This is a genomic window from Fangia hongkongensis FSC776 = DSM 21703 (genome assembly GCF_000379445.1).
GTDB classification, from domain to species: Bacteria; Pseudomonadota; Gammaproteobacteria; order Francisellales; family Francisellaceae; genus Fangia; species Fangia hongkongensis.
Genome location: NZ_KB902240.1, coordinates 1 through 230,686 on the forward strand (window position 1 = coordinate 1; position 230,686 = coordinate 230,686).

At 38.0% G+C, this 230,686-nt stretch carries 220 protein-coding genes, 4 tRNA genes, 1 pseudogene and 1 riboswitch (1 of these 226 cut by a window edge); of the genes and pseudogenes, 85 read left to right on the forward strand and 140 right to left on the reverse strand.

All coding sequences use genetic code 11. The features are described 5' to 3' along the window. Positions 1 to 264: IS3 family transposase (locus A37Q_RS0101390; protein WP_018298474.1), on the forward strand; the 264-nt coding region annotated here is incomplete at its 5' end. Between the two features lie 136 nt (positions 265 to 400). On the opposite strand, the gene A37Q_RS0101395 is transcribed toward A37Q_RS0101390, so the two are convergent. Continuing rightward, positions 401 to 2,812 carry a sbcc family protein gene (locus A37Q_RS0101395; protein ID WP_018298475.1) on the reverse strand — a complete coding sequence of 804 codons (2,412 nt, stop codon included), beginning with the start codon at positions 2,810 to 2,812 and terminating at the stop codon, positions 401 to 403. A gap of 261 nt (positions 2,813 to 3,073) precedes the next feature. Between A37Q_RS0101395 and A37Q_RS0101400 the strand changes: the two genes are divergently transcribed. The 4 genes from A37Q_RS0101400 to A37Q_RS0101415 all read left to right on the forward strand — a co-directional run bounded on the left by A37Q_RS0101400 (position 3,074) and on the right by A37Q_RS0101415 (position 7,090). Then, complete coding sequence (locus A37Q_RS0101400) at positions 3,074 to 4,366, forward strand: MFS transporter (protein ID WP_018298476.1); 1,293 nt, start codon at positions 3,074 to 3,076, stop codon at positions 4,364 to 4,366. 180 nt (positions 4,367 to 4,546) lie between these two features. Continuing rightward, positions 4,547 to 4,897, forward strand: coding sequence for a hypothetical protein (locus A37Q_RS0101405; RefSeq protein WP_018298477.1), 351 nt, complete (start codon positions 4,547 to 4,549; stop codon positions 4,895 to 4,897). After that, the gene (locus tag A37Q_RS0101410) at positions 4,894 to 5,556 is read left to right on the forward strand and encodes a hypothetical protein (protein WP_018298478.1); all 663 of its coding nucleotides are present in this window, start codon (positions 4,894 to 4,896) and stop codon (positions 5,554 to 5,556) included. The genes A37Q_RS0101405 and A37Q_RS0101410 overlap by 4 nt, the downstream gene beginning before the upstream one ends. 226 nt (positions 5,557 to 5,782) lie before the next feature. Beyond that, the gene (locus A37Q_RS0101415; protein ID WP_018298479.1) at positions 5,783 to 7,090 is read left to right on the forward strand and encodes a pyridoxal phosphate-dependent aminotransferase; all 1,308 of its coding nucleotides are present in this window, start codon (positions 5,783 to 5,785) and stop codon (positions 7,088 to 7,090) included. Between the two features lie 2 nt (positions 7,091 to 7,092). On the opposite strand, the gene A37Q_RS0101420 is transcribed toward A37Q_RS0101415, so the two are convergent. The 6 genes from A37Q_RS0101420 to A37Q_RS0101445 all read right to left on the reverse strand — a co-directional run bounded on the left by A37Q_RS0101420 (position 7,093) and on the right by A37Q_RS0101445 (position 11,727). After that, positions 7,093 to 7,497, reverse strand: a complete 405-nt coding sequence (locus A37Q_RS0101420) for an HIT family protein (RefSeq protein ID WP_018298480.1) — start codon at positions 7,495 to 7,497, stop codon at positions 7,093 to 7,095. Beyond that, positions 7,490 to 8,239: a 3-deoxy-manno-octulosonate cytidylyltransferase gene (gene kdsB / locus A37Q_RS0101425; RefSeq protein WP_018298481.1), complete on the reverse strand. Its 750-nt coding sequence runs from the start codon at positions 8,237 to 8,239 to the stop codon at positions 7,490 to 7,492. The genes A37Q_RS0101420 and kdsB overlap by 8 nt, the downstream gene beginning before the upstream one ends. After that, positions 8,232 to 8,420, reverse strand: coding sequence for a Trm112 family protein (locus A37Q_RS0101430; protein ID WP_018298482.1), 189 nt, complete (start codon positions 8,418 to 8,420; stop codon positions 8,232 to 8,234). The genes kdsB and A37Q_RS0101430 overlap by 8 nt, the downstream gene beginning before the upstream one ends. Positions 8,421 to 8,423: 3 nt before the next feature. Further along, entirely contained in the window at positions 8,424 to 8,645 is a 222-nt protein-coding gene (locus tag A37Q_RS0101435; RefSeq protein ID WP_018298483.1) for a sulfurtransferase TusA family protein, read from the reverse strand. 2 nt (positions 8,646 to 8,647) lie between these two features. Continuing rightward, positions 8,648 to 9,742 carry a tRNA (5-methylaminomethyl-2-thiouridylate)-methyltransferase gene (locus tag A37Q_RS0101440; RefSeq protein ID WP_018298484.1) on the reverse strand — a complete coding sequence of 365 codons (1,095 nt, stop codon included), beginning with the start codon at positions 9,740 to 9,742 and terminating at the stop codon, positions 8,648 to 8,650. Positions 9,743 to 9,969: 227 nt separating this feature from the next. Next, complete coding sequence (locus A37Q_RS0101445) at positions 9,970 to 11,727, reverse strand: hypothetical protein (protein WP_154648600.1); 1,758 nt, start codon at positions 11,725 to 11,727, stop codon at positions 9,970 to 9,972. Positions 11,728 to 11,965: 238 nt separating this feature from the next. Between A37Q_RS0101445 and A37Q_RS14340 the strand changes: the two genes are divergently transcribed. Beyond that, positions 11,966 to 13,168 carry an NAD-binding protein gene (locus A37Q_RS14340; protein ID WP_018298486.1) on the forward strand — a complete coding sequence of 401 codons (1,203 nt, stop codon included), beginning with the start codon at positions 11,966 to 11,968 and terminating at the stop codon, positions 13,166 to 13,168. An 84-nt stretch (positions 13,169 to 13,252) separates the two neighbouring features. Next, positions 13,253 to 13,873, forward strand: a complete 621-nt coding sequence (locus tag A37Q_RS0101455; RefSeq protein WP_018298487.1) for a sterol desaturase family protein — start codon at positions 13,253 to 13,255, stop codon at positions 13,871 to 13,873. Positions 13,874 to 13,885: 12 nt separating this feature from the next. Here A37Q_RS0101455 and A37Q_RS16170 read toward each other — a convergent pair whose 3' ends face one another. The 5 genes from A37Q_RS16170 to ppa all read right to left on the reverse strand — a co-directional run bounded on the left by A37Q_RS16170 (position 13,886) and on the right by ppa (position 17,465). Further along, a complete protein-coding gene (locus A37Q_RS16170) occupies positions 13,886 to 14,059 on the reverse strand; it encodes a hypothetical protein (protein ID WP_018298488.1) in 174 nt (57 codons plus the stop codon). A gap of 29 nt (positions 14,060 to 14,088) precedes the next feature. Next, complete coding sequence (locus A37Q_RS0101465) at positions 14,089 to 15,765, reverse strand: CTP synthase (protein ID WP_018298489.1); 1,677 nt, start codon at positions 15,763 to 15,765, stop codon at positions 14,089 to 14,091. A gap of 64 nt (positions 15,766 to 15,829) precedes the next feature. Next, positions 15,830 to 16,588, reverse strand: a complete 759-nt coding sequence (locus A37Q_RS0101470; protein ID WP_018298490.1) for a class I SAM-dependent methyltransferase — start codon at positions 16,586 to 16,588, stop codon at positions 15,830 to 15,832. Between the two features lie 27 nt (positions 16,589 to 16,615). After that, entirely contained in the window at positions 16,616 to 16,936 is a 321-nt protein-coding gene (locus tag A37Q_RS0101475) for a 5-carboxymethyl-2-hydroxymuconate Delta-isomerase (protein WP_018298491.1), read from the reverse strand. A gap of 4 nt (positions 16,937 to 16,940) precedes the next feature. Continuing rightward, entirely contained in the window at positions 16,941 to 17,465 is a 525-nt protein-coding gene (gene ppa / locus A37Q_RS0101480) for an inorganic diphosphatase (RefSeq protein WP_018298492.1), read from the reverse strand. Between the two features lie 95 nt (positions 17,466 to 17,560). Between ppa and A37Q_RS0101485 the strand changes: the two genes are divergently transcribed. Beyond that, positions 17,561 to 18,361: a sulfite exporter TauE/SafE family protein gene (locus A37Q_RS0101485; protein WP_018298493.1), complete on the forward strand. Its 801-nt coding sequence runs from the start codon at positions 17,561 to 17,563 to the stop codon at positions 18,359 to 18,361. 145 nt (positions 18,362 to 18,506) lie between these two features. Then, positions 18,507 to 19,901, forward strand: a complete 1,395-nt coding sequence (locus A37Q_RS0101490; RefSeq protein ID WP_018298494.1) for an MFS transporter — start codon at positions 18,507 to 18,509, stop codon at positions 19,899 to 19,901. 53 nt (positions 19,902 to 19,954) lie between these two features. Here A37Q_RS0101490 and A37Q_RS0101495 read toward each other — a convergent pair. From A37Q_RS0101495 to rpoZ, 3 genes are all read right to left on the reverse strand, one after another. Next, positions 19,955 to 20,030 (reverse strand) — tRNA-Val (locus A37Q_RS0101495). Between the two features lie 155 nt (positions 20,031 to 20,185). Beyond that, positions 20,186 to 20,261 (reverse strand) — tRNA-Val (locus tag A37Q_RS0101500). 84 nt (positions 20,262 to 20,345) lie between these two features. Continuing rightward, positions 20,346 to 20,555, reverse strand: a complete 210-nt coding sequence (gene rpoZ / locus A37Q_RS0101505; protein ID WP_018298495.1) for a DNA-directed RNA polymerase subunit omega — start codon at positions 20,553 to 20,555, stop codon at positions 20,346 to 20,348. Positions 20,556 to 20,707: 152 nt separating this feature from the next. On the opposite strand from rpoZ, the gene rsgA reads away from it, so the two are divergent. Together rsgA and A37Q_RS0101515 are read left to right on the forward strand one after the other, a co-directional pair. Beyond that, positions 20,708 to 21,706 carry a ribosome small subunit-dependent GTPase A gene (gene rsgA / locus A37Q_RS0101510; protein ID WP_018298496.1) on the forward strand — a complete coding sequence of 333 codons (999 nt, stop codon included), beginning with the start codon at positions 20,708 to 20,710 and terminating at the stop codon, positions 21,704 to 21,706. Positions 21,707 to 21,789: 83 nt separating this feature from the next. Continuing rightward, complete coding sequence (locus tag A37Q_RS0101515) at positions 21,790 to 23,004, forward strand: extracellular solute-binding protein (protein ID WP_018298497.1); 1,215 nt, start codon at positions 21,790 to 21,792, stop codon at positions 23,002 to 23,004. Between the two features lie 3 nt (positions 23,005 to 23,007). Here the strand turns inward: A37Q_RS0101515 and A37Q_RS14345 are convergent, their stop codons facing one another. The 9 genes from A37Q_RS14345 to A37Q_RS0101560 all read right to left on the reverse strand — a co-directional run bounded on the left by A37Q_RS14345 (position 23,008) and on the right by A37Q_RS0101560 (position 33,770). Beyond that, positions 23,008 to 24,054: an ABC transporter ATP-binding protein gene (locus A37Q_RS14345; protein WP_018298498.1), complete on the reverse strand. Its 1,047-nt coding sequence runs from the start codon at positions 24,052 to 24,054 to the stop codon at positions 23,008 to 23,010. Positions 24,055 to 24,073: 19 nt separating this feature from the next. Then, positions 24,074 to 25,693: an ABC transporter permease gene (locus A37Q_RS0101525; protein ID WP_018298499.1), complete on the reverse strand. Its 1,620-nt coding sequence runs from the start codon at positions 25,691 to 25,693 to the stop codon at positions 24,074 to 24,076. 13 nt (positions 25,694 to 25,706) lie between these two features. Continuing rightward, entirely contained in the window at positions 25,707 to 26,738 is a 1,032-nt protein-coding gene (locus tag A37Q_RS0101530; protein ID WP_018298500.1) for a Fe(3+) ABC transporter substrate-binding protein, read from the reverse strand. Positions 26,739 to 27,075: 337 nt separating this feature from the next. Beyond that, on the reverse strand, positions 27,076 to 27,978 hold the full coding sequence (gene rbsB / locus A37Q_RS0101535; RefSeq protein WP_018298501.1) for a ribose ABC transporter substrate-binding protein RbsB: 903 nt from the start codon (positions 27,976 to 27,978) through the stop codon (positions 27,076 to 27,078). A 34-nt stretch (positions 27,979 to 28,012) separates the two neighbouring features. Beyond that, the gene (rbsC, locus tag A37Q_RS16175) at positions 28,013 to 28,954 is read right to left on the reverse strand and encodes a ribose ABC transporter permease (protein WP_018298502.1); all 942 of its coding nucleotides are present in this window, start codon (positions 28,952 to 28,954) and stop codon (positions 28,013 to 28,015) included. A 3-nt stretch (positions 28,955 to 28,957) separates the two neighbouring features. Continuing rightward, the gene (locus tag A37Q_RS16180) at positions 28,958 to 30,478 is read right to left on the reverse strand and encodes a sugar ABC transporter ATP-binding protein (protein WP_018298503.1); all 1,521 of its coding nucleotides are present in this window, start codon (positions 30,476 to 30,478) and stop codon (positions 28,958 to 28,960) included. Between the two features lie 11 nt (positions 30,479 to 30,489). After that, on the reverse strand, positions 30,490 to 31,107 hold the full coding sequence (yihA, locus tag A37Q_RS0101550; RefSeq protein ID WP_018298504.1) for a ribosome biogenesis GTP-binding protein YihA/YsxC: 618 nt from the start codon (positions 31,105 to 31,107) through the stop codon (positions 30,490 to 30,492). 16 nt (positions 31,108 to 31,123) lie between these two features. Then, positions 31,124 to 31,645 (reverse strand): low molecular weight protein-tyrosine-phosphatase, encoded by a 522-nt coding sequence (locus tag A37Q_RS0101555; protein ID WP_018298505.1) that lies wholly within the window; start codon positions 31,643 to 31,645, stop codon positions 31,124 to 31,126. Next, on the reverse strand, positions 31,620 to 33,770 hold the full coding sequence (locus tag A37Q_RS0101560) for an ATP-dependent helicase (protein ID WP_018298506.1): 2,151 nt from the start codon (positions 33,768 to 33,770) through the stop codon (positions 31,620 to 31,622). Before A37Q_RS0101560 ends, A37Q_RS0101555 begins: the two co-directional genes overlap by 26 nt. A gap of 154 nt (positions 33,771 to 33,924) precedes the next feature. Here A37Q_RS0101560 and A37Q_RS0101565 point away from each other — a divergent pair, with 154 nt between their 5' ends. Further along, on the forward strand, positions 33,925 to 34,776 hold the full coding sequence (locus A37Q_RS0101565; protein ID WP_018298507.1) for a mechanosensitive ion channel family protein: 852 nt from the start codon (positions 33,925 to 33,927) through the stop codon (positions 34,774 to 34,776). Here A37Q_RS0101565 and A37Q_RS0101570 read toward each other — a convergent pair. The 4 genes from A37Q_RS0101570 to tyrS form a co-directional block, all read right to left on the reverse strand. After that, positions 34,765 to 35,943 carry an MFS transporter gene (locus A37Q_RS0101570; RefSeq protein ID WP_154648601.1) on the reverse strand — a complete coding sequence of 393 codons (1,179 nt, stop codon included), beginning with the start codon at positions 35,941 to 35,943 and terminating at the stop codon, positions 34,765 to 34,767. The two genes, A37Q_RS0101565 and A37Q_RS0101570, sit on opposite strands and share 12 nt — an antisense overlap. Before the next feature lie 20 nt (positions 35,944 to 35,963). Beyond that, positions 35,964 to 36,602 carry a PDC sensor domain-containing protein gene (locus A37Q_RS0101575; RefSeq protein WP_018298509.1) on the reverse strand — a complete coding sequence of 213 codons (639 nt, stop codon included), beginning with the start codon at positions 36,600 to 36,602 and terminating at the stop codon, positions 35,964 to 35,966. 40 nt (positions 36,603 to 36,642) lie between these two features. Further along, positions 36,643 to 36,837 carry a hypothetical protein gene (locus A37Q_RS0101580; protein WP_018298510.1) on the reverse strand — a complete coding sequence of 65 codons (195 nt, stop codon included), beginning with the start codon at positions 36,835 to 36,837 and terminating at the stop codon, positions 36,643 to 36,645. Positions 36,838 to 37,000: 163 nt separating this feature from the next. After that, entirely contained in the window at positions 37,001 to 38,203 is a 1,203-nt protein-coding gene (tyrS, locus tag A37Q_RS0101585) for a tyrosine--tRNA ligase (protein ID WP_018298511.1), read from the reverse strand. 149 nt (positions 38,204 to 38,352) lie between these two features. Between tyrS and A37Q_RS0101590 the strand changes: the two genes are divergently transcribed. From A37Q_RS0101590 to cysZ, 4 genes and pseudogenes are all read left to right on the forward strand, one after another. Next, a complete protein-coding gene (locus tag A37Q_RS0101590) occupies positions 38,353 to 40,188 on the forward strand; it encodes a peptidoglycan D,D-transpeptidase FtsI family protein (protein ID WP_018298512.1) in 1,836 nt (611 codons plus the stop codon). Positions 40,189 to 40,411: 223 nt separating this feature from the next. After that, a complete protein-coding gene (locus tag A37Q_RS0101595) occupies positions 40,412 to 41,737 on the forward strand; it encodes a D-alanyl-D-alanine carboxypeptidase family protein (RefSeq protein WP_018298513.1) in 1,326 nt (441 codons plus the stop codon). Between the two features lie 3 nt (positions 41,738 to 41,740). Next, positions 41,741 to 42,478: pseudogene (locus A37Q_RS14350) on the forward strand (lipoate--protein ligase family protein); the annotation flags it as partial. A 223-nt stretch (positions 42,479 to 42,701) separates the two neighbouring features. Further along, positions 42,702 to 43,448 carry a sulfate transporter CysZ gene (cysZ, locus tag A37Q_RS0101605; protein WP_018298515.1) on the forward strand — a complete coding sequence of 249 codons (747 nt, stop codon included), beginning with the start codon at positions 42,702 to 42,704 and terminating at the stop codon, positions 43,446 to 43,448. 7 nt (positions 43,449 to 43,455) lie between these two features. On the opposite strand, the gene A37Q_RS0101610 is transcribed toward cysZ, so the two are convergent. From A37Q_RS0101610 to trhO, 5 genes are all read right to left on the reverse strand, one after another. Then, positions 43,456 to 43,884, reverse strand: coding sequence for a GFA family protein (locus tag A37Q_RS0101610; protein ID WP_018298516.1), 429 nt, complete (start codon positions 43,882 to 43,884; stop codon positions 43,456 to 43,458). A gap of 41 nt (positions 43,885 to 43,925) precedes the next feature. Further along, a complete protein-coding gene (locus A37Q_RS0101615; RefSeq protein WP_018298517.1) occupies positions 43,926 to 45,278 on the reverse strand; it encodes an MFS transporter in 1,353 nt (450 codons plus the stop codon). Between the two features lie 68 nt (positions 45,279 to 45,346). Continuing rightward, a complete protein-coding gene (nagE, locus tag A37Q_RS0101620; protein ID WP_018298518.1) occupies positions 45,347 to 47,080 on the reverse strand; it encodes an N-acetylglucosamine-specific PTS transporter subunit IIBC in 1,734 nt (577 codons plus the stop codon). A gap of 13 nt (positions 47,081 to 47,093) precedes the next feature. Beyond that, the gene (ptsP, locus tag A37Q_RS0101625; protein WP_018298519.1) at positions 47,094 to 49,616 is read right to left on the reverse strand and encodes a phosphoenolpyruvate--protein phosphotransferase; all 2,523 of its coding nucleotides are present in this window, start codon (positions 49,614 to 49,616) and stop codon (positions 47,094 to 47,096) included. Positions 49,617 to 49,968: 352 nt separating this feature from the next. Beyond that, positions 49,969 to 50,967, reverse strand: coding sequence for an oxygen-dependent tRNA uridine(34) hydroxylase TrhO (gene trhO / locus A37Q_RS0101630; RefSeq protein ID WP_018298520.1), 999 nt, complete (start codon positions 50,965 to 50,967; stop codon positions 49,969 to 49,971). Positions 50,968 to 51,199: 232 nt separating this feature from the next. Here trhO and A37Q_RS0101635 point away from each other — a divergent pair, with 232 nt between their 5' ends. The 3 genes from A37Q_RS0101635 (at position 51,200) to ffh (ending at position 53,573) form a co-directional block, all read left to right on the forward strand. Beyond that, on the forward strand, positions 51,200 to 51,739 hold the full coding sequence (locus A37Q_RS0101635) for an alpha/beta fold hydrolase (protein ID WP_018298521.1): 540 nt from the start codon (positions 51,200 to 51,202) through the stop codon (positions 51,737 to 51,739). A 69-nt stretch (positions 51,740 to 51,808) separates the two neighbouring features. Continuing rightward, positions 51,809 to 52,039, forward strand: coding sequence for a hypothetical protein (locus A37Q_RS0101640; protein ID WP_018298522.1), 231 nt, complete (start codon positions 51,809 to 51,811; stop codon positions 52,037 to 52,039). Between the two features lie 121 nt (positions 52,040 to 52,160). Continuing rightward, positions 52,161 to 53,573, forward strand: coding sequence for a signal recognition particle protein (ffh, locus tag A37Q_RS0101645; protein ID WP_018298523.1), 1,413 nt, complete (start codon positions 52,161 to 52,163; stop codon positions 53,571 to 53,573). A gap of 8 nt (positions 53,574 to 53,581) precedes the next feature. On the opposite strand, the gene A37Q_RS0101650 is transcribed toward ffh, so the two are convergent. The 10 genes from A37Q_RS0101650 to A37Q_RS0101695 form a co-directional block, all read right to left on the reverse strand. Beyond that, complete coding sequence (locus A37Q_RS0101650; protein WP_026196452.1) at positions 53,582 to 54,166, reverse strand: disulfide bond formation protein B; 585 nt, start codon at positions 54,164 to 54,166, stop codon at positions 53,582 to 53,584. A 12-nt stretch (positions 54,167 to 54,178) separates the two neighbouring features. Next, entirely contained in the window at positions 54,179 to 54,349 is a 171-nt protein-coding gene (locus A37Q_RS16185; protein WP_154648602.1) for a DUF5993 family protein, read from the reverse strand. Positions 54,350 to 54,532: 183 nt separating this feature from the next. Further along, on the reverse strand, positions 54,533 to 55,207 hold the full coding sequence (locus A37Q_RS0101660) for an outer membrane beta-barrel protein (protein ID WP_018298526.1): 675 nt from the start codon (positions 55,205 to 55,207) through the stop codon (positions 54,533 to 54,535). A gap of 798 nt (positions 55,208 to 56,005) precedes the next feature. Next, positions 56,006 to 56,671, reverse strand: a complete 666-nt coding sequence (locus tag A37Q_RS0101665; RefSeq protein ID WP_018298527.1) for an outer membrane beta-barrel protein — start codon at positions 56,669 to 56,671, stop codon at positions 56,006 to 56,008. Positions 56,672 to 57,161: 490 nt separating this feature from the next. After that, positions 57,162 to 58,124 (reverse strand): SDR family NAD(P)-dependent oxidoreductase, encoded by a 963-nt coding sequence (locus A37Q_RS0101670; RefSeq protein WP_018298528.1) that lies wholly within the window; start codon positions 58,122 to 58,124, stop codon positions 57,162 to 57,164. 121 nt (positions 58,125 to 58,245) lie between these two features. Further along, positions 58,246 to 59,580 (reverse strand): LysM peptidoglycan-binding domain-containing protein, encoded by a 1,335-nt coding sequence (locus A37Q_RS14355; protein WP_018298529.1) that lies wholly within the window; start codon positions 59,578 to 59,580, stop codon positions 58,246 to 58,248. Between the two features lie 19 nt (positions 59,581 to 59,599). Next, positions 59,600 to 60,616 carry an Obg family GTPase CgtA gene (gene cgtA / locus A37Q_RS0101680; protein ID WP_018298530.1) on the reverse strand — a complete coding sequence of 339 codons (1,017 nt, stop codon included), beginning with the start codon at positions 60,614 to 60,616 and terminating at the stop codon, positions 59,600 to 59,602. Positions 60,617 to 60,692: 76 nt separating this feature from the next. After that, entirely contained in the window at positions 60,693 to 61,529 is an 837-nt protein-coding gene (gene pheA / locus A37Q_RS0101685; protein WP_018298531.1) for a prephenate dehydratase, read from the reverse strand. Then, a complete protein-coding gene (locus A37Q_RS0101690; RefSeq protein ID WP_018298532.1) occupies positions 61,529 to 62,248 on the reverse strand; it encodes a glutathione S-transferase family protein in 720 nt (239 codons plus the stop codon). Before A37Q_RS0101690 ends, pheA begins: the two co-directional genes overlap by 1 nt. Further along, the gene (locus A37Q_RS0101695; RefSeq protein WP_018298533.1) at positions 62,248 to 62,697 is read right to left on the reverse strand and encodes a DUF3301 domain-containing protein; all 450 of its coding nucleotides are present in this window, start codon (positions 62,695 to 62,697) and stop codon (positions 62,248 to 62,250) included. The genes A37Q_RS0101690 and A37Q_RS0101695 overlap by 1 nt, the downstream gene beginning before the upstream one ends. Positions 62,698 to 62,804: 107 nt before the next feature. Here A37Q_RS0101695 and A37Q_RS0101700 point away from each other — a divergent pair, with 107 nt between their 5' ends. Both A37Q_RS0101700 and A37Q_RS0101705 read left to right on the forward strand, forming a co-directional pair. Next, positions 62,805 to 63,377 (forward strand): UbiX family flavin prenyltransferase, encoded by a 573-nt coding sequence (locus A37Q_RS0101700; RefSeq protein ID WP_018298534.1) that lies wholly within the window; start codon positions 62,805 to 62,807, stop codon positions 63,375 to 63,377. A 2-nt stretch (positions 63,378 to 63,379) separates the two neighbouring features. Next, the gene (locus tag A37Q_RS0101705) at positions 63,380 to 64,414 is read left to right on the forward strand and encodes a DUF475 domain-containing protein (protein ID WP_018298535.1); all 1,035 of its coding nucleotides are present in this window, start codon (positions 63,380 to 63,382) and stop codon (positions 64,412 to 64,414) included. On the opposite strand, the gene A37Q_RS0101710 is transcribed toward A37Q_RS0101705, so the two are convergent. Beyond that, positions 64,391 to 65,059: an HAD-IB family phosphatase gene (locus tag A37Q_RS0101710; RefSeq protein WP_018298536.1), complete on the reverse strand. Its 669-nt coding sequence runs from the start codon at positions 65,057 to 65,059 to the stop codon at positions 64,391 to 64,393. The genes A37Q_RS0101705 and A37Q_RS0101710 overlap by 24 nt on opposite strands. 301 nt (positions 65,060 to 65,360) lie before the next feature. Between A37Q_RS0101710 and rplM the strand changes: the two genes are divergently transcribed. The 5 genes from rplM to metK all read left to right on the forward strand — a co-directional run bounded on the left by rplM (position 65,361) and on the right by metK (position 68,765). Next, a complete protein-coding gene (gene rplM / locus A37Q_RS0101715; protein ID WP_018298537.1) occupies positions 65,361 to 65,789 on the forward strand; it encodes a 50S ribosomal protein L13 in 429 nt (142 codons plus the stop codon). 14 nt (positions 65,790 to 65,803) lie between these two features. Continuing rightward, entirely contained in the window at positions 65,804 to 66,196 is a 393-nt protein-coding gene (gene rpsI, locus A37Q_RS0101720) for a 30S ribosomal protein S9 (protein ID WP_018298538.1), read from the forward strand. Between the two features lie 224 nt (positions 66,197 to 66,420). Further along, a complete protein-coding gene (locus A37Q_RS0101725) occupies positions 66,421 to 67,026 on the forward strand; it encodes a glutathione S-transferase N-terminal domain-containing protein (RefSeq protein ID WP_018298539.1) in 606 nt (201 codons plus the stop codon). Positions 67,027 to 67,038: 12 nt separating this feature from the next. After that, positions 67,039 to 67,440 (forward strand): ClpXP protease specificity-enhancing factor SspB, encoded by a 402-nt coding sequence (locus A37Q_RS0101730; protein WP_018298540.1) that lies wholly within the window; start codon positions 67,039 to 67,041, stop codon positions 67,438 to 67,440. 170 nt (positions 67,441 to 67,610) lie between these two features. Continuing rightward, positions 67,611 to 68,765 carry a methionine adenosyltransferase gene (gene metK, locus A37Q_RS0101735; RefSeq protein WP_018298541.1) on the forward strand — a complete coding sequence of 385 codons (1,155 nt, stop codon included), beginning with the start codon at positions 67,611 to 67,613 and terminating at the stop codon, positions 68,763 to 68,765. A gap of 3 nt (positions 68,766 to 68,768) precedes the next feature. On the opposite strand, the gene A37Q_RS0101740 is transcribed toward metK, so the two are convergent. Further along, positions 68,769 to 70,313 (reverse strand): hypothetical protein, encoded by a 1,545-nt coding sequence (locus A37Q_RS0101740; protein WP_018298542.1) that lies wholly within the window; start codon positions 70,311 to 70,313, stop codon positions 68,769 to 68,771. 319 nt (positions 70,314 to 70,632) lie between these two features. Between A37Q_RS0101740 and gnd the strand changes: the two genes are divergently transcribed. Then, positions 70,633 to 72,096 (forward strand): decarboxylating NADP(+)-dependent phosphogluconate dehydrogenase, encoded by a 1,464-nt coding sequence (gene gnd / locus A37Q_RS0101750; RefSeq protein ID WP_018298544.1) that lies wholly within the window; start codon positions 70,633 to 70,635, stop codon positions 72,094 to 72,096. Beyond that, positions 72,089 to 72,802 carry a YiiX/YebB-like N1pC/P60 family cysteine hydrolase gene (locus A37Q_RS14360; protein ID WP_018298545.1) on the forward strand — a complete coding sequence of 238 codons (714 nt, stop codon included), beginning with the start codon at positions 72,089 to 72,091 and terminating at the stop codon, positions 72,800 to 72,802. The genes gnd and A37Q_RS14360 overlap by 8 nt, the downstream gene beginning before the upstream one ends. Here A37Q_RS14360 and aroB read toward each other — a convergent pair. Together aroB and aroK are read right to left on the reverse strand one after the other, a co-directional pair. Continuing rightward, positions 72,799 to 73,893, reverse strand: coding sequence for a 3-dehydroquinate synthase (aroB, locus tag A37Q_RS0101760; protein WP_026196455.1), 1,095 nt, complete (start codon positions 73,891 to 73,893; stop codon positions 72,799 to 72,801). The two genes, A37Q_RS14360 and aroB, sit on opposite strands and share 4 nt — an antisense overlap. Further along, entirely contained in the window at positions 73,890 to 74,414 is a 525-nt protein-coding gene (gene aroK, locus A37Q_RS0101765; protein WP_018298547.1) for a shikimate kinase AroK, read from the reverse strand. The genes aroB and aroK overlap by 4 nt, the downstream gene beginning before the upstream one ends. A 374-nt stretch (positions 74,415 to 74,788) precedes the next feature. Between aroK and lptF the strand changes: the two genes are divergently transcribed. From lptF to A37Q_RS0101795, 6 genes are all read left to right on the forward strand, one after another. Then, positions 74,789 to 75,871: an LPS export ABC transporter permease LptF gene (gene lptF, locus A37Q_RS0101770; RefSeq protein WP_018298548.1), complete on the forward strand. Its 1,083-nt coding sequence runs from the start codon at positions 74,789 to 74,791 to the stop codon at positions 75,869 to 75,871. Then, the gene (gene lptG, locus A37Q_RS0101775) at positions 75,868 to 76,938 is read left to right on the forward strand and encodes an LPS export ABC transporter permease LptG (RefSeq protein WP_018298549.1); all 1,071 of its coding nucleotides are present in this window, start codon (positions 75,868 to 75,870) and stop codon (positions 76,936 to 76,938) included. The genes lptF and lptG overlap by 4 nt, the downstream gene beginning before the upstream one ends. 8 nt (positions 76,939 to 76,946) lie before the next feature. Further along, a complete protein-coding gene (rsmD, locus tag A37Q_RS14365) occupies positions 76,947 to 77,522 on the forward strand; it encodes a 16S rRNA (guanine(966)-N(2))-methyltransferase RsmD (protein ID WP_018298550.1) in 576 nt (191 codons plus the stop codon). Positions 77,523 to 77,597: 75 nt separating this feature from the next. Beyond that, entirely contained in the window at positions 77,598 to 78,266 is a 669-nt protein-coding gene (locus tag A37Q_RS0101785) for a trimeric intracellular cation channel family protein (protein ID WP_018298551.1), read from the forward strand. Between the two features lie 69 nt (positions 78,267 to 78,335). Further along, positions 78,336 to 79,700, forward strand: coding sequence for an adenylosuccinate lyase (gene purB, locus A37Q_RS0101790; RefSeq protein WP_018298552.1), 1,365 nt, complete (start codon positions 78,336 to 78,338; stop codon positions 79,698 to 79,700). 12 nt (positions 79,701 to 79,712) lie between these two features. Next, positions 79,713 to 80,552, forward strand: coding sequence for a GumC domain-containing protein (locus tag A37Q_RS0101795; RefSeq protein WP_018298553.1), 840 nt, complete (start codon positions 79,713 to 79,715; stop codon positions 80,550 to 80,552). A gap of 13 nt (positions 80,553 to 80,565) precedes the next feature. On the opposite strand, the gene A37Q_RS0101800 is transcribed toward A37Q_RS0101795, so the two are convergent. From A37Q_RS0101800 to A37Q_RS15710, 4 genes are all read right to left on the reverse strand, one after another. Further along, the gene (locus tag A37Q_RS0101800; protein WP_018298554.1) at positions 80,566 to 82,500 is read right to left on the reverse strand and encodes a transglycosylase SLT domain-containing protein; all 1,935 of its coding nucleotides are present in this window, start codon (positions 82,498 to 82,500) and stop codon (positions 80,566 to 80,568) included. A 93-nt stretch (positions 82,501 to 82,593) separates the two neighbouring features. Next, complete coding sequence (locus A37Q_RS0101805; protein WP_018298555.1) at positions 82,594 to 83,535, reverse strand: alpha-L-glutamate ligase-like protein; 942 nt, start codon at positions 83,533 to 83,535, stop codon at positions 82,594 to 82,596. Further along, complete coding sequence (locus tag A37Q_RS0101810) at positions 83,536 to 85,113, reverse strand: UUP1 family membrane protein (RefSeq protein WP_018298556.1); 1,578 nt, start codon at positions 85,111 to 85,113, stop codon at positions 83,536 to 83,538. Beyond that, positions 85,106 to 85,711 (reverse strand): ATP-dependent zinc protease family protein, encoded by a 606-nt coding sequence (locus A37Q_RS15710; protein WP_169710222.1) that lies wholly within the window; start codon positions 85,709 to 85,711, stop codon positions 85,106 to 85,108. Before A37Q_RS15710 ends, A37Q_RS0101810 begins: the two co-directional genes overlap by 8 nt. A 123-nt stretch (positions 85,712 to 85,834) precedes the next feature. Here A37Q_RS15710 and A37Q_RS14375 point away from each other — a divergent pair, with 123 nt between their 5' ends. Continuing rightward, the gene (locus tag A37Q_RS14375; RefSeq protein WP_018298558.1) at positions 85,835 to 86,440 is read left to right on the forward strand and encodes an IMPACT family protein; all 606 of its coding nucleotides are present in this window, start codon (positions 85,835 to 85,837) and stop codon (positions 86,438 to 86,440) included. Between the two features lie 52 nt (positions 86,441 to 86,492). Here the strand turns inward: A37Q_RS14375 and A37Q_RS0101825 are convergent, their stop codons facing one another. The 9 genes from A37Q_RS0101825 to A37Q_RS0101865 form a co-directional block, all read right to left on the reverse strand. After that, on the reverse strand, positions 86,493 to 88,295 hold the full coding sequence (locus tag A37Q_RS0101825; RefSeq protein ID WP_200403674.1) for an ABC transporter ATP-binding protein: 1,803 nt from the start codon (positions 88,293 to 88,295) through the stop codon (positions 86,493 to 86,495). A gap of 67 nt (positions 88,296 to 88,362) precedes the next feature. Continuing rightward, positions 88,363 to 88,536, reverse strand: coding sequence for a hypothetical protein (locus A37Q_RS16190; protein ID WP_018298560.1), 174 nt, complete (start codon positions 88,534 to 88,536; stop codon positions 88,363 to 88,365). A gap of 111 nt (positions 88,537 to 88,647) precedes the next feature. Next, positions 88,648 to 89,694, reverse strand: a complete 1,047-nt coding sequence (locus A37Q_RS0101835) for a bifunctional nicotinamide-nucleotide adenylyltransferase/Nudix hydroxylase (protein ID WP_018298561.1) — start codon at positions 89,692 to 89,694, stop codon at positions 88,648 to 88,650. 9 nt (positions 89,695 to 89,703) lie between these two features. Beyond that, the gene (locus A37Q_RS14380; RefSeq protein ID WP_018298562.1) at positions 89,704 to 90,318 is read right to left on the reverse strand and encodes a BON domain-containing protein; all 615 of its coding nucleotides are present in this window, start codon (positions 90,316 to 90,318) and stop codon (positions 89,704 to 89,706) included. Between the two features lie 33 nt (positions 90,319 to 90,351). After that, on the reverse strand, positions 90,352 to 92,454 hold the full coding sequence (locus tag A37Q_RS0101845; RefSeq protein WP_018298563.1) for a helix-hairpin-helix domain-containing protein: 2,103 nt from the start codon (positions 92,452 to 92,454) through the stop codon (positions 90,352 to 90,354). A gap of 26 nt (positions 92,455 to 92,480) precedes the next feature. Then, on the reverse strand, positions 92,481 to 97,313 hold the full coding sequence (locus tag A37Q_RS0101850; RefSeq protein ID WP_018298564.1) for an NAD-glutamate dehydrogenase: 4,833 nt from the start codon (positions 97,311 to 97,313) through the stop codon (positions 92,481 to 92,483). Between the two features lie 107 nt (positions 97,314 to 97,420). Then, positions 97,421 to 97,984, reverse strand: a complete 564-nt coding sequence (locus tag A37Q_RS0101855) for a YggT family protein (protein WP_018298565.1) — start codon at positions 97,982 to 97,984, stop codon at positions 97,421 to 97,423. Positions 97,985 to 98,006: 22 nt separating this feature from the next. Next, positions 98,007 to 98,849: a pyrroline-5-carboxylate reductase gene (gene proC, locus A37Q_RS0101860; RefSeq protein WP_018298566.1), complete on the reverse strand. Its 843-nt coding sequence runs from the start codon at positions 98,847 to 98,849 to the stop codon at positions 98,007 to 98,009. A 92-nt stretch (positions 98,850 to 98,941) separates the two neighbouring features. Then, positions 98,942 to 99,811, reverse strand: coding sequence for a DMT family transporter (locus A37Q_RS0101865; RefSeq protein ID WP_018298567.1), 870 nt, complete (start codon positions 99,809 to 99,811; stop codon positions 98,942 to 98,944). 109 nt (positions 99,812 to 99,920) lie between these two features. On the opposite strand from A37Q_RS0101865, the gene rdgB reads away from it, so the two are divergent. The 7 genes from rdgB to A37Q_RS0101900 all read left to right on the forward strand — a co-directional run bounded on the left by rdgB (position 99,921) and on the right by A37Q_RS0101900 (position 105,610). After that, positions 99,921 to 100,532: an RdgB/HAM1 family non-canonical purine NTP pyrophosphatase gene (rdgB, locus tag A37Q_RS0101870; RefSeq protein ID WP_051074466.1), complete on the forward strand. Its 612-nt coding sequence runs from the start codon at positions 99,921 to 99,923 to the stop codon at positions 100,530 to 100,532. A 74-nt stretch (positions 100,533 to 100,606) separates the two neighbouring features. After that, complete coding sequence (gene rfaD / locus A37Q_RS0101875; protein ID WP_018298569.1) at positions 100,607 to 101,560, forward strand: ADP-glyceromanno-heptose 6-epimerase; 954 nt, start codon at positions 100,607 to 100,609, stop codon at positions 101,558 to 101,560. 5 nt (positions 101,561 to 101,565) lie between these two features. Then, on the forward strand, positions 101,566 to 102,870 hold the full coding sequence (gene waaA, locus A37Q_RS0101880) for a lipid IV(A) 3-deoxy-D-manno-octulosonic acid transferase (protein WP_018298570.1): 1,305 nt from the start codon (positions 101,566 to 101,568) through the stop codon (positions 102,868 to 102,870). Next, positions 102,845 to 103,732, forward strand: a complete 888-nt coding sequence (locus tag A37Q_RS0101885) for a polyprenyl synthetase family protein (protein ID WP_018298571.1) — start codon at positions 102,845 to 102,847, stop codon at positions 103,730 to 103,732. Before waaA ends, A37Q_RS0101885 begins: the two co-directional genes overlap by 26 nt. A 73-nt stretch (positions 103,733 to 103,805) precedes the next feature. Continuing rightward, the gene (locus A37Q_RS0101890) at positions 103,806 to 104,576 is read left to right on the forward strand and encodes a CDP-alcohol phosphatidyltransferase family protein (protein WP_018298572.1); all 771 of its coding nucleotides are present in this window, start codon (positions 103,806 to 103,808) and stop codon (positions 104,574 to 104,576) included. Positions 104,577 to 104,660: 84 nt separating this feature from the next. Beyond that, the gene (gene ppk2 / locus A37Q_RS0101895) at positions 104,661 to 105,479 is read left to right on the forward strand and encodes a polyphosphate kinase 2 (RefSeq protein ID WP_018298573.1); all 819 of its coding nucleotides are present in this window, start codon (positions 104,661 to 104,663) and stop codon (positions 105,477 to 105,479) included. Positions 105,480 to 105,533: 54 nt separating this feature from the next. Then, positions 105,534 to 105,610, forward strand: a tRNA-Ile gene (locus A37Q_RS0101900). Positions 105,611 to 105,671: 61 nt separating this feature from the next. Here A37Q_RS0101900 and A37Q_RS16505 read toward each other — a convergent pair. Beyond that, complete coding sequence (locus tag A37Q_RS16505) at positions 105,672 to 106,250, reverse strand: GspH/FimT family pseudopilin (RefSeq protein WP_018298574.1); 579 nt, start codon at positions 106,248 to 106,250, stop codon at positions 105,672 to 105,674. Positions 106,251 to 106,277: 27 nt separating this feature from the next. On the opposite strand from A37Q_RS16505, the gene A37Q_RS0101910 reads away from it, so the two are divergent. Next, positions 106,278 to 106,353 (forward strand) — tRNA-Lys (locus A37Q_RS0101910). Positions 106,354 to 106,379: 26 nt separating this feature from the next. On the opposite strand, the gene A37Q_RS14390 is transcribed toward A37Q_RS0101910, so the two are convergent. After that, a complete protein-coding gene (locus A37Q_RS14390; protein WP_018298575.1) occupies positions 106,380 to 108,092 on the reverse strand; it encodes a thiamine pyrophosphate-dependent enzyme in 1,713 nt (570 codons plus the stop codon). A 495-nt stretch (positions 108,093 to 108,587) separates the two neighbouring features. On the opposite strand from A37Q_RS14390, the gene A37Q_RS16510 reads away from it, so the two are divergent. Beyond that, complete coding sequence (locus A37Q_RS16510; protein WP_018298576.1) at positions 108,588 to 109,028, forward strand: pilin; 441 nt, start codon at positions 108,588 to 108,590, stop codon at positions 109,026 to 109,028. Between the two features lie 56 nt (positions 109,029 to 109,084). Here A37Q_RS16510 and guaB read toward each other — a convergent pair whose 3' ends face one another. Together guaB and A37Q_RS0101930 are read right to left on the reverse strand one after the other, a co-directional pair. Further along, positions 109,085 to 110,545 (reverse strand): IMP dehydrogenase, encoded by a 1,461-nt coding sequence (gene guaB, locus A37Q_RS0101925; RefSeq protein ID WP_018298577.1) that lies wholly within the window; start codon positions 110,543 to 110,545, stop codon positions 109,085 to 109,087. Positions 110,546 to 110,668: 123 nt separating this feature from the next. Further along, the gene (locus A37Q_RS0101930; RefSeq protein ID WP_018298578.1) at positions 110,669 to 111,280 is read right to left on the reverse strand and encodes a cysteine hydrolase family protein; all 612 of its coding nucleotides are present in this window, start codon (positions 111,278 to 111,280) and stop codon (positions 110,669 to 110,671) included. Positions 111,281 to 111,393: 113 nt separating this feature from the next. Between A37Q_RS0101930 and A37Q_RS0101935 the strand changes: the two genes are divergently transcribed. Then, entirely contained in the window at positions 111,394 to 112,257 is an 864-nt protein-coding gene (locus A37Q_RS0101935) for a LysR family transcriptional regulator (RefSeq protein ID WP_018298579.1), read from the forward strand. Between the two features lie 15 nt (positions 112,258 to 112,272). On the opposite strand, the gene A37Q_RS0101940 is transcribed toward A37Q_RS0101935, so the two are convergent. The 3 genes from A37Q_RS0101940 to A37Q_RS0101950 are packed head-to-tail and all read right to left on the reverse strand — an operon-like array spanning position 112,273 to position 115,656. Further along, positions 112,273 to 113,916, reverse strand: coding sequence for an NAD+ synthase (locus A37Q_RS0101940; RefSeq protein WP_018298580.1), 1,644 nt, complete (start codon positions 113,914 to 113,916; stop codon positions 112,273 to 112,275). A gap of 12 nt (positions 113,917 to 113,928) precedes the next feature. After that, positions 113,929 to 114,705: an ABC transporter permease gene (locus A37Q_RS0101945; RefSeq protein ID WP_018298581.1), complete on the reverse strand. Its 777-nt coding sequence runs from the start codon at positions 114,703 to 114,705 to the stop codon at positions 113,929 to 113,931. Positions 114,706 to 114,708: 3 nt separating this feature from the next. After that, on the reverse strand, positions 114,709 to 115,656 hold the full coding sequence (locus A37Q_RS0101950; RefSeq protein ID WP_018298582.1) for an ABC transporter ATP-binding protein: 948 nt from the start codon (positions 115,654 to 115,656) through the stop codon (positions 114,709 to 114,711). Between the two features lie 343 nt (positions 115,657 to 115,999). Between A37Q_RS0101950 and A37Q_RS0101960 the strand changes: the two genes are divergently transcribed. Further along, positions 116,000 to 116,845, forward strand: a complete 846-nt coding sequence (locus A37Q_RS0101960) for a 2OG-Fe(II) oxygenase family protein (RefSeq protein ID WP_018298584.1) — start codon at positions 116,000 to 116,002, stop codon at positions 116,843 to 116,845. A gap of 2 nt (positions 116,846 to 116,847) precedes the next feature. Here the strand turns inward: A37Q_RS0101960 and A37Q_RS0101965 are convergent, their stop codons facing one another. The 16 genes from A37Q_RS0101965 to A37Q_RS0102035 all read right to left on the reverse strand — a co-directional run bounded on the left by A37Q_RS0101965 (position 116,848) and on the right by A37Q_RS0102035 (position 131,884). Next, positions 116,848 to 118,647: a DNA recombination protein RmuC gene (locus A37Q_RS0101965; RefSeq protein ID WP_018298585.1), complete on the reverse strand. Its 1,800-nt coding sequence runs from the start codon at positions 118,645 to 118,647 to the stop codon at positions 116,848 to 116,850. 202 nt (positions 118,648 to 118,849) lie between these two features. Next, positions 118,850 to 119,005: a hypothetical protein gene (locus tag A37Q_RS16195; protein WP_154648603.1), complete on the reverse strand. Its 156-nt coding sequence runs from the start codon at positions 119,003 to 119,005 to the stop codon at positions 118,850 to 118,852. 96 nt (positions 119,006 to 119,101) lie between these two features. Then, a complete protein-coding gene (gene fabG, locus A37Q_RS0101970; RefSeq protein ID WP_018298586.1) occupies positions 119,102 to 119,839 on the reverse strand; it encodes a 3-oxoacyl-[acyl-carrier-protein] reductase in 738 nt (245 codons plus the stop codon). A gap of 12 nt (positions 119,840 to 119,851) precedes the next feature. Then, positions 119,852 to 120,643, reverse strand: a complete 792-nt coding sequence (locus tag A37Q_RS15715; RefSeq protein ID WP_018298587.1) for a class I SAM-dependent methyltransferase — start codon at positions 120,641 to 120,643, stop codon at positions 119,852 to 119,854. Next, positions 120,636 to 121,043, reverse strand: a complete 408-nt coding sequence (locus A37Q_RS0101980; protein ID WP_018298588.1) for a hypothetical protein — start codon at positions 121,041 to 121,043, stop codon at positions 120,636 to 120,638. Before A37Q_RS0101980 ends, A37Q_RS15715 begins: the two co-directional genes overlap by 8 nt. Then, entirely contained in the window at positions 121,036 to 122,208 is a 1,173-nt protein-coding gene (locus tag A37Q_RS0101985) for an iron-containing redox enzyme family protein (RefSeq protein WP_018298589.1), read from the reverse strand. The genes A37Q_RS0101980 and A37Q_RS0101985 overlap by 8 nt, the downstream gene beginning before the upstream one ends. Before the next feature lie 132 nt (positions 122,209 to 122,340). Next, on the reverse strand, positions 122,341 to 123,222 hold the full coding sequence (locus A37Q_RS0101990) for an alpha/beta fold hydrolase (RefSeq protein WP_018298590.1): 882 nt from the start codon (positions 123,220 to 123,222) through the stop codon (positions 122,341 to 122,343). 58 nt (positions 123,223 to 123,280) lie between these two features. Then, positions 123,281 to 124,708 carry an MATE family efflux transporter gene (locus A37Q_RS0101995; protein WP_018298591.1) on the reverse strand — a complete coding sequence of 476 codons (1,428 nt, stop codon included), beginning with the start codon at positions 124,706 to 124,708 and terminating at the stop codon, positions 123,281 to 123,283. Continuing rightward, complete coding sequence (locus A37Q_RS0102000; RefSeq protein ID WP_018298592.1) at positions 124,687 to 125,226, reverse strand: hypothetical protein; 540 nt, start codon at positions 125,224 to 125,226, stop codon at positions 124,687 to 124,689. The genes A37Q_RS0101995 and A37Q_RS0102000 overlap by 22 nt, the downstream gene beginning before the upstream one ends. Positions 125,227 to 125,231: 5 nt before the next feature. Further along, positions 125,232 to 126,794 carry a phytoene desaturase family protein gene (locus A37Q_RS0102005; RefSeq protein WP_018298593.1) on the reverse strand — a complete coding sequence of 521 codons (1,563 nt, stop codon included), beginning with the start codon at positions 126,792 to 126,794 and terminating at the stop codon, positions 125,232 to 125,234. Then, positions 126,787 to 127,662, reverse strand: a complete 876-nt coding sequence (locus A37Q_RS0102010; protein WP_018298594.1) for an SDR family NAD(P)-dependent oxidoreductase — start codon at positions 127,660 to 127,662, stop codon at positions 126,787 to 126,789. Before A37Q_RS0102010 ends, A37Q_RS0102005 begins: the two co-directional genes overlap by 8 nt. After that, positions 127,629 to 128,843 (reverse strand): NAD(P)/FAD-dependent oxidoreductase, encoded by a 1,215-nt coding sequence (locus A37Q_RS0102015; protein ID WP_018298595.1) that lies wholly within the window; start codon positions 128,841 to 128,843, stop codon positions 127,629 to 127,631. The genes A37Q_RS0102010 and A37Q_RS0102015 overlap by 34 nt, the downstream gene beginning before the upstream one ends. After that, complete coding sequence (gene fabZ / locus A37Q_RS0102020; RefSeq protein WP_018298596.1) at positions 128,836 to 129,306, reverse strand: 3-hydroxyacyl-ACP dehydratase FabZ; 471 nt, start codon at positions 129,304 to 129,306, stop codon at positions 128,836 to 128,838. The genes A37Q_RS0102015 and fabZ overlap by 8 nt, the downstream gene beginning before the upstream one ends. Positions 129,307 to 129,324: 18 nt before the next feature. Next, complete coding sequence (locus A37Q_RS0102025; RefSeq protein ID WP_018298597.1) at positions 129,325 to 130,425, reverse strand: beta-ketoacyl synthase N-terminal-like domain-containing protein; 1,101 nt, start codon at positions 130,423 to 130,425, stop codon at positions 129,325 to 129,327. Beyond that, on the reverse strand, positions 130,422 to 131,642 hold the full coding sequence (locus A37Q_RS0102030) for a beta-ketoacyl-[acyl-carrier-protein] synthase family protein (RefSeq protein WP_018298598.1): 1,221 nt from the start codon (positions 131,640 to 131,642) through the stop codon (positions 130,422 to 130,424). The genes A37Q_RS0102025 and A37Q_RS0102030 overlap by 4 nt, the downstream gene beginning before the upstream one ends. Beyond that, entirely contained in the window at positions 131,639 to 131,884 is a 246-nt protein-coding gene (locus A37Q_RS0102035) for an acyl carrier protein (protein WP_018298599.1), read from the reverse strand. Before A37Q_RS0102035 ends, A37Q_RS0102030 begins: the two co-directional genes overlap by 4 nt. Positions 131,885 to 132,159: 275 nt before the next feature. Between A37Q_RS0102035 and A37Q_RS0102045 the strand changes: the two genes are divergently transcribed. The 4 genes from A37Q_RS0102045 to A37Q_RS16200 all read left to right on the forward strand — a co-directional run bounded on the left by A37Q_RS0102045 (position 132,160) and on the right by A37Q_RS16200 (position 134,475). Beyond that, positions 132,160 to 132,714 carry a helix-turn-helix domain-containing protein gene (locus A37Q_RS0102045; protein ID WP_018298601.1) on the forward strand — a complete coding sequence of 185 codons (555 nt, stop codon included), beginning with the start codon at positions 132,160 to 132,162 and terminating at the stop codon, positions 132,712 to 132,714. A gap of 6 nt (positions 132,715 to 132,720) precedes the next feature. Next, on the forward strand, positions 132,721 to 133,458 hold the full coding sequence (locus tag A37Q_RS0102050) for an ester cyclase (protein WP_018298602.1): 738 nt from the start codon (positions 132,721 to 132,723) through the stop codon (positions 133,456 to 133,458). A gap of 8 nt (positions 133,459 to 133,466) precedes the next feature. Beyond that, positions 133,467 to 134,219 carry a class I SAM-dependent methyltransferase gene (locus A37Q_RS0102055; RefSeq protein ID WP_018298603.1) on the forward strand — a complete coding sequence of 251 codons (753 nt, stop codon included), beginning with the start codon at positions 133,467 to 133,469 and terminating at the stop codon, positions 134,217 to 134,219. A 100-nt stretch (positions 134,220 to 134,319) separates the two neighbouring features. After that, the gene (locus A37Q_RS16200) at positions 134,320 to 134,475 is read left to right on the forward strand and encodes a hypothetical protein (protein WP_018298604.1); all 156 of its coding nucleotides are present in this window, start codon (positions 134,320 to 134,322) and stop codon (positions 134,473 to 134,475) included. A 3-nt stretch (positions 134,476 to 134,478) separates the two neighbouring features. Here the strand turns inward: A37Q_RS16200 and A37Q_RS16460 are convergent, their stop codons facing one another. From A37Q_RS16460 to A37Q_RS0102095, 7 genes are all read right to left on the reverse strand, one after another. Beyond that, complete coding sequence (locus tag A37Q_RS16460; protein WP_018298605.1) at positions 134,479 to 134,772, reverse strand: hypothetical protein; 294 nt, start codon at positions 134,770 to 134,772, stop codon at positions 134,479 to 134,481. After that, positions 134,754 to 135,062, reverse strand: a complete 309-nt coding sequence (gene rhuM, locus A37Q_RS16465; RefSeq protein WP_018298606.1) for a RhuM family protein — start codon at positions 135,060 to 135,062, stop codon at positions 134,754 to 134,756. Before rhuM ends, A37Q_RS16460 begins: the two co-directional genes overlap by 19 nt. A gap of 44 nt (positions 135,063 to 135,106) precedes the next feature. Then, positions 135,107 to 136,957 (reverse strand): glutamine--fructose-6-phosphate transaminase (isomerizing), encoded by a 1,851-nt coding sequence (glmS, locus tag A37Q_RS0102075; protein ID WP_018298607.1) that lies wholly within the window; start codon positions 136,955 to 136,957, stop codon positions 135,107 to 135,109. Between the two features lie 56 nt (positions 136,958 to 137,013). After that, positions 137,014 to 138,387, reverse strand: coding sequence for a bifunctional UDP-N-acetylglucosamine diphosphorylase/glucosamine-1-phosphate N-acetyltransferase GlmU (glmU, locus tag A37Q_RS0102080; RefSeq protein WP_018298608.1), 1,374 nt, complete (start codon positions 138,385 to 138,387; stop codon positions 137,014 to 137,016). Between the two features lie 214 nt (positions 138,388 to 138,601). Next, positions 138,602 to 140,158 (reverse strand): glycerol-3-phosphate dehydrogenase, encoded by a 1,557-nt coding sequence (gene glpD / locus A37Q_RS0102085; RefSeq protein ID WP_018298609.1) that lies wholly within the window; start codon positions 140,156 to 140,158, stop codon positions 138,602 to 138,604. Between the two features lie 124 nt (positions 140,159 to 140,282). Continuing rightward, positions 140,283 to 141,146 carry a hypothetical protein gene (locus A37Q_RS0102090; RefSeq protein ID WP_018298610.1) on the reverse strand — a complete coding sequence of 288 codons (864 nt, stop codon included), beginning with the start codon at positions 141,144 to 141,146 and terminating at the stop codon, positions 140,283 to 140,285. 16 nt (positions 141,147 to 141,162) lie between these two features. Further along, complete coding sequence (locus A37Q_RS0102095; protein ID WP_018298611.1) at positions 141,163 to 141,507, reverse strand: type IV pilus modification PilV family protein; 345 nt, start codon at positions 141,505 to 141,507, stop codon at positions 141,163 to 141,165. 164 nt (positions 141,508 to 141,671) lie between these two features. On the opposite strand from A37Q_RS0102095, the gene A37Q_RS0102100 reads away from it, so the two are divergent. Beyond that, positions 141,672 to 142,787: a calcium:cation antiporter gene (locus tag A37Q_RS0102100; RefSeq protein ID WP_018298612.1), complete on the forward strand. Its 1,116-nt coding sequence runs from the start codon at positions 141,672 to 141,674 to the stop codon at positions 142,785 to 142,787. On the opposite strand, the gene hemB is transcribed toward A37Q_RS0102100, so the two are convergent. The 10 genes from hemB to rpsF all read right to left on the reverse strand — a co-directional run bounded on the left by hemB (position 142,784) and on the right by rpsF (position 149,405). After that, positions 142,784 to 143,761: a porphobilinogen synthase gene (gene hemB, locus A37Q_RS0102105; protein ID WP_018298613.1), complete on the reverse strand. Its 978-nt coding sequence runs from the start codon at positions 143,759 to 143,761 to the stop codon at positions 142,784 to 142,786. The genes A37Q_RS0102100 and hemB overlap by 4 nt on opposite strands. Before the next feature lie 2 nt (positions 143,762 to 143,763). Further along, positions 143,764 to 144,042: a ribosome assembly RNA-binding protein YhbY gene (yhbY, locus tag A37Q_RS0102110; protein ID WP_018298614.1), complete on the reverse strand. Its 279-nt coding sequence runs from the start codon at positions 144,040 to 144,042 to the stop codon at positions 143,764 to 143,766. A 31-nt stretch (positions 144,043 to 144,073) separates the two neighbouring features. Then, entirely contained in the window at positions 144,074 to 144,976 is a 903-nt protein-coding gene (locus A37Q_RS0102115) for a DNA polymerase III subunit delta' C-terminal domain-containing protein (RefSeq protein WP_018298615.1), read from the reverse strand. A 12-nt stretch (positions 144,977 to 144,988) separates the two neighbouring features. Next, positions 144,989 to 145,990: a protease SohB gene (sohB, locus tag A37Q_RS0102120; RefSeq protein WP_018298616.1), complete on the reverse strand. Its 1,002-nt coding sequence runs from the start codon at positions 145,988 to 145,990 to the stop codon at positions 144,989 to 144,991. A 12-nt stretch (positions 145,991 to 146,002) separates the two neighbouring features. Then, complete coding sequence (locus tag A37Q_RS0102125; protein WP_018298617.1) at positions 146,003 to 146,614, reverse strand: glutathione S-transferase N-terminal domain-containing protein; 612 nt, start codon at positions 146,612 to 146,614, stop codon at positions 146,003 to 146,005. Between the two features lie 130 nt (positions 146,615 to 146,744). Further along, positions 146,745 to 147,545, reverse strand: coding sequence for a tRNA pseudouridine(38-40) synthase TruA (gene truA / locus A37Q_RS0102130; protein ID WP_018298618.1), 801 nt, complete (start codon positions 147,543 to 147,545; stop codon positions 146,745 to 146,747). Positions 147,546 to 147,627: 82 nt separating this feature from the next. Continuing rightward, on the reverse strand, positions 147,628 to 148,068 hold the full coding sequence (locus tag A37Q_RS0102135) for a ferritin-like domain-containing protein (RefSeq protein ID WP_018298619.1): 441 nt from the start codon (positions 148,066 to 148,068) through the stop codon (positions 147,628 to 147,630). A gap of 268 nt (positions 148,069 to 148,336) precedes the next feature. After that, positions 148,337 to 148,786: a 50S ribosomal protein L9 gene (gene rplI / locus A37Q_RS0102140; RefSeq protein ID WP_018298620.1), complete on the reverse strand. Its 450-nt coding sequence runs from the start codon at positions 148,784 to 148,786 to the stop codon at positions 148,337 to 148,339. Between the two features lie 20 nt (positions 148,787 to 148,806). Next, positions 148,807 to 149,034: a 30S ribosomal protein S18 gene (rpsR, locus tag A37Q_RS0102145; RefSeq protein WP_018298621.1), complete on the reverse strand. Its 228-nt coding sequence runs from the start codon at positions 149,032 to 149,034 to the stop codon at positions 148,807 to 148,809. A 17-nt stretch (positions 149,035 to 149,051) separates the two neighbouring features. Then, the gene (gene rpsF, locus A37Q_RS0102150) at positions 149,052 to 149,405 is read right to left on the reverse strand and encodes a 30S ribosomal protein S6 (protein WP_018298622.1); all 354 of its coding nucleotides are present in this window, start codon (positions 149,403 to 149,405) and stop codon (positions 149,052 to 149,054) included. Between the two features lie 208 nt (positions 149,406 to 149,613). Between rpsF and A37Q_RS0102155 the strand changes: the two genes are divergently transcribed. Then, positions 149,614 to 149,865, forward strand: a complete 252-nt coding sequence (locus A37Q_RS0102155; protein WP_018298623.1) for a hypothetical protein — start codon at positions 149,614 to 149,616, stop codon at positions 149,863 to 149,865. Between the two features lie 18 nt (positions 149,866 to 149,883). Here A37Q_RS0102155 and A37Q_RS0102160 read toward each other — a convergent pair whose 3' ends face one another. Beyond that, on the reverse strand, positions 149,884 to 150,927 hold the full coding sequence (locus tag A37Q_RS0102160) for a GMP reductase (RefSeq protein WP_018298624.1): 1,044 nt from the start codon (positions 150,925 to 150,927) through the stop codon (positions 149,884 to 149,886). Positions 150,928 to 151,063: 136 nt separating this feature from the next. Here A37Q_RS0102160 and A37Q_RS0102165 point away from each other — a divergent pair, with 136 nt between their 5' ends. Continuing rightward, entirely contained in the window at positions 151,064 to 151,987 is a 924-nt protein-coding gene (locus A37Q_RS0102165; RefSeq protein ID WP_018298625.1) for a LysR family transcriptional regulator, read from the forward strand. Here A37Q_RS0102165 and asd read toward each other — a convergent pair. From asd to crcB, 3 genes are all read right to left on the reverse strand, one after another. After that, positions 151,984 to 153,084 (reverse strand): aspartate-semialdehyde dehydrogenase, encoded by a 1,101-nt coding sequence (gene asd, locus A37Q_RS0102170; protein WP_018298626.1) that lies wholly within the window; start codon positions 153,082 to 153,084, stop codon positions 151,984 to 151,986. The two genes, A37Q_RS0102165 and asd, sit on opposite strands and share 4 nt — an antisense overlap. An 88-nt stretch (positions 153,085 to 153,172) precedes the next feature. After that, entirely contained in the window at positions 153,173 to 153,943 is a 771-nt protein-coding gene (locus tag A37Q_RS14405; RefSeq protein WP_083906959.1) for a beta-ketoacyl synthase chain length factor, read from the reverse strand. 31 nt (positions 153,944 to 153,974) lie between these two features. Beyond that, positions 153,975 to 154,364, reverse strand: a complete 390-nt coding sequence (gene crcB / locus A37Q_RS0102180; RefSeq protein ID WP_018298628.1) for a fluoride efflux transporter CrcB — start codon at positions 154,362 to 154,364, stop codon at positions 153,975 to 153,977. A 52-nt stretch (positions 154,365 to 154,416) separates the two neighbouring features. Further along, positions 154,417 to 154,504, reverse strand: a riboswitch (Fluoride riboswitch). Positions 154,505 to 154,653: 149 nt separating this feature from the next. Between crcB and A37Q_RS0102185 the strand changes: the two genes are divergently transcribed. After that, positions 154,654 to 155,070 (forward strand): TraR/DksA family transcriptional regulator, encoded by a 417-nt coding sequence (locus A37Q_RS0102185; RefSeq protein WP_018298629.1) that lies wholly within the window; start codon positions 154,654 to 154,656, stop codon positions 155,068 to 155,070. Positions 155,071 to 155,269: 199 nt separating this feature from the next. Here the strand turns inward: A37Q_RS0102185 and mdh are convergent, their stop codons facing one another. The 17 genes from mdh to A37Q_RS15730 all read right to left on the reverse strand — a co-directional run bounded on the left by mdh (position 155,270) and on the right by A37Q_RS15730 (position 171,497). Next, positions 155,270 to 156,223 carry a malate dehydrogenase gene (mdh, locus tag A37Q_RS0102190; RefSeq protein WP_018298630.1) on the reverse strand — a complete coding sequence of 318 codons (954 nt, stop codon included), beginning with the start codon at positions 156,221 to 156,223 and terminating at the stop codon, positions 155,270 to 155,272. A gap of 103 nt (positions 156,224 to 156,326) precedes the next feature. After that, positions 156,327 to 157,619 carry an amino acid permease gene (locus A37Q_RS0102195; protein WP_018298631.1) on the reverse strand — a complete coding sequence of 431 codons (1,293 nt, stop codon included), beginning with the start codon at positions 157,617 to 157,619 and terminating at the stop codon, positions 156,327 to 156,329. Positions 157,620 to 157,705: 86 nt separating this feature from the next. Further along, positions 157,706 to 158,953 carry an MFS transporter gene (locus A37Q_RS0102200; RefSeq protein ID WP_018298632.1) on the reverse strand — a complete coding sequence of 416 codons (1,248 nt, stop codon included), beginning with the start codon at positions 158,951 to 158,953 and terminating at the stop codon, positions 157,706 to 157,708. Between the two features lie 200 nt (positions 158,954 to 159,153). Further along, positions 159,154 to 159,645, reverse strand: coding sequence for a 5-(carboxyamino)imidazole ribonucleotide mutase (gene purE / locus A37Q_RS0102205; RefSeq protein ID WP_018298633.1), 492 nt, complete (start codon positions 159,643 to 159,645; stop codon positions 159,154 to 159,156). An 8-nt stretch (positions 159,646 to 159,653) separates the two neighbouring features. Further along, the gene (locus A37Q_RS0102210) at positions 159,654 to 161,564 is read right to left on the reverse strand and encodes a glycerophosphodiester phosphodiesterase family protein (protein ID WP_018298634.1); all 1,911 of its coding nucleotides are present in this window, start codon (positions 161,562 to 161,564) and stop codon (positions 159,654 to 159,656) included. 55 nt (positions 161,565 to 161,619) lie between these two features. After that, on the reverse strand, positions 161,620 to 162,519 hold the full coding sequence (gene glyQ, locus A37Q_RS0102215) for a glycine--tRNA ligase subunit alpha (protein WP_018298635.1): 900 nt from the start codon (positions 162,517 to 162,519) through the stop codon (positions 161,620 to 161,622). An 87-nt stretch (positions 162,520 to 162,606) separates the two neighbouring features. Continuing rightward, positions 162,607 to 163,245, reverse strand: a complete 639-nt coding sequence (locus tag A37Q_RS0102220) for a hypothetical protein (RefSeq protein WP_018298636.1) — start codon at positions 163,243 to 163,245, stop codon at positions 162,607 to 162,609. Positions 163,246 to 163,376: 131 nt separating this feature from the next. Beyond that, positions 163,377 to 163,661 (reverse strand): hypothetical protein, encoded by a 285-nt coding sequence (locus A37Q_RS0102230; protein WP_018298638.1) that lies wholly within the window; start codon positions 163,659 to 163,661, stop codon positions 163,377 to 163,379. A 33-nt stretch (positions 163,662 to 163,694) separates the two neighbouring features. Beyond that, positions 163,695 to 164,081, reverse strand: coding sequence for a nuclear transport factor 2 family protein (locus tag A37Q_RS16470; protein WP_018298639.1), 387 nt, complete (start codon positions 164,079 to 164,081; stop codon positions 163,695 to 163,697). Between the two features lie 156 nt (positions 164,082 to 164,237). After that, positions 164,238 to 165,122, reverse strand: a complete 885-nt coding sequence (locus tag A37Q_RS0102240; protein ID WP_018298640.1) for an SGNH/GDSL hydrolase family protein — start codon at positions 165,120 to 165,122, stop codon at positions 164,238 to 164,240. Continuing rightward, positions 165,123 to 165,833 (reverse strand): glutamine amidotransferase-related protein, encoded by a 711-nt coding sequence (locus A37Q_RS0102245; RefSeq protein WP_018298641.1) that lies wholly within the window; start codon positions 165,831 to 165,833, stop codon positions 165,123 to 165,125. A 12-nt stretch (positions 165,834 to 165,845) separates the two neighbouring features. Next, entirely contained in the window at positions 165,846 to 166,760 is a 915-nt protein-coding gene (locus A37Q_RS0102250; RefSeq protein WP_018298642.1) for a ParB/RepB/Spo0J family partition protein, read from the reverse strand. Beyond that, the gene (locus A37Q_RS0102255; RefSeq protein ID WP_018298643.1) at positions 166,757 to 167,392 is read right to left on the reverse strand and encodes a ParA family protein; all 636 of its coding nucleotides are present in this window, start codon (positions 167,390 to 167,392) and stop codon (positions 166,757 to 166,759) included. The genes A37Q_RS0102250 and A37Q_RS0102255 overlap by 4 nt, the downstream gene beginning before the upstream one ends. A 128-nt stretch (positions 167,393 to 167,520) precedes the next feature. Continuing rightward, positions 167,521 to 168,771 carry a replication-associated recombination protein A gene (locus tag A37Q_RS0102260; protein ID WP_018298644.1) on the reverse strand — a complete coding sequence of 417 codons (1,251 nt, stop codon included), beginning with the start codon at positions 168,769 to 168,771 and terminating at the stop codon, positions 167,521 to 167,523. Positions 168,772 to 168,799: 28 nt separating this feature from the next. Beyond that, positions 168,800 to 169,720 carry a Ppx/GppA family phosphatase gene (locus A37Q_RS0102265; RefSeq protein WP_018298645.1) on the reverse strand — a complete coding sequence of 307 codons (921 nt, stop codon included), beginning with the start codon at positions 169,718 to 169,720 and terminating at the stop codon, positions 168,800 to 168,802. Positions 169,721 to 169,831: 111 nt separating this feature from the next. Next, entirely contained in the window at positions 169,832 to 170,848 is a 1,017-nt protein-coding gene (locus tag A37Q_RS0102270; protein ID WP_018298646.1) for an inorganic phosphate transporter, read from the reverse strand. Position 170,849: 1 nt separating this feature from the next. Then, positions 170,850 to 171,497 (reverse strand): DUF47 domain-containing protein, encoded by a 648-nt coding sequence (locus A37Q_RS15730; protein ID WP_018298647.1) that lies wholly within the window; start codon positions 171,495 to 171,497, stop codon positions 170,850 to 170,852. Positions 171,498 to 171,710: 213 nt separating this feature from the next. On the opposite strand from A37Q_RS15730, the gene A37Q_RS15735 reads away from it, so the two are divergent. The 3 genes from A37Q_RS15735 (at position 171,711) to A37Q_RS0102290 (ending at position 176,461) form a co-directional block, all read left to right on the forward strand. Beyond that, the gene (locus A37Q_RS15735; RefSeq protein ID WP_026196465.1) at positions 171,711 to 172,757 is read left to right on the forward strand and encodes a cache domain-containing protein; all 1,047 of its coding nucleotides are present in this window, start codon (positions 171,711 to 171,713) and stop codon (positions 172,755 to 172,757) included. A 76-nt stretch (positions 172,758 to 172,833) separates the two neighbouring features. After that, the gene (locus A37Q_RS0102285; RefSeq protein WP_018298649.1) at positions 172,834 to 174,705 is read left to right on the forward strand and encodes an APC family permease; all 1,872 of its coding nucleotides are present in this window, start codon (positions 172,834 to 172,836) and stop codon (positions 174,703 to 174,705) included. A gap of 151 nt (positions 174,706 to 174,856) precedes the next feature. Beyond that, positions 174,857 to 176,461 (forward strand): hypothetical protein, encoded by a 1,605-nt coding sequence (locus A37Q_RS0102290; RefSeq protein ID WP_018298650.1) that lies wholly within the window; start codon positions 174,857 to 174,859, stop codon positions 176,459 to 176,461. A gap of 4 nt (positions 176,462 to 176,465) precedes the next feature. Here A37Q_RS0102290 and A37Q_RS0102295 read toward each other — a convergent pair whose 3' ends face one another. Beyond that, positions 176,466 to 177,548: an FUSC family protein gene (locus A37Q_RS0102295; protein WP_018298651.1), complete on the reverse strand. Its 1,083-nt coding sequence runs from the start codon at positions 177,546 to 177,548 to the stop codon at positions 176,466 to 176,468. 93 nt (positions 177,549 to 177,641) lie between these two features. On the opposite strand from A37Q_RS0102295, the gene A37Q_RS0102300 reads away from it, so the two are divergent. Beyond that, complete coding sequence (locus A37Q_RS0102300) at positions 177,642 to 178,616, forward strand: CorA family divalent cation transporter (protein WP_018298652.1); 975 nt, start codon at positions 177,642 to 177,644, stop codon at positions 178,614 to 178,616. On the opposite strand, the gene A37Q_RS0102305 is transcribed toward A37Q_RS0102300, so the two are convergent. Both A37Q_RS0102305 and A37Q_RS0102310 read right to left on the reverse strand, forming a co-directional pair. Next, entirely contained in the window at positions 178,611 to 179,879 is a 1,269-nt protein-coding gene (locus A37Q_RS0102305; protein ID WP_018298653.1) for an MFS transporter, read from the reverse strand. The genes A37Q_RS0102300 and A37Q_RS0102305 overlap by 6 nt on opposite strands. A gap of 229 nt (positions 179,880 to 180,108) precedes the next feature. Further along, the gene (locus tag A37Q_RS0102310; protein ID WP_026196466.1) at positions 180,109 to 180,450 is read right to left on the reverse strand and encodes an ArsC/Spx/MgsR family protein; all 342 of its coding nucleotides are present in this window, start codon (positions 180,448 to 180,450) and stop codon (positions 180,109 to 180,111) included. A gap of 90 nt (positions 180,451 to 180,540) precedes the next feature. Here A37Q_RS0102310 and A37Q_RS14420 point away from each other — a divergent pair, with 90 nt between their 5' ends. The 3 genes from A37Q_RS14420 to A37Q_RS0102325 all read left to right on the forward strand — a co-directional run bounded on the left by A37Q_RS14420 (position 180,541) and on the right by A37Q_RS0102325 (position 182,963). Continuing rightward, positions 180,541 to 181,218: a thiamine diphosphokinase gene (locus A37Q_RS14420; protein WP_018298655.1), complete on the forward strand. Its 678-nt coding sequence runs from the start codon at positions 180,541 to 180,543 to the stop codon at positions 181,216 to 181,218. A gap of 68 nt (positions 181,219 to 181,286) precedes the next feature. Next, a complete protein-coding gene (xerC, locus tag A37Q_RS0102320) occupies positions 181,287 to 182,171 on the forward strand; it encodes a tyrosine recombinase XerC (protein WP_018298656.1) in 885 nt (294 codons plus the stop codon). Positions 182,172 to 182,183: 12 nt separating this feature from the next. Continuing rightward, the gene (locus tag A37Q_RS0102325; protein ID WP_018298657.1) at positions 182,184 to 182,963 is read left to right on the forward strand and encodes a class I SAM-dependent methyltransferase; all 780 of its coding nucleotides are present in this window, start codon (positions 182,184 to 182,186) and stop codon (positions 182,961 to 182,963) included. 10 nt (positions 182,964 to 182,973) lie between these two features. On the opposite strand, the gene A37Q_RS0102330 is transcribed toward A37Q_RS0102325, so the two are convergent. After that, positions 182,974 to 183,282, reverse strand: a complete 309-nt coding sequence (locus A37Q_RS0102330) for a helix-turn-helix domain-containing protein (RefSeq protein ID WP_018298658.1) — start codon at positions 183,280 to 183,282, stop codon at positions 182,974 to 182,976. Positions 183,283 to 183,426: 144 nt separating this feature from the next. After that, entirely contained in the window at positions 183,427 to 183,978 is a 552-nt protein-coding gene (locus tag A37Q_RS0102335; RefSeq protein WP_051074467.1) for a GNAT family N-acetyltransferase, read from the reverse strand. A gap of 266 nt (positions 183,979 to 184,244) precedes the next feature. Between A37Q_RS0102335 and A37Q_RS15740 the strand changes: the two genes are divergently transcribed. The 4 genes from A37Q_RS15740 to A37Q_RS0102355 all read left to right on the forward strand — a co-directional run bounded on the left by A37Q_RS15740 (position 184,245) and on the right by A37Q_RS0102355 (position 187,943). Continuing rightward, positions 184,245 to 184,748: a helix-turn-helix domain-containing protein gene (locus A37Q_RS15740; protein ID WP_018298660.1), complete on the forward strand. Its 504-nt coding sequence runs from the start codon at positions 184,245 to 184,247 to the stop codon at positions 184,746 to 184,748. 2 nt (positions 184,749 to 184,750) lie between these two features. Further along, on the forward strand, positions 184,751 to 185,683 hold the full coding sequence (gene nagZ, locus A37Q_RS14430) for a beta-N-acetylhexosaminidase (RefSeq protein ID WP_018298661.1): 933 nt from the start codon (positions 184,751 to 184,753) through the stop codon (positions 185,681 to 185,683). Between the two features lie 97 nt (positions 185,684 to 185,780). Continuing rightward, on the forward strand, positions 185,781 to 186,941 hold the full coding sequence (locus tag A37Q_RS14435) for a mechanosensitive ion channel family protein (RefSeq protein WP_018298662.1): 1,161 nt from the start codon (positions 185,781 to 185,783) through the stop codon (positions 186,939 to 186,941). Positions 186,942 to 186,959: 18 nt separating this feature from the next. Continuing rightward, positions 186,960 to 187,943, forward strand: a complete 984-nt coding sequence (locus tag A37Q_RS0102355; RefSeq protein WP_018298663.1) for an NAD(P)H-dependent glycerol-3-phosphate dehydrogenase — start codon at positions 186,960 to 186,962, stop codon at positions 187,941 to 187,943. Positions 187,944 to 187,950: 7 nt separating this feature from the next. Here the strand turns inward: A37Q_RS0102355 and nadC are convergent, their stop codons facing one another. Continuing rightward, a complete protein-coding gene (nadC, locus tag A37Q_RS0102360) occupies positions 187,951 to 188,808 on the reverse strand; it encodes a carboxylating nicotinate-nucleotide diphosphorylase (RefSeq protein ID WP_018298664.1) in 858 nt (285 codons plus the stop codon). 24 nt (positions 188,809 to 188,832) lie between these two features. Next, on the reverse strand, positions 188,833 to 189,876 hold the full coding sequence (gene nadA, locus A37Q_RS0102365; RefSeq protein ID WP_018298665.1) for a quinolinate synthase NadA: 1,044 nt from the start codon (positions 189,874 to 189,876) through the stop codon (positions 188,833 to 188,835). 199 nt (positions 189,877 to 190,075) lie between these two features. On the opposite strand from nadA, the gene A37Q_RS0102370 reads away from it, so the two are divergent. Together A37Q_RS0102370 and A37Q_RS0102375 are read left to right on the forward strand one after the other, a co-directional pair. Then, on the forward strand, positions 190,076 to 191,266 hold the full coding sequence (locus tag A37Q_RS0102370) for an MFS transporter (protein ID WP_026196469.1): 1,191 nt from the start codon (positions 190,076 to 190,078) through the stop codon (positions 191,264 to 191,266). After that, positions 191,263 to 192,729 (forward strand): trehalase family glycosidase, encoded by a 1,467-nt coding sequence (locus tag A37Q_RS0102375; protein WP_018298667.1) that lies wholly within the window; start codon positions 191,263 to 191,265, stop codon positions 192,727 to 192,729. The genes A37Q_RS0102370 and A37Q_RS0102375 overlap by 4 nt, the downstream gene beginning before the upstream one ends. Here A37Q_RS0102375 and A37Q_RS0102380 read toward each other — a convergent pair. After that, positions 192,701 to 196,093 (reverse strand): ligand-binding sensor domain-containing protein, encoded by a 3,393-nt coding sequence (locus A37Q_RS0102380; protein WP_018298668.1) that lies wholly within the window; start codon positions 196,091 to 196,093, stop codon positions 192,701 to 192,703. The genes A37Q_RS0102375 and A37Q_RS0102380 overlap by 29 nt on opposite strands. A gap of 586 nt (positions 196,094 to 196,679) precedes the next feature. Between A37Q_RS0102380 and A37Q_RS0102385 the strand changes: the two genes are divergently transcribed. Then, positions 196,680 to 197,921: a sensor histidine kinase gene (locus A37Q_RS0102385; RefSeq protein WP_169710223.1), complete on the forward strand. Its 1,242-nt coding sequence runs from the start codon at positions 196,680 to 196,682 to the stop codon at positions 197,919 to 197,921. Then, the gene (locus tag A37Q_RS0102390; RefSeq protein ID WP_018298670.1) at positions 197,914 to 198,633 is read left to right on the forward strand and encodes a response regulator transcription factor; all 720 of its coding nucleotides are present in this window, start codon (positions 197,914 to 197,916) and stop codon (positions 198,631 to 198,633) included. Before A37Q_RS0102385 ends, A37Q_RS0102390 begins: the two co-directional genes overlap by 8 nt. A 3-nt stretch (positions 198,634 to 198,636) precedes the next feature. On the opposite strand, the gene A37Q_RS0102395 is transcribed toward A37Q_RS0102390, so the two are convergent. From A37Q_RS0102395 to uvrY, 4 genes are all read right to left on the reverse strand, one after another. Beyond that, positions 198,637 to 200,049 (reverse strand): HlyD family type I secretion periplasmic adaptor subunit, encoded by a 1,413-nt coding sequence (locus A37Q_RS0102395; protein WP_169710224.1) that lies wholly within the window; start codon positions 200,047 to 200,049, stop codon positions 198,637 to 198,639. Next, a complete protein-coding gene (locus A37Q_RS0102400) occupies positions 200,039 to 202,171 on the reverse strand; it encodes a peptidase domain-containing ABC transporter (protein ID WP_018298672.1) in 2,133 nt (710 codons plus the stop codon). Before A37Q_RS0102400 ends, A37Q_RS0102395 begins: the two co-directional genes overlap by 11 nt. Positions 202,172 to 202,241: 70 nt before the next feature. Further along, entirely contained in the window at positions 202,242 to 204,077 is a 1,836-nt protein-coding gene (gene uvrC, locus A37Q_RS0102405) for an excinuclease ABC subunit UvrC (protein ID WP_018298673.1), read from the reverse strand. 2 nt (positions 204,078 to 204,079) lie between these two features. Continuing rightward, the gene (gene uvrY, locus A37Q_RS0102410) at positions 204,080 to 204,730 is read right to left on the reverse strand and encodes a UvrY/SirA/GacA family response regulator transcription factor (RefSeq protein WP_018298674.1); all 651 of its coding nucleotides are present in this window, start codon (positions 204,728 to 204,730) and stop codon (positions 204,080 to 204,082) included. A 166-nt stretch (positions 204,731 to 204,896) separates the two neighbouring features. On the opposite strand from uvrY, the gene A37Q_RS14440 reads away from it, so the two are divergent. The 4 genes from A37Q_RS14440 to A37Q_RS0102430 all read left to right on the forward strand — a co-directional run bounded on the left by A37Q_RS14440 (position 204,897) and on the right by A37Q_RS0102430 (position 207,448). Next, positions 204,897 to 206,045 (forward strand): ribonuclease D, encoded by a 1,149-nt coding sequence (locus A37Q_RS14440; RefSeq protein WP_018298675.1) that lies wholly within the window; start codon positions 204,897 to 204,899, stop codon positions 206,043 to 206,045. Between the two features lie 94 nt (positions 206,046 to 206,139). After that, positions 206,140 to 206,565 carry a VOC family protein gene (locus A37Q_RS0102420; RefSeq protein WP_018298676.1) on the forward strand — a complete coding sequence of 142 codons (426 nt, stop codon included), beginning with the start codon at positions 206,140 to 206,142 and terminating at the stop codon, positions 206,563 to 206,565. Between the two features lie 80 nt (positions 206,566 to 206,645). Further along, positions 206,646 to 206,909, forward strand: a complete 264-nt coding sequence (gene trpR, locus A37Q_RS0102425) for a trp operon repressor (RefSeq protein WP_018298677.1) — start codon at positions 206,646 to 206,648, stop codon at positions 206,907 to 206,909. A gap of 23 nt (positions 206,910 to 206,932) precedes the next feature. Continuing rightward, the gene (locus A37Q_RS0102430; RefSeq protein WP_018298678.1) at positions 206,933 to 207,448 is read left to right on the forward strand and encodes a GNAT family N-acetyltransferase; all 516 of its coding nucleotides are present in this window, start codon (positions 206,933 to 206,935) and stop codon (positions 207,446 to 207,448) included. Between the two features lie 16 nt (positions 207,449 to 207,464). On the opposite strand, the gene arsB is transcribed toward A37Q_RS0102430, so the two are convergent. The 3 genes from arsB to waaC form a co-directional block, all read right to left on the reverse strand. Continuing rightward, positions 207,465 to 208,523: an ACR3 family arsenite efflux transporter gene (arsB, locus tag A37Q_RS0102435; protein ID WP_018298679.1), complete on the reverse strand. Its 1,059-nt coding sequence runs from the start codon at positions 208,521 to 208,523 to the stop codon at positions 207,465 to 207,467. A 23-nt stretch (positions 208,524 to 208,546) separates the two neighbouring features. Then, positions 208,547 to 208,894 carry an ArsR/SmtB family transcription factor gene (locus A37Q_RS0102440; RefSeq protein WP_018298680.1) on the reverse strand — a complete coding sequence of 116 codons (348 nt, stop codon included), beginning with the start codon at positions 208,892 to 208,894 and terminating at the stop codon, positions 208,547 to 208,549. Between the two features lie 144 nt (positions 208,895 to 209,038). Then, a complete protein-coding gene (waaC, locus tag A37Q_RS14445; protein ID WP_083906962.1) occupies positions 209,039 to 210,055 on the reverse strand; it encodes a lipopolysaccharide heptosyltransferase I in 1,017 nt (338 codons plus the stop codon). 180 nt (positions 210,056 to 210,235) lie between these two features. Between waaC and A37Q_RS0102450 the strand changes: the two genes are divergently transcribed. The 4 genes from A37Q_RS0102450 (at position 210,236) to A37Q_RS0102465 (ending at position 216,470) form a co-directional block, all read left to right on the forward strand. Beyond that, entirely contained in the window at positions 210,236 to 212,194 is a 1,959-nt protein-coding gene (locus A37Q_RS0102450) for a BCCT family transporter (RefSeq protein ID WP_018298682.1), read from the forward strand. Positions 212,195 to 212,303: 109 nt separating this feature from the next. Continuing rightward, a complete protein-coding gene (mnmG, locus tag A37Q_RS0102455) occupies positions 212,304 to 214,217 on the forward strand; it encodes a tRNA uridine-5-carboxymethylaminomethyl(34) synthesis enzyme MnmG (protein WP_018298683.1) in 1,914 nt (637 codons plus the stop codon). A 4-nt stretch (positions 214,218 to 214,221) separates the two neighbouring features. Beyond that, complete coding sequence (locus A37Q_RS0102460) at positions 214,222 to 214,638, forward strand: hypothetical protein (RefSeq protein ID WP_018298684.1); 417 nt, start codon at positions 214,222 to 214,224, stop codon at positions 214,636 to 214,638. Positions 214,639 to 214,922: 284 nt separating this feature from the next. Continuing rightward, the gene (locus tag A37Q_RS0102465; protein ID WP_018298685.1) at positions 214,923 to 216,470 is read left to right on the forward strand and encodes an APC family permease; all 1,548 of its coding nucleotides are present in this window, start codon (positions 214,923 to 214,925) and stop codon (positions 216,468 to 216,470) included. A gap of 8 nt (positions 216,471 to 216,478) precedes the next feature. Here A37Q_RS0102465 and A37Q_RS0102470 read toward each other — a convergent pair whose 3' ends face one another. The 4 genes from A37Q_RS0102470 to tal are packed head-to-tail and all read right to left on the reverse strand — an operon-like array spanning position 216,479 to position 220,346. Then, positions 216,479 to 217,360, reverse strand: a complete 882-nt coding sequence (locus A37Q_RS0102470) for a class I SAM-dependent methyltransferase (RefSeq protein WP_018298686.1) — start codon at positions 217,358 to 217,360, stop codon at positions 216,479 to 216,481. A 46-nt stretch (positions 217,361 to 217,406) separates the two neighbouring features. Next, a complete protein-coding gene (pgeF, locus tag A37Q_RS0102475) occupies positions 217,407 to 218,129 on the reverse strand; it encodes a peptidoglycan editing factor PgeF (RefSeq protein WP_018298687.1) in 723 nt (240 codons plus the stop codon). Between the two features lie 17 nt (positions 218,130 to 218,146). Beyond that, positions 218,147 to 219,358 (reverse strand): flavodoxin-dependent (E)-4-hydroxy-3-methylbut-2-enyl-diphosphate synthase, encoded by a 1,212-nt coding sequence (gene ispG, locus A37Q_RS0102480; protein ID WP_018298688.1) that lies wholly within the window; start codon positions 219,356 to 219,358, stop codon positions 218,147 to 218,149. A 25-nt stretch (positions 219,359 to 219,383) separates the two neighbouring features. Next, entirely contained in the window at positions 219,384 to 220,346 is a 963-nt protein-coding gene (tal, locus tag A37Q_RS0102485; RefSeq protein WP_018298689.1) for a transaldolase, read from the reverse strand. A gap of 173 nt (positions 220,347 to 220,519) precedes the next feature. Here tal and A37Q_RS0102490 point away from each other — a divergent pair, with 173 nt between their 5' ends. The 8 genes from A37Q_RS0102490 to csy3 form a co-directional block, all read left to right on the forward strand. Beyond that, positions 220,520 to 221,530 (forward strand): GRP family sugar transporter, encoded by a 1,011-nt coding sequence (locus A37Q_RS0102490; protein ID WP_018298690.1) that lies wholly within the window; start codon positions 220,520 to 220,522, stop codon positions 221,528 to 221,530. 13 nt (positions 221,531 to 221,543) lie between these two features. Continuing rightward, on the forward strand, positions 221,544 to 222,443 hold the full coding sequence (rbsK, locus tag A37Q_RS0102495) for a ribokinase (protein WP_018298691.1): 900 nt from the start codon (positions 221,544 to 221,546) through the stop codon (positions 222,441 to 222,443). 64 nt (positions 222,444 to 222,507) lie between these two features. Continuing rightward, positions 222,508 to 223,266, forward strand: coding sequence for a Nif3-like dinuclear metal center hexameric protein (locus tag A37Q_RS0102500; protein ID WP_018298692.1), 759 nt, complete (start codon positions 222,508 to 222,510; stop codon positions 223,264 to 223,266). 135 nt (positions 223,267 to 223,401) lie between these two features. Continuing rightward, positions 223,402 to 224,361 (forward strand): type I-F CRISPR-associated endonuclease Cas1f, encoded by a 960-nt coding sequence (gene cas1f, locus A37Q_RS0102505; protein ID WP_018298693.1) that lies wholly within the window; start codon positions 223,402 to 223,404, stop codon positions 224,359 to 224,361. Continuing rightward, positions 224,358 to 227,708, forward strand: a complete 3,351-nt coding sequence (gene cas3f, locus A37Q_RS0102510; RefSeq protein WP_018298694.1) for a type I-F CRISPR-associated helicase Cas3f — start codon at positions 224,358 to 224,360, stop codon at positions 227,706 to 227,708. The genes cas1f and cas3f overlap by 4 nt, the downstream gene beginning before the upstream one ends. Before the next feature lie 273 nt (positions 227,709 to 227,981). After that, complete coding sequence (csy1, locus tag A37Q_RS0102515; RefSeq protein ID WP_018298695.1) at positions 227,982 to 229,235, forward strand: type I-F CRISPR-associated protein Csy1; 1,254 nt, start codon at positions 227,982 to 227,984, stop codon at positions 229,233 to 229,235. After that, positions 229,232 to 230,158 (forward strand): type I-F CRISPR-associated protein Csy2, encoded by a 927-nt coding sequence (gene csy2 / locus A37Q_RS0102520; protein WP_018298696.1) that lies wholly within the window; start codon positions 229,232 to 229,234, stop codon positions 230,156 to 230,158. The genes csy1 and csy2 overlap by 4 nt, the downstream gene beginning before the upstream one ends. A 27-nt stretch (positions 230,159 to 230,185) precedes the next feature. Beyond that, positions 230,186 to 230,686: the start of a type I-F CRISPR-associated protein Csy3 gene (gene csy3, locus A37Q_RS0102525; RefSeq protein ID WP_018298697.1), read on the forward strand. Its footprint extends 531 nt past the window's final position; only the first 501 of its 1,032 coding nucleotides appear in the window; the start codon lies at positions 230,186 to 230,188; its stop codon lies off the right edge, out of view.

The window sequence follows — 230,686 nt, forward strand, 5'->3', positions numbered from 1 at the left end:
AAAAGCCACCGAAGAATCATTCAACAACATCAAATTAAACAAAGCATGAGTCGTAAGGGAGACTGCTGGGACAATGCTGTGGCTGAAAGCTTTTTTCGAACCTTAAAGACTGAATGTACTTACCATGAAAACTTTAAGACACGAGAGCAAGCTAAAAAAGCTATTTTTGAATATATTGAGGTATTTTATAACCGTAAAAGGAGGCATACACATAATGATTATTTATCCCCTGTAGAGTTTGAGAGAAAATCTAAATTTGCTTAAGAAAACTGTCCGGATTAGTGTTGACACTCCAGTTTAACTCCAGTTGGTGATCCTATTGAACTACATTTAATTGATTTTGAACCCATGTAATTCACCTATTCTAGAGTGCCTTAACATGTAGAATAAATACGCCAAATTAACTCTCCTCATCCCTTTGCTCAAAGAGACCAAAAGTTTCTAAAAAGTCATCCTCTTGTCTTTGTTCTTTCTCCTCTCTTATTCTTTTTTTCCTACTTTGATCCTCCTCTTGCTGCCTTCTTCTTTCTTCTATTTCAGCTTGTCTTTGCTCACGTTGCTCCCTTTTTTGTTGCGCTAGTGCTTCTCGCTGCTCAGATTGTGCTTTTTTAATTTTTTCTTCTCGATTTTGAAAAACCTCAGCAATCAGCAGCATTAAAGTTTCTTCAACATTTTCAAGCACATCTTCAATGGAGGCTTTTTTCTGGTGATAGGCCTGCAAGCTTAGACGCTCTTTTAACATCACCTTTTGAAGTGCAACATAACGCGCTGTTGAGTTAATACGCCAGTCTCGATTGTTTGCGCCCACCATATCATTTAGGCTCTCGATAGATTTATTCAAATATTTCCTGCCAAAGCTACCATACGTATTATGCTCATCCCGCTCTTGAATTCTCCCACTACTTACGCCAATACCACCTGAGACATAACGCACCCCTTCATACATCTGAGAGATTGTTTGAAAATCTCCTTGCGACTGATTTAAATTTGCACTGTATAGTGTTGTTTTCCCAAGAGAGACATACTCTGTTGGTGCTGGAAATTCATCAACAAATGCTTTATTAATATCCTTATGACGCCTGTTTACATTTGCCTCTTTATCATAATTACAAAAGCGCAACTTCAAATTTAAATTCACATAATGGCACAATTGCTGCCTTAAATTTACAGAGATGCCTTTATCAATAGGAACAATACTTTCAGAAAAACCAATCACATTGGTATAATCAAACACATCATACAAGCTATCATTATCAAGAAAGTTGTTATGTAGCTGGTCAAGTGATGCATCATCCAAACCATAGTATTGCAGCTTTGCTCTCTCACTAGGTGATAAATTATCACTTGCTATTACTTGCCTTGTGGGCGCAAATAAGAAGATTTGCTGTGCACTGACAAAATCAAATACATAATTGATTGCCTCGGTAATATGCTTTTGCTTAATTGAACTTCTGCCAGCTGCACGATAGCGAAGTGAGTAGAACTCAAGATAATAATAGCAAGCGCTTAGTATGCCCAAATATATTGCTGACAGATAACGAATAGTGATGTTTTTTTGATCCACCCCTGTCATCGTTACACTTGCTGGCGACTCTTCAAGCAAACTTTGCGGTAACACAAAGATAAAATAGATAATAGCTAAATCTCTCACTCTCATATCATTGGACAAAATTGAACGCCAGTGCTCTTGTTGATTATGTCCATTTGGGATGTGTTTAATAATCTGCTCTTTGACTTTTGCCCCTAACTTTTTATCAAAAAATTTCGTATAGTCTGAAAAATAAGACCAAATTCTAAGATGGCTATCAACCAGCGTAAAAAAACACTTCCGTGTAATCGAAAAATTCTTACTTTGATCCTGCTCGTTATTATAGACAATAAACTCATCTGCTTTTTCATCTTGAATATTAAGCTTTTTATATTTTCTGCCATAGGTTGTTCCCCTTGCCAGCACTTCAGATTTATGCACTTTTTTAATCAGCTCATCGCGAATGCTTTGTGCTTTTTGGCTATCATAATCCAATATTTTATCTTGATCATTATAAAACCGTGCATAGACCTCACGGGTTTTTTTCCCTAAATGATCTTCAGAAATCTCCACACGCTCCATCAGTACAGACGCAGAAAAATAAAACATTGTTGAGTGATTAAACCGATAACTTCTTAGCTGAAAAATCTTTAAGCTAATCATCAATATTGCCTCTTTAAGCGCATAGTTTGCATACTTTTGCTGATTTGCCTGCAAATATTTTAAGCGTGCTTTAATACTTTTCTCATCGTTTGCACTAGAGAGCTTTATCGCTTTTTCATCACCTTGTTGAATCATTGTTTGAATAAATGCATTAATACAATTTTGCGCTTTATATCTTGCAGTATATATCTCATTGTCTGGATTATAATTTCTCTCGCCTGTCACAGGATCTCTCATGCTAAATCCGCGAATGTCACTACTGACTGTTTTGGCAATAACATAGTTTGTAATCGCTGAAGTTGCACCAGATAATATACTATTGGCAATTTTCCTTTTCATACTGCCGTTCACTTGATAAGCATCATATACACTTTTAATGCTTGTCATGATTGCATACCCTAATGAGCCACCAAAGTAGGTTGCAACGACAGTTGCCATTCCATAAGCCACTTCAAATACGCCATCAAAACGATGCTGTCTTTTTTCCTCCAGTGCCATTCTAAGCTCATATTGCCCGGCAAGATTTTGAATTTGTTCGGCATACTTTTTTGCTTCCTCACCGTATAAAACAATAAGATTAGCAACTGCTTTTGATTGATCCTGTAAATACCTAATTGTCATATCACACCCTCCTTGTTTATTGTTCAGCATATTTTTGCGATATGCGCTAATGAAATCTGAAAACTCCCTTCCACTCACAGATTAATTTATTTTTTTGCTGGTGATAATATTTTTTTTAATAAAAAATATTGATTACATGTAAAAATAATACTTATCATTCAGTAAATGCTTATTTGCAAATAAGGGGCATCACCCCTTTTTTGCTTTGTTGCTTGTCGATACAATACCTTGAGGATAATGCTATATACAATAAGGAGTAATATGAGCATAGATTTACCCAATAACACGCATCAAAACAAACCTGTTATATCCAAAACAAAGAATATTATCGCCAGTTTCTGTGGCAGTGTATCAGAGTGGTATGAATTTGTTGTCTATGCCTTTTGTGCGCCTTTTTTGGCGCCGCTTTTCTTCCCAGCTGAAAACCAATTTGTGTCGATTTTAGCTGTCTATGGCGCTTTTGCGGCAGGTTTTTTAATGCGGCCGTTAGGTGCAATTGTATTTGGTTATTTTGGTGACAAATACGGGCGACAAAAAACGGTCTCCATTGCTGTTATTTTAATTGGCCTACCGACCGTTGTGATGGGCATTATGCCAACTTATCATCAAATTGGGATCATTGCGCCTATTATCTTAATTCTTGTCAGAATGCTTCAAGGATTAAGTGTTGGGGGTCAATTTACTGGATCTGCTGTCTTTATTAATGAGCACATTGGTATCCAAAGGCGCTATTTTGGAGCTGGTATTACCTTTGCTGGCGCCTTTTTTGGTATGCTTTTAGCCGCTGCAGTCGGCGCGCTACTAACAAGCTTTTTGAACGATCAGCAACTCGCTAATTGGGGCTGGCGGATTCCATTTATTTTAGGCATTTTTGTTGCAATTCTTGGCTATTATCTTAAAAAACACACCAGCGAAACTCCTCAGTTTGAAAAGTTAAAATTACATAATGCCTTGGCTAAAAATCCCATTCTTGAAACATTTAAAACACAAAAACTGGGTATGTTACTTGGCTTTTTTATTTGCTGGCTGACACCGCTTATTGTCTATCAGTTATTTATTTTTATGCCCACCTATGCCCATCATTACTTACATATCGATCTACATTACGCACTTGAGATCAACGCTGTAGGTATGATGATTCTTGCTGTTTTTACGATTATATGGGGATATGTTGCCGATTATACGGGGTTTTACAAAGTGATGTCGATTGCAGCCATTCTTTTGATTATTGCCTCACCTCTCTTGTATTTTCTGATGCACAGCATGCCACAAAGCTTTTTCATTGTTCAGATACTTTTTGCAATACTTGGCGCTGGCTTTATTGGGCCTGTCATGGGGATGTTAAGCCACTTATTTACCATTAATACACGCTATAGCGCCCTTTCAATTAGCTATAATCTTGGCTTTGGTATATTTGGTGGCAGCGCTGCCTTATTTTCAATGTATCTGATAGAAAAAACAGCTGTTATTTGGTCTCCAGGAATCTATCTCTCACTTGCAGCGATTATCTCATTGATTGCCTTAACGATTGCCAGAGGCCACATGAAAGCATAACCATACTCTGATCATAAGCCAAATAGCGCCTAGAAATGAAATATCAAAGGCATTGATACTCAAAACAACAGAATGTGTAAAAGCGGATGCTATTCTTCGACTAAATTTTAATTGATTTTTGTTCAATTAAAAAATATAATTCACCTCGTCAGCGTAAATGAAATACCATCAGGGACAGGCATGTTAAGAAAGATATCACCTTTTTTAAGCTATTATTTGGAAGCACTCAAATACCGACCTAAGCACTTTGTTATTCGTGATATCATTGTTACCAAAGATGGCATTATGGTTGAATATAAAACCAGCACATATCAACTATCAGCTGCCAAAAGGGAAAAAATATCTGAAATCACCCTACAAAGGCATTACTTTGACCGCACTGATAAGCTCAAAATCGATGCTTGCAATATTGCTGAGGAAATGATTGAAAATGCTCGTGCAATCAGCACCAATGATGCATATAAAGACAAGTTTCTTTTAGCACTTTACCCCCGTATTGCCAGATATTTAAATGCCAAGGTAGAGCTATGAACACACTGAATACCATCAAGCTTCAGCATCAATTAAATTGCTGGAAGCTAAATAGTATTTTGATACCGATTATCATCACTTTAGGGTTAGTCTCAAATATTATAGGTCACCGCATGATTCTTATATTTGGGGTTGCGATGTACAGTGGCGCTTTTTTGAAACTTGCCGCATTAGTATTACTCAATGTTATTCGTAGCTATTCTGCTAATAATCGCACCTTTTTGCTGACTTTTATACTTGGCATTTTATTAAGCTTTGTGATGACAGGCTATGCACAAATCATTAGCCAATATACTGCTTACCCTGATTATTTCAAAGAGGCAAGCGCCTATTCTATTGTATTCTCTAATGCTTGGCATAGCCTTGTTGCAGGGGCTATATCAACCTTGCTGTTTTTGCTTATCGAGCTGATTCTTTTTAACTTTTTCTATTTTAAAATGCGATTTTTGTTTATTCTTGCCTCGACCATCAGCATTGGGATTGCTCTTTGTGTTGCCTCCAATACAACCCTATATCTTGGCTTTGTACTTGAGTATCCTCAACATATCGAGACGCTGTTATTTGACAATTTAATCCGAAATTTAATCGTACTTATTATACTCTCTCTTTTAATCCAGCCATTGGTTTATTGGATTAATCATAAGTATCTACAAAGTTAAAGGTTCTATTGAATTTATCAACTCACTTCCTCCATCTGGCATTATATTATTTCAGCTTGATTATTTTTAGTTGGATCAGCTATCTTTTGCTTATTGCCTTATTGGATTAAGCTATTTTACTAATGTCAGTTTTATCTTTTAGTCTCAATCAAACCTTTATTCATTGCTAAAAAGGCATAAAATACTTCTATAGGTAGAAAGTATTAAGTGCAAATAAGGAGCGCTAATGTCAGCTGCAATTAATCCCACAATCACCGCGCTAAAAGAATCATCGACCTTAGCCATTAATCTGAAGGCAAAAAAGAAAAAATGGGAGGGTCAATCTATTTGTCATTTTGGTTTTGGAGAGTCGCCTTTTCCTATTGCCAAAGGAATCACTCAAGCACTAAGTGAAAACGCTGATAAAAAAGCTTACTTACCGGGAAGTGGCTTGCCCGAGCTCTGCCAAGCAGTTGCTGACTATTATAAAAAAGAGTTTGCTTATGGTTATAACAAAAATAATGTTCTTATTGGACCTGGGAGCAAAGAGCTTTTATTTCAACTGTTGTACCTTCTTGAGGGCATGGTACTTATTCCTGAAGGAAGCTGGGTGAGTTATAAACCACAAGCAACCCTCCTTGGTAAAAAAACACATATCCTTCAGACGTTTTCAAAGGATAATTACACTTTAACAGCCAAAACCTTACAACATTTTTGCGCCTCCCTTTCTCCCATTGAACAGCAAAAACAAAAAGTTTTAATTTTAAACTCACCGAATAACCCAACAGGTAGCATCTACCCTGATAATGAATTAAAAAAACTTGCTGAAATTTGTCAGCGCTATCGCATTATTGTGATCTCTGATGAAATCTATGCCAAAGTAGTCTTTGGTGATAAAGTGCATACATCCATTGCCTATTATTACCCAGAGGGAACCATTGTAACTGGAGGATTATCTAAATTATTCTCAGCCGGCGGCTATCGCCTTGGTGTTGCATTGATTCCAAATGCACTATCCTCACTATATGATGCAATGAAGATTCTCATTAGTGAAACCTATAGCTCCGTATCCGCACCAATTCAGTATGCAGCTTTGTATGCCTATGGACAGTTTGCTATGATTTCAGCTTATCTTGCAAAGTGTACCCGTATTCATCAAACCGCTATTTATTATGTACACGCTAAAATGACAGAACTTGGCATCTTATCCACTTCTCCAGAAGGCGCATTTTATCTATTAGTTGACTTTACACCTTTTAAAGAGATGCTTTACCAAAAAGGGATTCAAACAAGCCATGAACTTGCCCATTTTCTATTAGAGAAACTTAATATTGCCACCCTTGCTGGCAGCGAGTTTTATTTTCCTGAAAATAAATTATGTCTTCGTCTTGCGATTACAGATTATGACGGTGAGCACGTGCTGAATCACTTTGATGCCATCACTACAATCTCAACCGAGCAATTCATCAGTGAATTTATGCCCAATATTTATCAGGGAATCACTCGCTTATCCAACTGGGTGACTAGTGAACTAAAAGAGTGTATTAAACAATAAGCTTAGCGATTAAAAAGCGATTGTAGCTGAGTAATAAGCGCTTCTTTTTGCTTCTCATCATATGCGAGAAATGCCTCTTTCCCCCATATCACTTCTGGCCAGCAGTAATCATCTATCTTCCTAGCAACAACATGAATATGCATTTGAGAGAGAACATTGCCAATCATCGCTACATTAATTTTATCCGCGCCCAAGTGTTTTAACAAAGCTGATATGCTATTGATTTGACGATTCAATGCCATTTGCATTGGCTCATCCAACTCAAACCATTCTATCTTATCTGTCTTTGGAATAATCAACACCCAAGGAACAAGTGCATTTTTCGACAAACGAATTTGACTTAATGGCATATCACAAACAAGATAACTTGAGTCTAATAGCCTTGGATCAATACTAAAGCTATTCACTTAAAAATGCTCGCACTTTTTCAAGATCCTCTAGCGTATCAATCCCTGCAGGTGTGGATACTTGAGCGATATCAATTGCAATTTTAAAGCCATGATATAAGACACGAAGCTGCTCTAAAGATTCAATTTGCTCTAACGGACTTTTAGCCATTTGCGCATAATTTTGCAAAAAATCAGCACGATAAGCATAAAGACCGATATGACGATAATGCGCTCCAAGGCTTGCTTTATTTTGATCAAAAATCCCTCGTTGCCAAGGAATCGGAGCTCTAGAGAAGTACATTGCCTCTTTAGCAGCATTAAAAACGACTTTAACCATATTGGGGTTAAAAATATCTGCTTCTGTTGTTATTTCTTCACATAGTGTGGACATTTTGGCATCTAAATTATGCTCTAATAAGAGTGCTGCCTGAAGCACATTCTCTTTAGGAATTAACGGCTCATCGCCTTGGATATTGACAATAATATCCTTCCCATCAAAGCCAAGTTGTTTTACCGCTTCAGCAATGCGATCAGTGCCTGATTGGTGATCACTACTTGTCATACAAACCGAAGCCCCAAACCCATCTGCTACCTTCACAATTTCATCACTGTCTGTGGCAATTGTTACACTGTCAAAATGGCAGCTTAATGCTTTGTGATAAACATGCTCAAGCATCGTTTTTCCAGCAATATCTAAAAGCGCCTTTCTAGGCAGTCTAGTAGAAGCCAAACGAACAGGAATGACAATATGTCTAGCCATATTTTTTCACTTCCTCTAAGCTTAGCGCTTTTGCCTCTTCAACCAGCATCACAGGAACATCATCAACTACAGGATAGGCCAATTTTTCAGCCTTACAAACCAACCTTTGGTTCGCTTTATCATAAACAAGTGAAGCTCGACAAGACGGGCACACCAACACATTCAACAAACTTGCATCCATAAATTATGCCTCAATCAAAAATATAAAAACTTGATTCTCCTCATAAGCCTCAAGGATAACATACTCATTAATTTTACACCATGCAGGGATATCATGTTTGACACCCGGATCCGTGCAATATACTTTAAGCACTTGCCCGTTTTGCATTTTTTTAAGTGCATTTTGTGTCTTAATAACAGGCATCGGGCACAGAAGGTTCTTTACATCAAGCTCAATTAGATTCATTTTCACACATACCAATTTGGGTTAATCTCATCAACACTAAATGGTTTCACGGTTATTTCTTTTTCCACACCATCTTTATAACGAAAAGCGACCGTTACCTCATCGGCATTTTTCCCTTGTGAAAATCGCCCAATCACTTTAGCAACAAGTGTTTCATCTTCTTTTGGAAACACGCCATCAATCAAGGTTAAAGGCCCACCATGTGAGCTAACTGACACAGAAACAAACTGTCTTTTATAACCATTTAAAAAGTTATTCTCACCTTCTTCACGCGAAATAATAAGTTTATATTCAGGCTTAATACGTAAATGGCGACCAATCTTAAGAAGCATAATATCATCAAAATCATAATCACGGTTATTATCACGCCCCTTCCACAAATCAACCAATTTATCAGAGTATTGTTTATCTGTGAGAAAACAGCAGCCACCAGCAGGTGTTGCATAATCTTTAAAGCCATATTTCTCTGCCAAATCAAACTGTGGGGTACGATTTCTACCATGAAAACCAAGTAGTTTTTCTCTGTCTACCCAGCCTTCGCGCTCAGGCTTTGTTTCAGGCAAGTTTTTAGCGCAAAGTGGACGAAGCAATAAATCATCAATCCCAGATTGTTTTTGGACAACAGGCATCGTGTCTTTTCTTTGAGACATCGGTCTTTGCCCAACCACTTCACCCGTAATAATAAAATCAAACCCATTTTCTTTCGCCCATTCTTTGGCTTTTTTAACCATGAAAATTTTACAATCAAGGCAAGGGTTCATATTGGCGCCATAGCCATATTTAGGGTTTAAAAGTACATCTTTATACTCTTCAATCACATCAATAATATGAAGTTTGATACCAAGCTGCTCTGCTACCCAAAGTGCATTGTTACGCTTTTGCTTTGTTTGATCCTTTTTGCGAATTGCATGGGTGTGCCCTTCAACACAAAATCCGGTGAAAAAATTAATTCCCTCAACATGTACGCCTTGCTCTAAAAGCACCTTTGCTGCCAACATTGAATCAAGTCCCCCTGAAATCAGGGCAACGGCTTTTTTAGGTGTGTTTTTTGTATCCTCTGATACATCTACTTGCTTGCTTGTTATTACTTCTGTCATTTACTCTATCTAACGCATTTTATGTTTATATTGATATCAATCGCAAATCACTTCTTATTACATTCGCGCTATGCGTTAAATACAAAAAATGATTTATACGTGCTATAACCGGCACCATTGTACGCAAAATAGATAACTTTTTCATCAAAAAAATAAATTATGTGCTTTCTCTACAGCCGCTTGAAGTATTGTGTTAAAGATCAACTTAAGAGTATCTCAAAGTGAATTTAGCTTTTCCTACTAGCTTGCAACTGACTATGTATCGCATTTAGAGTAACATAATCTATTGGCTCATTACCTTCCGCACCATACAATGCTGTAAGACAGTTATCGAGATCCTTCTCTAACCTATTTAGCGCTGTGTCTCTGCTTAAAATAGAATTACGCAGCGTTTCTTTTTCCTCCCTTGAAAGCTTATGCACAGGGTATAGATTATTATTATCTGTCACCAATTTCTCAGGTTTCACTTTATTTAACTTTGCTGATTTTTTAATGGCTTTGTAATGGATGTTTTTTTGTAGCTCTTTTTGTAAGAATTCAGGCAAAATACCATGTAAATTTTTAATACCGTAGGCATAAAGCGCGTTCATTGCAGCAATATCAGTGACATTTCCTGCATAAAAGAGATCACTAAACACTTGTGCAAAATCATTCTGTACTTCTTTTTTTGACAAATCCGGGCACGCCCCTTTTTGATCAACATATATAAGGATCGTATCTATAAATACATTCAGAAGCCCCTCTCTGTCCTTGCCTGATTTACAACTTGATTGAACAATGCCACCGCAAAATAACACAATTAGCATTTCATAAGCTGCGCGAGAGAGCATTTCTCTTCTACTTGGCAGTTTTACATGCATACTGTGAGAGTAGATATTTAACATCTGTGCGATAAAGCAGTATTTTCTAAGGTTTCTATATTCACCACCTGCATTTTCATCTGGCAATTTATGGTATCTATTTTTGTCTTTTAAATAAGGGGCAATATAACTGCTTGAATTACGACTAATCTCACCTGATTGTACGCCAGCATAAACATAGTTTGAAAATACTAACGCCATATATTTAAGCTCCCAAATACTATGATTACTCTTAAATAATCGATTATTGGCAAAGAAGTTATTAAATTTCCCAACTGCGCCCAAATTTAACGAATGGTTGGTCGCAATCACCATAAATTTGTCTCTAATATTTCCTCCACTTCCAGAAGCACCCACACTACCAACATGATTTAAGAAATTACGCTTTGCCTGTCGATTAAAAAATGCATAAATCGCCTCATCTTTTCTGTCAATCATGTGCCCTTCAGCATTACATCCTTGATTCACTAAGGTCTGAAATAAAATAGGCCTTGGAAGTCTGTATCTTGGTAACAACTCACATAATCTAAAGTCTCTCTTTCCATATGATTCGAGAATATGATAAAGAAGCTCTACAATGTTGATTTGTGTTTCATGCTTTAGCTGCTCATTTGATGCTTTTAGTTTATGGCCCAACTCATATGGCACTAAAATCGAGCTTCTAAAGCGAGGAGAAGGAGTCATTGCATATGTGCCTTCTATACTTGGATCATTTACAAGAAGATCATAAGATAGCAAATTACTAATCCCACTATAGCGATCTAAAGAGCTTTTGAACCTGCCCATGCTAATCGCGCTTTGCATATAGACTTTTTCAGCTCCACTCGATAAGGCTATATATGCAGCACTCATTAACCATATTGCTTTATCTCCCTGCGCTCGATTAATTAATGTATTTGATGCCAACACTTCTGTTTGATATTGATATTTATTAATTGCTTTGCCACCACCATGCTGAGCTCTTAACAGATTATAACGAGCATTTTTAGTTGCCTCTATGGCCTTGGGAGCATCGTCAGATAAAAGCCATGGACATAGCACACCCCCACCAACCGATCGATTTAATTCATCTGAATCTAGATATTCATCAGGCTGTGGAAACGCTCTTGCATAATTAAACATCACATTACACGCTATTAATTAATTTAATTACTTATCATACTGACATTCTCAGATAATCAAATACAAATTATGCTCAATATCAGATTGTATATTTCTCATTAATCATGCACTATTTGAAGTGCTATCTATAACTGATACATCTCAATAGGTGCTTTTATGTCATTTTGCAGTGTTTAAAACAAAAATGCTTGTGATTGGTATATACTGAGATATAAACAGAGTCATCAAGTTGATTTATAAAATGAATAAAGGCGACTTTCAGGGGAAATTTCTTAGCTTTTATATTCCATTAATCCTCTCAATTTTAATTTGTTTTAATGCACTTTTGGCGCTGATACTGGGCATTATTCCATACATACAAAGCGCCATTTCTCACACTGATTTAAATCTATATGCTAATGAGTTTATTCATAACAGCCTTTCTCATCGTATTTTTACTAGTTTCTCAGAAGAGTCTGTTCATGATATTACTTTAAAAGTGAATACCATCACTTTTTTAATCTTAGGCTATATTCTTCTGCTGATTGCCAGAGGCGTCTATAGACGTGTCCGCTTTTTTTGGGCACTTGCGCTTATTATCCTGATTTTATTATTCTGTAACAGCTTTTTTGTTTATGCAAATACCAGTGTACTGACATGGATCTACGCGATAGAAATTATTGGTCTTCTTGCCAGCTGGAAGCTTTTTGATAAACGCTTTTCAAAAATACGCTTAAGCTATGCCCAATTTGTCGTCATCCTTTCTTTTATTCTTGCGCTTTTATATGGTGTGATTGGAAGCTATTTATTAAGAGATGAATTTCAAGGCATCAAAGACTGGTCTGATGCTTTATACTTTACCGTTGTCACCTACAGCACCGTCGGTTATGGGGATATTACACCACTAACAGAAGAAGCAAGACTGTTTGTCGTGTCGATGATTTTTATTGGACTTGGTGCATTTGCTGGCATACTAACCTTTATTGTTGGCAGTCTTGTGAATCGAATACAAAACCTCTTGAATGTTTTTAATAAAGGAAAAAAGCACATGAAAGATCATATCATTATCTGTGGTTATAATACGCTAACACAGATCCTTGTCACTGAGCTAGTACATAACCATACGCCATTTTTAATCATCGACAACCTCTCAGGCAGTAATAATGCCTCAAGTGATATTAAAGATCAAATTATAAATGGTCTTGCATCCGATCCAGAAGTACTTCGAAAAGCCAATATTCTTGCTGCAAAATCTATTGTTATTGCCTATGATCATGATGCCGATAACATTTTAACTTTGTTAACTTTACAAGAGCTTTTAACTGACAGTGATCATAAAATTACAACGGTGATTCGCATCAACAATGAAAGTAACCTGAGTAAGGCGAAAAAGCTCGGCGCAGATGAAATTGTGTCACCGTATGTTATGGCTGCAAATGCAATTTTAACCAAGGCAAATAGCTAAAGGTTTGCAATTCTATATGATGGGTATAGCCCAATTCATTGACTGTTGTTACACTATCTCCACTTATATAAAACAGTGATATTTATGCTTATTGTTTTTAAACCTTATTTACAACATAATACAGTGAGAAGCTTAATTGCTATTGGCTGTGTGTTTTTTCTTATTATTCTTTTCTCTGGGTTATTGGCAGCCCATTGGGTATGGCTTTTTCTGCCGATTGTTCTTGCCCCTTTTTATGAGTGGTACGCACATAAATTTCTGCTCCATGCGAATTTAGTCTCTAAGCCACTTTGGTTTAGAGCATTTCAAATCAGGCTTCATCATGCCCATCATCGAGAGCCACAAAACTTCAAGCTATTATTTGCCCCACCTATGGCGATCATTATTCATCTTATTCAAACGTATGTGCTTTTTGCCCTTTTAACTTGGAGCTTCTCAGTTGCGCTTGTACCTTTTACCTTTGGTATTTTTTATTATCTGTTTTATGAGTGGATTCATTTGGCGCACCATATTCCAAAATATCAACCCAAAACAAAAGTAGGTGAGCGATTAAAGCGTGCGCATATGCGTCACCATTTTCACAATGAGAACTACTGCTGGGGGATTACAAACTATTTAGGCGACAAACTTTTTGGCACATTCAAAGGACGAAATGATGTGGAAAAAAGCCAAACGGTTCGAGATATTGCAGGCTACAAAGAATAAGCTTCCCTAAACCTACTTCTGCTGTTTTTTGTTATAACGAATCCATGAAATAAAAAAGAAAATAACAGGCACGATACATAAAATCGCCAGCGCAATAATCCAGCCCCATGAAAAACTTGCACCAGCAAGTTTAACAATCAATAACAAAATAAAAACAATAAAAATAAGCGGATACAGTAAAATCATACATTACGCTTTATTCGGTAGTTGATTATTTATTTTACCAGCACCTTGGTATTCACGCTATGGGCAAGACAAGCACTGACAAAGCCTTCAAATAGAGGGTGACCATCTCTTGGCGTTGAGGTAAACTCTGGATGAAACTGACATGCCATAAACCAAGGATGCTCTTTAATTTCAACCATCTCAACGAGTTTATAATCCTGTGATTTGCCAGCGATGGTAAGACCCTTTTCTTCTAATGCTTGAACATAGTTATTATTAACTTCATAACGGTGTCTATGCCTTTCAAAAACTTCTGCTTTTCCATAGACCTTTCTTGCTAATGAGCCCTCTTTTAAATGTGAAATCTGTGCGCCCAAACGCATTGTACCACCAAGATCTGAAGCGCCTGATCTTAAATTAAGCGCACCGTCTTCAGAAAGCCATTCGGTAATAAGACCAATAAGTGGTGCTTTTGTTTCAGGGTGAAACTCAGTACTATTGGCATCTTTAAGCCCAAGTACATTTCTTGCATATTCAATAACAGCCACTTGCATACCAAGGCAAATACCTAAAAATGGAATATTGTTTTCCCTGGCATACTGCACGGCTTTAATCTTTCCTTCAACCCCGCGGGAGCCAAACCCACCTGGGACTAGAATGCCATCGACTTTGCCAAGTATTTTCTTAATATTGGCGCCTTTTTCTTCTAAATCTTCAGAATCAACAAAGTGGATATTCACCTTTGTATGTGTGTGAATCCCAGCATGAAATAACGCCTCATTCAGTGATTTATATGCTTCTGTCAATGAAACATATTTCCCAATCATGGCAATACTGATCTCTTGCCTTGGATGTTCAATTTCATAAACAACCTTATCCCATTCTTTAAGATCAGCCGATTTGACATGCAAACCCAGTTGACTGACGACACAAATATCAAGCCCCTGCTCATGGTATCTTCTTGGAATTTCATAGATGCTTGAGACATCTTCCGCTGAAAATACAGCCGACTCTGCCACATTGGTGAAAAGGGCAATTTTTCGTCTTTCACTTTCTGTAAAGCTTGTTTCACAGCGACATACTAAAATATCAGGCTGAATACCAATACTTCTTAGCTCTTTTACTGAGTGTTGTGTTGGTTTTGTTTTTAACTCGCCTGCCGCCTTGATATAAGGCAGTAGCGTTAAGTGTAAAAATAAGCTTCTAGACTTGCCAAGCTCTTGAGAAAGCTGTCTTATCGCCTCTAAGAACGGTAATGATTCAATATCCCCGACTGTCCCACCGACCTCAACAATGGCAACATCAATAGTTGAATCAACACCCTCTAATATTTTAGATTTAATCTCATCTGTGATATGTGGAATCACCTGAATAGTACCACCAAGATAATCACCTCGGCGCTCTTTTTTAATCACATCCTGATACACTCTGCCCGTTGTAAAGTTATTACGTTTTGACATTTTTGTTCTTAAAAAGCGCTCATAGTGACCAAGATCAAGATCTGTTTCTGCACCATCTTCTGTTACAAACACCTCACCATGTTGCAGCGGGCTCATCGTACCTGGGTCAATATTAATATAGGGATCGAGTTTCATTAAAGTGACATTTAAGCCGCGACATTCGAGCAAAGTTGCTAATGATGCTGCGGTAATCCCTTTACCTAAAGAGGAAACAACACCACCTGTTACAAAGACAAACTTTGTATGTGAATTTTGGATACTAGACATGAAAAAAAGCGTTACATTAATCTTCTTAATGTTGTCAGAGCTTAACAAAAACCACTATGCTATGCTAGTAAATTTTATAGACTTTCAATACAATTTCCCAAGTGACTTCTCTATGGCTATCTCCTCCCCATAACTTAGTAAATTCCCCAGAGACGTCATCTAAAGGGCTTTTGCCATTTTTATTGATATAACGCTGAGTAGAAGACCATGATCTAAAATAGCCCATCAAATCTTCAAGCTGCCAGTTAGCTTTTATCTCAAAGGCTGGACTATCAAGTGCTTTGAGTGAAGGTAAATTGATATCTTGGTAGTTGCTATCAATATGCTCTCGCCCTTCTGGCCAGTACTCGCCAAGTACCGGTTGATAGAGATAATCTCTCAGCTGATCAATTCTTTCATCTAAAGATGGCAAATTATACATCCAAATCGCCACAACACCTTGAGGTTTCAATACACGCATTAGCTCTTTCTCAAAGAGAGCCATATCAAACCAATGCGCAGCTTGAGCTACTGTCACAAGATCGACTGAATGATCTAGAAGTTGTGTCTTTTCTGCCGCTGATTGCTGGTAGATGATATTATCTTTTTTAATCGCTTGATCCAGCTGAGCCTGACTTAAATCTGTTGCTATCACTTCATTAAAATAGCCTGATAATTCTGAAGCCACCTGCCCTGTCCCTGTTGCGCAGTCCCAAAGCAGCTTTTTTTCAGCTGTTTGACTTAAAAGATAGTCATATAAGGCTTTTGGATAATTCGGGCGAAACTTTGCATAAAACTCAGCTTGTTTTGAAAAGTAGTCTTTATCGACTGCACTATTTTCCATTGTTGGGAATAATCCTTATTACTACAATTATTTGTTATAATAATAAGGGCTTAAGTCAATGACTTCAACTGAGTGACAGGCATTAGATGTCCTTAAAACGGCATTTACCAATGTTGCCAAGTGACTTTTTTGTACTTCATCACGACCTTGAAGTAATTTAATTTCAGCGTGCAAATGTGGCGCTTTCTCTCCTGCTGTTAACATACTTTCAGCTGCAATTGCTCTGACTTTAATCGCATTTTCAACAAACAAGCCAGACTCCAACATAGCCTGATGCAACTTAGAGACAATAACATCAAGCGCCTCAAGATTAAGTGTCTTTGAATAAAAGAGCGTACAATGAGGCATCTAATTACCCTTTATAGCTTTCAATGCTAGCCTGTATGTCTTTCTTAGCAGCTTCAGCGCCCTCAAAACCATCTACTTTGACCCATTTATTTGGCTCTAAGTCTTTATAGTGCTCGAAGAAATGTTTGATTTGATCTAATAGTAACTTTGGCAAGTCTTCTAACTCTTTAACATGGGAGTAGATTTTAGTGAGTTTATCTGTTGGAACGGCAATAATTTTTGCATCAACACCTGACTCATCTGTCATTTTTAAAACCCCTACAGGACGACAATTAATAATCGCACCTGGGCGAATTGCTACAGGCGCCACCACTAAAACATCAGCTGGGTCACCATCATCTGATAAGGTATTTGGAATAAAGCCATAATTGCACGGATATTGCATGGTTGCTGTCATGAACCTATCGACAATCAGCATATCCGAATCTTTATCAAACTCATACTTAACCGGCTCATTATTCATTGGAATTTCAATCACCACGTTGATATCTTCTGGCGCATTTTTACCCGGTGCAACATTCTTTAGCATTTTAACCCTTAATTTTTAATTTCAACGAAACCTTGATTCGGCTATTCTCTTTCATTTAATATAATTATTCAACCCATTTAAAACAGAAAATCTGAATGTTAAGTGTTTATCTTATTTTGATTATTGGCGGGTGCTTGACTGGCTTTTTGGCTGGGCTTTTGGGCATCGGTGGAGGCATTATTATCGTGCCTATTTTGGCATTTGCTTTTCATATTTTACCTGAAACTACCGCCTCTTATATGCAATATGCCGCTGGCACCTCCCTTGGTATCATGATTTTCACGGCCATTTCATCGATTCCACATAAGCTTCGCCAACGTGAGGTGAATTTCACGATCGTTAAAATGTTTACACCCTACATTGTTTTTGCCAGCATTTTAGGGGCTATTGTTGCGCGTTTTTTAAACCCTAAACTCCTTGCAATCTTCTTTGCTTTAACGCTCCTTACCATGCTGGTTAAAATGCTGTTTCAAAAAGATCATGAGCTAATCACCCCTAAGCGCAACTCAAAGCGAAAAAGTGCCTTTTGGGGTACAATGGTGGGCTTTAAATCAGGCATTTTTGGTTTAGGTGGCGGCATTGTTATCATTCCCTATATTCATAGTCTTGGCTACTCCATGCGTATTGCAATTGGCACTTCAAGTTTATTCACACTTATTATTGCACTTGTTGGCAGCATTACCTTTGCAATAACAGGCATCACTGACCATAACGCTGTCTCATGGACGCTTGGCTATCTCTACCTTCCTGCTATTTTGCTTGTTGCACCCACTAGCATGATTTTTTCAAAAATAGGGGCAAAGCTTTCATCTAAAGCACCACTTGGGCTATTAAAATGGATTTTTCTTTTTATTTTGGCGTTTTCTGCTGTTAAGCTACTTCTCACTGCAATATAGTCTTTTCGATTTGAAGGGCTAGCAAAACATTATTTGTGTATTAACGATGTTTGGAAAGACCATGAAAGATGGGCGATTACCAAAGATGATTTTATTTCATAAAAACCTATACTAAAACTCATCTAGTGATTAAAGGATATACTGAATGACTCGAGGGCATCCTATAAGACTATGGTGGTTTTCAATCATCTATGCGGCCCAAATGTGTGCTTATGGCCTTTTGCTGACAAATTTACTACCTTTTGCTCGAGATGCTCTGGCTCTAGGAGAAAACCATGCACTATGGTTTTTTGCAGCCTTTGCTTCTTTATCCTGGATCATTAGCATCATTGGTGGAATATTATGTGATTATATTGGCTTTAAATCCACGGCATTAGTGGGTTTACTCAGTGCCTTTATTAGTTTACAGTTTTTAAGTCATGCCTATAGTACACCCATATTATATCTAGGCACTGCTGTATTTATCCTATCACAAGGACTAAGTACAGCAGCGATCTGGTCTTTAGTCAGTCAATGTTACAACAAAAACAGTAAAACACGCGCATCAGGCACAACGCTTTTTTACTTGATATTTAATATCGGTGCCTTTTTGGGTATTTTCTCAAGTGGGTTTTGGATGACCTCTATTGGTTATCACAGTATGTTTTTTTATCTGAGCTTTATTCTTTTAATGGCTTTCATCATATGCCTTTTTATTCGGACAAAAGAAAGAAAGCTCACCTTTCAGACCTATCTACGACGCTATAGTATTTTAGTGGTTATCAGCATTCTTCTTATCGCAATCAGCTGTTATTTATTAAACCACCCTTTTATCAATAACTTTCTCATTATCGGATTGACCATTCTCTCCATTTTATACCTTTATACTTATGGAAAAATCTCTCATCACAGTAAAAAAACCAATGCATTTATCATACTTTGTGGCATCGCTATCTTCTACTATATAGCCTACAGCTGTATGTTTAACCTGTTACCACTTTTTGCTAGATACGCCATGGATCTATCCTTTTTTGGCTTTTTACTACATGAAAACAATATTGAATTTTTCGATGGCTTTTATGTTATTACTTTGGGAGGTCTGCTTGTTTTACTATGGCGCTATCTTGCATATCGAGATATTCATATTGCACTTTTCAATAAGTTTTCATTAGGCGTTATCCTTGCAGGACTAGCCTATCTGATCTTTGCTGCTATTATATTCACCGACCTTGAAAGCAAAACATCTGTCTACTGGTTTATACTTTTATTTTTTTTCCTCACTTTAGGTGAGCTTCTTGTTACACCGACAGGTATTGCCATGGTGAACCAGCTTGCCCCTAAAAATAGAGTTGGACTTTATATGGGCGTTTGGACGATTGCCAATGGAATTGCCCCTATATTTGCAGGACTGATCACCGCATTTAACGAGATCAATGGCAACATGCCTTTAGTTACTGTGAATCAACACAGCATTATTGTCTTTATAGCGCTTGGTGGTACGGTAATACTCGTTGGCATTATTGCTTATTTTCTATTTCGCCGAAAAATGGCTCAATTTTAGAAATCAGAAACAAAAAAGGCTTCCAGTTGGAAGCCTTTCTAGTTATTAATCTCTGGTGGGTGCTGAGGGGTTCGAACCCCCGACCCTCGCCTTGTAAGGGCGATGCTCTCCCAGCTGAGCTAAGCACCCGAGAACGTGATTGATTATAAGCACTCAGCCTTTAAAGTCAACGACTTTGATGAAATTATTTTGTTTTTGTTTTGAGTTGTATGACAGCCATACAAATAGTACTTTTACAAACAAAAAAGGCTTCCAATTGGAAGCCTTTCTAGTTATTCAATCTCTGGTGGGTGCTGAGGGGTTCGAACCCCCGACCCTCGCCTTGTAAGGGCGATGCTCTCCCAGCTGAGCTAAGCACCCGAGAACGTGATTGATTATAAGCACTCAGCCTTTAAAGTCAACGACTTTAGAAAACTTTTTTATGCCAAAAATATACCACTCTAATTAGTCACCTTGGCGACGTATTTCATCACGTGATATTTCACCATCTGCAATTTCACGCAAAGCGACTACTGTTGCCTTATCATTGTCCCAATCAACACGTGGCTCTTCACCACTTAACATTAAATGGCGTGCTCTTTTTGCCGCAAGCACGATTAACTCAAAGCGACTGTCAATTTGATCTAAACAATCTTCTACTGTTACACGAGCCATATTTATCTCCAGAAGTTAAAACGATAAGATTTTAGTCGACTTTTATATCTTTGCCAAGGGTTTAATCTTTCTATTGTCAGAATAACTATAAAAAATCAGAGGATTCGTATATACTCTCCAATGTCTACAGTAACCTTTTATAACAGGGATAGATGGCAAAACGAAACCTCACTAAAAATCAAATCCGCACTATTCATAAGAATAAGACAGGCATTAATACAGAGGATCTAATCCTTGGTGATAATGAGTGCTTACAACAAGCACTTGTATTATCTCATCAGGGAAAACAAATAAAAGTCGCATTTGAAGACAATACTACCGTGTTATGTCAATTTAGGCAAAACCTTGGTCATATTGTCGCTGGAGATCGGGTTCAGCTTATTTACAACACACAAACAAAGACAGGGATTATTTGTGAGGTTTTACCGAGAAAAAATGAGCTGAAGCGTCCATCAAAGCTGTCTAAATCCTATAAAGTTATGGCGGCAAACATTGATCAAATGATTATTATGCTCGCGGTTGAACCTGCCCCTATTGAGCATTATATTGACCGCTACCTTGTCATTGCTGAGCAGATGAATATTAAGCCAATACTACTTATCAATAAATCTGATTTACTTGAGGATGCTAAGAACCGTGCGCAAATTGATGCTATTTATACGCTTTATACTCAACTTGGCTATTCAGTTCATTTTTGTTCAGCCCTCAAAAAAGACAACCTCAGTCAAATAAGAGCATTACTAGAGAACAAAAGCTCCATCTTTGTAGGACAATCTGGTGTGGGTAAATCTGAAATGCTAAATGCCTTATTTGATAATAAAATGACTGAGACTGGCAATATCTCTCAGCAAAATAAAAGAGGCAAGCATACCACAACGACAGCAACACTATATCACCTTGATCAAAAAAGCTCCATCATTGACTCCCCCGGCATTCGAGAGTTTGGCATTTGGCACTTAGATGCTGAGGAGATTTTCTCTGGCTTTATTGAATTTCGCCAATATATTGGCCAGTGTAAATTTCGAAATTGCCAACATTTTGAAAACACCAAAGGCTGTGCGCTCAATCAGGCACTTGATAGTAACAGCATCACCAAGGCACGATTTAACAACTATCACCGTCTTATTTATGAAATGAATGCCACCTCATAAAAGCAATACCGCTACACAATTTTAATGCATTCTATTATGGGGGGTTATATAATACGCTCGTTTATTAAATATAGAGATCGCTAATGAATCGTTCACTTTATATCATTTCTTTGGGTATGCTCTTTAGCATCAGCAGTCAGTTTGCATTTTCTGCTGAATTTACCTGCTCTAATAGTTTATTAAAAACGCCAATTATGCCTTTTAAAGAAAGCCATAGCCTTAATTTCACCAACTGGGCTGATTATATGTCCCCAGATTTAATTCCCTGCTTTCGCAAATTAAGTCACACCAATGTGCGCTTAAGTTATACAACAGATGATAATATGACGCGTGCCAAGGTAATGACTGGTGCCTCAGGCTTTGATGTTATTGAGCAAGGGGCGCTTTACCTCCCAAGTGAAATTCAATCAGGTGCACTCGTGAAGCTTGATAAGACTAAACTGCCGAATTGGAAATATCGCAATAAAGCCATTTATGAGAAAATCTCTCAAATCAATGACCCCGGTAACAACTATGCAATTGTTTACTCTTATGGCACAACGGGTATTGCTTATAATCAAAAAGCTGTTGATCGTGCTTTTAAGATGCCAAAAGGAAAACATGTCATTCCAGATAGTTGGAAATATCTATTTAATGACAAATATTTAAAAACACTTTCTCATTGCGGTGTATCGCTTCTTGATGAACCTGAGCAAGTGTTTGGCAATTATTTTTATTACAAAGGTATCAACCCAAACACCACCAGTAAAGCAGAGTATGAAAAAGCAGCGCTTTATTTAATCCACCATGTGCGGCCTTATATAAAATATTTTGACAGTAACAAGTATCAAAATGATTTTACAGCAGGGAACCTTTGCGTGGTGATGGGGTACTCTGGTGATGTTGTGCGATCGGTTGAGCGCGCTAAAATCATCAATCCAAAACTAGCGCTCAAATATGTACTACCAAAAGAAGGCACGAATATTTGGTTTGATATGTTAATGATTCCAAAAGGCGCTAAGAATCTTGATGCGGCTTATCGCTTTTTAAACTTCAATATGGAGCCCTATGTTAGTGCGATGAACAGCAACTACATTTATCAACCAAATGGCGTTATTGATAATAGACAATATTTAAATACGCTGTTTAAAGATCCAAATATTAATCCAACTCAGAAGATGATTAAGAAAATGTATGTTTTGAATATACACCCACCTAAATTTCAGGCCTTCGTCAGTAAAATGTGGATGTATGTGAAATATGGCATTGATTTCACACCTCAATATATCGACAACAAAAAAGAGAAGCCAAAGCCTTAAAATCTATACTGGATAATATAGAAGCTTCCCACAGTGAAAGCTAAAGAAAACGCTCTCTCCTTGCTGATAACTTCGATGACTCAATGCCACTAATAGCGTATCGTTAGAGCGAATGGTTATTTCAAAGCTAGAGCCTAAAAAAACACTTGAAATGACTTTAGCTGTTTTCAGATCGCTATTTTTTGCTAAATTGTTCTCTTTGGGGAAAATCTCAACCACATCATAACGGATGAAAACCTGATAATTCCCCACTTGCCAATGACTATTAGGATATGCAAAATTGCCTAACGCTGTTTTAAGCACGCAGCCATCAAAGCTCGCGTTAAGTACCGTGCCTTTTGAAAGCAGTTTTGCAGCTTCTAAGGAAAGGGGTGATTTATAAAGCGCCTCTGGAGCGTCAATTTGCAGCATTTTTCCATTTTCCATAATGGCCACTTTATCACCAAAACAAAATGCTTCCTCTTTGGCATGTGTGACTAAGATACTTGTGATATTACGTGATTGCAGTAATGCTTTTGTCTCATGCATTAGCTCATATCGAATCGCAACATCAATATTTGAAAATGGCTCATCTAAAAGCATAAGCTTCGGCGATATCGCTAATGATCTTGCAATGGCAACACGCTGTTTTTGTCCACCTGATAATTGATATGGATAGCGCTTAGCATAGCTTTCAGGGAGTTTCACCAAATCCAGCATCTCTTTAACAATACTACGACGAGATGACCTTGAATGATCAAAAAGACCGAAGGCAATATTATCAAACAGGTTTAAATGCGGAAAAAGTGCATAGTCTTGAAAAATCATGGCAATATTTCTTTTCTCTGCTGGCATATTATATTTCCCATGTACATATAACAGCTGGCTCTCAAGTGTAATCTCACCATTACTTGGCAACTCCACCCCTGCTATGCACCTTAAGGTAGTACTTTTACCACAGCCACTTTTACCTAAAAGCGCAAGCGATTGTCCTTTCTCCAGTTCAAATGACATTGATTGTAAAATGTTATTCTTTGCGATTGTACAATCTAAATCCTTTACTTGTAGCATGCTATACCATGACCTATTTTTACTGTTCAGTTTTATTGTTCAAAAGCCTGTTGATCCACAATAGTGGCACAAGACTTAACAATGTAATTAATAATGCACCTAATGATGCCTGCTCGATCATTTCATCTGACATATATTGAAATACATACGTTGACAGCATCTCAAAGTTAAATGGTCTTAGAATTAAAGCCGCGGGAAGCTCTTTAATGACTTCAATAAAGATAAGAATAAATGCAGCAATCAAAGCTGTTTTCATAAGGGGAAAATGCACAGATAAGAACATTCTTAAGGGACTGTGTCTCAACATAGTCGCTGCATTATCAATACTGGATGGAATATTCTCAAGCCTAGATGAAAAAGTATTATTTGAGATGGCAAGAAAACGTACCACAAAGGCAAAACTAATTGCAAAGACGCTCCCACTTAATATCAAACCGACCTCAGCGTTGAAAAGAAACATTGTGATATCATTTATTAAATAATCTATTTTTGTCAGTAGAATCAAAACACCAATTGCCAACACCACACCCGGCACTGCATAGCCAAAGTTAGAGAGATGCTGAGATATCACAAGCATTTGCTTTTTAGCATAACGAGAGAGTATTGTGATCAATAAAGAAATAAGAATACAAGCAACCGAAACAATACATGCAATTAAAAAGCTATAGAGACTAATTTCGATAAAACGCGGTGTGAAGGCACTTTTGAAATATACAAAGGCATAATATACAAGCTGAATAAATGGCAGCAAAAATGCCAGTAAAAATAAAACAAGGCAAAATAAAAATACCAGATATTTTTTATATCCTACCAGCCTCTTCTTTGCAGAGCTCAATTGATTGGCAAGCGCTGTTAGCTCTTTTTTATGTGATTGCTTTTCTAGCCAAATAAAACACATAATCACAACTAATAACACAAGTGCAATTTTTGCTGCACTTGAAAGCGAGCCTAAATTAAGCCATGTATCATAAATAGCAGTTGTTAGCGTTTGCACAGCAAAATACTGAACTGCACCAAAATCTGACAAACTTTCCATAGCGATAAGTGAGATTCCAGCAATAATAGCAGGCCAACAAAGCGGCAATGAAATTTTTAAAAATCGGCGCATTGGCGAGGCTTTTAAGAGCATCGCTGCTTGCTCATATTGCCTTGTTTGACAGCTAAAAGCAGTTTTTGCCAATAAGAATAAATAAGGGTATAAACTAAGGGCTAAGACAAATATGGCGCCACCGATACTGCGAATACTAAAAAACCAATAATCACTCTGATTTTGCCATCCAAACAAATATCTTACTAAAGATTGCACCGGTCCTGTATAATCAAACCAATCGATATACAAATACGCCATCACATAAGATGGCAGCGCCAGTGGTAACATTAAAAGCCAAGAGAAATAGCGTGCCATTGGAAAGTGATAGCGTGCTACAAACCATGCTGCTGGAATAGCAAATAAGCTACTTAACACCACCACCCCAATGGTTAAAATAACTGAGTTGGTAATATAGCTAAATAAAACTGTCTCATAAATGTGCCTAAAGCCAGAATCGCTGTAACTAACAGCCTCAATAATCAGCTCTGCAATCGGCAATAAACAAATAATGACAATAATATAAACAAAGTATCGCCCTGAAAAACGCATTTACTATCGCTCTTTATGGCATATCAAAACGTGTTTCATCGACAAGTTTGAGTGCAAGCGCTCTATTTTTAGCGACCTCAGTTAACGACACTTCATCAATTTTATACTCGCCCCATGAAGCCACAAGCTCAGAAGGCGCAACCGCATGATTCACAGGATATTCCATATTCAACTCTGCATACATTCTTTGCGCCTTTTCACTCGATAAATACTCCATCAATTGAACCGCATTTTCTCTATTAGGTGCATATTTTGCCAGAAGCATTGCAGAGACATTAACATGTGTTCCTCGACCTTTTTGATTCGGAAACACAATTTTTACTGCCTCGGCCCAGCTTTTTTGATTTGGATCCTGCAGCATTTTCCCATAGTAATAACTATTACCAAGTGAATACTCACATAAGCCCTCTTTTATCGCCCGTACTTGCGCACGATCGTTTCCTTGTGGCTTACGTGCTAAGTTTTCTTTTAGGGCAATCAGCCATTTTTTGGTTTCAACTTCACCATGGTGGGTAATCATCGATGCAATAAGGGCAATGTTGTAAGGATGCTTCGCGCTTCGCATACAAACCTTGCCTTTGTACTCTTTTAAGGCCAACTGCTCATAGGAAAGTGCCTCTGTATCGGCAAGCTCTTTTTTGACAAAAAAGCTCCTTGCTCTTGTTGTTAATGCAAACCACCTTCCTTCAGTATCTCTTAGAGACTGAGGAACATTCTCATTGATTATTTCCGAGTCAAGCGATTGCACAAGCCCCCTATCCACAAACTCCATCACCCTTGAGATATCAACCGTTAAAATCACATCAGCAGGAGAATAACGCCCCTCTCTTGCCACGCGCTCTTCTAAACCTTTATCAGAGAAAATAACATTGACCTTTACGCCTGTGTCTTTTTCAAACGCTTTTAAAATAGGATTGATTAAAAATGGCTGGCGGTATGAGTAAACATTTACCTCCATTGATCTTTTATTTTCAGCATACACAATGCCAAATGAGCAGATAAGTGAAATAAATAACGCAAATCTAGTTGTAAAATATTGATACACAAACGCTCCTGTATAATGAGTTAAATTTCATACAAAATGGATTATATGAAAATGATAGTTATTATCAATATTTTATAGCAAATGAGTAAATCCCATCTATTTTTATGCTTAATGGTTTGCAAACATTTCACTACTTATGAATAACCTCACCAAAATCTCCTGCATGATAGCTCTGGATGATTTGATTTTTTCAATTTCTTTTTTTAGAACTTAGAAAACCCACCTGAAAAACGCACGCTATATGCGCTTTATCATAGAGAAAAAAATATGTTAGATAGAAAAATCACGACGTTTTTAGATGAAATGAAAGCTTATTTAGTCAATGAGTCTTCTTAGTTTAAGCATTAAATTTTGTCACAAGACGCAAAGGAACTGTCATATTTGGGCTTATTTTCTTCCCAGCAATAGCCTTAACTGCTGTTTCAACGGCAAGCTCACCCATCAAATAAGGCTGTTGTGCTACTGTTGCGGCCATTTTTCCATCTTTTACAGCTTGGATCCCATCTTTGGTTCCATCAAACCCTACAATTAATATATCATGCTTCCCTTCAGCATGAACTGCCTTTAGTGCACCTAATGCCATTTCATCGTTTTGCGCAAAAATTGCACGAACATCTGGATGCGCTTGTAATAAGTTTTGCGTGACATTCAACCCATCTGTACGATTAAAATTCGCTGGTTGTTGAGCAACAATATGTAAATTTGTTTTTGCAATCACGCGATCAAAGCCTTCTCCACGCTCTTTTGTTGCAGAAGCCCCAGGAATACCTTGAAGCTCAATAATATTGCCTTTGCCTCTTAATCTATCATCTAGATAATGAGCCGCCATCTCTCCACCTTTGATATTATCTGATTCAATATGTGTAATGACATTCCCCCCATTGGACGTTCTATCAATGGTAATCACTTTAACGCCGTGCTCATTTGCATATTTTACAGCATTTACCACAGCCGCTGAGTCTGTTGGGTTAATAATAATCACCTTAACTCCCTGAGTCACAAGATCTTGAACATTAGAGAGCTCTTTAACAGGATCATTATTAGAATCTAATACCACAAGCTTATAATCTTCTTTTTTCGCCGCAACTTTTGCACCGTTTTCAAGGCTAACAAAAAAAGGATTACTTAAGGTTGAAATCACAATTCCAACTGTGCGTTTACTCTGTTTATCTGGTGCCGAGCAGCCAAATAAACCTATTGCCAAAAAAGCTAATGTTACTACTTTAAACCATTTTTTCATGACACAACTACCTCCAGTTATTATACAAGTTTCACTATTTTTTGACTTTAAAATCAAGAAGCACCGCCAGCAAAATAACAAGCGCTTTTACAATCATTTGATAATACGATGACACATTCATTAAATTAAATGCATTGCTTAAAAGTCCAATAATCAGCGCACCTATTAACGTTCCCACAATTTTTCCTTTGCCACCAAATAGGCTTGTTCCGCCTAACACCACAGCAGCAATTGCATCAAGCTCATAACCTGTGCCTGCATTTGGCTGCGCAGAAGCCAATCTCGAGGTAACAATGATAGCCGCCAATGCCGATAGCATGCCACTAATCCCATAGACTGCAAGCTTGATACGATTAACATTGATTCCTGCAAGTTTGGCTGCCTGTTCATTACCACCTGTCGCATAGACATATCGTCCAAAAGGCATATACTTCAATACATAATAAGATAACAAATAAACAACAAACATAATATAAACAGGGATTGGAATACCAAGAAAACTTCCCCCACCAATAAAGGAAAAGCTGGCACTTGAAGCTGAAATGGGGAAACCATCACTAAACACCATCGTAATACCACGATACAGAGTCATTGTAATTAACGTTGCAATAAAGGGCTGCACATATCCTTTGGTAATGATTCCTCCACTTACCATACCAAGTATTGCCCCTGCAATCAGGGTAAAGAGAATCACAAATACCATTGGAAAGTGAAGTGATACCATTGTCGCACAAAGCGCGCCTGTTAATGCCAGCACCGAGCCTACAGATAGATCAATCCCTTTAGTTAATATCACAAAGGTCATACCAACCGCAATAATGGCATTGACAGAGGTTTGCTGCAGCACCACCAAAATATTATCCCAAGTAAAGAAATAAGGATTTAACGATGATACAACAATCAAAAGCACCACCAGTGCAATTGCCGCTTTGTATTCAACAATCCAGTATTTTAGATTATATTTAAAACTATCCACCTTTCACCCCATTGCATATTTTAAAATCTCACTTTGCGTAAAGTTCCCTTTATGTTGAACATCCAATGTTGTGACAATCTTTTTATCTCTCATGACTAACATGCGATCACTTAACCCAACCACTTCAGGCATTTCAGAGGAAATAAGAAGGATACTAATTCCCTTTGACTTTAATTGATATATCAAACGGTAAATTTCATGTTTCGCACCCACATCAACACCACGTGTTGGTTCATCTAAAATAAGTATTTTTGGCTGGCACATAAGCGCTCTAGCAATAGCCACTTTTTGCTGATTCCCACCACTTAACTCATCAGGAAGCTGCATCTTATTTTTAGCTTTAATACTTAACAGTTTGATATAATAATCAGCCGCATCTTTTTCTGCTTTACATTGAATGATGCCAAATCTATTAGATATTCTCTCTAAACTTGATAGAGAGATATTTTCTACAATGGGACGCTCTAATAAAAGCCCCTCATGCTTTCTATCTTCACAAACATAGATAATGCCTTCTTTAATTGCATCTTTTTCACAGTGGATTTGAATCGCTTTCCCATTAAGATATATTTTCCCTGCATTTAGGACTTCTGTCCCATAAATACTTTTTGCAAGCTCCGTTCTTCCAGCGCCCATTAAGCCAAATACACCTAAGATCTCTCCTTGACAGAGATCAAATGATAGCTTGTGAAAGTATCGGTTAGATAAACCTTCCACTGATAAGGCAATTTGTTTTTCTTCTCGTTGATTATATTCTGTAGTCTCTGCACTTTCTAACTGATTTGATAGCTTCTTACCCACCATCTTTTCAATGATCGCTTTCTCATCTAATGCATTTACTTTACACTCTGTAATAAACTTTCCATCTCGCATAATCGTAATATCATCACAAATATCAAAGATCTCTTCCATTCTGTGTGAGATATAAATAATACTTTTACCTTCGGAGCAAAGTGATCTAATAATACAAAACAGTTGATTGACCTCACTGATCGTCAATGCATCAGTTGGCTCATCCATAATAATAATTTTTGCATTTATCACCAAGGCTTTAGCAATTTCTAACATTTTCTGATCGCCAATACTCAGCTGATCTGCCAAAGTAGTTGCTTTTTTATTCATCCCTAGCTGAGATAAGATTGCATTTGCTTGCTGATACATTTGCTTAGTATTAATGCAGTAGCGGTTTTTCATTGGCTCCTGCCCAAGCATGATATTCTCACCAATGGTTAAATCTGGCAGAATATGCGGCTCTTGGTGCACCATCGAAATACCATGCATCTGCGATACAGAGACATTTGCAAAATTGACTTCATTGCCGTCAAGATACAAAGCCCCGCTGTCTTTTTGATAGACGCCAGTGATAACTTTCATCAGCGTCGACTTGCCCGCGCCATTTTCACCCAGCACCCCCATCACTTTACCCTGATAGACATTAAGCGAGGCTTCATCAAGTGCGAGCGTTGCCAAAAAGCGCTTAGAGATTTTTTTTGCTTGAAATACAAGCTTACTCTGAGCGCTCATTATCTTTCACTTTATTGTGCAAAATCATCATCAAAGGCACTATACCAACTATCAAGCTTATCTCTTAGTTTATTCAAGCCGGTACCTTTTAGCGAGGAAAAAAGTTGGAAAGATAATCTTTCACTGGTTTTTAGCTGGTCAAGATAGTCTCTTAATAACTTTTCAGACTGTGCTTTTTCTTTATTATTCAGCTTATCTGCTTTTGTCAGCAGAATATGCATATTAAGCCCATATTCAACAGCCGCCTCAATCATCATACAATCGAAGTTCTTAATTGGATGTCTTGCATCGACCAAAAGAATAATGCCATACAAGCACTGCCTTGTCGTTAAGTAATCTTCCAAGGTTCTTTGCCAATTATCTTTAAGTTTATTTGATACTTTTGCATAACCATATCCGGGTAAATCAACCAGTCGTTTATGCTCTTCTAATGTAAATAAGTTAATTAGCTGCGTTCTACCCGGCGTTTTGCTCACCCTAGCAAGCGCCTTTTGCTCTGTTAGTGCATTTAATGCGCTTGATTTTCCCGCATTTGAACGCCCAGCAAAAGCCACCTCCACGCCATAATCTTCTGGCAATTGTATAAGCTCTGCAGCACCCATTAAATATTTTGCTTTTTTATAATTCATTGCTACTTGTCTCTGTCTAGTTTTGATTGGTTAAAAATGTATTGTTTTTTGTTATGTAAGATAGTAAGCCGCGGCATGCAGTGTCTATCATTAAATAAACGCGCTCAAATCCATCTTGATAATAGGGATCTGGCACCTCTGAGAGGTTGACTGTTGGAGCATATTCAAGCATCTTTGAGACCTTGCGCATAGTTTTTTCATTCAAAGCTATCGCTTTCATATCGCTCAAGTTTCGATTATCCATGGCAATAATATAGTCATAATATTCAAAATCATTTTGAACAAGCTGCCTTGATCTTAGATCTGAAATATCACAGTCAAAATACCTAGCAGCCTCAACAGATCTTGGATCTGCACCTTGACCTTTATGCCAAGTTGCCGAATGTGTTCCAGCTGATTCAATTTCAAAATAACCATCCAGCTCTTTCTCTTTAACCAATTGTCGAAATATGCCATGCGCCGTAGGAGAGCGGCAAATATTTCCCATACAAACAAAAAGGACCTTAATTATCTTATGCGCTTTTTCTTCTTTGTTCACGATCACTCAACTTATCTTGCAAATCTAATTTCTGCCAATAACTGTCAATCAGTTTATTATATTTTGCATATTTATGCATTTGCTCTGTCTCTTTTTCACTATATGCATGCAAAAACGCCTCTATTTCTGTCAATTGACTTTCATATAAAAAACGAATGGAGTTGCTTTTTCTTAATGCATCAGGGTAGGAGCACTCACGATCAGAAAACCACTTTTTTAACTTTGCCATATCATTACCTGCAACAATCGCAAGCTTTCTTGTTGCACGTGTAATGGCAACATAATAAAGCCGCCTTTCACTTTCAATCTCCTCTTTTTTCAGCTGTGATTTTGGCTCTGAGAAGAAGCTCTTCTCGGTCATGTCGTATAAGATTACATAACGCCACTGAAGCCCTTTAGCGCGATGAATCGATAAAATTGAAACTTTCTTATTAGCATCCAAACTTTGAAAACGCTCAAAGTTCACTCTCATCTTGTTAAGTAAGCTCGTAAATTTGGCTAGCGTTAGATGACTAAACTGACAAAAGTTTAAAAATGCCTCAATAATATCAGACTCACCGCCCTCTGCTAATCGATCATTTTTACGCCTTTCAGGAATAAGCTTTAGCTCGGTGATAACTTTCTTTACAAAAGTATATGCCATCTCATCGGCACTTCTCTTTAAAGCATCCCGCCAAAGCATTGCAAGTATCTCTATCTTCTCTATTTGATAGGTGGCAAGATTGGCATTTTTGACAAGCTCAGCTAAATACTTGTCAGTTTTATCTGGTTGCATCGTAATTTCTTTAAGAAGCACATTAAACATTGAACTATTCAGATACAGCTTTGCCACACTTAGCATTGCACTCACAACCAAGCGTCTTTTATTCAAACTCACTTCTTTTAGCAATTTGGCGTCATTGCCCAATTGCAAAAAACCGATAATGGCAGAAATGCTCTTATTGTCCAACACTGAGCCTGCGCCCTGTAACTGATAAGGAAGAGCCTCACTTAAAAGATAGAGCTCAAGCAGTACACTTGCACTGTATTTTCTCACTAAGACCGCAACATCCTCTGGCATCATCACATTTGCTTCAAGCTCTTTATGTAATGCGCCGATTAATAAAGAAAGATTTTTTTTGCTGACAATCTCAACTTCGGTATTGGGCGCAGAGTTGACAGGAGAAACACACAACTGTGAGAACCTTGATTTGTTATTTTGTATCACTGCGTTAGCCATTAATGACACCAAATGCCCATAGCGAAAACTGTAGGTTAACTGATAATGCTCAGGTGCTAAAAAGTCTCTGGCAAACTCTTTTAACATATAATGTGTCTTAGAGCCCCGCCATTCATAAATGGTTTGATCAACATCCCCAACAGCCATCACCTTTGCACCTTTCTCAGCAATGATCTTTAAAAATCGTTGCTGCATTAGATTAATATCCTGACACTCATCTACAATAATATGCTGATACTTCCCTTTTACTGGAATTTTTTTAGGCGCATCTAGAAACACTTTTAAAGCATCATAAATTAAATCATCAAAACTCTGTAAGCCTTGGGATTTTCTTAAACGTTCGTAAAATTGAAAAAAGATCTCAACACGTTTTTTTGTTTCATCCTCTAATTGACACAAAAGATGGTGCGAACTTAAGGCGCCAAGCTCTGCCTTTAAAAGGGCTAAATAGCTCTCATATTTATTTTCCACCTCTGGGGTAATTGCCTCTTTTATTGCTAAAAAGTGATAAGTTTGCACCAAAGCTTCTTTTACTACTGCCTTAAGTGTCTCCCCTTCTCCCACAAACTTATTCACAGATAATAAGCCTTGGCGCTGAAGATACTGTGTTAATTGATAACCTAGCGCATGAAAGGTTTTCACTTGTATCTGATGAGCCTTAGACTCTCCTAGAGCTTCTTTCAGGCGTTTTTTAAATGACAGCACCGCTGATTTATTAAACATAAGCACTAGAATTTGCTCTGCATGTACCTCATTCAAAAGAAGATGCTCAATCCGCCCAATAAGTGTTTGCGTTTTACCACTCCCTGCGACAGCCGAGACAAGTGCATGCTTATTTAAAGTATGCTGAATAACTCTTAACTGTTCATCAGTATATTTAACTTTACCCTCTTGCCTTTCTCTCATCAAAAGACACGCCACCTGAAAACAACCAATTCTGTGTTTGCATTGTACGTGAGAGTGATTTCTTTGAATAGCATAATTTGTTGTTTCAAGGTTGTTCTTAGTATCGAAGTTGCTACACTTAAGCTACAAGGAACGCTAACTCAGGTTATATCCCATGCAGTTTAATCTTAGCTCTGCTAATCAATATGTTTTATGGCTAAAAGACTTATTCTTAACTTACTTACCACAACTTGTCATTGCTATTGTCATTTTGGTTGTTGGCTGGTTTATTGCCAAATTCATCAAGCGCACAGTTCGGCGAATCCTTTATCGAACGAAGCTGGATAAAGCAGTGTCACTCTTTCTGACACAAATTGTCTACATTGTGCTTGTTGTCTTTGTTATTTTGATTGCAATTAATCAGCTTGGCATCTCAACCACACCAATAACCGGCGCCATTGTCGGGATGATGGTGGGTATTGGGATGTCACTTAAAAGCTCGGTTACCATGATAACATCTGGCGTGATTCTCGTTTCAAGTCGCCCATTTAAAATAGGTGAATTTGTTGATATCGGAGGCACAATGGGCACAGTTGAGGATATCAATTTTATCTATTGTACTTTGCGCACAACCGATGGTCGTGAGGTTAAAATGCCAAATGCAGTGATTACTTCACGTATTATCACCAACTATAGCAATAATGAATTTCGCCGTAATGATTTTGTGATTGGCATCGGCTATGACAGTGATCTCAAAAAAGCCAAAGAGATTTTACAGAAACTTGTAAATGAAGATGAGCGTATTTTGAAGACAGAAGATAAATCTTTTCTTATTAAAGTGAATACCCTAGGTGATAGCAGTGTTGATATTCTTGTGCGTTACTGGACAAAGCGCGCTGATTTTCTAGAAACAAAGTGGTATATCACCGAACAAAGCAAACTTCTTTTCGATCAAAATAATATTGAAATACCGTTCCCTCAACGACAAGTTCACTTTTCAAAAGAGAGCTCAGCCTTATCTGTCTAAAGCTTTCACTTCTTTATAGGTACATATACTCGCCACCAATGCAGCAAATAGCATTAAAATACCATAGAGATAAAATTGATGCAGCTCGATATAGGAGCAGATATAAATAATCACACCCGCACAAGCATACAGTGATAATGATAAAATAGCGCTTGCACTACTATGATTTGATGTGATATCGCGATAACCAAGAACACCTGAAAGTGGATAGGCAACAACGGTACTAATATTCACAATCACACCCGGAACCACCCACCACCACATACTAAGATCATTAAAGAAAGGTAGGATAACTGCGATGATGCCTGCAGAGCTAAAAAGGATTACATTCAATATCAACGCTACTTTATAACTGAGCTTAGAGACAAATTGATTAATCAGTGGAGATAAAACACCGGGAATAAGCATTGGCAATAACAGATACGCTACTATGCTAGAAGAAAGATGATAAGCACTTATTAGCCAAAACGGTATGGCTATCACAATACTTTGACCAAACGCACCAAAAGAGGCAAGAATCAACACATGACGGCGAAATGAAGGTAACTTCAAATGCATCCCCATATAACGTATGCTTGATAATAAGTGTCTTTTTTCAGGCAATATTTTTGGCTCAGGAACTCTAAGCAAAATACAAAGCGCAATAAGCATCATGACAGGCATAATATAAAATACAAGCGGCCAATAGGCATACTCTGCAATATACCCTGAAATAAGTGGTGCAAGCCAAGCAGAGGAATACCCCCCGACCATAGCAAACGAAAGCGCACGTTTTACATTTGCCTTTTCATCAAAAAAATACACCACTGGAAAAGTTCTTGCTATCACCACAAAGGCTGAGGCCAACACACAACAGGCAATAAATGCCAAGGAGAATAAATAAAAGCTACTTGCTATCGAGAGATAGATACCAAGCACAATGAATAAAGCGCCTCCAACAAGACTAAAACGCCGAAAGCCGTAATAATCAATAATAGGACCCCATATAATTGGAAAGACACCTGATAGAAAAAAAGCATATGAGAAAACTTGCTGAATCTGTTGATCACTAGCCTGCAAATGCTGAGAGAGTTCAGGCAAAATAGGTAATCCAACTTTCACAATACCCCAATAGGTTGCCATTAATATGCCCGGCACCATAAGCAGAAAATTTATCTGGCGACTCACCCCATCTCCTAGTGTATATATTATGCTAAATGTGATCTCATTATATCATTAATTGATAGCACTGACTTTGAAATACCAATTAATTTATCTCCTTGATAAAGCGGGACATAAATTGACACTGCGATTTCATTCGCACTTGCATCATATTCCATATCACTGTGATAGGTTTTTCCTTTTCCTTTGTTATAGGCCTCTTGCCACCATGATTCATCTGCCTGATAAAAGTCACTGGTCATATTTGTCTGGCAAACATTAAATCCACCGGTATCTGTAATAAAAATCTCTACAAACGCACGGTGCTTTCTTTGAAAGGATTTCAACACGCTTGCACAAGCATTATGCAGGAGCTCTTGGACAGCATGTGTATTTTTCTGTGCTTGCATCTTATCATCTATTTTTTGTGAGTTATCATGATCAAATGTACCATGACCTTGGTGCAATTTATCTGCATCAAGTACACTTTTGACAATGGTCGCGTTTGTAAATAGTACCTCAAGCTGCTTGGTTCTTGCTGATAAATGCGCTTCAATTTCATCAGAGAACTGCCCTGTTTCAAGCTCCTCTTTGCTAAGATGTTTACTCTGGTCTTTATGCTCAGAACAAGCAAACAAAATCAAAGTCATACAGAAAAAAAGCAAAATTTTTGACACATTTTGCATATCAGTTGCCTCTTTATGTCAATTTAGTTATCAGTAATGATTATAGATCATCTGCATTATTTTGTGTGGCTTTTGGGCGAAACAAGCTAATAATCCATTTGATAAGGCGATAAACCAAAGTCACAACAATAGCGATAACTAAAATCCACAAAAAAAACTTAATCGCGTAAAATAAAATAACAATTGCCGCCAAAACAATAAAAACCACTAAGACTTCTTGTACAAACTTTTCCACTTATCACTCCTAGAACTATGCTGTAGAGCTTTATTCTTCACTATTTACATAGGATTATCAACTGCTATTGTAAGTTTTATGTCGCGCCAATTATCGCTTATCCATAAAGCCTAACGCTAAAGCTTGCCTCTATATTCACAAGTTTTAAAGCTGAAAAGATAGATTAAACAAGCGTGACTTTTGCAAACTTTCGTTTACCCACTTGATAAACATACTCCTTGCCAACTTCTGGCAGTAGTTTACTGTCGCTTACCTTTTGCATATCAAGTTTGACTGCACCTTGTTTAATCATTCGTAATGCCTCAGAGGTGCTTTTCACTAAATCTGCCGACTTTAAAATGTGACCAATAGTCATTCCTTCAGTCATTTCAAATTCAAACACAGGCATATCTTCAGGCAATTGATTTTTTTGGAATCTGGCAATAAAATTCTCTTCCGCTTTTATCGCTTCTTTTTCATCATGAAAGCGTGCAATGATTTCTTTTGCCAGAAGCACTTTCACATCACGCGGATTTTTGCCCTCAAAAACGGCTTCTTTAAGTGCTTTAATCTCATCCAAAGATTTAAAGCTCAAAAGCTCATAATAACGCCACATCAACTCATCTGAAATTGACATAATTTTACCAAACATCTCATCTGGCGTCTCATCAATACCAATATAATTATTTGCTGATTTTGACATCTTTTTAACGCCATCAAGTCCTTCTAAAAGTGGCATGGTGATGACAATCTGACTTTTTTGCCCTGCATTTTTCTGTAGCTCTCTACCCATCAATAAATTAAATTTTTGATCTGTGCCACCAAGCTCAATATCTGCCTCCATTGCCACAGAGTCATAACCTTGTACAAGGGGATATAAAAACTCATGAATTGCGATACCTTGGCCAGATTTATAACGCTTGGAGAAATCATCTCGCTCTAACATTCTTGCTACTGTTTGTTTGGCAGCAAGTTTAATCATATCACCAGCGCTCATTTGATCAAACCAGTCACCATTTCGCTTCACGATGGTTTTGTCTTTATCTAGAATTTTAAAAATCTGCGTCTGATAAGTCTTTGCATTTTCTTCAACATCACTTGCACTTAAAGGCGGTCTTGTTGCATTTTTACCAGTAGGGTCACCAATCTGAGCAGTGAAATTGCCAATTAAAAAATGAATTTCATGCCCTAAATCTTGCAGCTGTTTGAGTTTATTAATGACAACAGTATGCCCTAAGTGAATATCTGGCGCAGTTGGATCACAACCAAATTTAACAATGAGCGGGCGATTTTCTTTAAGCTTTTCAATTAGTTCAGCTTCCAACAAAACTTCATCTGTTCCACGCTTAATTACTTCTAATGTTTTTTCTATATCTAATGGCTGCATTGTTATTTTCTATTACCTTTCTAATACTTTACATACTGTCATTTCCAAATGGTATATATATCAAAGCATCACCCATTTGGCAATCTCAAAAGCTCAATTCCTGATATCTTCAGGAAAACATTGGCTCCAAAAACAGAAATTCGTTACACTTGTGGCAAGAAAGCTATTACATCCAATCAATTGTGGTTAAACAGCATAAAACACCCAAAACAAATCCAAAAGCAACAAAATCTGCGAAAAAGGGTAAAGATAAGACGCAAAAACCACATCATTTATGGCGCTTTATTATTACCTTTACACTCATTGTCATCGTTATTGGCATTTTAGTCTATCGTCTTAGCTTCTTAGAGACTAAAGATAGAGTCTTTTTAAAAAACTATGGACAAAGTGAAAGCACAAGAGATATTACACTTGATGCAACACGCGGCATTATTTATGACAGAAACAATGTCCCTTTGGCTGTAAGCACTAACTTATACAAAGTTATATTAGATATTAAAGTCCTAAAAGAGAACCGATCAAAATATCTTAACATTAATAAAGCACAAATAGATGGTCTTTCTTTAAGCGATATTATGCATCTCATTCATATTTACCCAAACAAACGCTATTACATTGCAGCACAATTCGTTGAGCCATCCAAAATTGATATATTACGTTCACTACATATTCCCGGCGTACAAATTAAAGAGCAAAATAGAACCTATTACCCGAAAGCAAACGCCGTGGCGCCACTTATTGGGTTTACCAATATCAAAAACCAAGGACAAGCCGGTCTTCTTTATAGCTACAATAAAACACTTGGTGCTCAAAATGGAATCCTCTCGGCTGAAGTTGATCGTGAAGGTCAGGCAATCTTATTTACCCATGCTCCAAAGCATTATCATTTAGGAAAAGATGTCCACCTGACTATCGACAGCAACATTCAAGGGTTTACCTATAATGCACTTAAAAAAGGCGTGATCAATGCCGAGGCAGACTCAGGTGCAGCAGTTGTAATTGATCCTCAAAATGGGGAAGTCTTGGCCTTAGCAAGCTACCCCTCTTTTAACCCTAATAGATTTAGTGAACATGCAAGTAAACACATAGCCTCTCAAGGGTTAATTGAAACCATTGAGCCGGGCTCGACGATAAAACCATTTTTTATTGCAGAGGCACTTTTATCTGGGAAATACACCCCCGACACCATCATTAATACCAATCCAGGCTATTACTTTCTTCAACACCATCGTATTCGTGATGATTCAAATTTTGGCAAAGTTACTTTGACAGAGATTCTAGAGAAATCAAGTAATGTTGGTGTCAGTAAAGTTGCTTTATCACTCAATAAACAAAAGGTCTATGACCTCCTCTCTGCTGTCGGCTTTGGTCAGAGCTCACCTATTAGCTTTCCAAGAGCAACCAATGGTTATTTGCCTGAAGTCTCTTCACTTAGTACATTTGAATTTGCAACTTCATCATTTGGTTACGCTTTAACTTCATCAATTGCTGAACTTGCCCATGCTTATACCATTTTTGCTAACAATGGCAAGCTTTGTCCAATGCACTTGGTTTTACCTAAATCGCCACCAGAGTGCCCACAGATTATCCCTCAAAAAGTTGCATCAGAAGTTTTAAATATGCTTCACACGGTTGTAACAGTGCATGGAACAGGCGTGCTTGCAAACATCCCAGGTTTTGAAGTGGCAGGAAAGACAGGGACCAGTCACCGTGTTAAAGATGGACACTTCACCAACACTTACAATGCAGTTTTTGCTGGGATTGCACCACTTAAAGACCCACGACTTGTCATTGCAGTGTGGATTAATGATCCAAAGAAAAATCACTTTTACCAGTTTGGCGGTGTTTCTGCTGCGCCTATTTTTGCCAGCATTGCCAAAAAAACACTTCAGTATCTTGGAGTCCCTTATCAAGAACCTTTGGATCACTACCGTTTATTAAACCGAGATAAAAAATGGCTGCTTCAAGTAATTGAAAATAATTAATATAACGGGAAATCATTTTATATTAAAGTGGCTAGCCTATCATGATTTTAATACATCAAAGTAGAGTTTAAAATACGGTGAAATAACCCAATTTATACTCACAGCATATATTTAATCTTCCTCGCCGGTAAAATTCATTGAAAGGCACTTATACTCTACTTATAATAAGCACATTAAAGCGTTTTAAACCTATTTTTTATTAATAAATCACCAAGGGCGTATTATGTATCTTAAAAAAATGACCATTGCCATCTCTACAGTTGTGTTAAGCACGCAATTGCTTGTTGCTAATACTGATCAAGCAACCAAAGCAAACACCTATGGCGCGACATCTGTTAACTATATGGGTGTACCCCTAAATGCCTATGGCGCTGTGTCATCAAGTGCAAAGGTTCCTGTTGAGGTGCAAGTACCACAAGCACCTAAAGATCTTTTATTACCCAACATCACACCTGCAACCACTCTTTGGAATAACAAAGTGGTTAAGGCACCTATTTTAAACGTACAAAGTTATGTGCTAATGGATGAAGAAAGTGGTAACATCCTTGCCGAGAAAGATGCAAATCAACGCATTGCGCCTGCCTCATTAACAAAAATGATGCTACTTTATATCGTATTTGAACGCTTAGCAAAAGGCTCCTTGAAATTAGATCAAGAAGTGACTGTTCCTGCCATTGCATGGCATACAGCAGGATCTAGCATGCATCTGAAATCTGGGCAAAAAGTTACGGTACAAACACTCATCGAAGGGGCGATTGTCGCTTCAGGAAATGATGCCTCTGTTGCCTTATCGATGTTGATTGCTGGCACGCAAGAAGGTTTTGTCAACATTATGAACTTTGAAGCCAAAAAACTTGGCATGAGCAATACACACTTTAGTGATGTCATGGGACTTCCTGCACCTAATTTATATACCTCCGCAAGAGATCTTGCTGTTTTAGCACAACACCTTATTAAAGATTATCCACAATACTATCACTACTTTAAAATGCAAACAGTCACAATGAATGGCTTTGTTACACATAACTATAATAAGCTTCTTTTCATCTACCCTTATGCTGACGGTATTAAAACAGGCTCTACTGATGCTGCTGGTTACTCTTTAGTTTCCTCAGCAGTCAAACCTGATCATGCTAGATTAATCTCTGTTGTTATTGGTTCAACAAGTCTGATTCAAAGTGCAAGAGACAGTCAAACCTTGCTTGAATATGGCTTCTCAAACTTTAAAACACAGACCTTTTATCCGGCAGAATATAAACTGAACTCACTTCGTGTCTATAAAGGCGCTAGTGATTATGTTGATATTGGTGTTCAATCTCCAATTACCATCAGTTATCCAAGCTACTTAGATCCCAAAGAAATCCAGTTTGTTCTCCATAAAGAGCAAAATAAACTCACCGCCCCTATTAATGCTGGCACACCCGCTGGTAAACTTGATATGACCTACAAAGGCAAAATAGTTGAAAGCTTCCCAGTTGTAACACTTAAAGATGACCCAACTGGCTCTTTATGGCAACGCATAAAAGGCACTGTCTCACTTTGGTTCTAACCCATGCACCTTTATATAGCAAGCTCTCATGACCCTTATTATAATCTAGCGGTTGAAAACTGGTTATTCCGTGAAGTGTTCACAGGTGAGCCTATTTTGTATCTTTGGCAGAATACCCCTTGTGTTGTGATTGGTAGAGCGCAAAACCCATGGCGTGAGTGCAACATCCATGCACTGAATAAGGATAACATTCCGATTGTGCGACGCCAAAGTGGTGGCGGGACTGTCTTTCATGACATGGGAAATATTAACTATACGATTATCTCTTCTTCAGAGGATTACAATAAACGGAAAAACCTCGATACAATTATACAAGTTCTTGCTGAAGCTGACATCAAGGCACATGTTTCTGAAAGAAATGATATTTTACTAAGACATCAAAATAACGACTATAAAATCTCTGGCAGTGCTTTTCGAGAAACAAAAGATCGTGCGTTCCAACATGGTACTTTACTTGTCAATACGAACACTGACAAGCTCTATCATTACTTACATCATAAGATTGATGACAACTTAAACACCAAAGGGGTTCACTCACATCGCTCAAAAGTTATGAATCTTAAAGCGGTCCACCCAGATATTGATATCAATACCATTATTCAGGCTTTTTTAAATAACTTTAATAAACATATCACTTATCTGCCTTCAGATCTCACTCATAATAGCATTATTCAAGAAATACTCATGCTTCAAACATGGCAATGGCGTTATGGCAAAACGCTGCCGTTTGAAAGATCATTTGATATTGAGGGTGACGAGGTGAGTTTGCAAATTAAAAATGGTCATATCCATGCACTTGACGCTAAAGAGCAATATCATATGCTGGCAACATGGATTCATCAACATAAGCCGATTTATGATCAAGCCAGCTTTCAAAAAGTTCTCTCAAGTTTTGATCCTGCATCTAATAAGCTTGCAAAAATCTTTTTTGATGTCATTCCGAATGTTTTCAAGGTGAGTGATTATGCAGACACAAAATAGTGCCACCCACTATCTCTTTAGTGGATTTAACCTGATTTTCTCAAAAGGGGTAAAACGTTTTACCCTTATCCCGCTTATAATGAATCTTATTTTATTTATTGCGATTTGGTACTTTGCACTCAATGAGCTTCAGCTTCTGACCACATGGCTTGATAGCCACCTGCCAAGCTGGCTTGATTGGATTAATTGGCTTATTTACCTTATTGCAATTATCTCGCTTTTTTTGTTTTCTGCCTATCTATTCACCGCCATTGCGCTAATTATTGCAGCCCCCTTTTACAGCTTTCTTGCTGAGAAGATTCAATGTAAACTTACAAAGAAGGCAGTCGGTGCACCACTAACTTTTAAAGGTTTTATGCTTATTGCGCCTAAAAGCATTGTGCGTGAAAGCAAAAAGTTAATTGCTTTTTTGCCTTGGGTCATTGTGATTTTAGTGTGCTATTTTATTCCCGTTATCAACCTATTTACAGGGATTCTTTGGCTTATACTGCTAAGCTGGTTTAATGTTATTCAATATGCTGATTACCCGTTTGATAACAATGAAATTCCTTTTCCAATGATGAAAAGACAGCTCATAAAAAAACGCACGCTTTCTCTTTCATTTGGTTTTATTACCACTATTTTCTTAATGATCCCTATCTTAAATATTATTGTTATTCCTGCTGCCATTGCTGGCGCAACAAAAATGTATGTTGAGGAGTTTCATAATCAAAGTAGCAGTAGCTTATAAGCTATTGCTACTTTGATTGCTTATCATCATATTGTTTTTTTAAATCTTCACTGCCTTTTTGATATTTAATCAACTCATCATCCATCTGAATGACCCCCTCTCCATAAAATAAGTGACAACTTGGTTGAGATGTACCTTGATCTTCCTGAGAGAAGTTAAAAGCACTTGTCGTAACAAACCCTAAACGATTTAATGCATAAAGAAAACAACCACACTCTCTACAAAAGTAGCGTTTTAATGCGTGTGTATGGAACTGATGGCTACTGATACTCTGTTGCCCTTTGACAATATTCATTGTCTTTTTCTCAAATGCCATACCTTGGTATACTGGCATCTTAGTTAAACTACGACAATCAGCACAATGACAATATAAAGAAGCTATTGGTTCATGTGCAAACTCAATCTCTACTCTTTCACAGTCACACTTTAATTGCATAAAAAGTCCCTCATAAAATAAAGCCTGCTCAAGTTAAATATTTATTCCCCAACAAGTGCAATTAATGCTTTTTCATCAAAATTACGCTTATCTACTTTTAAATACGCTGTTTTTTCATCTTTAGCAATATAGGCTTCCTCAACACCTGAAATCTTTTTAATTCCCTCTTGAATATGTTGTAGCTTGTCTTCAGTCAATGACTTCAAACCAATAATTTTTGTACTTAATTGCTTAGGTTTTTTCATGCTGATCGCAACAATCAGCCAAAGGAGTGTTAACACCCCATTAAAGATAAAAACTCCCTTGACGCCAAAGTGATGGAAAATCACACCGCCAAGCGCGCCCCCAATGAAAATACCCAAAAATTGAAAACTTGAGAAAATGCCCATTGCTGTGCCTTTTCTTCTAATTGGGCAGAGCTTTGAAACAAGTGATGGTAATGAAGATTCCAAGAGTGTAAAACTTGCAAAGAACAATACCAAAAGTACACTCATAACCACAATATGCTTATCAAATCCAAATAATAAGAACTGCATTAACATCAAAACAAAAATAGCGCTGACAAATACTTTTTTCATCCTGTTTTTTGTCTCAGCAATAATAATAAAAGGAATCATCAAACAAAATGAAATAAGCAATACTGGCAAATAGACAACCCACTGAGCGCTTTCCCCTATTCCCATATAATCTTGTAAGATAATGGGAACCGCAATAAAAAGTGCAGTGAGTGAAGCATGAAGCACTAAAATACCAAAGTTTAAACGCATTAACTCAGGCATTAAAAGTACTTTAACGATTTGCCCTTTTACGGTTTCATTCACTGGATGAACCAGTAGCACCTTAGGCGTTGGTACAAATTTAATCAAAACACCAATAGCGATAACACCCAAAACAGCTGTTAACCAAAAGATACCAGATAAACCAATAATATTATTTAAAATAGGGCCTAAAATAATGGCAATTAAAAAGGAAAAGCCAATTGTCATACCAACCACTGACATCGCTTTCATTCTGTTTTCTTCTTTTGTTACATCAGCTACAAGCGCGGTTAATGTTGAACCAATAGCACCAGCCCCCTGAAGCGCGCGCCCAATGATAATGCCATAGATTGTTGTTGAAAGCGCACAAACAATACTGCCTAGAATAAAAAGAATTAAACCAAAGATAATAATCGGCTTTCTGCCATAATGGTCAGACATAATGCCAAAGACAATTTGCAAAAGCGCTTGTGTTAAACCATATATGCCAAGCGCTATACCAATTAGCGTTGGGGTTGCATCAATAATCTTATCTGCATATAAGCTGAATATGGGCAAAATAATAAAAAGTCCCAACATGCGAAAAGCATAAATACTGGCAATACTAAAGGTTGAAGTTTTATCTGAAGTTGTCATAGATTAAAAGCATTAGGCTCAATTGAAGTGACTGTAGATTCTACACCTAAAGCCTAAAAAAAGGAAACTTAAAGGGAAGCAATTTTTTTCTCTAGCATTGTTTTAAAGCCCTCTGCGTTCTTAAGCACAATCAACTGTAGCACATTATCGTTTACAGTTAAGACACCATCCACTAAAGATTCCAAAACACTTAAATTTGCTTTTTTAAGTTCACCTAATGTCAGTGTAATACGCGTTAAGGCATAAAGCTCCACTGTTTTAATATTAACAGCACCCCCTAAGGCCTCAAGCACCTGAGTAACACAATCTTCACTAACAGCTTGATTGACTTCATCTTGATTATGCGTGCTATCAGCTGACGCGCCTTTGTTTGCTGTATGTTCTAAATGATAGGCTTTATCTGCCTCATTGATAAGCGGTAAAATATCATTAATCTCTCCTGAGATAAGATCTGCTTCAGGCCCTAGAATAACTTGAACTGTTTTGTCATCAGGTGATACAACGCCCTTTGCACCCAGTTGTTTTAACATCCCTTTATGAATGTTATATGCATTTTTTACCTGCAAGCGAAGTCTTGTTGTGCAAGCATCAACATTATCTAAATTGGCTTTACCACCTAAGGCAATGACAAAGGCTTTAGCGCGAGAATCCTCTTGAATCTCTTTTATATCTTCATCAATTTCCTCTTCAACCTCTCTGCCGATCGTTTGCAAATTAAAGCGCTTGATGAAAAAACTAAAGAGCACGTAATACACCAAAGCCGTTATGATCCCAACTGGAATTAACAGCCAAGGATGTGTATCCATTTTAAAGAATAATACATAATCGATAAGCCCTGCTGAGAATGTAAAGCCAAGTTTGACGCCAAGGAAGTACATCACCACCATTGAAAGCCCAGTTAAAATGGCATGTATTAAATATAAAAATGGCGCCAGAAACATAAAGCTATATTCTATCGGCTCGGTGACACCTGTTAAAAATGCAGTTAACGCGATTGAGAAAAGCATGCCTGCCACCGCCTTTTGTCGATGTGTATGGGCATGGCGATACATTGCAAAACAAGCGGCAGGAAGCCCAAACATCATAATCGGGAAAAAGCCTGACATAAAGGCGCCAGCAGTTGGATCACCCGCCATAAAACGCGCAATATCCCCATGAACAACCGCGCCAGCTGCATCGTGGAAGCTACCAAACTGAAACCATACAAGATTATTCAAAACATGATGCAAGCCAAATATTAATAAGATGCGATTAAAAAATCCATATAAGAAAAGTCCAATAGAACCAGAACCAATCAACCAGTTTCCAAACCCATTAATCCCAGCCTGTATCGGCGGCCAAATAAAGCCAAATAGAAAACCAAGTAGCACCGCTGCAAGACCTGTAATAATCGGCACAAAGCGTTTACCACCAAAAAATGCCAGATATGAGGGCAGCTTGATCTCATAAAAGCGGTTATATAACAGCCCTGCAACAATACCGATAATAATGCCGCCAAGCACCCCTGTATTGACATGGGCATTAATGGTTGCAGTGACCGCATTCATCACCAAAAAGCCAACGACCGAGGCCAGTGCCGCAGCCCCATGATTTTTCTTAGCAAAACCAATCGCTACACCCACAGCAAATAAAAGTGGCAAGTTTTGGAAAATAGCATTGCCTGCATCAGCAATTGCCTTGATATCTAATAAATCAGGTTGACCAAAGCGAAGCAATATCCCAGCAATTGGTAATACTGCAATTGGCAGCATTAACGCACGCCCTAGCTGCTGGATGCTCTTGAAATTAAAACCCTTAATCATTTACCCCACCCTCTTATAATGTTTTCAAAAATACTCGAACATGTTCTCTTACACTTTTCGCATCATCAAGTTTCAATACTTCTGAGGCAATCATTTCACAACGCGCTGTATTCAATTTACGGATTAATGCTTTATTCTCTGCAAGCATATTCTCTCTCATCGAGAGATCATAAATACCAAGTCCAATCAAAATAGCCAGAGCCTCCTCATCAGCTGCCATCATCCCACAAATAGAGAGCTTGGTTCCTTCTTCTTTGGCAATTTTCTGAATATAGGATAGTGCAATCAACACCGCTGGATGCAAATGATCAATCTCACTTGCCAGCTCATTATGCTCTCTATCCATCGCCATGATATATTGTGTTAAATCATTTGTTCCAACAGACATAAAATCAACCTCTTTAGCAAAAGCTTTTGCCTGCATGATAACACTTGGCACCTCAACCATGATTCCAAGTTGCTGTCGTACATTTGCCCCTAAGTTTTTATGCTCTTCATCATAAATGGCCTTTGCTTGTCTAAACTCTACAAGGCTTGATACCATAGGAAACATGATCTGGATATTCTCGCTTTCAGTGCGAATAAGTGCACGAAGCTGCGTTCTTAATAACTCAGGATGCGCAAGTGTTAAACGAATGCCACGTATACCTAAAAATGGATTTTCCTCTTTGGCAAGCTGCAAATAGGAAATAGCTTTATCGCCCCCTGCATCTAAAGTGCGAACAATAATCGGTTTATTGCCAACTTCAGCCACAAGGTTTTGATAAATCGCTAACTGCTCATCTTCACTTGGCGCTTTTTCTCGATCAAGGTAAATAAACTCCGTACGAAAAAGACCAATACCATCTGCACCAAGCGCTTTAAAGTTCTGACATTCCTTATTTGATTTAATGTTCATATAACATTTAATTTCCGTACCATCTTCAGTGGTTGCCGGCAGAAGGATATCTTGCTGCATTTGTTGAAGGAGCTGTTTCTGCTGCTGTATCTTTTGTAAAAATGCTTCTTTTTCATCATTTGTTACACTCACTTCAATGACAGCGCCAGCTAGCTCGCCTGCATTTAAGATTACTTCTTCATCAAGATGTTCTTCTAATTTTTGCGCCACTTGAATCATCAGTGGAATACGCTTATTATTTGCAATAATTGCCACATGAGAGGTTTTTCCACCCTTTGTCGAGACTAGCCCTACAACATTTTCATCTAATGTTAAAACATCGCTCAAGGTAAACTCTTCGGCAAACAATATCGTATTTTGCGAATAGCTTCTTTGCGACAAGCTTTGTCCACTTAGCGCTGACAGGATTTGCTTATAGATATCTTTAATATCAGCCACACGCTCAATCATCATTTGATTATTAGAGGATTGAAGTAATGCGACCACCTCATCGGTCGCCTGCTGCCATGCAAATTCAGCGCTTTTGTTTTGCTCAATGGCACTTTCAGCAATTTGAAGTAGTTTTTCATCTTCTAAAAGCTCAATATGTGCAAGGATAATCGATCTTTTGTCTTTATCTAATGATTGATCACTCAGCGAATCTTTCAAAGACTGAGCATAGCTATGAAGCACGTTATTTAAACGCCTTTGCTCTTCCTCTACACTCTGTGCACTATTTTTATCAAATTGAAAATCAATCTCGTCAATCTTACAAAGCTGTCCAATTACCTGACCTTTTGATGCTGTAATGCCAAAATATTGATTGCCTTTAACTTTGCCTTGATCTTGTTGCACTTCATGACTCAGGTGCGATTTGTCTGACTCTTCTACATCATCATGCAAATTAGCCAGTATATGACATAGTGACTCAAGCGCTAAATCTGCATCTTCTCCATCTGCAGAAATTATAATTTCATCTTGATATTCAATACCAAGCGCCATCACTTCAACAAGACTTTTAACATTGGCCTTATTCTCGCCTTTTCTAAGCGTAATAACTGCCTGAAAGCCCTTGGCTGCCTTGGCAAGATTAGCTGCTGGTCTTGCATGAAGCCCATGTGCGTTACCAATAACCACCTTACGCTCTTTGGCAACTTGAGATACTCCTTTATCACATGCACCTTCATTAATAACTAATTTCCCATTAATATCATCAAGCCTACAGATTTCAGCATGCCTTTGCATCGTTTTAGATGTGATATTCTCAAAAGCATTGCCCTCATAATCGCTAATCACAACGGGGGTAATAAGCGATTTGATGCGGGAAGATACATACAGCACATCAAACTGCAAAAGCGCATCATTTATGCTAACTTGATCACCCTCATTAACAAGCACATTTAACCCATCACCATTTAGCGCAACACTTTCTAGACCGAAATGAATCAGCACATTTAATTTATTCTCTGTTTCAATCGTAATAGCATGTTTTGTCTTTGCAATGGATTTTATCGTACCACTTACAGGCGCATAAAGTGTATTTTCTAATGGATCAATTGCAAATCCATCTCCGACCATTTTCTCTGCAAACACTGGATCTGGCACTTGAGAAAGTTCAAGTGCAATACCTTTTGCTGGCATATATAAACTAAGCCCCATTATCGCTCCCATTACTGATTGTCAATCGTAAAACTACCGCTTTATCAAAATAAAATACAGATATGGTAGATTTCTTTCAACAAGTATTTTGCCAAATACACATTTATAAATATTGTTGTTACAATTCTGGATAGGATTTTATCCATGCATCATGGGCTTTCGATCAATAAATCTACTAGATAAAATATAAAATGAAGCGCCTGAATATATACCGCTGACCTTGCAAAAAAGATAAAATGATACACAAATAAATAGTAATCTCTTATTAGATTAACTATAAAATGACTCAGGTTATATATGGGAATAGTTAGAGATATATAAGAAAGAAAGGAAAAGAGTTTAAGGTGCCTTGTTAGGCTATATTTGCTTGCTTGTTTCTTTCCCTTGCCACTTCACGCTTTTTTTGCTTTTCATGCTTTCTTAGTATTGCTGCATCCTTAGCAGCCTCACCAATATGCATTTCACCGCGTTTCTCCGCCAATGAAGATTGCTTTTGACGTTCCAAAAAGCGCTCTTTTTGCGCCTCAGTTAACTTATCATGACAGTGATGACAAGAGAGGCCTTTTTGGTATTCATCCTTTTGCTTATCTTCTTCAGTAATTGGCATACGACAAGCATAACATTGATCATATTGCCCTTTTTCTAAATCGTGATTAACAGCAACACGCGAATCAAAGACAAAGCACTCACCTTCCCACATACTTTCATCTTTTGGAACTTCTTCAAGATACTTTAATATCCCACCTTCAAGGTGATACACATCTTCAAATCCTTGTTCTTTCAATAGTGCCGTTGATTTCTCACAGCGAATACCCCCTGTGCAAAACATTGCCACTTTTTTATGCTTTGTTTTATCTAAATTATTGGCAACGTACTCCGGAAACTCGCGAAAACTCTCCGTATGCGGGGAAACCGCACCTTCAAATGTGCCTATTTCAATTTCATAGTCATTTCTCGTGTCAACCAGTAACACTTCAGGGTCAGAAATAAGTGCATTCCAATCTTTTGGCTTAACATAAGTACCACACACTTTGCGCGGGTCTAAACCTTCCACGCCTAATGTCACAATCTCTTTTTTAAGCTTCACTTTAGCGCGATAAAATGGAATGTCACTATGAATAGACTCTTTATGTGACAGGTTAGATAAACGCGCGTCTGCTTTTAAATATTGAAGTACATTATCAATACCTTGTTGACTACCAGCAATTGTCCCATTGATCCCCTCTTTTGCTAAAAGAAGCGTCCCATAGACATTATTTTCATTCATCACCTGTAATAAAGGTGCTCTCATATCGATATAGTTATCTAGCGCCACAAATTTATACATGGCAGATACAACATATTCGCTCATCATTACTTACCTAATCTTTCGCGGTTATTTTAAAATACTTAACATATCTCTATTGCGTCATGGATCTCATCGTAACGGCATTCACTCACATTTACCTTAATCATGACTGCATATGCATTCAGCGCACATTATACACATGAATATAAATGATCACAAAATATTTAAAATTGAAACTATGATTTATGTCAATTTTTCTCTACGCTTAAGAGTACTACCACCCTTGTGCAAAAAGATGATTTCAACACATTACCTACGCTATCAGTCACATGAACTTTTTTCACTCTATCGCCACAATAACAAGGATATATTGTGTATCTTTATTCATGGGCTTGGCGACAGTCATTTAAACTATCAGTTTCTACTCCATGAAAATGCTTTAAATGAATATGATATTTTGATCCCAGATCTCATCAATCATGGCAAAAGTTCACATACAAACACCAGTGACTATAAGCTTATTGCCAAATGTCTTGAGGCTCAAATTGCCCCGCTGTTAGAACACTATCAATCAATTTATTTTATTCCACACTCTATTGCAGGCATTGCTACCACAAAACTTTATCAATTATTAACTGAGTCTGAACAACAAAAGTGCCGCATTTTTGCTGTAGAGACGAGTATCACTCAATATGGCTCATTTTTGACACAAAACCTACATGATGCTTTATCTACTGGGATCTCATTTTCAAAATGGTTTGATGATTTTTGCCAAAAAATCTACACCCTTGGCATGAATGATCACTATCTAAGAGCCTACTTTTGTGGGCTATAGTTATGTGACAAAGCAGCATTTAAAGCACTTGCGCTTGAAACAAGGAAAATTGCCACCTTTGAAAAACAGATGGAATTTACCAATAGCGTAGGCTTAGCCTATAGCAAACTTCCCATCCCTAAAACTTACTGCTATGCCAACAAAGGACAGCAGCTTCAAAGCCTTCCCTTTCTAGCCCAGCATCAACTTCAAAAGATTGCCATTGATGCTGCCTCCCATTGGGTATTACAAGAGAACACCAAAGCCGCCCTCAATGCATTAAACCAGTTCATTCTTCAAAACACAAACACAGCAAAATAAAAATCATCCAAAAGCATTTGTGATTCAAAGGCAATAGCGATTACAATATAGCAAATTATATTTTCTAAAAGTACGCTGATAATCAACTGAGTTAGTGTAGATTGAATTAAGGAATAAGCACATGTTTAAGAGTTTATCCGATAGGCTCGGATCTTCTTTAGATAAAATTAAAGGTCAAGGCCGCTTAAGTGAAGACAATATAAAATCAGCCCTGCGTGATGTGCGCATGGCACTTTTAGAGGCGGATGTTGCTCTACCTGTTGTTAAGAAATTCATTAATGATATTCAACAAGAAGCTTTGGGTGAAAAAGTAAAAACAAGTCTCACACCGGGGCAAACATTTATCTCGATTGTAAAAAAAGCACTCGAGAGCACACTTGGTGAGAAAAACGAGTCACTCAACCTCTCTGCCAAGCCACCTGTTGTCATATTAATGGCAGGTTTACAAGGTTCAGGGAAAACAACCTCTACGGCAAAACTTGCCAAGTTTTTAAAAGAACGTGAAAACAAAAAAGTGATGGTTGTCAGTACGGATATTTATCGCCCTGCTGCTATTAAACAACTTGAGACATTAGCAAATGCATTAGAAGTTGAATATCACCCTTCAACAAATCAGCAAAAACCACTTGATATTGCAAATGAAGCAATCATAGCTGCAAAGCAAAAGGTATGTGATGTTCTCATTATCGATACGGCAGGTCGATTACATATTGACGATGAGATGATGAATGAGGTTAAAGCACTTCATCAACATACAAGCCCAACAGAAACTTTATTTGTTGTTGATAGTATGACAGGTCAAGATGCTGCCAATACCGCAAAAGCATTTAATGATGCACTTGAACTTACAGGTGTCATTCTGACCAAAGCCGATGGTGATGCAAGAGGGGGAGCTGCCCTTTCTATTCGTGAAATCACCGGAAAACCGATTAAATTTATCGGGGTTGGTGAGAAAGCTGAAGCACTTGAAGCCTTTCATCCAGAGCGAATTGCCTCAAGAATTCTTGGCATGGGCGATGTGTTATCTCTTATTGAAGAAGTTGAGCAAAAAGTAGATAAAACCAAAGCTGATAAACTGGTTAAAAAAATCAAAAAAGGCAAAAGCTTTACCTTAGATGATTTTAAAGAGCAACTTCAGCAAATGAAAAAAATGGGCGGCGTCGGTTCAATGCTGGAGAAGCTTCCCGGCGCTGGCAATATGGCGCAAAACCTACAAGATAAAGTTAATGATAAAATGTTTATTCAAATGGAGGCAATCATTAACTCCATGACACCATTTGAAAGAAGAAAACCCGAGTTTGTTAAATCTTCTAGAAAACAGCGAATTGCACGTGGCTCAGGCACTCAGGTACAAGATGTTAATCGCCTATTAAAGCAATTTACACAAATGCAAAAAATGATGAAAAAAATGAGCGGTAAAGGTGGTCTTGGTAAAATGATGGGCGCGATGCGTGGCATGAAACAGATGAAGCAAATGCAAGGCATGATGCCACCAGGCGGAATGGGCAAAAAAGGCGGAAAGTTCCCCTTTTAAAGAGTCACTCACTTAAGTAGTTTATAGCTTGTGGGATTATCTGGGCATTCAGTTAACCCACACTCACTGAAGGTTGAAAACATATTCAGAATAATAACAACCAAAAACAAAATAAATGCACAGCGAGTAAAAAGGCGTGTTTTTTTGCCTCTTGCCTCTGAGATTTTTTCAATATGCGCTTTATCTTTATAGATCATATACTGCCTTGGGAAACTCATCACAATGGCAATATACAAGATGATCACGCAACATAAAATAAAGACCCATGTATACATATGAAAGCCTAAGAAGCTCGAGCCATAACCAACAGGATCCGTTACATGAAGCGCGATTTGTCGTAATGAGACAAATGAGGTCACTACCGCTGAGATAAGTGATAAGGCATAATGAGAAGGTCTAACATGATAGTGTGTATTTAACAAAAAGCCAAATGCAACACCTAAAAGCCCAAGCCTTTGTAACAGACAAAGCGGGCAAGGCAGCTCATTGAGTACCAGCTGAAAATAAAGGGCAATTAGAATAATGATACAAATTCCAATGATTTCAATCCCTGAGATAAACTTAAATACTGTGTTAATGCTCTTTTGCTTCATCATGCTCCCCTCCTATAAATAAATCTGCAAATGATCGGTTGCATGATGCAAAAAGACCAAAGCAAAAACAATCAGAAAGACAATAAAGACAAACATGCCTAAACGTCGTTTAAACCACACAACAATAACACTTAAAAGCAATAGGACAAATGTAATCAAAATACCCGGCATACAACTTTCCATTTTGTTTCTTTAACTGAAGTGTAGCTGGCAGTTTTCTAACATACAAATACAAAAAAACCATCAAGCCAAAGACTCAATGGTTTTAATAAGCCAAGAGGGACAATCGAGGAGAGTAGCGTTTTCCCTCTTAGCTTAGCTCACCTATTTACGTTGGTCCTAAATAGGCAAACTCCCTCTTTTTGATTACATAGGAAGTGTATAAGAAACACCGCCTGTGAATGTGCTGTAGCCACTGTTGTTACCGCCGCTACGTAAGAAGTTATATTGATATTGTGCAAAGAGGTTCACTTTATCAATTTGATAACCAATACCACCAGCTATAACTGGACGCCATAGGTTAGTTGTTTCAGTAACCTTATGATCACCACCACCCCATTGAGCTGGTAAGTTAGGAATGGATACACTACTTGAAGTAGTAATTCTATTATATGCATAACCAAATTTACCAAATACATTTAAACCATTTACACCCGGCACATAAAACTTAGTTGTGAAAAATACTGGAACAGCTAAACCATTTGTTCTATAGCTGGCAGAACTATTCCCCGGAAGGGCAACTTTGCCATTTGCTAGATTATGCGCATACTGTAGATCTGCCTCAACACCCACACTAATCATTTTACTGATTGCATAGTCATAACCGATAAATACACCACCAGCTAAGCCACCATTTGACTTATCAAATGCACCGCCTAAAGGACCAGCTGGACCATTTTTAATCGTACCGTTTTGCGCATAACCGTAACCTAAGTTACCACCCAATACTAGGCCTGTTTGTGCGCCGGCTGCAAAAGCACTACCTGCGATTAAAGTTGAAGCAACTACTGCAGCGATCATTGTTTTCTTTACTAGTTTCATTCTCTTTTCCTCTATGTTATTACATGAATACATTTTTCCAGCTCAACACCTTGTGTCTTACTGATGGGGTGCATTATGAACTAAAATAAATTAGTTAAAAAGCGTATTGAATACGTATGAAATTTTCCAAAAAAATCATCCATACCCATAAAAATCACAACATTAACAAATCTCATCTCGTTGCGGATATCACCTAGCGCTACGCACTAAACTCATAGCGCTATCATGCTGTCAAAAAGTGCATTGATAATGTGTAATCTAGTCAGAAATTCTCTTTTGATTGTGTATCACATCACTGAATATAGGTGTCTATATCGCGCTTTAAAGCGCATTGGCAATAGCAACGTTACTCTCGTGGTGGATACAGATTTTTTCATATAAAGTCCTTAAGCTTAGTTAGATGTGAAACAACTTAAAATGACCTTATAGTAATCTAATATCCCCTATAAAACCGTTTCATCTATGTAACAATATGTATCTTTTTTGATACAAAAAAGGATGATAAACACCGATGAAATTATTATCTGATATAAACTTCAAACTGGAGAATTTGTATTGATACTTATAAGATTGTAACCCTTAAAAATTTAAAGCCAATAAATGTTTTAGAGGGGCACCTATCTCAAGAGAAATACAAAAAGAGTAATTTACTTTTTTAAACATACAAAAAAACCATCAAGCCAAAGACTCAATGGTTTTAATAAGCCAAGAGGGACAATCGAGGAGAGTAGAGTTCTCCCTCTTAGCTTAGCTCACCTATTTACGTTGGTCTTAAATAGGTAAACCCCCTCTTTTCGATTACATAGGAAGTGTATAAGAAACACCGCCTGTGAATGTGCTGTAACCGCTGTTGTTACCGCCGTTACGTAGGAAGTTATATTGGTATTGTGCAAAGATATTAACATTATCAATTTGATAACCAATACCGCCTGCCATTACTGGACGCCATAGATTAGTTGTTTGACTTAACTTAGAATCATTTACATTAAATCCAATTAAATTATCAGTTGCTGATGAAACTGTAGTAACACGATTATATGCATAACCAAATTTACCAAATACATTTAAGCCATTTACACCCGGCACATAAAACTTAGCGGTTAAGAATAATGGCAGTGAAAATACATTTGTTCTATATGAACTAGCACCATCCGCCACAAAGTAATCATATTTCCCACTTCCTCCTGCAACATTGTGTGCATACTGCAAGTCTGCCTCAACACCCACACTAATCATTTTGCTGATTGCATAGTCATAACCGACAAATACACCACCTGCTAAGCCACCATTTGATTGATTGCCTGAACCTTCTAAGCCATTTTTAATCGTACCGTTTTGTGCATAACCGTAACCTAAGTTACCACCTAATACTAGGCCTGTTTGCGCGCCGGCTGCAAAAGCACTACCGGCAATTAAAGTTGAAGCAACTGCTGCAGCGATCATTGTTTTCTTTACTAGTTTCATTTTCTTTTCCTCATGTTGTTTAAGTTAGTAAACCTTTCAGCTTGACACCCTGTGTCTTGCTAACGGGGCACATTATGGGTGAAAACAAAATAATTAAAAAGCGTATTGAATACGCACTAAAAAGATTTTTATGATTAAATTACACGCTGAATATTATTTATATCTTGATAAAATCAATGATCATAAATCTTAAGGCGGCGCATGATAATAAATATATAAATACGAAGAAAGATTGAATAACAATCAAAGCCAAGGCTTATAAGTTGACTCTACGCCTTCTCCTACGAACATTAGGTTAGCGGAATAATGGCAAAGTATAAAATCGCCAGCGGAGTCAATAAGCAATTGGATTCATGAAAAACAACTATAGAAATAGCAAGTAAAGTTAGGCCTACAGAGGGATTACTGGTTCAGGTATTCGGAAGACTATGAGCCGCACTTGAGTTATTGACACAAAAGTATTGCACATAAATCGACTCTTGATTCGCATTTAAGGTTTGATTATCGGTGAGGCCACATGCCCCCCATCAACAGGTAAAATTGCACCAGTTATATAATTTGACATATTATTATCAGCTAAAAATAATACAGCTTCTGCAATATCTTCAGGCTTTGCAATTTTCTGCATAGGGACACCTGCTTTTGCGGTTTCAAAACTCTTCCCTGGAAATGCGGCACGCTCTAACGGGGTATCAACTGGCCCTGGTGCAATTGCATTAACTCTAATCATCTTACGTTTATCTGCATTCGCTCTTTGCGCTGCTTGGTTCGATAGCGACCGAGTTAATGAATTAATAAAAGCTTTAGCAGCACTATATAATGGCCTAGTAGGAACAGGTAACATCCCTACACGACTAGATGTATTAATAATTGATACAGGTAAATCTTTTGGCTGGTTTTTAAAACTATAAGCCAACTCCCACTTCAAGCAATAAAACATACCAAAAATATTAGTTGCAATTGGGCTTTCCCGATAAGAAGAAATTATCGTTGATTGTGTAGGCATTTCCTCTCGCCAGTGATCATCCTTAGAACCAGATGTAGAATTTGGCTGAGGCGTTGGCAGTATGTAAGCAATTGAACCATCTGATTGAATTTCTGAAAAGAAATCGAAGCCTTCGATATCACCTTTAGCTGCAACATCCCCTGGTTGTACGCCCGCATTATTAAATGCAATATCTAAGCGCCCATATTTATCATAAATTTGTTTTAAGGTCGCCTGTACTTGTGCTTCAATTCTAATATCACAAGGATGATAATCAATACGCCTTGCTTGCTCTTTCGCTAAATTCTCTTTGATATAAAGCTGTGCATGTTGCCATTTTTCTTCGCTTCTACCAACAACGATAACATGTCTAGCACCTTGTTGGAGAAATGCCACAGCAGTTGCCAGCCCAATCCCAGAAGTCCCTCCTGTAATAAAAACAATTTTCCCATCGAATCGATCAGACATTGTATTTGCTCCTTGAATATAACTGCTCATCATGAATATGATAATAGTCAAGATAAGAGTCTATGGGCAAAAAAACACAAGGAATATTTAAAATAACTCGTAACAACCCGTGCTGTAGAATCTAGCTAAAGAAGTGAGAAAGCGCTTTAACTTGACCATTTTGACGAATTTCAAAGTCCACCCCTGATTGTCCATGAAACTTTCCTGCACTTCCTAATACTTGTCCGTGCTTGATTGTTTGTGACTCAGAAACAATGATGCTTTGCAAATTACTATATGCCGAGATATAGTCTGATTGATGGCTTAATATCACCATTTTTCCATAGCCACCCATGCCGACACCCGCATAAATTACTTTGCCATCAGCTGCCGCATAGACACTTGTGCCCTGCGCTACATTAATCATCTTGCTATCAGATAAATCAATTTTGGCTTTGACTGGCCAATACCATGAAATGCCATCAACCATACGAGAAGTGCTTGTGTTTTTAGTCGCTGCTTGAGTCTCTGTTGAATGTGGTTTTACTGTAGAGGCACTTTTTACCTCTGATGCTTTATTAGCATTTACTTTAGCATCTTTCACTTCTACTTCTTTTGACTGATATGATTTGGTGTTATTACCACCACTATTTTTATCATCTCGCTTCTTAGCACTTAGCGCATTAGCACTATGTGAAGCGGCCTGTGAATGCACTGTCACAGCAGATTGTGGCTGAGATTTACTCGTCTTAGGTGCGACAACATAAATCTTTTGACCGACATAAATTAAACTTGGCTGTGAAATATCATTCCATTGTTGCAGCTCAGATAAGCGAACATTATACCTTGTTGCAATCGCACTTAATGAATCACCACTTTGCACGATATAGATGCCATCTTCAGGTGCTTTCACTTTAGCTGTAGTGTGATATTTTGTCTTCTCTTTCGGCAATACAGGGTAGGCATCTTCCCTTGCCGAGCCTCGATGCATATCTTCTTTTTCAGGTGTCGCACTTGATACCTCTTTACTAAGGGCAGGCGCTGAAGATTGCTTCACTACAGGCGCAGCACTTGAATCGACAACAGGCTGCCTTTGTGTGTCAGCTTTGCTTTCAGGTTGAGATACTTCAAGATTATTGCTAGAAGACTCAACAGGCTTACTTTGATATTGAGGTGCTTGATCGGCTCGATAGTATTTCTCACCCGGCAATGGCGCAACGCGTATTTTACTTCCGGGCGTGAGCGTATAAGGTGATTTTAGCTTATTCCATAAAATCAAAGTTCTTTCTGTAACATTAAAACGCTGAGAGAGGTCATATAAACTATCCCCCTCTTTGACAGTGTAATACCTTTGCACAGTTGAAATAGATTGTATTGGTGCGGCTTCTTGTTGCGCATTAAAATACTTATTAATATACGAACAGCCTGATAAGAACATCACAGGTGGTAACAAAATTGCAATTGCTTTTAGCTTCATTCCAATTTATTCCCTTTAATTAGTCGTTGTTTTTAAGTAACGTCATAATTTTTTGCATCATTAACTCTGTATTATAGCCTGCAAGTGCTGAGATAATAAAGTATGGATGTTCTTTTGGCCAATCTATTTCTTTTAAAATTTGCTCGCAATGTGCCTGAACTTCATCTTCTTGTAATTGATCTACCTTATTAAGCACAAGCCATCTTGGTCTATCATAAAGCTCTTTTGAATACTTCTTAAGCTCATTTTCCACTTTGAAGTAATTCTCTGCTGGATTTGATCCATCTGGCGGCAATATATCCAACAAATGTAAAACACACCTTGTACGTGAAAGATGCTTTAAAAATCGAAGCCCGAGACCCGCACCTTCAGAGGCGCCTTCTATTACCCCTGGAATATCTGCAATGACAAAACTATCTAAAAGCCCTACTCTCACAACGCCTAAATTCGGGTACATGGTCGTAAATGGATAATCTGCTACCTTTGGTTTGGCCGCAGAAACCGCACGAATAAGTGTTGATTTCCCCGCGTTTGGCAGCCCTAAAAGACCAATATCAGCAAGTAACTTAAGCTCTAGTCGAACCTCTCGCATCTCACCTTCTTCGCCATATGTAAACTGTCTTGGCGCCTGATTTACACTGCTTTTAAAGTGCGTATTGCCAATGCCTCTTCGACCCCCTTGAGCAAGCTTTAAACTCGCACCATCTTTCAACACTTCACCTATTTTCTGGCCACTTACCGCATCATAGGCAATTGTCCCCACCGGAACGATCAAGGATAAATCCTCACCTTGTTTGCCTGAGCACTTTTTTCCTTCTCCGGGTTTACCATTTTGTGCTTGATAGTGACGTTGATAGCGATAATCAATCAATGTATTGACATTTTCATCGGCTTTCATAATCACGCTACCACCATGGCCTCCATCACCACCGTCTGGCCCACCTTTTGGTACATATTTTTCACGGCGAAAGCTTACACAGCCATTGCCACCTTTTCCCGCCTGTACATTAATTAAGGCTTCATCTACAAATTTCACGTTAACAACTCAATTTATTCACTATTATTTATTCACTGCATATGATCACGGAATTTTCAATAAATGTACAGTGAATTTAAAACAGCAGTTGACTTTGATAACTGCCAAGGAGCTTCAAATAAGAGGTTCTTTTTAAAATATTCAATAACGCCTTTTGCACATTTTCATCATCTTCATGCCCTTCAAAGTCCAAAAAGAACGTACAATCCCATGCTTTCAACCGAGAAGGTCTTGATTCGATCTTAGTCATATTAATGCCGTTATCTGATAGGCATAATAACACATCCACCAATGCATGAGGCTTATCTAAAGTCGCAAAAACAATCGATGTTTTATATTTAAGCGCCTTATCAAATGGCATCTGCTGTGATTTTCGCCCTAAAAGAAAAAAGCGTGTATGATTGAATGACTCATCTTCAAAGTGATAAGATAACACATCAAGCTCATAAGTTTTGGCTGCAAGCTCGCTTGCAATCGCTGCCTGATTGTGTGTCTTTTTCTCAGCGATATATTTAGCGGCTCCTGCTGTATCGACAAATGATTTTGGCTCAAGCCCCATTCGCTTTATATTTGCCTCACATTGAGATAATGCTTGAGGATGTGAGCGCACAAGCTCTATATCACTAATATCCACACCTTTATTTGCCATTAAGCAATGCTCAACTTTCAGTGTCACTTCTTGTTGAATACGAAGATTATGTTTTAATAGCTCATCATAAGCAGGAATCACGCTCCCTGCCACCGAGTTTTCAATAGGAAGCATTACATATTCAACAGTCTTCTCAGCTACATGATTTAAAGCCTCAGAGAACGACTTAGAGGGAACTGATTGTATCTTCTTATCGACAAAATACTGCTTTATTGCCTGCTCAGAATATGCCCCATGCTCTCCTTGAAAAGAAACCTTTAACATTAATTATCATCCCCCTTACTAAAAAATATACTGAGCATCCTTTTACTATGCTCATTTAAGTTTTCATACTGAAGCGCAATAGCTTTAAGCCGACTATCCCATGGTGTGTGGTAAATAGAACTCGTTACAGCATAAAGCGCATGATCCAAAAGCGTTGCCCTATCACCAAAGAAATAGTGTCTTTCCCCTAAAAAATCTGATAATGCTTGTAGATCCTGATCAGCAAGCAAATAGATTGCCTCTTTTTCATGGCGCCCAAGCCCTTGGCCATCTAACTGCTTTAGGACTGTGCGTTGTAGCGCCTTATAAATCACTTTAAAGATAAATCCAGGCACCTTAGCACCTTTTTGTAAATCTTCCTTCCACGTGTTATTCCCCTCTAAATCCACCCAGCGTGTATAAACAAGCACCCAATATAAATGCTCTTCACACAGCCTTATAAAGCCAAGGGTTATTGCTTTTTCTCGAGCAGTTAATCGAGCTTGCATTGGCGTTTGACTTTCAGCTTCAAGCCGCTCGATAATACGCCCACTATCTGAGTAGATTTTTCCATTCTCACGCATAAAGGGAAGCTTTTTAGTGGGCGAGTGTCTCGTATCAACACTGTAGTGATTTTTATACTCAATTTTTTGTGCACGCAAATAGCTTTCAAGCTTCATGCAAAATGGACTGGCGTTAGGGAGATTATACATGGGAGGAAATTGATATAACTCGATCATCACTCATCCTTTTTTTCTTCTTTTGTTTTATGTCCATTAGCAGCCTTTCGATAGCTATTAAGATCAATGATATTTCCACCATCAAGATTATCCGCTTTTGGTGTTTTCTCAACTGGCGCATTTAATGCATCTGGGAGAATAGATTTATCATCACTAATCGTACGAATAAAACGAAGTCCGTTAAATTGCATAAAAGCACGATGGCGTAGAACGCCATCATAACTATATTCAAATGCATACTCGCGATAAAGACACATGCTGCCAACATCTTCTGAACGTGAAAATTTCATCTTAACCAGACACACCGTATCATCCAAAAGCTGCGCATCCCATTTTTTACACGTTTTAATTGCCATAGCAACAGCCATTTCACGCGCACGCATCATCGAGCGCCAAATCAGCACAACCGTAATAATGGCAACAATAATTAAAATAACTGTAACACTCATAAGACTCTTTGCTCAATCAACCTTTTTTCATTATACTCTGAACCCAAAGCATTATGGCAATAAATAATAGCAATTGCCTAGAGACAACTGACAAAAAGATTTATTTTATGTTAAAACACAACCGAATCATCATCGCTATTACCGGCGCAACTGGCATTCAATATGCTGTCACCATGCTCAAGGTATTAAAGGCGCAAAACATTGAAACACACTTAATTGTCTCCAAACCTGCAGAGCTCACCCGAAGCTATGAAACAGACTATAGCTCAAAGGACATCAAATCCCTTGCAACGCATGCCTATAATAATGCTGATATTGGTGCAAACATCGCAAGTGGCTCCTATCCAACAGATGGGATGATTGTGATTCCAGCCTCCGTCAAAATCTTAGCGGAAATTGCCAACGGCATTGGAGAGTCGCTTATCACAAGGGCAGCTGATGTTGTCTTAAAAGAAAGAAGAAAATTAATTCTTTGCTTGCGGGAGACACCATTTAACTTGATTCATATCGAGAATATGAAACAGCTCACCCTAGCAGGTGGAATTATTATGCCGCCTGTGCCTGCTTTTTATCACAAGCCCATAACTCTCGATGACATCATAGCAGATTTTGTGTATCGTACACTCGATGTTTTCGGGGTATCACTGCCTGAGTTAAAAAAATGGGATGGTAAAGCATAAGAATGAGAAATTTAAAATACTTCTATAGTTCATTTATTGTAACAATAATCGGGATTATCGCTGCAGTTATGCTGGAGCCTGAGCATAAAATTTATGCGCTTTATTTAATTATCGTGCTTGCACTTTTAGAGGTTTCTTTAAGTTTTGATAACGCTGTTGTTAATGCGAAGGTGCTTAATAAAATGCCTAAAAAATGGCAGAAAATCTTTATCTGGATTGGCTTACCTATCGCAGTTTTTGGCATGCGCCTGATTTTCCCTATTTTACTTGTCAGTGTGACGACCTCTTTATCCTTTGTGGATGTCTTTAGACTTGCTGTCAATAACCCAGATGCTTATCAAAGTGCACTTGAGCTTGGTTTTCCAACCATTTGTGCCTTTGGTGGTGGTTTTTTAATTATGGTATTTTTGAAGTTTTTCATCGCTGAGAAACATGAGATTTACTGGCTTCACGCGATTGAGAAAAACCGCTTTATCTCAGCCCTTCGTAACTACCCGGGTGGTTATATTATCATTGCCCTTATTATTGGCTACACTGTTCTACACTATGCAAGCGATGCCCAAGCAGGCACCCTTGCTATGGCATTTTTAATGGGGCTTATGGTTCATGAAGCACTCGGCATTTTAAATTCCCTTTTCGGTGGGAACATGACCGGGAAAGTGATGCAAAATGGTCTTATGGGCTTTATTTATCTTGAAGTGTTAGATGCCTCATTCAGCTTCGATGGTGTCATTGGCGCTTTTGCGATTTCAACGAATATCTTTATTATTATGATTGGTCTTGGTATTGGCGCGATGTTTGTGCGCTCTTTAACCATCTTTTTTGTTGAGCATCAAACCCTTTCCAAGTTCCGTTATCTTGAACATGGAGCACATTATGCCATTGGCTTTTTGGCGATTATTATGTTTATTAAAATTTATGCCCACGTGCCAGAGTGGCTGACAGGCACCATTGGTATTGGTCTTATTATCATTGCCTTTATCCACTCTATTCGCGCCAATAAAAAAGATGCATTAATACCCACCGGCGAACAATAGACTTTCTAATACCGAGACAGAGTCTGCAACTTTAGGCGCCACATCCAATACTTTTTGACGCTGTGCGTGCTCGGTATAAGCAATGAAGTCGTTTACAATACCAACATGGTATAATTCATAGTCAGTAAATCCATCACCAACAATAACACTTTTATCTGAAAACAGATGCTGAATTCTTTGCGCCCCAGCCAGCTTTGATTCAGCAAAACCATTTTGATTGTTCAAATGTTTGAATGCACCGCTATTTGTCCACTCAAGCTCAACCGCATAGACATTTTCTTTGGGAATACGTAAATACTCAGCAAAGGGCAAAATAATTTCTTTAAACCCGCCACTAATAATATAAACCGCTATATTATTAGCCTGCAAGACTTTAACCAACGCTTCAATACCGCTAGTTAATGCACTTGGGCAATATTGTGTTAAAAACATCTCAAAGCTTGCTTTAGTTGGAGAGGCAATATTTAAACGCTCAAAAAGTGCATCTTGAAATGACATCTGACCATTCATTGCTCGCTCAGTAATAGATTGGATAGCGGCTTTTTTCTTGCTATCTACACCAATCATTGGCAAGAGGATCTCCTCAAGCGACTCAAAACGAATTAAGGTTGAATCAAAATCAAAAATCACTGTTTGGTATTGCATGGTATTCTTTCTTATATAGCTAACGTGTTCTATAGTACTATCCTAACCGATACCCCTATAAAATAAGACTTATTTTTTCACTCAATCTCAAACAAGCGTGCTAAAATTAGCTAATCAGCTTTCTCTGGCATATTAAAACATAAAATTACTGCTTCTTTTTAAACGCACTTTATGTTAGTATTTTCGCGCTTAATTTTACAAATATCTTAATTTATTTGCGAGCTAAGAAGATAAATAAGGTCTATTTGGAAGAATTTGCAAAAACTGAGTAGTTAATAATAAACAATCTAAGGTAAAAAAGATGAAAACGTTTAGTGCAAAAGAGGCCCAAGTCCAAAGAGAATGGCTTTTGGTCGATGCAAATGGCAAAACTCTAGGCCGTCTTGCTACTGAAATTGCAAGACGCTTACGCGGAAAACATAAACCTGAATACACACCAAGTGTTGACACAGGCGATTATGTTGTTGTTATCAATGCGGAGAAAGTTGTTGTCACTGGTAACAAGCAAAAAGATAAAGTGTACTACCACCACACAGGTTATATTGGCGGTATAAAATCAATTTCTTTTGACAAATTAATTGCCAGCCATCCAGAGCGTGCTATTGAAAAAGCAGTGAAAGGCATGTTGCCTAAAAACCCGCTTGGTCGCGCAATGTACAAAAAACTAAAAGTGTACGCAGGTGAGTCGCACCCTCACACAGCACAACAACCGCAAGTTTTAGAAATTTAAGATAGGATGGTAAAATGACACAAACATATCATTACGGAACTGGTCGCCGCAAGAGCTCTGTTGCTCGTGTATTTATGAAAAAAGGCACAGGTCAAATTATTGTAAACAAACTTCCATTAGATGAATATTTCGGTCGCGAAACAGCATGCATGGTTGTAAGACAGCCACTTGAGTTGACTGAAAACCTTGAGAACTTTGATTTTAAAATTAATGTTCATGGCGGCGGAACAACTGGTCAATCTGGTGCAATTCGTCTTGGCATTACACGCGCACTTATTGAGTTTGACGAAACACTAAAACCAGCACTACGTAAAGCTGGCTTTGTTACACGTGATTCTCGTGAAGTTGAACGTAAGAAAGTTGGTCTTAGAAAAGCACGTAGAAGACGTCAGTTCTCTAAACGTTAATTTTCAAGCCAAATACAAAATACAAAAGCTCATCTATCTTTGGAAGTTGGGCTTTTTTTATTTGCAAACCTATCAAAATAGCAAACACTTTTATATAACACCGCACCATAACGGCGATTTCAAACTGGAATTTATTCACAAAAATTGCCCGATGAAAAGGCTGTAAAATAGGTGTTGATGCGTATATAATGTCTCAATCACTTAACTAGGGTAACTTAAAACGAATGTCAGCGCAAAACAAACGCTCAACAATGACTTTGTATGCAAGTGGAGCAGATCCATTTTGCCACCGCATTAAAATCATTCTTGCAGAAAAGGATATTACCGCAGATATTATCGATATAGATGAGGAAGATAAGCTGGAAGAGCTCTATGAGCTAAATCCATATGGCAAAGTGCCGACACTGATGACCAAAGATTTAATCGTCTATGAGCCGGATATTATCTTCGAATACCTTGAAGAACGCTTCCCTTACCCACCACTTCTTTCTGTATTTCCACTAGAGCGCGCCACTGCACGCATGTTGTCAAAGAAAATTGATGCCGAGTGGATTCCACTTCTTATCAGCGCCTTAAACACTGAAGATGAAGAACAAAAGCAACTGGATAAAATTGAGCTTTTAAAGGCGCTTTTCTCCTTGCTTCCAACGCTAAAACGCCAGCCTTATTTACTCGGCGAAGACTTTAGTATTGTGGATTGCTCAATGGCAGTGATTTTATACAATCTACCAAAGCTTGATATCAAGTTACCAGAAAAAGCAATGCCACTGATTAAATATGCAACGCGTATATTTAACCGCCCTTCTTTTCGAAAAAGCATTAAAATGTAACAGGAGCACTTTATGTCCATGCTGCGCGCCTATCTTGTTGAAGCCACTTATGATTGGCTAGTTGATCATAGCTTCACACCCTATTTGCTTGTTGATACTGAGTACGAAGATGTATTGGTACCAAAAGAGCATATTGATGATGATGGAAAAATTTTGTTAAATGTCTCCCCTGAAGCTGTGAATAACTTTCACTGCGACAATAGCAAGATATCCTTTGATGCAACTTTCAATGGAGAAATGATGTCAATCAATATTCCAATGGAGGCTGTGTTGGAGCTCTATTCAGGCGAAACTTCTCAGGGCCTTTATGCAAAAGAGTTTGGATATGGCCTTAGCATTAATGAAGGCGAGAGTGATGATGATATCAACCCGCCAAGTAATACAGATAAAGATAACGGTTTAAGACTCGTTTAAAAAGTTCATTTGCAATTTCATTATAACTTACGTATCATACCAATCAGAATTTAACTGTCGCTGATTTAAATACAACTTGCGAGCGACATAAAACAATACCGCTAAAGCGTTTCTAAGTCTCATTTTTTCATCTAGAAACCTTTTAGCGTAACATGCAAAAGGAACACACTATGACAAATGAATATCTATTCACCTCAGAGTCCGTCTCTGAAGGTCACCCAGATAAAATTGCAGATCAAATCTCTGATGCTATCTTAGATGCTATTTTAACTCAGGATAAGCATGCACGAGTTGCTTGTGAAACACTGGTTAAAACAGGGATGGCATTGGTTGCTGGCGAAATTAGTACAAGTGCATGGGTCGATATTGAAGAGATTGTGCGAAATGTTGTTATTGGTATTGGCTATGATCGAGACGATCTTGGCTTTGATGGCAATTGTTGCGCGGTGATTAATGCCATTGGAAAACAGTCCCCTGAAATTGCACAAGGCGTTGACAGATCAAAACCTCTCGATCAAGGCGCGGGAGATCAGGGAATTATGTTTGGCTTTGCTACCAATGAAACGCCGAGTTTAATGCCTGCAGCCATCTATTATGCACATAAGCTGATGGAGCGCCAAGCACACCTAAGAAAGAACAAAACACTTTCTTGGCTCAGACCCGATGCTAAAAGCCAAGTTACGCTTCGCTATCAAAATGGCAAACCTATCGGCGTTGATACGGTTGTTATTTCAACACAACATGCACCGGAGATTACACAAAAAGAGATTCAAGAAGCGGTTATTGAGGAGATTATCTTACCGACCCTGCCACAAAGCTGGATATCTGATAAAACAAAGTACTTTGTTAACCCCACAGGCAAATTTGTTATTGGCGGTCCGGTTGGGGATTGCGGACTGACTGGCAGAAAAATTATCGTTGACACCTATGGCGGTGCTGCGCATCATGGAGGCGGAGCATTTTCTGGTAAAGATCCATCAAAGGTTGATCGCTCAGCTGCCTACATGGGGAGATACATCGCCAAAAACATTGTCGCCGCAGGGCTTGCTGATAAATGTGAGATTCAAGTCTCTTACGCCATTGGCATTGCTGAGCCCACTTCGGTTATGGTTAATAGCTTTGGCACAGGGAAAATAGCTGACAGCGAAATTGCAGCTCTTGTACGCCAAGAGTTTGATTTACGACCATACGCCATAACCAAATCGCTTGATTTACTACAACCCATTTACCAAAAAACGGCAAGTTATGGACACTTTGGGCGCGAAGAAGCTGAATTTAACTGGGAAAAAACAGATAAAGCAGAAAAATTAAAAACTGCACTTTAAAGCCTAGCGGTACTCACTACCACTATACACTGTCTCTTTCATATCACCTTGACTGAGCACAACTAAATCAAGGCGTGTAAAGGTTAATAAATCCTCATAGGCAAGATCTTCCTTTGTGAGATATATTTGCTTTTTAATCATTTGCTTATATTTTCTATATTTTGGCACTCGATTTAAGGCACCCAAGAGCTTTTTCCCTGTTTTTGTATGCTCTCCACCCCCTCTTACCACCAAGGCAACCGCGGCGATTCGCCTTAAATAATTAATACTATAAATTGGACCATAGGCAACACAGCCTCCCCCTTCTAAATCATAAGCAATATCATGCTTAAGTCGCTCCAACCATTTTCCTTTGCGATCCGAACGAAAAGGGGCTGATGAATACCAATTTAACACCCCGGGTTTAATATAATCAATCAAGCTGACTAGATCACCATACACAGCCATTTCATCAACCGCTGAAGAAACGCCATGCTTTTGTTGCAAACGTCTTACAATAATCACATCCTGTTGATAACTCGCACTAAGCTTGACAGAGCAAAAGCGCCCACCTTCTTGAGAACGCCATAAGTTTGCAATAACCCTTGGCTGATAGGTAAACATTTTACTGACAGAATCTGGTTCGTAATATTCTCCTTGCAATTGTAATTGCAAAGCATCCTCTTTAAAGCCATCATCCCTACTGTAAATAATCCCAAAGACTTCAATAGCTGCCTGACAGGTTCGACCCTCATGCTTTCTTCTTCGATACGCCACCTGCTTATGATCTCCATATAAAAAGTGTGCATACGCTTCCACCGCATCATCAATCAAAAGCGGTTTTTTCGCTTTTGGATACTCACCTTGCATGTAAAAAACTGGCAATTGACAGTCAAACTCCGCTCGTCTTTCTGTACAAGCATAAAAAATATCACACAGCCGTACATTCGCAGTAATATTGTAAGGGACTATAGCCTCAACCTGATACAGATCATCTACAAAGTTTTTTACTCTAGCAGCATCACCACCTGCAACAGGGTCAATAAGCGCCATATAGTAGACAGGAAAACCCTCTCTATTCATATGAGAGGCAAGAGAAATAGCAGTAATTGCTCCTCTTGAGTAGCCAAAAATATAAAAAACAAATTGCTTATCTTGATCATAAAGGAGTCTGCACAATGTCAATGCACAGCTCATATTATACAACCAACCACTGCCATCCATTTGATTAAGCGCATTGACCCGCCAAATTTTCTCGGAAAACTGACTGCGATCTCTTATCCCAGGTGTCTCATAAACTTGTCCTTGAAACTCACATTTTGGCGCACCAGGCCCTGGGAAATAGGCTTTTACTGCCTCACTATCTGCCAGCTGCTCCAACGCCAAGTCCCTGCCATTACCCTCAAGACCTGCCATTGTTTTATCCAACAAATCTAAAGAGAACGGCTTGACATCCATCGCCCTACAATTGATAAATAATTCAGCAATAACATCGCGTCCAATCTCATCTTCTTGCTGCGAGTTAATATTACTTCCTGTTCCATCGAGAAATATATAACATTTTTTCATAATCCATAGCCCTATCCTGAATTAAACTTCCTTATTACATAGGCTTTTTATCCTAAATCCATATAGCTTTTCCATCACGCCATAGACCTTTAGCGCCTACATTGTTCAAAGCAATAATAAAAGCAGGTGCCAAAGCCACAAAGAGGCTATAACCTAACGCGAATGAAGTCAAATGAAAATTAAGAATTTTTATCTTCAAACATTGTGGCTTTATCTTCACTGAATAAATGATTACAATAGCCTATCAATCTTATATATCAATCAGCTAATTGCTTATAGGTATATATCAAAATAGTAATCTAGACAGTGGAGATTGTGCGTGAGTACAGATAAAAAAGCGGATATTGCAGTTGTCGGCCTTGCAGTCATGGGGCAAAATTTAATTTTAAATATGAATGATCACGGCTTTAAAGTGGTTGCCTATAATCGCACAACCAGCAAAGTAGATGAATTTTTAAATACAAGCGCGAAAGGCACAAACATTGTTGGCGCACACTCTATTCAAGAAATGGTTGATCAACTTGAGCGCCCAAGAAAAATCATGCTGATGGTAAAAGCCGGAAGTGTTGTTGATAAGTTTATTGACAGCATTATCCCATACCTTGACAAGGGCGATATTATTATAGATGGTGGCAACTCAAACTATACAGATACTGAGCGTCGCGTACATGCACTTGAAAAAAAAGGCATCTATTATATTGGTGCTGGCGTTTCAGGTGGAGAGGAAGGCGCACGCTTTGGACCTTCTTTAATGCCCGGTGGCGCCCACGCTGCTTGGCCTTATGTTAAAGATATTTTTCAAGCGATCGCTGCAAAGACACCCAATGGTGATGCATGTTGTGAATGGGTTGGAAATGGTGGTGCGGGCCACTTTGTCAAAATGGTTCATAACGGCATTGAATATGGTGATATGCAAATTATCTCTGAAGCCTATCAATTTATGAAAGAGCATTTGGCTTTAAGTAATGATGATCTAAGCGCAACTTTTAAGGCTTGGAATAAGACTGAACTTAATAGCTATTTAATTGAAATTACTGCCAATATCTTTGCCTTTAAAGACAAAGATGGAAATTATGTAATAGACCAAATACTTGACACCGCGGGACAAAAAGGAACGGGAAAATGGACTGGCATTAATGCACTTGAGCTTGGTGTGCCATTAACTTTAATTGCTGAGAGCGTATTTGCACGCTGTATATCGGCACAAAAATCGCTAAGAGTAGAGGCAAGCGAATCCTATCCACACAAGATTGCTAAAGCAAATACAAAAGATCACGATAATATTCTAAATGATCTGAATAAAGCACTTCTATTTGCAAAAATCACCTCCTATGCACAAGGTTATATGCTAATGCAAGAGGCATCAACCATCCATAATTGGTCGCTTAACTATGGTGATATTGCACTTATGTGGCGTGAAGGTTGCATCATTAGAAGTGTATTTCTAGAGCATATTAAAAAAGCATTTGATGCCAACCCTAAATTGACTAATTTACTCTTGGATGGCTATTTTAAAGCGCTTATTATCGAAGCGCTGCCTTCAGCAAGAAGGATTGCCGCTAAAAGTATTGAGCTTGGTCTGCCGATGCCTGCGCTTACCTCTGCCGTTAGCTTTTTTGATGGCTTTAGCACAAAACGATTACCTGCAAATCTGCTTCAGGCACAACGTGATTACTTTGGTGCACATACCTATGAAAGACTAGATAGGCCACGCGGCGAGTTTTTCCATACTGACTGGATTGGTTCAAATAGCAATGTTTCCTCTTCAAGCTATAATGTATAAACGCCTTTTATCACACCTACAAAGCACAATAAGCCGAGCTAAATCTCACTTTAGCCTTACTGCCATCATTGCGATTATCTTTTTAATACTTAGCAATCAAGCTTATAGCTACGAGCCACAAAAAGGTGATTTATTATTTCAAGATCTTAACTGTGGCACCCTCTGTAATGCCATTACTACGGTGACTTATGGCTATCATAATACCCAAATCTCTCATGTTGCAATGATTGTAAACACAGGGAAAAATCCACAAGTTATTGAAGCTATAGGTGATGAGGTTCATCTTACAGCTCTTAGCACATTTCTTCTTCGCTCGAGAGATCCAAGTGGCAATGCTCGTGTGCTTGTTGGCCGATTAAAACCACAATATCAGCACCTTATCCCAAAGGCAATTAAGATCGCACTTAAGTGGCAAGGACTACCATACAATCGAACTTTTAATCCAGATAATCAATTTGAGGCATTCTACTGCTCTGAGCTGATCTATGATGCTTTTATGCTTGCGAATAACGGCAAGCCTATTTTCAAGCTCAATATAATGACATTTAAACAAAATGGAAAGTTTCTGCCTGAGTGGGTTCAGTACTTTAAAACACAGAAAGCCCACATCCCTGAAGGCAAATCAGGCACAAACCCAGGCATGATGTCACGATCCAAAGCAATTGATATTATCTATAGCTACAGCAACGAAATGAGAAAAGTTTAAACAAACACCTCTGTCTCTAAGAAGATTTTAAGCTTCTCCATTGAGATCGTTTTATCAACACGCGCTTGACCAATGCCACCGAGTAAGACAAATGTGATATTCTTCCCATCGACATTTTTCTTATCTCTTAGCATCGCTGCAACAAAGGCTTCTTGATCAATGCCCTCTGGCATCTCAACTGGGATTAAAAGCGCTTGCAGCAAATTGCTAATCCTTTTGACCACATCGGCATTCACTAACCCAAGCTGATAAGAGAATTTAGCAGCAATAACCATTCCAACACCAACGGCCTCGCCGTGCCTTAATCCTGTGTAATTCTGACAGCATTCAATACCGTGACCAAAGGTGTGCCCCAAATTTAAAAGCGCACGAACGCCAGTTTTTTCAAGCTCATCCGCTTTAACTACTTCAGCCTTAAGCGCACAACTTCTTGCAATGATATAACTCAACACACTAGGATCTTTAGCTCGTATTTCTGTAACATGCTTTTCCAAATAATCAAAAAACACACCATCAATAATACAGCCATATTTCACAACTTCTGCAAGCCCTGCCCTATACTCTCTATCAGAAAGCGTATCAAGCACATTTGTTGCTGTGTAAACCAGCTGTGGCTGAAAAAAAGCGCCAATCATATTCTTCCCCAAGAGATGATTAATCGCCGTTTTGCCACCCACTGAAGAGTCTACCTGAGATAATAAGGTGGTTGGGACTTGAATGACCGACACACCTCGCAGGTAGGTTGCCGCTGCAAAACCTGTAATATCACCAATAACACCACCACCAAGTGCAACTAAAACACACTCACGAGTGTAGTTATTTTTAAGTAATATTTGATAAATTTGATTTAATGATTCATGGCTTTTATATTGCTCACCATCTTTAAGCTCACAGAGTAAAAAAGAACTTGCTTGAGAAGAAAGCTCAGCTTCCATCTTTGCATAAAAAAGCGTTTTCACCGTATCATTTGTTACCACTAAAACCTGCTTTTTAGCAATAAAAGGAATAAGCGGCGAAAAATCCATTTGAGCGTCAATCAAGACCTCATAACTTGGCTTACCCTTTGGGCTTACCAAGACTTTTTTCATCAAACTGCCTCTTCCATTAGCAAGTTTGTTATTTTTTGCACAACATTACGTACTGTTGTTTCGCTGGTTTCAATTGTAATATCTGCAATTTCACGATACAAAGGCTCACGCTCTGCCATCAATTTTTTCAACTGCGCTTCTTTATCATCAACCTGTAATAATGGACGCTTTTTATCTTTTGCCGTTCTTTCAAGCTGCTGCTCAACAGAAGCTTGCAAATACACAACCTTCCCACGCGATGATAATAAAGTACGGTTCTCTGGCAGCAAAATAGCCCCACCGCCTGTCGCTAAAACAATCCCTTGTCTTTTTGCTAAATCACTTAGCACTTCCTGCTCACGTCGTCTAAAACCTTCTTCTCCCTCGATATCAAAAATCCAGTCTATATCAACACCACAGCGTTGTTCAATTTCTCTATCTGAATCAACAAAATCAAGTTTCAGCTCATTTGACAGCTGGCGCCCTATTGTACTTTTACCAGCACCTACAGGACCTATCAAAAAAACATTTTGTGTTATGATCATATTTCTCTACATTACTTTAATTTGGATTAAACACATTCAGACCCATATATCCATAGGCGATCAATGGACAGCCATTTTTCGCAACCCACATAAAATACACAAAAATGCTTTTATTCGCAAGTATTATCCGCTTTTAAACACATTATCCTCATCCAATCCATACATTAAAAAAGGATTGCAAAAAACGCTGTTTTTCCACGATAATAATGTACAATATTGTGTTGAGCATTAATTTAACAGCGCCCAAGTTATTGTAACCAAAGATCGAGTGATTAGATAGCCCATCGATCAGCAAAAACTTGGCCTTTATACCAACGCCTCTTAGGTTAGAGGCACGTTAGTAAATTGCGCTAATAAACTTAGGGTAACCACGGTTGATTTTACAACGCTATTTAAATCGCGAACTTGTCAATATGACAACCGCCATCATTTTCATATTGCTATTAATTGTCATTAGCAACATGTTTGTTCGTTATCTTTCCATTGTCTCTGGTGGAAATATCGAAGCCGATGCTATTTTTAAGATGATTGCTGTGATGCTGCCCAAGTATATTGCTTATCTGTTACCAATTAGCTTCTTTTTTGCCATCTTACTGGTATATGGCAAACTTTTTGCTAACAATGAGCTATTTGTCGCATTTGCTTGTGGTACCAGCTGGTTTCGATTATTAAAAATCATTATGATCCCGGCATTGTCGCTTTTTATTATTGAGCTTATTCTGACCCTATTTATTCTTCCCAAAATGGATCAAAGCTACTTCCTTGTGCAAAAAACGACAACCAAGAACTCACTGATTAGCTTTATTCAACCCGGAAAAATCATCCCCTTTAATGATGGGAAGCAAGTGGTCTATACAAAATCGACTGATCGTGATGGTGATATGCATGATATTTTCATTTATCAAAAGCGCCCAGATAATCGAAGTACTATTATTACTGCTCCTACAGGTTATGCTGAAACACAGACTGATGGCAATCAGTATCTTGTACTTGAAAATGGACATTATTATGATGTCACCCCCGGTAATATTGTTGTCCAAAAAGGTAAGTTTACAAAAGCCACCCAATTTCTCTCTGGCAAGGTAACCCTAGGAAACAACAGCTCCATTGACTCTGTGCCAACCAGTCAGTTAATTGGCTCAAATGATTTACAATATAAAGCAGAGCTGCAATGGCGATTGAGCTTTCCGATTGCAATTTTAATCTCCACACTCATTGCCCTTGCCCTTTGCAGGATGCGCCCAAGACAAAATCGCTATAGTAAAATTATTCCTGCGATTTTAATTTTTATTATCTACTTCAACTTCATATCACTATCAAAAACATGGCTCGCAAATGGAACAGTTCCAACCTGGATCGGCATTTGGTGGGTGCATATACTCTTTGGTGGAGTGATGCTTGTTATTCTCAAGCGCTACAATGGAAAAAATAGATACAAAGAGGTTAAAGCACTATGAGAAAACTTACTCTCTATGTCGCCTCAACGGTTCTTTACACCTCATTTATTATGATTTTGGCGTTAACCGCGATTTTTTTTATTTTTACTTATATCAACCAAGCTGGTGATATTGGTCAGGGAAACTATAGCGCACTAGATGCTTTTTTATTTGTGCTATATGATGCACCAGCAAATATTTATCTGATCATGCCGGTCTGTGCTCTTTTAGGTGGAATGATGGGACTTGGACTGCTAGCACATAATAGTGAGCTGATTGTCATGCGCGCCTCAGGCCAGTCTATTGCCCAAATTGCAAAAGGGGTGTTGCTTGCAGCCTCAATTTTAGCGCTTTTAACTTTTTTGATGGGCGCCTATATCGCACCGTATTTCCAGAAAAAAGCCGCTGTGAACAAAACACTTGCCACAGGCGGCAATCAAGCGCTTGTCCTCTATGACACACAATCTATCTGGGTACGTGAAGGAAACTCATTTATCCATGTTGGCAAAAATGAACCCAATGGACAATTACGCAATATCACACGTTTTGAGGTCAGTAATAATGAGCTTGATGCCGTGTCATTTGGAAAAAATGCTGAGTACAAAGGCAAACAATGGCATGTTCAAGATGTGAATATAACTAAAATCAATCAACAAAGTGCATCTACCGAACATAAAGCTCAAGATATCTGGAATAACCTTTTACCGCCTTCACTTTTAAAAATTATCACCTCTAATACAGATTATCTTAATTTAAATGAGCTCGTTGACTATATAAAAGCAAATAAAGAAGAATCGCAAAGCGCCAATCGAATCTGGCTTAAGTTTTGGCAAATGTTCTTTCAGCCTCTTTCACTTTTGATTCTCATGCTTATTTCCGTTCCATTCTCTCTTGGATCACAGCGCTCCAGCGCCATGGGTTATAAACTTGTTCTTGGCATGCTATTTGGCTTTTCATTCTATATTATCAACCAAACCTTTGGTCCCTTTAGCCTTGTATACAACCTCCCAGCGTTTTTAGGCGCTGCGATACCAAGTTTTATCTTCTTGATATTGTTGGCTTTTTTATTTTGGAAAATGAAAGAATAGCGATTCAAATGAAAAAGCAAGTTAAAAACCCTAATGGTTATCGCACTCTTCGCATTATTGCTGGCAAGTTTAAAGCAAGAAAATGCATTTTCCCTAATCAGATCGAAGGCTTAAGACCAACACAAGATCGTGTGCGAGAAACACTATTTAATTGGCTAATGGGCAGCGTTATTGATGCTAAATGTCTCGATGCGTTTGCTGGTAGCGGCGCACTTGGATTAGAAGCACTCTCGCGTGGCGCAAAATCCTGTCACTTTGTCGAGAAAAATAAACATGCCATCCATACACTTAAAGAAAACTGCCTCAGACTTAATATTAATAACGTAAAAATCACACAAACTGATGCACTAAGCATATTGGCTAGTGATGTTAACTATAATCTTATTTTCTTGGATCCGCCATTTGCTGGAAATATACTTGAGGCAGCATTAGATATTATTTTAAAGAATCAGAACGTTGACAGTAGCACACTTATTTATATTGAGTGCGCTAAAGAAAGCACCCCTCCAATCCTTGCGCAATTTACTGCCTATAAATCCGCTTCGACCAGTAATGTATTTTTTGCCTTAATTCATAAGAATTAAAAGCTTTGCCTTATAAATAAAATCCGCTAATATACGCAAATTCTGAACACCATTTAATTACGAAGAAGCAACCCCATGGATATTCTGGCCAATAAAGTTATGGTATTTACCATTCTCTATGTTATCGGCATCGCTGCTGAAAGCATTACCGGAACAATCTCTGCCGGCAGGAAAAATATGGATGTGTTTGGTGTGATCACCATTGCAACTATTACAGCATTAGGTGGTGGGACGGTACGCGATGTGTTACTTGGCTATTACCCGCTGACTTGGGTTGCTCATCCGGAGTATATCATTGTCACTTTTATTGCTTCAGTCGTCGCAATGCTGATTGTTCAACATGTGGTTCGCCTTCATAAACTGTTTTTAATTGTAGATGCATTAGGGCTTGTTACTTTTGCTTATATTGGTAGTGACATTGGCTATCAAATAGCAATTCACAGTGCTTACAGCCAGAATTTTCAACTGATTGGAACCATTATTATTGCGATGATTATGGCCATTATTACCGGCATCTCAGGTGGCGTATTACGAGATATATTATGCAATGATGTCCCACTTGTGTTTCAAGCTGAACTCTATGCCATCGTTGCCGCTATTGTTGGCATTTTACATACTTTAACGATGTATTATCATATCGATAATCTTTTAACTGCCCTTATTATTGTGATTATCGGCTTTACGCTTCGTTTATTGGCTATTTTCAAAAATTGGCATTTGCCTAAAATTAAATATTTTACTTAACAGCCCTCCCATTTATTCACATTTTTGTTACAATCAATGCCACTTTAATATTGGATAAACTAACCTCACATGCATGATGTTTTATCGCTGTCACCTGTTGATGGTCGCTATGGCAATAAAGTAGACAAACTCCGTCCTTATTTGAGCGAATATGGCCTTATTCGTTTTCGTACACTTGTTGAAATAAAATGGTTAAAACACCTCTCTCAAGAAGCAGGTATTAGTGAAATTCCTGTTTTCTCTGCAACGGCGAATACACTTTTGGATGAAGTGATTCATAACTTTAATGAAGAAGATGCCCTAGCCGTTAAAGAAATTGAAAAAACGACTAACCATGATGTGAAAGCCATTGAGTATTTCATTAAAAATAAAATAAGTGGCAATAGTGAACTTGCTCAGGTGAGTGAATTTGTGCATTTTGCCTGCACATCTGAGGATATTAACAACCTCTCCTACGCCTTGATGCTTAAAAATGCAGTAGATGAAGTGATTTCACCTGAAATACATCATATCTATGAGACTATTTCAAAGCTTGCGCATGATTATAAAGATCAGCCGATGCTATCACGGACACATGGGCAACCTGCTTCACCAACCACACTTGGAAAAGAAATGGCTAATGTTGCTTTTCGTATAAAGCGCCAACTCAAACAGCTTCAATCTTTTGAGTATTTAGGCAAACTAAATGGCGCTGTAGGCAATTTTAATGCACATATGGCTGCTTACCCAGAGCTTGACTGGGCGGATATTTCTAAACGTTTTGTTGAGTCTTTGGGACTAAGTTACAACCCATTGACCACTCAGATTGAACCACATGATTATATTGCTGAGTGTTTTCACATTCTTAGCAGAACCAATACGATTTTAATTGATTTTAGCCGTGATATTTGGAGCTATATTTCAGTTAATTATTTCAAACAAAAGACGATCGCTGGCGAAATTGGCTCTTCAACGATGCCACATAAAGTCAACCCTATTGATTTTGAAAATGCCGAAGGTAATTTGGGTCTTGCCAATGCATTATTACAACACCTAGCAGAAAAGCTTCCTATCTCTAGATGGCAGCGCGATCTAACTGATTCAACCGTACTTAGAAATATTGGCAGCGCACTTGCTTATGGCCTTATTGCTTATCAGTCATTATTAAAGGGGATCTCTAAGCTTGAGCTTAACCGCGATCCTATTTTAGCGGATTTAAAAGATAATGTTGAAGTATTAGGCGAAGCTATACAAACGGTTATGCGCCGCTATGGCATTGATGCACCTTATGAGAAACTGAAATCCCTCACACGAGGCAAACGTATCACACTTCAAGATTTATCTCAGTTTATTGATAGCTTAGAATTAACCAATGAAGTTAAAACAGATCTAAAATCAATGACCCCTGCCAATTATATTGGCATTGCAGAGAAACTGACAAAGCTCAACAAATAGGAAACAACTATAATGGAAAGTACTCAAAATGATGTTATCAGCATCAGTGACTTGCTGATTGTTTTGATCAAACGCATAAAACTATGGCTCACTATTTTTATTTTAGGCAGCCTCTTTAGCATTATTTATGGCGCCTTACATAAAGATAATTATGCCTACAGCGCTTTAATTAAAGGCCCTAGCTATTTAAGTAATGGTCAAATGCAATATATTATCAGTGATAGTAATTTCACAGCACTGATTCAACTTTATCTCCACCAATATAAATTAAAAAACCCAAAAGCAGCGCTGATTGATCAGTTGACTCTCGACTCTGACACCTTAAGTTTGAAAGTGACTGCTAAAGAAAAGCAAAAACAGGCAGTTGATGCCCTTATTGACAACTTTGTTCAATTTGTTGCTAACTCAGCTGATTATAATATGCAAATTAATAACTGGAGTAAGAATGTAAAGTACAATATTAGCCTTTTGGAAAAGCAAAATTTGTACTATCAAAGAAATGAGAAAAACTTACAAGACTCTCTTAAGCGCTTAACTCAAAGCAATGATATTGGCAGCGTAAATGGACAAGCCTTGTTAAATAATCTTTCACAGACAGTGATTGCCTATCAAGACCGCGTCTTTAATAATAATACGAATATCCAACGCTATAAATCTCAGCTGCAATCACTTAATACAGCACCTTATATTCTAGAAACACCACTGAGATCTCTAAAACCACAGGGACTTACCTCAGCAGTTATCGCGATTTTAGGGGTAATCTTATCGTTAATTCTTGCAACAGCTATTATTTTTGTCATCGAATTTATTAGTAATACAAAAACAGAAGTCAAATCAAAGCTGAGTAAATAATACTTAAATACGGCTAACTCTTATCTTTTTTAGAGACTTGTGTTATCACACTAGAGAGTCTAAACTTTTTGTTGTTTAAAATTTCACTTTCATAAATAGTCATATAAGCAAAAACCAATTTGGCATAATTTCTTGTCTCACCAAATGGGATGGTTTCTATCCACTGATCACCATCCATTGGGTAATTTGTCAACCAATTTGCCACATTACCCTGCCCTGCATTGTATGAGGTAACGCCTAAAACTTTATTATCACTAAAAAGTTTATCCATGAAATTTAAATTCGCCGCGCCAAGCATAATACTTGCATTTGGATTCAACCACTCATTCATATTGATATTCAGCTTATATTTATCTGATAGAAATTTAGCCGTTGTGGGCATTAATTGCATTAAACCACCTGCACCAACATAAGAGCGTGCTTTAATGCGATACATTGACTCTTTTCGCATAATCGCATAGATAAGTGATTCATCTAAATGAAAGCGTTTTGATGCTGCTTTTACCTCACTTTGAAAGGCAACCGGAAATCTCACTGTTAAATCATTTCCTGCCCCACCATTGGCATATGCATACACAGAAAGCTGATAGATTTTTTGATTTTCAGCAAGCTTGGCTGCTGCTAGTATATCGCTATTTGATTTACCCTTAAGTTCAAAGCGCCATAAATTATAGGAAAGTTGATAGTCCTTTAATTGATACAAATCAAAAGCAGCTTGAATGGCACTATTTTTCTCTAACTTAGCAAGTGCGCTACTACTCACCTCAATCATTTTATCATTAAACGTATATGGTTTTTTGAGAATATCTGCCGACAAAAAGCCATAGTAACTTCTCTCAGCAGCAAGCTTTTCAAACACTGGCTTTGCTGCATCCATTTTGCCAAGCTTTTGATTTGCTCTTGCTTGCCAATATTGCCATTCGGTTTTGTTTTTCAAAGTGACTGGCGCCTTTTGAGAATATGCTAAATAGTCAGCATAATTACTCCAATAAAGCGCTGTTCTAAAACGCCATTGCCAGAGCAGTGTTGAGGCATATTGATTATCAATCTTAGCTAGCCATTTAATTGCAAGCTTATTGTGTGCACGCGCTAAATCAATGGCAATTTCAGCTTCAACAAGGTTAATGATGCGCTTTGACAGTAGCTTTTTTTGTTTAAAGCTTTGCCAAAACTCTATCGTGTAATAACTATCTGCGCGTGAGAGGTTATCCATGATAGATAAAAAGGCACTATTAAAACCAGAGAACTTGTGAAAACTTGCTGTAAAGTCATCAAGGTATTTCTTTGGATTTTTATTGGCATTTTGCCACAGTGTATAAAAGCGTATTCTTGTTTTATCATTTGTTTTTTTAATCCAATACAATGCCTCTGTCAACTTGCCTGCCCCCGCAAGTGAAAAAGCCTTCTGGCGAATTTCAGCCTCTGAAAGTGTCTTCTCATTTAACCAAATTTTCTCAAAACGATCACAGGCACTTGGCAGTGAGACTCTAGATAACCAAAGCGTGGTGAATTCATTTAAAGCCCTCTGGCGTTGGTTTAAAACATATTTTGCTTGCAAATTATAACACTGGCCAGAAACACCTAAATTCCCTTCATAGTATTTCTCAAAGTTCTGCCAATTTTCTTTTTGTGCATAATAAAGCGCAAGCTTTTGTTTTAGCAAATAAGCCCAATAACTTCCTGTGTTGTCTTTTAAATATCGATCAATTGTTTTTGTATCAAACTGACTAATATCTTTTGTAATCTCTTGATATTGCAAGTAAGAATAAAGCGCTGTATCACTCAACTTTGCTTTCAGTTGATAGTACGCTTTCATATCATTTTTATTTAATAACACTTCTGCTTTTTGGAAATTATCAGCATCAGTTTGACTCATAGCCAGCGCATAATTGACTGGCAAAATAAAGATTGCACCCAAGCAAAGCTTTTTAATGTGAGAGAGTTTCATTCTAATTACGCCACTTTTACATTATTTCACAAATATTTAATGGGAAATATGGTGAAATAACAAGTGTGATTTTGAAATTATATCAACTGCCAGTTATTTTGAACGATTAAGCACAAATGCAACGCGCTCATTAACAGACAAGTTCTGATCTAATTTATCATGAATCTTTTCATATGCATCTTTAAGCCCCTCTTCATTAGCGATTTGAATGTTTAAACCTGGGCGTGCATTTAACTCTAATAACAATGGACCGTGATCTTTATCAAGCACAATATCCACGCCCAAATAACCAAGAGAGGTCATATCATAAGCGCCGCTTGCAATTTCAAGACATTCTTGCCAAAAGGGAATTTCAATTCCCTCAACAGGATTAAATGTATCAGGATGGTGGGTAACAATCTCATTATGCCAAACACCATGGCGTGTTATGCTTGTTTGTATATTAACTCCAGCCCCAATTGCCCCTTGATGCAAGTTTGCCTTGCCATTTGATTCTTGTGTTGGCAAACGTACCATTGCCATCACAGGAAAGCCTTTAACGACAATAATACGAATATCTGGCACGCCCTGATAAGCCACTTTTTCAAATATAGGATCAAATTGAATAAGATATTCAATCATCACCTTATCAGGATGCCCTCCCAGAGAATAAGCACCACTTAACGCGGTAGAGACATGATATTTAAGCTCATTCAGTGTTAACAACTTGCCACTTGATGTTCTATAACGTTCATTGATAAAATGAGTTATTACTAAGATTCCCTCGCCTCCAGCTCCTTGAGATGGCTTGATCACAAAAGAGCTCATTCCCTTTAGCATCTTATCCAGCTTCCTGTTATCATGCTCTGTTTCTACTAGTGCATATAGCTTAGGTACCTTAATTTTATGCCCTTCTGCCAATGATTTTGTTAACACCTTATCATCAACAAAGGGATAATATTTTCGATTATTCAAGCGCTGCACAAATTCCAAATTTCGTGCATTAATGCCTAGAATACCCGCTTTTTTAAGCCTCCACCATTTTGAAAAAAACATTTAACTACTCTTTTTATTGTTTTTTTTCATTAAGGCATTAAATCGATAAAGCTCACTGAGTCGATAGCCTCTATATCGCCCAATTAAAAGCATAATTGCCATAACAATAAGAAGCAGCCCCGGAAACGTGAAAAACCAATACTCAAGTATCTCATTAAAGATAAACATATAACAAACTGTTGCTGCAAATAAGCTACCAATAGCAATTTTAATCGCTTCAGTACCACTTTTCTCATCCCATATAATTGACAATCTCTCAATAGACATCGTCAGAATCACCATTGGAAAGAGTGTAATTGAAAGCCCTTGTGACAACTCCATCTTGTGCATAATAATACTAATGAGTGCCATTAAGATAACGACAATGGTTAATATCATACCAAGGCGCGGCACTACCAATAACTGAAGCTTTTCAAAATATGCCCGAAAACTAAGACCAACCAGTACCACAAAAGAAAAAAGAATAATTCCCCAGACCAATGAGGTGTCCTTAAATGCCAATGCAATTAATACAGGCATGAATGTTCCAAGTGTCGGCACACCAATTAAAATGCGTAAAAATAAAATAATTAAAACCCCAACTGGCACCATTAGGATAATCTTGTAAATTTCTTGAGTTTGCGCGGGTAAATTCAGTAAAGAAAATTCATATAAATTTTGCTTTAATGCACTATTTTTCAACATCAAATAACGCTCTTGAGAGATCCCTTGTTTCGTTGCAGTAAAGGAACTTGAGCGCAAATCTCCTCCGTTGATCTTGATGAAATTCTCATTACCAAGCCACCAAATAAAGGCCTTCTGATCTGGGTTTGTAATAAGTGCATCCGTTTTAGTGTCAAAGATATGCCATTTGCTTTGATAAAATACAGCAATCCAAGTTGGCAAAGTTCTTAAGCTAAGCTTCTCTGCTGAATCATACGGAACAACATGTAAAATAGTATTTGGCAAGTTCAATGTTGTTAAAATATCACCTAAAACGCGCACTTTTTGCTGATTGCTTGGCGATTGTTGAATCAGTAACTGCCAAAAATTTTGTGATTTTCCACTGTTAACAAATCGAATGCTGTGCTTAATCATCGTTTGTTCATCTGATGATTTCTCAGCAATTTCTTTTGCCGCATTTAACAGTGTAATTCTCTCTTTTGCCTTATAATGATGGGTTATTTTCTCTTTTGCTTTTTTAAGATTTGGTACTGGTGGCTCTACAAATTTTGCCCCACTTGGCACTGTAATATCATATAAAATCGTTTGTCTTGATTTCACTTCACTTTTAGATAATACTGCAACTTTATTTTGCTTGTCCTCTGAGCGCATAATTATTTTACCAAACCCAGCAGCACTAATGCTTTCATGCAATGCATCTTCTGCCTCAAGATTTGGCACAAAAAGATTAACTCGCATGGTATTACCAATCACTGTAGGCGCAATATCAAGCTCCGCATTGAATTTCCACACTGCTTTTTGCGCATCTGGCTGCCAATCAAGCCCCAATTTATAATGCTGATACAGTGTAATGCCCACACCTGTTATCATTAAAATAACAAAAAGTGTATAAAACTGTCTATTGATCTTATTCATGATCTGATGACTCATCCTTAACATTGCTTATAGAATCAGTTTCATTTTTTTCACCACTCTCTTTAGCTAACTTACACAAGCTTGGTTTAAAGGTCATCTTTTGCCCAGAGTCAATGACTGCACCAAATTGAATCAACGCCTTTCTACCAAGTAATAGTGGATAATAAAAATGGGTCCGATCAGTCAGATTCACCTCAATATCATATACTTTGCCATCAAAACAAACCGGCATCATGACCGCTGGTCTTTGATCATATTTTTTATCTTGCGCTTCACCTGCTCTATTTTTTATCTTCATCACGCGCTTTAACGGTAAATCATAATGCAGTTTTTTAACATCATCTTTTTTATGCTCATTCTCATAAGAAACATCAAATGAAACATATTTCTTATCTTTATTATCAACTGTTTTGTCATAGATTTTAATGTTGACGGCAGAGAGAGAAGAGACCCCCGCCCCCGTATCAAGCTTTGCCTCCAAAAGTGTACCACTTGGCATTAAATAGACCTTTTCAGCATAACCATACCCAGCTTTAATATTAGCGCTTGCCATGTTGGCCAGAATAAAAGTTAATATCGCTATAAGTGATTTTTTCACAATGTTAATTTCCCAATTCCATCTCTTTTTATATAAACCATACGCAAAGTCATCTACGAGTGGCATAATATACGTTACACTGGCAATTATAATAATCAACTGCCTGCAAAACATAAAGCACAAATGTATAAAACACCGCTTACAAAAAACATTTATGAGATTTTACCAATAAAACGATCGCGCTTTATTGGCGAGATTTACCCTGTTACACAAGTACAAGAAGTTGATGCTATTCTCAGGCAGGCACGAAAAGCTTACCCGCATGCAAATCATATTTGCTGGGCATACCAACTGCTTGATAAAAATACCCTTCGCTCCAGCGATGATGGAGAGCCCCAAGGTTCAGCTGGCAAACCAATATTACAACAACTACAAGGAAAGCAGCTATCTAATACGCTTATTTTAGTCATTCGTTATTTTGGTGGCACTAAGCTAGGCGTTGGCGGACTGATACGCGCTTATGCACAAACAGCAAAAGCGCTCATTGCTCATAGTGAACTTGTTGATCTTAAGATTACCACAGAGCTTATTATTTCTTTTGATTACGCACAAACCTCAAAAGTTGACACAGCTCTCTATCAACTTAAGCTTATACCCACTTTACAGAACTATGACACCAAAGTGACACTGCACTTTAAAGTTGATCAAAATATATTAAGCGATATTATAAACGCACTTGATGGGCTAATACAAAATCAGATTATTTCTGTTAAAACTTTAGGAATATAACCGCGAAACTAGTCTAAAGCAGCACCACGACACACTTTCTTATACTTACCGTTTAATCAACAATTTCCCCCGTTTGAATATCCCATAGCCGCTTATATTTCCCTTTAGCTTGTAATAATGCCTCATGAGTACCTGATTCAATAATCTGACCTTTATCCAATACATAAATACAATTCGCATGCCTGACGGTAGAGAGTCTGTGGGCAATAATAATGGTTGTTCTATGATGGGATAGCTGATACAAAGCTCTTTGTATGGCCAGTTCTGTTTCATTATCTACCGCTGAGGTTGCTTCATCCAAAACTAAAATAGGGGCATTTTTCAAAATAGCTCTGGCAATGGAAATACGCTGTTTTTGTCCGCCAGAGAGCAATACCCCTCTTTGCCCCACATGCGTATTATACCCATCTGGCAAGCTCTCAATAAACGCATGAATGCCTGCAAACTTTGCAGCTTGAATGACAGCGGCATCCTTTTGTTCAAAATTACCATATAAGATATTATCTTTAATCGAGCCATCAAATAAGAAGCTCTCTTGGGAAACAAGTGCAATTTTATCTCGCCATAAACTCAAAGGGTAAGAGGCAATATTATTTTTACCATATTGTATTTCACCGCCTTCAAGTTCATAAAAACGACACAATAGTTTAATTAAGCTTGTCTTACCTGAGCCTGACTCACCGACTAAGGCAATGGTGGTATTTTTTTCTATCGTCAGATTAAAGTTTTCAATTACAGAAGCTTTATTATCATAGGAAAAACTCACATTATTAAAGTGAATAGGCTCAGCTCCTGTTGTCACTTCCAGTATATTTTCTTTTGCGCTATTTTTTATTTCACTCTGCCAAGTTAATAAATTAAATACTCGTGTAGTTGATGCCATAACTCGCTGATAATCAACCGTGACTTGAGCAAGATTATTAAATGGCCATAGTAATCTTTGAGAGAGAAAAATAAGCATACTAAAGGTGCCCACATTCATTTGACCATGAATGGTTTGATAACCACCAATTAAAAGTGTGAATAAAAAGCCCGTTAACACAAACATCCGTATCACTGGTGTCACCATAGAACTAATTTGAATTGTTTTTCGATTCGCCTGTTGATAGGCTTTACTTGCACTGGTGACCCGTTTTGTTTCATAGCTTTCAGTGGTGTAGCTCTTTATCGTTAACACACCTAAAAGATTACGTTGCAGCACCCCGCCAATCTCAGCTGCTTTTTGTCTGACTTCTAAGAACCTAGGTGCTAGGCGATGCTGAAAATAAAATGCACCAACAATAATCAGCGGAATGGGTACAATTGAAAGCACGGTAATAAGCGGGGAGGCAAATAAAAAAACAATGCCAATGAATATCGTTGACACAATGATTTGTACAATTTGATTCACGCCATCTTCTAAGAAGCGCTCCATTTGATTGATATCATCATTAATGGTTGATATTAATTGCCCTATTGAGGTTTTTTCAATTTGCGCTACCTTGGCGTTTTGTATATGCGCATAAACATCCACGCGCAGCTTATGCTCAACATTTTGCGCAAGGTTTCGCCATTTCAAACTGTATAAATACTGAAATGATGACTCAAATGCCCAAATCACAAACGTGGCCAACCCTAAAACAATCAACTGATAGATAAGAGAATCAATGCCGGTAAGTTGCGCAATCCACGAGCTTTTTTGTGTTACCACCATATTAACAGCAACCCCTAACAAAATCTCAGGGAAAATATCAAACAGTTTATTTAAAGTTGAGTATAACAGTGCGAGCAAATAGTCTTTCCGGTATCCACGCATATAGCTCAACAAGCGAAAAAGTGGATATTTAGAGGTAGATAAATACTTTTCTTGTGACAAAATAAAAACCATTATGCGGAAATAGTTTCAAGCATAATGGCTTTATAAACAGCGTGCAATATAAATTCTACATTTGAACGTATACCCGCGCCCCATTTGAAGCAACTGCATTAGTGACAATAGAGCTTGTACTAGTTTTAACCACATGCTCTGGCATCCTTGCATTAAACTGATCATTCGCAGCAAAGCCAACGCTAACAAATAAAACTCCCGTTAGTAAAATACCCAGTAATTTTTTCATAACCACTCTCCTATGTTACCTAACAAACCACCTTTGTTACTACTAAGCCTAGCTAGCGATATAGGGATTTAACATAGTTTGAATGCAAAAAACGAACTTAGCCCTTTGGCTCTAAGTGATTAGCTGATGTTTTGATAGCATATTCTTAATGATTTGATAATGATCATCCATAAGCTTGTCAGACATCTCTGATAGCACATGAGAAATTGAAAACCACTTAGCCTTTTGCGCATCATCTTGCCCCTTTACGCTAGGCAAGCGATTTGTTTGTAAAGAAAACAATCCAGCATGTGTAATGGTTCTTCCTCGCAAAGAGCGATCTGGATAGTCATACACTTCTATTGCCACAGGTGATTTATCAAGAAACGCGCTATCAATACCACTTTCTTCAACAAGCTCTCGCCTAATCCCATCAAAAATACGCTCATCTTCTTCTAAAAAGCCACCGGGTAACGCCCAAAGATCTTTCCCTGGTGCATATTTTCGCTGAATTAAAAGTATATGCTCATTACAAATAACCAATGCATCTGTGGTGACAAAAATGGGCGCATAAGGGGCATCTTCCCATGCCTTTTTATACTCTTTAATCGCATGATACTCTTCATATAAACGATCATATTGTGCATTTGTTAAAAATGCATCTAAAATTTGCCAACTCCCTTGATCGCGTGTTTTTGCAATCATGTATTCCTCTAAAATACATTTTTGCTCGAAATAGGCTTTACGAAACGCAGTTGCATTGTAACTTTTATAATTATCCACATCGATGTGCCGCCATTTTGGAAAGCACTTTAGATAGTAACTACTGGCATCTTTTTGATGCCCTACAATCGCAGTTTTATGGCTTTTCGCGCTATATTTTTCAACGCGAGTTAACACTTCATTAATCCACCCCTTTTCATCATAAAACCAATCAGATAATGGCTCAATGACAATGCGTGTTACATCAACGTCTGCAAGGTTCAAATCTGCCATAATCATGTTTTTTCGATCTTGATAAGAAAATGGATTTTTAATACTGGGCGCTCGAAAGGAAGATCCAATAAGAAGGATAAGTTGATCCGCCACCTTGAGTGCTTTTTCTATATTATGTAAATGCCCTTTATGAAATGGCTGAAAACGCCCGATAAACACAGCTGTATCATATTTTTTCATCATTATTTCACTCTACGATGATGTATTCTCTGATTTAAACGTATCTGGCACATCATTAAACACTGTCACCACTTTTTTTACACCCGAGACATTTGCTGCAACAGATGCTGCTTTTTGGCCTTCTTTTTTTGTCACAATCCCCATGATATAAACAACACTACTTTCTGTTACTACTTTAAACTTCAAGGTGTTGACGCCACTTGACACCATTGCACTTATTACTTTTGAAGTTATCCAACTATCGGCAAGGTAATTACCAATATTAATCGCTTGACCCACTGTCAGTTGATTATAGACCATTTTCACGCCGGGAAGCTTTGCCATATCAGAGGCAAGCCTTTGAGATAAGTTTTCACTTGGCACTTGTCCCAATAAGAGCAAAATACCATTAAATACAACTGGCTCTACATTTGATTTCCCTTTAAGTTCAGGATAGTCACTTAAAAGCCCAATTGCTTTGAATTGTATCGATTTATCTGAGGCATTGGTTTTGCCATCAACACTGCTACCGGCAACATTTGTTCCCACAACAGCAGCGCCCGCGCCAGCAATGACAACAGGGGCGCAGCCTGTTAGAAGCAAAACACCACTTAATAATAAAATGCTAAGGCCTTTTTGTATTTTCATTTTCTAAGCTTCCACTATTGCTTTATATATTTATTATTGTTTCAAACTGAGTGAGACACGCTGTTTTTTGATATCCACAGCAATCACTTTTAGTCTACTCAAGCTCTGATTAATATGCACGATTTCACTTGGATGTGAAAGGCGCCTTTGAGAGAGCTCAGAAATATGAATCATTCCATCTTGCTTTAAACCAATATCAACAAACACACCAAAATCAGTAATATTTCTCACTACACCTGAGAGGTATTCACCCTCTTTTAGATTCTCTATATCCGTGCTTGTCACTGAAAAAGGGATCGCATCAAGCTGATCTCGCGGATCAAGCCCTGGTTTTTCAAGCTCTTGGATAATATCTTCTGCTGTTTTCACACCAATGTCATATTCCTTAGCTAATATCACCACCCTATCCTTTGTGAGTGAATCACTTTTTAATAGCGCATTAGCAAAGCTATAATGATCTGGATGGACCCCGGTATTATCAAGCATATTCTTCCCAGAGATAATACGCATAAACCCTGCACATTGCTCAAAGCTTTTGCTTCCTAAGCCCTTCACCTTTTTTAGAGTAAAAATACTATCAAATTCACCTTTTTGCTGGCGATAATGGACAATTTCCTCGGCAAGCTTCGGACCAATACCTGAAATATAGGATAAGAGCTTAGCCGATGCCGTATTTAAATTAACTCCAACCTTGTTTACAACCGCCTCAGTGACATCATGAAGTTTTCTCTCAAGCATACTTTGATCGACATCATGTTGATACTGCCCAATACCTAAAGATTTAGGATCAATTTTAACATATTCGGCCATTGGATTTTGTAATCTAGAGGCGATAGAAATCGCCCCGCGGATAGTCACATCAAGATTTGGATACTCTTGTGCTGCAAGCTTCGAGGCAGAATAAACAGAAGCACCAGCCTCAGATACAACAGTAAACCTTACTTTCTCTTTGTTCGACTCATTCAATTTTGAGAAAAATGCCTGTAGCTCAGAAGAAGCCGTTCCATTGCCTATAGCAATGGTGTCAATGGGGTATTGGCTTAATAATCGATTAACTATTTTTTCAGCTTCATGAACTTTATTATGTGGCGGTGCAGGATAAATCACTGCTGAGTCTATATAGTAGCCATGCTTATCAATTACCGCGAGCTTTGCTCCAGTTTTAAACCCAGGATCAACGCCTAAAACTGCATTTGTTTTTACAGGCCTTGTCATCAAGAGCTCTTTTAGGTTGCGAGCAAATACATCACTTGCACTCTCTTGGCACTTGGATTTTAACTCAGATAGTATTTCACGCTCAATCGATGGAAATAATAAACGTTTAAATCCATCTAAATAGGCCTCCATTAATAGCGCTTTAGCCTCTTGGCTGCCTTTTTTAAACCTAAAGTAAGTATTATCAATATGGCTTTGATAATAGACATCATTAATCTCTAGAGAAATGCGAAGTGCTTTACTCTTCTCCCCTCTAAAAATTGCCATTAAGCGATGAAGCGGGATCGTTTTAATCAAAGCATTCAGCCCATCAAACTGAAAGAAAGGGCCTTCCTGATCACAGCTTTTTTTTGCCTTGACTGTCATTCTGCCATATTCAGCTAATTGATGGCGGATATATGCTCGCTCTTTTGCATTCTCACTAAAGCGTTCAGCAATAATATCACCAGCGCCTTTAAGTGCCTCTTCAGCTGTTGAAAAATGCTCACTTAAAAAGGCTGTTGCTTCCTTTGTCAGCCTATCGACAGGATAACCCATTGATTGCATCTTATCAGCAAGTGATGCCAAGCCCGCATCAAGCGCCGTTTGCGCTCGTGTGCTTTTTTTCCCCTTATAGGGCAAATAGATATCTTCAAGAGAGGCAAGTGTATGAGCTTCTTTTATTTCGCTCTCAAGTGCATCAGTTAAAAGCTCTCTCTCAGATAATCGTTTGATAATTTCTGATTGTCGTTTTAACACTTTTAAATGCATCTGGTAGGCTTTGTCAAAGGCACGAAGCGCCTCATCTGTTGCACCCCCGGTCATATCTTTTCGATATCTTGCAATAAAGGGTATGCTGGCCCCTTCATCCATTAATGCAATAATGTTATTAATGGCACCAGCCTTTAAGCCTGTAGTGTGAGAAAGGTAAGATATATTCATTACAAAAGCCTCAGCTTAGAATAGAATTAATTTTTTGATAGATCGGCAAGACTTCTAAATGCAATATTGATTGACTCAAAGTTTGGCTCATCCGTTTTCATATCGTCAATCAAACCAGACCAACGCGCAATATAGCTTTTATTTGCATTAATCCAATGCTCTACTTTTGTATCCGCGCCTTTGTGTTTAGTGCAAAGCGCAACAACGCTGTTCACAAGCTCATATTGCAATTTATCTAAATCATCTCTCAATGCAGAAGTTGATAGCGTTCCCCAGTAGGACTGCTTCACACCCAATCCATTAATACATCCTCTAAACCATGAAAGCCATAGCTTTTGATTTAATGAAATGGCAATCTCTTCAAATAAGTGCTTATCTTTATGTCCTGCAATTGCCTGAGATAGATCCATAACAGAGGTTGACATTTTAAGTCCCAACACGGCATCAATAATCTCTTTTGGTACTTTTGCTTCTGAAAGCATTTCATAGCGCTCTTGCATTCTTTGTTTTTCAGAGGCAATAAGTAACTTAGGGAATATCTTCAGCGCACTTTGTACAGGCTTTTTATATTTATCAACAATTGCCTTAATCGCAAAGTCCTTGGTTTCATTTCTAAGCAACCAGCGACAATTTCTACGCACAAATCTAAAAAGAATTTGCTGCATGCTTTGGCGTATTTGAATCGTTGTTTCGGCACCTAAGGCATCTATTTTTGCCCATAAAATATCGATATCAAATATCTCAACAACAGCACAAAATGCTTTCACAATATCAGCAACTGAAGCACCAGTTTCATCATATAAACGCTGAATGAACGTCATGCCCATATGAAGTGTTAAGGTATTTGTCATTTGTGTGGCAATGATTTCACGCTTGAGTTTATGCTCGTTCATTAAATCTGCATATTTCTCTTCAAGCTCTTTTGGAAATTCCATATGCAAGAAGAAATCAAAGTACGAATTATCCGGCAAGTTTGATCTTAGAATTTGCTGTTTGATCATTGTTTTAGTATAAGCCATCACAACAGCAAACTCAGGGGATGTTAGACTTTTACCTACAAGAGATCTGGCATGCAACTCCTTATCACTTGGCAAAAACTCAACTTCACGATCAAGCTGCATTCTACGTTCAAGCTCACGCATCAAACGCGCATAAGACTCAATGAAATAGCGCTCTTGATGGCGAAGCTCATTGGAAATACTCTTGTTCTGATCAACATTATTTTTCAAAACCAAAGCAGCCACTTCATCTGACATTTTAGCCAACTGTTTGTTACGACTTTGTACTGAAATATCTCCTCGTTCAACTGCTGCATTTAATAAAACTTTGATGTTAACTTCATGATCCGAACAATCAACACCTGCTGAGTTATCAATTGCATCAGTGTTAATTTTACCACCTCTTAGGGCATATTCAATACGACCAAGCTGTGTCACACCAAGGTTTCCACCTTCACCCACAACCTTGCATTTCAAATCATTACCATTCACTCTCACCGCATTATTCGCGCGATCACCCACTTCTTCATCGCTTTCTTGCTGCGATTTGACATACGTCCCAATACCACCATTCCAAAGAAGCTCAACTTCCGATTTTAATAATAGTTGTATCAGTTTATTTGGCTCCAAGCTCTCCTCTTTTGTTTCAAGAAGTGCTTGCATCTCAGGGCTAAGCTTAATCTCTTTAGCTCTTCTGTCATATATTCCACCGCCCTTTGAGATAAGCTTTTGATTATAATCTTCCCAACTAGATCGCGGCAAATCAAACAAGCGCTTTCTCTCTTGATATGCGCTTTTTGCATCCGGGTTTGGATCGATAAAAATATGCATGTGGTTAAAGGCTCCCACTAAGCGAATATGCTCACTTAATAGCATTCCATTACCAAAGACATCACCACTCATGTCCCCAATGCCAACGACAGTAAAATCTTCTGCTTGAATATCCTTACCTAGATCTAAAAAGTGATGCTTCACTGATTCCCAAGCACCGCGTGCGGTAATCCCCATTTTCTTATGATCATAGCCATTTGAACCACCAGAGGCAAAGGCATCACCAAGCCAAAAGTCATACTTTTGAGACACCTCATTGGCAATGTCAGAGAACGTAGCGGTTCCTTTATCTGCTGCAACCACCATATATGGATCGTCATCATCATAACAAATGACATTATTTGGTTTGATAATCTGATCATTTTTAACATTATCAGTCACATCCAACAGTGAGCTAATAAAAAGTTTATAGCATGAAATAGCCTCATCAATAACCGCATCTCTACCTGCTTCCATTGGCAGCTTCTTAGGTAAAAACCCACCTTTTGCGCCCAATGGAACGATAACAGCATTTTTAACCTGCTGTGCTTTTACTAAACCTAAAACTTCTGTTCTATAATCTTCTTTTCGGTCAGACCAGCGAAGTCCACCGCGAGCAATTTTTGCATTTCTTAAATGCACCCCTTCAACGCGTGGTGAGTACATGAAGATTTCATAAAGTGGCACCGGTTTTGGCATGTCAGAGATGAGTGCTGGCTTTAGCTTCAGTGAAATATATTCCTTTGCAACACCATTTTCATCTAATTGATAATAGTTTGTGCGAAGTGTTGCTTGCACTGCTTCTAAAATACGCTTTAAAATTTTATCCTGATCAAGCGATGCAACATTTCTTAAGCCACGTTTAATCTCATGCTCAATTTTTTTACATCGCGCTTCACGCCCATCTTCTTTTTTCTCTGGATTGAACTTTTCATGAAACAGCTCAACAATATTGTGAATAATCTCAGGGTATTCAATAAACGTATCTTCAATATACTGCTGTGAGAAGCGCACGCCAACTTGCAATAAGTATTTTGCATACGAACGAATAAGCGCAACTTCACGCCAGCTTAACTCCGCATACAATGTCAAAGAGTTAAAGCGATCATTCTCAGCAACGCCATCCCATATTTTGATAAAAGCATCTTTTAGTAATGGTCTTATTCTATCAAGCTTAAACTCTCTATTTGCACTTAAGCCAAAATCAGATAGCCAAATATACTTCCCTGATTTCGGTGAAATTTTATAGGGTTTCTCCTCAATCACACGAAGCGCAAAGTTCTCCAAAATTGGCATTACCTGACTTAACTGAACCATTTCATCGTATAGATAAAGCTTAAACCTTAATCGATCATTGCTTTCCTCTAACTGCTGATAAAGTGCAATAGAGACATGGTTTTTCTTCGCCTCTTCAAAGTGCTTCACATCTGATAAAGCATTTCTTGCAATGTATTCATCTTTATATGCATGTGAAAAGCTTGTACGGTATTCATCATAATAAGCTCGACCCTTATTTTCACCATACTCATCAATTAGCTCATCAAATAAATCATCTTCCCATTGACGCTCAACACGCTCAAGTTTGTATTCTAAAAGCTCAAGATCAATATTCTCAGCCGGCTTATTCTCATCCATATAAATGGTAAAATCGATCCGACACAATACACTTTCTAGGAAATTTGTTTTAAAGACAATACGCGCACCGTTGAAGGTTTCTAAAAGAATTTTTTCAACGCGTTCACGTAAAGTAGAATTATAGCGATCCCTTGGCAAAAAGAGCATGCAGAAATAATAGCTCAACTCCTGATCTTGACGCACAAACAGCTTCATCACCTGACGTTCACGAATATGATAAATGCCCATTGCTGTTTCAAATAGCTCATCATCCGAGCTTAAAAATAACTCATCACGAGGATAGGTATCAATAATATTACTCAATGCTTTGTACGCATGGCCACTTTTTCTAAACCCAGAGCGATCAAGCACCATTTGTTTTCTTAAACGCAAAAACGGAATATGTTGCGGTGATGAGTGATACGCTGTTGATGTATAAAGTCCAAGCAGCCTTTTCTCGCCAACAAGCTCACCTTTATTGTTATATACATTAACGGAGATAATATCCATGTAGGCTGAACGGTGAATAGGAGAGATGATATTTGATTTTGCAACTAATAATAATGCATCTGTATTTGGGTTAATATGTAGGTTCCCTGAGTACATATGCATATCACTTAGATACTCATCCCCAAGTGAAAACAAGCCTAAGGTGCTGTCTTTTTTCAACACCAAATTCTCTTTTTCACCTTTTTTACTCTTAAGCTCCAGCTCGCAAAACCCAAAGAAAATAAAATGGTCTTTCTGCAAAAACTCCAAAAAATCTACAGCTTCTTGGTATTGATAGTCACTTTGTTTCGCAGCAGGTTTTCTCACCGTGTTAATCATCTTTTCTACCTGTGCTTTCATAGGCAGAAAATCATCCACTACCTTTCTAAGCTTTCTATAGGTATCTTGAATCGCATTTTCTATTGTTTCAAAGCGTTCATGATTATCCTCTTGACGGTCTACTTCTACAACAATCAAACACTCTCGGGTATCGGTGTTTTTAATCTCAGCATGCACATCATCTAATAGACGCGTAATCTCACCTTGTTTGTTACGCTTAACATTCATCCCGCCTATATTCATCATAAAATGAATACCAAGACCTAAAGATGACATCAACATCATCAATGTATCAACGACAAATGGTGAGTCTTTACATGCAATTTCAATGACCGTATGGCGTGAGACCCAGCCATGTTGTTCAAACACTGGGTTGTAAGCACGCACCAATAATTCATCAGGCATTCTTTTGTAAACAAACTTTCCAAATGACACAATCGATCCATATAAATCAATAATATCTCGATTGACGAACTCATCTTCTGAAATCACGCGCGCATATGTCTGTGACAGCACAACCAGATTCTCTGCTTCTTTTTTAGGTAATTTTTCGTGGAATAACTCACTAAGGCGTTCTAATACTGCTTTTGTTCGATCGTTGTAATACATTGACCAGCCTGCTCTGTTTTATTTATTTTATTGTTTTACACGCAAGCATAATATGACAGTTTTTACTGTGTCTCAAGCCTAATTAGCAATGAGTTTTATGAAGAAGATCAAACCCCAACTAATGAACGAATGAATATTTGAATACAAATAAGGACAATAACGACAATGATCGGTGAAAAATCAAAACCACTTTTTGTTACTGGTAATATTGCACGAGCCTTTGATAGTAGAGGCTCTGTTAATTGATGCAATGCAATAATTGCGGGGTTATATCCCCCTTGTGTAAACCAGCTTGAAATCGCACGAATAATAATAAGCCAGATATATAAATTGATGACTGTTAAAATCAATTTAATCACTGCAATCAGCCAAATACTATGCCAAGGAATTTCATAAAAGCCCGTACTTAAAATGCTGATGATAATTAAAAGTATAACACTTACAATATATGCAAGTACGACTGAGGCCAAATCCAAGCCCCAAAATCCGGGAATAATTTTGCGAAGTGGTTTTAATAATGGATTTGTAACGCGAATAATCAACTGACACAACGGATTGTAAAAATCAGCCTTCACCCACTGTAGAAAAAAACGCAGCAGCACAGCATAAAGAAAAATGCTTAAAATAATATCAACTAAAAAAATTCCAACGTTATTAAAGGCTGTTCCCATAATGATAACTCTCTTAATTCAATTAATTTTGATGTGTCAGGGCTTTATCAAACAACTTTGCCAGCTCTTTTGAACGCGCAATATTTGCCTGAACTGCTTTGGCTATACTCTCAGCAAAATCATGGCTTTCAAGTGTAGCAATTGCCGCATCAGTTGCGCCTTTTTTTGAGGTAACATTTTGGCGAAGTGTATGAATATCATGGCTTTCAAGTGCCATTTTTGATGCGCCAAATGCTGTTTGTGTTACTAAAAGTGTCGCTTGTTTATCTGTTAATCCGGCCTCCTTAGCCGATGCAATCAGCGCTTCAATCATGTAAAAAAAGTAAGCTGGACCCGAGCCTGAAATCGCAGTAACGACATCCATCATTTGTTCATTTTGAACCCAAGTAACCACCCCTACTTTTCGCATAATTTGCTCAGAGATTTCTCTTTGCTGGCGAGAAACTTGCTCACTTGCATATAGTGCTGTTGCACCACAGCCAATAATTGATGGTGTATTTGGCATCGCTCTTACTATTGGCACTTGCTGACCTAACTGGGTCATAATCGCATCAATCGGAACCCCTGCTGCAATCGAGATCAAAAAAGGTGTTTTTTGACCTTCTAACACATGTTTTAAATGGATCAGCAGCTCACCCATAACCTGTGGTTTAACACACAGTAAAATAATATCAGCTGATCGAACGCCTTTTTCTAAAGACTCCGTCACATTCACATGATAATGCTGATTAAGAAAATTTAATTTTGCTTCATTTGGATCAACCACTGTAATACTAGAGGCATCGATATTATCTGATATAAGGCCTGAAATAATACTATTGGCCATATTGCCGCCGCCAATAAAACACATTTGTGCATTAATCATGTATTTACTACTCCTTTGCGCCTCTGTACGCTGACTTGTTAATCTCTATTATAATCAACCACATTGTTTCAAATCCCTTTTTCAAACACAAGCTATTTCTTTACGCCAAATTTACTTAAAATGACAGCACCCAATACAGCGATAATACCGCCCATTACGGTCAACATTTCTGCATGTTCGCCAAGAAAAAGCCAAGCCAGAAAAAGTGAAGATATAGGCATAACATATAAGGTACTTGATGCAATCGATGCTTTAATATGTTTAAAGGCATAGGCCCAAAGTGCATAAGCAATCGCACCTGGGAACACCCCCATATAAATGATAACCATATAATCTAACGAGGTTGCATGCGAGAGATTTTTCCACGTTACAGGCAAAAAGATCAAGAGCATTAATGTTCCTGCCCAGATGCAATATGAAATCACTTCAATGGGATGAAACTTAACAAGTAGCTTTTTTTGCATAGTAGAGTAAATTGCCGCAGAGAGTGTTGCAACATAGATAAAAACAACCCCTACAAAGCTTCCTCCTTGATGCTCTGATAGTAAAATCAAAAGCGTCCCTAATATGCTAATAATAATGCCAAAGGCGCCATAGCGATTAATTCTTTCACGGTAGAAAATGCTTGCAAAGATAATGACAAATAACGGCAATTGAGAAACAATGAAATTAGCAATGCCCGCACTCACCGTAATCTCCCCTTCATTTAAGAGCACATTATAAATAAAGAAGCCTAGACAACCCATAATCAAGAACTGTAGCGCTTCTTTTACACTTGGCATTTTTTTGTTTCTAATAAATACAAAAGGAATCGCCATAGCAATGGAAGCCACAAAATAGCGAGACAATGCAAGCCCCCCTGATGAGAAATTCTCCATGATAAAGCGAATACCTACAAATGCAGATGACCAAAAGATAATCGTAAGCATAAGCGCCAATAAAGCTTTTGTTCCATTTGACATAATAATGCGAAAAAAGATTTTTATGCCATCATACCTAAAGTTATCTTCATCTCATAGCATGCTGTGCTAAACTAGCTTCAATTTTATGAATACGAATCTTATTTTACCTATGAAGACAATTGTATTTGCCTCCTCCAACGCTGGAAAAATCAAAGAGGTGTCTGAAATACTTTCACCACTTGGGTTTGACATTATCCCACAAAGTGAATTTAACGTACCGGATATTGAAGAAACAGGGGCAACCTTTATTGAAAATGCCATCTTGAAGGCAAGAAACTGCGCAAAATATACCAACCTCCCTGCCCTTTCTGACGATTCAGGCTTATGTGTTGATGCTTTAGCTGGCGCGCCCGGCATTTACTCCGCTCGCTATGCAAAAGATGAAAGTATATCAAACATTGATAAACTGCTTCGTGAATTACAACCATATGAAAACAAAGGTGCGCACTTTGTTTCCATTCTTTGTCTTATGCGCTCACAAGATGACCCCGAGCCTGTTATTGCCAAGGGGATACTTAAGGGCAAAATCACCCTTGAGAGACAAGGAGATAAAGGATTTGGCTATGATCCTGTGTTTTATTTAACGCAGTATCAAAAAACACTTGCTGAAATATCTGCTAACGAAAAAAACAAAATCTCACACCGTGCTTTAGCGCTTAATGCCTTAAAAGAAGAGCTTGAACATTTTAGCTTTAACAATGGCAAGTGCATAAATAGCTGAGCATAATCGTGCTTTTTTTGTTACACTATTGGCAGAAATTTCTGACAGAATAACCCCTCTTTGGAGAAAATGTAATGTATATTGTCACAGGTGGCGCAGGGTTTATTGGCGCAAATATTATCAAAGCACTCAATGCACAAGGAATCGACGATATTCTTGTGGTTGATGATTTAACTGATGGGCATAAATTCACGAACCTTGTTAATTATGATATCGCTGATTACATGGATAAGGATGCCTTTATTCAATTAGTTGACAATGGTGAGCTATCCCCTTTAGACATCGATGCTATCATTCACCAAGGCGCCTGCTCTGCCACAACTGAATGGAATGGCAAATATATGATGGAAAACAACTACCATTACAGCCAAAAACTGCTACATTTTGCTCTAGATGGCAGAATTCCATTTATCTACGCATCAAGTGCAGCTACTTATGGTAGCAATACCATTTTTATTGAAGAGCGTGAACATGAAAAACCAATTAATGTTTATGGCTATTCCAAATTTCAATTTGATCAATATGTAAGAAAAATATTGCCTCATGCTAAAAGCCAAGTGGTTGGCTTGAAATATTTTAATGTCTATGGCCCACATGAAGCACACAAAGGGTCAATGGCAAGTGTTGCTTATCATCACTACCAACAATTTAAAGAGACAAAAGAGCTTAAACTGTTTGGCCCCTATGATGGCTATAAAGCAGGAGAGCAACTGCGTGATTTTGTTTATGTTGAAGATGCTGCAAAAGTAAATTTATGGTTTTTGGATCATCCTAACATTTCAGGCATCTTCAATTGTGGAACAGGAAAAGCTGAGCCTTTTAATCATATTGCGCAGGCAATTATTGATCATTATGCAGAAGGTCAAATTAACTATATTGATTTTCCAGATCATTTAAAGGGACATTATCAAAGCTACACCGAGGCGAATTTAGATAAACTTAGAGAAACAGGATGTGACATTCAATTTAAAAGCGTTGCTGAGGGCGTAAAAGACTATATTTTATGGCTTGAAAGGAACAATGGCTAAGTATAATGCTCTATAACATTCTTCGCACTATTTATAGTATTGGCTTTTTTCTTTTATTGCCTTTTATTTTTATTCAAAAATTAATTCGCTCGCGCAAGAACAAAGGTTATCGCACTCGTTGGAGTGAGCGTTTAGGTTTTACACCTTTTAAACTTAATGAGTCAATATGGGTTCATTCGGTATCTGTAGGGGAAAGCATTGCCATCTCACCTTTGGTGAAAAAACTTGCCACAAACTATCCTGACAAAAACTTTGTTATCACAACCATGACACCCACAGGTAGCGAGCAAGTATTAAAACTTTATCGCAATATGGATAACATTTATCACACGTTTATCCCGTTTGATATCCCACTTTTTTTGCATATTTTTTTAAAGCGCATTTCAGCAAGAGTGTGCATCATTATGGAAACGGAAATATGGCCGAATCTCATTCACATCTGCCATAAAAAATCGATTCCTGTTATTTTAACCAATGCAAGACTCTCTGAGAAATCAGCTCGTGGCTATCAAAAAATTCGCTTTATTAGCCAACAGATGCTCAAAGAAATAACACATATTAATGCACAAACTATAGAAGATAAAAGGCGTTTTCTACCGCTATTAGACACAGAAAGCAAAATCACAGTTACTGGTAATTTAAAGTATGACTTCACCATTTCTCAAGCACAACTTGATGAGGCCAAAGCGCTGAAAGAGAAGTTTACAAAGCGCCCTATCTGGGTTGCTGCAAGCACACACCCAGGTGAAGATGAAATTATTTTAAAGGTACATAAAGCCCTTAAAAAATCGCACCCAGATGCCCTTTTAATTCTTGTTCCAAGGCACCCAGAGCGCTTTAATGATGTTTACAACCTTGCGCTACAGCATGATTTTATAACTGTAAGAAGATCAACAACAGCAGATGAATCCAAGATGCAAAAGGCTGATATTTATCTGGGCGATACTATGGGTGAGATGATGATTTTCTACGCCTTATGTGATATTGCTTTTGTTGGTGGAAGCTTTAGCCAAACAGGGGGACATAACATGCTTGAGCCTGCTTCTGTCTCTAAGGCTATTTTATCAGGCCCATCTGTATTTAACTTTAAAGATGTGAGCAACAAGCTCATTGAAAATAATGCCCTGTTAATTGTCCATAATGAAATTGAGCTTCAGAACCAACTTTCTGATTTGTTTTCAAATGCCAAAGCTTCTCAAAAGATGGGAGAGCACGCCTATCAGTGCTTTATACAAAACCAAGGTGCATTAGAGAAGCAGTTTAATATTATTAAGAAATATATCGATGACCCCAAAACAACTTCAATATAAAGTACATTTTGAACACTTTGCTACAAATAGGTTAAACGATGAGCCAATTGATGCTGAGACACTCAAAAAAGCCATTCACTACAGCTTTTTAAATGGAGGCAAACGTATTCGTGCAATATTGTGCTTTAGTGCAGGGAAAATGTTTCAAACCACTGATAATAACATCAACCTTGCAGCCTTTGCCCTTGAGTCTATCCATGCCTACTCACTGATTCATGATGATTTGCCTGCAATGGATGATGACAGTCTAAGACGCGGCAAGCCTACCTGTCATATTCAGTTTAATGAAGCTACGGCTATTTTGGCAGGTGATGCCCTGCAAAGCCTTGCGTTTAATGCTTTAGCTGACTGTGACGGTATCAGCTTGGCGCAACTGAAAAAAGTCATCTCCACACTTGCGCTTTTATCTGGCTCAAATGGAATGGTATCCGGTCAACAGCTTGATTTAGAGGCTGAAAACAAAGCCATTGACCTTGAAACACTTGAGAGAATTCACCTCCTAAAAACAGGTGCGCTTATTGATGCATCGATTTTGCTGCCATTTTATTTAAGTTCATTCTATCCAAATGACGCTCTTGAGAAGGCACTTTGCACATTCTCCAGAAATATTGGTCTTGCCTTTCAGGTAAAAGATGATTTATTGGATATCACTTCAAGTACTGAAACGCTCGGAAAGAATGCTCAAAGTGATCTCAAGCAACATAAGGCAACCTATCCCGCTCTTATTGGTATTAAGCAGACTCAACTACTACTAAATACATTAATCAGCGATGCCTATCAAGCCTTAGATACAATTAAACACAAGTTTGACATAACATTATTGCGAGAAATTACCACTTACATCACACAAAGGAAATACTAAGCTTTCTATGTGATATTGTTTTATGCTACCCTAAGCCACATTGATAAGAAAAATTTTAAACTACATATAAAAAATGCCTACTTTTGTCCAACGAATCTATGCATGGCTTGTGCATATTTTTACTGCCAGCGGCGCTGTATTTTCTGTTTTAGCGCTGGTCTCTACTGCCAATGCTTATGCCGCCAAACTCAATCATCAGCACCATGACTATATTTTCTATCTAAAGCTATCCTTTATCTATATCGTCATTGCTGTTCTTATCGATGCAGTGGATGGAACCTTAGCACGACGTGTTGACATCAAAAAACTCGCACCGCTTGATGGCAGCTTAATGGACAATATCATTGATTTTGTTAACTATGCAGTTGTGCCTTCTGTATGGGTATATATTACGGATATTGTGCCAGATAGTTTGAAAATCATTAGCGTTATTATCATCATTCTTGCTTCTTGCTATCAGTTTTGCCAGCTTGATGCAAAAACAGAGGATCACTTTTTTAAAGGCTTTCCAAGCTACTGGAATCTTGCGATTTATTATTTAATTTATTTTCAGTTCTCTCTTGTAGCAAACTTTATTATTATCCTTATCTTAGCAATTTTGACCTTTGTTCCTATCAAATATATCTATCCATCCAGAATGAGTTATCTTAGCCAAAGAAAAACCATTTTAACCATTATGTTTATCTACACCCTAGCATGGGGCGCTGCAACAATTCTCTCGGCAATCATCCTGCCAAAATCAAATATTATTCTTACTTGGGTCATCGTCAGCTATATTGCTGTTTATTTCCTCTTTAGCTTATACCGCACACTGAACCCTATTAGCACGCCTTGTAAAGAGTAAGCTGTATAAAACTGCTAGCTTTATTTAGAGCTTAATCAATAAATAGATTACACTATAAATATGTATCCATAACCTAGAGTCAGTATGAGTAAACATAGATTAGACTTACTTTCACGGCGAAAACTCTTTACTGAGAACATTTATCCATATCGTGAAAAAATGCCAAGGAAGATCTATGAACAACAAAAGCACCAACTACAAATTGAACTGTTAAAAATGCAGCAATGGGTGCGTCATACTGGGCAGCGTATTTTGGTTATTTTTGAAGGGCGTGATGCTGCGGGGAAAGGTGGCACGATTAAAAGAATGATGGATCATTTAAACCCAAGGGGTGCACGAGTTGTCGCCCTTGCAAAACCCTCTGAACGAGAGCAAGGTCAGTGGTATTTTCAGCGCTATATAAGACATTTGCCTACTGCAGGTGAAATTGTTATGTTTGATCGCTCATGGTATAACCGTGCAGGCGTTGAAAAAGTGATGGGGTTTTGTACTCCAGATCAACATTTAGAATTTTTGTCACAAGCACCTGAACTTGAAAAAATGCTGATACAAAGCGGCATTAGATTATTCAAACTTTGGTTTTCAGTGAGTCAGAGTGAACAAAAAAGACGCTTTATCTCCCGTGCCAACCACCCACTTAAACAATGGAAACTAAGTGCTATTGATAAAGCCTCGCAGGATAAATGGGATGATTACACCAAGGCAAAAGAAGAAATGTTCACCTACACCGATACGGTGTTTGCACCTTGGACAGTGATTAAATCTGATGATAAAAAGCGCGCAAGGTTAAATGCGATGCGATTTATTTTATCTGAACTTGATTATGATAATAAAGATGAACGTGTTGCCATTTCTCCAGATCCACTATTAGTTGGTCTTGCCGGAGAAATTTACCCAGAATAACCCAAACAGATATTGCAAAAAATTCACGTTCCGTTACAATACATCAAGTCTTTCGGGCTCTTAGCTCAGTTGGTTAGAGCAGCGGACTCATAATCCGTTGGTCGCAGGTTCGAATCCTGCAGGGCCCACCATAAAGATTAATCTTTTCTTTCTTAGGCATCGTGCTTGGTAATTAATACTAATCATAGACCTTTAACAGTTTTGCAGTGGATCAAGCATTTCATAACGCACCCGACCTAAGCGATTAAGTATCAGCCTTTTATTTGCTTTATATACCCCTGAATCATCGAAATAAGCGCAATAGAACATACTGCCATTTGTTGATACAAATCCATTAGCATGGAAACGAAGATCATTGCCAAGGGAGGCAGACCAGAGGACATAATCATCCCCTTCAGGTGCTTCAACCACACTTAAAATATCATCAACATCACTTAGTGATCCATCACTGCTAGTGAATACCAAAATACGATTATCTCCCCAATTACCATTACTAATACTGGTATTACAGGTTGACCCATCGGCAGTCGGACATAAGAACGTGTCAATATTTTGCGTCATCGCCGTTACCCTCGCAAGATTAATGGCACTTTTAACTTGGTTGAGATAACTCTCCGTACGCGAGCTACTGGTCACACCCATGGTCATAGGAAGCGCAATTGCAGCAACAATAGCCACGATCGCAACCACAATCATCAGCTCAATAACACTGAAACCTCGATTCTTTGTGTTTTTTAATTTTTTTGTTTTCAGCGCCTTGCAATTACTCATACTTCCCCTATAATATGCCCTCATGTTGGGTCGTTAGCTCAGTTGGTAGAGCAGCTGGCTTTTAACCAGTTGGTCGCAGGTTCGAATCCTGCACGACCCACCATATGATGAAACTTATAGAATATATTACTATAAGCCCTTAAATAGATTTTGAATTTTTCTTTCAATTACCATTTCTTTAATTTTACCTGTAGTAAACTTCCATGCGGTAGTGAGATCAATTTCAGGTGGCATAATTAACTCATCAGGATTCACAAATACCTCAACCAATACGGGTTGATTCATGGTTAGTGCTTCTTTAAGCGCACTTTTTAGCTCATTTGGCTTTTTCACAACCATCCCTACACAACCACATGCTTTAGCCACTTCTGCAAACTCAGGATTCACCAGATCTGTTGCAAATCTTGGATAACCTGCCGCTTCCATCTCAAGCTCCACAAATCCAAACTTTTCATTACGAAATACAATCGCAACAAGATTCAACTGATATCTTGCCACTGTGACTAAATCTGCAAGTAACATGCCAAATGCCCCATCACCACAAAGTGCAATAACCTGTTTTTGTGGATATTTTGCTTTTGCCCCAATTGCAGCAGGCAAGCCAACACCTAAAGATCCATGATTGTATGAACCAATAAGTCTTTGATTACCTCTCATCTTAAGATATCGAGCCACCCATACGGTCACTTCACCCACTTCGCCTACAAAAATAGCATCATCTTCAGCCAGCTCACTAACGGTTAACACAACCGATTGTGGGTGAATAATTTTATCGCCATCAAGCGCGTATTTCTCATGTGTCTTTGCTAACCACTTATCTCGCTTATCTTGTAATTTCTTTAAATGCTTACTATCTTCTTTCTTATTTAGCTTAGGAATAAGCATTTGCAGTGTCTTTTTGACATCGCCTATCACACCTTGTTTAATGCGAACTCGATGTCCGAGTTTTTGAGGGTTAATATCAATTTGAATGATATTGCCATCTGTTGGTAAAAATGCACTATATGGAAAATCTGTCCCGAGCATAATTAATAAATCACACTCATCTACAACTGCCATACCATGCGGTGTTCCCACATGACCAATCCCACCAATTGAATAAGGATCATGGTACTCTAAGACTTCCGTACCTTTTAATGAATGGGCAACTGGCGCCTGCAAAAGCTCAGCCAATTGATGCACTTCATCTCTTGCACCACGGGCACCACAACCAATTAAAAGTGAGGGGGACTTTGCTTGATCTATAAGTACTTTGAGCGTTTCAAGCTCATCCTCAGATGGAGTGACAAGCTTATTCTCCTGTCTGAAAATCTGCACAGGTTTATTGGTTTTTTCAATTTCAACAATGGCAAGATCTGTCGGAATGGCAATATGTGCAACCCCTCGAAGCGAAACAGCCGCCTCGATTGCTTGTTGAATTAACCTTGGAATTTGCTCTTCACTTTGCACCACTGCACTAAAAACACACGGATCATCAAATGCTTTGATCTGATCCACTTCCTGAAAGTAAGCAGATTGTGCCTCTGGTCTTGGAACCTGACCTGTAATCGCGAGCACTGGAGAGCGATCCCTAGTTGCATTATAAATACCATTAATAAGATGGATAGCACCAGGGCCAATAGTACCAACACAAACCGCAAGCTCTTGAGACAGCTCAGCCTGTGCGGCAACTGCAAATCCTGCGGCCTCCTCATGACGGACAGTATGCCACTTTATTCTGCCATCTTTTCTTAAGGCATCGGTAAATGCATTCATTGCATCACCTGTGATACCGAAAACCTGCTTCACGCCATATTCTGCTAATTGATATACAAACTCCGCTGCGACAGTATGCTTTGCCATTTAATCCTCCTTAAATGTCCTTAGATAAATGATGAATAACAGCTCAAATCAAGTGTAGACAGAAAGCACAGCTTTTAGCAAATGCCTGCAACAATATATTTAAGATATTTTCAATTGACTTACAATCACATTAGTTACTTGATATTAAAGGCTTAACTTTAATCCTTTGGTGTATTGAAGCTTTACAGAAATCAGATACATTTTTACACCAATTTTGACTATTTTTCAATTAATTGGCAAAAATGCATTAAAAGCACTTCCATTTTGAAAATTTCACGGTATAGTAGTGCTCACTTGATGGGCTGGCGCTGTTCAACTTCCTTCCCTCCTCCCTCCTTGAATGGAAAGCATCAGCCCGTCATTTTAAATTTTTCATGTTTTTAGCACTCAACTTGTAATTCCAGCAATATTGACTACATTCATAAGAAAGAAGTATCAATTCTATTTTTTTGTTTTAATGTAACTTTTATTGGATAACTTATACAGGAGAGAGAAATGAAAAAATCGCTTAAGACAATGAAAAAAGAGCAAGGGTTCTCACTTATTGAGCTACTTATTGTTATTGCGATTATCGCTATTTTAACCGCTATTGCAATTCCGATGTACTCTAACTATACCGAACGCGCGCGCTTATCTGAAGCCTATTCATTTCTTGGCTCAGATAAGGTGGAAGTTGCAGAGCAAATTAATACCAATGGCGGAACTGCCCCAACCACTTTCACAACAAATTCAACAAGTAAAACAGGGGAATATGGTTCAGTTGCCGTTAACTCCGGCACAGGAGCAATTACTTATACTTTTGACGCCGATGTTGGGGCAAATTTAAATAGTACAACCATTACACTAACACCAGTTGTAGCAAGTAACGGTGTAACTTGGACATGCTCTACAACAATTTCAAGTTCAGCCGTGTCAGATGTCTGCGCTGAATTCTAAAGAATAATACCCCCACAAAAAAAGCGGCATATGCCGATTTTTTTGTTTCCTTTACATTACTTCATTTGATAATTTGGTGGCTCTTTAGTAATCATCACATTATGTACATGACTCTCGTTAAACCCAGCACCAGAGATTTTCACAAATTCAGCTTTTGTCTTCATCTGATCAATATCAGCGCTTCCGGTATACCCCATTCCTGCACGAAGTCCCCCTAAAAGCTGATGAATAACCGCGCTCAAAGTGCCTTTATAAGGGACACGCCCTTCAATGCCTTCTGGAACGAGCTTTTTCGCATCGACTGTATCTTGAAAATAGCGATCTGATGAGCCTTTCTCCATCGCGCCAAGTGATCCCATCCCTCGATAAGATTTATAAGATCGCCCTTGGAATAACTCAACCTCTCCTGGGGATTCTTCTGTACCAGCAAAAAGCCCACCAACCATCACAACCGATGCCCCAGCTGCAATTGCCTTACAAATATCCCCCGAATAACGGATGCCACCATCAGCAATTACAGGGATACCAGTACCCTGAAGCCCTTCAACAACATCACTAATCGCGGTTAACTGCGGCACACCAACCCCAGCAACCACACGTGTTGTACAAATAGAGCCAGGACCAATACCCACCTTAACGGCATCCACACCCGCATCTGCAAGTGCTCTTGCTGCTTTTGCCGTTGCAATATTCCCACCGATTACTTGAACCTCTGGGAAGTTGGCTTTAACCCATTTAACACGATCTAACACACCTTGTGAATGACCGTGAGCCGTGTCAACAACAATCACATCCACGCCAGCCTCAACAAGTGCTTTTACGCGTCTTTCAGTATCTCCTGCTGTACCAACAGCCGCACCAACTACTAAACGACCAAGTTTATCTTTACATGCATTTGGCTTATCAATTGATTTTTGAATATCTTTTACCGTAATGAGACCAACAAGCTCAAAGTGATCATTCACCACCAAGATTTTCTCAATTCGATGCTGATGGAGCAGACCTTGAATTTCATCCTCCTGCGCCCCTTCTTTAACCGTCACCAAGCGCTCTTTTGGCGTCATAATGCTGGAGATAGGCAAAGATAGATCTTTAGCAAAGCGAATATCTCTTGATGTCACAAGCCCAACAAGCGCCTTTCCTTCAACAACAGGAACACCAGAGAAATGATATTGTTGTGTAATTTCCAATAACTCTAAAATAGTTGTTTCAGGCGAAGCCGTAACAGGATCAATGACCATCCCATTTTCAAATTTTTTAACTTTTCTTACTTCTGCTGCCTGAGAGTCAATTGGCATATTTTTGTGAATAATACCAACACCGCCTTCTTGCGCCATTGCAATCGCTAAGCGTGACTCTGTCACAGTATCCATTGCAGCAGAGACAAGTGGCATATTTAAATGAATCGATTTTGTCAGCTTTGTTTTAAGTGACACTTCATTTGGTAACACTGTAGAATAATCAGGGACTAAAAGGACATCATCAAAGGTGATTGCCTCTTCTTTAATACGTAACATTCTTGGACCTCGTAATTAAGTTTATTTTCAAAATGTGAAGCTTTGCCATCAATATAAACCAACTGAAGGCATCTTAATTACAGCGAGATTGTAGCAATATTTATCCCTGATTAGCAAATTATTTTAAGCTTTTTCTTTACCAGCAGCAATCTTATCTGCCGTTGTAATCTCACAAAAGCGAGACAATGCTTCAATTGACGCATCATGCCCCTCTTTTGTTGCTGCATTACAGGCATCTTCAACGATAGTGACCTGATAATCTCTATCATGAAGCTCTCTTGCTGTTGCTTCAACAACATAGGTTGTCGATACCCCACAAATAACAACACGCTCAATCTTTTTAGCGCCCAAAAGCGGCTCTAAATTGGTTGCATACAGTGCGCTCACTCTATGCTTAATCACGACATAGTCTTCCTTTCGCACATCCATATCTTTATGAAACTCACAGCCCCAACTGCTAAGTTTCAACACACCATAGTTGGGCGCTTGACCAAACATTGGCGAAGTTTTGGGACATTCTTGATAATTATCAGAGAAACCCACTTTAACATGTGCTATTTCAATACCACTTTCTCTTGCCCACTTAATAACATGATTGGCCTTCTCAATTGTTCTATCCTCTTGAATGCGCTCAGCATTATGTGCACCAAACGCCCCTTTTGGATCAACAATTTCATTAATAAAATCGGCTACTAATACTAAAGTATTTTGATTATTGTTAAGTTGGTTTTGCATTATCACTCCTAAATTTATGATGATTATCACTTCCGTTATACAAGGATACTTTACAATAAAGCGCTTGATATCTACAATCATATTTATTCAATAGCTATTTAGATTTTCTAATGATGAGTAATCTACCACCTTTAAAAGCACTCACGTTCTTTAATCAAGTTGCACAGACAAAACACTTTGCTCGTGCTGCAAATATATTAAATGTAACTCCTGGCGCGGTTAGTCAGCAAATTAAACAACTAGAGCGCTTTTTAGGTTGTCAGTTACTCGTTAGAAATACTAAAAATGTTGAACTGACCAATCAAGGCGAAAATTATTTTAAGGATATTCATCGGGCACTTAGCATTATTGAATCTGCAACTGATCGCATTCACCCACAGGCAAATCAATCCATTCAAATACAGCTCATGGCAACTTTAGCCCTTCAATGGCTGATACCTAATTTAAATGACTTTTACACGCAACACCCTGATATTAATATCAACCTTATGACATCTGCTGATGCCGATAGCAGCATTGATCTTAACCGAGTTGATTTTAGTATTCAACTTGCCGACCACCGTCCTAATGCTGAGGCGCAAAAGCTGTGGGAGGATGAGCTTGTACTTGTTTACTCACCGTTATATTTCACCGGCAACAACATTCACACAGCCACCTCAATTTATGTCAATCATCGCTTTCGAAAATATGACTGGCAATACTACTGTGAACAAGCGTCATTTTCAGCCAATGACAAAATGCTTTATTTAACCAGCACAGCACAAGCGATTAAAGCTGCAATCAATGGCGTTGGCGCACTGGTCACGCACCTGCCACTTGTCTACCCATTAATCCAAGAAGAAAAGCTGACTATTTATCAAAGTCCGATTAAAAACAATAACGCTTATTATTTAGTAGAGGGCAATACGCTATGGCAAAATCCCTCAAAACGCGCAGTTAAAGATTGGCTACTCGCTCAGGCTGAAAAATACTTTTAAGTGCCTGACAAGCCTTTATTTTTGAAAAGCACCTGTTACTGGCATACGCCTGCCAATACCAAATGGTCGCCGTTGTATAATAAGAATTTGTGGTGCTTGCTTGCGTTTAAATTCATTTAGCTCAACCATTCGATAAATTCGCCTTTGCTCTTTGCTATCCACCTCGCTCACAATACGCTCTAGATTTTCCACCTCTTCTGGCATTAATAGATCTCTCTCTAGATAGAGCTTTAGCATCGCATCTAAATGCCTGTAATCAGGCAATGAATCTGAGTCTTTTTGTCCCTCTGACAATTCGGCAGAAGGCGCTTTATCAATAATCTCCCTTGGGATTAACTCACCGTAAATTTGATTAATATACTCAGATAGCGCATAAACATCATGCTTATATAAATCGCCAATACAGTTAAGTGCGCCACACATATCACCATATAATGTTGCATAACCAACAGCAAGCTCACTTTTATTGCCTGTTGTCAGCATCAACAGCCCACTATCATTGGAATACTCCATGACAATGCGCCCACGAATTCTGGCTTGCATATTCTCTTTGGTTAATTTTTTAGGTTCTTTACCAAAGGCTTTTTCAAACGCTAAAATAGTCGCTTCAAATTCCTCTTTAATCGGACGATGATATAAGTGAATGCCCAAGTTATGACAAAGCCTTTCAGAATCACTCACACTTCCCTCAGATGAGTATACCGATGGCATGGTAATGGCTTTAACATTTTCCTTCCCAAGTGCAAGTGCAGCAATAGCAAGCGTCAAAGCACTGTCAATACCACCTGATGAACCAATGACCACCCCCGTAAATCGACATTTTCTTAGATAATCTTGAAGCCCTAAGATAAGCTGGTCTAAAATAAGCGCATAATCGCTACTATAGGGATTTGAGTGCACTTTTTGAGGTAAGTTATCTATATCTACAGAGACGACATCCTCTTTAAAGGAGTTAGCCAATGCAACTATATTGCCATGATTATCACTGACAAAACTTGCACCATCATAGATAATCTCATCATATCCCCCTACTTGCGAGGCATAGATCACAGGAGCATTTACTTCTTGCGCTATCTTTTTAACAATACTTTCTCTTTGTGCAAACTTCCCCAGCATGGAAGGCGATGCATTTAGCGTAATCACACAATCTACCTTGTTATGATCAAGCTCTAAGACAGGGTTCTTTAGATAGCCTTGATGATTATCAAACCAAATATCTTCACAAATAAATAATGCTATTCTTTTACCCTGAAGCTCAAAAAATGGCGTCCCTTCTCCTGCAATAAAATGGCGCTTTTCATCGAAAATACTATAACTTGGAATCAGTTTCTTATGGTAAGTAAAAACAACCTCACCTTTATCAATCACAAGTGCGCTATTATGAAACTTTTTAATGCCATCAACTGCACTTGCCACACCAATAATCACAGCAATAGCATACTGCTCACTTAACTGTTTAATCTTTTCAATGATTTCATTTTGCGCCTTGATAACCTCATCATAAACCAAAAGATCATACGGATAATAACCAATGACACAAAGCTCAGAAAACACAATTAAATCTGAGTCTTGATTATTGGTAATAACCTCTTTTATTTTATGATAGTTATAAGCAAAATCAGCAACAACAAAACTACATTGCCCAATAGTAATTTTCATCAAATATATCCTTTATGCCTTTAAACGAATGCCTTTTGAGAGTAAATACCAAGCTAAATAGTACAAAATCAAAGTAAATAAGATGATCATACTCAGCGCATACCACGGATTAATAAAAGTCTCTCCTAAAAAAGAAAAACGCACAAAGTCAATAATATAAAAAAGCGGATTCACTAATGCAACATTTTGCCAAAAATCAGGAAGTAATTCCAGACTGTAAAACACACCACCCAAATAAATAAGCGGAGTTAAAATAAAGGTTGGGAAAATAGTGGTATCATCAAATTTTTGTGAAAAGATGCCATTTAAAAGCCCCCCTAGAGCAAATAGCGCACCACATAATAAGGCACCCAAAATAACAAGTGGGACGCTATATATGTATGATAAACCACCAAACAAAAAGGCAACTATACTGACTAGAACCCCAACAAATAGTCCTCTGGCCACACCGCCTGAAATATAGCCTAAAATCACAATATGACTTGTCATAGGCGAGACTAAAATCTCCTCAATAGAGTGGTTGAACCTTGAGCCAAAAAAAGAGCCCACAACATTCGCATACGCATTATTAATCACAGCCATAATAATAAGCCCAGGGGTAATGAACTCCATATAACTAAAGCCATGCATCGTACCAATACGACTGCCGACAATTTTACCAAAAATCAAAAAATACAACGACATGGTAATCACTGGAGGCAAAAGGGTTTGCGCCCAGATTCTAAGCACTCTGACAGCTTCTTTTCTAAAAAGTGTGTAATATATAATCCAATACTCTTTCGCCGACATGGGCTACCCCCTTGCAATATCAATAAATAATTTTTCTAACTTATTTGTTTTGGTTCTAACGCTAATAACATCAATACCTTCTGCATTAAGCATTTCAAAGATTTGATTGAGTGTAATAGATTTATTCACCTCAATTTCAAGTGTGATGTCATCAACAATACTCACCTTGCCAAAGTCACAATGAAGCGCATGCTCTTTAAGCGGATTTTTCAAATCAAAAACAAAGGTTTCTTTATCCACAGTACGCAAAAAAGATTTCATATCTGTACTGGTATGCACTTCTCCTTTATGAATCATCGCAATTCGATTACACATTGATTCGGCCTCTTCCAAATAATGGGTTGTTAGAATAATGGTCAGTCCCTTTTTATTTAGCTTTTGCATAATTGCCCAAAGCGACTGGCGAAGCTCAACATCAACGCCCGCTGTAGGCTCATCTAAAATGAGCACTTTGGGTTTATGCACAAGTGCCCTTGCGACCATTACACGGCGTTTCATTCCGCCTGAGAGAAAGCGCACCTGCGTGTTTTCTTTATCAGATAGCGCCATGTCAGCTAATAACTCTTTTGCATAAGGCAGCGCTTTTGTGCGTGAAATACCAAAAAACCCGGCTTGATTGACTAATATCTGAAGCGGTGTTTCAAAGATATTTAAATTAATCTCTTGCGGCATCACACCAAGTGACTTTCTTGCTTTAGAGGGCTCTTTGTTAATATCAAAACCGCAAATTTTAATCACTCCTGAGGTTTTGTTCACTAACGAAGATATCATTCCAAGTGTTGTTGATTTTCCAGCACCATTAGGACCCAATAATGCAAAGAAATCCCCCTTATACACACTAAAGCTGATATCTTTAACTGCATGAAGCCCACCTTTATAGACCTTGTTAACATCACTCAGCTCTAGAGCTATTTCATTATTTAACGCTTTTGTTTGTTTTTCTAATGACATTTATTAATTCTCATTTTTAAATAGCTATCGCACTTAGCATGCAAATTTACTTAATTTACCTCGAAATAAAAGCCTTTGTTTTTATCACCTTTACGCTTTAATAATATAAAAACCTCTATTGACTCATCACACGCAACAGCATGAAAATAAGTGAGCATCATATCAGAATTATCACATGAATGTTAGCGCACATGCACTCAAAAATATATCGCTATAAATCATGCTAATAAATTCAAATTCAGTCGCTTATTTACCATCTAACAAGTAATAGTAATTGACTTTTATTTCATCTAAATTTACCCTTTTAGCTCCACAAAGGATCGTATTTATGAGAGGCGAATAAATGAATATACTTAGCGTTGATTATTTTAACCCTAATGCACCCAAGCGCTTTACTGATTCGTTAAAGCAAACAGGATTTGGCGTTTTAGAAACACATCCTATTAATTGGGATCTTATTGAAGCTGTTTATGCTGAATGGCGTGAGTTTATCACTTCCGATGCAGCCCAAAACTATCACTACAACAAAGACACCCAAGATGGCTATTTCCCTATGGATACTTCTGAAATTGCCAAAGGTGAAACCGTTAAAGATATTAAGCATTACTACCATTTGTATTTCCCTTGGGGAAGATACCCAAAAGAAATCTCTGATAATGCACGCCTTTTGTACAATGAGCTTTACACTTTAGGAAAAATTTTGCTTCAGTGGATTGATGATCATATGAATCCAACGGTTGCAAAAAAGCTAGCCATGCCACTTGTTGATGCACTTTCACCTGAAAAGACATTATTTCGTATTTTACATTATCCAGCTATTCAAGGTGATGAAGAGGCAGGTGCCATCCGAGCTGCTGCACACGAAGATATCAACCTTATCACCCTTTTACCTGTCGCCTCATCCCCTGGCTTGGAGGTGTACTCTCATCAGGAAAATAAATGGTATGAAGTGCCATGCAAAGAAAGATCAATCATTATCAATATCGGTGATATGCTGCAAGAGATGACCGAATATGAATATATTGCAACCAAGCATCGCGTTGTCAAACCTGAAGGTGAAGCTAAAGGAGTTGATCGGATGTCTACACCTTGTTTTATGCATCCAAAACCAGAAGTATATCTCTCTAAAAAATACCCAACTGCACAGGGTTTCTTAGATGAGCGCTTATTTGAGCTTGGGGTTAAATAAGGCTACTTATCATCCACCTTTGTCAACTCGACATTTTCAGCAGCCTCATTAATCGGCTCAATAATCAGCGACAAACGATCAGCCTCAAAATCGATATGGCTTGGTTCCAATTGCGGCAATTTTTTAGTTACCTTTGCTGACAATTGGCTAAAGCGATCTACTTTCCCATATAAGCCTCTTTTTCCAGCAAGCGCAGTCACTGCATTATTATAATGATTACTGACAGTCCCAAGTGTACCACCTAGCTTATTTAAATAATCTGCCACCACGCAAACTTGATTATAAATATCCCCTGCTTTTTCACTGATTTCGCGCGCTTCTGTGTTACTTCGCTCAATCATCCACAGGTTTGAAACCGTACGCAAAATAGGAATGAGTGTCGTATGAGACACAAGGACAACACCTTTTTTATAACCATATTCAAACACATTTTTACTGTGCTTTAACGCTTCAATATAAGCAGGCTCAATTGGCATAAACATCAGCACAAAGCTTGGACTTTTCATCCCAATAACATTGGTATAATCTTTAGATGCTAAATCATCGATATGCTTTTTCACCGCCAAAATATGCTCATTCATCGCAATCTTATAACTACTCTCTGATTCAGCGCCCACCATTCGATCATACGCATTTAGCGAGACTTTACTATCAATAATCATATGTTTTCCATCTGGAAGCTTAATCAAATAATCCGTTTGTTTTTGCTTTCCGTCTAGATCTTTAAATGCACTTTGCACCTCATAGTGGGCATCTTCAATAAGACCGCTCATCTCTAAGGTTCTTCGAAGCTGTGCCTCTCCCCAAACGCCACGTTTTTGAGAATCTCCTTTGAGTGCAGAGGTAAGATTATTTGCCTCTTTACTCATTTTAAGTCCAATATCAAGCACTTTTTGAATCTCAGCATTCAGTGATGCATTCTCCTTAATTGCATCGCTATGCACATCATTTACGCGCTTTTGGAACCCTTCAATCTGCTCGCGAAAAGGCTTCAACATATTATCAATGCTCACCTGAGTACTCTGTGTGAAAGTTTTGCCTTTCTCTTCAAATATTTTATTCGCTAAGTTCTCAAACTCTTTTGTTAAAGCTGCTTTGGTCTCATTAAACTGCTGAGTTTGCTCTTTAAAGTGTAAATCTTTATCTTTTATTGTTGTTTTAAGTTCAGCACGCTCATTATCAAGCGCCCGACAACGAGCATTCAAATCACTATTTATATGTGTGCTTTTTTCAAGCTCTATTTTTAGCTCTTGCACTCTTGCGGAAACCTCTTTAAAGGCAGCCTCTTGAGCTTTATACTTTTTACCCTCTTCTGCAAGCGCTTCTTTCAAGCTATTGATGGTTTCACGCTCTTTCTCTAAAAGATCATTGCTATTGGCTAAGCGTTTTTCTAAATCGCTACTTTGCTCCTGTAAATTTTGCAACTTTTCAAGTGCAATCTGATGAGCGCCATTTGCATCATGATATGCTTTGGACATATTCTCTAATTGCACTTTTTGAGAAGCGTGAGCTTCATTAAGTAGATTTAACTCATCCTCTAAACGCTTACTGCTTTTTTCCATATAGCTTACTTTTTCTTGCTGCTTATTCAATACTATTTCCTGCTGATGAAACCGCGTTTTTTCATCCTCCATTTTAGCAACCAAATTGGCATTTTCTTGCTGCACTCTTTCATAGTCATTGCGACTATTTTCCGATGCTAGATTTAACTCAGCTAACTTTTTCCCTTTTATAAATAAAATGAGTAACGCCCCTGCAACAAAACAAATAACGGCAACAATAATCAATTCTATAATTTGCATTTTTTATCCTTTTATTAACCAAACTCTTATTTAAATCATTATCACTAGAGAGAAACGAGATGCTCTTTTAAACATCTACAAAAGATGCAGGCTCTCAGTAATCATCTCTGCTTGTTTTAATTGTTTTTCAAGCTGCTAAACTTTGAGCTTATCTGTTGTCATCGCTTTTTGGGTATCAGGAACACTGCCTGATAACTCTTGTTTATACTGGCGTCAACGTACAACAGCAGAGGCGCTTTCCTTTGAAATATCCATAATTTTTTTGCTTATTAAAATATCCTTCATCAACCATCAATCTTGCATATTCAAATTTTTTGGCATCGCTAATATTAACTCTATTTTTTTCATAATTACTCACCTTAAGTATCTTTGAATATTTTAGGCTAAAAAGTTCTACAAGTATATTAGACCATTACATCTTAACATGGGTCCGTTTTATGGTGCTTACAATCATTTAAACACTCAAACCTCCATCAATACAGATAACCTGCCCTGTTATGTACTTAGAGTGCTTGCTAGCAAGATGAACTGCCATCTCTGCAATGCACTCTGCATTACCAAAGCTCCCCATTGGTATTTCTTTGAGAGCAGACGCTTTCATCGACTCTGTCATTTCATTTGTCATATCAGTTTCAATATACCCTGGGGCTATACAATTAACCGATATATTATAAGGTGCCACTTCCCTGGCTAATGCTTTTGTAAAGCCAACAACACCAAATTTAGATGCGCAATAATTGACTTGCCCAGTAACTCCCTTGATGCCTGCAACCGATGAAATGTTAATTATACACCCTTCACGTTCTCGTATCATTCTATAAATACAGGATCGAGAAACATTGTAAACTCCGTTTAAATTTACATTTATCACCTGCTGCCATTCTTCATCCTTCATGAAAATAAATCGTGCATCTTTTGTTATACCAGCATTATTAATTAAAACATCTATTTTTCCCCACTTATCATATGCCACTTCAATGACAGAGGATGCCTCTTCTTTAATTGATATATCAGCTTGGACAATAATCCCAGTTTGGCCAAGAGACTTTATCTCAGCATTCAATTTCTCTGCCAAATCTAAATTTTTGTTACAGTGTATGAGAATATCATAGCCACTTTGAGCAAACCTTAAAGCCAATGCCCGACCTATCCCACGACTTGAACCTGTAATAACAGCAACTTTCTTACTCATTTGACTATATACCTATGGTTTTTTAATATAAATATGTGCCCAATATTTTGCAATATTTTTACTCCACTCTGAGCTCTCCCTAGACACAAGATTTCTTAGCGGTAGACCATCCTTAACTAAATCAAGCAGTTTTCTACTAGATGATGTAAATCCACCAAACCCACCAAATAAAATTTGGCTCTGCTCAAAAAAGCACTCAGAAACTATAGCTTCCAGCTTTTTAGCACTAAGTGCAGAGTCAAGCGCTGCCTTGATGAAATGTTCACCATTTTTACCAGGGGCGGTGCGAATAAGAAAACTCCTATCAGGCTCATCAACAGAAATTACATCAGTAAAGTAAACATAGCCACCAGAACGTAAAACACGAAATGCTTCAAGCAAGGCTTTCTTTGGATTAGGAACATTTCTTAGCATAAACTGACTAACAACTAAGTCATATGTATTGTCTTCAAATGGCAAATCTACCGCATCACCGATCGTACATATAGCAGAGGTTCCTGTTAATTGTTGGATATTTTTTTCAGCCAAGTAAAGCATGGGTTCTGAATGATCCAATAAGGTAAATTTAGATTGTGAACTCAGCTTTGATAAAATGGATGTTAAATAGCCTGGTCCACACCCGACTTCTAATACATTACCACTTGATTTAACAATACCAGATAAATATGCAGCTATATAGGCCTGAAAATAATATGAATCGCTAAACGCCGTTTTTGAGAAATCCATATATAATGATGCCACATCATTCGAGTAGGACTTAGAAGACCAGAGGGGTTCTTTTTTAACAATTTCAAAATCATTCATAATAAACCTCAACAAAAAAATTCCTAGAGCTATTTGCTAATTGTGCTTTCCAATATAAACGAGCTCCTTTTAGATTTGATATAACTTTATTTTCGGTCATCTTAATACAGCAATGGTCATCATTAACTAAAATTATGCCATTTGTGTCTATTGCACCTGTGGCATTTCTTTCAATAGAGATTTTTTCACCCGTACTAAGTGAAATAACCTCATGGACATGTATATTAACTCTATCCGAGTAAATTATTGCATAGTCTATCCCACGACATGTCCCTTTTAATTCACTAGAAAAAACATCACCTAGATAATGAAAGTTGACACGCTTTCCACCATCATCCAAAGTACAGATTTCATCTACTTTTACAAATCGACCATCCATTCGATATAAACAATTACTCATCTGTCATCTCACTACCTTCTAATTTAACTAACTCCAAATTTTTTTGTCTATATGAAGTTTCGCTATTCTTAGGAAAGTATTTTGTAAGGTTATAATCTGTCATTGCCAATATTTTAAGATTATCATTTCCAATATTGATTGTTTGATGGCTAACCCATCTTGGAATATATACATAACTACCACCTCGAATATCCTGAACCTCGTCTCCAATGCGAACCTGACCCATACCAGATATAACGTAAAAGAACGCTTCATGAGCATGTTTATGATATTCATTTTTACACTTTGCAGGAATTATTAGCAATCGTGGATCTAAAACTCTACCCTGTATTGCAAATCGCTTAACAGAGAAATTCACAGACTGTTCACAAGATTTGTTTTCGTATAATAAACTATCAGTTAATTGATCTTCAAAACTAACAATACTGTCATATTTTAGCGCTGCTTGATCATTACCATTAGCTAGTAAACCCTTCAATATAGGTGAAAAGCGTTTTCCATATATCTCTTTATAAATTTCCGTAAAAAACTCATCACGCAAATTTAACGCTATATTTATAGCTTTTATACAAGATTGTTGACAAGTTTCATCTAAACTCTGCCACTGCAACGCATCCTCTAAGGCTTTAGCATGCCCATGATCACAATGTATATGCTCAACAAAAAATGTCAAATGTTGTTCAGAAACTCCACAACTGCTTAACCCCTGGATAAATATGTTATACAACTCAGCAACGATCCCCTCAGTTGCATACGCTAATATAGCAAGTACTTCCTTAAAACTTGAATTTGTACATAGTGATAAATAACTATTTACAAAATATTTAGTTATAGGAAGGTATTGTATTGGTGATTCTTGAACGCCAATCCCACGAAGAAAATTGACAAATAATCTAGAATGTGAGCTCATTAAATTTTTTTCACCAACTTCCTCCCACAAATTAGAGACAATAATACTACGTGCCGTTTCATCAGAGCACTTGGCCAAAGCAGTTGCAAGTATACGAGTAAAGTTTGATGAGTAAAAAGAGTACTGAGAAAAGAACAGCGCACAATCTGGCAGTTCAATTGTATTCTCGGTAAACATTTTTAATAATGGATTAGACCACAACTTATGACACTTTATTAGTTCATTTATATCATTTTTTTGGTAAACCGCGCCCATAGCTATCATTCTCCTATCAATATTTAATCGCAAAGGTTATTGCACTTTTGTTATTTTATTTACTAAATATAGAAATTAAACACCATAGCCAGTCAGACGAGCTACCAGAAGTGGTGCTTTCATATCAGTAGTTTATTTAAGTTTCATCATTTTTTTTGAAATCACATTATATAAATTTGGGTTCTTTAAAATGTCATAATGACCACAATCAAAAATATTTAGAGAAGCTCTTATATCCACACTTCGGCAAGTTTCTAACAAATATTCAGACTGATCTATAGGAAGCATCTTGTCAAATTTTCCATGCATAATACACAAGTCAACCTCACCTGAGTGTTTCATTAAGCTGATATTCTCGACAGGAGAACAAGCACTCCATAATTCGTCCCTATTCATGCGATTTTTGAATCGATCTACTATTAAATCAGAAAGTAGCGAATAAACGTCTTCTTCAGCATTTAAAACATTCAAAAAACCTTTGATTATTGGAGGAAATGTGGCATTAGGTGCTATCAGACCAAGCTGTTTAATCTGAACTGATTTATTACGCATTTCATAAGTAAGAGCTCCAGCACCAAAGCTATGAGTAATAGCCAAATCAAAACCACCTCCATTGACTAAGCTAATTTGACTTATACACTCCATAAACTCACCAATATCAGTATTACTACCTTCAGAAAGTCCATGAGCTGGAGCATCAAAGCCTATAACATGAAAATCAGCATTGCATAACAAATTGATAATTCCAGAAAAATCTAAACACCTTCCACCAAAACCATGAACTAATAATACTTTTTTATTACTTGTTTGATTCCAATGGTATGTTGTAACTTCCTTATTATTTACTGAAAAATTCATGCTTTTGTCTGTTTTATTTATTAAATCTCGCTCGGTGCGGTAATACTTATTCCTTTTTTTTGGATAAAACATGATTTGATATGCTGCTTTTGCGGCTTCTAATGGATCATAACCTTTACAAGTTTTGTCAAAAAGATTGAATTCTTTATTTACCATCATACTCTCCTTATATAAGAATTATTTGTTAAATTTATATGCAACCAATGCAACTCCATCAACTACTTTGATAAATAGATTCACCATCATTTTGTCTACTCAAAATTAAGTCATCATCTTGATACTTATTTAGCACAGCACTTTTTTTCATTTTTTTGTTATATAGCAACAATATAGCGATGGCCCCCAGCACCATACCAATTGCACGTGCACTATATATTCCCTCAATACCCAATCCTGCTATAAAGCCTAAAACATAAGCAAGCGGTAATGTTATACCTGTCATACAAATTGAATTAGCTATTGCAGGCCAAAAAGAATATTTATAGCCACGAAGAACCCCAGTGGTTATATTACGTATATTATCCGCTATCACACCAATGCTATTAATTAGAAACAGGGTTGATGTCGCAATAATTAATGTTTTATTAGTCGTAAATACCTCAGCAAGAAGTTCACTAAAAATATTAAACAGCAAAGCAACCAATACACCTATACCTAAACTCAGCATAATCGATACTTTACCAACCATCTTTGCATTAGCTATATTATTTGCTCCAAACTCCCTACCAACCAATACTCCAACAGTTTGAGATATTGCAAAAGATATCACAACAACAATTGCTAAATATTGATCTGTAATCTGGTTTTCAGCTAGCATACCCAAAACACCCGCAAACATTGTAACTGTAATCACTGTAGCAAGCTCTGATGATATCTGCACTCCGATAGGCATCCCAATCTTAAAAAGAGACTTCAACTCACTCATAAGTTCAATAATTTTATTTTTTTCATATAAACCAAAAATTGTAAAATTTTGCTCATATTTCAAATACAAAATAAGTAAAACCAAGTTTATCCAATTTGCAATAACAAATGCATAACCCATTCCAGCAATACCAAGCCCTTCCATAGATGCAACTCCATTGACTAATGGATATCCAACACCAACAAAAAGAGCTGTGTTGATGACTGTTGATAAAAGCACAGCTTTAGCCTTTGCCATTCCTATCAAAACTTGTTGCATTGCATTGACCATAAGACAAGGTATTATACCCATACAAATGATTGTGAAGTATTTTTGAGATAGCCTAGCCAAATGAGGGTCTTGTTCTGCTCCGATATAAATTTTGCTTGCCAATAAGCAAATCACGATAACAGGGAGAGACAAAATTAATGACTGAATTAAGCTAGCTTGGAATATTTTACCTACTTGCTTAAAATTACCACTTCCGAAATTAATACCTACTTTAATAGCTACTGAATACATTACACCAATTGCAATAGAAAGCAAAAAAAGTTGTCCCGAGGTAATCAGAGGTGTTACCGACAAGTAATCATGGTTGTATCTAACAAGTATCAATGTCATTAAAAAAGCATTACCTATAAAAAATAATCTCGATAAAGCAAATGGCCAACCTTGCTGAAGAATTTTTTTTAAAACAATCGCTGCGGATAACTCTATTAGGTTTGATTTATACTGCATTTATAAGATCCTTTTTTTGTTTTATTCAAATCAAGTTCAACATAAAAAGTACACGCTGATGCAGACTGCATACAGCACTGAGTGATTTTATGCTTTTTTATATTTATATTCATTTCGGAAAACCATGCACTTCTTATTTCAAAACAAGGACATTCATAGTTTTCTAAGCTGTTTGCAAGCCTTAACATATACAGGGCAAAATTTCTCGTAACATCAACTTCAAAAACACGCTCGCTTTCCACTCTATAGCGAATTTCAACCATTTCATCAGGCCACATTCTTTGTGAACAGCGTTGAATTATCTCAATAACATCTTCCATACTTGCAATTTTATTTGAAATCAAATACTTTTTGACTTCCTGGCGAGCAACACGCTCAGCTAAAAATATCAATATTTTCTTATTTAGTCGATTTGCTACTGCAAAACCAAATTCTGTAGCAACTTCCTGATACCAACGCGCATCATGCAACCACCACAATTGAAAAATTTTTTTTTCTGACAATTTATGTTCGCTCATTAATATCACCTGTATATAATTTGATCTGCCGCCATCTTACCAGAAACTGCCGCTGTCAATAGCCCTCCTGGATAGAGTGTCCAATGGCCCGCAAAATAGAGGTTTTCAAATGGAGTAGTAACCCCTTGCTCGTTTAATTTAAATAGGGTTCTTTTAGGATTCCAGGTCCAACCAGCCGTTGCACCATTGTAATTGCCAGTGTATCTAGTATGTGTCATCGGTGCACCATGCATTTTAAAATTAATACTCTCACTAAACCCAGGAATGTATTTCTCAACATTTTCAATTAATTGCTGACCAACCATAGCCTTGAGCTTCAGGTAGTCTTTAGTTCGTTTTCCTAGGCGATTTATCTTCCAATGATTCATCCAAGCAATACTAGAAAAACACTGCAATACCACCTGTGATCCGCCCGAATGGGTCATATTCGGATTTTGTAATACTGGTGCTGAAATCTCTACAGGTAAATTTTTATGAAAATTTATATCAAAAGGATCTGCAAAGTCACTATCAGGAAAATACCAAGTATGATGACTATTATTAAGTGCTTGTTTTAGTTCATCCACTGGAATTGATGTACCAATATATGAAGAAAAAAAGGCTTCACTCGTAGGTGTTTTTTTTGCTTTATTCATTAAACCATGAATAAGAGGATGACCTTTTAATAAAGTTTCAAGGGCAAATACTAAGTCTGTATTACAGATCACATAATCAGCATGTACAACACTTTTATCACCCAGGCGTACACCTGTTACTTTTTCCCCTTCAGTTATAATTTCTATAACTGAGGTACCTATTGCTACAGCACCGCCTTTCGCTATGATGTTCATAGCTAATTTATTTGCGAAATCTTGATTGCCATTCTCTGTATAATAATAATCATCTTTCCATAAATGCCAAAATAGCCCCGAAGCAAGTACTGATTGATTACGATATCCAAAATTTGAAAGTATACGAGCAACCCGACTTCTTCCAAGTAGTGACCTTGCTTTACGACTACTAATTATTGAGTCAAATTTCATCATATCATTATGATATTGTTTGTTAAGCCAATAACCATCATAATCAGTGAGAATATCTCGTGTATTACTTTTTATAAGCTCGCCCATACCATCCAAATTCAAGCTTTTTGCAACCTCATAAACTTCTTCATAGTAATCAAAATAATTATTAATATCATTTTGTGATTCTACATAAGCTTTTGAAAATGAATTTCTTGCATCTTGCATATTCCCCATTTTTAATGACAATCCATTTTCAGACACAAAACTATGTTGGCATTTTTTAAATTTTATTTGATCTTCTATTCCCAAATGCCTAACAATAGGAAGCAATGCTCCTAGTATCTCATGCGATTGAGTACCATAATCAAAATAATTTTTTTTATGCCAACCTCCATGAAAATAACCACCGATTAGTTGATGTTGTTCTATCAATAAGACCTTCACACCTGCATTAGCAAGATAGTTTGCAGCAACCAAACCCCCAATGCCAGAACCAATTACAATAGCTTCATAATGATTTTCAATATCATGCGCTATAAAATCTGGAATAATTTCGTTACTCAATGCTAGATCCAACGATGTTTTTTGTTTCACCTCTAAAATGATTAGGTAAAAGCATCTTAAAATTAGTAAAACCTAATAAGCTCATACCACCATCAATTATCATATTTTGACCAGTAACATAATCACCTAAAGGAGACAGTAAGTATTTTACCATACTAGCGACCTCGGATGGATTGGCTAAACGCCGACATGGTATATTTTCTGCCCATACTTTTCGAATCTCAGGCGGAAATTTTATTCCATTAGTTTCAGCCATACCTGTAGTAACCAAATTTACATTAATATTTTTTGGCCCTAACTCCCAGGCAAGAGATTTTGTAAAACCAATCAACCCTGCTTTCGAAGCTCCATAAGCAACTTGATACGGACCTGAAATCAAAGGACCACTAATAGCTCCCATATTAATGACACGCCCATACCTTTGTCTAATCATTGGCAAAATAACTGAACGAGTATATTTATAGACACTGTTTAGATTTATTGACATTTGATCCTCCCACTCCTCATCTTTCATGAGAGGAAACGACCTATCTAGCTTATAACCAGCATTATTCACTAAACCATCTATTCGACCAAACTTTTCCAAGAGTCTATTAACAATTGCTTTCACACCATCCATTTTTCGTGCATCATGCTCCACAAAAGAAAACCGTTCGTCATCAGCCAGTAGCTCATCTTTCAATGATTGAGCGAAATCATGATCTTGATAATATGTAAAAAATATTTTAGCACCATCTTTATACAACTGTTTTATTAATTCGCGACCTATTCCTTGAGCAGCACCTGTAATCAGATAAACTTTATCTTCAAATGCATTAAATTCACTTTTATTTATCATTTTTTCTTCCGTCCTACTAATATTTCCCATAACTCATTACTTGTTCTCTCTTGTTGTGAAAAAATATTTCCTACCGCGCAAGTTTGCCAATCAGCTGCTTTCTGATTTTTTGCCATTGATACAATAAATCGGTTATAAGCATTAGGATATTTTAAAAGTTGTTGCAACTTCGAGGCATGACCTACCGAGTAAGTTTTATATTCAGCGATTCTTCTTTCATAACTTTCTGCATATCTATCCCAATTCCCTTGCTTCAAATAATTTATCACCGTCTCCGAAGCCAATTCGGCAGTAATAAATGCTTGTGTTAAACCCTCACCTGTTAAAGGATCAAAAAAACCTGTGCTATCGCCAATCATTAATGTTTTTTCTAATGTATATTGCTTATTTCTAAATGCAATCGGCCCTACAGAAGTAAGTTCTGAAGCTTGCACTGCTTGTCGAAAATATGGACTTAAAGCAAAACTTGAACTTTTAATAAAGCTGTCCAAGTAACTTTGAGGTGATGCCACCTCCTCTGTCAAAAATATAGCTACCATTACCTTATCGTCTTTAACAGGAAAAACTGTGTAGTAACCAGGTCCTACTACTGCGTTAGTGCCTATATGAAACATTGGCTCAGTCAGTGATACTTTCTCAAACATGCAAAACAGTGCATAACGTTTATGATTAGAATCATAACTAAATAACTGTTTATCTCTTGCTATAAATGACCCCCGACCCATAGCATCAATAATTAACTTTGCTCTTAAAGTGATATTTTCTTTTTTATATTTTCCGTATACACTTACTTGCTCACCATCTGACTCATGTGTAACCTCTTGAATAAGAAAAGGTGCCATATAGTTGACATATTCTAATTCTTTCACCATTTCAAAGAATGCATTATTAACAACCTCTCGAGGCAAACAATGTCCGTAATTTAAGTAAGAACGGTCATGATTATAAAACCCCTTGCAACTTACACCATCGTAACCATATGTTTTTACACCATTGATTTTAAAATATGTGTCATAATCTTTGATATGATTAATCACCCCCATCCTTTTCATATAATCTAGACTACGAGGGTTAATTGCAGTTGTACAAATCCCATTTGCTTGTAAGTTTTTCTCTACAACTGCAGTTTTGATATTTTTTGCATTTAAAAAACTTGCTGCAGAAAGACCAGCAACACTTCCGCCAATAATTATTACATCATATTCATACATCCTGTTCATTTCCCTGTTTTCCTTGGCCAACTGTTAACGTTGCTTTTGCAACAACCTTTTCATTAACTAGAGCCTTTGCTTCCAAAAATATTGAGCCATTACTTAGCATTTTAATTGGTCGACACTCAAAAAACACTTGATCTCCAGGCATGACTGGACTCATAAATCTTGATTTAATTCCTACCAGCACCCAATTATGACTGGTGGCTATTTTATTTTTTTTGTAAGACTCCTGGAACAATATTATACTTGATTGCGCAATTGATTCTATTAGCAAGACCCCAGGGTAAATAGGGTTTTCATAAAAGTGACCTTGAAAACACCATTCATTATAGGTAACATTTTTCACCGAGACTATTAGCTCATGAGGAACAAACTCGGTAACTTTATCAATTAACAAAAATGGATATCTATGTGGCAAAATAGTCATTAAATATTTAGTATTAAATAATGAATGATTCAATATACTCTCTCTCATAATTTATAAGTTTTTTGATTCTGGAGCAGACACAACTACAGCACTAACGTTACCTTTCTCTTCACTCTCTATTATAAGAGTATATCCAGGTGAAAACTTTTCAGGCACTTCATACAATTTTAATGAGTCAGGACAATTGAGTAAACTCGCATTTTTGGTTGGAGGTATTAGTAAATTATTTGATGCTTCAACTACTGCTATGATATGTAACACTCCATCCGCGCCAAAAGTATTTCCCAATAATGGTCTAAGGCTAAAACAGGGTAGTTTATTTATAAAATTTGAAGATCTAAGTATTATATCAATTGCTTCAAAAACAGCATCCATCTCCACACTGTTCGCCCCAATTGCAAGCAATGAAATATCATTGATAGAAAGCTCCGCCCTATTTAGAGCATCTAAACACACAGACATGATCAAATCAGTTCTACTAACCATGGAGTTATAGTTACTAGACCAAGCATGATAGTATAACAATGGGTGGCTACTTTCTTCTTTTTGCATCAACACTATTCCAGCCCCCTCACCCAAGCTATTAGCACGATTACTGTCAGAGTAGGTTTTTACATGCAAGTTTACTTCATCAACTCCACCAACAATAACTGCGTTAGCTCTACTCTCTAGTAAAGAGTTAGCGGCATATCCTATTGCATCAAGGGAAGAACAACATCCAGTGGATATTGTAGTATTAAGTGCTGTTGCATTATTTTTTATGCCTAGCTGAGATGCAACAGAGTTTGCTAATGTATTTGGCGAGCTCATTGCTGATACATATGAAGGACCATCATTTATTACTATACTGTCAAAATTACTTATCACTTCTAGACTTACATACTCTGTCCCTAATACAACCCCCAAATCAAAAGGAGATAATAAATCCAAATTTGTAGCCTCATTTGTAGCTATTAAGCCCATTTTTGTAGCTCTAGTTAGAAATTGCATTCCTTTAAGTGACAAATGTTTTTTTGGTTGAAAATCCTTTAAGCAACACATCCCACTTGAGTGACTTACTTTACTATCAACAAGTGATTTAGGCGCTAAAAGCTCTGTTCCAACTCCTATTGCAGTTACTGCCCCCATTCCTGTGATTGCTAATCGTTTCATTTCATACTACCAAAAGCTGTAATAGCAATATTACCACCAAATCCAACACCAATATTTAGAGCGGTATCAACTTTATGTGCTATTGCTCGATGAGGAACGATATTAGTTAAACACTCTGGATCTTTAACTTCATAATTAGCTGTAGGTACAACTATATCATGCATAATTGACTTCACGCATACAACTGAGCCAAGAGCACTGGCGCCACCCATAGTATGGCCAAGCATGGACTTTATTGAATTAACAGGTATTGTATCTATTTTATCACCAAAAACACTACGCAATGCTTTTGACTCAGTCACATCATTTGCTTTCGTTCCAGTCCCATGTGAAGATATATACGAAACTCGACAACTATCATTAGATATATTATCAAGGCACGACTTAATAGCCTTGATAACCCCTCTCCCTTCTGGATGGGGTGCCGTTGGATGATAAGCATCTGACGCAGCCCCATAACCTAACATTTCCGCATAAATTCTTGCCCCTCTTTCACGCGCGACTGATTCACGCTCAAGAACAAGACAGCCAGCACCTTCACTTACAATCATTCCTGTTCTGTTTTTATCAAATGGCTGACATTTTTCAGTTGCAATAGCATTTAAACGGTTAAAAATAGCATAGCAACCACGTGACATGGCATCAGCACCACCTGAAATCACAACATCTGCATGACCTAATTTAATCAAATCATAGCCCCAAGATATGGCATAATTACCAGCCGCACAAGCTGTTGGGAATACCATCACAGGTCCATTAAGAGATAGTTCTTGGCTGACACAACGTGCAATATTTATCATTGGATAATACTTTGGAGGCGATTGAATTTCATCTAAAGTAGAGCAAGAACTTTTCAACATATCATTAAGCTCCTCTACCACAGACTGATTACCCATAGTACTACCGAAGCTAACTGCGACTCTCAGGTCATGTGAGTTATCGCTTAGACCAGCATCAGTAAAACTCATTTTTGCTGCAGCTATAGCCAACTGCGTTGTACGTGGAAGATCTTCACTATTAATTTTTTGAATGAATTCACTTGGATTAAAATCTTGTATTTCACCACCAATATCACGATTAAATCCCATAGTATCAAAAGATTTTATTTTTGAAATAGGCACTCTTGCTTCTTTTAGTCCATCCCACAAAGTTTTGACACCAATACCGTAAGGTGTTAAAGCACCTAGGCCAGTTACCACTACACGCTCATTACTCATTTTGCTTCAGTAATAGCATCAAGTGTTAAACGCACTGAGTCATTAAGTGTTTGAACTTCTACTAGACGTTCCTCTGGGATTCTGATTTTATATTTACGCTCAATACAAGCGACAATCTCTAATGCCATCATAGAATCCACTCCTAACTCCTGCACAAGCCTTTCATCATCCTCAAAATCATCCAGCTCTATAAGATTTGATATGATTTCTTTTATTTCTTTTTTTAACTGAATTTCATCCATTAGCACTTACTCCAGTTTGTCGCAAACTCAGCTCTATATTTTTTTTATTTCTCATAAAATCACACTCTTAAATAACTCGTTATCATCAATATATTTTATGATATCATTTTCAAAATTTTGGTTCAAATGGTTTTTTTGTTTTTTTTTGGTTTTTAAAATTGATTGATGTAGAAAAAAAATAGTTGTCAATAATTGGTATATCTACTATGTTGAGTAGTATAAAGTTCACATTTTTTGATAATATTATCGGTGAAATGAAAGTGGTTAAGTAGCTTATGAGTATATTGGCAAACAATTTAAAAGAATATATGAATCAAAATAATATAGGATTAAGGAAACTTGCTAAACATATAGGAATGAGTCACTCTACTTTATCCAGAATTATTAATAAACCACCTCAAAAATTACAGCCAATAACAAAGAGAAAAATTGCTAAGTTTATTGGTGTTGATTTTGAGGAGTTATGCTCACATGAGCTTAATACATTACTTTTGAAAAAAAATGATTACAAAGTTGGTTTTATCGATTTTAGCGGAAAGTCAACAAATGAAAGTATTGAAGTTGCTGATCAATATACTTTTGCAATCAATGTAAGAAATGATGACTACAGTCCTTTATTTCCAAAAGGAAGTATACTGTTTTTTTCTAATGAACCTGCCTATCAAAATGATATTTGCTTGATTAATTATAATAACAAATTACTCCTTTGCGCAGCTCATAATGCATATAGATTAGAGTTAGAGCTGGTTGATTTGCATACCAATAAAAAATTCACTACTATACGCGATAATGTAAAAGCAGTACTTATGAAATCCTTAAATCCAAAGTAGTCTAATATGAGAAGTAAATCTTCAATATACAAAAAACAAGTTGATGACCTACTGAATACACTGTGGAATGATAAATCTTTAGACGTTATCGATGATTATTTTGGTGGACTCTCAGTTATTGATAGCCCTATTTCTACAAGTATTGGAGGTAATGCTAAAAAAGAAATTGTCAAAAAATGGTTTGATGCATTGCCCGACGTCTCTTATAAAACTGACTTAATCATCTGCGAAAATAATACTGTTATATCTAATTGGACGTGCAAAGGTTCACACTTAGGTGAGTTTATGGGAGCTAAAGAGACCGGACATTTTATTGAGTATAAAGGTAGTTCAACATTTAAATTCGGTGAAGATAATCAAATTTGCTATTATCATGCTATCGCGAATATTACTGACATAATGAAGTCTAAAAAAATTGAACTAGATATTAATAAATCAACTAATTTTAAAGATCCATCCAAAATTATCGGTGCCCTAAGCTATGCTTTTGGTATCCCTCTAACTGAAAAGGAAGTTCGTATTTTATCTCTTTGGCTTAGATCGTATAGACCAAAGGATATTGCGATAATGTTTAATAAAAGCTATAGGACAGTTGAAGGACAATTGTCCAACATAAGAGCTAAGATAGGGTTGCATCGACCAACTGAAATCATTGAGTATTTAAAATCAAAAGATGTCTATATCATGTTTGATCTTATTTTTAACGACACCATTACCAAATATACAAAACCTATAATCAAATAAGAATAAAAATGACTAATCAATTAGATGCCAAATATTACTATACAAACTCTAATTTACAAAAAAAAATAGCTATCGATTTATTTCAATATCATCAATTTTCCAAGGATGAAAAAATCTTAGATATTGGTAGTGGTGACGGATATATAACAAATCTCATGTCACAATATGGGCATATTACTGGCATAGACTCATCTCATAGCATGATTAGTTTTGCCAATGAGCATAATTCAAATAAAATGACTACATTCGTAGAATCAACAATACTAAAATATGATACAAAAGAAAAGTACTCCCTTATAACTGCCTTTAACTCAATATACTGGTGTGGAGATATTAATAACGTCTTTAAAAAAATACATAACCTTCTGAAGAGGAATGGTAGATTCTTAATAGTAACATACCCAAAAGAATCGCCCTACTGGTCACCAATAATAGACTTACTAAAGAAAAAATCATGGGTAAGTTGGCTTGATAAATCAATTTATAAGTATTGGATAACTTCAGAGCAATATGCCAAAGTAATAAATGATAATAACTTGTCGATTATAAAAACTGATTCCTCAATAGAAGAAATTCCTTACTACAATTCAGATGAGTATATAAGCTATTTAAAGGGCTGGCTTCCTTTAATGTTCAATAACAATCATTTTCCAATTGATGATTTCATAGCTGAGTTAGTATTTTCAATTTGGGGTAAGGAGACGGAAAAACAAATTAACTTATCGTATAAGAAGCTTGTACTTTACGGTAAGTTGAACTGATTACAGTACAATCAAATGACTAGGTATTTTTTACGTATTCCTATTTTTTAGCCAGACTCTAAAATATACACATTGCTAAAATGTAAAAATTAATAAACCAATGAAGATAATAGAATTAGTATTTAAGGAGCAGTCTATAATTATTGAAACTAATGGCGTAATCAATAAAATCGGTTTTAACGCTGCAAACAAACATCAAGAGCTTATGGCAAATGAGCAAATAGGAGCAATATTATCCATACTAAATTTAGCTTAGCTGTTATGGTACCACTCTAATTAGTCGCCCCTGAAAAAGCAGCTTTTCACATTGTGTTTGTGTGATATCTTCTAAGCTTTGGTCATCATAGCCTTGCAACAATGCCCAACTCTTCGCATAGCTTGATACGATTTCTACAAAACCTTTTGCTTCATTGGGATCTATAGCATTATTTTGTACGCTTTGCCTGATAAGCTGCATTGTTTGTTCTAACTCATGCAGTTTTTGTTGTTTAAGCTTGTCTTTGTTTAGTGCGTAGCCTTTGATAAGATATTCTTTTAGAACCTGTGTGCCCATTTTCTGAATTTTATAGCCTTAGATGAGCTAGTTCTATAGCCTACTGATAGCACTATATCTAAGCTATAGAAGGTTACAGGTTTGTCTGAGTTTGCAATATGCATTTTTTGCATATTGCTTTTTGCATCAACCTCTTCATCCTTGATAATATTATTAATATGACGAGAAATAACCGACTGATCTTTTTCAAAAAGTGCCACAATTTGTTTTTGACTCAACCAGACCGTTTCATTTTCAAATCCAACTTTTAACTCTATCTTTCCATCTTCATAAATAACAATTTCACTCATCCATCCAATCTCCAGCTACCAAAGAAGTTCTAGGTTAAATGACTTTACTCAACCGTTACCGACTTCGCCAAGTTTCTTGGTTGATCCACATCAGTGCCCTTTTGAACTGCCACATGATAGGAAAATAGCTGAAGTGGAATGGTGAAAACAATCGGTGCAATCAGCTCTGGAACTGCTTCAATCACAAAACTATGTTTTGCTGCAATGTTTAAATTTTCAGAAACGGCATGATCCACAAATACATAAAGCTCACCCCCTCTTGCTTGCACTTCTTGAAGATTGCTCTCAAGCTTCTCCAAAAGCATATCATTTGGCGCCACAGCAATAATAGGCATATCTCTATCCACCAAAGCCAAAGGTCCATGCTTTAACTCACCTGCAGGATAAGCCTCAGCATGAATATAAGAGATCTCTTTTAATTTTAATGCGCCCTCTAATGCAACAGGATACTGAACACCGCGCCCAAGGAAAAGTGCATGATGCTTCTCAACAAAATCCATTGATAAGCGCTCAATTTCTTTATCCAAAGATAGTACTTTTTTAACAAGCTTCGGCGCTTCTTGCAGTGTTTTTAACAGCTCAGATTCCTTCTCCTTGGTTAATTGATTTTGACTTTTTGCCAATGATAATGTCAACAGAATAAATGCCGTTAACTGTGTGGTAAATGCCTTTGTTGAAGCCACTCCCATCTCTATACCCGCTTCGGTGATAAAGCTTAAATCTGCTTCTCTGACAAGGGAGCTATTGGCAACATTACAAATAGCAAGTGTGCTTAAATAACGCTTCTTTTTTGCTTGTCTAAGCGCCGCCAGAGTATCCGCTGTCTCACCTGATTGAGAGACAGTAACAAATAGCGATTTTTTAGGAATAACCGCTTCACGGTAGCGAATTTCACTGGCAATTTCAACATCAACTGAGATCCCGGCATATTTTTCAATCCAGAATTTCGCAACCATACCAGCATGATAGCTTGTGCCACAAGCCACAATTCTAACATGTTCTACTTCTGAGAACAGTGCCTTTGCATTGGCACCAAAGCGCTCGACAAGAACACTTCTGTGATCACCATCCTCAAAGATTCCCGAGGAAAAGGTATTTTCAATTACCTCTGGTTGCTCAAAAATCTCCTTTTGCATGTAATGCTTAAAGCGCCCTTTTGAAGCGGCATCTTTCACTGAGTCCAGCTCTTCAATAACAAGCGTTGTCTCTTGCCCTGATTGATCATAAGCAACGACATTGTCCAATCCAACTAAAGCAATATCACCCTCATCTAAATAAGAAAAGCGATTGGTGACTGGCAAAAGCGATAGGGTATCAGAGGAAATAAAATTCTCACCAATGCCATAACCGATGACAATGGGAGAACCTGATCTGACAGCTACCATTTGATCTGGATAATCCTTATGAATAACACATAGGCCATAAGCCCCTTTAAGTTTAGAGAGCACCTTTTTCACATTATCCACAAAACCAGCTTTATGATCCCAGCTATCAGCCAATAAATGCACGATCACTTCGGTATCTGTCTGTGAGCTAAATGAAATGCCTTTTTTTATCAGTTTCTCTTTTAATTCAGCAAAATTTTCAATAATACCATTATGTACAATGGCTATGTCACCTACTGTGCTCATATGTGGATGTGCGTTCTTAACAGATGGCTCACCGTGGGTTGCCCAGCGCGTATGCGCAACCCCCGTACTGCCAGAAATTGGCGCTTTTTTTAATGCCTCAACCAATGTGTTGACTTTACCAACTGTGCGAGAGCGCTCGATTTTCCCATCATGAATTAATGCCACGCCAGCTGAATCATACCCACGATACTCTAAGCGCTTTAAGCCTTCTAATAAAATACCAAGCACATCTCGCTTTGCAACAGCACCAACAATGCCACACATATATTTAATTCCTTAATGATTTATTTATAACCAATTCAATATTGTTTTCTATTTGCTTATACTTTCTCTTTCTTCTTTGGTCTTTGCCAACTAGAGAGTGTCATTTGCTTATTGGCACGATTTACTGTTAGTTTATGCTCAGGCACATTTTTAGTAATCGTTGAGCCAGCACCAATGTTTGCACCATTTCCAATGCTAACCGGTGCAATCAACTGGCAATCTGACCCTACAAACACATCATTTCCAATAATGGTTTGATGTTTATTCACGCCATCATAATTGCAAGTAATCACCCCCGCACCAATATTACAGCCCTCACCAATAACACTATCGCCAAGATAGGTTAAATGATTCGCCTTAGAGCCCTTGCCAATGATTGTTTTTTTCACTTCAACGAAATTACCAACGTGCGCCTTTTCCTCTAATGTTGACTCAGGCCTCACACGTGCAAATGGCCCCACAACCGCATAGCTTTTAACCACTGCGCCATCAATAATAGTATTAGGCTTAATTTTGACATTATCTTCAATAGTACAATCTTTCAAAATACAATTGGCGCCAATGACACAGTTACTGCCTATGGTTACTTTCCCTTTAACAAGAACATTGATATCAATCCAAGTATCTTCGCCTACTTCAATTTCACCTCTGACATCAAAGCGTGCAGGGTCTGCCAGTGACACACCTTTGTCCATCACTTCAAGCGCGATACTGCGCTGCCAAACACGCTCGAGCTTTGCTAATTGCTCACGTGTATTCACACCCAAAATTTCAAAGTTATTGACTGGGTGCGCCGCTTTAATCGTTACTTTTTCCTTCTCTGCCATCTCTACAATATCCGTTAAGTAATATTCCTTTTGCACATTTTTATTTTGCAGCTTTGGCAACCATTCATGTAAATGGCGGCCAGAAACACAATAAATACCGGTGTTAATTTCGTGAATTTGCTTTTGAATATCGCTAGCATCTTTGTCTTCAACAATGGCTTCAATTTCACCAAAGCGATTACGAATAATTCGACCAAGCCCTGCAGGGTTATCAACATTTGCTGTCAAAATACCTAAATCTTCCTCTTTGGTCACATCAATCAAATGTGATAGTGTATCCTCTGAAATAAGTGGCACATCACCATATAAAATCAGTACTTGATCTTTCTTTTTTACTTTTGGCAGCGCCTGTAAAACAGCATGCCCCGTTCCTAAACGCTCAGTTTGTTCAACCCAAGTAATCTTTTTGTCATCAAGCTCCTGTTGTACTTGATCGCCCAGATGACCATAAATAATAATAATATTATCAGCATTTAACGCCTCAACACTATCAACCACGTGTCGAATAAGGCTTTTCCCAGCAAGTGTTTGCAGTACTTTCGATTTTTTTGAACACATTCTTGAGCCTTTGCCCGCAGCCAAAATGATAACCGATAACGCCATATATACTCCTATGTTAATATAACTTACTTTGCCTGATTGACATTAGCTTCTCTCATTCAGTTCACATAATAGAATTACAACATAGCTATCTTAGGAAGAAGCTAAATATATGCTTATACTATAGTTGTGGTAACCTTACACTTAAATGCTAAATTCAGACTAAAATTTAAAAAGCAGCTTAACACAAATGTTAAAAAGATTCAGTGGGATTCATTCACAATATTAATGGATTTTGATTTAGATATTGTTTCAGATACGCATCAAGTGATGCTTTTTCAGACTCATTCACTAAAAGCCCTAGTTTAGATCGCCGCCAAAGAAGTGATTCCACCGAATAGCACCATTCATTCTCAATTAAATAATCAACTTCAACTTGATATAAATTGCTTCCAAAGTGTTGTCCTAAATCATGATAGCCATTTGCCTTTTTAAGCACCTCAAAACACAGTGTTCCATAAGATCCTGCCAAACGATACGTGTGATCAGCTTTAAGCCAAGGATAATGGCTTGTTATTTTTGTTAATATATCATCAAAAGAGCTTGCATCTCCACCTAGAGTGGGAATAATCGCTGTCTGACTGTCTTTCAAATCAGAGAAGTAGGGCGCAAGCTTATCTACCACATGTTTTGATAAGGTTCGATATGTAGTCACCTTTCCACCAAAGATAGAAAGCGCAGGCAGCTTACCCTTATCATCTTCAAGCTCAAGGTGGTACTCTCTTGTTACTTTTGATAGGTTTTTTGCATTGTCATCATATAGCGGCCTCACACCTGAGTAATCCCATAAAATATCTTTGGGCGAAATATGCTTTTTAAAATATTCATTAATCAAATCGCAAAGATAACTTCGCTCCTCATTAGATATTTTCACCGCTCTTGGATCACCTTGATAATTTAAATCTGTCGTGCCAATTAAAGTGAACTGATTTTCCTTCTCAGCACTAAAGCCATAAGGTAGCGCAAAGACAATGCGCCCATCTTTATTTTGCAAAATATACGCATGATCCCCTTCATATAATTTCGGAACCACAATATGACTGCCCTTTACTAGCTTCACATTTGATTTAGAATCTGTCTCAATCACATCATGAATGACTTTTGCCACCCAAGGACCTGCTGCATTGACAATTGCCTTGGCCTTGACTGTGAACGTTTGATTATTTTTATCTTCAATCAACGCCTGCCAAATGCCATTTTCTTTCTTCACTTCAAGACACCTATGATAAGGCAATATATCAGCACCATACTCTTTTGCTTGACGTGCATTTAAAACCACAAGCCTTGCATCATCTACTCGGCAATCTGAATACTCAAATCCCACTGTGAAATCATCAATCAGTGACTCGCCTTTTAATGCGCCTTTTAGCGTAATTTTTTTAGATTTCTCCAAAGACATTTTACCCGCAAGAAAATCATACAGAAACATTCCTATTCGAATCATCCATGTAGGGCGTAAATGCTTAGCATGCGGCAAAACAAAACGAAGTGGGTGAATAATATGTGGCGCCTTTTTCAGCAAAATCTCCCGTTCACGGAGCGCTTCTTTCACAAGCTTAAATTCATACTGCTCCAAATAACGAAGTCCACCATGAATCAGCTTACTGCTTGCAGATGAGGTGCTTGAAGCCAAATCTTCTGCCTCAACCAAAAGCACCTTAAGTCCACGCGTTGCAGCATCAAGAGCAACCCCTGTTCCATTAACACCACCACCTATTACCAGTAAATCGACTATTTCGGATTCTATCTTATTTTGAGCCTGTGTATTTTGCACGGTTTGTCTATCACATTTGGTTTATCTTTAAGCATTGCTCACTATTCTAGCGAATCCTTAGTGTTTTGAGTAGTTAAAAGAAGCATTACTGCCAGCAATTTATCTACTGGCCAGATAATAGTGATTACAAGTTATTTTGCTTAATTGCAACGATCGCAGTATAGGCTTTACCATTAACGCTATAGCTGACTCGAATCCCTTTAACCTCTTTATACCAACTATCAACATAACCTGATGTCGTCTCACTACTAACGGCACTCCACGCCCCATTTAAATAATATTCAATTTGAAAATCCTCTATTTTCTGCAATAGCTCATCGCCAGAAGCAGCGTTATCTGTTAAAAGATAGACATCTTCATCTGCCCCATCTTGATATAAATAAAAAACCAATGTTTGGTAATGTGCTAAATAGCTTCCTATTGCAAAATCTCGAGATGGCCCTTGTGTTACAGTAACAGAGGAACCAGTCGAGTTGGAAGCTGATTTCATTAGCTCATAGCCACTATCATCCGCTAATAGTACATAGTCACTAGACCCAATCGACATATTTGTTGGAATATTTACAGAAGTGCTACTGCTCATAATAACGCTTGTTGTGGTTTCACTTGCCAGCACTCCCTGAATAAGTAATATATCTGTTCCTGAAACCTGAGAGCTCAAATTTAGATTGGTTAGCGAGGTTGCTGCATAAACAGGTGGATAATTTAAAGGATTAAAGCTCTCTCCAGGCACTCGAAGGGTTTTAATTTGCCATGGCCACATGCCAAAGCTAGAAGGCGTTGTTGCATCATCAATGGACGATCGAATCGCTTGGGAAAGCTCAAGTGCCTTTGTATTTTCCTCCAAAGCACTGACATTATTATAATACTTTGCCCTTAAAACAAAATACATCCGCTCAACCATTAAAATAACAAATGCGGCAACAGCAAGGCCAACTAAAAGTTGTATTAAGGTTGCGCCTTTTTGTTTTGGATTAAATCGATACATTCTTCTCATCACCTGCTTACTGTACGGAAATAATCCGCTCTTGATTGATTCCCAGCTGCGCCTGATTTCCCGTTAACAGTGTCCCGCCACTATTAACACTATAGGTCACCCCATTGCCTGATGACACATCAACACTGCCAGTCATCCAAGACAGCTCCACTCTATTATCCAACTCTATGCCCATATCTGATTGAACATTTGAGTGATGCGCTGCTGTCATCGAACGCATCATAATTAACATAAAAGAGCCAAAAACAAAGACAATAATAACAAGCGCAACGAGTGATTCAATAAGTCCAAAACCTGCTGATTTTTTACAGTTTACTATCGACTGTAATTGTTGGCCTTTGAACTTTCTCATCTTGTATTTCACCTTAAGTACTACCTTGATTACTTCAAAGCTTAGCAGAAATTCTATCTCTCAAATAAAAGCATAGGAAAATAGCATAAAACACAGCAAATAATTCCATATTTTTGCCTTCAATGGTATATAATACCGAGCAAAGAGTGTGCAAGGAGAAATGGATGTTAAAGCTTTATCGCTTTGGTAAAAAAGAATATGGCCTAATATTGCCACTTGTTATTTTTTTATTACTTAACTTTGCTTTTACATCGCTTACGCCAAGCACACTTTTACATACTGGCTCAATTATTGTTACTTTTGTCATCTTCCTAGTCATGCTTTTATGTGCATTCAACGTTGTTAAACATGCCGATTGGCTAGCTGAAAAATTCGGTGAGCCTTATGGCACTTTAATTTTGACACTTGCAGTGATTAGTATTGAAGTGGCGCTAATTGTCACCATGATGTTAATTGGCAAAGGAGATCCAGTGCTTGCCCGTGATACGATGTTTGCTGTTATCATGATTGCTGTGAATGGCTTTGCCGGGTTAAGCCTTTTAACAGGCGGCATTAAACACAGCACACAGATGTATAATATAGAAGGCGCCAGTGCTTATATTGCTGTGCTGATCCCTTTAGTTACCTTGTGCTTAATTTTACCTAATTTCACTGTGGCAACCACAGAGGGAACACTAAGCACCAGCCAATCTGTGTTGATTATTTTTGTCTGTGTTCTTTTATACGCTACTTTTTTGGTGAAGCAAACGATCACACATAAAGATTACTTTCGCTTTTCAATTGATCGTGAGGAAGAAGAGCACCATAACCCGATAGGCTCAGTTTGCTATCATGTTGTCATGCTTATTATCGGCCTTGGTATTATGATCGCACTGTCAAAAAACCTTGGAAACTTTCTTAATTATAGCATTCAAGAGGCTGGGCTCCCAAGCAAATTAGGGGGCTTTATTATCGCGCTTTTAGTCTTAACACCTGAAGGGGTAAGCGCCATTCAATCCGCTTATAAAAACCAGCTTCAACGCTCAATTAATCTTTGCATGGGATCTGCTGTTGCAACTATCTGTTTAACGGTACCGTCTGTACTGATCATCAGTCTATTTTTAGGTGAGAAACTCATTCTTGGCTTAAACTCAACAGCAACCATACTCATGCTTCTGACTTTCTTTATTAGCCTTATCACTTTCACCTCGAGGCGCACCAGCGTCCTAAATGGCATGGTATTATTAAGTGTATTTATCGTCTATTTTGCCCTTATTTTTGACACCCCTACCTTTTCTTAAGATGCTTTAATCCATTTAGAGACATCTAATGCATAATAACTAAGGATAATCTTAGCGCCTGCTCGCTTGATTGCTGTTAGTGACTCAAGCGCAACTTCTCTCTCATCGATCCAGCCCTTTTCACCGGCTGCTTTAATCATCGCATACTCACCGCTAACTTGATACGCAGCAACAGGCAGGTTTGTATTCTCTCGCACAGTTTGAATGACATCCAAGTAGCTTAGTGCAGGTTTGATCATAATAAAATCCGCGCCTTCCTCTTCATCCATTTTTGCCTCTTTAAGCGCTTCTGAGAAGTTGCGATAATCCATTTGGTAGCTTTTTCGATCCCCTTTTGGTGCTGAGTCACATGCAGATCGAAAAGGGCCATAAAATGCTGAGGCATACTTCACCGCATAAGACATAATCCCCACAGAAGAGAAATCATTTTCATCCAACGCACGGCGCATTGCTTGAATCATCCCATCCATCATCCCACTTGGCGCCACGATATCTGCACCATTTTCAGCATGAGAAACCGCCGTCTTTTGTAAAATATCCAATGTTTGATCATTGTCAATCTCACCCTGATGCACAATACCACAATGCCCATCCTCAGTATAACTGCAAAGGCATACATCCGTGGCAATAATTAAATCTGGCACCAGCGTTTTTATCAAACGAATAGCTTGCTGCACAATCCCATTGTCATCATAATTTTCACTGGCATAGGTGTCTTTTTGTTTCGGCACACCAAAAAGCATTACAGATAACACACCACTTTTTTGTATCTCGCTTACAAGCTCACCCACTCTATCAAGCGACCAATGATACTGTCCCGGCATTGCCTGAATTTCACTTTTTATATTTTCCCCATGCACAACAAAAATCGGGTACATTAAATCAGACGGTGACAGTTTTATCTCTGCAATATGATCACGAATTGCTTGCGTTCTTCTTAGTCTTCTTGGGCGAGATAGTGGGAAAAAGCTCATATTTAACCTTTCTTTTTAGTCTTTTGGCGATAGAGAATAGAAATATTACCGATAATTTGCACAAGCTCACAAGTCACCTTTAAGCAAATTTCATTCGTTGCAGATTTCCTTGCTTCTCTGTCATTACTGGCAATTTTGACCTTAATAAGCTCATGCGCTTCAAGTGCCGCATCAACTTCCTTTAATACATTTTCTGTTAATCCTTTATCACCAATCATAACAACTGGATTAAGTTTATGCGCTTTTGCTTTCAACGCTTGTTTTTTTTGTGAATCTAACATTTCAGTACCTTCTAGGTTTATATTGCATGAATCATAGCTGAAGAAGCATTGATTCCAAAGCTAATTGTTTATTTATGTTAACATGTTTGCCATGTAAATTTTTGAATTGTAGCAGTTTTTGATACACCGCATACAAATGATCACTTGTATGTTTTTGCGCCATCTTATGTAAAAAGACTTCTTGGTCAATATTAGCAATTGACTCAAAGGGCACACCTTGAGACAAATAATACCCATCCACAATAAGGCTTGTAAGCCAATAAATTGCATCCACATAATTAACAGAGAGCTTCTCTGCTGCCTCGATAGCATTTGTTTTTCCAAGCATTGTCATCATCAGCAATTTACGTGTTAACCAAAAATCCTTATCTGTTTTAATCCGATCAATTACTTTGATATCACCTCTTGCAATACGTAGCGCTTTATTTGCATCATCTTGAGTGAGTTTATACTGCTGTTTTAAATATCGCATTTTCTCATCAAGACTCATCACCATATCAATCACCTGAACACGTGAAAGAATGGTTGGAATCACCCAGTTTAATTGATGCGTGATTAATAAAAAATAAGTGTTATCCGATGGTTCTTCTAATGTTTTTAAAAAGGCATTGGCAGCAGAGAGATTAAATGACTCGATGACAGAAATAATCACAAGTTTTGCTGCACCATGCGAGGTTAACTTTAGTTCATCTAAAATCTCATTAATCTGCGCTAATTTTATTTGATTGCCATCTGATTGAATAAAGTGAATATCTGGCGTTTGGGAGAGATCCTCAATCAAGGGTTTTTGCAGTAACAGCGCTGCAAGTTCTTTCAACATTCCATTCAGTTCAAGCTTTGCTGGTGCATGAAATAAAAGCGCATGAGGCAAACACTCATTTTCATAGGCGCTTTTGCATTTTAAAAACACGCTTTGTTGAGAATATCGAGACATCAATGCCTCCTACTATGACAGCCCATTACGTACTAAATATTGCATAGCCGAACGATACAGTGACGCTATTTTTGATTTTTTTACTTTATATTCCACACTAAAGATTTGATAGTCATGCGTTTTATATTTATCCAAAAGATAAGCATCACCTGTGATCAAATGATCCACTAGATTCAATGAAAGCGCACTTTTGCCATACCAATACTCACCTGTTGCTACCGACTCAATATCCAAAGTTGGTCGATAAAAAGCAATATGTTCTTTAAATAAGCGATGGATAACCTCAAGCTCTTCTTGAAATTTCTCACGGCCTTCTTCTGTATTTTTACCCAACATTGTTAAAGTACGCTTGTACTTGCCAGCGGTATGAAGCTCAACATCAACGCCTTTATCGCTTAGAAAACGATTAATATTAGGAAGTTGCGCGACTACACCGATGGAGCCAACAATAGCAAATGGTGAAGCTATAATTTGATCGGCAACAGAGGCCATCATATAACCACCACTTGCAGCAACCTGATCTACTGAAACGACCAAGTGAATACCTGCTTCTTTGATCCTAGCTAATTGTGCAGCGGCAAGGCCATAACCATTCACCACCCCACCTGGACTTTCTAAGCGCAGTAACACCTCATCTTGCTTCTCTGCAACAGCCAAGATACTATCGACCTCTTTTGCTAAGCTTTTGACTTCAGAGGCTTTGATATCGCCAGAGAAATGAATAACAAAAAGACGTTTTAATGTGTCTTTTTCTTTTTGTGTTTTTTTCTGTTCATTATGTTGAAGCTTTATGAGCTTTTTAAATGATTTTTTACTCAATATTTCTTTGGCGATACTGAGCTGTTCTTTTTGATAACGCTCAGCAAGTGATTTAATAATCAGCTGCCCTGATTTTGCGCCTTTACCCTTGCTTGCAGCTGAAAGAATCAAGATAACTGCCAAAGTAATACCAAAGACAACGGTAAAAACTTCTAAAACAAAAAATAAATAATTTATTCCGTGATCTGCCCACATATTGCTATATCCTTAGTGTCTTCGATAAACCTTTTTAGCCTGCTTTGGCATTGTTCTTTGGAAAGATTCACGTGCAAATATTCTCTCGGCATAATTATTAATCTCACCAAGTGATTTATCTAAGGTAATCCCAATTGATGGCAGGATATGTAAAAGTGCTGCCAATGAGCAATCTGCAAGCGTCATCGTATCTGACATAAAAAACTCATTTTCAGAAAAAATAGGTTCAATCGCTTTAAAGCTATCAATCAATGCGCTTTTTGCCTCATCGACCTTTTTCTTATCTTTACTCGTCATAATAAAGTGCAAAATAGAGTACCACTCACGCTCAATTCGCACCATTGCTAAACGTGTTCTTGCGCGCTCAACTGGATAATTTGGTAACAAAGAAGGTGCAGGATAGCGTTCATCAATATAAAGCATCACAACCTCCGGATCATAAATCACATGATCACGCTCTTTTAAAATAGGCAAAATACCGTCTGGATTGAGTGATAAAATCATCTCATTATCTTTTTTCTCATCAAGCTCAATGACTTGAAATGCCATTCTTTTTTCTTCAAGTGCAATGCGCGCAGCATGTGAATAAGGGCAATTTTTCTTTATATACAGTGTTATATACATTATTTCGATTCAATTGATCATAAAAAACTAACTGACAATACTATACCAATCACAAGGTATTTTCCAGTATTTCTAACGCGCAATCTACGCCAAACATAAAACATTTTTAAAGCTATTCATTACGTGAAATTTAGGGGTGATCATTGACACCTAATAATGACTGTAACGTATTTGATGCACGCACTTCGGTGCTTTCTGGATAGCCAACTTCAACCAAATACAACCCTGTTGCTGGCGCCGTTTCTGCTGCCTTTGTTCTATCTTTTATTTTCATAAGCGCTTGCATCCAATCAGGATTGTAAAGTCCCATTCCGATTTTTAGCATACTACCTGTGATATTTCTCACCATATGATGCAAAAAGGCATTCCCTTGAATATCAAAAACAACAAACTGACCATAACGTTTAAAATAAGCATGATGTATATTTCTCATCGCCGTATGAGACTGGCACTGAGACGAGCGAAATGTTGTAAAATCCTGCTCACCAATCAAATAGCGACAAGCCTCATTCATTCTCTCAAGGTCAAGCTTTTCTTTTATCCATGTAGCATTTTTAAGAAATACCGCACTACTAACTGGGTTATTGTAAATGAGATATTGATAGCGCCTATGTGTGGCACTAAAGCGTGCACTGAAATTTTCATCAACATGATAAAGCTTAGAAACCTTGATATCCTTAGGCAAAAGCGAATTCACCCCAATCAGCCAAGCTTTATCTTCCCGCTTAACATGAGTGCAAAAATGCACAACTTGCGCTAAGGCGTGCACCCCTGTATCTGTGCGTCCAGCGCAAATTATCTCTATAGATTCATCTGCAATTTGAGATAGGGCTTTTTCTAATGATGCTTGAACAGAAGGACTATGAGACTGCCTTTGCCAACCGCAGTAGTTCTCTCCGTGATATTCTAATACCAGCGCGTAATAGTTCATTGGTGACTCTAAATAAAATTTAGGACTATTATACCAATCATAAAGTATTTTGCAGTCACTCTAACATAGAATATTTATTGGATTAATATGGTTTTTTCAGCATTTTCTCCACTTCACCAATATGCGTCTCTTCCTCAACGATAAGTTCACGCGCATACTCTTCTAATATAACTGACTTTCCTTCTGTCAGACTTAAAAGCTTTCTATATAACTCAAGTGCTGAAAATTCATGCTCAAGACTTTCTTTTAAAATTTCATCAATATTATGTCGATGTGTTTCAGTTAATTTAGCAATCTCTAAAGAAGGGTGTTGCTCAAAGTGCGTAATCATCTCACCTGCTCTTGTTGCATGTGTTAAGCTTTCTTGCGCCTGATCACGCATCCAGCTGACAATAGGAATACGGCCGTGCCCTACAATCATCAATGAATAATGCGTATAGCGTACAACGCCAGCCATTTCAAGCTCTAAAATCTGGTTAAGAGTTGCAAAAACTTCATCTTTATTAGCAAGTTCCAATTTCATCAGTGTCTCCAAGAGGTTTATATAAAATCACAAAGATGGTGCATGATTTTAGCTATAGTTGCAAGTGATAGCACATGATTTAAGTTATTTTCAGATTAAATGAAAATCATTCTCTTTTTGTCGCTCTTTTTATCTTTTAGGCTTTACATTTTGCATCACTCAGAGCAAAGTTCACTGTAATCGGTAACAATAATAGCTAAGCATTTTTAAGAACAATAAAAAAGGCCGCATCAGCGACCTTTAAAAGCATTATCTAGGTTATTTTTGCTTATTCAGCTTCAACAACAACCTTGATTTCAGCATCTACATCTGTATGCAGATGCACAGAAAGCGTAAACTCACCAATGGTGCGAATAATACCCTCTGGCATGCGCACATGGCGTTTTTCAACAGCAACACCCTTTTGTGCAGCAACCACTTCAGCAACTTCTTTGGTTCCAACAGAACCAAATAGCTTACCACCATCTCCAGCTGCAGCTTTAATGACAAAAACTTGCCCTTCAACTTTCTCAGCATTGGCTTTTGCTTCTGCTAAACGCGCTGCTTCAACTTTTTGAAGCTCAGCTTTTTGCTGATCAAATGCTGCAATATTTGCTTCAGTTGCTTGCACTGCCTTACCATAAGGAACAAGATAGTTTCTTGCATAACCTGGCTTAACATTAACAACATCACCTAGCGCTCCTAGGTTCTCAACTTTTTCTTTTAAAATAACTTGCATAATAAAGACCCTTTATCAAATTAGTTAAAGTGACGATCACAATAAGGGATCAATGCCAAAAATCTTGCGCGCTTAACAGCAGTGGCAAGTTGGCGTTGGTACTTCACAGATGTACCTGTAATTCTGCTTGGTACAATCTTACCTGTTTCAGTAATATAACCCTTTAATGTGTTTAAATCTTTATAATCGATCTCTTTTACACCATCAACGGTAAAACGGCATACTTTACGACGACGATTTGGACGCATAATTTATCTCCTCAATCCTAAGCTTCTGTTGTTTCTTTTTCATCTTTTTTGTCATCTTTAGCGACCATAACAGATGGCTCAGTAATAGCTTCATCTGTATTGATAACTAAACGACGTAAGATAGCATCGTTATATCTGAAAGATTCATTTAATGCATCTAGCGCTTCTGTGTCGCACTCGATGTTCATTAAGATATAATGTGCTTTATGTAGCTTAGCGATCGGGTAAGCCAATTGGCGACGACCCCAATCTTCCAAACGATGGATTTTACCGCCATCTTTTTCAATAATTTCGCGGTATTTTTCTAGCATATTTGGCAACTGATCGCTTTGATCAGGATGTACCATAAATACAACTTCATAATGTCTCATAGTATTTCTACTCCTTATGGTTTATCGTTAACACTCGATAAGCTGTAATCACTCTTACAGCAAAGAGCTGGCGTATTTTCGCAAAAAAAACATCAAAAGACAATTAAAATCTTTATCCATCTACTTTTTTGTGGATATTTTGAAATTGCTCTTCTAGGCTTAAGTTAGCTTATTTGTTTCCACAAGAAGAGATAATAAGGAGTCGCCCATGAATACTGATGTAACGAAAAAACCCTTTCCCGTATCCATTTTAATCTGCATCCTTATTGGTATTGTGCTCGTTATTATGAGCATGGTACTTATTCATGGTGCCTTTTTTTGGTTTGAAGTGAACTTCAACCTCTATGAATTAGGGGAATCACTAATCCTTGCCATGCTTGGCTGCGTGAGCCTTTTAATTGGTGTAATCTTTATTATTGTTGGCTCTATTATTTATAAATTGGATCACAAACGATCTTGAGTAAAGAGAAGTGTAACTTTACTCCTTCCCGTAGACATTATTCTCCTGCTCCTGAACACGAATAAAAGTTGTTCTTTTCGTCAATTCTTTTAAATGCTTAGCACCCACATAGGTACATGCTGATCTCACACCACCTAATATATCTTGCACGGTGTTATCAACCTTTCCTTTATAGGGTAAGTGAACCGTTTTGCCTTCTGCTGCGCGATAGGCTGCCACAGAGCCTGCGTACTTATCCATAGCACTTTTTGATGACATGCCATAGAATTTGACATACTTCTTACCCTCTTTTTCGATAACCTCACCGCCACTTTCACTGTGCCCAGCAAGCATACCGCCTAACATCACAAAATCAGCGCCCCCGCCAAATGCTTTTGCAACATCACCTGCACAAGTACAGCCACCATCACCAATGATGCGGCCACCTAGTCCATGTGCAGCATCTGCGCACTCAATAATAGCCGAAAGCTGTGGATAGCCAACACCGGTTTTTACGCGCGTTGTACACACTGACCCTGGGCCAATCCCCACTTTCACAATATCGCTACCGGCAAGAACAAGCTCTTCAACCATATCTCCTGTAACCACATTGCCGGCACTTATTGTCATCTCAGGAAATCGCGCTCTGACACTTGCCACAAAATCAACTAAATGCTCAGAGTAACCATTGGCAATATCAATACAGATAAATTGAAGATCAGGCGAAAGCCCCACAATGTCTGTTAACTTATCAAAATCTTTCTTCGAGGTGCCTGTCGAAATCATCATATGCTGCAAGGTTAATTTATCTGCCTGAGATAAAAAAACCTCCCAATCTTTAACAGAGTAATGTTTGTGAATAGCGGTCAACACTTTATGCTTTGCCAAAGCCTCCGCCATAGCAAAACTTGCCACTGAATCCATATTTGCAGCAACAATCGGCACACCTTCCCAAGCTTTTTTACTGTGTTTAAACGTAAAATTTCTCTCAAGAGATACCTGAGAGCGTGATTTAAGCGTTGATCGCTTTGGGCGAATTAATACATCCTGAAACCCAAGTTTGATATCCTGTTCTATGCGCATAGCGTGCCTTTAGAGTTTGTTTAAATCATGCAACATTATATCGAGTTTAACTACTTAAATCACCCACAAGAATCACTGCAAAATGATTAATGATGGTATATAATAATTTATTCATAACCCTCTTAGGCTTTGATATATGCCCTATAACCTGACTTATAAGCACGTACAGATTTTTCTACAGATCGTTGAAACACATAACATAACTGCCGCTGCTAATGCACTTTATCTCACACAGCCTGCCGTAACCAAACAGATTAAATCTCTAGAGTCTGAAGTAGGGAAAAAGCTTTTTTATTTCGACGGTAAAACAACACAACTGACTGTCGATGGCGAAAAGTTTCTCCCCTATGCGCGTGATATTCAGCGCTCTTTTAATCATCTTATTGAGCATTTATCTGATCAAAATGAAGATTACAAATTAAACCTTGTTGTCTCACCTATTTTTGATGAGCGCATTATTCAGATACTGACACAGCTTAAGCGCTGCTACCCCAAACTAAACTACAATATTAACTTCACTATTACCGATTACACTGACATTTATGAAAGAAATAATGGTCATTTGATCATTGCTTCTCATCCAGTGAAAGAAAAGCGCTATTTATGTGAAAAAGTTGGAGAAATCAGCTGCATACTCGTTGCCTCATCTGAGAATGAGAGCATCATTAATAACCCTACGCTAGAGAATATATTAAAACAAAATTTTATCACGCCCAGCACGACTTCAATTTTACATGATTTTTCACTCAAAAAATTACCCAAAGGCGCATCGATCTGTACATTTTCCAGCGCCCAAGCAGCCAAAAAAGCAATTATCGCTAATTTAGGTATTGGGTGGCTGCCAAGTTTTATGGTTGAAAAGGAGCTTTCAGAGGGTCTTCTTGTCTCTGCACGAGAGCTTTATCTCAAAAACATTAACCGTGAAAACGAGCCTAAAAGTATCATTATTGAGGGACTGTCTACGTATCTTGCGTATCATCAAGACCGCCCCATTAACAAAGTAATGCAAGCCTGCATTCAGGCACTTAGAGAAGTTGCCAACAATGATAACATCACTTAACCTACCAAAATATTCAGCATCCTTCTAAGCGGTTCAGCTGCTCCCCATAAAAGCTGATCTCCCACAGTAAATAGCTGAATATGACGGTTTGAAGTATTACTTCTTTTCAACCTACCAACAGCGATATTCAAGCTTCCTGAGACTGACTGCGGAGTCAAGTTATGCCATGTGGCTTCTGGATCATTTTCAATATATTGAACCCAAGGATTTGCTGTTTTAATCAAGTTTTCAACTTCGCTTAGAGGGATATCTTCATTTAGCTGAATGGTTAATGCCTGACTGTGCGCACGAAGCGCAGGCACACGAACACAAATCCCATCAACAGCGATAGTTCCCCCTCCATCAAGATTTAAGACTTTATTTAGTTCAGCCTGAGCCTTCCACTCCTCCTTTGATTGGCCATTATCAAGCTTAGCATCAATCCAAGGCAATACATTATATGCTAAAGCAGCTGGCAAGGAAGATTGTGGAAAGGTATCTAAATGTGTACTTGCACGCATTTCTTTCTCAACGGACAACATATCGCTTTTATCTGTAGATTTAGAATACATAAACTCACTTTGCGCTAAAAGCTCACTCATAGCCTTGGCACCTGCTCCAGAGACAGCTTGATAGCTCATAGTGCTAATCCAGTCGATAACTTTTGCTGACAAAAGCCCATCGAGTGCCAGCATTAATAAACTGACAGTACAATTCCCACCAACAAAATACTTCACACCTTCTTGTATCGCTTGATCAATATGCTCTCGATTAATAGGATCTAAAACAATCAAAGCATTTTCTTTCATTCTAAGATGTGATGCCGCATCAATCCAATACCCAGTGAAATTCACTCGCTCCAACTCTGGTAATACCCTTTGGGTATACTCGCTTCCTTGCGTGCTAATGATAATATCCATTTGACTTAACCTATTAATATCATAAGCATCTTGTAAGGTATCCATTGCATGTATTGCATAATTTGGTGCCTGAAGCCCTGCTTGAGAAGTACTAAAAAAAACAGCCTCTATTGCATCGAAATCATCATTTTCTTTCATACGCTCCATTAACACAGAACCCACCATTCCACGCCAACCGACAAATCCCACTTTTTTCATTTATATTTCAATTCACTACAAAATCATCCACCATCTAGCTAGCATCTTAAAGTTACTACTGACTGTCAATATGATTTACGGGAATTTTTTATTTGCGCCAAATAAAATCAAAGCCTACGGCAGAGCGCCTAAAGGTTGTATCATTAAAATTTAGCCAACGATAATATTCAAGTGCATCAGGAAGATTGGCACTATTTTGTACTGCCTTTTTCTCATTTGCCTTAAGTGTTAAGTAAATAGCTAGCGAGCTATCTTCTATATCCTTTTCATTGCTCAGTAACAGGGATACGCCATAAGAAGGATAGCCTTGATCTCTCTGAGATAAGTAGGCTTGATAATACTCTGGTAACAGCTCATCAAACATGCAAACCAAAACTTTTGAGTTAGGGTACAACTTTAAGTAGTTCATCGCCTCTAACATTGCCATCATAAAAGTGCTTTCACCAGCAGCAATAGAGGTTATATTATGCTTGGCGCCTTTAATAATAGAAAAAAGCCCAGATGCTGTGTTATGCACTGATTGTGAAAAACGCATCGGCGAGAGAATATCTTTTTCCGCCAATGAAGCCAATAAACCCACTGTTGCCGTGATTTCACCATGGCGCGAAGCAAAAACAGCATAATTGATATCCTCCTTTTGAGCGCTAACCTCTAAAGCTGCCTGCAAAGCAATTTTGCTTGCAGGAGTGACTCTACGCTTCGTTGCCTTTGGAATATGATCATCTACAATAAGCCCCTCTTTCTTAAGCTCTGGAGAGAGAGTTGTAAAAAATTGCTGCCAATCTTGTCGACCTGCCAACCCAGACGCCAAGGCATAGCTTTTTTTCACATATGCCTTTAACTCTATCACTTCGCTCATGGCTTATAATTATATTAATATGCAATAATGTCTAATAATAACGCTTTACCCATAAAAAGCCTAGTGTCACCGCAATCATAGAGACCACAACACTTAAAATAATATAACTTAATGCTTTAAGCCAAAATCCTTTTTCAAATAACATTAAGGCATCAAGACTAAAGCTTGAAAATGTGGTAAAGCCACCTAAAAAGCCAGTAATAAGCAAGTTCCTCAAATGCAAACTTATAATATGATCAAATAATTTTGTTTTTTGGAAATACGCCGCCAAAATTCCTATCAGCAAGCAACCTAAAATATTAATTAATAAAATACCATAGGGAAAGGCCTTCCCCATTAATTTTGTAATCCAAAAAGCCAGTGAAAAACGTGCTATTGAGCCAAATGCCCCGCCAACACCTACCAGTAAAATAGTGACCATCTTTATTCTCCTATTGTTTAACGCCTATATGTAACCACAACTCTATGTACTTTCAGTTGCAGGCGTCATCAATCTTTATAAAAGATGGTTTGATTTTTCATTGCTGTCAAATCAGGAAGAACACCATTTCCCTTTTCGGCATTATACCATAGTCATTATCGCCTAGATATTGACTAAATTCATTTTTTCATCTTTTTTTATAGTAGTTGCAGTGATTTTATTAGTGATATCGGAATATTTATGATATAAAATCGCCCTGACGTAAATAAAATGATTGGAGAGTGTAGTTATGTTAACAGAAAAAGAACTACTCAAAATGCCTGAAGATGATTATATGAATGATGAACAGCTTGCATTTTTTAAAGCTCTATTATTACAGCACAAAGATGAATTAACGATCGCAATTGAAGATGCGAAAAAAAGCCTTGCCGAGTCAGAGCGAAATACAGATCTAAATGATGTTGCTACCTCTCAGGAAATGCAACAACTGTATCTTAGAACGGTAGATAGACAAAGCAAACTTTTAAGAAAAGTTAACGGCTCACTTCGTTTAATTGATAGTGGGGATTATGGTTACTGTGAAGTGACAGGTGATCCAATTGGCGTTCAACGCCTGTTAGCAAGACCAACAGCGACACTATCGGTTCAAGCTAAAGAAATACAAGAGCATCAAGAGAAGACACAAGGCGCCATCAAAGCTGACTAGCGCTTTCTTTTAATCTAAAATTTAGTCAAAAAAGACTAACTTTCTCACAAAAGTTAACATCTCTCTCAAGAAGTCATCATAAAAAGCCAAGCATTTGCATCGCAAAGCTGGTCCTTTCATTTTTGCTGATCCCATTACACAACCAGAAATACTTCTTCATTAAGAAGTACTCTGGTTGCTTTTTATTATTTTTAGCGACTTACATTAACCTATCAGCTGCTTCATTTAAGTCTTTCACAGCGTCGATAGAGACTTGAAGCTGCGCTCTTTCTTTTTCAGTAATCTCTACTTCTAAAGGCTCAACACCATTTGCAGTGATCTTAGTTGGAACACCAACAAATAAATCTTCATCAAGCCCATAAGTGCCTTTTTTCACTTTTGTTGCACATGGCAAGACCATACCTTTATCAAATAAATAGCTCTCAGCCATTTGAATGCCTGATGTCGCCGGGGCATAGTAAGCTGACCCTGTTTTTAAAAGGCCAACAATTTCGCCACCACCTTTACGTGTACGATCAACAATTTCCTCTAAACGTGCTTGTGAAATCTTACCTTCTTCAACCAATTTATTCAGACTCACTCCAGCAATGTTACTCATCCCAGTTAGCGGCACCATTGTGTCACCATGACCACCCATCACATAGGCCTGAACTTGCTCTAAAGAAACACCAAACTCCCAAGCAAGGAAGGTTCTAAAACGAGAAGAGTCTAATACTCCTGCCATTCCAACAATCTTATTATCTGCAATACCAGAATAGTGCTGCAACATTCTTACCATAATATCAAGCGGATTGGTGATACAAATAACAAATGCATTTGGACAGTTATTTTTAATACCCTCACCTACTGCTTTCATGACTTTAGCATTAATACCCAATAGATCATCACGGCTCATGCCCGGCTTTCTTGGCACACCTGCCGTTACAATAACAACATCCGCATCTTTTATATCTTTATAATTATTACTCCCTGTAACAGAAGCATCCACCCCTTCAACAGGACAACTTTGCGCTAAATCAAGGGCTTTGCCTTGAGGAATTCCCTCTGCAATATCAAAAAGAACAACATCACCTAGGTTCTTTAAAAGCGCCAAATGAGCCAGTGTTCCACCAATGTTTCCAGCACCAATAAGTGCAATTTTTTTACGTGCCATAAGACAAGCTTCTCCGTTATCAATTTATGTGTTAAAACGCAATCACAACTATACTCGCTAGGTTCAAATTGTCAAACCCATGCAGCAAGCAATACATCTATAACTACATATTCATTTTCCAACTTGATAATATTACTATAATAAACGCAGCCAAAAGCACCCAGATAATATTGACATGAAGCCCTAAAAACTGAATATGCGCTGGGATAATTGTATAGATAAAAGTGAATGTGATAATCAGCATAAGAAGCATCAGAACCAACGTGTATAAAAGCACCATCAACCACTTTTTTAACTTAAAAAACAGCGCCACTATAGCCACACTGACAAAGATATAAACGATCACAGCACTTAGCACTGACATTACCACAAAATTCTGACTCAAGTCATTTGAAAGACAACATAACAAAGCAATAAACAAAGGAATGATCAGCGAGATTAACTTTGTTTTTAATCTTGAAGCTGAGCAAGATTTCATGATGCGATAGCTTTTATCTAATAGGATAATCTGTTGGGAATATCCTATGGTTAACCCATTGAAACTTGCCAATAGTCCAAAAAGACCAAAAATCAAAATAAGCTTCGCTATCACTGGATAGTGTAGAGAATCAAGAAGCGCTGGTAACGGGTCATTTGCTAATATCACCGCTTCTTGTTGCGCAAAATACACAAACAAAGAGACTGTAGCTAAAGCTAAAAATGCAAGAATTATCACACCAAACGTAATACCAATAAACCCATTTCTTTTAGGGTTTTTCATTGCATGGATAAGGATAATACCGCCTTCAATCCCTAAAAATAGCCAAATCGCAAAGGAAATAGCATAGCTTACCCCAGAAAAGGTAACTTGATCATCAAACAGCTGATTACTTATACTTGGAAGAGATAGCGCATGACTGCCAATGGCGAAATAAAAAATAATAACACCAAAAATTGCAATCACTGTCGCAATGGCTTCATACTTAGCAATATGGCTTAAAGAACCTATATTGGCAATAAAGACAATGGCAAATCCAATCAATACAGCATATGAATAACCAACTTCTGGAATAAGCTCATGCAAATAAACTGCAAAAGAAATAGCAATTGCTGGGGTTGCAAGCCAATACTCAAATACACATGCCCAACCGCATAAATACCCAAATCTTCTTCCAAGAACGACAGCAACCAGATCAGGAAGCGACTTATCTTTATCAGCATAATGATTGACTAAGTAAGCACAGCCAAACATAAAAAAACCATAGAATATAACTAAAATCACTACTGCAACAAGATATGAAAGTTTACTTGCCTGCTCAAAACCGCCATTCCAGCCAAAATACTGCCCTGAAATCACCATTCCAACCATGACAAAAAGAAACTTCAGGGTACTAATTTGACGATTACTCGATTCCATTTTCTAGCGGGATGTGATCACCTTGCAATCCAGTATACATAGCTTTAGCTTCTTTTAAATAGAAATCTCACAAGAAGCTTATCTATTTAGCGCACTCTGTTTTGAGAAGTCGTATTTATTTTAACCATCCACAGCAATACTGCACTCACAATAAGTGGAATTAATAAGACTAAAAATGACAATGAAAATACATTTGGGTTATGTATTGTTTTAATATCTCCACCATTAATCCAATGACTCGCAATATCAACCAAATACTGAAACAATGCTCCTGAAAGTCCAATAGTCATATTAACCGCCGCAAGCACCGTTCCATGAATATTTTTTGGGAAAATTTGATCTACCACAGCAAATGCCAACAGCATGCTGGAGACAAAAAATCCCAAGAAAAAATACAGAAGGTATAACCCCGTCAATGAAATATAGTGAGGGGTCAGTACGATCAGTGCAAAAATGCAGATGGTCAGGATATTTGCAATCACCATCCATCTTTTGTGACTACCAAGCATCCTTGCAATAACACCATGCAAAGGCCCACCAACGGCAATCCCAATAAAAATCATTGAGCTCACACCTGCTGCTGCATAAGCATCCAAATGATAAACATGCTGCAAGAAAATAACATCATACAATTCAGAGAAAGCATTGACCACCGTCCCAACCATGATGCCGGCATAAACAGCAATAAGCCAAAGATTTATCGATTTAAATGCAGCCAAATCTCGCCAGTGAAAGCTTCGAGTGACTTTATTTTCTTTAAGATAGGACTTGGGTCTGACTAAGATGAAAATCACAAACGAAAAAGCAATACCAATATAGCCAATTAACCACATCGCACCCTTCCACCCCATATCATGAATCAATGCTGTCAGCAAAATTTGGCCAAAAATACCGCCCAATACACCGATTGTGTTAGTAAGTCCAACTGCAATGGGAAAGACAGACTTTGGCAGTGATTCAGAGGCAACCTTTAATGCCCCCAAAAAGGCAAAAGCTGAACCAATAGCAATCAAAATACGCCCAATCAACATGGTGACAAGTGAGCTGTCGATAATAAAGGCGATAATACCCAAGCTCATTACCATGCAAGCAATAGATAAACACCATCTTGGTCCATATTTATCCAATAAGATGCCTGCTGGAATCTGAGAAAGCGCATAAACAGGGAAATAGATAGCCATAACCCCTACAATATCACCAACACCCACACCCATCGAATTTGCAATAGGCGTTAATAACACACTTGGTGAGGTATGTTGAAAGTAATCAAGCGCATAAAAAAGCGCTGCAACCAACCAGATACCCCAACCTACTACTATTGTTCTTAAACGCACATCTCCCCCTTGTATAACTTCTCTAATACCAATCCAGATTTAATCATCATAGATCATTTTGCAATTGTATAAGCGTACAATAAACACAAACACACTGTCACTTTGAAAAAACTGATCGTTTTAATAAGTATTACTTAAACAATTGGTATTTGAATTAAATATGACTCCTTTCAAGCAATGTCCTTTAGCGTATATACCAATCACTCGAGAAATGGATCTTCTAGCACTTTATCTGTTTGCGTTTCACGAAAAGTTTTAATCGCCTCATTAAACTCTGTGTATTGATTTGCTAACATGCTGCAAGCAAAAAGTGCCGCATTAACCGCACCCGCTCGACCAATGGCAAAAGTGGCAACAGGCACACCTGCTGGCATCTGAACAATCGATAATAGAGAATCTTGACCCGATAGCGCCCTTGACTGAACTGGCACACCCAAAACAGGAATATGCGTTTTTGCTGCTAACATTCCCGGTAAATGTGCCGCACCGCCTGCCCCCGCGATAATCGCGTGTAATCCTTTTGATTCTGCTGTTTCAGCATATTCAAATAACAGATCTGGAGTTCGATGTGCCGACACCACTTGCACTTCATAAGGAACCCCTAGCGCCTTTAATGTCTCCGTTGCATGCTTCATTGTCTCCCAGTCAGACTTAGAACCCATAACAACACCAATAATTGCGGATGTTTCCATTTATATGACTACCTTAACTTTGTAATGAATTTATTTATTTCAGATGCGAGCCATTCATAGACAAATAAAAAGCTCTCACTGTCTTTATTGGAAAATTTAACCTCGGCTTTGTGGATTTCCTCTGGTATATCGTGAGCACCACATAAATCAACAAGCTGAATTTCACAACCTATTGTATCAACAACAGCGTCTTTATCTTGCCAGAATTGCTCCATTCCTGAAGTCTGAAGCTCTATTTTATAGCGAACATCCTTGGGTGATTTTTCTATCATTCTTTCCAGTAGAACCATTTGACTGTGAACATAACCTTTGGTCACATCTCTTTTTAGCTTTATCTGATACAGGCCGGATGTCAAGTAGCGCTTTAAAATATCACTTGCATAGGCTTTTTCTCTTGAAGCAGTAAATATCTCAATACTTTGATCTATCTCTTCAGCCAACTTATCTAAAAGTGCTTTTTCCTTTCTACTGTGCAATTTCACCTCTAAGTAAGGATAGGCTGCACGATAGCCCAACGCTTCATTATATTTCTTTGCAATAGGCTCGATTCTTTTGGCAATATGCGCCTCTGATGCACCAAGCAAATTCCAATGATAAATATGTTTTCTCTCTGCCCCTAGGCTTTGTAACATCGGCTCGATATCCCGGTACATACCAAAGCATTCACTCGGCGGCCCAGGCAGCATAAATATATGTTTATTATCTATATGCAAATAACAGCCATCTGCTGTTCCTAAAGCATTCTCAATGACTTTAGCCCCTTTGGGGAAATAGGCTTGCTTTTTATTGATCTCCGGCACTTGAGAGAACCTTTTAGATACTCGCGCATAAATTCTCTCCCATGAAGGGGCATAAAACTCAAGCGGACAGTTTGTTACATTTGCAATTGACTCTGCTGTTTTGTCATCTTCTGTTGGCCCAAGACCGCCAACTGTAATCACAATATCTGAACGTTCGAGCAAAAACAAAAGCGCCTCTTCAATATTCTTATGTTGATCATCAGCTGTTAAATGAATTGCCGTTTGAAATCCCATTTCATACAAATTCGCCGCAAGTTTTGGCGTATTTGTATTGATAATATCACCCGTTGTAATTTCATCTCCAGTGGCAAGAAAGCTAACAACCAAGTTATTATGATTCGCTGGTTTTTCTATCAAGCATCTTTGCTTAACATCATCAATGAAAATACTATCCACATTCATATCGATCAAACCCATCACGTCATTATCTGAAAGAATATGATCACCATATACAAGTACATGGGAAAATTGCGCTTTTAACCATGTCACACGCGCTTTGGTCAAATGTGTATTATTAATCGCAATTGCAATGCACCTACATCGCTGATATAAAGCTTTTATCTCTTTAACCACATCATCTGTCACTTTCTCCCAATTATCAACATGGACCAGAAGGTGTGTTGCAATCTCGCGTTGAGAGCAAGCAAGCACTTCCATGACAAATGGTGAAAAGCTAGAGAGTAATATTCTATCTTTCAATACCTTATACTCATCGAGCATTGACAGTAGTGCATGCACAAGTGACTCTTGATACTCGGCAGTTGCATTTTTAGCGACTTTAATCTCTATATTGGTATGTATATCAGGGTTTTCACACATCCATTTTAAATATTCACTTAGCTTTGGTATGTGAAAAACCCCCTCTTTGGCAAATTCTTCTTTTAATATCTTAAGCGTTTGTATTTCATCCCAATTAAGCTCGGTTATTTCTCGATCTAACGATGTTAACCTTTTGGCATTATCATCATGAAAAATAAAAAGCACACCATCTTTTGACAGCTGCACATCAAGCTCAATCCAATTGACATGATTCAACTTTGCGGCTTTAAATGCTGCCATGGTATTTTCAGGAAAAATTCTATTTGCCCCGCGATGAGCAATCAATTGTGGAAGCTTCATTTATCTACCTCGATTTAATCAAATCCACTAATATTCCAGAGAGTTCTCCCTAGATTTAAACAACTTCTTTGACATTATCTAAAATAGGAAAACCAAGTGATTCTCTTGTTGTATAATATGCCTCAGCAATGCCTTTTGACAAAGCTCTGACTCTCAAAATATATCGCTGGCGCTCAGTGACTGAGATTGCATGTCTGGCATCTAAAAGGTTAAAAACATGAGATGCTTTTAACATCATCTCATACGCAGGCAGCGCTAAAGCCTTATCTAAAAGGCGCTTTGACTCTTTTTCACAAAAATCAAATTCAGCAAAAAGATGTTCAATATCCGCCTCTTCAAAGTTATATTTTGACATCTCAACTTCATTTTGATGAAAAACATCGCGATAATAAATAGGGCCGACTGCCGTATTACTCCACAGTAAATCATACATACTATCAACATTTTGCAAATACATTGCAAGCCTTTCCAGTCCATAGGTAATCTCTCCTGTAACAGGCTTACACTCAAGACCGCCTACCTGTTGAAAGTAAGTAAATTGCGTGACTTCCATGCCATTTGCCCAGACTTCCCAGCCAAGTCCCCAAGCACCAAGTGTTGGAGACTCCCAGTTATCTTCAACAAAGCGAATATCATGCTCTAAAGGATCAATTCCCAATGCTCGTAATGAGCCTAAATACAGCTCTTGAAGATTATCCGGCGAAGGTTTCATGACAACTTGAAACTGGTAATAATGTTGTGTTCGATTTGGGTTTTCACCGTAACGACCATCTGTTGGTCGTCTTGAGGGCTGAACATAAGCAGCATTCCAAGGCTCAGGTCCAATCGCTCTTAGAAAAGTCGCAGGATGAAATGTACCGGCACCTACTTCCATATCAAATGGCTGCACAATCGCACAACCTTTATCTGCCCAGTACTTTTGCAAGGTAAAAATAATCTCTTGAAAGGTTAACATACCAATCTCTAGTTTGCTTTAAAATCCTTGGGAAAGTATATACCACTCATAATGTATTTTACAGTGATAATTTTGCTGCACTTAAAGTTAAAAACGGATGAAAAACTTAGCCGTTGCCACTACGCCCACATAAGATAGTTCAACCCCAATATTATGATATGCATAATCAATATAAAGCTCAGGGAAAGGCAGTGCTGGCAGATACCTTGCGATATCAGCCATCCTTTGGTCATACCCAGTGATAATACCAATACGGTACCCTGCTGAAAATTTTGAATTTGGCGTGAAACTATGTGTGTATAGATCCCGTTGCACCCCAACCACAAACGCACGATCACTAAATGAGTTTAGAAGTGTGCCAAAGAAAATGCTGTTGTACAACCCGCCGACAAGATTATTAGAGGCTCGATCATCCTTTCTACTTTCAGGGTTAAAATGCCAAGTAAACATGCCCAGAAATACCGCATTTTCCGGCGCTGTTCCTTTCAGAAAGTTCCAAAAACCTTGATTATCTGCATTGTCCTTTGCTTTATCATTTGTTTTATCATTTGAGCTTGTACTGTCTTTATCCTTTGACGCTGATTGCTCTGTTTGTGTACTTGTTACAGCCGCAGCATCATCAGGACCAATAGCACTTGAACTGTCGACAGATGAAGCTGCCACTAAACTCTGAGAAGCGAGCATCGCTAATAAAAAAACAACTATATAACCATACTTCTTACGCATAATATTCAAAAACACCCAATATCTTTTCTCAAAACGCTAACCCAATCCACTCCCAGATTAAATAGCGCTCAATCATCGCAAAAATACGGTATAAGGTCAAATATTTTTTAAATCGAATTGTAAGTGTTTGGTTAAATATAACAAGCAAAGGTTAACTCATTTACTCTAGGATTATTCCAAGTAATAATCTGGCTAATATTAAAGGCTTTTTCAAGCTTAGGAAGTGCTTCTTTTAAGTACTCCCAAGCTTTTTCTTTCTCAATGAAACTTGCATCTTCATCATCAATAATAGCCGCATTTTTAATACTTGAAGCAATCGTTCCTTTGCGAATTTTCACCCCGTTGATTACCAGAGCATCAGGGCCATTTGGAAATAACTCCTCTGGCGTAATACTTCTATTCACACTTTTATCCATTGTCTACTTCCCACTTTTTCATTTGTTACTTTTTTATCTTATATGCGCTAACGCTTCATCTGTTTTCTCACCTTGCAAAATTCGAGTTCTTTCATCACACCCAATTAACAATCCATTTTTAAATGAGAAAAATGCATGCACTTCTGCCAAGATCTCACTTCCATCATTTTTAAGCGCGCTCACTTGATGCAATGAAGCCACCATATCTCCCTCTTCAACCAAATATTTAAACTCAAAACGAACAGATTTAACAAGTTCCCTTTGCTTTTTAACATGCTCCAAAAAGCCCGCAAAGTTTAATGTATGCCCATCAACATACTGCTGATATGATTTATCAACACAGTCATGAATAAGCTTATCTACATCTGTTTCTGGCAAATACGCACTTTCAAATAAATATTTCAACTTTTCCTTTAACATTGACTTACACCTCTTATAGTTCATTGAACAAACCTTATAATTAACAGTGTAGCGCATGAAAAATTAGCTGATTATATAAATTAAGACGAATATTTGTTTAATTAAGACATTGGGTATTAGAAGATAGTCTGATTGATTAATAAGCGAGTATAGAAATTATGACAGCGGGAAAATCGCCTTTAGCATATACTCCGCAAGCATTTTATGTGCTTTAGTGGTTGGATGAACATAATCCCAGAATAAATGCGTAACTGGATCGTGATCAATATGAATATCTGTTTGCACAATGCCTTTTTCATCCACGCCACCAAAACTTTTCACACAAGCCTCAGTCACATTTTCAAAGCCAAAACCCTCAGGCGAATCCATTACATCTAAAAAGAGTCTGTGTGCATCAAATAGATTAACTCTGACATTTGGATATTTAAAACGCAAAGCAATTAAAGCTTTATCTAACTTCTTATTCTCTTTATCAACTTGGGATTTAATGTATTTTTTTAGCACTTTTACAACAGGTGATGGAAATGGTGTTACCTCATAGGCTGGGACTTTCGTTACATCAGGCACATTCCATACCAGTAAATTTTTCGCCCCCAACTTTATCACTCTATCAACAAGCGCCGCTAAATCGTTAGCAACTCGGTACGCACCCGGAAGATTAAAATAAGGCCACTCATTATGTAAAGTAAATAGGAAGTTGTTTCCACCTCCATTAATCATAACAAGATCTTCAGCCTGAAAGCGCGCCTCATCTGCCACAAATTGATCCACTTGATCAAAAACACTAAGCGCATGTCCAGTCAATAGTGATTTTGGGTTTTTACCACTTGTATACGCACCACCAATAGCATAGTTACTTAATAGCACCTTATTATTCGTAGCTTGCTTCTGTTCAAGCATTACAGTAAGGTACTCACTTGCCACCTTACCGTCACTAAAGCGCCCTTTATCATATGGCTCACCTGGAATCTCAAGCGTCTTGATCAGATTACCATTATCCTGAAGGCTATCTCCAAACACAACAATACGGCTAATATTCATCTATTTATCCTCCATTTCAAAAAAGTTCACCATCCACTGACCCACTACACTACCATGATCACGTATACGAAGGCTATCAATTGCCGAGCCAAATTGTTGATTTAACAGGTTTTTACGCTCTGTCAATAACAGATGATTATGTGCACGCAACATTTCAGGGTGTGCTTGCATTCCCCATATTTGATTATTTACCACAAACATCTGCACAGGACAGTATTGATTCGTTGCAACCAGCTCTGCCTGTTCAGGCAAATGTTTCACTTGATCCTGATGATAAAAGGTCAAACTAACATGATTATAAAATGGCTGCATCCAAGGCTTCTGTGAGAGCATATGAATAGAGTGCACACCAACTCCCCAACCAGTATCAGCTCTTTCCACCTTACCTCCTAATGCTTGCGCCAAAATTTGATGACCAAAGCAAATACCAATAATCCGTTTTCCCATTGCAAAAAGATGTTGAATTTGCTCTTCTAAACGTACAATCCATGGTGTTTTTTCAAAACAAGTGGCTTTTGAACCAGTAATAATAAACCCATCATAGCTGTCAAAGTTATCAGGATAAATTCCCTTTGTGACATCAAAAACTTCCAAATCAACAATTGCAGATACTTTTAAGAATAAATTTGCAAACATGTTGGGGTAATTTCCCCCTGAGATTTTATGACGATACTCTGGAATATGATCTGCTTGGAAAATTGCCAATTTCATAGGTTATCGCCATTATTCGTCTAAAAGCAATGATTTTAACTGTTTAAACGCCTCGTCAGAGAAAGAAAATGTATAACGATGCCCCGCATGCTCATTTGCTGCTTTTAAACACAGCTCACCCTTGTCTAATAATGAAACACTTTCAATTTTGATTGCTTCAAGCTTCTGATCTTCAGCGAGCTCTTTTTTATGCCAATTATCTTTTGCTCGCTTGATTGCCTGCCTGTAAGCACCTTGAACACGATTTGTACGCACTTTCCTAATAAACTCATTTGCCACCTGCGGCAATTCATCTTCAAGTTTTTTAAGCTCGTATAAGGTTCTGACATCATCAACAAAGCCATCCTTTGACAGCGCACGAATAACACTTGAAGCTTTTGCCAATTTCAAGCGCATTGAAATCCAACTTGGATCACGTCCAAGTGACTTTGCAACATGTGCCTTTGGCACCTTCTTATGACTCACCAGCTCCACAAGTGCATCTGCTTCTTCAAAAGGGGAAACCTTTTCACGTTGCTCATTTTCAAGAAGCTGCAAAATCAAAATATCACTATCTGCTTCCTCACGCAAAATGCATGGAATAACATGAAGTCCTGCTTGTTTGGCCGCTCTAAAGCGCCGCTCGCCAGCAATAATATGATAAAACCCATCTTCTTTTTTCGGTGTGACAATGATTGGCTGAATAATACCGTTCTCTTCAATACTTTTTGCCAGAGCATCAATATTTCTAAAGGTTTTTCTTGGCTGGTTTGGGTCTGGTAATAACTCAGTTAAAATAATATCTTTAAGCAAGTTGGCACGCTCAGCTTCTTGATTAATTTCCTGAAGTTGGAGTGCTAACAATTCATCTTTTTTATCACTCGTTGTATCTACTTTCTGATTTAAATCCGAGATACGCTTTCGATTTGAAAGTGAAATTTTACTCATACACTTGCCTTCTCAAAAAGTGCCACGATTTCTTTGGATAGCTTTCTCACCTGTATATGCACATAGCTTTCAGGCGCGTATTCACCTATATATTGTCCTGTTGCCTCTGCTTCAACAAACTTCACACTCTGTGGAATATAAGTGCTAAATGCTTGACCTTCTTCTTCCAGCACATTTAAAAGACTACGAGACATATTGGAGTTCTTAAGGACACGATTAGCAAGAAGCTTATAGGGACGATCTGCGGTGAGTGCTAAATCTTTCGCTTCCAAAAGCCCTGAAAGATCCATTCCACTTGGTGCTGCTGGAATAACCACCAGATCAGATAAAAGCGCAGCTTTAAGTGCCGCTGTTTGAAAATTAGGTGGCGTATCAATAATCACAAAATCAGCTTTTTCCCTGACACCAGATAACGCCTCACGTGCATTTTTCTCATCAACCTGAATCACCGAGTCAGCAAACTCTTCACTTTTTGCTGCCCACGACCAAGCATCCGGTTTGTCTTTATCCATATCCACGACAAGAACATGAAATCCCAGTTCACGAAGACCGCCTGCAATATTCATCGCCGTGGTCGTTTTACCAGAGCCGCCTTTTTGCTGTAGTAATGCAATAATATTTGCTTTTTTCATTGATTAACTTAGTCACAAATTTTTTATACTCATAGAACATTATACACAAACCAAAACAAAATAAAGCCCATGTGATCGCATTTCAAAGCTCTTTTTATCTTGCTTTTGACTCTTGGAACAAAAATCAATCAACGAAGGCGTTTCAGCTTTTCTGAAATCTTAATCTCTAATCCTTGATTATTTGGTTTATAGTACCCACCTAACACGCCATCTGGCAAATACTGCTGTTTAACATACGCATTTGGATAATCATGTGGGTATTTATATTGTGCTCTCACCTGAGCGCTCCCTGCCACCTCAATGTTTCTTAAATGATAAGGTACCTCTATTTGCGTTTGCGCCTTAAGATCCTTAAAAACAGATTTATATGCCAAATAAGAGGCATTTGATTTTGGGGCAACTGCCAAATAAATTGCAGCTTGAATTAAAGGTAAACGCCCCTCTGGTAAACCCAGACGCTCGTAGGACTGCCAAGCATCCAAAGCAATTGTGAGTGCCTTGGGATCAGCATTACCAATATCTTCCGATGCAATACAAAGCATTCTTCTTGCGATAACAAAGGGGTCAGCTCCACTTTCAATCATATTCGCAAGCCAAAAAACTGCAGCATCAGGGTCTGACCCTCGTACTGATTTATGAAATGCTGAGAGTTGATCATAAAAATAATCCCCGCCTTTATCCATCTTATGCGCATACTCACCTGCTACAGACTTTAGAAGATCAACTGTAAAGTGATATTTCTTTTCTTTTGGATCAGAAATAATAAACATAGACTCAATCAGATTTAACACGCGACGAGAATCCCCATCACTGATGTGATAAAGATGCTCGATGACTTCACTGTCCATCGAAATCTGATGCTCTTTTAAAATTTCATCTGTAATGAGTGCATGCTGCACCAGTGATTTGATATCATCTAAAGACAATGCATTGAGCCGCAAAACTGTCATTCGTGACAACAATGCATTATTAATTGCAAAAAAAGGATTCTCTGTAGTTGCGCCAATTAAAACAAGTGTACCATTTTCAACATGTGGCAAGAGTGCATCTTGCTGTGCTTTGTTAAAACGATGTATCTCATCTAGAAAAAGCACCGTTCCTTTTTCACTTTCAAGTGCTTTGTTAACGGCTAATTTGATATCTTTAACCCCAGATTGTACAGCAGAAAGCTCTATAAACTGCCAGTTTAAACTGCCTGCTAATAACTTTGCCAAAGTCGTTTTCCCCACGCCCGGATTGCCGACAAAAATCATAGACACAAGTTGGTTTTTGGCAAGCATTCTTAACAGTATTTTTCCCTCGCCAACAAGATGGGACTGGCCAACATATTCACTTAGTTTTTTTGGTCTTACTCGATAAGCAAGCGGTTGCATAATCATATTTTAAGATTACATCACATATGTTTTTTTAGTGATAGTTATTAACAATTTCATACAGCATCCCCTCTCTTAACGCACCATCAGATTTCAACATTTTTTTAATATTCAAGCGATCAAAAAGTGCATAAAGAACACAAAAGCCACCCGCTAAAATACTCTCTCTATCTTGCCTTAGTCCATTAAAGTGAATGTTGGCAACCACTTTTTTCTCTAAAAGTTTTACTGCCAAAGCTTCCATAACCTCACGTGTAATCGCGCCATCAGAGTAGTTATTTGCCAGTGCAACATCAGCGATAGAACGAATGGTTCCAGAAGAACCTAAAGACATTTCCCACCCATGCTGAAGATATTCATTTGCAATTGGTTCGATCAGCTGGCAGGCATGCTGGATTGCTCTTGTGAAATTACTCAGCGTCAAAAGACCATCAGCAAAAAATTTATTTTGCATGCTTACACAGCCCATTTCAAGACTAACCAAGGCTTTAAGATCTTGATTTTTGCCAATCACAAGCTCAGTTGAACCACCACCGATATCAACAATCAGCGCTTTTTTCTTCTGTGCTTTTGTATTGGCTGAGGCGCCAACATATACTAAACGCGCCTCTTCTTCACCTGAAATCACTTCTACTTTTGCTTCCAGTATCTGCTCTGCACGTTTTAAAAATGTAGCAATATTCTCCTTTGCTTTACGAAGCGTATAAGTCCCAACAACTTTTACTTCATCAACTTGATAATGCTTCAGTGAAAGTGTGAAGTTCTCTAAACACTCAAGCGCTCTTTCTTGCGCCTCATCCGTAAGTCCATGCGCCTCTGTTAGACCAGAGCGAAGCTGCACTTTGCTTTTACCGCGATACAACTCTTTGATTTCGCCATCTGTGTAAATCTCAGAAATCAGCATATGAAAGCTATTTGAACCAAGATCAATCGTGGCAACTTTTTTACTCGACATAAATATCTCTTTAATAATCAAATCCGTCAAAATAATAGCATAATTTTATTTCCTCGAGTAGCGAAGCTTGAATTTTTTAGAGAAGAGAAAATAACACTTACACAGTCTTGATTAGATGTTTAAAGAGATACCCAAATCACCAAAAATAAGTGCCAAAAGCTTGTAAATAACAAAACTTGTTATCATGCAGCACGGCAGTGTTAGCAGCCAAGCAGTTGCCATTGCCTTGACTACACGCCAGTTGACACCGCCACTTTCAGGATAACCTGCACCCATAATTGAACCTGAAGCAGCCTGTGTTGTACTGACAGGTAAACCAACATGTGATGCCCCTAAGATTAAAAGTCCTGAGCTAAGTTCAGCTGAAAAACTATTTGCAGGACCAAGTTTTGCCACTCTTGTCGTCAGCGTCTTGATAATACGCATTCCGCCTGCAAGCGTCCCAAGCGCCATGGTTAAAGCACAAAGTGCAATCACCCATACAGGAATATGTGACACCGTACTCACAACCCCGAAACTAAAGAGCGCAAGGGTAATAATTGACATGGTCTTTTGCGCATCATTTGAGCCGTGGCTTAATGCCAAAAGACTGCTTGAGAAAACCTGCAACTCGCGTACAAAATTATTCGCTTTTCTTGGCCTTTTACTCTTTGATAAAATTCGAAAGACGATAATCACCAAAATTAACGCAATAAAAAATGCCAAAATAGGGGAGAAGATCATCGGAATAATGACTTTGCCAATTAACGTCCCATAATGCACACTTTGAAAATTACTCACAGCAATCGCTGCGCCAACCAAAGAGCCAATAAGCGCATGAGATGAACTCGACGGAATACCAAAATACCACGTAAAGAGATTCCAGCCAATCGCAGCGATGAGTGCTGATATCAGCACCAAATGTGTAATCACATTAGCATCAACAAGCCCTTTTGAAATGGTTGTTGCAACCGCTGTGCCTAAAAAAGCACCCACGAAGTTAAATATTGCTGCCAGAATAATGGCCTGATAGGGTGAGAGTGATTTTGATGCAATCGGCGTTGCAACCACATTAGCAACATCATGAAAGCCATTAATAAACTCAAAGAAAAGCGCAATAACAATAATGCAAATCAAAACGATTAGCATATTATATTTCCTTCACATAAACACGCATCACGCCATCACACAGCGTTACACTGGTATCAACTGCTGATTCAATCGCTTTGTAAACTTCTTTAATTTTAATCACTGTTAACGCATCATATTGCTGGATTTTAATTTGCTCTAATACATGCCCCAAATCTTCAACAACACCCTCTTCAAGCTCAGCTACTTTCTGATCTTGTAGTTTGATTTGCTGCTCATCTTTAGCTTTAAAGGCGACCATTAGCACCTTAAGCGTTTCGGTGATTTTTTGCAGTGTCTCCACCGAGCGGATTAAACAATCATCTGTGTCTGCACCAATGCCGTGAAGCTGCAATTTTTTATTGATTTTAATAATCCGCTTTGTCAGCTTTAACAGCACCCCTGCTAAATGAAAAATATCCCCTCGATCAATAGGCGTAATAAACTGCTGATTCAACTGCGTTGCTATTTCCTTATTAACATCGACCGCCCGCTGCCTTTGCATCCTAAGCTCTGCAGCAAGCTTGGCTGATTTATCAGGGTTTTTCTCATTGATAATATCAACCAGTAAATTAGAGGCATGGCAGACACAATCTGTCGCTTTTATAAATAAGTCAAAAAAAACTTCCCCACGATTAGGGATTAACGTTTTAATAATTTTTCGTAACATAAACGTCTTTTTTACAAATCAAGTTTGATAAATAGGCATAATAAGCCCATCGAAATAAAATACAAGCCATTCTTTTGGAATTTTTCTTCTGACAAAAGTGTAATACCCGCTTAGCCTATAAAAATCCCTAAAATGATATGACTCACTTTGAAAAAAATCACCTTCTAGCTACACTCATGGATATAGCAGCCAAACAGCCATCACGAGGGTTAAATGAAAAAGTTAATCATGTTTATATCTATATGTTTCTTAACGATAACAATGGGTGTTGCTGCAAATATGCAGCAAGATACAACGTTTCGAAATTTCATGTTGAATAAAATGGCACAAGAGATTAATGAGAAGCTAACAGCAGTGTCAAAATCAGCAACTTTTCTTGGGAATCGCTATCTGATGCATTATCAAAATTTATCAACGCTTAAAACCTTCAACAAAGGTGATCTATTAAGCAAAAGTGATGTACAAGAGAATATTCGCGCTTTGAGCTTTACAGCAACGCAAAATAATCAAAATCTAGCTTACCGTGTGCCCTATCTCTCAAGCTATATATTAAATGAGAAGAAAATCACCCCTGAGCTTTGGCGAGAAATTGCAGCGATCTCTGAGATTAAAGCGGTATTTCCGAGCCTTTATCAATTTTTTAATGATGGCTGGGTTTATATCACAACAGCCAATGAGCTGATGGCTATTTACCCTTATGTCCCGCTACAAGATGCAGTTCACAACAAAAACCCAACCAAAAGTCCTTTTTATCTTGCCGCTGATTTTAAAAACAAAAAAGTTGGCTGGTCTGCACCTTATATGGATTTAGTTGGAGATGGACTGATGGTAACTGCCTCTTACCCTATCTATGATAAAGGTAAACTACTTGCCGTCTCCTCAATCGATATTACACTGTCAAACTTAGCTAGCTCACTTATGCTCCCTAAAGCATACTTTGGCAGCTTTTTCTTAATGACTCAAAATGCACTTGCCGTTGCCAGTTCAACAACTCATTTGGGAGAAAAAAACCTCACATATTTCATGAGCACCAAAACAATTACACAAAAGAAACTAAAGGGTCAAGCGTCTAAGAGTGCTTTGTTTAACAGTGCTTCTGAAACCCTACTTGCTTACATTCAAAAATACGAGCATAGAGATAACTGGTATATGAGTTTTAATTTTAAACAACAACGCTATGGCATCAATGCAACGTTAATCCCTGAGACTCGTTGGATTTTAGTGAATGTATTTAATAAGACAGCCCCATCTGAAAAATGAGTACCATTTGCCAAAAAAAGGTTTTTGGTGTACATTTCACAGCAGTTTTATACAACCTTAACACCGGATAGATACTATGAGAATTGGACGCCTGATCTTTGGGGATCCAATACCAAAAGCAAATGCTGAAGAGCATGCACTCTCAAAAAAACACGCCTTAGCTATTTTTTCTTCTGATGCCCTGTCCTCTGTTGCTTATGCGACAGGTGAGATTTTAACTGTTTTGATTCTAGCCGGCACAGCTGCTCTTAGCATGTCACTACATATTGCCATGTTTATTGCGCTTTTGATTGTTATTGTTGGGGTTTCCTACAAGCAAGCCATCGATGCCTATCCAGAGGGAGGCGGCGCTTATATCGTTGCCAGAGAAAACCTTGGAACCTTCATGGGATTACTTGCTGCTGGCGCTTTAATGCTGGATTATATTTTAACTGTTGCTGTGAGTGTTTCAGCGGGCATTCTCGCCATTACTTCAGCCTTTCCTGAAATTTCAGGGCATGCAGTTTTACTGGCAATTATTGCTATTATCCTTATTATGTGGATGAATCTTCGAGGGCTTAGAGAATCGGCAAGTGCCTTCATGTGGCCAACTTATGCATTTGTTGTTGTGATTCTAGTGATGATTGGCATTGGTGGTTATCGCTACTTAACAGGCAACTTATCACCTGTTGATTATAGTCATGCAAATGATTTGATGGCACCTATTACAGGCGTGTTAACACTGACTCTTATCTTACGTGCATTTTCATCTGGATGTTCAGCGATGACGGGAATTGAAGCGGTTGCCAATGGCGTGAAATCTTTCAAAAAACCGCGAGCAAAAAATGCAGCGATCACTTTAATGGTTTTAGTAATCCTTCTGATCTCGATGTTTCTTGGCATTTCTTTTTTAGCAGCAAAACTCGAACTCCAACCACTAACCGATCAAAGTTTACTATCACAAATTGGCCATAAAATTTATGGATATGGCTTTTTTTATTATTTGCTTCAAACTGTCACCTGCCTTATCTTACTTCTCGCTGCTAACACTTCCTTTGCAGGCTTCCCTCTTTTAGCTTCAATGATCAGTCGAGATGGGTTTTTACCAAGACAGCTACAAAACGTGGGAGATAGACTTGCCTTTAGTAATGGTATTTTTGCTTTGGCTGTTTTTGCTTGTGTTCTTATCATTATTTTTGATGCCAATACAAGTGCCCTTATTCCTTTATATTCCATTGGTGTATTTTTAGCATTCACCCTGTGTCAAGCTGGCCTTGTTCACTTTTGGCATAAACAAAGGCGTGAGGTACGAAGCTGGTGGATCAAAGCCTCTATTAATAGCTTTGGTTGTGTGTGTACTTTTATCGCTGTTATTGTCGTTATTGAGTCCAAGTTCTTTGAAGGTGCTTGGATTGTTATTGTTGCACTACCGATTTTAATCTTTATCTTTTATATTATTAATAAACACTATACTCGTGTTGATAGAGAGCTCTCCTTAAGCACTGATATGGGGCTGATGGAAGCCTCACTACATAAAGACTCAGAGTCAAAAGTAGTTGTCCCTATTTCAAAACTACATAAAGGCACCATTGCTGCACTTGAGTTTGCACGCAAAATTTCAAAAGATGTCACACCTGTTGTTGTTAATTTAAATGATGAAAAAACTGCCAAGTTACAACGCCTATGGAAAGAGCTTAATTTCCCAGAAGAGCTTGTTATACTTGAGTCTCAATATCAATCTATCACAAGACCCTTAATTAAATACATTAGAAAACGTGATCTAAAAGAACCAGAAAAAGGGCTTTCGGTACTGGTTTTACCAAAAGCAGAAACCACCCGCTTCTGGCAAAGCCTGTTACATAATCAAAAAACGGCGCTTTTACGCTGGGGACTTAAAACCGTGAGTCGCAGCGAAACAAAAGGTAAGGCGCGTGTAATTGTGGAAGTGCCTTATCAATTAACGGTATGACTAATTACAGTCATGTATTATAACCGCCTAACGCTTTTTGCAGATGAGTTTGATAATAAATTTACAGTTTATTAACAATAATACACACTAGAGATATACTCTTACCCCATAATCACCTCTGATATACTTTTATGATTACAGGGGGAAAGAGATGAAAAAGAGTTTATTTGTATTAGCATTAAGTCAAATATTAGTTGCCTGTGGTGGCGGCGGATCTGATAGCAGCCAGCCCAAAGATGATAACCCGATTACTACTTCTATCTCCGCTATACCAGATGCACTTACTCAAGGAGAAAGCTACCTAGTAGAAGTTTCGTTAAACGCAAAAAACCCGATTAAACTAAGTACAGCAACTAAAACTATACAAATCAGTGAAAATGATACATGTGAGCATAAATTCACTATATCTCCATCAAAGCTTAAATTAACTGTCAACGCTGGCTCAGAAACTTTCACCATCACACCGACCAATGCAGATACATGCAATCATATAATCACCTTAAGTACAGGTGGAAAAGGCTTATCAAAAATACAACATATCCATACCGTTAAAAATGGTAATAGAAGCTTCTTTAATCAATCACTTACGCAACTTAATGTGAATATGCTTGGCTCTACAGCTCCATTATTAGTCACAGGAATGCAAGCTGACCAAATTACTATTTTAGCTCCAGAACAACAAAACAGTTATCAGGTATATCAGTATAAAAATAAAAAATGGACTCCAGCCTATCAAATTAATGCTAATAATACAGAAAATTCATGTATATCTGATAAGAACGATAATTTATACTTTTCTTCAACTAATACAGGGACAACTGAAGGTTTCGTTCACTTTAGCATGTATTCAGCGCAAACACATAAAGCCATACAACTATTAAACACCTCTACTCCAGGCTATATTACACCATGGTCAAGTATTGCCACCTTAAAAAGAGATTGGACAGGTAGTAAAATTTATATTGCTTTTAGTGAAACTGGTGCATTTTTAGGCAATAATCACTCTAGGCAAAATAGACTACGAATTGGCTATTATGATACTGCAACACCATCAGACAAGATAAAGCCTATATCTAACAACTTTCAGCTGTCCAACCATTCTGGTCAAGAGCCTGCAATGACTGTAGAACAAAATGGAAACATCTATGTTACTTATCTTAATGCGCATGACACTTTGCAGGTGCAGAAATATGACATTAACCAAAAGACATGGAATAAGATTCTATTTAATGAGCCCACTCAAAAGTGTCAAAACATATCTCAATATTGCTCAATCACCTACCCTCATTTAGCCTATGATAAAAAAACAGGGAATCTATTTTTAACCTATATAATTGAGTCAATCAGCCAAAATTACCCTTTTGGCGTAAATCTTATAGCACCAGTCTATGAGTACGATGGAAAGCAATTTATCTTAAAAAATACATTCAACTTCCCCAAATATGATGACTCAGGCTTCATCATTCAAGAGGCCCCTGTTCGCTTTTTTGCTTACAATGACCATGTATATCTCAGCGGGTTATTTCCTAAATTCAATCCAGGGAACAACGTAACTATAGATTCTGGAACTTTTTATTTTCAGGAATATAACTCTAAAAGCAATACCTTCTTGGATTATAGTAACTCTATATCATCAAAATTTGGAGAGCTTGATGGCTATGATATCGCTCAAAACAACGATGGAGACAAGTTATATCTTGTAGTCAAACCACATAATCGTCAAAAGCTAACTGTTCTGTCAGGAACCCTCAGCTAAAAGCCTAATATGCCCTATATTTATTTTGCAGTCTTTTAATTGCTTTAGGTGAATAGGCAAATAAAACAATAACCATCACGGTGACAAGCCCGATAAAAGTTGCACTAACGCGTGCTTCTAAGAGCATTTTCTCAGAGAAATAATGCCCCAATGCGGGGGCAATAATCACACCCAATGTCAAAAAGAATGTATAAGCGCCATAGTGTTTTGCTAAGGTAATAACAATACCGTAGATACATATAAGCAGTATCAACAAAATGATAATACTTGAGTGGATATACAGCACAATAGGCAGTGCAAGCATAGCACCAATGATTGTTCCCCATAAACGATGCTTTAGTGCGTTTAAGGTTTTATGGATACTTGGCTTCATTACCACAAAAACGGTCATTGGAACCCAAAACCCAGCAAACAAATCAAAATAATAGCTAATAATCAACGCACATAATACAGCCACTACAAGCCTTAGAGAATATAACAGCACCCCTTTACTCAAATGAAATGAATGCTTAGGAAAGAGCACCTCTTTTCTCATTGTTCGGTATCGATTTGGATGAAAAATAAAGTTCTTTAACCAGAGAACTAGCACCAATAAGAGCCCTGCCAATGAAGCGAAAACACCCGTATATAACGCATGTATAACATCCCCAGAAAAACCTGAAAAAACAATGTAGATATCCGTTAGAATCCATACGCCTGCGCTAATATGTAAACGTGCACAACAGCTCATACAAGTTAGCATAAGCAATATCACCAACACGAGCGTGTAACCCACGAAATTTAGATAATATAAGTAGCTTGCCAAAAAGACTACCACGCCTAATAACAAACTAATAATAAGCCCCATTATAAGCTTCAGATTAATCGATTTGCCAAAGAGCCTCGGCTGGTAAACACTAAATAAAGTGGCACTGATAATAGCACTTAGCATATAGTCATTTTGAGGCATATAAAACAATTGAATCAAGGCAAGAACTAACACCACCAAAAGTGAAACAAGTGCGCTGATGTGCGATTCTATCGTGTGAATGGCAAAATTTTTAACCCTAAATTTCCCAAGCCCTAACATACAACAAAGCAACAACATTAAATGTATCTTTTAGTATATACCAAGAAAATTTGCGCGCATTTTATTTGTTCTCTACAATCATAATCATATCAGTTTATCAAAGGATTACAGATGAAAGAGCATATTGCCATTTATCAGCTGGATAAAAAGGGACATGCCAATAAGCTTGAAAGCAATATCAACTTTTCTGAATATAAAGATCAGCTTTTATGGATCCAACTTGATCTCAAAATTGCACAAAAATTTCTTCGTGATACCAAGGTAATTCCAGAGTTTGCCTCACATGTGCTATGCGCAAAAGATACTCGCCCCAGAACCATTATCAATAACAATACCCTTCTTTGCACCATTAGAGGTGTCAATAAAAACACCACTTTGCAAAATACAGGTGATATGATCTCTGTCAGGCTATATGTGCAAGAAAACTTGATTGTGAGCGTACATAAGTATGAGCTGAACTCCGTTAAAACAGTTATTAATAGTTTCAATACTGGCACAGGCCCCGTTAGTGCTTCTGATTTCATTAATGATTTTCTATTGGCTGTCACAGATAGTTCACTTGAGGCATGCGCTAAAATTGATCACTCAATTGATCAGTTTGAAGATCAAATCAATCAAACAGTAAAGCTTAACACTGCTAACGGCCATATTTATAGTGATCTAAACGCACTTAAGCGCAAGATTATTCTCCTTCGACGCTACCTTTTACCACAACGAGAAGCCATATTGCGCATCCAGACTGATAAGCTAACTTGGTTTAATGATAAAGAAGCCCCCTATATTCAAGAGATTGCTAACACTTACACACGGATACTTGAAGATCTTGAAACACTCCATGGACGCGTTAGCATTATCTATGATCAAATTGTAGCCATTACTCAGGGAAACCTAAATAACCGCATGTATGTTTTATCCATCATTACCGCTATTTTTCTGCCTTTAACATTTATTACGGGTCTCCTTGGAATTAATGTTGGCGGCATCCCAGGGGCAAACAGTGCCCTTGGCTTTGCCATTGTCTGTATTATCTTAATTGTATTTTTTATACTCCAATATCTTCTGTTAAAAAAACTAAAATGGCTATGAATCATTTTTGTCATCTATTAGCTGCTGCTCAACCAATGCCTCAGAAGCAGCTGAAGACTCCGGCGCCATTTGCTGGAACTGAACTTTATCATCTTCGGCCGCAGGGGTTACCCTGACACTAAAGCGCCATAGTGTATACAAAATCAAAGCGATACACATAATAGCGACAAAGATAAAGAAACCAAAACTGCCAAAGATCGACATAAAAGAAGTTGCCAACACAGGACCAAACATTGACCCCACACCATAGGCTAATGCCAAAAGGCCAATAACACCCACCAATTGATCTGGATCCAAATAATCACTTGTATGACTGATTGAGATAGGATAAATCGTGAAGGTTAATCCTCCAAGAATAAATGAAAGAAGAATCATCTCATAAAAAGAGTTATGAATTAAGCAGACAAGCACAGAGACAACGGTTGCACCAATTAGCATAAAAAGAAGCACTTTTCTTCTATCCATAATATCAGAGAGCTTGCCAATTGGAATTTGCAGTAGCATTCCACCAATAATAATTGCAAACATCATCGTTGATATTGTATCGGCAGGATAGTTAACTTGTTTTAAAAATAGTGGATATATTGTATAAATACTTCCCAATATCACACCAGCAACAAATGACGCCCATATTCCAAGAGGCGCTCTTTTAAAGATGACCCAAGGAGATAAGAGCTCAACTCTTTCTTGACGTGGCATTTCAAACTTGGTCAAACTGACTGGAATAATTGACAATGAAGCGAACATGGAAATAACACAAAAAGCCAAAAGGACACTACCAAAATCAATATTCAATAAATACTGACCTGATGCTTGAACAAAATAATATAACAAAAGATAAATCGATAATACTCTGCCCTTATAGGCACTTCCCGCCCCCTCAAGACACCAGCTTTCCACCACAATAAAAAGTCCAGCCAAAGCATAGCCACAAATAAAGCGAAATGCACCCCAAAGAATAGGGGCATAAAAAATCCCTTGCAGCATTGCACCTAAAGCCATCATTGTGGCAAAAAGCACATAGCCTCGAATATAGCCAATGCGAACAATTAATTTCTGTGTGAAATAAGACCCTAGCATCATCCCAGTAAAATAGGCTGCTGAAACAAGACCAATCACCCAATTCGCCTGCCCCATTTTTTCCAATTCCAATGTCGTGTATGTCATATAGAAAGTATTGCCAACGGTCAAAATACACATACTGATAATTGGTGCAAATAACATCGCAAAGTTTGGCTTTAACTTATCTTGCATCTTTTGCATTTAGCTGTCCATATGAATGATTTAACACAGCATAAACTAGAAAATAACTTAGAACAAGAGACCCATTAACTTCCGTGTAATAAACTCTAGGTAACAAAGGGGGAGTGTGTATGAGTCCAGGCCTCCTGCCTAGTGCCAATTATGCGCTCTATAGCTTTATCCTGATAGTGGCAATACTCTTGTTTTCTTTGAGATATTCACTATTTTGTATTAAGAAATCACAGTATATTCAAAGTATATTTAAAATATTCTCCAGAGGTCTGCCAATTGCCGCTTTATTTTCAGTCTCTAGAATGGGCCGCTGCATCAACTCTGGGTGCTCCATTAACAAAGGAACAATATCATTTTCACTCAGATCATGATTGAGATTTAATGCTTCAAAAGCCTTGTCAGTTATACGAACTAACTCTAATTTATTTTGAACGAGCTTCTTTTTTACTCTAAGCAAATCTTGCTCCGTTAATGGCGCTGACAAATAGGTTATCACCTCACAAGGAATACTGCTCTCATGAATATATTTAAGCGCCGCTCTTGACTTACTACAATTTGGATTATGGTACAGCTTATACATTGAACACCTTTTAATGACCACTTGCATATCCATGCATACTACCTTAGGATACAGCTTTGGCAAGGAATAACAGCACTTGGGGTTTAAACAATGTCATCAAAGCAAGCAATTCTATTTATCAATGGAGAGGTTAATTTAGCTTTTTGTGAGCGTTATATTACACAACAGCATCAAACTTTACCCCTCTACTGCGCCGATGGCGCTTATCATAAAATTGCCACATCAAAACCTTTGATTGAAAAACTGGTTGCCATCATTGGTGACGGTGATTCAGCAACATCACTCACAACTGATATCAAACGTAAATATATACTGAAAGAAGATCAAAATTTTACTGATTTTGAAAAGGCGCTTAGCTACCTCTATGATCAAGGCTTTAAAGAAGTCTTGATATTTGGTGCAGGCGGAGGCGAATTAGACCATACACTTTCAAATATTTTTATTCTACTTCGTTACAAATCTTTACTGACACTTAAGCTCATTGATGAATATAGCTACAGCTTTCTATTAAACCCAAGCACATCCATAGAAAACGTTAAAGGAAAAATGATTTCTATTATCCCTTTGATGCAACTTGATAATATTACTCTAACTGGATGCAAATACCCGCTCAACGATGCACAACTTGCCTTTGATGGTCAGCTAGGGGCTCGTAACCATGCTGTAAAGAACAAAGTAGAAATACAATATAAAAATGGCAATGGGCTCATTATAATCTCCCATGAACCCTACCATAACTTTGATGAAAAAACACACCTACCATCATAGGTCACTCTGCTATTGATATATACTAATATAGGCACCGAGGCGAACATAGTTAAAACAAGAGAACAATCATGCTGAACCAACTTACTTCATTTTTAGATTTTCTCCACCAGCAGCGTAATTACTCTGAACATACCATTCATAGTTACCGCCGTGATTTATTATCCTTTTATGATTTCTTACAAAAAAATAACCTGTGCTTTAATCAAGCAACAAGCCAACACATTAAATCTTGGATTAAACTTCTTCACAGTAAAAAACTCTCTCAGCGCTCTATTCAAAGGAAACTCAGCGCCGTTCGCTCTTTCTATAGACACCTAGAAGAATATCATCAACTATCTAATAACCCAGCACAAAATATCAAAGCACCAAAAGCCGAAAAAAAGCTGCCAAAGACGTTGGATGTTGATGAAATGCAAAATCTACTGAATCTTAAAAGTGATGATGTCTTTGTTATTCGTGATTTAGCGATGCTCGAAATCATTTACTCTTCAGGAATCAGATTGAGCGAACTTATCTCTATTTGCTTAGAAGATATTAACTTCTCGCAAAAGCTTCTTCGTGTCCTTGGAAAAGGCAAAAAAGAGCGGATTGTACCTATTGGCAATGCAGCAATCTTGGCCATTCAACTTTGGCTTAAGACACGAGAGAAGCTTAACATCAATAGCAACTATCTCTTTAGTGCAAAAAACAACAAAGCTATTTCCCCACGAACCGTACAGAAGCGATTTGAAAAATTTGCACTTCAACACGCACAAAAACATATTCACCCACATATGATACGACATGCGTTTGCTAGCCATTTACTTGAATCATCTAAAGATCTGCTGGCTGTACAAAAACTACTTGGTCACAGTGATATCTCTACAACGCAAATCTATACCCATTTAGACTTTCAGCAACTTGCAAGTGCCTATGATCAATCGCATCCAAGAGCAAAAAAGAATAAAGAATAAAGAGAGTAAAACATGCATACCGTTATTTGCCACACCCCAAAGCCATCTGATAGAGCCCAGATTGAAGCACTTATTAGCGATACAAATATCCCCTGCCAATTTATGGAATCACCGCCTAAAGCAACATTTTATCTCAGCATATTGAATAATGCTCTGATACTCAATCAAACACCTAACTCCAGCTATCTTTGTGTTGATTTTAACTCATCAGCCATACGCTCAAAAATAGACCCAAAAGCACAAAAACCTGATCTGATTAAAGCGGTTGAAGGAAAGCTAAAAAGACAATTAAATATCATTGATATGACAGCCGGGTTAGGACAAGATAGCTTTATGTTAGCCGCACGAGGTCATAAAGTTACAGCATTAGAGCACTCTCCATATCCCTATTTACTTTTCAAAGATGCGCTTATACGCGCAGAAGAAAGTGCGCTTTATCATATCGCGCAAAATATCACGCTGTTATTTGCAAATAGTGCAACTTATAAAGCTAACAGCACACAAGATCAGGCTACTGGCTTTGATATTGCCTATCTTGACCCTATGTTTCCTGAAAGACAAAAATCAGCCAAAGTGAAGAAAAATATGCAATTTTTACAACAGCTTCACGGTGAAACAAACGCCACATTATCTGACAATAATAGCTTACTCTTTGATAAGGCAAGCGAAATAGCTCAATCAAAAGTTATTGTAAAAAGACCAAGAAAAGGAGACGTGCTTTGCCAGAAACAACCTACGAGTCAGATTATTGGCAAAAGCAGTCGATTTGATATCTATCAGCTAACGAAATAATACAAAGTAACTAGGTATTATCATCATCGCTCACGCCATCCATACTGTAGAGCTCGAGCTTTTTACGGAAAGTACCACGATTCAGCCCCAGAATTCTTGCCGATCTACTTTGATTATGACCGGTAAACTCCATTGTCGCCTCAATCATTGGCCACTCGGTTTCTTCCATAATCAACTGATAGACATCCTCAGGCACTTCGCCCTCCTGAGAAATATTTTTATAGTACTGTTGTACACGTTTTTTCACCACTTCCCTCAACGGAAATGTACTAGCCGAATCATCATTCGGCTTTAATATATAATGCATTGTAGCAGCCATAGTTTCCCCCTAAATGAAACAATGTTGACTTATCATGATTTTAAACCTCACAAGATAGATTAATGCAATTTAACTCCATCCACAATACAGGAGAGTTAAAAAAATTCGCTTTTCAACCTAAAATTTACGATTTTGTCGGTAATTTTACTCTTTTAGCCTTGCCATGGTTAATACATCAACATATTTACCTGCCCTTAGAGCATACTGGCAAAGCCTTCCCTCCACCTTAAACCCATGTTTTTCATACAGGCAAATTGCAGGGTTATTGTCATAAAATACCGTCAGCTCCAAACGTTTTAGACCCAACCAATTATCAGAAAGCTCAACAAGTGTGCTCAACATTTTGCTTGCAATACCCATAGAACGATAATTCTCATCCAGAATAATAGAAATATTACCTGCATAAGAACGGCGAGGATTTTTTTCAATATTCACCCCAACCTCACCAATAACGCTACCCTCAAGCACTGCAACAAGAAAAATAGCATGATCAGTAAACTCTGCTAGCCTTTTTCGCTTGTGCTCAGTCTGTCGATAGGGATATTGTAATGTATCTTTATAAACACTCTCTTGCTGAATAATCTGACAAATGGCTTCGGTATCCTCGGGCAATGCCCGCCTCATTATAACCTCATCAGCACTCCTTTTCTCTTGTCGTATTTCCTTCTCATCATATAATTTGATCGCTTCGCTCATGGCCATCTAGTTTTTCACCTCCTCCCAACGAAAATAAATGCATGAGCAAAGCTCAGACTTTAAATTATCATATTTTAATCTAAAAAATCCACTACCTGTAATTAAAAGTAACCATCGGTTACTTTTGTATTATATTCACACAAATCATCCGTCAAACAACGCTTAACTTCGGCTATTTTCTTACTTTGCGCCTGCAAAAGAGTTGCTGCACTTACAATTGAGAATTATACTAGCTAACTATACCGAGATACTGAGTTATTAACAAGATGAAGAGCTATCAACAATACCTAAAAACCATACGAGAAAAGAATAAACTTTCCGTTGAAGGTGTTGCCAGCAAAATGAGTTTTTCAGCAAAAACAATTGAAATGCTGGAAGAATCGGCTGATATATTTTCACTTAACTTACCAACACCATCCTTAAAAAACTATTTTCGTAAATATGCTGAAACTTTGGGTATTCCTGAGAAAAGGATTATCCGACTATTAAACCGTATTGACTATTTAGACTATAAGCGCTCAAGAAAAGGTAAAATGAAAGCATTTGATTATATTAATCGGCTTATTATTTTGATTCTTATTGTTGCGCTTGGCTATACCGTGCATGCTTTATACCAACAAGAAAAGGCCAATGCATTAAAGCAAAGTGTTGTCACACTCCCCTCACCGGTAGTTACACCTTCTAGTGCAGATACAGCAGCAACTAACATCGCTCCACCAGTCACACAAGATGAGCACGACACTACTAAGAACAAGACTGATCAGCCTTAAATATGCACTTTATTATTGGAATTGAAGGCACAAAGCTTACAGCAAACGACATTCAACGCCTTACCCACAAAAGTGTTTTAGGATGCATTTTATTTAAGCGAAACTATGAAAGCACCTCTCAACTGAAGACTCTTACTCAGTCTATAAAGGCGCTAAGAGAGGAGCTTGTCATATCAGTAGATCAAGAAGGAGGTCGTGTACAGCGCTTTGACCATCCCCCTTTTCACCCACTTTTGTCTTTGTTTGAGCTTGAAAAGAAAACAGATAAAGAAGTTATACAACACGCCTCTTTGCTTGCTCGTGAGCTTAAAAATCATGGTGTTGATTTCACTTTCGCTCCAGTAGTTGATTTATATAACGCCAAAAGCCGTGTGATTAATACACGTGCATTTTCCAGTGACCCCAAAAAAGTGGTGGAACTTGCTACGCTTTATATTCAAACCTTAAGACAAAAGAAAATGCCAAGCGTACTTAAGCATTTTCCGGGGCACGGCTCCATTGATGCCGATTCACATCTAGAGTCCGCACATTATACAATTTCTTTAAATGCACTTGAGAAAAGAGATTTACAACCATTTATCGCACTTATCAATGCATCACTTGCCGATAGCATTATGGTTGGACATATCACCTTGACAGAAATAGATAATGTCATTGCCTCACAATCTAGCTTCTGGTTAAAAACTTACCTTCGAGAAAAACTACATTTTCAAGGCATTATTTTTAGTGATGATATGGGGATGTTTGCTGCCAACAAACCTGATCAGTCCGCCACTGATGCAATTGATCATTTTTTTGCCGCTGGTGGTGATATTGCACTTTTGTGTAATGACTTTACGGTGATTGATCACATGCTGGCTTACACACAGCCCTCTGATATCACTACAGATACAAACTTTAATCATAGATGGCGAACATTTATAGCTACTCTGTAATATTTACCGCTTAGAAAAAAGCAAACAAGAAGCACTGTCAAATCAGCTAGCCGTGATATAAACTATACGCTTATAAGGAAGTAAGAAAGTAGATCACATGCAAACAGTTGAGTCTTATTTTACAAGTTCGCCTGAACTGAAATCTGTATTACATATTTTGATTATTCTACTGAGTGTCATTATTGTTAACATCATCATTCGAATTATTCTAGCCATCATCAACAAGCGTTTGAAAGAAAAATCGGCTATATTGCGCATTTTCTATCAATCAATTAATAAACCGCTTCGTATTGTCATGTGGATTATTGGCTTATGGGTTATTGTGACCCAAATCCTTAATTTGCATAGCGGTTCAAGTAATGGACTTTTAACCATGTCCTATATGGCGCTTAAAGTTTTTATTACACTTTGCATCGTCTGGGTGTTAATGTCCTTTGCTCGAGGCGTGAAGAATCACTTTATTGAGAAAAACACACGCACAGATGGCGGCTATAACGACTTTAGTATGATAGAAACAAGCTATAAAGCCTCTCAAGCAGTTATTCTTGTCATTGCTTTTTTTACCATTTTAAGTTCCCTTGATATCCCGCTTGGCGCGCTAGCAGGACTCTCTGGAATTGTTGCGGGCTTCATTGCTATCTCACAAAGAGAGCTTATTGCAGATGTCTTTGGCGGCGTTATCCTTTATATTGACAGACCTTTTTCTGTTGGTGATTGGATTTATACCGTTGATGGCAAAATTGAAGGAACCGTTGAAAAGATAAGCTTTCGTCTAACATTAATTCGCGCCTTTGATAAACGCCCGATCTATGTGCCTAATGCGCTATTTTTGAATACAGCAGTGGTGAATGCCTCTAGAATGACAAATCGAAGAATTCTTCAATATATTGGTGTTCGTTATCAGGACTTTGATAAACTGCCTGCTATTTTATCAGGTGTTAAACAGATGCTAAAAGAGCATAAGGCAATTGATCAAAAGTGTACCACTTTAGTTTGTATCGTCAATGGGAATACGAATATGGGCTCAAGTATAGAAGGTGTGTTTGGCTCCTATTCAATTAACTTTATGATTTACACTTTCACCAAAACAACGAACTGGGTTCGATTTCAAGCGCTTCAAGATGAAATTATGCTCAAAATTGGACAAATCATCAAAGACAATGGTGCAGAAATTGCTTTCCCTACAACGACATTGGATTTACCTAATGATGCAATCGATGCCCTTTCAAAGCACACATCTCCACAAAGTAATAGTTAATCGAGGGTTGTTATCAATATGAAACATATTCTTGTATTTGGTTCAGGATCTTGGGGAAGCGCTCTGACCATCCATTTGGCTCAATCTCACCATGTATACCTTTATGTTAGAGACAATAACAGCTATCAAAAGATGCTTGAAAGCCGCTGTAATGAAAAGTACTTGCCCGGAATTCCTTTCCCGGAAAAGCTAAAGGTTATTGATAACTGGTTAGAAGTTATTAAAAGCTGTCAGTATATCCTTATCAGCACACCAAGCATTGCCTTTGAAAACACGCTAAAATCGATTGCACCTTATATTCACCAGCAAAAACTCATCTCAGCAACAAAAGGCTTTTGTCACTCAAGTTATAAGCTACTTGATCAAATTGCTTGTGAATATCTGCCAGATACGCCTTATGCACTTATTACGGGCCCAAGCTTTGCTAAAGAAGTTGCAAGCAATTTGCCCACAGCTGTGGTAGCGGCTTCATCTGATCTTAACTATGCAAAGGAAGTTCAGCATCTATTCAATCATCGTGCTTTTCGCTGCTATAGCTCAGATGATATTACTGGTGCTGAAGTTGGTGGCGCAGTTAAAAATGCACTTGCTATTGCTTGTGGCATCTCAGATGGCTTGGGCTTTGGCGCAAATGCCAGAGCTGGATTAATAACTCGCGGATTAAAGGAAATGATCCGGCTTGGCTTGTCACTTGGCGCTAAAGTAGAGACATTCAGCGGATTAAGTGGACTTGGAGATTTGGTGCTTACCTGCACAGATAATCAATCAAGAAACAGACGCTTTGGGCTATTAGTAGGTCAAGGCAAAACACAAAAAGAGGCAACGGATACGGTTCAACAGGTTGTAGAAGGTATTGCAACAACCAAAGCAATTTACCATTTGGCACAAAAGCAGCATATTGACATGCCCATTGTTGAGGTTATTTATCAAGTGTTACATGAAAACTACCCTGCTAAAAAGGCAGTGGAAAAGCTTTTATCTAGAACGCTAAAAAGCGAGTAGAGGTGCTTTAGATAAAGCGCATAGATAGATCAATTGCTTGAATATGTTTAGTCAGTCCACCAGTAGAAATATAATCAACGCCTGTCTTTGCCACATCTTCTAACTGTTCAAATGTCATATTACCAGATGCTTCTAACTCAGCCTTTCCATCTACAAGCTTCACAGCTTTAGCCATATCTTGAAGTGAGAAATTATCCAACATAATCACATCACATTTAGCCTCTATTGCCTCATTAAGCTCATCAAAGTTTTCAACTTCAACCTCAATGAGTTTATCTTTGCCAATCGCTCTTGCTTTCGCTACAGCTTGAGAAATAGAGTGACCACAAGCAGCAATATGATTTTCTTTTATTAAAAATGCATCAAATAGCCCGATTCTATGATTAACACCACCACCACAGCTTACCGCATATTTCTCGGCCAATCTAAAGCCAGGGATTGTCTTTCTGGTATCCAATATTTTTGTTTTATAGTTTTTGAGCGCTGCCACATAATGCTGTGTTTTGGTGGCGACTGCCGATAACATTTGCAAAAAATTAAGCGCTGTTCTCTCTGCAGTGAGAATCCCTCTGGCTAAGCCTTCCACTTCAAATAAAGTTTCATTCGCTTTAACCTGATCACCATCTTGGTAGTGCCAATGTAGCGTGACTTCAGGGTCAACCTGTCGATACACCTCTAAAACCCACTCTTTTCCACAAAGCACCATATCCTCACGTGTAATCACCTTCGCCTGTACCTGTTCATCCTCATCAATTAAAAGTGCGTTAATATCACCTGATTCAATATCTTCCAAAAGTGCTTGATCTACCATGTCTTCAATGACATCTTGGTCTATCTCGGTAATCTGTAATGTATTTAAATGCATCTCTGTTTCCAATTATGATAAGTATTATCTTTGTTGATTTTGAAAGTTCACCATGCGCTCAAGCGGAATCAGCGCCCTTTCTCTGATTTCATCTGGCACGATAATCTCATTTGCTTCAGACTCTAATACCTCGGCTAAATTCTTTAAGGAATTCATTCCCATCCACGGACATTGTGCACATGATTTACAGGTTGCACCTTTGCCCATCGTTGGCGCTTCAATAAAGGTTTTATCCGGTGAGGATTGTTTCATTTTATAGAAGATACCTGTCTCTGTAGCGACAATGAATACTTTATTTGGCAGGCGCTTTGATGCCTCAAGTAATTGTGAAGTTGAACCAGCCACATCAGCCAATGCCACAACTTCAGCTGGAGATTCAGGGTGCACCAAAATAGCCGCCTCTGGATAGGTTGCTTTTAAATCATATAAAGCCTTTGCTTTAAACTCCTCATGAACAATACACGCGCCATTATAATGAACCATGTCAGCACCTGTTTTGTTTTCAATCCAACGACCAAGGTACTTATCTGGCGCCCAGAGGATTTTCTCGCCCTTTTGATCCAAGTATTCACAAATTTCAAGTGCACTTGAGGAGGTGACTGTCCAGTCAGCAAGTGCTTTAATACGAGCAGATGTATTGACATAAACCACCACTGTTCTATCTGGATGCGCTGCAATAAATGCTTTAAATTCATCTTCTTGGCAGCTCACATCCAATGAACACTCTGCCTCTAAAGTTGGCATCAAGACTTTTTTGTTTGGACTTAAGATTTTAGCACTTTCACCCATAAAGCGCACACCGGCAACCACCAGTGTTTGCGCTGGATGTTTATGACCGAATCTTGCCATTGCAAGCGAATCACCGAGCATCCCGCCTGTTTCTTCTGCAAGCGCTTGGATCTCAGCATCAACATAATAATGTGCAATCAAGCAGGCATTTTTCTCTTTTAGCAATCTTTTGATTTTCTCGCGATAAAATGCTTTGTCTTTTTCAGTTTGCACTTGCATGGCCTCTGCTTTGGGCCATACTTTTTCCACACGTGAGTGGAACTCTTTTTCACTAATCATATGCTACTCTTAATCTCTTTATATATACTGCTCATATAGCAACATCAAGCTGGCAAAAATTCTAACATAATCTCACCACAATTCAATTTCACCCAAGCGTAAAGCACTATATATTTATCAAAAACCATATCTCTAAATTGTCTTTTGCTTAGAATTTAGCTAGATTGACTGAACACTTTTAGTTACAAGGAACAGGAAATTGCATAAAAAGTATTTATTGCTGGTGAACTTTATGATGCCCGCTATGCTTCTAAATAGTGTCGGGGTTGTTATTCTAATGCTCAATAGCCAAGGTGGCGTAGATCTAAGCTCAGTGGGCTGGATTCAGCCTTTTAAAGATGGCGCGGTTTTAATTGGCTCTTTATTGCTCATTTCATTTATTACACGATTTGGATATAAAATAGCCATGCAGGTTGGCTGTTTATTGGAAATTCTAGCTTGTCTCTTAATGGGCACATTTGATGGTGTTTTCTCTGCTTATCTTTTCTTTGTTATGGCAGGCGTCGCTTTTGCACTTTTAAAAATAGCTATTTACTCTGCTGTCTCTTTAATCACAGATGATAAAGATGAACATGCAGGGATTATCTCTTTATATGAAGGCGGCTTTATGGTGTCTATTTTTATCGCCAATGGCTTATTTGCATGGATGATACATCTTCAAAGCTGGAATAGCACTTTTTATATTTTTGCATTCTTTGCAGCCATTTCTCTGATATGTACCTTCTTCATACACTTTGATATGCCTCAATTAAAAAAAGGGAAAAGCGACTCTAGTCAATATAGAAAAGTATTAACGCTGTTTAGTAAACCAGCTGTGTTATTATTTTTACTTTTGATCCTCTGCTACCCGCTTATTGAACAAGGTGTTATCGACTTTTTGCCAACTTTTCAGGCAACAGTCCTTGATCTGTCTCATGCCAAAAGTGTACTCATTGCCTCACTACTGCCTGTTATGATTGCAGCTGGGCGAATTTGTTTTGGCTTTATTGCCAAATACATCGAGCTTAAAAAAGCATTAATCGGAACAACGATACTGGCAATTTTACTTCTAATCGTCTCGCTAGTAAGTGCACAAATGACACATATTCATCCCTCTTTTTCCTATATTGCCATGTGGCTTTTACCTTGTCTTGGCTTTTTTATTGCCCCTATTTACCCAAGTTTAAACTCCTCATTATTATCCAGCCAACCTAAAGATTATCAAAGCGCTGTAACGCTCCTTATTATGATATTCTCAGCAATTGGTGGCAGCATTGGTAGTGTTGCAATGGGTTATTTATTTCATTATATTGGCGGCATTGAAGCTTTTAGTCTTTATATCGTTGTACTGATTATCATCCTCTTGCTGCTAGTGCCTTATTTTAAACTGTTGCAAAGGAGCAGGGTATGATTCAAATCAAAGGCGATTTTTTTGAGTGCGTACAGACTCTTGGGATATTCCCTGATTCCAAGAGCTTTGTTGACAGCATCGCACTTAAGAGTGAAGATGAAATTCTGTCTCTTTTTTCATCCATTGATAAAACATCACCAAAAGCAGTTAGTCATTTTTTTAATACACACTTTCATACTTATGAAACCCATTTCCCAACACATAGCACTAATGATACAAAGCCAAAAGATCTTAAAGCCTATATTCATCAAACTTGGAAAACACTTTTAAGATCTGATAGCACTCTCCCTAAATACCCACAAAGTAAGATTTTTCTCCCTGAGCCTTATATTGTTCCTGGGGGACGCTTTCGCGAGATTTACTATTGGGATAGTTATTTCACTGCACTTGGTCTTGCCTGTGAGCATAATTATCCTTTGATAAAATCACTTGTTCACAACTTTATTTTCCTACAAAAAACACTTGGAATAATTCCAAATGGCGCACGCAGTTATTATACAACACGCTCTCAACCTCCTATCTTGGTGCTTCTAGTTGATCTAATCTATCAGCAATATGGGATTGATGAAATTGCACCTTATCTCCCAGCATTAGAACAAGAGTATCAGTTCTGGATAACCAAGCGCACCTATAAGTTGAATGAGCAAAACTACTTTCACTATTGTGACCCAGAGAGAACACCAAGGCCAGAGTCTTATATTGAAGATATTAATCTCGCCAATACACTTTCAACAGATGAAAAGCCAAAACTCTATCAAGCCATTCGAAGTGCCGCTGAGAGTGGCTGGGACTTCTCTTCTCGCTGGATGGATGAAACAAATGCCTTTAACACCCTTTGCACACATGAGATTTTACCCATTGATCTTAATGCCATTTTATATCTATTAACTGACAAGCTTGCCTCGTATTATAAAGCGCTACAAGATACCAATAAAGCTACAATTTATCATCAATATGCCACAGAACATAAGCATAACTATCAGCTTTTTTGGCACAAACAGCACCAGTGTTTTTATGATTATAATGTAAAGCAAAATGCACATAGTCATAAAATTACGGCAGCTATCGGCTGGCCGCTTTTTGCCAAAATTGCAACAAAAGAGCAAGCGCTCGCCATTGCCAATATCATTGAATCTCAGCTGCTAAAATCAGGCGGTCTTGTTACCAGTACAATTAATTCAAATCAACAATGGGATGCGCCAAATGGCTGGGCACCTCTTCAATACATTGCAGTTATTGGCCTTAAAAATTATGGCTTTACTGACTTAGCACAGAAAATTATGACAAGATGGTGTTACACGATGGAAAACTATTATGCTAAACATAAAGTTATTCTAGAGAAATATGATGTATGCCAGATTGAAAAAACCCCACATCAGGGCGAATATGAGGTTCAAGAAGGTTTTGGTTGGAGTAACGGCGTTTATCTTGCCTTTAGTGAGGCGCTTGGGAAGCAAACTTAATCGTGCTATAACTTACCCCGCCGACACCTGAGAGATATACTCTATAAGTGTCACGCCCATCAAAGTGTACTTCAATATCTGTCATTTGATCACTTGGCACATTGTTATAGTGATCCGTTGATTGTGTCTGTGTATCATATCTCAACATACCGCCTTTTTCAGTTGCGACAAGAAGTACTTCTGAAAGGACATCTAAAGCCTTAATCTTCATACCAGAGAATGCTTCTATCGAACTAAAGCGCACTTTTTCACTGTGACTGGCATGATATAACCCACTATTTGTACCGACATAAATGCCACTTTGATCTACATATAATGCATTGAGTTTATTCACACTGGACAAATCAAACACATCTATTTTCTTTTTCCAGCCACCTTCAGCTTCTTTATGCCATAGCGAGAACAAATCAATAAATAAGCCATCATAAGAGATAGAGGTCGCATACAGCTCATTGTTGTATGCATATACATTTCTAAATGCGCCTTTTGTTACACTTGGCTTAAATTGCATATCCTCGGCCTGTGCTTCAAATAAACCCATATCTGTCGTGAGATAAATCACACCATTTTTAATCACAAAATCATAAATAGCATTTTCTTTGTCACTTAATGTAACATGCTGCCAATTACGCTCACCTGCTTTGGCCTTAGCTATACCATAATTGGTAATAAGGTACACATAACCATCTACAATATATAGCTTCTTGCGAGGCTTAAAGTGTGTCTCATTCTCTTGAGAAGCAATCGCCATCGCTTGCCAAGTCTGCCCTTTATCATTTGAGTAATAGAGTGTATTATCTTGGTTCTTCTCTGTGGCAATAGCGTAAATCTGGTTGTAACTTTCAGGGTTTACTGCCAATTTCTTTGTCTTATAACTACTTAATCCTGTTTGTTTTGTTGCATGATACTGCCCATCTTTATAGATTGCCAAACCTGACTCAGTTCCTATAATATACCCGCCATTGTAAGGCGCAGAAGCCCTTGCATTCATTGATAAATTAGCACCACTCATATAATCAACTTGCTGCCAAGTATTGCCATCTTCACTATAGTACAAACCTTTCTCAGTGGCTAAGTGTAATTTATTATTCTCTACAGTAACTTTATTTGCTTTGTACTCACCTGAAAGCGCATCAAAGTTTACTCTTGTATGATCAAAGTATCTTATGCCCAAGATTCCTCTTTTCTCTTCTATACGATAGAGGCCAGTTTCAGTCGCTGCATAATACTTACCATTAAATACCGTAACATCAAAAGCGCTGCCGTGACCTTTATCTCCAAGCAATTCACCAAGCTCACCAAACTTGCTATTACTATTTAGGATATTGCTCCAGCTCTTACCATGGTCTTTAGATAACAACACCCCTTCTTCAGTTGCTGCTAAAAATGCATCCTGAGATTGATACAAGCCATAAATAGCCCCACCTTTAGTAATTTGAACTGGATCTGTTGATTCAAAAAGACCAATAATTGCCCCTGATTTTGTTGCCAACATTGTGCCAAAATCACCATCAGAAACTGCGCTTATTTCATAATCTTGATAATCTACTGAGCGAATTTCAGCTGTGTTTGCATCCACTTTTACAAGACCTTTATCAGTTGCAACATAGACTTCACCCTCACTTTCCAAAAGTGCATAGATAATATTACCAGGAAGCCCATTTGCTATCGTTAGATTTTTCCAGCTCGTCCCACCATCAAATGATACAGATAGGCCACCAACGGTTGCAACATACAAATACCCATCTTGGCTCACTAGAACATCATTCACATAATTGCCTGCTAGAGAAGCTGTATCAAAGCTGGTATTTTGCGGCATCATATATCCATACGGGAATGCTCTTACTTCAATATTTTTTTCATCAACGCTTGTTATTGCATTATTATGTGCCCCATTTTTGGCTCGTGCCACAAAGCTTAGCGTGTTTGTATTAGGCAATAAGCCTACCTTTTGATCTAATTGCACTGAATAAGACATTCTACAACTTGCCCCTGCAGCCAATATATCAGCACAATTATAATCATCTGATTTTTCAACCATAAAGATGCCCGTATGAGAGGCGAAGCTTCCTTGTAGCGCGGTTAATGATAAGATGCTATTGAGATTTGTAATATCATAATGAAACTCTGCTGTTTCATCATAGGTTAATACCACTTTATTTTGTACAGCATGCATTGCTAAACCATTAGCATAAAATGCATTAAATGTAAGCTCTTTACTATCGAAGTTAGCGCCTTTAACTCGTACTACTTGCTTACCCTCTTGGAAATTATCCGCACTTTCAAGCATAAAATTGCAACTACCTTTTGCAGGAATCACACTACACTCGCCAGATACTTTTACACCGTTAGGTACTTCAAATTCTAGGGACTTTAAAGCAACTGGAGCATTATTATTCACCGTAAAACTACGTTTTTGATTTTGATATATTACCATTTCATCAAGGCTTATACTGGCCTCAGGTTTTAAAGACTGAAATGTACTTGTCGCAATGAGTTTCTCTCCATTAAATAAAGAAACCGTATATACCTTTGCAGCTGTAGCATCTTTCGCACTTAATGATACCTCACAGCGCTCACCATGATGCAGCTTGTCTGTGCATCCTGTTATTGCAGCAAAGATATTATCATCCAAGCCTTGAATAGAAAGACTATCTAACCCAACACTCACTCCGGTGTTATTACGAACAACTAGTGTTTTTTGTTGCCCTGCATAAATGGCGCCGGTAGGCTCAATAGTCACCTCTAATGCATTAACCACAACTTCATGCTGAGCGCCTTTTACATTCTTTCCATCTTGTGTCATTGCGCTAACTCTATATTTGACTGTCTTGCCCAAAATAGCGCTTGCTTTTTCATTTGGAACAAGTTGAAATTCACAGCGCCCTGATTGAGTTAATAAATCACACTGCCCAAGTTTAACCACGTCAAAATAAGCTTTGTTCGACATATCTTCAAACTCAAGTGCGATAGCTTTTAAATAACGTGTGGGGGTTCCTATTTCTAAAGTTGCACTGCCACCAGTTGCCATTACGCCCACTTTATACACTTCTCCTAGTGCTGCTTTACCTTGAGTATAATCGCTGCTTGTTATGCTAAGCGGTTGTTGAGTGATCTCAGTTTGCCCACTGTTATCACTATCCTTGTCAGATGTATTATCAGTACTATCACCGCTTTGTGACTCTGTTGTTGTATCTGAAGTATCTGAGTTATCGTTTTCAGTACTTGTGTTACTCGTATCACTAGTGTCTGTAGTTGAGCTGTCGCTACCACCACCGCCACCACAGCCACTTAACACAAGTGCCGCCATTAACACCGCCAACGGTAATGTTTTTCTTTTAAGCTCATTTAATGATTGTTTCATTTTAGCCCCCATCTTTCGTGTTATACCCAATAAACCTAAGGTTAAATGAAGATAAACTTCTCTTTAATCAGGTTATATTTTCACTATAGAAAGCTTTTGATATTTATTTGTTTTTCAACTGTATATGCAAGATACATTCCACAAGAATAAAGTGCTTTTTTAACAGCAAAATCACTTCCTTGAAGCTAAGTTATTCTCTCTTATCTACATGGTATACATTTAATGGCGCTTATAACGCGCTATCCTTTAGAGAACCTATATTGTAGACATTTACAACTAAGCATAATTATGGTTATTTAGTAGTGACATCATCAACCAAAACAGACAATACGAATATAAAATGTGCATTTAAAGACAAAAAAATATACGCTTATACAAGATCAAAAGAATCGATTGGCTTCAAATCGATTGGCAGGATATACCACAAAAACAAGGGATTACTTTTTGATCAAAAAATGGTAGAATTTCCAAGCTTTGGGGTATAAAACTTAAGATTACATGACCGTCATAACACATTTTTGCTATGAAAATGCAGCAGAGCACGATGTTTTATGATGAAAATAATATTACTTTTGGGGGTTACATAATGACTAAATCAATAGTCAAAAAGATACTGGCTATTGTTGTGATTATCATACTTGTGATACTGTTTATTGCACAGGCAATACTGAACTTAATAGCGTTACACAAAGAGACTATTAATAAGAGTGAGTATCAAAATGCTATTTCCTATGTTATCCGGACACAGGAGATGCTAAAACAATTCGATCATCAACAATTGACGCATTTTGCACAAGAGTATAATACAATGACTCGAAGTGCACTTGCCATTAAGCTTTTTGATCAAAAGCCTCTTGAAAACATTAAAACTTTAAATCTTGAGCAAGCACTTAAAATGTTTGAAAAAAGAAACTATGTAAAAAGTGTGCTCTATTTGCCTAAGTCGCACCGTTGGGCAACGCTTCAATTTGTCCCACAAAAATCAAAAATCAACTTGATACTTTTAAGTGTTCTCGCACTTGAAATATTGACAAGTTTATTATTGATTTTCATGGTTATTTTTTATGGCAGACACATCGTTACTGATGCACTTTATAATGCCAGAAAAGACAGTGCAAAACGTAAAAAACCCTTTTTTATGCGCAAAAGCGCCATACAACTTCAAAATCAGATGGAATCACTTATTGCTGAGCGGACACTCTTATTGTCCACTTTGTTTCATGATATTAAAACCCCAATGACTCGGGCACTTCTATATCTACAAATCATCCCTAAATCTACCGATGAGCATCAAAGAATTGCCGCTGAATTAATGCAAATGAATGAGATTTTAAACTCAACGATACAGTATTATCAAAATAATCTTGATCACTCTGAAGTGAATTTATCGAATTTACTAACGAAACTCTATCAGATATCTTGCCAACATATTCGTTTGATTTATCAGCCTGAAACAATTACCACCCCTCTTATTCCAGGCAATGAAGGGCTTTTATACCGAGCGCTGTCAAATATTGTTTTCAATGCATTAAAGTACGCGACAACTTGTTATCTTAATGTAGAGCAAACTCATGAAACAACTACTATTACTATCTATGATTTTGGGCCAGGAGTGCCTGAGAAGAAGCTGCTACAGCTTTTTCAACCTCATGTTAAAAACCTTCACCAAGGCGAGAAAAGTGAAGGCCATGGGCTTGGCTTGGCAATCGCTAAGAAGATTATTGAGCTACATCATGGAAATATTTTTGCCAAAAATCTACACTCTGGGTTAGAATTCACTATTACTTTACCGAATAAAAAAATACAACTTGGTGGTGAGCATGACTAAACTTAGCGTACTGTTGGTAGAAGATGATGAGAGCATCGCTGAGATTATAGGAAACTTTATGCATGCAAGGCTGATTGATCTTGAACATCATGCCTTAGCAGCGAACGCACTAAAGCGCGTTAAAACACATGAATATCAATGCATTATTCTAGATTTGAATCTCCCTGATATGTATGGCATCGATCTTTGCAAACAAATACGGCAATTTAATACACATACCCCTATTTTAATTCTCTCTGCCAACGTTGGCGAGACCAATAGAATCATTGGACTTGAGGCCGGTGCCAATGATTATTTAGAAAAGCCATTTAACCTGCATGAGCTCTATGCGCGAATTAAAAGCCTTGCACATATCGCCCACTCAAGCCCACCTTCAAATAAAGAAAGCACAAAAACCACTCACTATAAAGCACTCTTTAATGGTTTCTCATTTGATATTTCACAAAAAGCACTTTTTGATAATAGTAATAAAGAAGTGAGTTTATCCAAAACAGAAAGTGATATTCTCGCCATCTTTATCACACGCTATAATCAACTAATTACAAAATATGATATTGCTGAAGCTTTAGGACTTGCCGACCAGTCACAAAGTAGAAGTGTTGAACAGATGATTGGACGCATTCGCCAGAAAATAAACGACCCTTCCGGGCAAGTACTTCGCACAATTAGAGGGTATGGTTATATCTTTCTAGGGAGTGTTACGTTTAAATAGACCTCAGCGCTCTTTAAAACTCTCTTTTAAACCACGAATAATGGGAGAGAAAAAGTAGCTTATCAGCCGTCTTGTTCCAATTTTAATATCTACTTGAGCAGTCATACCAGAAGATATGCGCACCTGAACGCCATCCTTAAATCTATTTAAATATGGGCTTTCTATAGAGGATTTCACCGTAAAAATCATCCCTGTTTTCTCGTTCAAAACGGCATCATCTGAAATATGGACAATTTCACCTTGTAGCATGCCATATTCATGAAATGGATATGTATTCACTTTAATAAGCGTCTTTTGCATTCGTTTAACATAACCAATATCCTCATTTGACACTTCTGCTACCACTTCAAATGTGCTTGTTTTTGGAATAATCTGCATCAAGGTTTCACCTGATTTAACTACCCGGCCAATCGTGTGTACTTTCAAATCATGCACATACCCTGTGACAGGTGATTTTAATATTTGCTTATTTTGCATAACCCTTTGTTGGCTCAATGTCTTTCTAATCGCACTAAGTTTTACCTCATCATCTTCTATTTGGTTGATCGCATCAATTTCATAATTTGCCTTTTTAAGCGCTACTTTGGCATGCAAATGCTTTAGCTCTTCCTTAAACTCACTGAGCTTAGCCTTAGCAATATTAAGCTCTAAGGCCTTTTCCCATTTATATTCTTGAGTGTTTAGATACTCAAGCTTAGAGGCATAGTTTTTTGCATGCAGCATCTCAAGCATTTGATTTTTCTCTTCTATGATCAAAAGCCCTTCTTGTAAAATGACAATCTGCTCATCAAGTGCGCTAATAGCTGTGGCCACTTTTTCAATTTCCGTTGTTAAGGCGATCATATCTGTCAAATACACGCGCCATCTCTGGGCAAATAATCGATACCACTTTGTCTTTTTTATATCTGTCAATTTCTCGGGTTTCGCTTTCTTAAGCCAATGATTTATCTCTATTTTCTCAGGATTTTCCTCCGTACTAATGAGATGATAAAATAGCATCCCTGCCTCAAGATTATTTTCATAAAAGCTTTTCTCATTTAAAAGATGATTAATCTCTGCCTTTTGAACACTTTGATCAAGCTCAATAAGTGGCTGGCCTTTCTCTACCAACTGACCATTTTTTACAAACAACTCTAAAACCGATGCCGTTGCAATTGGCTGCACTTGCTTTGCCTTTTCAAGCGGCACAATCTTTCCATTGGCTTTAATCACGATATCTGCTTTACTCACACTTGCCCAAACAATAAAGATGACAATCAATAAAATCACAAGGTATAAAAACCTACGCGCAAAGGGATGTGGGGGCTTTTGCTGAATTTCCACACTCTGTGCTAAAAAGCCACTGCTTTCTTTATTTGCTTTTTGCGTTTTATGTTTTTTTATTCTACTAAGGAGGAATCTCATTTTAATGCTCACAAACATTCTTATCAGCGAACTGTGCAGAGAAAAGCCTTGCATAGTGCCCTTTTAATGCCAAAAGCTCATCGTGAGTGCCCGACTCAACAACACTACCCTCTTCCATATAAACAAGTTTATCTACATGCATAACTGTGGTTAAACGATGAGCGATGAAGATGCAGGTTCTATTTTGTGTAATCTCTGCCATATTCTTTTGAATAATTCGCTCTGATGCATAATCAAGCGCTGAGGTCGCTTCGTCAAATATCAAAATTTTCGGGTCGTTCATTAATGCTCTGGCAATTGCAAGGCGTTGTTTTTGACCGCCTGATAAATTAACCCCCTGCTCTTCTATCAAGGTATCATAACCATATTTTAATGACGAAATAAACTCATGCGCGCCAGAGAGTTTACACATCTTAATGACTTTATCTAAACTTGCCCCGGGGCAATTAATTGCAACATTATCACGGATACTTCGATTAAATAAAAAACTCTCCTGCAAAACAACGCCTATTTTTTGCCTAAGGACACTTGGGTTTAAGCTAAATATATCCAGCTGATCAATTAAAATCTTACCCGATTCAGGCATATATAAACGCTGAATTAGCTGTGCGAGTGTACTTTTCCCAGAGCCAGAGAGCCCAACAATCCCAATTTGCTGATTTGCTTTGATATGTAAGTTAATGTCTTTTAACACCAATGGACTATTGGGCGTGTAACGGAAGCTCAAATGACAAAAATGAATTTCTCCACCTATTTGTTGTAAGCTATTTTGATTTGTATGTGGAATATATTCAGTTTTAGCATTAAAAATATCACCTAATTTTTTCACAGATATCAGCGCTTGCTGAAAATCCTGCCATAATTGGATTAATTTTAATATCGGCGCACTTAAGCGTGAGGCAAACATATTAAATGCAATCAACTGGCCAATTGTCAGCTGCCCATTTAGCACATATTTAACACCAAGATACAAAATAAGCACAGTTGTAAGCTTACTGATAAATTGAGCGATCTGAGAGGAGATATTTGCTAATTTCTGAGCATTAAAGTTGCTGGTGATATAAGTGCTTAGATTCCTTTCCCAGTCTTTTTGCATGCTCGGTTCAAGTGTCAGAGATTTAATTGTCCTTATCCCACTTATCGATTCAGTTAAAAACGACTGATTTTTTGCCCCATGACTAAATGCCTCTTCCAGTCTTCTTCTTAAAAGAGGAATGGTGCTGAGCGATAAAATCACATATGCTGGAATACTTGCAAGCACAATTAAAGTGAGCGTTGATGAATACAGCCACATGATAACCAAAAACACCAAAGCAAATACGCTGTCAATCAACAACAAAAGTGCACTACTGGTTAGAAAACTTCGCATCTTATCAAGCTCTTTGATACGTGCCACACTTTGACCTACTTGTCGCTTTTCAAAATAAGATAACGGCAAATGCATCAGATGCTTATAAAGCCTTGTGCTTAGCTCCACATCGATTCTGGCACTTGTGTGAATAAGAAGATAATTACGAATAGCCGTAAAGACAACATCAAATATGCAGATAACAATAAAACCTATTGCTAGTATTTGTAGTGTTTCCAAGGCATTATTTGAGATCACCTTGTCCATCACCACTTGAAAGAAAAGTGGGGTAACAAGCGCAAAAATCTGCAAGAATAATGAGGCAATTAACACATCTCTAAAGATATGTTTATACTTCCAAAATGTTGGAATAAACCAGCTAAAGCCAAATGCTTTTTCCTTTGTAGTGTGCTTTTTCGGCTTTGCATAAATGACTGTATATAGATGCTCTTTTGTTAACTTTGATTTTTCTAACACTTCGAGCTTTTGAGTGGATGTATTTAACAACAAATATTCTTTTTTCTCATTGATGCCAATAAGAATAAAATACCTTGCATCATCCTTCAAAAGACAAGGAAGCACACTTTGGTCAATATTGTCTAATGTTAAGGACACTGCTTTTGCTTTAAAGTGATAGGATTTCATTGCACGCAAAAGCTGTGGCAATGTTAATGGTGTCATACCATCAGCATAATCATGCTGTATTTGTTCCGCATTGAGAGAAATTTGATGTAAGCTTGCCAATTTTACAAATGCGTATATACCTGAATCTTCTGAAAAGTGCATGCACTCTCCCCTTGTCGCTCCCTGTATATTGAGTATAGATAATTTTTTCTATCTACAAGTGAGAATTTATTTATCTAAATGCATGCCAAATGTCATCGGCAAGTTTTTTGCTAATCCCTTGAACTTTTGCAATTTCATCCACCGATGCTGAAGCAAGCATTTGCCAACCACCAAAGTGCATAAGAAGCGCCTTTCTGCGCTTGCTACCCACTCCGGATATAGACTCAAGCACCGACTGAGTTTGTTTTTTTCTCAGTTTTTTTCGCTGTGATTTGATGGCAAAATCATGCGCACTATCTCGAATTTGCCTTAACAATAAGAAGCGCTCATCATATTCACTTAAATGCTCTTCTTTTCTTGTAAATCCATGATAAATACTTTCCTGACCACTTATCCTCTCTACCCCTTTACCTAAGCTTAAAAGATACACCTGATCTTCAACCGCTAAAGATTTAATCACTTTTTCAACTACACCAAGCTGACCTTTTCCGCCATCGATAATGATGACATCAGGAAAACTATTTTGCTCTATTGCTGATTTGACTCTTCGTTCGATCGCTTGCGCCATAGCAGCATAATCATCCCCTGGGGTAATATGATTAATATTATAATGTCGATAGGCCGATTTCAGCGTCCCCTCCGGGGTATAAACAACACATGATGCCACCGTTCCTTCACCTTGGTGATGACTAATATCAAAACACTCAATTCTAGTGAGTTTATCCAGTGACAACCATGATTGAATTTTTGCAAATCCACTTTTAAAACGCTTTGATGTGCTTAAAGCCGTTAATAGCTTTTCCTTGGCATTTTGCTCGGCAAGGTTTTGCCATTTTTGCTTCAGCTTAATCGCATTAATTGTCCATTTAATATGAACACCGGCTTGCTTCTCAATACTTTTTTTCAACGCAGCGTCAATACCATAATTTTTTGGCAAAATAATCTCTTTGGGCCACAGGTTTCGCATTTCATTGGCTAAATAATAATGTGCTAAAAATGCCTGCAAAATATCATGTTCTGTTTCTTCTTCTGCCACATCTATCACCCAGTGTTTATCCGCTTGGATTTTACCTTGTTGCAGCTCTAAAAGTACAATACTCGCCTTAGCCTGCACCTTTAAAAGCGCGATAATATGAAAGCTCTCTACAAAGGGTTGATCAACAATTTGCTGTTGCTGAAGCTTTGTGAGCAAAACAAGCTGATCTCTTAGCTTTGCAGCTTCCTCATAACATTCACTATCAGCATACTCATGCATTTGTTTCGACACTTCATCTAACACCAAGGTAAATTTTCCTTGAATAAATGATGCAAGCAAACTTACTTGCAAAGCGTAATCTTCTTTAGAGATCTTATCCACACAAGGCGCACTACAGCGCCCAATTTGATATTGTAGGCATGGGCGAGTACGCGAAGAGAAATAATTATCAGTACATTGGCGAACTGGAAACAGCTTCTGTAACAACATTAAACTATCACGCATGGAAGCAAGTGAGACATAAGGTCCAAAGTATCTTTCTTGTTTTTTAAGCTTACCACGGTGACCATATAATCTTGGAAACCGGTGGTGACTTAATGCTAAATATGGATAGCTTTTGCTGTCTTTAAAAAGAATATTATAACGTGGCTTATAGCGTTTTATCAGCGTGCTTTCTAATAGATATGCCTCATACTCACTTGGCGTTATCGTCACTTCAATATAGGAAATACGATCGACAAGCGTTTGTGTTTTAATATCTTTTATCGATTTACTATAATAACTATTCAGCCGCTTATGTAAGTTTTTCGCTTTCCCTATATAGATAATTTCTTTAGTGTCATCATACATTCGATAGACACCAGGATGGGTTGATACATTCTTTAAAAAATCACTAATGTCAAAGGTATCATCACCCGAAAAAGCATTCATCCTTAAACTTTATCTTCTTCCACATCAATCAGTTTATGGCGAATAGCCAAATGTGTTAACTCAACATCACTATCGATCCCAAGCTTATCAAATAACCGATAACGGTAGCTGTTGACTGTTTTTGGGCTTAAGCACAATTGATCGGCAACCTCATTGACCTTTTGACCACTTGTAATCATAATCAACACCTGCATTTCACGCTCAGACAATGAATCAAAAGGAGACTCATCATCATGTGTTAGGTGCTTTAGCGCCAGCTGCTGTGCGACTTCTGGAGAAAGATAGCGACGACCTGAGTAGACCGTTTTTATCGCTTGGATCATTTCATCAAGCCCCACCCCTTTTGTCATATAACCAGAGGCTCCAGCTTGTAAGACTCTTGTTGGATACGGTTCATCACCATACACAGTAACCACCAGAATTTTGATATGAGGGTGCGCTTTAACAATACGCTTTGTTGCTTCTAACCCTCCCATTCCAGGCATTTTCACATCCATTAAAATCACATCAGGCTTAACTTGAGGTACCAGCTTAATCGCTTCTTCACCGCTACTTGCCTCGCCTACAATATTGATATTGCCAACATCCCCAAGTAACTTCTTTATACCCAATCGCACCAGATCATGATCATCAACAAGTAATATTTTAATCATAATGCGCCTCCTAAAATTCATCTATTTGCGAATAAAGCTTCGCATAAATCGCTATCTTTCTGAGATTTTAACCATAGTATAGCGTAAAATGTTGCAATATGTCTTAGTCATTTTTGATTATTTTGCTTGAATTTGTTCTATCAATTTGTAACATAAGCTCAACTTTATGGCATTTATAGAAAGCATGATTTCTACTACTGAAGATTTACAAGCTGTGATTCAGGTTCTTAGCCGATGCGATGCAATTGCAGTTGATACAGAGTTCTACTGGCGTCATAGCTATTATCCTGAGCTGTGTCTCATTCAAATTGCAACGCAAACACAAGCTTATTTGATTGATGCTTTATCAGAGAAAATGGATCTGACACTTCTAGGAGCGATTTTCTCCAGCGCTGATATTTGTAAAATCATGCATGCGGCTGATAATGATATCAAGATTCTTAAACATGCGCTTAAAGCTCACTTTTGTAATATATTTGACACACAACTTGCAACCGCATTTACCAGTACCCAACATCAAATTTCACTACAAAGTTTACTATTTGATTTAAGTATTGTGCAAATGGATAAGCAAGAGAAGCTCTCTGACTGGCGAGATCGGCCATTAACTCAAGAGCAAATAGATTATGCTACTTCAGATGTTATCTATCTATATGAAGCCTATCAACAGCTGACAAAAGCGCTTGAAACTCAAAACAAACTCCCTGCATTTAATGAAGAGATGCAGATGCTTTGTGAGACATCTAATTTTCCAAATAATCAGAGGATTCTTGAGAGTAATCAAAACCTGCTAAGAAGCGCGCATGGGAAAAAGCGCAAAAACCTTATTGCTTTGATTTTATGGCGTGAACAATACGCACAACAAAAAGACTGGGTTGTACGCCATATCTTAGATAATCGCGAGCTCACGGCACTAGCTGATCTTAGACCAAAATCATCACAAGATATTCTCAATAGCCATATTCTTTCTAGCAAAAAAGCAAAACGCTTTAGTTCGCTTATTATTGATGCATTAGATTACACAGATGCTGAGATCACCCCTTTTTTAACGTTGATTAATACGCTTTTACGCTATACTTATGCTTCATTTAATAAAGATGCTATTAATGATTGCTACGATGCGATGAGCGAGTTTTGTCGTGAGAAAAATCTTGCTATTGAAATTGTCACCTCGAAAAGTGACCTTCGCATCTTTATTAAAAGTTATTTAACTAACCCATTACAACCTAAAGGCAAACTTGCTAGCGGCTGGCGTTTTGACTATTTTGGCAAATCACTTATTCAATGGATTGGCGTCAACGAAAATCGTTTATAAGCAAAAAGCGGCTCATTTGCCAAGTGGCTTACTAGCCAACAGGTTATCTTTATAATACCATCAGATTTACATCAATATAATATTAGGATAATCAATGGCAACTTTATCACCATTTCATCTTGCTATGCCTGTTAACGACATAGAAAAAGCTAAACACTTTTATAAAAATGTACTTGGCCTTACTGAAGGCCGATCAGATACAAGCTGGGTGGATTTTGATTTTTTTGGCCATCAAGTGGTTTTTCATCTTGACAATACAAAGACACATCAAGCTATCAAAAACCCTGTAGATGGTCATGGCGTTCCTGTGCCACACTTTGGCGTTGTGCTTGAGTGGAGCCAATGGGAGCACTTAGCTGAAAATCTGCAAAAACATGAAGTTGAGTTTATTATCGAGCCTTATATTCGCTTTGAAGGTCAACCAGGTGAGCAAGGCACCTTTTTCTTTGCTGATCCAAATGGCCTACACCTTGAATTTAAAACATTCAAAGACCGTTCAAAATTATTTGCCACTGACTAAACAAAAAGCTTACTTTTCTACTAGACATTTAAATAAACAGCGTGTATTGTTACAGTAATACAAGCGTAATATGATGTAATATGGAACCAAGCTGGCAAAAACTAAACACATTACTGACTGAAGTTTCCTCAGTTAAAGAAATGACAACGATTTTAGATTTCCTTCTTACTGCGGAGGAAAAGGTGCAAATTGCCAATCGTATTTCTTTAACCAATATGATGATCTATTCAGGGAAACCACAACGTGAAATAGCCAAAGAGCTTGGTGTCAGTATTAGTACGGTAACCCGCTGTTCCAATGCGCTAAAAACATTACCTGATACGGTAAAAGAAAAGTTCAAATAAACCAACCAAAACTGGAGAAAACGATGACAATTACTGCATTAAACAAAGTTCACCTTCCTCAAATGACTCAACTATTTGCTGAAGCTAACTTTTTTAGTGCTGATCTGTTTTTTCGTTTTAACCAGCGATTTTTTGGCTTTTGGCAAGAGGGCAAACTCGTTGCTGTGATTGGTGCAGAGCTTAATGGCCATCACGGTGTTTTGCGCTCGCTTGTTGTAAGCAAAGCGCATCGTGGCGCTGGCATTGCAAAAGCATTAATCAAGCACATTGAAGCCTATCTTGTACAACAAGGCGTACACACCCTTTATGCTTTCACACAATATGGTGCAAACTATTTAACCGCTTGCAACTATCGTCAGATTTTAGCAAAACATGTACCAAGTGAAATTAATCTTCTGGAGTATCGCCTTTCTACAGCTAAAGCGAATGATGTTATTATGTCTAAGGAACTGCCATATATAAAAAAGCAACGAGCGCAGCAGCCATCCAACTATCAAAACAGGCTTAATCCTATTAAGCTTATTACGGTTGCTGCGTAGATATCAAATATTATCCTTACACGCCTTTATTACCTTCTAGCGCAAAGTATTTCTTTTTAATCCATAGTGCCACATTGACAAGACTAATCAACACAGGGACTTCTACAAGTGGCCCAATAACACCAACAAATGCCTCGATGGAGTGAATACCAAACACAGCGATCGCAACAGCAATAGCAAGCTCAAAATTATTTGATGCTGCTGTAAAACTCACTGACACGGACTCCTCATAGCGTGCTTTTAATTTGTATGCCAGAAAAAAGGCAATGAAAAAGATAATCATAAAGTAAATCGCCAACGGAATGATCACTTTAACTGCCTGCAAGGGTAAGTGAACAACATCATCTCCTTTGGTGGCAAACATCACCAAGATGGTAAATAGTAGCGCAATTAGCGTCAAGGGTGATAATTTTGCCATAAATTGACCTGTATACCACTTCTCACCTTTAAGCGGAATCAAAATCATCCGTGTCAATATACCAAGCACAAAAGGAATACCTAAATAGATACCAACACTTTTTGCAATTTCCAGCATTGAAATATTCACTACACTACTTTGTAATCCCAATAGATCAGGCAAAACCGTAATAAAAATATATGCATATGCTGAATAGAAAATAATTTGAAAAATAGAATTAAAGGCAATGAGCCCGGCACAATACTCCGTGCTGCCTTTTGCTAAATCATTCCATACAATCACCATTGCGATACATCTAGCTATACCAATTAATATCAAACCAACCATATAATGTGGCTCATTATGGAAAAAGATAATCGCCAACACAAACATGAGCACAGGGCCAATCAGCCAGTTTAATAGAAATGATAATAGTAAAATCCGTGTATTTTTAAACACCTTTGGCATGCTTTTATAGCGTACTTTTGCAAGTGGTGGATACATCATCACTATAAGACCAAGCCCAATCAGCCAATTACCTGATGTTGTATCAAACGACCCAATAACCTCTTTTACACTTGGCATCCATACACTTAAAAGCACCCCAACTAGCATCGCCAAAAAAATCCATAGTGTTAAATAGCGATCTAAAAAGTGTAATTTCTTCGCTTGTCCCATTGTCTTATCCTTTCTTTATTTCTTTATTTTTTAATTGCTTCACTATCACGACACTTTGTGTAGCACTTCAAATGTTTCATTTGTGCCTGTACCTCTTTCTCCTGATCCATCTGCTGGAAAACTTCTTGAAGAATATTGCCATAGCTTCGCGGGATGTCTTTTTTTAACTCATAAAAAACCCACTTCCCGTCTTTGTATGACTGCAAAAGCCCGATAACACTCAACGATTTTAATTGGATAGATAGCGCCCCTTGTGTTAAAGGAATCACTTTTTGAATATCACAAACACAAAGCGATTTGTCTCGTACTAAGTACAAAATGAGTAAACGCTTATAATCTGCAATTGCTTTTAAAAACTGAACCATTTCCATTGTTTATATATTTTCATATTTAAATTTGTAAATATAATATCACAAAAATAAGCCCTAACAAACAAAATTAAAAGCTTTCGAAATCAATCTTCTTGAATGTGTTTTAAAAATAACAGTAGAAACGTCTAATATTGGAGGCGTATCTCAATTGATAGACTGTAATAAACGCTCTACTTTCTGATAAACACTTAAGGCTGAGATAGAGACCTCACAAGGGGCAAATTCCTCTTTGGTAATCGGACAGATGCGCTTTAAACAAGGTGAGCAAGTTAAAGTCGATGCGATATGCTCGGCATGTTTTCCTTTTGCTCCGGTTAATTTTGCTGAGGTTGCGCCATAAATCCCAACTGTCGGCACTTCACAGGCAGCGGCCAGATGAGATAACCCTGTATCAACAGCAACAACAGCCTTAGAGTTTGCAAAAAGCTCTGCAAGCTCTGTCAAAGATAGCTTTGGTAATACTTCTGCATATTGAAGATTTTGTGCGATTTTCTGAGCTCTTTCTTTCTCCTTGTCATTACCCCATGGTAATAGTACACGCACTCCATTATCATCAAAGTGCTTGGCAAGCTCCTGCCAATGTGAGAGGCACCAGAACTTGCTTGGCCAGGTTGTACTGTGTAAAAAAATCACTTGGTTTTGGCATGTATCTTTCTGCCAGCGATACTTAATCCCATAGTCAAACTGTGTACACTCTGGCTGATAGCTAAACACTGAGGCCATAAGCTTTTTCAAGCGTACAAGCGCATGGATACCCTTCTCAACGTGAATTTTCCGCTTGTAAACCCAAGATGCCATAGGCTCTCTTGCTGAGCTTCGATCAAACCCATACTTCACCCCTTTTGCCCCAAGGGTGACCCATGCACTTTTTAACAATCCCTGCGCGTCAATCACATAATCATAGCGATGCGCTTTTAAACGTCGCTTAAATGCCCTTATTTCACGAAAAGATTTAAAGATATTTTTACGCCACTTACGTATCTCAACAGGGATAACATTCTCTACGGCACTGTGCCAAGAGGCAATTTCAGCAAAGTTTTTCTCAACCACCCAATCAAAAGACAGCTCGGGAATGTGTTTTTTCGCCTCTGTAATAGCAGGCAGCATATGAATGACATCCCCCAAGGACGAAGTCTTCACAATTAAACATCGTTTTTTCATTTACCTAAACTGTACATTAAAAGTTTTTCAACTTGTTTATTTTAACCATTTTTTCAATAAATAATAGAGTTGACTTATTTAAAAACATCTTCTCTCTTTCATGATCGAGAGTCACTTAATTTTATTTGTGGCTAGAAGTATGTTAGGGTTAAAAAGATCAAAAAAGAAATGGGGAGGGTTATGAACCGCAAAAGTGGCGCCTATGCGCCTGTATTTTATCCATCAATTATACTTATTCTATTGTTTGCCGTAGCTGGAATTATGTGGCCCAAAGAGGCAAAAGTGTTGTTTGATATTATTCAAAATTGGCTACTGACGCAAGTTGGCTGGTTATATATCTTAGGCATGGCTATCTTTGTCTGTATTTGTATCTTTTTAATGTTTAGCCGCCTCGGTGATATCAAACTAGGGCCTGATCACTCCTCCCCCGAGCATAGCAACTTATCTTGGTTTTCAATGTTATTTGCAGCAGGAATGGGAATCGGTTTAATGTTCTTTAGCGTTGCTGAACCCTTGCAACACTACCTATCTCCGCCAGATGTTCAAAATGGCAATCAGATTGCGGCTGCCAAAGACGCTATGGGAATTACATTGTTTCACTGGGGGCTACAAGCTTGGTCAGTCTATGCAATTGTTGGCCTGTCACTTGCTTATTTTTCCTATAGAAAAGACTTGCCACTATTACCAAGATCCGCGCTTTATCCACTGATCGGTGAGAGGATTTATGGGCCTATTGGACATCTTATTGATATATTTGCCATTCTTGGCACAATGTTTGGAATCGCAACCTCTCTAGGACTCGGTGCAACACAGGTTAATGCGGGGCTTCATTATCTTTTTTCTGTACCGACTAATACAACCGTTGAAACGATATTAATTATTATCATTACGTTATTTGCAACAACCTCTGTCGCCCTTGGACTTGAAAAAGGCATCAAAGTTGTCAGCAATTTTAATATTATTGTTGCGCTTGTTTTGCTTTTATTTATCCTGATCACAGGGAGCACCACCTTACTTTTACAGTCTTTTGTGCAAAATACCGGCAATTATTTTAGCAGCATTATCTCAAAGACATTTAACTTATATGCTTATGAAAACAAACAAGGTTGGTTAAGTGGTTGGACACTTTTTTACTGGGGCTGGTGGATCGCTTGGTCACCTTTTGTTGGCATGTTTATTGCGAAAGTATCAAAGGGCAGAAGCATCCGAGAGTTTATTATTGGCGTGCTTTTTATTCCGACAGGCTTCACCTTTTTATGGTTAAGCGTATTTGGTAACTCGGCAATTTCCCTTGCCTTATCAAATCATGGACATGCACTTGTTGAAGCCGTTCAAACCAATGTGCCTGTTGCTCTATTTAGCTTTTTGCAATACTTCCCATTCAGTACAATTATCTCCATTATTGCGCTTGTACTAGTTGTCACTTTCTTTGTTACTTCATCGGACTCAGGGTCACTTGTAATTGATATTATTGCTACAGGAAATGCCAAAAAATCCATCACTTGGCAGCGCATTTTTTGGTCGTTGTTAGAGGGACTTTTGGCAATATCACTTTTATACTCAGGTGGACTCCTTGCACTTCAGACAGCTACTATTGCCAGCGCTTTCCCATTTCTAATCATCTTATTTTTCATGTGTATCGCGCTCATTAAAGCACTTAGAGAAGACTTTTTAAAATTAAGCAGCATTCAAACACACACAACCTCGGTGCAATACATAAAAGCAAATGCAACGTGGCAAAAACGCTTAGATTCTCTTTTGCAAATACCTACTAAAAATGAGGCTGATGTGTTTTTACAAACAACCATTATTCCTGCTATCAAAGAGGTGAAATCTGAATTCGATCGCCATCATGTCAGCGCCAAAGTGAAGTTTTCTGCTCAAGCTGCACGTTTATCTGTTGATAAATTTGATGAGGATGACTTTGTCTACAGTGTACGACTGTGTCAGTCTCCAACCCCTGAATACCTAAGTGATGATGACACCACAGCTCAAGACCAGTATTATCGTGCTGAGGTGTTTTTAGAACACGGTGGTCAGCATTATGATGTCATGGGCTACACCAAAGAGCAGCTTATTGCTGATGTTATTACACAATATGAAAAGCACCTTCATTACCTGCACTTATCTGGCAGCTAGCGTGTGATAGGCTCTTGCAAAGATAGACAAAACTCAATATTTTCTATATGATGCGCATTAGGTCATTTTTACAACAATTTAACACAAAAAATATAAACCTATGAACCATATGAACTACCCTGAAACCTATGATGTCATCGTGATTGGCGGAGGACATGCCGGCACCGAGGCTGCCAGTGCTGCGGCGAGGATGGGCGCAAAAACTTTGCTTCTCACCCACAACATCGACACCCTTGGGCAGATGTCTTGTAACCCTGCTATTGGAGGCATTGGGAAAGGGCACCTTGTCAAAGAAATTGATGCCCTTGGCGGTATTATGGCCAAAGCAATCGATAAAGCTGGCATTCAGTTTCGCACTTTAAATGCACGAAAAGGTCCTGCTGTTCGCGCGACAAGAGCACAAGCAGATCGAGCATTATACAAACAAGCTGTGCGTTCAATGTTAGAGGGTCAAGAAAATCTCTCTATTTTTCAACAAAATGTTGAAGATTTAATCATTGAAAATGGCGTCATATCTGGCGTTATCACCCAAATGGGACTTGGTTTTAAAGCCAAGAGTGTTATTCTTACAGTCGGCACATTTTTAGGTGGAAAAATTCATATTGGTTTTAATAACTTTCAAGGAGGACGCGCAGGCGACCCTCCGGCAAATGCTCTAGCCCAAAAGCTTCGCGCTCTGCCATTTAATGTCGCAAGACTCAAAACAGGCACACCACCTAGAATTGACAAACGCACCGTCAACTTTGAGGTGATGGGCGTTCAGCCGGGAGATGACAACCCTAATTATTTTTCTTTTTTCTCAAATGGTGATGAACATCCAACACAAGTGCCATGCCATATCACTTATACCAATCAAAAAACACATGATATTATTGTTAACAATCTCAAGCGCTCAGCCATGTATGGCGGAATGATTGATGGTATTGGTCCGAGATACTGCCCATCTATTGAAGATAAAATTGTGCGTTTTGCTGATAAAGATCGTCATCAAATTTTTGTTGAACCTGAAGGGCTTGATAATATTGAGCTTTACCCAAATGGCATTTCTACTTCCTTGCCATTTGATGTACAAATTGCGCTTATTCAGAGTATTGAAGGCTTTGAAAATGCCTTTATTACGCGTCCTGGCTACGCAATTGAATATGATTTTTTTGACCCTAGAGAGCTCAAATCAACGCTCGAAACAAAACATGTTGAAAATTTATATTTTGCCGGGCAAATTAATGGCACAACAGGTTATGAAGAAGCTGGTGCTCAAGGGCTTATCGCAGGGATTAATGCAAGTTTGAAAGTGCAAAACAAACCTGCTTGGTCGCCTAAACGCTCTGAGGCATACATTGGTGTATTAATTGATGATTTAATCACAAAAGGCACGCAAGAGCCCTATCGCATGTTTACCTCACGCGCTGAATATCGCCTTATTTTACGAGAAGACAACGCTGATGCACGCCTCACCCCAAAAGCAATTGAGCTTGGCTTACTAAAGGCACATGATAAAGCGCGCTTTTTGCAAAAACAACAACTCATAGAGATGGAAACAAAACGCTTACAAGCAAAATGGGTGAGCCCAAAATCAGACAATGCTGAAAACATAAAAACATTACTTGAGCAAGAGATTAGCCGTGAAAATTCACTTTTTGATCTTTTAAAACGCCCAAATGTGAATTATCAATCACTGTCAGATATCGAAGCGCTTGGTCCATTTATTACACATAAAGAAGCCATTGAGCAAATTGAAATTTCAGCAAAGTACTCAGGTTATATTGCCCGCCAAGAAGAGGAAATCAAAGCCATGCATGAAATGGAATCAAAAGTAATTCCAGAGAGCTTTGACTATGAGAAAGTCTCAGGTTTATCAAATGAAGTTAAGCAGAAGCTTATTTTTCATAAACCTGCAACCTTAGGTGAGGCCTCAAGAATCTCAGGCATTACACCTGCTGCTATTTCGCTATTGACTATTTATATGAAAAAACTAGGATTTATTAAAAAGCAAGGTGCGAGCTCACTCGCTAAAACAGAGTAACGCTATGAAAATAACATTTAAACGATCAGTCAAAATAGTAGCCGTACTCTTTGTACTTATGTTCATTGCTGGCTGCGCGACCTCTGAGAAATACCGAGCGATATTAAACCAATGGCATGGCCACTCTATTGATGAATTTACCCAAATGTGGGGCTATCCAGATAAGACCTTGAAACTTGAGAACGATCAAACTGCCTATGTCTACAGTGATAAAGAGATTGTAAGCACGCCACTGACACAAATGCCTAGTAATATCACAACGGTTAAAAATGGAGATAAAACCACGGTGATTTCAACTCCTGGGACTATCGTTGGCGGACAAACTTACTCTCTTTCTTGTACCACTTGGGTTGTTTTCAATAACAAGACAAAACAAATCATCAATACCACATTTCGTGGGAACAATTGTGTTGCTTATTAAGCCATATCCCCATCTATACCACCCGAAAACCATTTTACAAATTCTTACCATAAATACATAATTAAATCATATCCATGCCTTATTCTGATACCCAGACAGATACACTTTGATCACTTTTTAGCCTTAAAAGTTATACAGCTTGCTAACGTATAGTGATATGGAATCAATGTATGAGATGCCTCTTATACACTTAGCAATGATCGCTAACTATACCAGCTACATCTAAAGATCAATATCATCGTTATCTGATAGTTATTTTAAACTCTAAAAGGGGAGAATGTTTTATGGGTATGAATACAGAGAATGTGAAATCACCTGCTTTATTTTCTGCTATTGCTATTGGTGTTGGCTGCATTATTGGCAGCGGTTGGCTTTTTGCCTCTTATAATGCAGCTAAAGCTGTGGGATCAATGGCATTTGTATCTTGGATTATTGGTGCAATACTCGCTTTAGTATTAGCATTATTACTTGCCGAAACCGCAACGATGTTTAAAGAGCGTGCTTTTTTCGCAAGAATTTTGACACTTTCGCACAAAAACACAGATTATGGTTTTGTGGTTGCCATCTCAAACCTTATGGGACTTATTTTAGTTATTCCCTCTGAAGCATCAGCAACAATACAATATCTAAGTGGAATATACCCAAGTCTAATGGCAGGCAATGACCTATCCTTAACTGGAGAGTTATATGTTATTGCTCTTATCATCGTTTACGGGCTGATTAATTTTTGGGGATTACAAGTGCTTGCCAAAGTGAATAACTTTATTACCCTGATCAAACTTATTGTGCCACTTGCCACCGGCTTGATTATTATTATTTATGCCGGATGGCATGGAGAGTTTCATGCTGCTAATTTTTCACTTAGTGGCTTTCATCAATCAATTGGAGGTATGATTGGTGGCGCTATTGCAACAGTGGTGACCGGTGGAATTTTCTACTCTTTTTATGGCTTTGGCATGATTGCCGTATTTGGCGCTGAATTAAAAAATCCAAAACGCAATATCCCCTTAGCACTTATTGGGTGTGTATTAATCTGCCTTGTTGTCTATCTTATTTTACAATTTGCATTTATCGGCGCTATGCCAACTGAGTATCTTGCCCACGGCTGGCAAAATCTAGAAGTATTCTCTTCACCTTTAGCACAGTTACTTGGGCTTATTGGCGTCAATGCTGCTATGATTTGGGTGCTGTATGCCGACTCAGCCATTAGTCCTTCAGGCACAGGTGCACTCTATATGGGATCAAGCTCTCGCATGATTACTGGGATGGCTCAAGATGGGCAGCTTCCCTCATTCTTTGATCGGATTATTGCAAAGTATAACCTATCAAGACGTTCACTTATCACCGTATTTATTATTGGTGTTGTGATGGTATTTTTCTCTAAAAACTGGCAAAACATCATGATTATGGTCACCGTGTTTCAGCTAATCTCATGTATTGCAATCCCCGTGGCACTTGCACGATTAAGAAAAAGTGAGCCAAATACTGCACGCGCGTTTAAAGTTCCTTTTGGACTATCACTCAGCTATATCATTTTCTTGGTTGTCTCATATCTTATGATTCAAGCTTCAATGAAAGCTGTGCTACTGGCATTAATCGCACACCTTATTCTTTTTATTGTCTATGCATTTAGCTACTACAAAAATGATCTAAAGAAAATTGCGAAATCACTCTGTTCTTCATGGTCAATTTTCTTATATTTGGTGATAAGCGTCCCTTTTAGTCACCTTATCGATATTAAGGCATTTAGCAACTTCTACGCTATTATTGCATTTATCATTGCATACACTGGTGTTTATATCGCAATGGTTCAGCAAAAGAACTATCAATAATCAAACGACTATTTTTTAGCAACAACGGTCGGAAATATCCTTTGTTTGTCCCATATAACCTGAATATTGCTAAATCCAACGTCCTTTAACAAAGCAATAAACTCACCTTCTGTCATATAACAATTCCATGCAACATCAAGAATGTCTTTAAATACCGTCTTTTGCTTCATAAGCCACTCAAAATCAATCTCATTCATATCCCATGGACTCTCAGCACTAAAAATAGGCGGCGGCGTTAAAAAGCTTGTTAATAACACACCTTCATCCTTCATGGCCGTGTGAAAAATTTGGTATAATTCCTTCACCTTATCCGCAGATTGAATATAAATGTTCAGGCCATTACTCACCACAAGATCATATTTATCTTTGACCGCAAAGCTAAAAATATCCTGTTCAATAAATTGATAAGCTTTCTCTAGTACATGATGATGATACTTCTTGGAAATTTCAGCCTTCACTTTGCGATCAAGATCAAGTGCATCAATTTTTATCGCCGCATTAGATGGATATCGAATATCAAAAAACTCTGGAAGCAAGCCACACGGTGCAGCGAGAATATTTAATGCTTCTTTATCAATTTCATCTTGAACGACTTTTTTAAAAAAACCAAAACGCTCTTGTGTTGCTTTAGCTGTTGGAAAGTTCTCTAAAAGAAGCTGATCATAGCGATCTAGCTCTTCTTTCTCTCCTGATTGGTAAAGTGGGTAGTTTACCATGACATCAGTCCAGTAGGCATTTAGCCCTCTATGTTCAATTAAAAACTTTCCAAGTGCACTTTCTTTTAACTCATTAAATATATCAAGCAAAGCACTTTCTTGACCAATGCGCGATTGAATTTCATCACACGCTTTATCAAAATTTGTATAATGTTGATGCGACAGACTTGTCATATTTCTCTCCTAGTTACCATTATTCATTTATATCATCATAAATACGTTACACTTTCATAATCGCTGTAATCTGCCTGCCTGTTTCGCCCTCTTTTCGGTAGGAAAAAAAGGCCGATGTATCACAGCAAGTACACAGCTGACTATCTAATATTTCAATATTGTGCTTTTTCAAAATTTCTCTTGCCACCAACTTATAATCAAACTGATAGTGTTGCGCTCTTTTAGAGGCAATAAATGCCTTTGTATAGTTCGGTGCTTTGGCAATAAAAAGATCTCTCACCTCTTCGCCGACTTCAAAGCATTTTTGACAAATGCCAGCGCCAATGTAGGCAATAGAAGGCTTATTAAAATAATCCAGTGTATTTTCAATTACGCCAGCTAACAGTCCTCGCCAACCGGCATGAATGGCAGCAACTTTTGAAGCATCTTGGCTTGCCAATAAAATAGCTAAACAATCTGCCGTTTGAACGAGACAAATCGCTTGTGCTTGAGTCGTAACAACAGCATCTGCGGCAATTTGATCCGGCTTTTGATAAACCCGCTCAAAATCACAAACACTACTGCCGTGAACTTGCTTTGGCCAAGCAGTTTTGGCATTTTGACAATGCTGTGAAATCAATGCGCGGTTTTGCGCAACCTGCTTTTTATCATCAGCAACATGCTTGGCAAAATTCAGCGCATCGTAAGGCGCATCTGAAAAACCACCCGTCCTTGTTGTGTAAAAGGCTTTTACACCCTTTACGCCAAGATCAATATCAACAAAAGCCATCTTGTCTTATCACATTTTTATGTTTCTAACGCCTTATAGGTTCTATCAACATAGTCATTCACGATATCAATAAACTCAGAGGCAATTTCCTCTCCACGCAAGGTATGTGCTTTTTTGCCATCAATAAACACTGGCGCCACAGGCACTTCCCCTGTCCCGGGCAGTGAAATACCAATATTAGCATGCTTACTCTCACCCGGCCCATTGACCACACAGCCCATTACCGCAACCTTCATGTTTTCAACGCCCTGATAACGGGTTTTCCAGTCATGCATTTTAACGGTTAAATGTTGATCGATTGTATCGGCTAATTCTCGGAAAAAACTGCTGGTGGTTCTACCACAACCCGGGCAAGATGACACCGTTGGCGTAAATGCGCGAAGTCCCATCGATTGCAAAATTTCACGGCATACCTTCACTTCATTGGTTCTTGGCGCACCCGGTTCAGGGGTCAATGAGACACGAATAGTGTCTCCAATGCCTTGCTGGAGTAAAATACCAAGACTCACACTGCTTGCAACAATACCCTTGATGCCCATGCCAGCTTCGGTTAATCCTAGATGAAGTGGATATTTACATCGCTCTGCTAATTGCTGATAAACAATTACCAAATCCTGCACTTCACTGACCTTGCAAGAGATAATAATTTTATCTTCTGACAGTCCAAGCTCCTCAGCATAGCGAGCACTTTGAAGTGCTGATTCAATCAAAGCTTTGTGCATAATCTCACGTGCTGATAAGGGTGAGCCATTTTGGTTATTCTCATCCATTAATTTAGCTAAAAGCTCCTGATCAAGTGATCCCCAATTCACTCCAATGCGAACCGGTTTGTTATATTGCACTGCACAGGCAATAATCTCAGCAAACTGGGTGTCTTTCTTTTTGCCAAAACCGACATTTCCAGGGTTAATTCGATATTTATCGAGTGCCTTGGCGCACTCTGGGTAAGCCTTAAGAAGCCTATGCCCATTGTAGTGAAAATCCCCCACAAGTGGCACATGAGAGCCTTTCTCTGCCAGAGCTTGCTTGATGATAGGGACCGCCTTAGCTGCAGCTTCATCATTCACGGTTATCCGAACAATCTCACTCCCAGCGCGCTCAAGCGCCAAGATTTGATTAATCGTTTTATCAATATCAGCTGTTGCTGTATCTGTCATTGACTGAACAACAACGGGCGAACCGCCGCCGATGGTGATATTACCCACTTTTACTTTTATTGCACTTCGCATGATTATCTCTCAATAGGCCTTGGGATTAATTGCCCGATATTTTATCTTCAAGCAATGCTTCAAGCTTTTCCGTATCTTCGGCAAATTTTCGAATCCCTTCAGCAAGTTTTTCTGTTGCCATCGGACTTTGATTCATCTGCCATCTAAATTCAGTTTCTGTCATTTTTGACGTAGGGGCAGTTTGCGGTTTGATTTTATCCCCATCCAACACTTGCTCAAGCTCACCTGTTGTTGTCTCTAATACTTTTAATAAATCAGGCGCAATGGTCAACGCATCACAACCTGCCAGCGCCGTTATTTGACCTACATGTCTGAAGCTTGCACCCATGACAACTGTTTTATAGCCGTAGGTTTTATAATATTCATAAATGGCTTTTACCGAAAGAACGCCTTGGTCTTTTTCAACTGCTGGGAAATCGCTCAGGCCATCGCTCTTTTTATACCAGTCAGTAATGCGACCAACAAATGGAGAGATAAGAAATACCCCCGCCTCAGCACAAGCAATTGCTTGGGCAATATCAAACATTAAGGTCAGATTACATAACACCCCTTCTTTCTCAAGAATCTCAGCGGCTTTAATCCCTTCCCATGTTGAGGCAATTTTAATTAGTACGCGCGAGCGGTCTATACCTGCCTCTTTGTACTTTTCAATTACTTTACGTGCAAATTTTACCGTTGCATCAGTATCAAAGGATAGCCTTGCATCCACCTCTGTTGAAACTTTCCCCGGCACAACCTTCAAGATTTCCAAACCAAAGGCAACAGCAATATCAATCATCGCCTCAGATAAACGAGCAGCACCTTGCAAATGGGCGGATTTCGACAATGCTTCTTTGACCACAAAGTCATACTCACTCATTAACACTGCCTTTAAAAGCAGGCTTGGATTGGTGGTAGCATCTATCGGTTGATAACGCTTAATTTGTGCAAAATCCCCTGTATCGGCAACCACTTTGGTCATACTTTTAAGTGAAGCTAATTCATTCATAAACTTATTCACCCTTTAAACTAATTTTACTTATTGATCTAGACTTGCCACATAGCATATAATTGATCGACAATACTCTCAACCTTTATTGTAAGTTTTGATTTATACCAATCACAAACCAATTTACGGTATTTAAAGCTCGCTTATTATAACAAACCTATTGGAGCATTTTGATGTTTTTTGCACAATCTTATTCACTGGCGATTATTTTTTGTATTATTACCATGCTTTGCTGGGGCTCATGGGCAAATATGCAAAAAGCCACAGGAAAAATTGAAAAGAAATGGGCTTTTCAATATTTCTACTGGGATTACGCTATCGGTGTCTTACTTGTCAGCTTTATTTTAGCAATCACCCTTGGCAGTCACGGTGAGCTTGGTAGAGGATTTTTTACTGATCTCACTCAAGCGCACTTTAGCATGATCGCACTGGCTTTTATTGGTGGGATTGTGTTTAATCTTGCCAATATTCTCTTAGTGGCGGCGATTGACATTGCAGGCATGGCTGTTGCCTTTCCAGTTGCCATCGGCATTGCTCTGGTGCTTGGAGTGATTTTAAATTATATTGTTCACCCAATAGGCAGCCCTTATTTTCTATCTGTTGGTGTTGTGGCCATTGCCGTTGCCATCTTCTTAGATGCAAAAGCCTATAAAGCACTGGGGCAAAACATCTCTGATTCACAAGTTCAAAAAGGTCTTTTAATCGCCCTTATCTCAGGCATATTAATGGGCTTATTTTACTATTTTGTTGCCGCTTCCATGGCAACGAATATCGCCCATCCTGAAACAGGGAAACTCACCCCTTATAGCGCAGGATTTATCTTTGCTCTTGGCCTTTTTATCTCCAATTTCATTATCAACACTTGGATGATGAAAAAACCTTTAAACGGAGCTGCTGTAGCACCATCTGGGTATTTTAAAGGCAAAGCTTTAACCCATGTTTTTGGCATTATTGCCGGCATCATATGGGGACTTGGCACGGGGCTTAATTTTATTGCAGCGGGAACAGCAGGTCCTGCTATCTCTTATGGGCTTGGACAAGGCGCAACGATGATCGCAGCACTTTGGGGTGTTCTTATCTGGCGCGAGTTTAAATCTGCACCTAAAGAAACCAACAAAGCACTCATTGCCATGTTTATCTTTTATATCATTGGCCTTTGCTTTTTAATTGCAGCAAAAGTGTAAACAAGGAGCATCTATGTCTGTTGTTGTTATTGGTAGCGCAAATACCGATTTAATTATTCAAACCCCTCATATCCCCGCCCCCGGTGAAACCATATTAGGCAGCGAGTACCATATTGCCTCTGGTGGTAAGGGAGCTAATCAAGCAGTTGCTGCAAAGCGACTCGGCGCCGAGGTCAGTTTTATCGCGAATATTGGTAAAGATAATTTCGGTGATGAGCTCATTCAAAACTACCAAAATGAAGGGATAAATATCGATCATATTACTCGATCAAATGTTCACTCTGGTATTGCAATGATTCATGTGGCTGAAGATGGTGAAAATGCCATCGCGGTTGCCTCTGGCTCTAACGCTCAGCTGTTGCCAAATGATATTCTGAGTAACGAGGCTCTCTTTAGACAATCTAACTATGTTATCTGCCAGCTTGAAACCCCGCTTGAGACAGTGCTATCTGCGGCAAAGCTTGCTAAGAAAACAGGAAATATTTTCATCCTGAACCCTGCCCCTGCTACTACATTACCCGATGAGTTATATCCACTTATTGATATCATCAGCCCCAATGAAACCGAAGCCAAAATGCTCACAGGTATTACAGTCACCTCTGAAGAAAGTGCAAGAGAAGCCGCCCAAGTGTTTAAAGAAAAAGGTGTTAAAAACAGCATTATCACACTGGGTGAAAAAGGCGCCTTTCTCTATAATGAGGCAGGCTTCGCACTTATCCCTGCTCATAAAGTTAAAGCGCTTGATACCACAGCTGCAGGGGATACTTTTAACGGTGCTCTTGTTGCATCGCTTGCAAGTGGAAAAACGCTGTCTCAGTCTGTTGCATTTGCAAACCTTGCGGCAAGTTTATCTGTGATGAAATTGGGAGCACAGCCTTCTATTCCTTATTTGAAGGAGCTGACCTCGAGCTAGCTTATTTTATCACTGCTATAAATACGATAAGATGAATAAATCAATGATCTAACAGGATGATAAAATGATGAAACGGAACGAACTACAAAACTACTTAACGGCCCTTTTAGACCCTGATGCAATAAAAGACTACTGTCCAAATGGGCTACAAATTGAAGGCAAAAATGATATTGAGCATATTGTCACAGGTGTCACTGCCAATCAGAAGTTGATTAATGCTGCAATCGAAAGAAAAGCCAATGCCATTTTAGTGCATCATGGCTATTTCTGGAAGTCTGAACCCTACCCTATTGTTGGAATGAGATACCAGCGCATCTCTCGGCTAATAAAACATGATATCAATCTTTTTGCCTATCATTTACCGCTCGATATTCACCCGACACTGGGAAATAATGTCATGCTTGCCAAGCTTCTGGGTTTAAAAGTGCTCTCAGAGTTCAATACCAATACTTCACCGAATTACGGTATACTTTGCCAGCCTCAATCATCTCTTAGTATTGATCAATTACAAGCGCACATTCAAAGCGCGCTTAAGCGCACCCCACTTGTGATTAACCCAACGAATAAACCTATTAGCAAAATTGCAATTTGCACAGGTGGCGCGCAGGATTTTATCGAACATGCCTATGAAGCGGGCGCTGAGGTATATATCTCAGGAGAAGCCTCAGAGCGCACCACACATTTTGCCGAAGAGCTTGGCATCAGCTATATCGCAGCAGGACACCATGCGAGCGAGCGCTACGGCATCCAAGCACTAGGCGAGCATTTAGCACAACACTTTAATCTACAGCATACTTTTATCGATATTGATAATCCTGTTTGAGTTTTATAATCTTTTTGCCCTTCTTTTACACCACTTTTACCTGTTTTACTTTTTTCCCCCATCTCAAGTGTGACAGTACTTGCCAAGTAATTTTGTATTGTAAATAATTAAGTACAATTCAAGGGCGGATATCAAATGGAAATACTCAATAATTTAAAAGCGATACTGCACTCCAAACGCGCTAATATTTATTATCTTGAAAAATGTAGAGTCATGCAAAAAGATGGACGAGTATTATATTTAAGTGAGGACAAAGCCGAAAATAAATATTGGAATATTCCAATTGCCAATACCACAGTTATTTTACTCGGCACGGGAACTTCAATTACTCAAGCTGCCATGCGTATGCTTGCACAAGCAGGCGTACTGGTTGGTTTTTCAGGCGGTGGTGCAACTCCTCTTTTAATGTCAACTGAAATAGAATGGATGACACCTCAAAGTGAGTATCGCCCCACAGAGTATGTTCAAGGTTGGATGCGTTTTTGGTTTAATGAACATTGTCGTCTTGATGTTGCAAAACACTTTCAAAATTGTCGCTTAAAGTTTATTCAAAAAACATGGTCCAATAATCGAGACTTTTCAGCCTACGGGTTTGATGCTCAGAATCAAGCGCTTAATGAACTTATCATACAAACCAAAAATAAAGTTGATCATGCTGAAAATGTCACTGAGCTTCTCACCATCGAAGCTTATCTTACCAAAAAACTGTATAAATTTGCTGCAAGTAACACAAAGTATGGTCAATTTTCTCGCCAACATGATGCTCAGGATCTTGCCAATACTTTCTTAAATCATGGTAATTATTTGGCATATGGTTTAGCAGCCTCCACATTATGGGTGTTGGGCATTCCTCACGGCTTTGCAGTAATGCATGGGAAGACAAGGCGCGGCGCTCTTATTTTCGATGTTGCAGATCTTATCAAAGATGCTGTAATTTTGCCGTTAGCTTTTATTTGTGCACATGAGAAAGCGACTGAACAAGAATTCAGACAACAGTGTCTACAGGCTTTTACTGATTATAAATGTCTTGATTTTATGTTTAATACTGTCAAGGATGTCGCGCTTAATACCGTCCATGAGGACCTACCATCATGATGGTTATTTTTGTGTCTGAGTGTGAGAAAAAAGCATTAAAACGCACAAGACGTGTACTTGATGCCTTTGCTAATCGCATTGGCAATAACACTTGGCAAACAGTGATTACACAAGAAGGCTTGCTTGCAGTTCAAACACTTCTTCGGAAAACAGCCAGTAAAAATACTGCCGTCAGCTGTCATTGGATACGTAGTCGCTCAAGAAGTCAGTTTTTATGGGTGGTTGGAAACAAATCAAAATTTAATACTGAAGGGGTTGTTGCTGTTAATTCAACAAAAAAAAATCCATTTGATACTTATATTGAGAGTGACTGGCAATATTTACCCTTAATAAAAGCGCTCGTTGCGCTATCCGCTTTATTGCATGATTGGGGTAAAGCTTCTGAACTATTTCAAAAGAAGCTTGCACCAACAAGCAAAAACAAATATAAAGCCGACCCTTTAAGGCATGAGTGGGTTTCAATCCTATTACTTAAAGCCTTAATCGGAAATAATGACAATAGTGATAAAGCTTGGTTATCTTGCTTAAGTGATGGAGATATACCTGAAAACGAATTAAAAGAGAACATTATAAACGAGAAAAAGCCACTTTCTCAACTACCACCTGCAGCTAAACTTATTGCCTGGCTGATTGTCTCACATCATAGATTGCCTCAAACCAAAGAAGATTACCGTGGAGAGGCATCAGCAACTATTGATAGCCTTTTAAATCGCATTACAAAAGAATGGGGATATTGCAATAACCAATATAAGCAAGAGGATAACAGGAATGAAAATGATTGTTTAAAATTTCCAGAAGGTCTTTTAACAAAATCACGTAAGTGGTTAAAGCAGCTTAAACGCTGGGCAAAAAACTTGAGCGATATGTTACCCTTGATTGACTCTGCCATGCAAGATGGTAGTTATCGCGTTATCTTACACCATGCTCGCCTGTGTTTAATGCTGGGAGATCACTATTACTCATCACAAGATGCTGCAAAAAATTGGCAAGGTGAAATAGAGTTATATGCAAATTCAGATAGAAAAACCAATGAGTATAAACAAAGATTAGATGAACATTTGCTTGGTGTTGCTGAAAATGCCTTAAGAACAGCTCATCTTCTGCCTGCTTTCGAGCAAGAACCTCCTGTTGTTAAAAATACTCATGAGCTGAAAAAACCAAGTCCAAACGGCTATAAATGGCAAGATAAAGCAACGGAAGAAATTCATCAGTGGAAACAGCAGGTGGATATAAATAAAGTAGGTTTTTTTGCTGTTAATATGGCAAGTACTGGGTGTGGGAAAACCTTTGCAAATGCTAAAATCATGCATACATTGTCTCTTGACGGCGAGAGCTTACGCTATATTTTAGCATTAGGTTTACGAACATTGACTTTACAAACAGGTGATGAGTACCGCAAGCGTGTTAAACTAACTAAAAAAGAGCTTGCCGTGCTTATTGGTTCAAAAGCAATTGCTGAGCTGCATGCTAATAACTCATCATTTGATGAAGATAAATCCGAAGAAGAGCTGGGCTCAGAGTCCAAAGAAAGTTTATTAGATGAATATGTGGACTATGAGTGTGATCTTCCAACTGATGGGCTAACGACCGTTTTAACAACAAATAAAGCGAAACAGTTTTTATATGCCCCTGTGTTAACTTGCACTATAGACCATATTATAGCAGCAACCGAAACTAAGCGTGGTGGCCGTTATATATTACCTTCTTTGCGCTTGATGTCATCAGATTTAGTAATCGATGAGATTGATGACTTTACAGGGTCTGACTTGGTTGCCATTGGTCGATTAATACATTTGGCAGGAATGTTGGGTCGCAAGGTAATGATTTCTTCTGCAACCATCCCACCACACTTAGCTCAAGGATACTTTAACGCCTATCAAGAAGGTTGGCAGCTTTACTGTTTGACGCGTAGTAGCGCAAAACCTTTCATCGGTTGCGCTTGGATAGATGAGAATAATACAAAAATCTCTAGCTTAACTCATTCACAAAATAAAGGTTCTTTAATTGATTATTTAGATACGCATAATCAATTCATTAAGAAAAGAGTATTAAAGCTCAGTAAACAAATTGCGAGACGCAAGGCTGAAATTATTGCTTGCCCTCTAAATAATGCTGAGAATTTAAAAAACTCAATAGAAAACAGAGAAACTAAAGAACGAGAATATTTTGCAAAGATAAAAGAAGCATTAATGCTTAAACATCAACAACATCATAGTATTGATCGAGTGACAAACAAAAAAGTTTCTTTTGGCGTGGTGCGTATGGCAAATATTACCCCTTGTGTTGCTTTGACTCGATATCTATTGCAAGAGCAGTACCCAAAAAATATACAAATAAAAGCTATGGCATATCATAGCCAACAGGCTTTATTATTGCGCCATGAGCAAGAGAAGCACTTGGATACTGTGTTAACAAGAAAAGAGCAATCAAATGAGCAGCCACAAGCATTTTCTAATGCGCTCATTCGTGAGCATCTTGATTCTTGTGTAGCTCAAAATGTTATATTTATTCTGGTTGCAACGCCTGTGGAGGAAGTTGGTCGTGATCATGATTTTGATTGGGCAATTGTTGAACCATCATCATATCGCTCAATTGTTCAGTTAGCTGGCCGTGTGCTAAGGCACCGACTTAAAGAAATTGATGCGCCCAACATTGGCATAATGCAGTATAATTTTAAGGCTTTTCAAGCAAATGATAAAACAGATTGTAAATACTTCATTCAACCCGGGTATGAGAATGGTATAAACAAAGCTTTATCAACCCATGATTTAGAAAGACTCGTAGATAAGCAGATGTTAATGCATAGTATTACGGCAATCCCTAGAATACAAATTCCCCCAGTTCCAAAAGAACAGCAACTTGCTGCACTAGAGCATTACGTGACTAAAAACATATTAGCCCAGTTTAACGCTAAAGGACCTAATACGCTTCAAGGTTATTTAACAGAAACTTGGTATTTAACAGCTTTACCACAGGTTTTACAGCCATTTAGACTTAGCGAGAAAAGTCAAAACTTGTTTTTAGTTTATAACGAAAATCTATCTTGCTGTTATTTCACTGAGAAGGATAAATGGGGAGAGATATTAAGCGATATAAATAATAATCCAGTTAATCGGGAAAAAATCTTGGATATCTCTCATGCTACACTTTCTGCTGAAGCGTTGCAAAATCTATGGTTAGTTCGTGATTATTCAAACTTGTTATCCCAATATATTGATGTCTCTGGAGCATCACTTGCAACAAGAGCAGCAGTTTCGCTACGTTACGGTGAATTAAATATAGTTAAACGGGAAAACACAAAGTATGAATACAGTGACCAACTTGGATTAGTAGAAAAGAAAGCATGAGCATAATGAGGAGGCAAGCTGCCTATACGGCAGTATTATCATTATATAAAATGACATTTTCTAAGCTGCTTGTTCAGCAGTTGACAGACTCAGTCTAATGTAAAAAAGATGAGAAGAAAAGTAACAAATACGATGAGACAAAAAACTATTAGATAAACCTGAAACTTGCTTGTTTATCACATAAGAAATTATTTATTATTTAAAATGACATGGATTTCAAATAATTATATTTGATATATACTCCTTTGTAAGAAATAAAAAGGGCTTATTTTTATGAATAAAATAATTACAGCATTTTTTACGGAAAAAAAAGAGGCGTGGTTAAAGAAAAACCTCAAAGCTTCTATGACTGACAATGAAATGGCAGTGCTCAAATCAGAATGTGAGCATACTTTTTCATTAAATGTGTGGCTGCCTAGTGCAGCAAAAAGAGCGGGACAAATATCTATAGCAACACACCCATGTACTTTTAGTCACCCAAGTGCCAGAAAAAACAAAAATGGCTATGTCACTTCAATAATAGCAAATATAGAACAAGCAAATGATGGATTTTTGAAAACAGGTAATGTGTCTGTTATGAGTGATGCTTTGGGGAATGCTGCAGCATTAGATGTATATAAGTTTCTTTCGCTTGTTATGGAAGATGGGAGAAGCCTTCTGAGTCATATCCAACAAGACTCTAAACTTGCAAAGGAGTTGCTAAATCTCGATGCTGCAAATTATGAAGAACTGAAAAGTGGTTTCTTAACCATGATAGCAAGCTCGACAGAAAATATAACCAGTTCAAAAATAAAGCAAGTCTATTTCCCTGTTGGTGATGACTATCACCAACTATCTTTATTAACCAACTCAGGAATAGTATATGAGCTTAGAAATCGCCTTGATTCTTTGCGGTTTTCAGATAGTGTAAAAGAGCTGCGAGCTAAAAAGTATAATAATGAATATAGCGAACAAGGTTATAGCGAAATTTATAATTTAACAACAATAGGTTATGGTGGAACTAAACCGCAAAACATAAGTGTGTTAAATAATCAACATGGTGGTAAGGCACACTTGTTATTATCTGTGCCCCCAAGCATAGAAAAACGTAATACTTATTTCCCAAAGCGTGACTTTTTTATTGAATCCATGCAAAAAGCTCACTATATCGGGACATTCAAAGCATTACATAAAATTTTTCAATTAGATTATAACAATATCAAAATTCGAAATGCTCGAGACTATCATTTACAAGAGCTGATGAACATGATAGTTGAGAATATGTGGGCAGTGCGTTTAGTTTCAGTCGCTCAATATCACGAAGAAACCTCAACCTTGGAAAAATGGCAACTTATTTGGTTACATGAGAACTTTGAAAAAGAACGAGAGGACTCAGAACAGTGGTTAGAACAGCTAGTTAAAAACATTTCTCATTGGATTTCTCAAACCTACGAAAAAATAATGGAAAAACAAGCAATAAAACTAGGTGAGGCTGAATATAAGCACATATCAAATATTGTGGAACAAAATAAGGAGGCATTACGATGAGCGAAATAAAAAAGTTACTGTTGTTGCCACATATCAACATCCAAAATGCTAATGCACTCTCTAGTCCTTTAACAATTGGTTTTCCTGCTATAACTGCCTGGCTCGGTGCAGTGCATGCCTTACAACGTAAACTTAATGCTTTAGGTTATGAAGACTTGAAGTTCATTGCAACAGGTATAGTCAGCCATCGTTGTGATATACAAACATATAAAAATGAAGGTGATTATGTTCATTCTATTATTGGCACGGCTAATCCACTAGATAAATCAGGTGCTCGTAGTGCATTTATTGAGGAAGCACGCTGTCACTTAGATGTATCTCTTTTAATTGAATATAATGGAATTACAAAAGATGATGAAAACGAATTAATAGAAAAAATAAAACATATACTACATGCCAAGATGAAATTAGCAGGGGGCGATATTCTCTCTTTTAAGCCCCCTGCCTTTTTCAAAGTAGAAACAGGAAATGGTAAGGATATGCATACACTGAGGCGTAAACTTATGCCCGGCTATGCATTAATTGAGCGTCGTGATTTAATGGTCGCAGCAATGGAAAACGGTCAAGATGCCATTGACGGGTTGTTGGAGTATTTATGTATTCATCACACTTGTGAGTATGATGATAAGGATAAGGTTATCTGGTCAAGTGCGCGTAAAGCCAAAGGCTGGATTGTGCCTATTGCTATTGGTTTTCATGGCATTTCTGCGTTAGGCACAGCTAAAAATCAGCGAGATCCTGATACGCCACACAGGTTTGCTGAGAGTGTTGTGACATTAGGCGAATATAAAATGCCCCATCGAATAGAGTCAATAAATGAGATTATGTGGCACTACAAGACAACTGAACAAGACAACTTATATCTATGTACTCAGTCCAAAAGCCAACCAGAATTAGATGAATTGTTTGATTTGTTTAATTAAAGATAATTAATAAGAGGAAGCAAAAATATGGCAAAAAATAATAATACTGTATCTGTTCTAGCGTTTGAGAAAAAATTAGTCCCATCCGATGGCTATATGTATGGTACTAATTGGCATGATAGATCAAAACAAGTGCCATTGAAGTTAACGGAAAAATCTGTGCGTGGAACCATCTCGAATCGTTTAAAACCCGCAATTAAAAATGACCCAGTTAAACTCAATGCAGAGGTAGAAAAGGCAAACTTACAAACGGTCGATACCTGTGCGCTTTCTCCTGAACATGATACGTTGCAACTGCGTTTTACGTTAAAAATTCTTGGTGGGCTTCAGGAGCCATCAGCCTGTAATAATGTAGAGTTTAAGCAAAGCTATGCTAAAGCGGTGAGTGATTATATTGAAAGAGAGGCTTTTACTGAACTCGGTAAACGTTATGCACAAAACCTTGCCAATGCTCGTTTTTTGTGGAGAAACCGTGTTGGTGCTGAAAATATTGAGGTACAAATCCATATTTTAAATAACAATATTGAT

Coding starts and splice junctions, on each gene's coding strand:
- A37Q_RS0101395 (WP_018298475.1), bottom strand. CDS start 2,812: ATGACAATTAGGTATTTACAGGATCAATCAAAAGCAGTTGCTAATCTT.
- A37Q_RS0101400 (WP_018298476.1), top strand. CDS start 3,074: ATGAGCATAGATTTACCCAATAACACGCATCAAAACAAACCTGTTATA.
- A37Q_RS0101405 (WP_018298477.1), top strand. CDS start 4,547: ATGTTAAGAAAGATATCACCTTTTTTAAGCTATTATTTGGAAGCACTC.
- A37Q_RS0101410 (WP_018298478.1), top strand. CDS start 4,894: ATGAACACACTGAATACCATCAAGCTTCAGCATCAATTAAATTGCTGG.
- A37Q_RS0101415 (WP_018298479.1), top strand. CDS start 5,783: ATGTCAGCTGCAATTAATCCCACAATCACCGCGCTAAAAGAATCATCG.
- kdsB (WP_018298481.1), bottom strand. CDS start 8,239: ATGGCTAGACATATTGTCATTCCTGTTCGTTTGGCTTCTACTAGACTG.
- A37Q_RS0101430 (WP_018298482.1), bottom strand. CDS start 8,420: ATGGATGCAAGTTTGTTGAATGTGTTGGTGTGCCCGTCTTGTCGAGCT.
- A37Q_RS0101435 (WP_018298483.1), bottom strand. CDS start 8,645: ATGAATCTAATTGAGCTTGATGTAAAGAACCTTCTGTGCCCGATGCCT.
- A37Q_RS0101440 (WP_018298484.1), bottom strand. CDS start 9,742: ATGACAGAAGTAATAACAAGCAAGCAAGTAGATGTATCAGAGGATACA.
- A37Q_RS14340 (WP_018298486.1), top strand. CDS start 11,966: ATGAATAAAGGCGACTTTCAGGGGAAATTTCTTAGCTTTTATATTCCA.
- A37Q_RS0101455 (WP_018298487.1), top strand. CDS start 13,253: ATGCTTATTGTTTTTAAACCTTATTTACAACATAATACAGTGAGAAGC.
- A37Q_RS16170 (WP_018298488.1), bottom strand. CDS start 14,059: ATGATTTTACTGTATCCGCTTATTTTTATTGTTTTTATTTTGTTATTG.
- A37Q_RS0101465 (WP_018298489.1), bottom strand. CDS start 15,765: ATGTCTAGTATCCAAAATTCACATACAAAGTTTGTCTTTGTAACAGGT.
- A37Q_RS0101470 (WP_018298490.1), bottom strand. CDS start 16,588: ATGGAAAATAGTGCAGTCGATAAAGACTACTTTTCAAAACAAGCTGAG.
- A37Q_RS0101475 (WP_018298491.1), bottom strand. CDS start 16,936: ATGCCTCATTGTACGCTCTTTTATTCAAAGACACTTAATCTTGAGGCG.
- ppa (WP_018298492.1), bottom strand. CDS start 17,465: ATGCTAAAGAATGTTGCACCGGGTAAAAATGCGCCAGAAGATATCAAC.
- A37Q_RS0101485 (WP_018298493.1), top strand. CDS start 17,561: ATGTTAAGTGTTTATCTTATTTTGATTATTGGCGGGTGCTTGACTGGC.
- A37Q_RS0101490 (WP_018298494.1), top strand. CDS start 18,507: ATGACTCGAGGGCATCCTATAAGACTATGGTGGTTTTCAATCATCTAT.
- rpoZ (WP_018298495.1), bottom strand. CDS start 20,555: ATGGCTCGTGTAACAGTAGAAGATTGTTTAGATCAAATTGACAGTCGC.
- rsgA (WP_018298496.1), top strand. CDS start 20,708: ATGGCAAAACGAAACCTCACTAAAAATCAAATCCGCACTATTCATAAG.
- A37Q_RS0101515 (WP_018298497.1), top strand. CDS start 21,790: ATGAATCGTTCACTTTATATCATTTCTTTGGGTATGCTCTTTAGCATC.
- A37Q_RS14345 (WP_018298498.1), bottom strand. CDS start 24,054: ATGCTACAAGTAAAGGATTTAGATTGTACAATCGCAAAGAATAACATT.
- A37Q_RS0101525 (WP_018298499.1), bottom strand. CDS start 25,693: ATGCGTTTTTCAGGGCGATACTTTGTTTATATTATTGTCATTATTTGT.
- rbsB (WP_018298501.1), bottom strand. CDS start 27,978: ATGAAAAAATGGTTTAAAGTAGTAACATTAGCTTTTTTGGCAATAGGT.
- A37Q_RS16180 (WP_018298503.1), bottom strand. CDS start 30,478: ATGAGCGCTCAGAGTAAGCTTGTATTTCAAGCAAAAAAAATCTCTAAG.
- yihA (WP_018298504.1), bottom strand. CDS start 31,107: ATGAATTATAAAAAAGCAAAATATTTAATGGGTGCTGCAGAGCTTATA.
- A37Q_RS0101560 (WP_018298506.1), bottom strand. CDS start 33,770: ATGAGAGAAAGGCAAGAGGGTAAAGTTAAATATACTGATGAACAGTTA.
- A37Q_RS0101565 (WP_018298507.1), top strand. CDS start 33,925: ATGCAGTTTAATCTTAGCTCTGCTAATCAATATGTTTTATGGCTAAAA.
- A37Q_RS0101575 (WP_018298509.1), bottom strand. CDS start 36,602: ATGCAAAATGTGTCAAAAATTTTGCTTTTTTTCTGTATGACTTTGATT.
- tyrS (WP_018298511.1), bottom strand. CDS start 38,203: ATGCAGCCATTAGATATAGAAAAAACATTAGAAGTAATTAAGCGTGGA.
- A37Q_RS0101595 (WP_018298513.1), top strand. CDS start 40,412: ATGTATCTTAAAAAAATGACCATTGCCATCTCTACAGTTGTGTTAAGC.
- cysZ (WP_018298515.1), top strand. CDS start 42,702: ATGCAGACACAAAATAGTGCCACCCACTATCTCTTTAGTGGATTTAAC.
- A37Q_RS0101610 (WP_018298516.1), bottom strand. CDS start 43,884: ATGCAATTAAAGTGTGACTGTGAAAGAGTAGAGATTGAGTTTGCACAT.
- A37Q_RS0101615 (WP_018298517.1), bottom strand. CDS start 45,278: ATGACAACTTCAGATAAAACTTCAACCTTTAGTATTGCCAGTATTTAT.
- nagE (WP_018298518.1), bottom strand. CDS start 47,080: ATGATTAAGGGTTTTAATTTCAAGAGCATCCAGCAGCTAGGGCGTGCG.
- ptsP (WP_018298519.1), bottom strand. CDS start 49,616: ATGGGGCTTAGTTTATATATGCCAGCAAAAGGTATTGCACTTGAACTT.
- trhO (WP_018298520.1), bottom strand. CDS start 50,967: ATGAGCGAATATGTTGTATCTGCCATGTATAAATTTGTGGCGCTAGAT.
- A37Q_RS0101635 (WP_018298521.1), top strand. CDS start 51,200: ATGATTTCAACACATTACCTACGCTATCAGTCACATGAACTTTTTTCA.
- A37Q_RS0101640 (WP_018298522.1), top strand. CDS start 51,809: ATGGAATTTACCAATAGCGTAGGCTTAGCCTATAGCAAACTTCCCATC.
- ffh (WP_018298523.1), top strand. CDS start 52,161: ATGTTTAAGAGTTTATCCGATAGGCTCGGATCTTCTTTAGATAAAATT.
- A37Q_RS0101650 (WP_026196452.1), bottom strand. CDS start 54,166: ATGAAGCAAAAGAGCATTAACACAGTATTTAAGTTTATCTCAGGGATT.
- A37Q_RS16185 (WP_154648602.1), bottom strand. CDS start 54,349: ATGGAAAGTTGTATGCCGGGTATTTTGATTACATTTGTCCTATTGCTT.
- A37Q_RS0101660 (WP_018298526.1), bottom strand. CDS start 55,207: ATGAAACTAGTAAAGAAAACAATGATCGCTGCAGTAGTTGCTTCAACT.
- A37Q_RS0101665 (WP_018298527.1), bottom strand. CDS start 56,671: ATGAAACTAGTAAAGAAAACAATGATCGCTGCAGCAGTTGCTTCAACT.
- A37Q_RS0101670 (WP_018298528.1), bottom strand. CDS start 58,124: ATGTCTGATCGATTCGATGGGAAAATTGTTTTTATTACAGGAGGGACT.
- A37Q_RS14355 (WP_018298529.1), bottom strand. CDS start 59,580: ATGAAGCTAAAAGCAATTGCAATTTTGTTACCACCTGTGATGTTCTTA.
- pheA (WP_018298531.1), bottom strand. CDS start 61,529: ATGTTAAAGGTTTCTTTTCAAGGAGAGCATGGGGCATATTCTGAGCAG.
- A37Q_RS0101690 (WP_018298532.1), bottom strand. CDS start 62,248: ATGATCGAGTTATATCAATTTCCTCCCATGTATAATCTCCCTAACGCC.
- A37Q_RS0101695 (WP_018298533.1), bottom strand. CDS start 62,697: ATGAGTGTTACAGTTATTTTAATTATTGTTGCCATTATTACGGTTGTG.
- A37Q_RS0101700 (WP_018298534.1), top strand. CDS start 62,805: ATGTTAAAACACAACCGAATCATCATCGCTATTACCGGCGCAACTGGC.
- A37Q_RS0101705 (WP_018298535.1), top strand. CDS start 63,380: ATGAGAAATTTAAAATACTTCTATAGTTCATTTATTGTAACAATAATC.
- A37Q_RS0101710 (WP_018298536.1), bottom strand. CDS start 65,059: ATGCAATACCAAACAGTGATTTTTGATTTTGATTCAACCTTAATTCGT.
- rplM (WP_018298537.1), top strand. CDS start 65,361: ATGAAAACGTTTAGTGCAAAAGAGGCCCAAGTCCAAAGAGAATGGCTT.
- rpsI (WP_018298538.1), top strand. CDS start 65,804: ATGACACAAACATATCATTACGGAACTGGTCGCCGCAAGAGCTCTGTT.
- A37Q_RS0101725 (WP_018298539.1), top strand. CDS start 66,421: ATGTCAGCGCAAAACAAACGCTCAACAATGACTTTGTATGCAAGTGGA.
- A37Q_RS0101730 (WP_018298540.1), top strand. CDS start 67,039: ATGTCCATGCTGCGCGCCTATCTTGTTGAAGCCACTTATGATTGGCTA.
- metK (WP_018298541.1), top strand. CDS start 67,611: ATGACAAATGAATATCTATTCACCTCAGAGTCCGTCTCTGAAGGTCAC.
- A37Q_RS0101740 (WP_018298542.1), bottom strand. CDS start 70,313: ATGAAAAAATGTTATATATTTCTCGATGGAACAGGAAGTAATATTAAC.
- A37Q_RS14360 (WP_018298545.1), top strand. CDS start 72,089: ATGTATAAACGCCTTTTATCACACCTACAAAGCACAATAAGCCGAGCT.
- aroK (WP_018298547.1), bottom strand. CDS start 74,414: ATGATCATAACACAAAATGTTTTTTTGATAGGTCCTGTAGGTGCTGGT.
- lptG (WP_018298549.1), top strand. CDS start 75,868: ATGAGAAAACTTACTCTCTATGTCGCCTCAACGGTTCTTTACACCTCA.
- rsmD (WP_018298550.1), top strand. CDS start 76,947: ATGAAAAAGCAAGTTAAAAACCCTAATGGTTATCGCACTCTTCGCATT.
- A37Q_RS0101785 (WP_018298551.1), top strand. CDS start 77,598: ATGGATATTCTGGCCAATAAAGTTATGGTATTTACCATTCTCTATGTT.
- purB (WP_018298552.1), top strand. CDS start 78,336: ATGCATGATGTTTTATCGCTGTCACCTGTTGATGGTCGCTATGGCAAT.
- A37Q_RS0101795 (WP_018298553.1), top strand. CDS start 79,713: ATGGAAAGTACTCAAAATGATGTTATCAGCATCAGTGACTTGCTGATT.
- A37Q_RS0101800 (WP_018298554.1), bottom strand. CDS start 82,500: ATGAAACTCTCTCACATTAAAAAGCTTTGCTTGGGTGCAATCTTTATT.
- A37Q_RS0101805 (WP_018298555.1), bottom strand. CDS start 83,535: ATGTTTTTTTCAAAATGGTGGAGGCTTAAAAAAGCGGGTATTCTAGGC.
- A37Q_RS0101810 (WP_018298556.1), bottom strand. CDS start 85,113: ATGAATAAGATCAATAGACAGTTTTATACACTTTTTGTTATTTTAATG.
- A37Q_RS14375 (WP_018298558.1), top strand. CDS start 85,835: ATGTATAAAACACCGCTTACAAAAAACATTTATGAGATTTTACCAATA.
- A37Q_RS16190 (WP_018298560.1), bottom strand. CDS start 88,536: ATGAAAAAATTACTGGGTATTTTACTAACGGGAGTTTTATTTGTTAGC.
- A37Q_RS0101835 (WP_018298561.1), bottom strand. CDS start 89,694: ATGATGAAAAAATATGATACAGCTGTGTTTATCGGGCGTTTTCAGCCA.
- A37Q_RS14380 (WP_018298562.1), bottom strand. CDS start 90,318: ATGAAAATACAAAAAGGCCTTAGCATTTTATTATTAAGTGGTGTTTTG.
- A37Q_RS0101845 (WP_018298563.1), bottom strand. CDS start 92,454: ATGAATATATCTTACCTTTCTCACACTACAGGCTTAAAGGCTGGTGCC.
- A37Q_RS0101850 (WP_018298564.1), bottom strand. CDS start 97,313: ATGTATTACAACGATCGAACAAAAGCAGTATTAGAACGCCTTAGTGAG.
- A37Q_RS0101855 (WP_018298565.1), bottom strand. CDS start 97,984: ATGGGAACAGCCTTTAATAACGTTGGAATTTTTTTAGTTGATATTATT.
- proC (WP_018298566.1), bottom strand. CDS start 98,849: ATGATTAATGCACAAATGTGTTTTATTGGCGGCGGCAATATGGCCAAT.
- A37Q_RS0101865 (WP_018298567.1), bottom strand. CDS start 99,811: ATGTCAAATGGAACAAAAGCTTTATTGGCGCTTATGCTTACGATTATC.
- rdgB (WP_051074466.1), top strand. CDS start 99,921: ATGAAGACAATTGTATTTGCCTCCTCCAACGCTGGAAAAATCAAAGAG.
- rfaD (WP_018298569.1), top strand. CDS start 100,607: ATGTATATTGTCACAGGTGGCGCAGGGTTTATTGGCGCAAATATTATC.
- waaA (WP_018298570.1), top strand. CDS start 101,566: ATGCTCTATAACATTCTTCGCACTATTTATAGTATTGGCTTTTTTCTT.
- A37Q_RS0101885 (WP_018298571.1), top strand. CDS start 102,845: ATGACCCCAAAACAACTTCAATATAAAGTACATTTTGAACACTTTGCT.
- A37Q_RS0101890 (WP_018298572.1), top strand. CDS start 103,806: ATGCCTACTTTTGTCCAACGAATCTATGCATGGCTTGTGCATATTTTT.
- ppk2 (WP_018298573.1), top strand. CDS start 104,661: ATGAGTAAACATAGATTAGACTTACTTTCACGGCGAAAACTCTTTACT.
- A37Q_RS16505 (WP_018298574.1), bottom strand. CDS start 106,250: ATGAGTAATTGCAAGGCGCTGAAAACAAAAAAATTAAAAAACACAAAG.
- A37Q_RS14390 (WP_018298575.1), bottom strand. CDS start 108,092: ATGGCAAAGCATACTGTCGCAGCGGAGTTTGTATATCAATTAGCAGAA.
- A37Q_RS16510 (WP_018298576.1), top strand. CDS start 108,588: ATGAAAAAATCGCTTAAGACAATGAAAAAAGAGCAAGGGTTCTCACTT.
- guaB (WP_018298577.1), bottom strand. CDS start 110,545: ATGTTACGTATTAAAGAAGAGGCAATCACCTTTGATGATGTCCTTTTA.
- A37Q_RS0101930 (WP_018298578.1), bottom strand. CDS start 111,280: ATGCAAAACCAACTTAACAATAATCAAAATACTTTAGTATTAGTAGCC.
- A37Q_RS0101935 (WP_018298579.1), top strand. CDS start 111,394: ATGAGTAATCTACCACCTTTAAAAGCACTCACGTTCTTTAATCAAGTT.
- A37Q_RS0101940 (WP_018298580.1), bottom strand. CDS start 113,916: ATGAAAATTACTATTGGGCAATGTAGTTTTGTTGTTGCTGATTTTGCT.
- A37Q_RS0101945 (WP_018298581.1), bottom strand. CDS start 114,705: ATGTCGGCGAAAGAGTATTGGATTATATATTACACACTTTTTAGAAAA.
- A37Q_RS0101950 (WP_018298582.1), bottom strand. CDS start 115,656: ATGTCATTAGAAAAACAAACAAAAGCGTTAAATAATGAAATAGCTCTA.
- A37Q_RS0101960 (WP_018298584.1), top strand. CDS start 116,000: ATGAATATACTTAGCGTTGATTATTTTAACCCTAATGCACCCAAGCGC.
- A37Q_RS0101965 (WP_018298585.1), bottom strand. CDS start 118,647: ATGCAAATTATAGAATTGATTATTGTTGCCGTTATTTGTTTTGTTGCA.
- fabG (WP_018298586.1), bottom strand. CDS start 119,839: ATGAGTAAGAAAGTTGCTGTTATTACAGGTTCAAGTCGTGGGATAGGT.
- A37Q_RS15715 (WP_018298587.1), bottom strand. CDS start 120,643: ATGAATGATTTTGAAATTGTTAAAAAAGAACCCCTCTGGTCTTCTAAG.
- A37Q_RS0101980 (WP_018298588.1), bottom strand. CDS start 121,043: ATGAGTAATTGTTTATATCGAATGGATGGTCGATTTGTAAAAGTAGAT.
- A37Q_RS0101985 (WP_018298589.1), bottom strand. CDS start 122,208: ATGGGCGCGGTTTACCAAAAAAATGATATAAATGAACTAATAAAGTGT.
- A37Q_RS0101990 (WP_018298590.1), bottom strand. CDS start 123,222: ATGGTAAATAAAGAATTCAATCTTTTTGACAAAACTTGTAAAGGTTAT.
- A37Q_RS0101995 (WP_018298591.1), bottom strand. CDS start 124,708: ATGCAGTATAAATCAAACCTAATAGAGTTATCCGCAGCGATTGTTTTA.
- A37Q_RS0102000 (WP_018298592.1), bottom strand. CDS start 125,226: ATGAGCGAACATAAATTGTCAGAAAAAAAAATTTTTCAATTGTGGTGG.
- A37Q_RS0102010 (WP_018298594.1), bottom strand. CDS start 127,662: ATGGGAAATATTAGTAGGACGGAAGAAAAAATGATAAATAAAAGTGAA.
- A37Q_RS0102015 (WP_018298595.1), bottom strand. CDS start 128,843: ATGTATGAATATGATGTAATAATTATTGGCGGAAGTGTTGCTGGTCTT.
- A37Q_RS0102025 (WP_018298597.1), bottom strand. CDS start 130,425: ATGAAACGATTAGCAATCACAGGAATGGGGGCAGTAACTGCAATAGGA.
- A37Q_RS0102030 (WP_018298598.1), bottom strand. CDS start 131,642: ATGAGTAATGAGCGTGTAGTGGTAACTGGCCTAGGTGCTTTAACACCT.
- A37Q_RS0102035 (WP_018298599.1), bottom strand. CDS start 131,884: ATGGATGAAATTCAGTTAAAAAAAGAAATAAAAGAAATCATATCAAAT.
- A37Q_RS0102045 (WP_018298601.1), top strand. CDS start 132,160: ATGAGTATATTGGCAAACAATTTAAAAGAATATATGAATCAAAATAAT.
- A37Q_RS0102050 (WP_018298602.1), top strand. CDS start 132,721: ATGAGAAGTAAATCTTCAATATACAAAAAACAAGTTGATGACCTACTG.
- A37Q_RS0102055 (WP_018298603.1), top strand. CDS start 133,467: ATGACTAATCAATTAGATGCCAAATATTACTATACAAACTCTAATTTA.
- A37Q_RS16200 (WP_018298604.1), top strand. CDS start 134,320: ATGAAGATAATAGAATTAGTATTTAAGGAGCAGTCTATAATTATTGAA.
- A37Q_RS16460 (WP_018298605.1), bottom strand. CDS start 134,772: ATGGGCACACAGGTTCTAAAAGAATATCTTATCAAAGGCTACGCACTA.
- rhuM (WP_018298606.1), bottom strand. CDS start 135,062: ATGAGTGAAATTGTTATTTATGAAGATGGAAAGATAGAGTTAAAAGTT.
- glmS (WP_018298607.1), bottom strand. CDS start 136,957: ATGTGTGGCATTGTTGGTGCTGTTGCAAAGCGAGATGTGCTTGGTATT.
- glmU (WP_018298608.1), bottom strand. CDS start 138,387: ATGGCGTTATCGGTTATCATTTTGGCTGCGGGCAAAGGCTCAAGAATG.
- A37Q_RS0102090 (WP_018298610.1), bottom strand. CDS start 141,146: ATGTATCGATTTAATCCAAAACAAAAAGGCGCAACCTTAATACAACTT.
- A37Q_RS0102095 (WP_018298611.1), bottom strand. CDS start 141,507: ATGAGAAAGTTCAAAGGCCAACAATTACAGTCGATAGTAAACTGTAAA.
- A37Q_RS0102100 (WP_018298612.1), top strand. CDS start 141,672: ATGTTAAAGCTTTATCGCTTTGGTAAAAAAGAATATGGCCTAATATTG.
- hemB (WP_018298613.1), bottom strand. CDS start 143,761: ATGAGCTTTTTCCCACTATCTCGCCCAAGAAGACTAAGAAGAACGCAA.
- yhbY (WP_018298614.1), bottom strand. CDS start 144,042: ATGTTAGATTCACAAAAAAAACAAGCGTTGAAAGCAAAAGCGCATAAA.
- A37Q_RS0102115 (WP_018298615.1), bottom strand. CDS start 144,976: ATGTCTCGATATTCTCAACAAAGCGTGTTTTTAAAATGCAAAAGCGCC.
- sohB (WP_018298616.1), bottom strand. CDS start 145,990: ATGTGGGCAGATCACGGAATAAATTATTTATTTTTTGTTTTAGAAGTT.
- A37Q_RS0102125 (WP_018298617.1), bottom strand. CDS start 146,614: ATGTATATAACACTGTATATAAAGAAAAATTGCCCTTATTCACATGCT.
- truA (WP_018298618.1), bottom strand. CDS start 147,545: ATGAACTATTACGCGCTGGTATTAGAATATCACGGAGAGAACTACTGC.
- A37Q_RS0102135 (WP_018298619.1), bottom strand. CDS start 148,068: ATGAAATTGGAACTTGCTAATAAAGATGAAGTTTTTGCAACTCTTAAC.
- rplI (WP_018298620.1), bottom strand. CDS start 148,786: ATGCAAGTTATTTTAAAAGAAAAAGTTGAGAACCTAGGAGCGCTAGGT.
- rpsR (WP_018298621.1), bottom strand. CDS start 149,034: ATGCGTCCAAATCGTCGTCGTAAAGTATGCCGTTTTACCGTTGATGGT.
- rpsF (WP_018298622.1), bottom strand. CDS start 149,405: ATGAGACATTATGAAGTTGTATTTATGGTACATCCTGATCAAAGCGAT.
- A37Q_RS0102155 (WP_018298623.1), top strand. CDS start 149,614: ATGAATACTGATGTAACGAAAAAACCCTTTCCCGTATCCATTTTAATC.
- A37Q_RS0102160 (WP_018298624.1), bottom strand. CDS start 150,927: ATGCGCATAGAACAGGATATCAAACTTGGGTTTCAGGATGTATTAATT.
- A37Q_RS0102165 (WP_018298625.1), top strand. CDS start 151,064: ATGCCCTATAACCTGACTTATAAGCACGTACAGATTTTTCTACAGATC.
- asd (WP_018298626.1), bottom strand. CDS start 153,084: ATGAAAAAAGTGGGATTTGTCGGTTGGCGTGGAATGGTGGGTTCTGTG.
- A37Q_RS14405 (WP_083906959.1), bottom strand. CDS start 153,943: ATGAGCGAAGTGATAGAGTTAAAGGCATATGTGAAAAAAAGCTATGCC.
- crcB (WP_018298628.1), bottom strand. CDS start 154,364: ATGGTCACTATTTTACTGGTAGGTGTTGGCGGGGCATTTGGCTCAATA.
- A37Q_RS0102185 (WP_018298629.1), top strand. CDS start 154,654: ATGTTAACAGAAAAAGAACTACTCAAAATGCCTGAAGATGATTATATG.
- mdh (WP_018298630.1), bottom strand. CDS start 156,223: ATGGCACGTAAAAAAATTGCACTTATTGGTGCTGGAAACATTGGTGGA.
- A37Q_RS0102195 (WP_018298631.1), bottom strand. CDS start 157,619: ATGGAATCGAGTAATCGTCAAATTAGTACCCTGAAGTTTCTTTTTGTC.
- purE (WP_018298633.1), bottom strand. CDS start 159,645: ATGGAAACATCCGCAATTATTGGTGTTGTTATGGGTTCTAAGTCTGAC.
- A37Q_RS0102210 (WP_018298634.1), bottom strand. CDS start 161,564: ATGAAGCTTCCACAATTGATTGCTCATCGCGGGGCAAATAGAATTTTT.
- glyQ (WP_018298635.1), bottom strand. CDS start 162,519: ATGTTAACCTTTCAAGAGATTATTTTTACCTTGCAAAAGTACTGGGCA.
- A37Q_RS0102220 (WP_018298636.1), bottom strand. CDS start 163,245: ATGCGTAAGAAGTATGGTTATATAGTTGTTTTTTTATTAGCGATGCTC.
- A37Q_RS0102230 (WP_018298638.1), bottom strand. CDS start 163,661: ATGGATAAAAGTGTGAATAGAAGTATTACGCCAGAGGAGTTATTTCCA.
- A37Q_RS16470 (WP_018298639.1), bottom strand. CDS start 164,081: ATGTTAAAGGAAAAGTTGAAATATTTATTTGAAAGTGCGTATTTGCCA.
- A37Q_RS0102240 (WP_018298640.1), bottom strand. CDS start 165,122: ATGAATATTAGCCGTATTGTTGTGTTTGGAGATAGCCTTCAGGATAAT.
- A37Q_RS0102245 (WP_018298641.1), bottom strand. CDS start 165,833: ATGAAATTGGCAATTTTCCAAGCAGATCATATTCCAGAGTATCGTCAT.
- A37Q_RS0102250 (WP_018298642.1), bottom strand. CDS start 166,760: ATGAGTAAAATTTCACTTTCAAATCGAAAGCGTATCTCGGATTTAAAT.
- A37Q_RS0102255 (WP_018298643.1), bottom strand. CDS start 167,392: ATGAAAAAAGCAAATATTATTGCATTACTACAGCAAAAAGGCGGCTCT.
- A37Q_RS0102260 (WP_018298644.1), bottom strand. CDS start 168,771: ATGATTATGCAACCGCTTGCTTATCGAGTAAGACCAAAAAAACTAAGT.
- A37Q_RS0102265 (WP_018298645.1), bottom strand. CDS start 169,720: ATGTCGAGTAAAAAAGTTGCCACGATTGATCTTGGTTCAAATAGCTTT.
- A37Q_RS0102270 (WP_018298646.1), bottom strand. CDS start 170,848: ATGCTAATCGTTTTGATTTGCATTATTGTTATTGCGCTTTTCTTTGAG.
- A37Q_RS15730 (WP_018298647.1), bottom strand. CDS start 171,497: ATGTTACGAAAAATTATTAAAACGTTAATCCCTAATCGTGGGGAAGTT.
- A37Q_RS15735 (WP_026196465.1), top strand. CDS start 171,711: ATGAAAAAGTTAATCATGTTTATATCTATATGTTTCTTAACGATAACA.
- A37Q_RS0102285 (WP_018298649.1), top strand. CDS start 172,834: ATGAGAATTGGACGCCTGATCTTTGGGGATCCAATACCAAAAGCAAAT.
- A37Q_RS0102290 (WP_018298650.1), top strand. CDS start 174,857: ATGAAAAAGAGTTTATTTGTATTAGCATTAAGTCAAATATTAGTTGCC.
- A37Q_RS0102295 (WP_018298651.1), bottom strand. CDS start 177,548: ATGTTGTTGCTTTGTTGTATGTTAGGGCTTGGGAAATTTAGGGTTAAA.
- A37Q_RS0102300 (WP_018298652.1), top strand. CDS start 177,642: ATGAAAGAGCATATTGCCATTTATCAGCTGGATAAAAAGGGACATGCC.
- A37Q_RS0102305 (WP_018298653.1), bottom strand. CDS start 179,879: ATGCAAAAGATGCAAGATAAGTTAAAGCCAAACTTTGCGATGTTATTT.
- A37Q_RS0102310 (WP_026196466.1), bottom strand. CDS start 180,450: ATGTATAAGCTGTACCATAATCCAAATTGTAGTAAGTCAAGAGCGGCG.
- A37Q_RS14420 (WP_018298655.1), top strand. CDS start 180,541: ATGTCATCAAAGCAAGCAATTCTATTTATCAATGGAGAGGTTAATTTA.
- xerC (WP_018298656.1), top strand. CDS start 181,287: ATGCTGAACCAACTTACTTCATTTTTAGATTTTCTCCACCAGCAGCGT.
- A37Q_RS0102325 (WP_018298657.1), top strand. CDS start 182,184: ATGCATACCGTTATTTGCCACACCCCAAAGCCATCTGATAGAGCCCAG.
- A37Q_RS0102330 (WP_018298658.1), bottom strand. CDS start 183,282: ATGGCTGCTACAATGCATTATATATTAAAGCCGAATGATGATTCGGCT.
- A37Q_RS0102335 (WP_051074467.1), bottom strand. CDS start 183,978: ATGAGCGAAGCGATCAAATTATATGATGAGAAGGAAATACGACAAGAG.
- A37Q_RS15740 (WP_018298660.1), top strand. CDS start 184,245: ATGAAGAGCTATCAACAATACCTAAAAACCATACGAGAAAAGAATAAA.
- nagZ (WP_018298661.1), top strand. CDS start 184,751: ATGCACTTTATTATTGGAATTGAAGGCACAAAGCTTACAGCAAACGAC.
- A37Q_RS14435 (WP_018298662.1), top strand. CDS start 185,781: ATGCAAACAGTTGAGTCTTATTTTACAAGTTCGCCTGAACTGAAATCT.
- A37Q_RS0102355 (WP_018298663.1), top strand. CDS start 186,960: ATGAAACATATTCTTGTATTTGGTTCAGGATCTTGGGGAAGCGCTCTG.
- nadC (WP_018298664.1), bottom strand. CDS start 188,808: ATGCATTTAAATACATTACAGATTACCGAGATAGACCAAGATGTCATT.
- nadA (WP_018298665.1), bottom strand. CDS start 189,876: ATGATTAGTGAAAAAGAGTTCCACTCACGTGTGGAAAAAGTATGGCCC.
- A37Q_RS0102375 (WP_018298667.1), top strand. CDS start 191,263: ATGATTCAAATCAAAGGCGATTTTTTTGAGTGCGTACAGACTCTTGGG.
- A37Q_RS0102380 (WP_018298668.1), bottom strand. CDS start 196,093: ATGAAACAATCATTAAATGAGCTTAAAAGAAAAACATTACCGTTGGCG.
- A37Q_RS0102385 (WP_169710223.1), top strand. CDS start 196,680: ATGACTAAATCAATAGTCAAAAAGATACTGGCTATTGTTGTGATTATC.
- A37Q_RS0102390 (WP_018298670.1), top strand. CDS start 197,914: ATGACTAAACTTAGCGTACTGTTGGTAGAAGATGATGAGAGCATCGCT.
- A37Q_RS0102400 (WP_018298672.1), bottom strand. CDS start 202,171: ATGCACTTTTCAGAAGATTCAGGTATATACGCATTTGTAAAATTGGCA.
- uvrC (WP_018298673.1), bottom strand. CDS start 204,077: ATGAATGCTTTTTCGGGTGATGATACCTTTGACATTAGTGATTTTTTA.
- uvrY (WP_018298674.1), bottom strand. CDS start 204,730: ATGATTAAAATATTACTTGTTGATGATCATGATCTGGTGCGATTGGGT.
- A37Q_RS14440 (WP_018298675.1), top strand. CDS start 204,897: ATGGCATTTATAGAAAGCATGATTTCTACTACTGAAGATTTACAAGCT.
- A37Q_RS0102420 (WP_018298676.1), top strand. CDS start 206,140: ATGGCAACTTTATCACCATTTCATCTTGCTATGCCTGTTAACGACATA.
- trpR (WP_018298677.1), top strand. CDS start 206,646: ATGGAACCAAGCTGGCAAAAACTAAACACATTACTGACTGAAGTTTCC.
- A37Q_RS0102430 (WP_018298678.1), top strand. CDS start 206,933: ATGACAATTACTGCATTAAACAAAGTTCACCTTCCTCAAATGACTCAA.
- arsB (WP_018298679.1), bottom strand. CDS start 208,523: ATGGGACAAGCGAAGAAATTACACTTTTTAGATCGCTATTTAACACTA.
- A37Q_RS0102440 (WP_018298680.1), bottom strand. CDS start 208,894: ATGGAAATGGTTCAGTTTTTAAAAGCAATTGCAGATTATAAGCGTTTA.
- waaC (WP_083906962.1), bottom strand. CDS start 210,055: ATGAAAAAACGATGTTTAATTGTGAAGACTTCGTCCTTGGGGGATGTC.
- A37Q_RS0102450 (WP_018298682.1), top strand. CDS start 210,236: ATGAACCGCAAAAGTGGCGCCTATGCGCCTGTATTTTATCCATCAATT.
- mnmG (WP_018298683.1), top strand. CDS start 212,304: ATGAACTACCCTGAAACCTATGATGTCATCGTGATTGGCGGAGGACAT.
- A37Q_RS0102460 (WP_018298684.1), top strand. CDS start 214,222: ATGAAAATAACATTTAAACGATCAGTCAAAATAGTAGCCGTACTCTTT.
- A37Q_RS0102465 (WP_018298685.1), top strand. CDS start 214,923: ATGGGTATGAATACAGAGAATGTGAAATCACCTGCTTTATTTTCTGCT.
- A37Q_RS0102470 (WP_018298686.1), bottom strand. CDS start 217,360: ATGACAAGTCTGTCGCATCAACATTATACAAATTTTGATAAAGCGTGT.
- pgeF (WP_018298687.1), bottom strand. CDS start 218,129: ATGGCTTTTGTTGATATTGATCTTGGCGTAAAGGGTGTAAAAGCCTTT.
- ispG (WP_018298688.1), bottom strand. CDS start 219,358: ATGCGAAGTGCAATAAAAGTAAAAGTGGGTAATATCACCATCGGCGGC.
- tal (WP_018298689.1), bottom strand. CDS start 220,346: ATGAATGAATTAGCTTCACTTAAAAGTATGACCAAAGTGGTTGCCGAT.
- A37Q_RS0102490 (WP_018298690.1), top strand. CDS start 220,520: ATGTTTTTTGCACAATCTTATTCACTGGCGATTATTTTTTGTATTATT.
- rbsK (WP_018298691.1), top strand. CDS start 221,544: ATGTCTGTTGTTGTTATTGGTAGCGCAAATACCGATTTAATTATTCAA.
- A37Q_RS0102500 (WP_018298692.1), top strand. CDS start 222,508: ATGATGAAACGGAACGAACTACAAAACTACTTAACGGCCCTTTTAGAC.
- cas1f (WP_018298693.1), top strand. CDS start 223,402: ATGGAAATACTCAATAATTTAAAAGCGATACTGCACTCCAAACGCGCT.
- cas3f (WP_018298694.1), top strand. CDS start 224,358: ATGATGGTTATTTTTGTGTCTGAGTGTGAGAAAAAAGCATTAAAACGC.
- csy1 (WP_018298695.1), top strand. CDS start 227,982: ATGAATAAAATAATTACAGCATTTTTTACGGAAAAAAAAGAGGCGTGG.
- csy2 (WP_018298696.1), top strand. CDS start 229,232: ATGAGCGAAATAAAAAAGTTACTGTTGTTGCCACATATCAACATCCAA.